Origin of the sequence: Bradyrhizobium elkanii USDA 76 (genome assembly GCF_023278185.1) — a bacterium.
Classification (GTDB): Bacteria; Pseudomonadota; Alphaproteobacteria; order Rhizobiales; family Xanthobacteraceae; genus Bradyrhizobium; species Bradyrhizobium elkanii.
In genome coordinates this window covers 1,170,001-1,398,904 of record NZ_CP066356.1, presented here as the reverse complement: position 1 = coordinate 1,398,904, position 228,904 = coordinate 1,170,001, and the positions used below count along the sequence as shown (strand labels likewise).

Annotated in this window: 195 protein-coding genes, 1 tRNA gene and 29 pseudogenes (1 of these 225 cut by a window edge); 100 read left to right on the top strand and 125 right to left on the bottom strand. The window is 61.3% G+C overall.

The window, feature by feature from the left end:
* Window positions 1-139: the 3' portion of a hypothetical protein gene (locus tag JEY66_RS06635; protein WP_018273625.1), read on the top strand. 107 nt of this gene lie to the left of the window's left edge; 139 of the gene's 246 nt are visible here — the last part of the coding sequence; its start codon lies beyond the left edge, outside the window; it ends in the stop codon at window positions 137-139.
* Window positions 140-283: 144 nt separating this feature from the next.
* Here the strand turns inward: JEY66_RS06635 and JEY66_RS06630 are convergent, their stop codons facing one another.
* The 6 genes from JEY66_RS06630 to phbB all read right to left on the bottom strand — a co-directional run bounded on the left by JEY66_RS06630 (window position 284) and on the right by phbB (window position 6,566).
* Window positions 284-2,839: a cation-translocating P-type ATPase gene (locus tag JEY66_RS06630; RefSeq protein WP_018268791.1), complete on the bottom strand. Its 2,556-nt coding sequence runs from the start codon at window positions 2,837-2,839 to the stop codon at window positions 284-286.
* Complete coding sequence (locus JEY66_RS06625) at window positions 2,824-2,991, bottom strand: hypothetical protein (RefSeq protein ID WP_162832437.1); 168 nt, start codon at window positions 2,989-2,991, stop codon at window positions 2,824-2,826. The genes JEY66_RS06630 and JEY66_RS06625 overlap by 16 nt, the downstream gene beginning before the upstream one ends.
* Window positions 2,992-3,148: 157 nt before the next feature.
* Complete coding sequence (locus tag JEY66_RS06620; protein ID WP_100213613.1) at window positions 3,149-4,963, bottom strand: PHA/PHB synthase family protein; 1,815 nt, start codon at window positions 4,961-4,963, stop codon at window positions 3,149-3,151.
* Entirely contained in the window at window positions 4,960-5,349 is a 390-nt protein-coding gene (locus tag JEY66_RS06615) for a hypothetical protein (RefSeq protein ID WP_018268794.1), read from the bottom strand. The genes JEY66_RS06620 and JEY66_RS06615 overlap by 4 nt, the downstream gene beginning before the upstream one ends.
* The gene (locus JEY66_RS06610; RefSeq protein WP_244435918.1) at window positions 5,346-5,825 is read right to left on the bottom strand and encodes a CBS domain-containing protein; all 480 of its coding nucleotides are present in this window, start codon (window positions 5,823-5,825) and stop codon (window positions 5,346-5,348) included. Before JEY66_RS06610 ends, JEY66_RS06615 begins: the two co-directional genes overlap by 4 nt.
* Before the next feature lie 15 nt (window positions 5,826-5,840).
* On the bottom strand, window positions 5,841-6,566 hold the full coding sequence (gene phbB, locus JEY66_RS06605) for an acetoacetyl-CoA reductase (protein ID WP_026191814.1): 726 nt from the start codon (window positions 6,564-6,566) through the stop codon (window positions 5,841-5,843).
* 162 nt (window positions 6,567-6,728) lie between these two features.
* Between phbB and JEY66_RS06600 the strand changes: the two genes are divergently transcribed.
* From JEY66_RS06600 to hemN, 6 genes are all read left to right on the top strand, one after another.
* A complete protein-coding gene (locus tag JEY66_RS06600) occupies window positions 6,729-7,565 on the top strand; it encodes a universal stress protein (protein ID WP_018268797.1) in 837 nt (278 codons plus the stop codon).
* Window positions 7,566-7,627: 62 nt separating this feature from the next.
* Window positions 7,628-7,936 carry a c-type cytochrome gene (locus JEY66_RS06595; protein WP_018268798.1) on the top strand — a complete coding sequence of 103 codons (309 nt, stop codon included), beginning with the start codon at window positions 7,628-7,630 and terminating at the stop codon, window positions 7,934-7,936.
* A gap of 62 nt (window positions 7,937-7,998) precedes the next feature.
* A complete protein-coding gene (locus JEY66_RS06590) occupies window positions 7,999-8,721 on the top strand; it encodes a CBS domain-containing protein (protein WP_026191816.1) in 723 nt (240 codons plus the stop codon).
* 20 nt (window positions 8,722-8,741) lie between these two features.
* Window positions 8,742-8,906, top strand: a complete 165-nt coding sequence (locus tag JEY66_RS06585; protein WP_018268800.1) for a hypothetical protein — start codon at window positions 8,742-8,744, stop codon at window positions 8,904-8,906.
* Between the two features lie 174 nt (window positions 8,907-9,080).
* The gene (locus JEY66_RS06580) at window positions 9,081-9,758 is read left to right on the top strand and encodes a helix-turn-helix domain-containing protein (protein ID WP_018268801.1); all 678 of its coding nucleotides are present in this window, start codon (window positions 9,081-9,083) and stop codon (window positions 9,756-9,758) included.
* A gap of 55 nt (window positions 9,759-9,813) precedes the next feature.
* Complete coding sequence (hemN, locus tag JEY66_RS06575) at window positions 9,814-11,166, top strand: oxygen-independent coproporphyrinogen III oxidase (RefSeq protein ID WP_018268802.1); 1,353 nt, start codon at window positions 9,814-9,816, stop codon at window positions 11,164-11,166.
* Window positions 11,167-11,194: 28 nt separating this feature from the next.
* On the opposite strand, the gene JEY66_RS06570 is transcribed toward hemN, so the two are convergent.
* Window positions 11,195-12,418 (bottom strand): OpgC domain-containing protein, encoded by a 1,224-nt coding sequence (locus JEY66_RS06570; RefSeq protein ID WP_244435919.1) that lies wholly within the window; start codon window positions 12,416-12,418, stop codon window positions 11,195-11,197.
* Window positions 12,419-12,555: 137 nt separating this feature from the next.
* Between JEY66_RS06570 and JEY66_RS06565 the strand changes: the two genes are divergently transcribed.
* Window positions 12,556-13,293, top strand: coding sequence for a CBS domain-containing protein (locus JEY66_RS06565; protein WP_018268804.1), 738 nt, complete (start codon window positions 12,556-12,558; stop codon window positions 13,291-13,293).
* A 383-nt stretch (window positions 13,294-13,676) separates the two neighbouring features.
* Here JEY66_RS06565 and JEY66_RS06560 read toward each other — a convergent pair whose 3' ends face one another.
* Window positions 13,677-13,841: a hypothetical protein gene (locus JEY66_RS06560; protein ID WP_016847819.1), complete on the bottom strand. Its 165-nt coding sequence runs from the start codon at window positions 13,839-13,841 to the stop codon at window positions 13,677-13,679.
* 256 nt (window positions 13,842-14,097) lie between these two features.
* Between JEY66_RS06560 and mgtA the strand changes: the two genes are divergently transcribed.
* A complete protein-coding gene (gene mgtA, locus JEY66_RS06555) occupies window positions 14,098-16,707 on the top strand; it encodes a magnesium-translocating P-type ATPase (protein ID WP_018268805.1) in 2,610 nt (869 codons plus the stop codon).
* 373 nt (window positions 16,708-17,080) lie between these two features.
* Here the strand turns inward: mgtA and JEY66_RS06550 are convergent, their stop codons facing one another.
* The 5 genes from JEY66_RS06550 to JEY66_RS06530 all read right to left on the bottom strand — a co-directional run bounded on the left by JEY66_RS06550 (window position 17,081) and on the right by JEY66_RS06530 (window position 19,506).
* The gene (locus JEY66_RS06550; protein WP_018268806.1) at window positions 17,081-17,341 is read right to left on the bottom strand and encodes a hypothetical protein; all 261 of its coding nucleotides are present in this window, start codon (window positions 17,339-17,341) and stop codon (window positions 17,081-17,083) included.
* Between the two features lie 16 nt (window positions 17,342-17,357).
* Window positions 17,358-17,570 carry a YgaP family membrane protein gene (locus JEY66_RS06545; protein WP_026191818.1) on the bottom strand — a complete coding sequence of 71 codons (213 nt, stop codon included), beginning with the start codon at window positions 17,568-17,570 and terminating at the stop codon, window positions 17,358-17,360.
* Between the two features lie 249 nt (window positions 17,571-17,819).
* On the bottom strand, window positions 17,820-18,641 hold the full coding sequence (locus tag JEY66_RS06540) for a universal stress protein (protein ID WP_018268808.1): 822 nt from the start codon (window positions 18,639-18,641) through the stop codon (window positions 17,820-17,822).
* A 279-nt stretch (window positions 18,642-18,920) separates the two neighbouring features.
* A complete protein-coding gene (locus JEY66_RS06535) occupies window positions 18,921-19,157 on the bottom strand; it encodes a hypothetical protein (protein ID WP_018268809.1) in 237 nt (78 codons plus the stop codon).
* Window positions 19,135-19,506, bottom strand: coding sequence for a carboxymuconolactone decarboxylase family protein (locus tag JEY66_RS06530; RefSeq protein ID WP_026191820.1), 372 nt, complete (start codon window positions 19,504-19,506; stop codon window positions 19,135-19,137). Before JEY66_RS06530 ends, JEY66_RS06535 begins: the two co-directional genes overlap by 23 nt.
* A gap of 278 nt (window positions 19,507-19,784) precedes the next feature.
* Here JEY66_RS06530 and JEY66_RS06525 point away from each other — a divergent pair, with 278 nt between their 5' ends.
* Both JEY66_RS06525 and JEY66_RS06520 read left to right on the top strand, forming a co-directional pair.
* Complete coding sequence (locus JEY66_RS06525; protein ID WP_018268811.1) at window positions 19,785-20,516, top strand: CBS domain-containing protein; 732 nt, start codon at window positions 19,785-19,787, stop codon at window positions 20,514-20,516.
* A 437-nt stretch (window positions 20,517-20,953) separates the two neighbouring features.
* Window positions 20,954-21,673, top strand: a complete 720-nt coding sequence (locus JEY66_RS06520) for a CBS domain-containing protein (RefSeq protein WP_018268812.1) — start codon at window positions 20,954-20,956, stop codon at window positions 21,671-21,673.
* 50 nt (window positions 21,674-21,723) lie between these two features.
* Here the strand turns inward: JEY66_RS06520 and JEY66_RS06515 are convergent, their stop codons facing one another.
* The 5 genes and pseudogenes from JEY66_RS06515 to JEY66_RS06495 form a co-directional block, all read right to left on the bottom strand.
* Window positions 21,724-23,112, bottom strand: a complete 1,389-nt coding sequence (locus JEY66_RS06515; RefSeq protein WP_026191821.1) for an MBL fold metallo-hydrolase RNA specificity domain-containing protein — start codon at window positions 23,110-23,112, stop codon at window positions 21,724-21,726.
* A 142-nt stretch (window positions 23,113-23,254) separates the two neighbouring features.
* Window positions 23,255-23,533 (bottom strand): annotated as a pseudogene (locus JEY66_RS06510) (LOG family protein); the annotation flags it as partial.
* Window positions 23,475-24,083, bottom strand: coding sequence for a hypothetical protein (locus JEY66_RS06505; RefSeq protein WP_244435920.1), 609 nt, complete (start codon window positions 24,081-24,083; stop codon window positions 23,475-23,477). The gene JEY66_RS06505 and the pseudogene JEY66_RS06510, both read right to left, overlap by 59 nt.
* The gene (locus JEY66_RS06500; RefSeq protein ID WP_125459450.1) at window positions 24,076-24,264 is read right to left on the bottom strand and encodes a hypothetical protein; all 189 of its coding nucleotides are present in this window, start codon (window positions 24,262-24,264) and stop codon (window positions 24,076-24,078) included. Before JEY66_RS06500 ends, JEY66_RS06505 begins: the two co-directional genes overlap by 8 nt.
* Before the next feature lie 199 nt (window positions 24,265-24,463).
* Window positions 24,464-24,925 (bottom strand): CBS domain-containing protein, encoded by a 462-nt coding sequence (locus JEY66_RS06495; protein ID WP_018268815.1) that lies wholly within the window; start codon window positions 24,923-24,925, stop codon window positions 24,464-24,466.
* Window positions 24,926-25,281: 356 nt separating this feature from the next.
* Between JEY66_RS06495 and JEY66_RS06490 the strand changes: the two genes are divergently transcribed.
* Window positions 25,282-25,908 (top strand): LysE family translocator, encoded by a 627-nt coding sequence (locus tag JEY66_RS06490; protein WP_018268693.1) that lies wholly within the window; start codon window positions 25,282-25,284, stop codon window positions 25,906-25,908.
* 34 nt (window positions 25,909-25,942) lie between these two features.
* Here JEY66_RS06490 and JEY66_RS06485 read toward each other — a convergent pair whose 3' ends face one another.
* A complete protein-coding gene (locus tag JEY66_RS06485) occupies window positions 25,943-26,407 on the bottom strand; it encodes a host attachment protein (protein ID WP_038386902.1) in 465 nt (154 codons plus the stop codon).
* 130 nt (window positions 26,408-26,537) lie between these two features.
* Here JEY66_RS06485 and JEY66_RS06480 point away from each other — a divergent pair, with 130 nt between their 5' ends.
* On the top strand, window positions 26,538-27,224 hold the full coding sequence (locus JEY66_RS06480) for a CBS domain-containing protein (protein WP_026191822.1): 687 nt from the start codon (window positions 26,538-26,540) through the stop codon (window positions 27,222-27,224).
* 83 nt (window positions 27,225-27,307) lie between these two features.
* Here JEY66_RS06480 and JEY66_RS06475 read toward each other — a convergent pair whose 3' ends face one another.
* The 5 genes and pseudogenes from JEY66_RS06475 to JEY66_RS06455 all read right to left on the bottom strand — a co-directional run.
* Window positions 27,308-28,024 carry a S1C family serine protease gene (locus JEY66_RS06475; RefSeq protein ID WP_244435921.1) on the bottom strand — a complete coding sequence of 239 codons (717 nt, stop codon included), beginning with the start codon at window positions 28,022-28,024 and terminating at the stop codon, window positions 27,308-27,310.
* A 70-nt stretch (window positions 28,025-28,094) separates the two neighbouring features.
* A complete protein-coding gene (locus JEY66_RS06470; RefSeq protein ID WP_018268820.1) occupies window positions 28,095-28,595 on the bottom strand; it encodes a hypothetical protein in 501 nt (166 codons plus the stop codon).
* A 156-nt stretch (window positions 28,596-28,751) separates the two neighbouring features.
* Window positions 28,752-29,174 (bottom strand): c-type cytochrome, encoded by a 423-nt coding sequence (locus tag JEY66_RS06465; protein WP_244435922.1) that lies wholly within the window; start codon window positions 29,172-29,174, stop codon window positions 28,752-28,754.
* A gap of 215 nt (window positions 29,175-29,389) precedes the next feature.
* Window positions 29,390-30,736 (bottom strand): IS5 family transposase, encoded by a 1,347-nt coding sequence (locus tag JEY66_RS06460; RefSeq protein ID WP_026191823.1) that lies wholly within the window; start codon window positions 30,734-30,736, stop codon window positions 29,390-29,392.
* A gap of 335 nt (window positions 30,737-31,071) precedes the next feature.
* Window positions 31,072-31,439, bottom strand: a pseudogene (locus tag JEY66_RS06455) (AMP-binding enzyme); the annotation flags it as partial.
* Here JEY66_RS06455 and JEY66_RS06450 point away from each other — a divergent pair.
* The 4 genes from JEY66_RS06450 (at window position 31,419) to JEY66_RS06435 (ending at window position 33,399) form a co-directional block, all read left to right on the top strand.
* Window positions 31,419-31,757 (top strand): helicase-related protein, encoded by a 339-nt coding sequence (locus tag JEY66_RS06450; protein ID WP_307724629.1) that lies wholly within the window; start codon window positions 31,419-31,421, stop codon window positions 31,755-31,757. The pseudogene JEY66_RS06455 and the gene JEY66_RS06450 sit on opposite strands and share 21 nt — an antisense overlap.
* A gap of 103 nt (window positions 31,758-31,860) precedes the next feature.
* On the top strand, window positions 31,861-32,121 hold the full coding sequence (locus JEY66_RS06445; RefSeq protein WP_016843623.1) for a hypothetical protein: 261 nt from the start codon (window positions 31,861-31,863) through the stop codon (window positions 32,119-32,121).
* On the top strand, window positions 32,121-32,699 hold the full coding sequence (locus JEY66_RS06440; protein ID WP_016843624.1) for a hypothetical protein: 579 nt from the start codon (window positions 32,121-32,123) through the stop codon (window positions 32,697-32,699). The genes JEY66_RS06445 and JEY66_RS06440 overlap by 1 nt, the downstream gene beginning before the upstream one ends.
* Before the next feature lie 346 nt (window positions 32,700-33,045).
* The gene (locus JEY66_RS06435; protein ID WP_016843625.1) at window positions 33,046-33,399 is read left to right on the top strand and encodes a hypothetical protein; all 354 of its coding nucleotides are present in this window, start codon (window positions 33,046-33,048) and stop codon (window positions 33,397-33,399) included.
* A gap of 188 nt (window positions 33,400-33,587) precedes the next feature.
* On the opposite strand, the pseudogene JEY66_RS06430 reads toward JEY66_RS06435, so the two are convergent.
* Together JEY66_RS06430 and JEY66_RS06425 are read right to left on the bottom strand one after the other, a co-directional pair.
* Window positions 33,588-34,163: pseudogene (locus JEY66_RS06430) on the bottom strand (ISNCY family transposase); the annotation flags it as partial.
* 87 nt (window positions 34,164-34,250) lie between these two features.
* Window positions 34,251-35,224, bottom strand: a pseudogene (locus tag JEY66_RS06425) (IS30 family transposase); the annotation flags it as partial.
* An 832-nt stretch (window positions 35,225-36,056) separates the two neighbouring features.
* On the opposite strand from JEY66_RS06425, the gene JEY66_RS06420 reads away from it, so the two are divergent.
* Window positions 36,057-36,323 carry a hypothetical protein gene (locus tag JEY66_RS06420; protein WP_244436046.1) on the top strand — a complete coding sequence of 89 codons (267 nt, stop codon included), beginning with the start codon at window positions 36,057-36,059 and terminating at the stop codon, window positions 36,321-36,323.
* Between the two features lie 795 nt (window positions 36,324-37,118).
* On the top strand, window positions 37,119-37,610 hold the full coding sequence (locus tag JEY66_RS06415) for a hypothetical protein (RefSeq protein WP_075969327.1): 492 nt from the start codon (window positions 37,119-37,121) through the stop codon (window positions 37,608-37,610).
* 14 nt (window positions 37,611-37,624) lie between these two features.
* Here the strand turns inward: JEY66_RS06415 and JEY66_RS06410 are convergent, their stop codons facing one another.
* The 3 genes and pseudogenes from JEY66_RS06410 to JEY66_RS45380 all read right to left on the bottom strand — a co-directional run bounded on the left by JEY66_RS06410 (window position 37,625) and on the right by JEY66_RS45380 (window position 39,370).
* Complete coding sequence (locus tag JEY66_RS06410) at window positions 37,625-38,512, bottom strand: tyrosine-type recombinase/integrase (RefSeq protein ID WP_244436047.1); 888 nt, start codon at window positions 38,510-38,512, stop codon at window positions 37,625-37,627.
* A gap of 318 nt (window positions 38,513-38,830) precedes the next feature.
* Window positions 38,831-39,142, bottom strand: a pseudogene (locus JEY66_RS06405) (transposase); the annotation flags it as partial.
* A gap of 18 nt (window positions 39,143-39,160) precedes the next feature.
* Entirely contained in the window at window positions 39,161-39,370 is a 210-nt protein-coding gene (locus JEY66_RS45380; protein WP_157183396.1) for a hypothetical protein, read from the bottom strand.
* A 142-nt stretch (window positions 39,371-39,512) separates the two neighbouring features.
* On the opposite strand from JEY66_RS45380, the gene JEY66_RS06400 reads away from it, so the two are divergent.
* From JEY66_RS06400 to JEY66_RS06385, 4 genes are all read left to right on the top strand, one after another.
* Window positions 39,513-40,013, top strand: coding sequence for a DUF1269 domain-containing protein (locus JEY66_RS06400; protein ID WP_016839870.1), 501 nt, complete (start codon window positions 39,513-39,515; stop codon window positions 40,011-40,013).
* A 664-nt stretch (window positions 40,014-40,677) separates the two neighbouring features.
* The gene (locus JEY66_RS06395) at window positions 40,678-41,730 is read left to right on the top strand and encodes a patatin-like phospholipase family protein (protein WP_050994015.1); all 1,053 of its coding nucleotides are present in this window, start codon (window positions 40,678-40,680) and stop codon (window positions 41,728-41,730) included.
* Window positions 41,731-41,734: 4 nt separating this feature from the next.
* A complete protein-coding gene (locus tag JEY66_RS06390; protein ID WP_016839867.1) occupies window positions 41,735-43,189 on the top strand; it encodes a GntP family permease in 1,455 nt (484 codons plus the stop codon).
* A gap of 369 nt (window positions 43,190-43,558) precedes the next feature.
* Window positions 43,559-43,960 (top strand): hypothetical protein, encoded by a 402-nt coding sequence (locus tag JEY66_RS06385; RefSeq protein ID WP_075969019.1) that lies wholly within the window; start codon window positions 43,559-43,561, stop codon window positions 43,958-43,960.
* A gap of 659 nt (window positions 43,961-44,619) precedes the next feature.
* On the opposite strand, the gene JEY66_RS06380 is transcribed toward JEY66_RS06385, so the two are convergent.
* From JEY66_RS06380 to JEY66_RS06355, 6 genes are all read right to left on the bottom strand, one after another.
* A complete protein-coding gene (locus JEY66_RS06380; RefSeq protein ID WP_016839863.1) occupies window positions 44,620-46,365 on the bottom strand; it encodes an oleate hydratase in 1,746 nt (581 codons plus the stop codon).
* Window positions 46,366-46,405: 40 nt separating this feature from the next.
* A complete protein-coding gene (locus JEY66_RS06375; protein ID WP_018268828.1) occupies window positions 46,406-47,164 on the bottom strand; it encodes a glucose 1-dehydrogenase in 759 nt (252 codons plus the stop codon).
* A 22-nt stretch (window positions 47,165-47,186) separates the two neighbouring features.
* On the bottom strand, window positions 47,187-48,851 hold the full coding sequence (locus JEY66_RS06370) for an oleate hydratase (RefSeq protein WP_198390619.1): 1,665 nt from the start codon (window positions 48,849-48,851) through the stop codon (window positions 47,187-47,189).
* Between the two features lie 497 nt (window positions 48,852-49,348).
* Window positions 49,349-50,104, bottom strand: a complete 756-nt coding sequence (locus tag JEY66_RS06365) for a hypothetical protein (RefSeq protein WP_018268830.1) — start codon at window positions 50,102-50,104, stop codon at window positions 49,349-49,351.
* Window positions 50,067-50,912 carry a hypothetical protein gene (locus JEY66_RS06360; protein ID WP_016839856.1) on the bottom strand — a complete coding sequence of 282 codons (846 nt, stop codon included), beginning with the start codon at window positions 50,910-50,912 and terminating at the stop codon, window positions 50,067-50,069. The genes JEY66_RS06365 and JEY66_RS06360 overlap by 38 nt, the downstream gene beginning before the upstream one ends.
* 493 nt (window positions 50,913-51,405) lie before the next feature.
* Window positions 51,406-51,678, bottom strand: a complete 273-nt coding sequence (locus tag JEY66_RS06355; RefSeq protein WP_157183397.1) for a hypothetical protein — start codon at window positions 51,676-51,678, stop codon at window positions 51,406-51,408.
* Window positions 51,679-52,567: 889 nt separating this feature from the next.
* Between JEY66_RS06355 and JEY66_RS06350 the strand changes: the two genes are divergently transcribed.
* Window positions 52,568-52,732, top strand: a complete 165-nt coding sequence (locus JEY66_RS06350; protein WP_018268832.1) for a hypothetical protein — start codon at window positions 52,568-52,570, stop codon at window positions 52,730-52,732.
* Window positions 52,733-52,855: 123 nt separating this feature from the next.
* On the opposite strand, the gene istB (JEY66_RS06345) is transcribed toward JEY66_RS06350, so the two are convergent.
* The 3 genes from istB (JEY66_RS06345) to JEY66_RS06335 all read right to left on the bottom strand — a co-directional run bounded on the left by istB (JEY66_RS06345) (window position 52,856) and on the right by JEY66_RS06335 (window position 56,251).
* Window positions 52,856-53,668 carry an IS21-like element ISBj11 family helper ATPase IstB gene (istB, locus tag JEY66_RS06345; RefSeq protein ID WP_018268833.1) on the bottom strand — a complete coding sequence of 271 codons (813 nt, stop codon included), beginning with the start codon at window positions 53,666-53,668 and terminating at the stop codon, window positions 52,856-52,858.
* On the bottom strand, window positions 53,665-55,179 hold the full coding sequence (gene istA, locus JEY66_RS06340) for an IS21 family transposase (RefSeq protein WP_026191828.1): 1,515 nt from the start codon (window positions 55,177-55,179) through the stop codon (window positions 53,665-53,667). The genes istB (JEY66_RS06345) and istA (JEY66_RS06340) overlap by 4 nt, the downstream gene beginning before the upstream one ends.
* Before the next feature lie 727 nt (window positions 55,180-55,906).
* Complete coding sequence (locus JEY66_RS06335) at window positions 55,907-56,251, bottom strand: hypothetical protein (RefSeq protein WP_210291314.1); 345 nt, start codon at window positions 56,249-56,251, stop codon at window positions 55,907-55,909.
* Window positions 56,252-56,494: 243 nt separating this feature from the next.
* Between JEY66_RS06335 and JEY66_RS06330 the strand changes: the two genes are divergently transcribed.
* Complete coding sequence (locus JEY66_RS06330) at window positions 56,495-57,763, top strand: IS256 family transposase (protein WP_018268837.1); 1,269 nt, start codon at window positions 56,495-56,497, stop codon at window positions 57,761-57,763.
* Window positions 57,764-58,005: 242 nt separating this feature from the next.
* Here JEY66_RS06330 and JEY66_RS06325 read toward each other — a convergent pair whose 3' ends face one another.
* Window positions 58,006-59,352, bottom strand: a complete 1,347-nt coding sequence (locus JEY66_RS06325) for an IS5 family transposase (RefSeq protein WP_026191829.1) — start codon at window positions 59,350-59,352, stop codon at window positions 58,006-58,008.
* 1,340 nt (window positions 59,353-60,692) lie between these two features.
* Here JEY66_RS06325 and JEY66_RS06320 point away from each other — a divergent pair.
* Together JEY66_RS06320 and JEY66_RS45375 are read left to right on the top strand one after the other, a co-directional pair.
* Window positions 60,693-60,836: a hypothetical protein gene (locus JEY66_RS06320; RefSeq protein WP_155258664.1), complete on the top strand. Its 144-nt coding sequence runs from the start codon at window positions 60,693-60,695 to the stop codon at window positions 60,834-60,836.
* Between the two features lie 382 nt (window positions 60,837-61,218).
* The gene (locus JEY66_RS45375; RefSeq protein ID WP_390894055.1) at window positions 61,219-61,464 is read left to right on the top strand and encodes a glycoside hydrolase family protein; all 246 of its coding nucleotides are present in this window, start codon (window positions 61,219-61,221) and stop codon (window positions 61,462-61,464) included.
* Here JEY66_RS45375 and JEY66_RS06315 read toward each other — a convergent pair whose 3' ends face one another.
* Window positions 61,465-62,163, bottom strand: coding sequence for a P-loop NTPase family protein (locus tag JEY66_RS06315; RefSeq protein WP_018268842.1), 699 nt, complete (start codon window positions 62,161-62,163; stop codon window positions 61,465-61,467).
* Between the two features lie 55 nt (window positions 62,164-62,218).
* On the opposite strand from JEY66_RS06315, the gene JEY66_RS06310 reads away from it, so the two are divergent.
* The 6 genes and pseudogenes from JEY66_RS06310 to JEY66_RS06285 all read left to right on the top strand — a co-directional run.
* A complete protein-coding gene (locus JEY66_RS06310; protein WP_244436048.1) occupies window positions 62,219-62,635 on the top strand; it encodes a hypothetical protein in 417 nt (138 codons plus the stop codon).
* 752 nt (window positions 62,636-63,387) lie between these two features.
* Entirely contained in the window at window positions 63,388-63,825 is a 438-nt protein-coding gene (gene tnpA / locus JEY66_RS45045) for an IS66-like element accessory protein TnpA (RefSeq protein WP_038388370.1), read from the top strand.
* Entirely contained in the window at window positions 63,822-64,175 is a 354-nt protein-coding gene (gene tnpB / locus JEY66_RS06300) for an IS66 family insertion sequence element accessory protein TnpB (protein WP_038388371.1), read from the top strand. Before tnpA (JEY66_RS45045) ends, tnpB (JEY66_RS06300) begins: the two co-directional genes overlap by 4 nt.
* 50 nt (window positions 64,176-64,225) lie before the next feature.
* A complete protein-coding gene (gene tnpC / locus JEY66_RS06295) occupies window positions 64,226-65,788 on the top strand; it encodes an IS66 family transposase (RefSeq protein ID WP_209910342.1) in 1,563 nt (520 codons plus the stop codon).
* Entirely contained in the window at window positions 65,785-66,408 is a 624-nt protein-coding gene (locus JEY66_RS06290; RefSeq protein WP_245287097.1) for a UPF0149 family protein, read from the top strand. Before tnpC (JEY66_RS06295) ends, JEY66_RS06290 begins: the two co-directional genes overlap by 4 nt.
* A 275-nt stretch (window positions 66,409-66,683) precedes the next feature.
* Window positions 66,684-66,833 (top strand): annotated as a pseudogene (locus tag JEY66_RS06285) (IS110 family transposase); the annotation flags it as partial.
* Between the two features lie 64 nt (window positions 66,834-66,897).
* On the opposite strand, the gene JEY66_RS06280 reads toward JEY66_RS06285, so the two are convergent.
* A complete protein-coding gene (locus JEY66_RS06280; RefSeq protein ID WP_018268848.1) occupies window positions 66,898-67,404 on the bottom strand; it encodes a GNAT family N-acetyltransferase in 507 nt (168 codons plus the stop codon).
* A 748-nt stretch (window positions 67,405-68,152) separates the two neighbouring features.
* Between JEY66_RS06280 and JEY66_RS06275 the strand changes: the two genes are divergently transcribed.
* Window positions 68,153-69,499: an IS5 family transposase gene (locus tag JEY66_RS06275; protein ID WP_026191834.1), complete on the top strand. Its 1,347-nt coding sequence runs from the start codon at window positions 68,153-68,155 to the stop codon at window positions 69,497-69,499.
* 217 nt (window positions 69,500-69,716) lie between these two features.
* On the opposite strand, the gene JEY66_RS06270 is transcribed toward JEY66_RS06275, so the two are convergent.
* Window positions 69,717-71,063 carry a hypothetical protein gene (locus tag JEY66_RS06270; RefSeq protein WP_244436049.1) on the bottom strand — a complete coding sequence of 449 codons (1,347 nt, stop codon included), beginning with the start codon at window positions 71,061-71,063 and terminating at the stop codon, window positions 69,717-69,719.
* 616 nt (window positions 71,064-71,679) lie between these two features.
* On the opposite strand from JEY66_RS06270, the pseudogene JEY66_RS45700 reads away from it, so the two are divergent.
* From JEY66_RS45700 to JEY66_RS06255, 4 genes and pseudogenes are all read left to right on the top strand, one after another.
* Window positions 71,680-71,801: pseudogene (locus JEY66_RS45700) on the top strand (transposase); the annotation flags it as partial.
* Window positions 71,791-71,931, top strand: a pseudogene (locus JEY66_RS45695) (IS5/IS1182 family transposase); the annotation flags it as partial. The pseudogenes JEY66_RS45700 and JEY66_RS45695, both read left to right, overlap by 11 nt.
* Window positions 71,932-72,123: 192 nt before the next feature.
* Window positions 72,124-72,695, top strand: a pseudogene (locus tag JEY66_RS06260) (transposase family protein); the annotation flags it as partial.
* Window positions 72,696-74,321: 1,626 nt separating this feature from the next.
* Window positions 74,322-74,975 (top strand): PAS domain S-box protein, encoded by a 654-nt coding sequence (locus tag JEY66_RS06255; protein WP_244620937.1) that lies wholly within the window; start codon window positions 74,322-74,324, stop codon window positions 74,973-74,975.
* Window positions 74,976-74,996: 21 nt separating this feature from the next.
* Here JEY66_RS06255 and JEY66_RS06250 read toward each other — a convergent pair whose 3' ends face one another.
* From JEY66_RS06250 to JEY66_RS06240, 3 genes are read right to left on the bottom strand one after another with little or no spacing between them, the layout of a single operon-like run.
* Window positions 74,997-76,049, bottom strand: a complete 1,053-nt coding sequence (locus tag JEY66_RS06250) for a DUF5700 domain-containing putative Zn-dependent protease (protein ID WP_125459342.1) — start codon at window positions 76,047-76,049, stop codon at window positions 74,997-74,999.
* 6 nt (window positions 76,050-76,055) lie between these two features.
* Entirely contained in the window at window positions 76,056-77,381 is a 1,326-nt protein-coding gene (locus JEY66_RS06245; protein ID WP_018268853.1) for a radical SAM/SPASM domain-containing protein, read from the bottom strand.
* An 11-nt stretch (window positions 77,382-77,392) separates the two neighbouring features.
* Window positions 77,393-78,886, bottom strand: coding sequence for a radical SAM/SPASM domain-containing protein (locus tag JEY66_RS06240; protein WP_016841999.1), 1,494 nt, complete (start codon window positions 78,884-78,886; stop codon window positions 77,393-77,395).
* Window positions 78,887-79,451: 565 nt separating this feature from the next.
* On the opposite strand from JEY66_RS06240, the gene JEY66_RS06235 reads away from it, so the two are divergent.
* Window positions 79,452-79,715: a hypothetical protein gene (locus JEY66_RS06235; RefSeq protein ID WP_016841998.1), complete on the top strand. Its 264-nt coding sequence runs from the start codon at window positions 79,452-79,454 to the stop codon at window positions 79,713-79,715.
* A 133-nt stretch (window positions 79,716-79,848) separates the two neighbouring features.
* Window positions 79,849-80,286 carry a hypothetical protein gene (locus JEY66_RS06230; protein WP_018268855.1) on the top strand — a complete coding sequence of 146 codons (438 nt, stop codon included), beginning with the start codon at window positions 79,849-79,851 and terminating at the stop codon, window positions 80,284-80,286.
* On the opposite strand, the gene tnpC (JEY66_RS06225) is transcribed toward JEY66_RS06230, so the two are convergent.
* The 3 genes from tnpC (JEY66_RS06225) to tnpA (JEY66_RS45370) form a co-directional block, all read right to left on the bottom strand.
* A complete protein-coding gene (tnpC, locus tag JEY66_RS06225; protein ID WP_018268856.1) occupies window positions 80,287-81,870 on the bottom strand; it encodes an IS66 family transposase in 1,584 nt (527 codons plus the stop codon). It abuts the gene before it with no gap.
* A 99-nt stretch (window positions 81,871-81,969) separates the two neighbouring features.
* On the bottom strand, window positions 81,970-82,320 hold the full coding sequence (tnpB, locus tag JEY66_RS06220; protein ID WP_026191835.1) for an IS66 family insertion sequence element accessory protein TnpB: 351 nt from the start codon (window positions 82,318-82,320) through the stop codon (window positions 81,970-81,972).
* Window positions 82,317-82,760 carry an IS66-like element accessory protein TnpA gene (gene tnpA, locus JEY66_RS45370; protein ID WP_018268858.1) on the bottom strand — a complete coding sequence of 148 codons (444 nt, stop codon included), beginning with the start codon at window positions 82,758-82,760 and terminating at the stop codon, window positions 82,317-82,319. The genes tnpB (JEY66_RS06220) and tnpA (JEY66_RS45370) overlap by 4 nt, the downstream gene beginning before the upstream one ends.
* A gap of 968 nt (window positions 82,761-83,728) precedes the next feature.
* Here tnpA (JEY66_RS45370) and JEY66_RS06205 point away from each other — a divergent pair.
* Window positions 83,729-84,161 (top strand): annotated as a pseudogene (locus JEY66_RS06205) (integrase core domain-containing protein); the annotation flags it as partial.
* A gap of 280 nt (window positions 84,162-84,441) precedes the next feature.
* Here JEY66_RS06205 and JEY66_RS06200 read toward each other — a convergent pair.
* Entirely contained in the window at window positions 84,442-84,636 is a 195-nt protein-coding gene (locus tag JEY66_RS06200) for a hypothetical protein (RefSeq protein WP_016841989.1), read from the bottom strand.
* Between the two features lie 1,115 nt (window positions 84,637-85,751).
* Here JEY66_RS06200 and JEY66_RS06195 point away from each other — a divergent pair.
* Complete coding sequence (locus JEY66_RS06195; protein ID WP_016841987.1) at window positions 85,752-85,937, top strand: hypothetical protein; 186 nt, start codon at window positions 85,752-85,754, stop codon at window positions 85,935-85,937.
* Between the two features lie 60 nt (window positions 85,938-85,997).
* On the opposite strand, the pseudogene JEY66_RS06190 reads toward JEY66_RS06195, so the two are convergent.
* Both JEY66_RS06190 and JEY66_RS06185 read right to left on the bottom strand, forming a co-directional pair.
* Window positions 85,998-86,240 (bottom strand): annotated as a pseudogene (locus JEY66_RS06190) (IS3 family transposase); the annotation flags it as partial.
* Window positions 86,241-87,159: 919 nt separating this feature from the next.
* A pseudogene (locus JEY66_RS06185) lies at window positions 87,160-87,306 on the bottom strand (IS5/IS1182 family transposase); the annotation flags it as partial.
* Between the two features lie 100 nt (window positions 87,307-87,406).
* Between JEY66_RS06185 and JEY66_RS06180 the strand changes: the two are divergent.
* Window positions 87,407-88,523 (top strand): annotated as a pseudogene (locus JEY66_RS06180) (IS110 family RNA-guided transposase).
* A 222-nt stretch (window positions 88,524-88,745) separates the two neighbouring features.
* On the opposite strand, the gene JEY66_RS06175 reads toward JEY66_RS06180, so the two are convergent.
* From JEY66_RS06175 to JEY66_RS06160, 4 genes are all read right to left on the bottom strand, one after another.
* Window positions 88,746-88,925 carry a hypothetical protein gene (locus JEY66_RS06175; RefSeq protein WP_244436051.1) on the bottom strand — a complete coding sequence of 60 codons (180 nt, stop codon included), beginning with the start codon at window positions 88,923-88,925 and terminating at the stop codon, window positions 88,746-88,748.
* A 252-nt stretch (window positions 88,926-89,177) separates the two neighbouring features.
* Window positions 89,178-89,384, bottom strand: a complete 207-nt coding sequence (locus tag JEY66_RS45365; RefSeq protein WP_080583601.1) for a 7-cyano-7-deazaguanine synthase — start codon at window positions 89,382-89,384, stop codon at window positions 89,178-89,180.
* Window positions 89,385-89,412: 28 nt separating this feature from the next.
* Window positions 89,413-89,775: a 6-carboxytetrahydropterin synthase QueD gene (gene queD / locus JEY66_RS06165; RefSeq protein WP_026191838.1), complete on the bottom strand. Its 363-nt coding sequence runs from the start codon at window positions 89,773-89,775 to the stop codon at window positions 89,413-89,415.
* Between the two features lie 796 nt (window positions 89,776-90,571).
* Window positions 90,572-90,838, bottom strand: coding sequence for a DUF3892 domain-containing protein (locus JEY66_RS06160; protein WP_075969178.1), 267 nt, complete (start codon window positions 90,836-90,838; stop codon window positions 90,572-90,574).
* A 1,027-nt stretch (window positions 90,839-91,865) separates the two neighbouring features.
* Here JEY66_RS06160 and JEY66_RS06155 point away from each other — a divergent pair.
* Entirely contained in the window at window positions 91,866-92,078 is a 213-nt protein-coding gene (locus JEY66_RS06155; protein WP_125459376.1) for a hypothetical protein, read from the top strand.
* Between the two features lie 488 nt (window positions 92,079-92,566).
* On the opposite strand, the pseudogene JEY66_RS06150 reads toward JEY66_RS06155, so the two are convergent.
* Window positions 92,567-93,308 (bottom strand): annotated as a pseudogene (locus tag JEY66_RS06150) (IS6 family transposase).
* Window positions 93,309-93,453: 145 nt separating this feature from the next.
* Between JEY66_RS06150 and JEY66_RS06145 the strand changes: the two are divergent.
* The 5 genes and pseudogenes from JEY66_RS06145 to JEY66_RS06125 all read left to right on the top strand — a co-directional run bounded on the left by JEY66_RS06145 (window position 93,454) and on the right by JEY66_RS06125 (window position 98,155).
* Window positions 93,454-93,858 carry a VOC family protein gene (locus JEY66_RS06145; RefSeq protein WP_075969173.1) on the top strand — a complete coding sequence of 135 codons (405 nt, stop codon included), beginning with the start codon at window positions 93,454-93,456 and terminating at the stop codon, window positions 93,856-93,858.
* Between the two features lie 439 nt (window positions 93,859-94,297).
* Window positions 94,298-96,207, top strand: a pseudogene (locus JEY66_RS45360) (di-heme-cytochrome C peroxidase).
* Between the two features lie 441 nt (window positions 96,208-96,648).
* Entirely contained in the window at window positions 96,649-97,068 is a 420-nt protein-coding gene (locus JEY66_RS06135; protein ID WP_016845800.1) for a globin domain-containing protein, read from the top strand.
* Between the two features lie 304 nt (window positions 97,069-97,372).
* Window positions 97,373-97,708 carry a thioesterase II family protein gene (locus JEY66_RS06130; RefSeq protein ID WP_210291284.1) on the top strand — a complete coding sequence of 112 codons (336 nt, stop codon included), beginning with the start codon at window positions 97,373-97,375 and terminating at the stop codon, window positions 97,706-97,708.
* A gap of 12 nt (window positions 97,709-97,720) precedes the next feature.
* Window positions 97,721-98,155, top strand: coding sequence for a 4'-phosphopantetheinyl transferase family protein (locus JEY66_RS06125; protein ID WP_026191840.1), 435 nt, complete (start codon window positions 97,721-97,723; stop codon window positions 98,153-98,155).
* A gap of 774 nt (window positions 98,156-98,929) precedes the next feature.
* Here JEY66_RS06125 and JEY66_RS06120 read toward each other — a convergent pair.
* Window positions 98,930-99,358, bottom strand: a pseudogene (locus JEY66_RS06120) (ISL3 family transposase); the annotation flags it as partial.
* An 882-nt stretch (window positions 99,359-100,240) separates the two neighbouring features.
* On the opposite strand from JEY66_RS06120, the gene JEY66_RS06115 reads away from it, so the two are divergent.
* Complete coding sequence (locus JEY66_RS06115) at window positions 100,241-101,506, top strand: IS256 family transposase (RefSeq protein WP_026191841.1); 1,266 nt, start codon at window positions 100,241-100,243, stop codon at window positions 101,504-101,506.
* Between the two features lie 108 nt (window positions 101,507-101,614).
* Here JEY66_RS06115 and JEY66_RS06110 read toward each other — a convergent pair whose 3' ends face one another.
* Window positions 101,615-101,890, bottom strand: a complete 276-nt coding sequence (locus JEY66_RS06110) for a hypothetical protein (RefSeq protein WP_125459452.1) — start codon at window positions 101,888-101,890, stop codon at window positions 101,615-101,617.
* Window positions 101,891-102,522: 632 nt separating this feature from the next.
* Window positions 102,523-102,774, bottom strand: a complete 252-nt coding sequence (locus JEY66_RS06105; RefSeq protein WP_210291285.1) for a hypothetical protein — start codon at window positions 102,772-102,774, stop codon at window positions 102,523-102,525.
* Between the two features lie 169 nt (window positions 102,775-102,943).
* On the opposite strand from JEY66_RS06105, the gene JEY66_RS06100 reads away from it, so the two are divergent.
* The 3 genes and pseudogenes from JEY66_RS06100 to JEY66_RS06080 all read left to right on the top strand — a co-directional run.
* The gene (locus tag JEY66_RS06100; RefSeq protein WP_244620935.1) at window positions 102,944-103,381 is read left to right on the top strand and encodes a tyrosine-type recombinase/integrase; all 438 of its coding nucleotides are present in this window, start codon (window positions 102,944-102,946) and stop codon (window positions 103,379-103,381) included.
* 46 nt (window positions 103,382-103,427) lie between these two features.
* Window positions 103,428-104,427, top strand: a pseudogene (locus JEY66_RS45355) (tyrosine-type recombinase/integrase).
* Window positions 104,428-104,539: 112 nt separating this feature from the next.
* Window positions 104,540-104,683, top strand: a pseudogene (locus JEY66_RS06080) (transposase domain-containing protein); the annotation flags it as partial.
* A 617-nt stretch (window positions 104,684-105,300) separates the two neighbouring features.
* On the opposite strand, the gene JEY66_RS06075 reads toward JEY66_RS06080, so the two are convergent.
* From JEY66_RS06075 to ltrA, 11 genes and pseudogenes are all read right to left on the bottom strand, one after another.
* Window positions 105,301-106,338 (bottom strand): cache domain-containing protein, encoded by a 1,038-nt coding sequence (locus JEY66_RS06075; RefSeq protein WP_038387930.1) that lies wholly within the window; start codon window positions 106,336-106,338, stop codon window positions 105,301-105,303.
* A gap of 58 nt (window positions 106,339-106,396) precedes the next feature.
* Window positions 106,397-108,367, bottom strand: coding sequence for a glycosyltransferase (locus JEY66_RS06070; RefSeq protein WP_018268869.1), 1,971 nt, complete (start codon window positions 108,365-108,367; stop codon window positions 106,397-106,399).
* A gap of 319 nt (window positions 108,368-108,686) precedes the next feature.
* Complete coding sequence (locus JEY66_RS06065) at window positions 108,687-109,580, bottom strand: HlyD family secretion protein (RefSeq protein ID WP_026191845.1); 894 nt, start codon at window positions 109,578-109,580, stop codon at window positions 108,687-108,689.
* 1,136 nt (window positions 109,581-110,716) lie between these two features.
* Entirely contained in the window at window positions 110,717-112,309 is a 1,593-nt protein-coding gene (locus JEY66_RS06060) for a putative bifunctional diguanylate cyclase/phosphodiesterase (protein ID WP_016841552.1), read from the bottom strand.
* 656 nt (window positions 112,310-112,965) lie between these two features.
* Complete coding sequence (locus JEY66_RS45040; RefSeq protein ID WP_018268870.1) at window positions 112,966-114,369, bottom strand: GGDEF domain-containing protein; 1,404 nt, start codon at window positions 114,367-114,369, stop codon at window positions 112,966-112,968.
* A gap of 294 nt (window positions 114,370-114,663) precedes the next feature.
* Window positions 114,664-114,987 (bottom strand): hypothetical protein, encoded by a 324-nt coding sequence (locus tag JEY66_RS06050; protein ID WP_018268871.1) that lies wholly within the window; start codon window positions 114,985-114,987, stop codon window positions 114,664-114,666.
* 696 nt (window positions 114,988-115,683) lie between these two features.
* Complete coding sequence (locus JEY66_RS06040; RefSeq protein WP_038374098.1) at window positions 115,684-115,995, bottom strand: helix-turn-helix domain-containing protein; 312 nt, start codon at window positions 115,993-115,995, stop codon at window positions 115,684-115,686.
* Between the two features lie 21 nt (window positions 115,996-116,016).
* A pseudogene (locus JEY66_RS06035) lies at window positions 116,017-117,376 on the bottom strand (IS701 family transposase); the annotation flags it as partial.
* A gap of 374 nt (window positions 117,377-117,750) precedes the next feature.
* Window positions 117,751-118,924 (bottom strand): annotated as a pseudogene (locus JEY66_RS06030) (IS91 family transposase).
* Window positions 118,925-118,933: 9 nt separating this feature from the next.
* The gene (locus tag JEY66_RS06025; RefSeq protein WP_026191847.1) at window positions 118,934-119,794 is read right to left on the bottom strand and encodes a tyrosine-type recombinase/integrase; all 861 of its coding nucleotides are present in this window, start codon (window positions 119,792-119,794) and stop codon (window positions 118,934-118,936) included.
* Between the two features lie 214 nt (window positions 119,795-120,008).
* Window positions 120,009-121,331, bottom strand: coding sequence for a group II intron reverse transcriptase/maturase (ltrA, locus tag JEY66_RS06020; protein WP_342714084.1), 1,323 nt, complete (start codon window positions 121,329-121,331; stop codon window positions 120,009-120,011).
* Window positions 121,332-122,786: 1,455 nt separating this feature from the next.
* On the opposite strand from ltrA, the gene JEY66_RS06015 reads away from it, so the two are divergent.
* Entirely contained in the window at window positions 122,787-123,698 is a 912-nt protein-coding gene (locus tag JEY66_RS06015) for a LysR family transcriptional regulator (protein WP_085970796.1), read from the top strand.
* On the opposite strand, the gene JEY66_RS06010 is transcribed toward JEY66_RS06015, so the two are convergent.
* From JEY66_RS06010 to trbB, 11 genes are read right to left on the bottom strand one after another with little or no spacing between them, the layout of a single operon-like run.
* Window positions 123,662-123,919, bottom strand: a complete 258-nt coding sequence (locus tag JEY66_RS06010; protein ID WP_016843881.1) for a DUF2274 domain-containing protein — start codon at window positions 123,917-123,919, stop codon at window positions 123,662-123,664. The two genes, JEY66_RS06015 and JEY66_RS06010, sit on opposite strands and share 37 nt — an antisense overlap.
* Complete coding sequence (locus JEY66_RS06005; RefSeq protein ID WP_018268875.1) at window positions 123,916-125,118, bottom strand: TraB/TrbI/VirB10 family type IV secretion system protein; 1,203 nt, start codon at window positions 125,116-125,118, stop codon at window positions 123,916-123,918. The genes JEY66_RS06010 and JEY66_RS06005 overlap by 4 nt, the downstream gene beginning before the upstream one ends.
* Complete coding sequence (trbG, locus tag JEY66_RS06000) at window positions 125,109-126,185, bottom strand: P-type conjugative transfer protein TrbG (RefSeq protein ID WP_026191849.1); 1,077 nt, start codon at window positions 126,183-126,185, stop codon at window positions 125,109-125,111. The genes JEY66_RS06005 and trbG overlap by 10 nt, the downstream gene beginning before the upstream one ends.
* Window positions 126,182-126,871: a conjugal transfer protein TrbF gene (gene trbF / locus JEY66_RS05995; protein WP_026191850.1), complete on the bottom strand. Its 690-nt coding sequence runs from the start codon at window positions 126,869-126,871 to the stop codon at window positions 126,182-126,184. Before trbF ends, trbG begins: the two co-directional genes overlap by 4 nt.
* Before the next feature lie 3 nt (window positions 126,872-126,874).
* On the bottom strand, window positions 126,875-128,236 hold the full coding sequence (gene trbL / locus JEY66_RS05990; protein ID WP_018268877.1) for a P-type conjugative transfer protein TrbL: 1,362 nt from the start codon (window positions 128,234-128,236) through the stop codon (window positions 126,875-126,877).
* Window positions 128,233-128,553, bottom strand: coding sequence for a putative entry exclusion protein TrbK-alt (gene trbK-alt, locus JEY66_RS05985; protein ID WP_018268878.1), 321 nt, complete (start codon window positions 128,551-128,553; stop codon window positions 128,233-128,235). The genes trbL and trbK-alt overlap by 4 nt, the downstream gene beginning before the upstream one ends.
* A gap of 10 nt (window positions 128,554-128,563) precedes the next feature.
* Window positions 128,564-129,322: a P-type conjugative transfer protein TrbJ gene (gene trbJ, locus JEY66_RS05980; protein WP_016841933.1), complete on the bottom strand. Its 759-nt coding sequence runs from the start codon at window positions 129,320-129,322 to the stop codon at window positions 128,564-128,566.
* A complete protein-coding gene (gene trbE, locus JEY66_RS05975; RefSeq protein ID WP_018268879.1) occupies window positions 129,319-131,757 on the bottom strand; it encodes a conjugal transfer protein TrbE in 2,439 nt (812 codons plus the stop codon). Before trbE ends, trbJ begins: the two co-directional genes overlap by 4 nt.
* A 7-nt stretch (window positions 131,758-131,764) precedes the next feature.
* Window positions 131,765-132,040, bottom strand: a complete 276-nt coding sequence (locus JEY66_RS05970; protein ID WP_018268880.1) for a VirB3 family type IV secretion system protein — start codon at window positions 132,038-132,040, stop codon at window positions 131,765-131,767.
* A complete protein-coding gene (locus JEY66_RS05965) occupies window positions 132,040-132,381 on the bottom strand; it encodes a TrbC/VirB2 family type IV secretion system protein (RefSeq protein WP_026191851.1) in 342 nt (113 codons plus the stop codon). Before JEY66_RS05965 ends, JEY66_RS05970 begins: the two co-directional genes overlap by 1 nt.
* Window positions 132,378-133,376 (bottom strand): P-type conjugative transfer ATPase TrbB, encoded by a 999-nt coding sequence (trbB, locus tag JEY66_RS05960; protein ID WP_018268882.1) that lies wholly within the window; start codon window positions 133,374-133,376, stop codon window positions 132,378-132,380. Before trbB ends, JEY66_RS05965 begins: the two co-directional genes overlap by 4 nt.
* A 336-nt stretch (window positions 133,377-133,712) precedes the next feature.
* On the opposite strand from trbB, the gene JEY66_RS05955 reads away from it, so the two are divergent.
* From JEY66_RS05955 to JEY66_RS05940, 4 genes are all read left to right on the top strand, one after another.
* Window positions 133,713-134,663, top strand: coding sequence for a hypothetical protein (locus JEY66_RS05955; RefSeq protein WP_018268883.1), 951 nt, complete (start codon window positions 133,713-133,715; stop codon window positions 134,661-134,663).
* A 629-nt stretch (window positions 134,664-135,292) separates the two neighbouring features.
* On the top strand, window positions 135,293-136,384 hold the full coding sequence (locus tag JEY66_RS05950; RefSeq protein ID WP_038387925.1) for an IS5 family transposase: 1,092 nt from the start codon (window positions 135,293-135,295) through the stop codon (window positions 136,382-136,384).
* A complete protein-coding gene (locus tag JEY66_RS05945) occupies window positions 136,384-136,728 on the top strand; it encodes a hypothetical protein (RefSeq protein ID WP_018268887.1) in 345 nt (114 codons plus the stop codon). Before JEY66_RS05950 ends, JEY66_RS05945 begins: the two co-directional genes overlap by 1 nt.
* On the top strand, window positions 136,691-139,843 hold the full coding sequence (locus JEY66_RS05940; protein WP_018268888.1) for a DEAD/DEAH box helicase: 3,153 nt from the start codon (window positions 136,691-136,693) through the stop codon (window positions 139,841-139,843). The genes JEY66_RS05945 and JEY66_RS05940 overlap by 38 nt, the downstream gene beginning before the upstream one ends.
* Before the next feature lie 50 nt (window positions 139,844-139,893).
* On the opposite strand, the gene JEY66_RS05935 is transcribed toward JEY66_RS05940, so the two are convergent.
* The 15 genes from JEY66_RS05935 to JEY66_RS05865 form a co-directional block, all read right to left on the bottom strand.
* Window positions 139,894-140,358, bottom strand: a complete 465-nt coding sequence (locus JEY66_RS05935) for a hypothetical protein (RefSeq protein ID WP_018268889.1) — start codon at window positions 140,356-140,358, stop codon at window positions 139,894-139,896.
* A 7-nt stretch (window positions 140,359-140,365) separates the two neighbouring features.
* Window positions 140,366-142,348: a conjugal transfer protein TraG gene (locus JEY66_RS05930; RefSeq protein ID WP_018268890.1), complete on the bottom strand. Its 1,983-nt coding sequence runs from the start codon at window positions 142,346-142,348 to the stop codon at window positions 140,366-140,368.
* Between the two features lie 41 nt (window positions 142,349-142,389).
* Window positions 142,390-144,129: a relaxase/mobilization nuclease domain-containing protein gene (locus JEY66_RS05925; RefSeq protein ID WP_018268891.1), complete on the bottom strand. Its 1,740-nt coding sequence runs from the start codon at window positions 144,127-144,129 to the stop codon at window positions 142,390-142,392.
* A gap of 551 nt (window positions 144,130-144,680) precedes the next feature.
* On the bottom strand, window positions 144,681-145,769 hold the full coding sequence (locus JEY66_RS05920; protein WP_018268892.1) for an IS110 family RNA-guided transposase: 1,089 nt from the start codon (window positions 145,767-145,769) through the stop codon (window positions 144,681-144,683).
* 304 nt (window positions 145,770-146,073) lie between these two features.
* Window positions 146,074-146,994: a lytic transglycosylase domain-containing protein gene (locus JEY66_RS05915; RefSeq protein ID WP_018268894.1), complete on the bottom strand. Its 921-nt coding sequence runs from the start codon at window positions 146,992-146,994 to the stop codon at window positions 146,074-146,076.
* Between the two features lie 4 nt (window positions 146,995-146,998).
* On the bottom strand, window positions 146,999-147,334 hold the full coding sequence (locus JEY66_RS05910) for a DUF736 domain-containing protein (protein ID WP_018268895.1): 336 nt from the start codon (window positions 147,332-147,334) through the stop codon (window positions 146,999-147,001).
* Window positions 147,335-147,368: 34 nt separating this feature from the next.
* On the bottom strand, window positions 147,369-147,914 hold the full coding sequence (locus JEY66_RS05905) for a S26 family signal peptidase (RefSeq protein ID WP_018268896.1): 546 nt from the start codon (window positions 147,912-147,914) through the stop codon (window positions 147,369-147,371).
* Entirely contained in the window at window positions 147,911-148,429 is a 519-nt protein-coding gene (locus JEY66_RS05900; protein WP_018268897.1) for a DUF2840 domain-containing protein, read from the bottom strand. The genes JEY66_RS05905 and JEY66_RS05900 overlap by 4 nt, the downstream gene beginning before the upstream one ends.
* Entirely contained in the window at window positions 148,426-148,683 is a 258-nt protein-coding gene (locus JEY66_RS05895) for a ribbon-helix-helix protein (RefSeq protein WP_018268898.1), read from the bottom strand. Before JEY66_RS05895 ends, JEY66_RS05900 begins: the two co-directional genes overlap by 4 nt.
* Entirely contained in the window at window positions 148,680-149,318 is a 639-nt protein-coding gene (gene parA, locus JEY66_RS05890) for a ParA family partition ATPase (protein WP_016841296.1), read from the bottom strand. The genes JEY66_RS05895 and parA overlap by 4 nt, the downstream gene beginning before the upstream one ends.
* A complete protein-coding gene (locus JEY66_RS05885; protein WP_026191855.1) occupies window positions 149,315-150,430 on the bottom strand; it encodes a replication initiator protein A in 1,116 nt (371 codons plus the stop codon). Before JEY66_RS05885 ends, parA begins: the two co-directional genes overlap by 4 nt.
* Window positions 150,431-150,442: 12 nt before the next feature.
* A complete protein-coding gene (locus tag JEY66_RS05880; RefSeq protein ID WP_016841292.1) occupies window positions 150,443-150,694 on the bottom strand; it encodes a helix-turn-helix transcriptional regulator in 252 nt (83 codons plus the stop codon).
* Window positions 150,695-150,898: 204 nt separating this feature from the next.
* Entirely contained in the window at window positions 150,899-151,414 is a 516-nt protein-coding gene (locus JEY66_RS05875; RefSeq protein WP_018268900.1) for a DUF2285 domain-containing protein, read from the bottom strand.
* A 61-nt stretch (window positions 151,415-151,475) separates the two neighbouring features.
* Entirely contained in the window at window positions 151,476-151,685 is a 210-nt protein-coding gene (locus JEY66_RS05870; protein WP_016841290.1) for a transcriptional regulator domain-containing protein, read from the bottom strand.
* A gap of 138 nt (window positions 151,686-151,823) precedes the next feature.
* Entirely contained in the window at window positions 151,824-152,087 is a 264-nt protein-coding gene (locus JEY66_RS05865; protein WP_026191856.1) for a DNA -binding domain-containing protein, read from the bottom strand.
* A gap of 240 nt (window positions 152,088-152,327) precedes the next feature.
* Between JEY66_RS05865 and JEY66_RS05860 the strand changes: the two genes are divergently transcribed.
* Entirely contained in the window at window positions 152,328-152,561 is a 234-nt protein-coding gene (locus JEY66_RS05860; RefSeq protein ID WP_016841288.1) for a helix-turn-helix domain-containing protein, read from the top strand.
* Window positions 152,562-152,725: 164 nt separating this feature from the next.
* Window positions 152,726-153,142, top strand: a complete 417-nt coding sequence (locus JEY66_RS05855; protein ID WP_016841287.1) for a hypothetical protein — start codon at window positions 152,726-152,728, stop codon at window positions 153,140-153,142.
* 120 nt (window positions 153,143-153,262) lie between these two features.
* On the opposite strand, the gene JEY66_RS05850 is transcribed toward JEY66_RS05855, so the two are convergent.
* A complete protein-coding gene (locus tag JEY66_RS05850; protein ID WP_018268901.1) occupies window positions 153,263-153,589 on the bottom strand; it encodes a DUF736 domain-containing protein in 327 nt (108 codons plus the stop codon).
* 1,326 nt (window positions 153,590-154,915) lie between these two features.
* On the opposite strand from JEY66_RS05850, the gene JEY66_RS05845 reads away from it, so the two are divergent.
* A complete protein-coding gene (locus tag JEY66_RS05845; protein WP_026191857.1) occupies window positions 154,916-155,194 on the top strand; it encodes an HU family DNA-binding protein in 279 nt (92 codons plus the stop codon).
* Window positions 155,195-155,469: 275 nt separating this feature from the next.
* Here the strand turns inward: JEY66_RS05845 and JEY66_RS05840 are convergent, their stop codons facing one another.
* Both JEY66_RS05840 and JEY66_RS05835 read right to left on the bottom strand, forming a co-directional pair.
* Entirely contained in the window at window positions 155,470-155,910 is a 441-nt protein-coding gene (locus JEY66_RS05840) for a hypothetical protein (RefSeq protein WP_018268904.1), read from the bottom strand.
* Between the two features lie 146 nt (window positions 155,911-156,056).
* A complete protein-coding gene (locus JEY66_RS05835; RefSeq protein WP_018268905.1) occupies window positions 156,057-156,224 on the bottom strand; it encodes a hypothetical protein in 168 nt (55 codons plus the stop codon).
* 312 nt (window positions 156,225-156,536) lie between these two features.
* Here JEY66_RS05835 and JEY66_RS05830 point away from each other — a divergent pair, with 312 nt between their 5' ends.
* Window positions 156,537-156,746, top strand: a complete 210-nt coding sequence (locus tag JEY66_RS05830; protein ID WP_016839907.1) for a hypothetical protein — start codon at window positions 156,537-156,539, stop codon at window positions 156,744-156,746.
* Window positions 156,747-156,819: 73 nt separating this feature from the next.
* Here the strand turns inward: JEY66_RS05830 and JEY66_RS05825 are convergent, their stop codons facing one another.
* The 11 genes and pseudogenes from JEY66_RS05825 to JEY66_RS05775 all read right to left on the bottom strand — a co-directional run bounded on the left by JEY66_RS05825 (window position 156,820) and on the right by JEY66_RS05775 (window position 171,990).
* Entirely contained in the window at window positions 156,820-157,749 is a 930-nt protein-coding gene (locus tag JEY66_RS05825; protein WP_018268906.1) for a DUF2493 domain-containing protein, read from the bottom strand.
* Between the two features lie 331 nt (window positions 157,750-158,080).
* Window positions 158,081-159,149: pseudogene (locus tag JEY66_RS05820) on the bottom strand (DUF7146 domain-containing protein).
* Window positions 159,149-163,469: pseudogene (locus tag JEY66_RS05815) on the bottom strand (strawberry notch-like NTP hydrolase domain-containing protein). Before JEY66_RS05815 ends, JEY66_RS05820 begins: the two co-directional pseudogenes overlap by 1 nt.
* 275 nt (window positions 163,470-163,744) lie before the next feature.
* A complete protein-coding gene (locus JEY66_RS05810; protein ID WP_026191858.1) occupies window positions 163,745-164,158 on the bottom strand; it encodes a hypothetical protein in 414 nt (137 codons plus the stop codon).
* Window positions 164,159-164,256: 98 nt separating this feature from the next.
* A pseudogene (locus tag JEY66_RS05805) lies at window positions 164,257-166,349 on the bottom strand (ParB/RepB/Spo0J family partition protein).
* Window positions 166,350-166,687: 338 nt separating this feature from the next.
* Entirely contained in the window at window positions 166,688-167,581 is an 894-nt protein-coding gene (locus tag JEY66_RS05800) for an ArdC family protein (protein WP_018268912.1), read from the bottom strand.
* 124 nt (window positions 167,582-167,705) lie between these two features.
* A pseudogene (locus JEY66_RS05795) lies at window positions 167,706-168,176 on the bottom strand (DUF932 domain-containing protein); the annotation flags it as partial.
* Window positions 168,177-168,388: 212 nt separating this feature from the next.
* Window positions 168,389-169,242 (bottom strand): annotated as a pseudogene (locus JEY66_RS05790) (IS3 family transposase); the annotation flags it as partial.
* A 9-nt stretch (window positions 169,243-169,251) separates the two neighbouring features.
* Window positions 169,252-170,622, bottom strand: a complete 1,371-nt coding sequence (locus JEY66_RS05785; RefSeq protein WP_026191859.1) for an IS110 family RNA-guided transposase — start codon at window positions 170,620-170,622, stop codon at window positions 169,252-169,254.
* A 212-nt stretch (window positions 170,623-170,834) separates the two neighbouring features.
* A pseudogene (locus JEY66_RS05780) lies at window positions 170,835-171,143 on the bottom strand (transposase); the annotation flags it as partial.
* Window positions 171,144-171,742: 599 nt separating this feature from the next.
* Window positions 171,743-171,990, bottom strand: a pseudogene (locus JEY66_RS05775) (DUF2285 domain-containing protein).
* A gap of 804 nt (window positions 171,991-172,794) precedes the next feature.
* On the opposite strand from JEY66_RS05775, the gene JEY66_RS05770 reads away from it, so the two are divergent.
* From JEY66_RS05770 to JEY66_RS05760, 3 genes are all read left to right on the top strand, one after another.
* The gene (locus JEY66_RS05770) at window positions 172,795-173,781 is read left to right on the top strand and encodes an acyltransferase family protein (RefSeq protein WP_077231194.1); all 987 of its coding nucleotides are present in this window, start codon (window positions 172,795-172,797) and stop codon (window positions 173,779-173,781) included.
* Window positions 173,782-175,249: 1,468 nt separating this feature from the next.
* Window positions 175,250-175,669 (top strand): hypothetical protein, encoded by a 420-nt coding sequence (locus JEY66_RS05765; protein WP_016843634.1) that lies wholly within the window; start codon window positions 175,250-175,252, stop codon window positions 175,667-175,669.
* A 48-nt stretch (window positions 175,670-175,717) separates the two neighbouring features.
* Window positions 175,718-175,969: a hypothetical protein gene (locus JEY66_RS05760; RefSeq protein ID WP_018268916.1), complete on the top strand. Its 252-nt coding sequence runs from the start codon at window positions 175,718-175,720 to the stop codon at window positions 175,967-175,969.
* A 719-nt stretch (window positions 175,970-176,688) separates the two neighbouring features.
* Here JEY66_RS05760 and JEY66_RS05755 read toward each other — a convergent pair.
* Window positions 176,689-176,967, bottom strand: coding sequence for a DNA -binding domain-containing protein (locus JEY66_RS05755; protein ID WP_075969191.1), 279 nt, complete (start codon window positions 176,965-176,967; stop codon window positions 176,689-176,691).
* 772 nt (window positions 176,968-177,739) lie between these two features.
* On the opposite strand from JEY66_RS05755, the pseudogene JEY66_RS05750 reads away from it, so the two are divergent.
* The 3 genes and pseudogenes from JEY66_RS05750 to JEY66_RS05740 form a co-directional block, all read left to right on the top strand.
* Window positions 177,740-178,048: pseudogene (locus tag JEY66_RS05750) on the top strand (transposase); the annotation flags it as partial.
* A gap of 212 nt (window positions 178,049-178,260) precedes the next feature.
* Complete coding sequence (locus JEY66_RS05745) at window positions 178,261-179,631, top strand: IS110 family RNA-guided transposase (protein ID WP_026191859.1); 1,371 nt, start codon at window positions 178,261-178,263, stop codon at window positions 179,629-179,631.
* 9 nt (window positions 179,632-179,640) lie between these two features.
* Window positions 179,641-180,525: pseudogene (locus JEY66_RS05740) on the top strand (IS3 family transposase); the annotation flags it as partial.
* A gap of 213 nt (window positions 180,526-180,738) precedes the next feature.
* On the opposite strand, the gene JEY66_RS05735 reads toward JEY66_RS05740, so the two are convergent.
* Window positions 180,739-180,963 (bottom strand): hypothetical protein, encoded by a 225-nt coding sequence (locus JEY66_RS05735; RefSeq protein ID WP_244436089.1) that lies wholly within the window; start codon window positions 180,961-180,963, stop codon window positions 180,739-180,741.
* Window positions 180,964-181,434: 471 nt separating this feature from the next.
* On the opposite strand from JEY66_RS05735, the gene JEY66_RS05730 reads away from it, so the two are divergent.
* A complete protein-coding gene (locus JEY66_RS05730; RefSeq protein WP_174771034.1) occupies window positions 181,435-181,737 on the top strand; it encodes a hypothetical protein in 303 nt (100 codons plus the stop codon).
* Window positions 181,738-181,858: 121 nt separating this feature from the next.
* Here the strand turns inward: JEY66_RS05730 and JEY66_RS05725 are convergent, their stop codons facing one another.
* Window positions 181,859-182,293, bottom strand: coding sequence for a hypothetical protein (locus tag JEY66_RS05725; protein WP_016841303.1), 435 nt, complete (start codon window positions 182,291-182,293; stop codon window positions 181,859-181,861).
* A gap of 1,024 nt (window positions 182,294-183,317) precedes the next feature.
* On the opposite strand from JEY66_RS05725, the gene JEY66_RS05720 reads away from it, so the two are divergent.
* Together JEY66_RS05720 and JEY66_RS05715 are read left to right on the top strand one after the other, a co-directional pair.
* A complete protein-coding gene (locus JEY66_RS05720; RefSeq protein WP_018268919.1) occupies window positions 183,318-183,902 on the top strand; it encodes a LabA-like NYN domain-containing protein in 585 nt (194 codons plus the stop codon).
* A gap of 3 nt (window positions 183,903-183,905) precedes the next feature.
* Window positions 183,906-184,544, top strand: coding sequence for a hypothetical protein (locus JEY66_RS05715; RefSeq protein ID WP_016841305.1), 639 nt, complete (start codon window positions 183,906-183,908; stop codon window positions 184,542-184,544).
* 531 nt (window positions 184,545-185,075) lie between these two features.
* Here JEY66_RS05715 and JEY66_RS05710 read toward each other — a convergent pair.
* Window positions 185,076-185,360, bottom strand: a complete 285-nt coding sequence (locus tag JEY66_RS05710; RefSeq protein ID WP_016841307.1) for a DNA -binding domain-containing protein — start codon at window positions 185,358-185,360, stop codon at window positions 185,076-185,078.
* Between the two features lie 319 nt (window positions 185,361-185,679).
* Between JEY66_RS05710 and JEY66_RS05705 the strand changes: the two genes are divergently transcribed.
* The 11 genes from JEY66_RS05705 (at window position 185,680) to JEY66_RS05655 (ending at window position 200,039) form a co-directional block, all read left to right on the top strand.
* Window positions 185,680-186,840 carry a glycosyltransferase gene (locus JEY66_RS05705; protein WP_244436090.1) on the top strand — a complete coding sequence of 387 codons (1,161 nt, stop codon included), beginning with the start codon at window positions 185,680-185,682 and terminating at the stop codon, window positions 186,838-186,840.
* Entirely contained in the window at window positions 186,815-187,816 is a 1,002-nt protein-coding gene (locus JEY66_RS05700; protein WP_075968806.1) for a GDP-mannose 4,6-dehydratase, read from the top strand. The genes JEY66_RS05705 and JEY66_RS05700 overlap by 26 nt, the downstream gene beginning before the upstream one ends.
* Before the next feature lie 14 nt (window positions 187,817-187,830).
* A complete protein-coding gene (locus JEY66_RS05695) occupies window positions 187,831-188,553 on the top strand; it encodes a nucleotidyltransferase family protein (RefSeq protein WP_018268921.1) in 723 nt (240 codons plus the stop codon).
* On the top strand, window positions 188,550-189,479 hold the full coding sequence (locus tag JEY66_RS05690) for an NAD-dependent epimerase/dehydratase family protein (RefSeq protein ID WP_016841311.1): 930 nt from the start codon (window positions 188,550-188,552) through the stop codon (window positions 189,477-189,479). The genes JEY66_RS05695 and JEY66_RS05690 overlap by 4 nt, the downstream gene beginning before the upstream one ends.
* Window positions 189,476-190,327 (top strand): glycosyltransferase family 2 protein, encoded by an 852-nt coding sequence (locus JEY66_RS05685; protein WP_018268922.1) that lies wholly within the window; start codon window positions 189,476-189,478, stop codon window positions 190,325-190,327. The genes JEY66_RS05690 and JEY66_RS05685 overlap by 4 nt, the downstream gene beginning before the upstream one ends.
* Before the next feature lies 1 nt (window position 190,328).
* Window positions 190,329-191,291: an ABC transporter permease gene (locus JEY66_RS05680; protein ID WP_244436091.1), complete on the top strand. Its 963-nt coding sequence runs from the start codon at window positions 190,329-190,331 to the stop codon at window positions 191,289-191,291.
* A 10-nt stretch (window positions 191,292-191,301) separates the two neighbouring features.
* Window positions 191,302-192,075 (top strand): ABC transporter ATP-binding protein, encoded by a 774-nt coding sequence (locus JEY66_RS05675; RefSeq protein WP_244620906.1) that lies wholly within the window; start codon window positions 191,302-191,304, stop codon window positions 192,073-192,075.
* A gap of 66 nt (window positions 192,076-192,141) precedes the next feature.
* On the top strand, window positions 192,142-196,143 hold the full coding sequence (locus JEY66_RS05670) for a glycosyltransferase (RefSeq protein ID WP_018268923.1): 4,002 nt from the start codon (window positions 192,142-192,144) through the stop codon (window positions 196,141-196,143).
* Between the two features lie 174 nt (window positions 196,144-196,317).
* On the top strand, window positions 196,318-197,538 hold the full coding sequence (locus JEY66_RS05665; RefSeq protein ID WP_244436086.1) for an O-antigen ligase family protein: 1,221 nt from the start codon (window positions 196,318-196,320) through the stop codon (window positions 197,536-197,538).
* A 1,103-nt stretch (window positions 197,539-198,641) separates the two neighbouring features.
* A complete protein-coding gene (locus JEY66_RS05660) occupies window positions 198,642-198,944 on the top strand; it encodes a helix-turn-helix domain-containing protein (RefSeq protein ID WP_026191863.1) in 303 nt (100 codons plus the stop codon).
* A gap of 918 nt (window positions 198,945-199,862) precedes the next feature.
* A complete protein-coding gene (locus JEY66_RS05655; protein WP_018268924.1) occupies window positions 199,863-200,039 on the top strand; it encodes a hypothetical protein in 177 nt (58 codons plus the stop codon).
* Between the two features lie 59 nt (window positions 200,040-200,098).
* On the opposite strand, the gene JEY66_RS05650 is transcribed toward JEY66_RS05655, so the two are convergent.
* Entirely contained in the window at window positions 200,099-200,548 is a 450-nt protein-coding gene (locus JEY66_RS05650) for a type II toxin-antitoxin system VapC family toxin (protein ID WP_016841320.1), read from the bottom strand.
* Window positions 200,545-200,847 carry a hypothetical protein gene (locus JEY66_RS05645; RefSeq protein ID WP_026191864.1) on the bottom strand — a complete coding sequence of 101 codons (303 nt, stop codon included), beginning with the start codon at window positions 200,845-200,847 and terminating at the stop codon, window positions 200,545-200,547. The genes JEY66_RS05650 and JEY66_RS05645 overlap by 4 nt, the downstream gene beginning before the upstream one ends.
* Window positions 200,848-201,403: 556 nt before the next feature.
* Here JEY66_RS05645 and JEY66_RS05640 point away from each other — a divergent pair.
* Entirely contained in the window at window positions 201,404-203,062 is a 1,659-nt protein-coding gene (locus JEY66_RS05640) for a recombinase family protein (protein ID WP_080650418.1), read from the top strand.
* On the opposite strand, the gene JEY66_RS05635 is transcribed toward JEY66_RS05640, so the two are convergent.
* Window positions 203,019-203,095 (bottom strand) — tRNA-Met (locus JEY66_RS05635). The genes JEY66_RS05640 and JEY66_RS05635 overlap by 44 nt on opposite strands.
* Before the next feature lie 317 nt (window positions 203,096-203,412).
* Between JEY66_RS05635 and JEY66_RS05630 the strand changes: the two genes are divergently transcribed.
* Both JEY66_RS05630 and JEY66_RS05625 read left to right on the top strand, forming a co-directional pair.
* Window positions 203,413-204,846 carry a coniferyl aldehyde dehydrogenase gene (locus JEY66_RS05630; RefSeq protein WP_018268926.1) on the top strand — a complete coding sequence of 478 codons (1,434 nt, stop codon included), beginning with the start codon at window positions 203,413-203,415 and terminating at the stop codon, window positions 204,844-204,846.
* Between the two features lie 50 nt (window positions 204,847-204,896).
* The gene (locus JEY66_RS05625; RefSeq protein ID WP_026191868.1) at window positions 204,897-206,504 is read left to right on the top strand and encodes a GMC family oxidoreductase; all 1,608 of its coding nucleotides are present in this window, start codon (window positions 204,897-204,899) and stop codon (window positions 206,502-206,504) included.
* 304 nt (window positions 206,505-206,808) lie between these two features.
* On the opposite strand, the gene JEY66_RS05620 is transcribed toward JEY66_RS05625, so the two are convergent.
* Complete coding sequence (locus JEY66_RS05620) at window positions 206,809-207,570, bottom strand: SDR family NAD(P)-dependent oxidoreductase (RefSeq protein ID WP_016846980.1); 762 nt, start codon at window positions 207,568-207,570, stop codon at window positions 206,809-206,811.
* A 111-nt stretch (window positions 207,571-207,681) separates the two neighbouring features.
* On the opposite strand from JEY66_RS05620, the gene JEY66_RS05615 reads away from it, so the two are divergent.
* The 3 genes from JEY66_RS05615 to JEY66_RS05605 all read left to right on the top strand — a co-directional run bounded on the left by JEY66_RS05615 (window position 207,682) and on the right by JEY66_RS05605 (window position 210,242).
* Window positions 207,682-208,197, top strand: a complete 516-nt coding sequence (locus JEY66_RS05615) for a CvpA family protein (RefSeq protein ID WP_016846981.1) — start codon at window positions 207,682-207,684, stop codon at window positions 208,195-208,197.
* 276 nt (window positions 208,198-208,473) lie between these two features.
* Window positions 208,474-209,256 (top strand): SDR family oxidoreductase, encoded by a 783-nt coding sequence (locus JEY66_RS05610; protein WP_018268927.1) that lies wholly within the window; start codon window positions 208,474-208,476, stop codon window positions 209,254-209,256.
* The gene (locus tag JEY66_RS05605; protein WP_016842738.1) at window positions 209,253-210,242 is read left to right on the top strand and encodes an NADPH:quinone reductase; all 990 of its coding nucleotides are present in this window, start codon (window positions 209,253-209,255) and stop codon (window positions 210,240-210,242) included. The genes JEY66_RS05610 and JEY66_RS05605 overlap by 4 nt, the downstream gene beginning before the upstream one ends.
* 180 nt (window positions 210,243-210,422) lie before the next feature.
* Here the strand turns inward: JEY66_RS05605 and JEY66_RS05600 are convergent, their stop codons facing one another.
* Window positions 210,423-210,836: a DUF3775 domain-containing protein gene (locus JEY66_RS05600; protein ID WP_016842739.1), complete on the bottom strand. Its 414-nt coding sequence runs from the start codon at window positions 210,834-210,836 to the stop codon at window positions 210,423-210,425.
* Window positions 210,837-210,954: 118 nt separating this feature from the next.
* On the opposite strand from JEY66_RS05600, the gene JEY66_RS05595 reads away from it, so the two are divergent.
* Window positions 210,955-211,806: an MBL fold metallo-hydrolase gene (locus JEY66_RS05595; RefSeq protein WP_018268928.1), complete on the top strand. Its 852-nt coding sequence runs from the start codon at window positions 210,955-210,957 to the stop codon at window positions 211,804-211,806.
* Window positions 211,807-212,019: 213 nt separating this feature from the next.
* On the opposite strand, the gene JEY66_RS05590 is transcribed toward JEY66_RS05595, so the two are convergent.
* The gene (locus JEY66_RS05590) at window positions 212,020-212,391 is read right to left on the bottom strand and encodes a hypothetical protein (protein WP_016842741.1); all 372 of its coding nucleotides are present in this window, start codon (window positions 212,389-212,391) and stop codon (window positions 212,020-212,022) included.
* 158 nt (window positions 212,392-212,549) lie between these two features.
* Here JEY66_RS05590 and JEY66_RS05585 point away from each other — a divergent pair, with 158 nt between their 5' ends.
* The 4 genes from JEY66_RS05585 (at window position 212,550) to JEY66_RS05570 (ending at window position 216,081) form a co-directional block, all read left to right on the top strand.
* Entirely contained in the window at window positions 212,550-213,203 is a 654-nt protein-coding gene (locus tag JEY66_RS05585; RefSeq protein WP_244620907.1) for a TetR/AcrR family transcriptional regulator, read from the top strand.
* Between the two features lie 156 nt (window positions 213,204-213,359).
* On the top strand, window positions 213,360-214,202 hold the full coding sequence (locus JEY66_RS05580) for a fumarylacetoacetate hydrolase family protein (RefSeq protein WP_026191869.1): 843 nt from the start codon (window positions 213,360-213,362) through the stop codon (window positions 214,200-214,202).
* An 85-nt stretch (window positions 214,203-214,287) separates the two neighbouring features.
* Window positions 214,288-214,902, top strand: coding sequence for a glutathione S-transferase family protein (locus tag JEY66_RS05575; RefSeq protein WP_016842744.1), 615 nt, complete (start codon window positions 214,288-214,290; stop codon window positions 214,900-214,902).
* A gap of 309 nt (window positions 214,903-215,211) precedes the next feature.
* Window positions 215,212-216,081 (top strand): MBL fold metallo-hydrolase, encoded by an 870-nt coding sequence (locus tag JEY66_RS05570; protein WP_016842746.1) that lies wholly within the window; start codon window positions 215,212-215,214, stop codon window positions 216,079-216,081.
* 251 nt (window positions 216,082-216,332) lie between these two features.
* On the opposite strand, the gene JEY66_RS05565 is transcribed toward JEY66_RS05570, so the two are convergent.
* Window positions 216,333-216,875 carry a methylated-DNA--[protein]-cysteine S-methyltransferase gene (locus JEY66_RS05565; protein WP_018268929.1) on the bottom strand — a complete coding sequence of 181 codons (543 nt, stop codon included), beginning with the start codon at window positions 216,873-216,875 and terminating at the stop codon, window positions 216,333-216,335.
* Between the two features lie 144 nt (window positions 216,876-217,019).
* Between JEY66_RS05565 and JEY66_RS05560 the strand changes: the two genes are divergently transcribed.
* The gene (locus JEY66_RS05560; protein ID WP_016842748.1) at window positions 217,020-217,829 is read left to right on the top strand and encodes an alpha/beta fold hydrolase; all 810 of its coding nucleotides are present in this window, start codon (window positions 217,020-217,022) and stop codon (window positions 217,827-217,829) included.
* A gap of 51 nt (window positions 217,830-217,880) precedes the next feature.
* On the opposite strand, the gene JEY66_RS05555 is transcribed toward JEY66_RS05560, so the two are convergent.
* Window positions 217,881-218,336, bottom strand: coding sequence for a carboxymuconolactone decarboxylase family protein (locus tag JEY66_RS05555; protein WP_026191870.1), 456 nt, complete (start codon window positions 218,334-218,336; stop codon window positions 217,881-217,883).
* Window positions 218,337-218,446: 110 nt separating this feature from the next.
* Between JEY66_RS05555 and JEY66_RS05550 the strand changes: the two genes are divergently transcribed.
* From JEY66_RS05550 to JEY66_RS05530, 5 genes are all read left to right on the top strand, one after another.
* On the top strand, window positions 218,447-219,313 hold the full coding sequence (locus tag JEY66_RS05550) for a sigma-70 family RNA polymerase sigma factor (protein WP_018268930.1): 867 nt from the start codon (window positions 218,447-218,449) through the stop codon (window positions 219,311-219,313).
* Window positions 219,314-219,377: 64 nt separating this feature from the next.
* On the top strand, window positions 219,378-220,628 hold the full coding sequence (locus JEY66_RS05545) for a M20/M25/M40 family metallo-hydrolase (protein ID WP_018268931.1): 1,251 nt from the start codon (window positions 219,378-219,380) through the stop codon (window positions 220,626-220,628).
* Window positions 220,629-220,889: 261 nt separating this feature from the next.
* The gene (locus JEY66_RS05540; RefSeq protein ID WP_016842753.1) at window positions 220,890-221,564 is read left to right on the top strand and encodes a GntR family transcriptional regulator; all 675 of its coding nucleotides are present in this window, start codon (window positions 220,890-220,892) and stop codon (window positions 221,562-221,564) included.
* A 139-nt stretch (window positions 221,565-221,703) separates the two neighbouring features.
* Window positions 221,704-222,504: a phytanoyl-CoA dioxygenase family protein gene (locus tag JEY66_RS05535; RefSeq protein WP_016842754.1), complete on the top strand. Its 801-nt coding sequence runs from the start codon at window positions 221,704-221,706 to the stop codon at window positions 222,502-222,504.
* A 130-nt stretch (window positions 222,505-222,634) separates the two neighbouring features.
* The gene (locus tag JEY66_RS05530) at window positions 222,635-223,942 is read left to right on the top strand and encodes an NAD(P)H-dependent oxidoreductase (RefSeq protein WP_026191871.1); all 1,308 of its coding nucleotides are present in this window, start codon (window positions 222,635-222,637) and stop codon (window positions 223,940-223,942) included.
* A gap of 200 nt (window positions 223,943-224,142) precedes the next feature.
* Here the strand turns inward: JEY66_RS05530 and JEY66_RS05525 are convergent, their stop codons facing one another.
* Window positions 224,143-225,228: an NAD-dependent epimerase/dehydratase family protein gene (locus JEY66_RS05525; RefSeq protein WP_018268933.1), complete on the bottom strand. Its 1,086-nt coding sequence runs from the start codon at window positions 225,226-225,228 to the stop codon at window positions 224,143-224,145.
* A gap of 309 nt (window positions 225,229-225,537) precedes the next feature.
* Between JEY66_RS05525 and JEY66_RS05520 the strand changes: the two genes are divergently transcribed.
* Entirely contained in the window at window positions 225,538-226,518 is a 981-nt protein-coding gene (locus tag JEY66_RS05520; RefSeq protein ID WP_018268934.1) for a TRAP transporter substrate-binding protein, read from the top strand.
* Window positions 226,519-226,535: 17 nt separating this feature from the next.
* Here the strand turns inward: JEY66_RS05520 and istB (JEY66_RS05515) are convergent, their stop codons facing one another.
* On the bottom strand, window positions 226,536-227,345 hold the full coding sequence (gene istB, locus JEY66_RS05515; protein WP_016842034.1) for an IS21-like element ISBj11 family helper ATPase IstB: 810 nt from the start codon (window positions 227,343-227,345) through the stop codon (window positions 226,536-226,538).
* Window positions 227,342-228,856, bottom strand: a complete 1,515-nt coding sequence (gene istA, locus JEY66_RS05510) for an IS21-like element ISBj11 family transposase (protein WP_026191872.1) — start codon at window positions 228,854-228,856, stop codon at window positions 227,342-227,344. The genes istB (JEY66_RS05515) and istA (JEY66_RS05510) overlap by 4 nt, the downstream gene beginning before the upstream one ends.
* Window positions 228,857-228,904 lie beyond the last annotated feature (48 nt).

Here is a 228,904-nt window from a genome sequence, read left to right as displayed (position 1 = left end):
CGAGCCGCTTCTAGCCTGGCGCTTGGAGGCGGCGTTCGTAGTCACTGCGCTGACATGGACCGCAGCGTTCGTGGCGGCGGCATCCGGACTGTCATTGCTGCTGATGACCCTCACCAACCGAGATGTCACAGTCCGCTAGAACGCGCGCTGCTCGTGCCTGCCATACCTCGAAGGCCGGCTCTTCGGAGCCGGCCTTCGACGTAGGAACACCGCTACCGACGTGTTCCTCGTAAGGTAGGCACCCAGTTATCACCTTTCAGGCGCACTTCAACGTTTCCGCCGACTAGGATCTCAGTCGCCGGCGCCAGAGTGGCTTGAGCAGCTCAAGCACCACCAGCATCGCCACTCCCGGTCCGAGCGCGATCATCAGATCGTCCGGATGAAGGGGACCGAAACGAAACAAGCTGGACGCCGGAGGCCAGAGCAGTGCGGTCCCGAGAGCGCCTGCGATTGAAAGCAAGATTACCGCCAGCGCCAGATTCGGCCGGAAGAACGCCGATAGGAACGAAGAACTGAAAGATCGATTGACCAGGACGAGACCGACAATTGACCCGATGAGGGCGAAGAAGGCCAAGGCTCTGACCTCATCTGCAGGCATGCCGGCGTGAAGTGCAATGACGAACAGAACGGCGACAAGCACAAAAATCAGGGCACCTTGAAGAACGCTCCAGCTAACTAGCGTCCAGGTGAACAGAGGGCTGTCAGCTCGCCTGGGTGGACGCGCCATGACGTCGCGCTCCTCGCGCTCGGCCTCGAACACGAGTGAGCATACGGGATCGATGATTAGCTCCAGAAATGCGATGTGAACGGGGCCGAGAATCAAAGGTAATCCGAACACCAGGGGAAGCAGGGTGAGCCCCGCGATAGGAACGTGGACAGCGAAGATGAAGGCCATCGCCTTTCGCAGATTGTCGTAGATGCGTCGACCCAGGCGGATGGCCGAGATGATCGCGCTAAAATCGTCGTCTAGCAGAACGATAGAGGACGCCTCGCGCGCGACGTCCGTTCCGCGCCCGCCCATCGCGATACCGATGTGAGCCGCTTTCAGGGATGGAGCGTCGTTGACGCCATCGCCGGTCATCGCAACGATCTCGCCGTTCTGCTTCATTGCCTGCACGATGCGGAGCTTCTGCTCCGGTAATACGCGAGCAAACACGTTCACGCGTCTGACGAGTTCCGCAAGCTGCAGGTCACTCATGAGCTTGATCTGATTCCCCGTGATCACCTCATGGACATCCAGCCCCGCCTGCTTCGCAATTGCGGCCGCGGTTATCGGATAATCGCCTGTGATCATGGCGACGCCAATTCCCGCTGAGCGGCATTCACGCACCGCAGCAGGCACACCGGGGCGAAGCGGGTCGGCGAATCCCACCAGTCCGAGGAAGCGGAATGCGAAGGCTTCCTGCGAACAAGGAAGCTGGTTGCCTTTATGCACGGCCGCCGCGATCCCGAGCACACGGAGCCCTTGCTCCGCCATCAAGCCGACGGCACTTCTCATCGATTCCTGATCCAAACGGCTCAGCTGGCAGAGACGCGCAACCGCTTCAGGGGCTCCTTTGGCTGCAACAACGTATTCCTCGGCGGGGGATGACCGCCAGACCTGGGTCATGGCGAGGAGCTCGGGCCGGAGTCCATAGGTATGTATCAGTTGCCCATGAACATCCTGCCCGCTGGTTTCTTTCCGGACGTGGCCCGCAAGGGCGTGCAGCGCCCGCTCCATCGGATCCAGCGGCTGAGGCGAACTGGCAAGGACGCCGTAGCGCAGCATCTCCGGGAATTCGGGTCGTACGCAACCCGGATTCGAAGACTTGGGACGCATGCATGAACCGTCGAGCAACCGCAATTCTACAACTGACATTTCGTTCAGCGTCAGAGTACCGGTCTTGTCGGTGCATAAGACGGTGGCGGAGCCTAACGTCTCGATTGCGGCCGCCCGGCGCGTCAGCACGCGGACTTTCGAAATGCGCCACGCGCCCATGGCCATGAACACGGTGAGCACCACACCAAATTCTTCCGGCAGCATGGACATGCCGATTGCGACGCCGCTGAGCAACGCTTGCAGCCAGTCTCCGCGCAACGTCCCGTAAAGCAGCACGGCAACGATGCTGACCGCAGCGCCGCCGAAAAAGCAAAACCGCACCAGCCTCGCCGTCTGCTGTTGGAGACGTGGCGGCTCCGCTTGCAGCGTGCGTAGAGACGCTCCGATCTTTCCGATCTCGCTTCGCGGTCCGGTGGACGTGACCCGGGCGGCGCCCTCGCCCCGCACGACGAGCGAGCCGGAATACACGAACGGCTGATCGTCGCCGCCCGGCCGATGCTCGGCCACGGCGTCCGTCTCGACCACCTGCTTGCGAACGGGTACCGACTCGCCTGTCAGCAGGGACTCGTCGACCTGCAGATCATGACTGTCGAGGAGCACAGCGTCGGCTGGCACGCGATCACCGTCGCCAAGGATGATGAGGTCGCCTCGGACGACGTCCCGGCCGGCGATACGCCGGCGTACTCCATCCCGCATCACGAGGGCCCGCGGACTGGTCAGGTCGCGCAAGGCTTCTAACACGCGTTCAGTTCGTGTCTCCTGCACGATCGTGATCACGATCGACATGGCGCCGAAGCCAAGGAGCAGGAGTGCCTCCTGGAGATCACCAAGCAAAAGATAGATCACTCCGCCGCTCAGAAGCAGCGCGAGCATGGGCTCGCGCAGCACGTCCAACGCGATACGTATGGGAGTGCGCCGCTCAGGGCTCGGAAGCTCGTTGTGCCCCTCGACCCGAAGCCGGGCCGTCGCTTCGGCTTCGCTTAGTCCTGTGAGGTCTGTGGCGCTCACGTCTTCCGCCATAGGTTCCAGACGCTTCCACCCAGCAAGAGCGCGGTAACGAGCAGAATGGCCACAAATGTCTGTATGATGTCAAAGTTCAGAGAATCCCGCGCAACGAAGAACGCGGTGATAGATCCCACGAGGACGAAGAGGATGCGAAGGATGACGCTCATGGCTCTCTCCTGCTGGCACAACGCCGTTTGAAGCTTCCTAGGCAAGGGGTGCCCAGCTGGATACTCGATCCTGCTGGCGCGGCGCAGTTTACCGTAGCGGTTCGCACCGTTGAGAAGTTGCGGCAGATCAAGCTGCCCGAGCACCCGTGCCGGCGGCTCAATGCTGCAGGACATACCGGCCCGGCGCATCCTCGAGCGGCGATTCACCCTCGGGCGCGTGAAGCACCGGCTGCGCCGGCACCCACGCACCGGAATGCGCCGTGAGGAAACGAACCCACTCCAGCCACCAGGATCCGTCGCGATTCATCGCCTTGCGCAGCCACTCGTCGGGGCCGACATAGGGTTGATCCGCCATTTTCTCCAACAACTGATAGCTGTGCCGCTCCTCCGACGGCGGAGCAACGATGCCGGCGTTGTGGCCGCCGCTCGCCAGCACGAAGGCGATATCGGCATCCGCGAGCAAGTGAATCTTGTGAACCGACCGCCAGGGCGCGACGTGATCACGGACCGTGCCCACCACAAACATGGGGGCGCGAAGGTCGGAAAGTGCCACCGGCTGTCCGTCCGCCAGATAGCGGCCCTCGGCAAGGTCATTGTTGAGAAAAAGCTTGCGCAGATAGTCCGAATGCATCTGGTAGGGCATGCGGGTCGCGTCCGCGTTCCATGACATCAGGTCACTCGGTGCGGCGCGCTCACCCATCAGATAGTCGCGGACCAGGCGCGACCAGATCATGTCGTTCGACCGCAGCAACTGGAACGCACCGGCCATCTGCGCCGTCTCGAGCACGCCGCGCTGCCGCATCATGTCCTCCAGGAACGCAACCTGGCTCTCATTGATGAAGAGCGTCAGCTCGCCTGCATCGGTAAAATCGACCTGGGCCGCCAGCAGCGTCACCGACCGGAGGCAACCAGGCCGCTCCCTTTGCAATCGGGCCGCGGCAATCGCCAGCAGGGTGCCACCGAGGCAGTAGCCTGCCGCATGGATCGCGCGTTCAGGGGCAAGCTGATTGATCGCGTCGATCGCAGCGTCGACCCCAAGCTTGCGATAGTCCTCGAGACCAAGATCGCGGTCGGCTGGCCCCGGATTTCGCCATGAGATCATGAACACGGTGAAGCCGCGCTCGACCAGGAAGCGCACGAGCGAATTCTGCGGCGAGAGATCGAGGATGTAGTACTTCATGATCCACGCCGGCACGATCAGCACTGGCTCCGGGCAGACGTCGGCCGTCTCGGGCGCGTACTGGATGAGCTCGATCAGCTCATTCCGGTACACAACCTTGCCCTTGGTCACGGCAACGTCCTTGCCGACCACAAAGGGCGCGGATCCGGACGGCTCGGCGCTCAACAGATTCCTGCAATCTTCCAGCCAGTTATGCCAGCCCGAAACGAAGTTGCCGCCACCCGAATCCATTGCCTTGCGCAGCACCTCGGGGTTGCTGAACGCAAAGTTGGACGGCGCAACGACGTCGAGGCATTGCCGGACGGTGAAATCCACGACCGCTGCATTTGCTTTCGAGACGCCGTGCAGGCCGCTGGTCGCCGAATGCCACCAATGCTCCGCCAGCAGGAACGCCTGCGCAATGACGTTGAAGGCCGGCAACGTCCAATCCTGGCCCGCAAAACGGTTGTCACCCGGCTGAGGCTTAACCATGAACCAGGGTTGCCAGGCCGCATGCGGCGTCGACACCATGCGCGCGAAGCGCGAGCCGTCAGCAACTGCGTTCAACGCCAGCTCAAGCCGTCTACCGGGTGAGGCCGCCAGATGCAGTTGCCAATCGGCGAAGGCGAGCGCGAGGCCAGCCGGTGAAAGCCCGCCGGTCCATCGCGCCATCGCCGCGTGAACGAGCTGGTCGAGCGATTCCGTACCCGTCAATGGCTCCTTCTCGGGCTGCGCCGATGCAGGCGTTCCGGCACCCGTCACATCGTCGTTGGCAGGAGATCTGGGCTGGTCGAGAACTGCCTGGACTGTCATCGCCCGTCTCCGAGGTGGAACCGCTTCCGACCGAGCGCCACGATCTCGGCGTCCGTCGGATGATCGCTCGGCTCAACATGCAGGTTGAGGTCGGGCCGTTCCGCCGTGAGATATTGCATCAGCTCAACCTTCTCGACACCCGGACCGATGACGAGCAAATCGCTGCAACCGCTCACGGCCTCCCCTACCCGGGCAAGGAATGTCGCGTCGGCCTGGACGCGGCCATCGCCGATCGTATTCGTCTTGTGATGCAGATGCTGCGACGCCAAATGCGCATGGACGGCCGTCGCGCTGACGCCTGTCAACCCGATGCCGAAAACCTTCGCAACAAGGTGATCGATCCAAACGACCGCGTGCGCATGTGACTGCAGGGTCATCTCGCTCATGAAGCAACTCCGGTGCTTTCTTTCTCTGGCTCTCTCAATCGGCGCGCCAATGCCGCAAGCAGCTCCCTGCGACTGACAATACCAACGACGGTTCCGGCGCCAAGCACCGGAATCTGAGCGACATTGTAGACATCCATCTGCGCGACGACGTCCTCGATCGATGCCTCGACATCGACGGTGATCGGCGAGCCACTCATGAGCGAGCCGACCTGCAGCGTGCGCATGCGTTCGCGTTCAGGTGTATTCTCCGCAATGCCAAGCAGAGACTCCAGCCAGTTTCCTGACGGCGGGCTGATGTCAAGCTCATCGCGGTGAAGGAAATCCCCCTCCGAAACCATGCCGACGAGGTCGCCGGCGTCGTCGATCACCGGCAGGCCGCGCTGATCGGTCTCAAGCAGCAGCTCGACGGCATCGAGCACGGTGGCAGTCGGCTTGATCGTCGCGAACGAACTGCGCATCACATCGGTGGCGAGCATTGTCATCTCTCCTATTCAACACATGTGTTGGCCGCCATTGATCGACAGCGTCGATCCGGTGATGAACCCTGCTTCGTCGGCTGCAAGAAACGCGACGGCACGGGCAATCTCCTCCGGCTGCCCCAACCGCCCGACCGGGATCTGCGGCAGAATCGAGTTCTGCATGACATCGGCCGGCACCGCCGCCAGCATCTCAGTATTGATGTAACCCGGGCAGATCGCATTGACCGTGATACCGAACCGCGCGCTTTCGAGCGCCAATGCACGGGTGAAGCCGAGCTCGGCGGCCTTCGCCGCGGCGTAGTTCGTCTGGCCGATCTGGCCCTTCTGCCCGTTGATGGACGAGACGTTGATGATCCGCCCGAACCTGCGGGCCCGCATGCCCTCGATGAGGGGGCGGCACATGTTGAACAGCGAATCGAGATCGGTCCGGATGACCGCGTCCCATTGCAGCTTGGTCATTCGATGCAGTGTGGCGTCGCGCACGATACCGGCGTTGTTGACCAGGATGTCGATCGGGCCCAGCGCCGCCTCCACCTCGCGGACGCCGGCTGCACAGGCCTGAAAGTTCGCGACATCCCACTGGAATACGGGAATTCCCGTCTGATCCTGAAACGACCACGCGGCTCCCGCATTTCCAGCATAGCAGGCCGCAACCCGGCATCCGGCGGCAGCGAGGGCACGCGAAATCGCGGCGCCAATTCCCCTGCTTCCACCCGTAACCAATGCGACGCGCGCCATGCCGGCTCCTCCAAGCTGGGCACAACATTTGCGCGAATTACACGCTCGATGAATTGATCTCGCTCAATCTGAATCCCCGACCGCGCATGAGGCAGATCAAATTGGCCCGCCTCGATCCGTGCTTTGGTGGCACTTGCTCTTCCACCTCTTTGGAGAACGGCCATGTTCAAGAACATCCTGGTCCACATCCCGACGGAGCTGTCGCCACGTCCCGCGGTCGACGGATCGGTTTCGCTCGCGCTCGGCACCGGCGCGCACCTCGACGCAATGGCGATCGGCTACGAGACCGCCAGCGTACCGTTCGTCGTTGAAGGCGGCGCGGCGGTCGCCTCACTGTTCGAGGCTGAACATGAGCAGGCCCTCGAACGCGCCGAGGTTGCGCTGCGCGTCTTCGATATCGAGGCACGTAATGCGGGGATATCCTACGCGACCCGCGCCGTGGGTGCGCTCCCCATCGATGCTCGGGAGATGATCTGCGCGAGCGCGCGACTGCATGACCTGACCGTGGTGGTGCAGCCGCTGGGCGAATACAACAGCTACGACAACGTGATCCCGCGCGAGCTCTTGTTCCAAGCCGGGGGTCCTGTTCTGTTCATGCCCTATACATTCCACGGCGCGTTCTCGGCGAAGCGTATCGGGATTTGCTGGGATGGCAGCCGGCTTGCCGCCCGCGCCCTGCACGACGCAATGCCGCTGCTGCGCGCAGCCGATGCTCTCACCGTCATCACCATCGATGGCGCCGATCCGATCCCCTCAGAAAGCTCCAGCGACCACTTGGTGCGCTACCTTGCAAAGGAAGGGCTTCCGGCCAAGATCACGTCGTTGCCGGCGTCCAAGTCCGAGGTTCAGTCGATCCTGCTGTCGATCGCGGCGGATGAGAGCCTTGACCTTCTGGTGATGGGCGGATACGGCCACTCCCGCCTGCAGGAAACCCTGCTCGGCGGCGTGACGCGCGACATGCTGCGCGCGATGACCGTCCCGGTCCTGATGTCTCACTAAGCGCGAGTCGAACTGTGAAGCATCCAGCCGGGACATTTCAGAGCCATATCGCTCGTGGTTTCGTGGTCATCAGCGCGATCTGCGCCGCGCTGACTCCGGCCGCTGCGAACCAGGAGCAAGGCCGTCGCCTTGCGCAGCTCTACTGCGCCCGCTGCCATGCAATCGATCGGGTGAGCCCGAGCCCGCTGAGGATAGCACCTCCGTTCCGGACATTGCACGAACGCTATCCGGTCGAGATGCTGCAGGAATCGCTGGCGGAAGGGATCGTCACCGGCCATCCGACCATGCCCCAGTTCAGCTTCGAGCGGGATCAGGTGGGCGACTTCATTCTGTTCTTGAAATCTCTCGAGCGGGGCCAAGCGGACCGTTGAGCCAGGTCAATGCGCGGAACGCACAAAGCCTCATTGTTCAAGCTTCAACACGGAGGTCCGACATGCGTGCACATCAGATAATGACCAAGCATATCATCGCCGTCAGTCCGCACACAAAGATCCTGGATGCGGCCAATATCATGCTGCGATGTCACCTCAGTGGTCTGCCGGTGATGGACGAAGACGGCACGCTCAGGGGCATGGTGTCCGAGGGAGATTTCCTGGAGCGCGCCGAGATCGGCACAGGACACAAGCGCTCGGCATGGCTGGAACTGTTCACCGGCGTGGGTCGCGCTGCGACCGATTTCGTGCACGAACGCGGCCGCAAGGTTGAGGACGTCATGACCACGACCCCGATCACCGTCGATGAGCAAGCGCCGCTCGACGAGATCGTGCATCTGATGCACAAGCACGGCGTGAAGCGGGTGCCGGTTGTGAAGGGCAAGACCATGGTCGGAATCGTCACCCGGGCGGACATCCTGCAGGCCGTCGCATCGCTGGCGCGCGAAGTTCCCGATCCGACCGCCGACGACAGCCATATCCGTGAACGGATTCTGCGCGAAATCAACGCCACCGGCTGGCGGCCGGCCGGCTTCCAGGTCTGGGTACGCAACGGCGCCGTGCATCTGCACGGCCTGATCTTCGATGAACGAGCTCGCCAGGCCGCGATCGTCCTCGCTGAAAACACCTCGGGCGTCAGGGAAGTCCGCGATCATCTCTGCTTCGTCGACGGCTATTCGGGCTACTACGTCGAATCGCCGGAAGACATCAAGGCGGCCGGCTAGATCAGATCGAGGGGTCCAACATGGCAATCAGTACACTGCTTGTCGTCACAGCCGTCTGTCTCATCTTCGCGATCTTTGCGCTCGTGCTCGCCGTGACCGATCGCGGCACGACGCGCTGGCTTCGGGAACAGGACGGGAATGGAGCCAGCACACGCGCTGCCTATCCCGACAAGAACGGGAGCTAGCCTCGCCTCTCGACCAACGCGCCGAGCGACCCCTGGCGCGGCGGGATGCTCGTTGTCCGACACCTACGTATAGATACGTAAGTGGCTTCTACTTAGGGGAAATATCCAAATTTCCCGATCCAGAAGATGCGATCAATCTGGCTCCATCGATCTTCCCATCCATGGAGCGTCGCCATGCAGACCCAGAACGCCATTTCCCTCGAGAACAGCCGTCACCCGACCAGCATCCTCAGCCGGCAGGCGCGCGTTGAAGGGCCCTTCGGCATGATTGGGACACCGATGCGGTTCGCCCGCAACAGCGAAATTTACGGCGAGGACGAGGCCGCGGAATACCTCTATCAGGTCGTTTCCGGCGCGGTCCGAACCTACAAGATTCTGGAAGACGGACGTCGCCAGATCGGCGCATTCTATCTGCCCGGGGATATTTTCGGCTTCGAGGCCGGCGAAACCCATATCTCCTCGGCCGAGGCCGTCTCCGAGACGCGGGTCATCGTGGTCAAGCGCGCCGCGCTCATGGTCCGTGCGACACACGAAAAGGATCTGGCACGCCAACTCTGGGATGCGACGGCCCAGGAACTGCGTCGCTTCCAGGAGCATCTGATGCTGCTGATCTGCAGCGCCGAAGATCGTGTCGTCGGCTTCCTCCACGACATGGCGCGCCGCGCCGTCAAGAATGCGGCGATCGAGCTTCCGATGTCGCGGCAGGATATCGCCGACTATCTCGGTCTGACGATCGAAACGGTGTCACGCACCTTTACCCAGCTCGAGCAGAACGGCGTGATCTCCCTTCCGACCTCGCGTCGGGTGGAACTGCGCAACCGCGCGGTGTCGAACCGCATCATGGCGGCGTAAGCGAAGGGCGAGCCAGGCTCCGATAATTGGCCGCAAGCGAGAGGCAAGGAATAGGATGCGGTCGAACCTGGCGATCACCTATGGGCAGGACAAACTGCCGCGCTACACCAGCTACCCCACGGCTCCGCATTTTTCCGCGGCGGTCGGCGAGGCTGATTACCGGACATGGCTCAGGTCGATTCCAACGCGGCGGCCGGCCTCGATCTACCTGCATGTTCCGTTTTGCCGGTCGATGTGCTGGTACTGCGGGTGCCACACCTCCATCACCAGGCGCGACGAACCGGTCGCCATTTACGCCGCCGGCCTTCGCACCGAAGCGCATCTCGTTGCCGAAGCGGTCGGTGGGCGATTGCCCGTCTCCCACATCCATTTCGGCGGCGGCACTCCGACGATCATGACGCCCGAAACCTTTGCCGACCTCTTCAGCGCGCTACGCTACTCGTTCTTCGTGCAGCCCGACGCCGAGATCGCCGTCGAGATCGATCCACGCACCCTGACCGAGCCGATGGCGGAAGCAATGGGCTACAGCGGCGTCAACCGCGCGAGCCTTGGCATCCAGAGCTTCGATCCTGTCGTCCAGCACGCCATCAATCGGTCGCAGAGCCTTGAGCAGACCGCGGAAGCGGTCGAGCGGCTGCGCCGTGCCGGCGTCGGCCGCATCAACTTCGACCTGCTCTACGGCCTGCCCGCTCAGACTGTCGCTTCCTGCCTGGATACTGTCGACAGATGCATCGCGCTGCGGCCCGACCGGTTTTCCGTGTTCGGATACGCCCATATTCCCTCCTTCAAGAAGCACCAGCGCATGATCGACGAGGCGTCGCTGCCGGATAGCCTCGAGCGGCATCGTCAGTCCGAGGCAGTCGCGCAAGCGCTGACCCATGCCGGATACCTGCGCATCGGCCTCGACCATTTCGCGCTCCCCGGCGACAATCTGGCCATGGCAAAGCGCGAGGGCCGGCTGCGGCGTAACTTCCAGGGCTACACGGACGATTCTGCCGAGACCCTGATTGGTCTCGGCGCCAGCGCAATTGGCCGCGTGCCGCAGGGCTTCGTGCAGAATGCCGTCGCGACACGCGACTACCTTGCGCGCATTGCCGAGGACCGGCTTGCCACCGTCAGGGGCTACATGCTGACGGCGGAGGACCGCTTCCGAGCCGACATCATCGAGCGCATCATGTGCGACATGGCCGTCGACCTGCCGGGAATGTGCCGCCGGCACCGCTGGGATCCTGGTTCGGCCGTCGTCGATCGTTCCCGGCTCGACAGGCTGATCGCGGACGGCGCGGTGACGATGAGAGGTGACCGGCTCCTGATCAACGATGATGCGGAGTTCCTGGTCCGAAGCGTCGCCTCGGCGTTCGACGCTCACCTTGGTCGCGCCACGACCCGGCATAGCCGAGCGGTCTAGATTCGACCGGCGGAACCCGGTCCGCCGTCTACAGCAGTTTCGGATGTTGGCGGCTTCGTTTGCCGATCCAGGCCAGGCATGTCGCAAACAGGACGAGCGCCGCGATCCCTGCGGCGCTCGTCAGAAACTGCGCCGCAATGCTGTCGGACACTTCGATGAGATACAAACTCGCCAACAGGGAGAGCACGACGGCTGCACAATAGGTTTCGAGCGAACGCTCGCCGCAACGAATTGCGCCCCTCAGGCCGCCCCTGGCAAGTCCTCGCCAATTCGGCGGCACGAACCTCGCCACGACGACGGCAATTGCCAGAAAATGCAGGAGCCGCAGCGGGTCCAGATCCGGCTTGTCGATCGGATAGATCAACCGCGCAATATAGCTGGGGACCGCGGCCGCCAATGGCTCGATCTGCCAGCTCAATGTGATCACAAGACCAAAGCCGAGGTACGCTATCGCAGGTGCGACGACGGGCCACGATGCGATTTTCCGCCCAAACATTCGATAGCCCCGGATCGCCCACCACGCCCCGAGAACGACCAGAAGCTGCCAGGCAAACGGATTGAAGTACCACAGATTGACCGGCCACTGCGGCAAGTTCCAGCCGTACAATTGGACCAGCGCATAGAGGAACGCGGAGATCAGCAGGGACGCACCAGGAAACTTCAATATTCCCCAGAGGGCAGGCGCAAACGATAGATGAAACAGCACGAAGGTCGGCAGGACATCCGTATTTACGGGGCGATACATCAGGATGGCGGCATGGGCCAGCGCAGCACCCGGCTCTTGCAGCAGGATCTTCACGTTGGCTTCGTCCGCCAGCCGGTTACTGCCTGAGCTGTACGCAACGATGGCAAGCGCGATGGTCAGGATGAGAAAGGCCGCATAGATCTCCCAGCTTCGCAGCAGCGTATGTGCGAAGGCTGTAGCCCACCCATCGCGACGGCGGACGCTGCTGTAGCTCAGCGCACATGTCACGCCGGACACGAACATGAAGACTTCGGTCGCATCGCTGAAGCCATAATGGCGCAAGGTCAACCAGCTGAAGACATTGTTGGGGATGTGATCGAGGAAGACGCACCAGAGCGCAAGACCTCGGCATAGATCCAGCCGGAGATCGCGGTCCAAAGGCACGCTGTCGTCCTTCCCGGGATGAACGGTCAGGAGCGCGGGGTTCCGGTGAAGATTCTTTCCGTTCAAGCGACCGGTCGAACAGTCAGAAAGCATGAGACCATTACCAGCTGTCGGCTTGCCCATTGCCTGCCGCACTGTTTAACATATCAGCGCAGTTGCACGACCGTCCGATTGATAAGGATCAACACACGTTGTTCCTTCCGAGAGTTAGCTGGATCAGTTCGAGTCGGAGGATCTACGCTGTGCGCGTACGGGAGATCATGTCACGGAACGTCATCACAATCGATGGCGATGCATCGGTGATCGATGCCATCAAGACCATGCTGTCCCATCACATCAGTGGCCTTCCTGTCATCGATCAAGACGGAGCGCTCATCGGAATCCTGTCGGACGGAGATTTCATCCGGCGCGTGGAAGTTGGAACGGAGAAGCGCCGCGGCCGCTGGCTTGCGATGCTCGCGGGCACGAACCAGGTTGCACTCGACTTCGCGCGCCAACATGGCCGCAAGGTCAGTCAGATCATGTCGCCCGACCCAATCACCGTCGAGGAGGACACATCGCTCGAGCAGGTCGTCCAGCTCATGGAATCGCACGGCGTCACGCGATTCCCGGTCATGCGCGATAAGAAGCTGGTCGGGATGGTCACGCGCACGGATTTCATGACGGCAATCGCAAGGCTTCGCCTCGAATGGTCTTCCATTTCCGGCAATGACGATCAGATCCGTGCGTCGGTCATTGCGGCATTTGCGCATGCGCCTTGGCGACCCGCTGCACTGAACGTCAGCGTAAATGACGGGATCGTCAGCCTACGCGGCAGCATCCGGAGCGATAATGCGCACAAAGCAGCGATCGTTGCTGCGGAAAACGTCTCGGGCGTGAAGCGGGTCGAAGACCAACTGGTGAAAATGGCCTACCCGCCGGCGGAAGAGGACTATGGCGGCGGCGACTTTGTCTCGTTAGAGCAAGAACCTTCGACCGAAGACGATCAACCCTTGTAAGCATGCAAAGGCGCCGATGATCGCGCCAATGGCGCCTGCCTTGCATCGATAGACTATGCGCGAGTCCCTAGGCGAGATAGATCGCCTCCCGGTGAATTTCCTTGCCCGACCCGTCGATGACCACAACGTGACGATCGACGTTGCCAGCCGGCTCCTCGGTTCGAATCCTGCTTCCTGTGCGTGATCGCAGCGGCGGCGTTCAGAAACTCAAGTCCGATCCGATCACGGACCGGAACACCATCCTGCGGGTCTCCGATCGCGGCCCGCCCAAAGAAGCCGCCAGCTTAGGCCAGCCGGCAGCTTCAGTGGGGCTGCTCTACGCAGTTAGGGGATCTGCGCAATCCAAGCAAAGCAGATTGCCCGGGCATCGGACTTGATCTGCATCAATCCGGCTTGCGATCGTCTGCCGTGCCTTGAGAGGCAATCTGTCTCGCTTCTTCATCGGCCAACAGCTTGAGCACGACCTTGCGTTCCTCGTCCGTCAGCTGTGGATCTGCAAGCTTTTTCCTGAACAAGGCCAGGTTCTCGTCGTGAATAAATCGCTCCATGGGACAGCGTTTTCTACCCATTCGCGTGCTTTGAAAGAGTAATCCTAGCCGCGCACACGCTGGCCAGCAAGCAGCGGCTGTGGCTCGACCCGGCCCCGCCTGCCTTGGAGCGAGAATTTCCTCGCGTTGCCCGAGACTTACCTCACCAGGGAGACGGGTCGCACACCGCCCCGAGTCGCTTGAGCCGCATCAACCTCGCACCTACGAGGCTGCAATATGATTTGCTGCCAATTCTTTCCAGCAGCGCGAGATTCTCATGCCGCTCAAGCCGCCCGCGTATGGGCCTGCCGTTGAAGCGTTCTGGCGGGAGCCGGCCGATGCGCTGTTGTGCAGGCTCGACACCCAGCGGTGCGGTCTGCGCCAACAGGAGGCCGAAAAGCGGCTCGCCCGGATCGGCCCAAACCTCGCAGAGCCATCGGGCACGCGATCGATCCTGCAGAAGATCGTACATCGTCTGGTCAACCCGTTGATTGCCATCCTGATCGTGGCGGCGGCCGTGTCGGGCTTCAGCGGCGACCTCGCGAGCTTTGTGATCATCACGCTCGTGGTGGGCCTGTCACTGACGCTGGATATCGTGCAGGAGCACCGCGCGGAGGTCGCCGCCGATGCGTTGCGACGCTCGGTTGCCATCCAGGCCGATGTCATTCGCGATGGCGCAATCGTCGCGTTGCCGGTGAGCGAACTCGTGCCCGGAGACGTCGTGGAGCTGCGGACCGGCGACCTCGTGCCGGCCGACGGGGTCGCGCTCATGGCCCGCAATTTCCAGCTGAACGAGGCCCTGATGACCGGCGAGCCGTTTCCTGCCGCGAAGACGACGGAGCCATGCGTGACCAGTCAGCCTGCGGAAGCGAGCAATGCGCTGTTCGCCGGCACTAGCGTCGTTGGCGGCAACGGGGTCATGCTCGTCGTCGAGACTGGCCGCCGTACGCGCTTCGGCATGATCAGCGCCGAGCTACTGGCGAACGATCCCCCAAGCGCCCTTGAGCAAGGTGTACAGAAGCTTGGCTTGCTCATCCTCAAGCTGACGCTTTTTTTGACGCTGTTCGTGTTGCTCGCCCACCTCGTGGCACATCGGCCGGCAATGGAATCATTCCTGTTTGCCGTCGCGCTCGCCGTCGGTCTCACGCCCGAGCTCTTGCCGATGGTGATGACGGTGACATTGGCGCGCGGAGCGCAGCGGATGGCGAAGCGGCAGGTGATCGTCAAGAGGCTGTCTGCTATCCACGATCTCGGTGCGATGGACACGTTATGCGTCGACAAGACCGGCACGCTGACAGAAGCCAGGATCACACTCGCAGCACATTTCGATCCTGCGGGACGCCCCAGCGATCGGGTGCTCGAGCTGGCTCGATTGAACAGCGCCTTCCAGACCGGCATTCATAGCCCGCTGGATGAGGCGCTGCTTGCCGCAGACAGCCCGCCGGGCAGCAGCGCCTGGACCCGGCTCGCCGAGATTCCGTTTGACTTCGAGCGGCGCTGCCTCTCGGTCCTTGCGACGCGGGACAACGACCGGTTCCTGATCGTCAAGGGCGCGCCGGAAGCGATCATGGACCGCGCGGTTGCAGTCGAGGTCGATGGCTTGGCCCGGCCGCTGGATGACAGCCACCGTGCCGCGCTCGTTCGCCTGCAGGATGACCATGCCCGGCAGGGCTTTCGGCTGCTCGGCGTCGCCATCCGAACCATGGCGCCGGATCGGGCCAATGTTACGACCGCGGACGAAGCTGTCCTGACGGTGGTCGGTTTCTGCGCGTTCGCGGACCCTCCCAAGCGCGATGCGGCCGACTCGGTCCGAGACCTGAGGGCACGTGGCGTCGGCATCAAGGTGCTCTCCGGAGACCACGCTGCAGTGGTCGCGCATGTCGCGGATGCCGTCGGTCTTCCCTCCGGTCGTATCCTGACCGGCGGCGAGATCGCCAATCTGAGCGATCAGGCGCTCGCCGCGCAGATCGAGGATGTCGACCTGTTCGCCAGGATCGATCCCGAGCAGAAGAGGCGGATCATCCGGGCCTTGCGTCAACGCGGTCACGTCGTCGGCTTCATGGGCGACGGCGTGAACGACGCTCCGGCGATTCACGCCGCCCATGTCGGAATTTCCGTCGCCGGCGCGACCGAGGTGGCACGCGCCGCCGCGGACATGATCCTGCTGGCCCCGGACCTCTCGGTGCTGGGCCCTGGCGTGATCGAGGGGCGGCGAACGTTCGCAAACATCCTGAAATATGTCCGCATGGGCACCAGCTCGAATTTCGGCAACATGCTATCGATGGCGCTGGCATCCATTGCCCTGCCGTTCCTGCCGCTGTTGCCGCTGCAGATCCTCCTGAACAATTTGCTCTACGATCTCTCCGAGATCGGCATTCCGTTCGATGAAATCGACGAGGAGGATGCCGAGAGACCCCAATCATGGAATATGGCGGATATCCTGCGGTTCACGTTCGTCATGGGCTCGATTTCATCGCTATTCGACGTCGCGACTTTCACCATTCTCCTGAAAGTTTTCCATACCGATGCGGCCGCGTTCCAAACCGGCTGGTTCCTGGAATCGATCGCTACCCAGATCCTCGTGATCTTTCTGATCCGCTCGCGGCGGTCGCTATGGCGCGCCAGCCGCCCGCATCGCATTCTGGCATTGGGTTCGCTCGGCGCGCTTGCTTCAGGCATTTTCCTCGCGCTGGGACCGGCCGGTTCCTTGTTCGGTTTCGCGAGCCTGCCGCCCGTGCTGCTGGGCGCGATCACGCTGATAACGCTTGGCTACCTCGTCATGGCGGAGATGGGAAAGCGCCTTGCGCTTCCAGCCGCCACACATGAATCAAATCGCGCTGCGCTGGGACGACAATATCCTGCCAGCGATACCGCACTGAATGGATGACCTACAGACACTACCCATTAGCGGGAGCGCGGATCAGAGTTGATCCGCATCAAGGCCATTCTCCCCCCGAATGCGATCCTTGCACTGGTACGATAAATGGCTTTGGCCACAAATGGATCGATCACGGCAACGGAACGCACAGAGACTTGACGACACGAGCGATAGCAATGCTCGGGCCGCTACAACCTCTACACCGGCGCCAACATTCAACCAGCTGGTCCGACGCCGCCAGCGTCGAAACGGCCCGACCGTCTCATGGTACGGCCGTCTGCTGATCGTTGGAGCACTGCTGGTCGCCGCCGGCTGGCAGATCTTCCAGCTGCTTCTGACTATCATCACTCTCGACTGAAGGTTCGTTGAACGGATTTCGGGCTCAGCGGGACATCGGGGGCACGTCTTGCACCAACTCGACTGAACCATACGCGCCGGAGTTCGATTTTCGGAAGTACACCGAACCCTCTCCCGGAACGCTCACACAATGATGCTTCCTGGCAAATTGTGCGGCCTTGGCGGCAGCGACTTCGTTGATCCCAAATAACCGCTCATAATCGCGATCGGAGATTCTCAAAACAGCGCCGTTGCCGAGACGATCGAGCCGCGTTCGCAGCTCGGCAAGAGTAAGGCTTTCATTCATTACCGTTACCAGATCTCTAGACCGAGCTGGACTTCTGCCGAGTGTTGACTCCCAGCAACGTGTAGAGCGGACAGTACGAGAAGAATGCAGTCGCAATCAGAACAAATCCGAGGGTCCCGGCGACCAGCCAACCCGATCCAAGCGAGCCGTCCTTCAGGGTATATGCGATCAGGGCCAAGCCGACGATGATCCGGGCGTACTGATCAATGAGTCCGACGTTGCGTGTCATGGCAATCTGCCTCCTTTGGTGCAGCTCCATTTTGAACGCACCCCGGCTCACAGCCCTTGATCGTGATCAATTGACGCGGTGCAGATCACCAATCAGCGCCATGGGCATCTCACCGCTATTTTCGACTTGTCGGACCTCAGACGGCCGGGTTGCGTTGGCGCGCCGGTCGGCAACCGCACCAAACGGCAATGGCGCCCGCAAGACCGACATTCTCGGAGGCCACAGTCACCGCGTCCTGGGACGGCTGGTCTAATGCGACATCAGCAGGCAGATTGGTGCGTGCTGCAGCAAGCCGCGCGTCATGCCACCGAACATCCATTCACCGAGCCGGCTATGTCCATATCCTCCGGTGACGATGAGGTCGGCGCCTTCGTTCCTTGCCAATCTGACAAGATACTCTGCATCCGGCTCGGCCGTGTGAACGCGAACGTCGAACTGGCAATTGACGCTGTGCCGTTCGAGATAGCTCGCCACATCGCGCAAACGGCGGGTCGCTGCGTCCTGCTCGTCGGACGTGCAGATTTCGGCGACAGTCACCTTGATAGCTCGGCTCAGGAAGGGCAATGCGTCCCGGATCGCCAGACGGGCCTCGCGGGTATCCTTCCAGCCGACCACAATGTGGTCGGCCGACAAGCCGGTCACACCTTCCGGCACCGATAGCGTGGGACGCCCCATCCGCAGGATGGCTTCGGCCGAATCGAGGTAGTGGAAGTTGTCGGACTGGACTTTCCGGCGCTTGAAGACAACCAGATCTGCCGCTCTGGCCTGCTCAGCAAGGAACGCGGTCGGGGATTCCAGCGCCCACCGCCATTCCACCTTGTGACGCTCCCGCCCGGTGATCTTCCTGAACCACTCGCCCTTGGCCGCGAGATCAGCCCGCATCCGCTTGATATCATCTTCGGTGGTCTGCTCGATGATCACCCCCTCGGCGACAAAGGGCGGATCAATGGCGGAGGCTGAAACGCCGATCAACGATGCATGAAACTTGTCCGCAATGCCTTCAGCGACGCGAACCTGTCCCTCGTCCTGCTGCTGAGGGTTAACGTAAACCATGACATTGGCCAAATACATGTGTCTGCTCCACCGGGCCGAAATGATCATCTATTGTTGCGCATGGCAGCGCTGCCAACGTTGAGCTAGGTCAAGCTTGCCTCGATCCGCCTGAGCTCTTCGTCCGTCGCCTGCCTAATCTGGATCCCGTCCGATGCTGCGAGCCGAGCGCGCAAGGGCCTCATATCCGGCCGCGATCTTCATGAAGTGGTCGCGGGTCGCTTGGTCCTGATGTCGCGCGGCCTGGCGCTTCGTCCGCTCGGCGCGGGACGCCCAATATGAAGCGTCGTCCTGATGCTTTCAGGCACGCGTCTTCTTCTGCGCCACCTCATCGGCATTCTTCGCCGCTTGACGTGGCTGCGCAACGGTGACGGCTCCATTCCCGTGTTGCTGCGGCAGCCGCCGCTTGCCATCTCCAGAGCACATCGCACCAATCTCCCGGCTATCGAAGTAGGACAGCTCCGGTCCCTTCCAGCAGTTCGCCAACGCCTCGCGGCGCGTGGCGTCAATCGGATCAATCCATTGCCGGTTCGGCAACCACCGCGCGCTCCTGAAACAGGTCGTAAGCCCCGAGCGCGTCAGCGGCGTACATCAGGGACGGTCCACCGCCCATGTAGATCGCCAATCCGAGCGTCTCCTCGAGCTCCTTGCGGCCGACCCCAAGCTTGACCAGGGCCTCGGCGTGGAAGCCGATGCAGCCGTCGCAGTGGGCGGCAACGCCCAGCGCGAGCGCGATCAATTCCTTTGTTCGTGCATCAAGCGCGCCATTTCCGGTTGCCGCCTGCGCCATGGCCGAGAACGCTCGCATGGTTTCAGGAATGCCCTTGCGCAGCTGGCCCAGATTGTTGGAGATATGCTTGCAGACGTCGGCATAGTCCTTTTGCATGCGACCCTCGGTCTTCGCTATTGGAACGGTCCAGAGGAGGGCGGCTCCGCCGACGGGGGTGTAACGGCGAATGCCGCCCTTCATCCAACGCAGCCCGGCAACACGATCTGGCCTCTCTGCGTGTTCGGCCTGCAAGGACACGCACTTTGTAACGCAGCGATCGCGTGTGATATTTGCGCCAGATCAAACCGCACCCAATTTACCGCTTGCGTCAGATCAACGCGTCCCACCGCATCTGGAGTCAGGCACCACGTTCCAGAACGATGGGAGACATTCGGATGTACGCGCACCAGATCATGGCCCGCAAGGTGCTCTCGACAACGCCGGACTGCACCATCCTCGACGCGGCAAACATCATGCTTCGGTACCATGTCAGCGGGCTTCCGGTGGTCGATGACGACGGCGCGCTCGTAGGCATCATCACCGAAGGCGATTTTCTTCATCGCAGCGAGATCGGCACCGAAAGGAAGCGCAACTGGCTGATGACCTTCATTCTCGGACCGGGAAAGTGGGCCGAGGACTACGTATTCGAGCATGGACGAAAGGTATCGGAGACCATGACACGCGCGCTGGTCACCGTGGCCGAGGATGCACCGTTGGCGACGGTCGTCGAACTGATGGAGAAAAACAACGTCAAGCGGCTGCCGGTGGTTCGCGGTGGCAAGCTTGTCGGCATCATCACCCGCAGCAACTTGCTGCGAACGGTGGCAATCCTTGCACGCGACGTACCTGCGCCGACCGAGAACGACGACCAGATCCGGCGGCGCATTCTGGACGAGATAGAACGGAACGCCTGGTGCCCGCTTGGACTCAGCGTCGTCGTCCGGGACGGCATCGTCCACTTGAGCGGCGTGATTACCGAAAGCAGATTTCGCAAAGCCGCCATCGTCGCGGCCGAGAACGTTCCCGGCGTCCGCGAAGTGCATGATCACCTCTGCTGGGGCGATAGCTTCTCGGGCTTCTACCTGAAATCTCCGGACGATCAGGAGCTGGAGAAGCAGGCTCACTGAAAGCGACTAAGCGAGGAACATTTCCGGCGCTTCGTGATCGTTGATGGCGTGAGCAACTCGCCAAATTGCTCGCCGCTTTGTTGATCGAGAACAACGCTATCTCACTGCGATGCGCTCAATTTCAAGTCACCGCGCATTCGGAGTTTCTGCAATGGCCAGTGAAACAGCAAAGGCTATTATGATGATCTTCTTGTTCGGGTCGCTTCTGATCGCCATCCACCGATCGGAAAGCATCGCGACGAAGCGATTGAGAGCATTGGCGCTACAGGCGCTACGACGGACTCACCCGCGATAGGCTGGAGCAGTCACAACAATCCAGATCTTCCTGACACGCAGATCCAGATCTAGTTCGCGCCATTGCAGGCGGTTGAGCCTCGTCAAAGGAATGTCGCGCGAAAGCTACTACTTTGTAATCGACAGGCTCATCGGAGGCATTGATGGGCGCCCACCAGATCATGACCAACAATGTCATCACCGTTACGCCTCGGACCTCAATTGAGGATGCCGCCAACATTATGCTTCGAAACCACATCAGCGGCCTGCCAGTCGTCGACGACGGCAAATTGACGGGAATCGTCTCGGAAAGCGACTTCTTGCGCCGCGGCGAGATCGGGACCGGGCGCAAGCGTTCGGCCATCCTCCAGTTCCTATTCGGACTTGGCCGCGCAGCCGATGACTTCGTCCACGAGCGCGGTCGCAAGATCGAAGACGTGATGACACTGGATCCAGTCACAGTCGAAGAACAAACGCCGCTCGATGAGCTGGTGCATTTGATGGAGAAAAGCGATGTCAAGCGCCTCCCCGTGATGCGCGGCAAGGACCTTGTCGGCATCGTGACCCGGTCGAACTTGCTCCAGGCCGTGGCCAGTCTGGAGCACGAGATCCCAGATCCGACCGCAGACGACGATCATATCCGCAATCGTATCCTCCGGCAGATCGACGCCGTGAGCTGGCGCCCCATCGGGTTCGAGGTCACTGTCCGCAGCGGCGTTGTCCATATGCATGGCATCGTCACCAGCGACCATGCGCGCGAAGCGACCATCGTGGCCGCGGAGAACACTGCCGGCGTCAAGAAGGTGCACGACCACCTCTGCTTCGTGGATACCTATACCGGCTTCTACGTCGAATCTCCCGAGGACATGAAGGCTGCGAGCTGAAGCGACAAGTAGCTCAGCACGCTCGTTTGGCCGTATGTCCGGTTCGCCGTCTACAGATCAAAGACGTCGCCCAGACGCGGCAGCTCGACCCGCTGTCCCTCCAAGTGCGCAGCGAGCGCCTGCATCGCAGGCTCTTCGCCATGAACCAGGAACGTTGCCTCGCACCCCTCGATCGCGCGCCGCCACGCAAGCAGCTCCTGCTGGTCCGCGTGAGCTGAAAATCCGTTGATCGTGTAAATCGCGCTGCGAACCGCAATGTCTTCGCCGAACAGCCGCACGGACGTGGCTCCATCAATGATCTGCCGCGCAATCGTTCCCGAGGCAGCGTATCCAACGAACACGATAGCCGATTCCTTGCGCCAGATATTGTGTCGGAGATGATGGCGAATTCTGCTACCCGTACACATCCCGGATCCGGCCACGATGACAGCGCCACCGATTATCCTGTTGATGGCGACCGAATCGGCGCTCTCGCGGACCAGATGCAGGTTTGCCGGCTGCAGTGGATCCCGCCCTTCGCGAAACATGCAGGCAGCCTCGGGGCTGAGACATTCGAAATGCCGCCTGAATATCTCGGTCGCCGAGATCGCCATCGGCGAGTCCAGGAAGATTTGCATGGCCGGCGGCAGCCTGCTCCGCTCTATCCCCTGATGCAGGACATAGAGGATTTCCTGGGCACGCTCGAGCGCGAAGGTCGGAATGATGACGTTGCCGCCGCGCGCCAGCGTGCCGCTGATCGCGCCGTAAAGCTCCTCGATCGAGTCTTTCAACGAGCGATGGCACCTGTCTCCATACGTCGATTCCATGACGACAATGTCGGCGCGAGCGGGAGGGCTCGGCAGCCGCAGCAGCGGACGACCGGCGTTGCCGAGATCGCCCGAGAACAGGACCGAACGCGTGCGGCCGTGCTCGGCAGCCTCGATCAGAATGCTCGCAGAGCCCAGGATATGGCCGGCATCGAAGAACGTCGCACGAAGTCCCTCTGCGAGCTGCAGCGGTTGTCCATATTCAGCTGTCCTTCCAAATCGATCGAAGCAATCGAGCGCATCCACAACGGTGTAGAGCGGCGACGGCGCTTCTTCTTTGCCCCGCCTGCGCCATTGGCGGGCTCTCCGCTGCGCGTCTTCTTCCTGCAGATGCGCGGCGTCGACCAGCACGAGACGGGCCAGCTCGCGACTGGCCGCGGTCGTGATCACTTCACCCCTGAATCCTCGCTTCGCGAGCAATGGAATCCTGCCGCAGTGATCCAGGTGGGCATGGGTCAGCAGGACATAGTCGATGGTTGCAGCATCGAACCCGAAGGCGGCGACGTTCTCTTCCACCAGGTCGCGGCTTCCCTGAAAAAGACCGCAATCGATCAGAATGCGTCGGTTCAGGCACTCGACCAGGTGACAGGACCCGGTCACAGCGCGATCGGCGCCATGAAAGGATAACTTCACGATTCGACCTCTTGACTGATTGACTTGCCCCGTGAGACGTCGTCTCCGATCGGCAGAAGCGGCCGGCCGGCCGTCTCGTACCCTCTGCAAACCAAAACAGGTCCCTATCTTCCGGATCGATGACGCCCTCGTCGACTAGGAAATCCGGATCAAACGCGCGACGCCAGTACGACTCGCCGACCAGCACAACCGGCACCGGCGCGATCTTTCGGGTTTGCTCCAACGACAGCACTTCGAACAGCTCGTCCATCGTGCCAAAGCCGCCCGGGAATGCCGCCAGCGCGCGGGCGCGCATCAAAAGATGTAACTTGCGCATCGCAAAATAGTGGAACCTGAAGCAGAGCTCGGGCGTGACATATGGGTTAGGGGCCTGCTCCTTCGACAGGGTGATGTTCAGTCCGATCGATTGGGCCCCCGACATCGTGCGCGCCCCTGTTGGCTGCTTCCATGATGCCCGGCCCGCCGCCGGTCATGATCATGAGGCGGCCACCGATAGCCTTTTCGCTCGCGGCACCGACGATCTGTCCGAACTCGCGTGCGATTCTGTAGTACTTGGTCTTCGCCGCAAGGCTCCGTGCCGTCTTGAGACGGCGCTGCAAGCCGCCATCGTCGGGATTCAACGCGAGCGCATCGGCTATCGATGCGACGGTCCGGCGCGCCGCCCGCGCCTCGCAAATGCGAGTGCTGCCAAAGACAACGATCGTATGAGCGATCTGATGCTCCCGGAGCAGGGTCTCCGTCTTAAGGAAATCAAGTTGGAGGCGAATGCCGCGTGTGGCTTCGCTCTGTAGGAACTCTTCGTCCTGATCCGCCTCCCGATAGCTTGGCGATTGCAGGATGCTGCGCAGAGCGCCAAGCGCACGGCCGTCCTCTTCGGCGCCGTTGGGCTGCCCACCCGGGAGTACCACAGCCCTGTCGACATGGTGAGCCGGCTTCGGGCTCGGACGAGTCGGTGGCAGATCATTAGTCATGCGCCGGCCTGCCGTCCGCCTCGGAGGATGTGAGCGCCGCATCGTGCTTCAGGGCCTCACGAACCTCGTCATCCTCCAACGCATCCAGTAGCCAGCGGTGATCGGTCGGCTTCGACCTACCAATATCTGCTTCAAAATTCACCGATTGCTTGACGGCCGGCAACTTCATTCGGTCAGTCATGGCGAACCTCGTCGGCATTCGATGGGCATTGCCTAGCATTCGCAATCGGCTGCACGGGCGCCTCGAGCAAGGTCAATTCAGGGATTTCTTTGATGGCAAGGCGCCAACCTGAGCCTAGTTTCTCGCCGCTGTTACGCTCAACCGGAAGCGCGTCCGGATCAATCGCACGCTCCGCAATCGCCTGCCGGGGTCTTCCGCGTCAGTTACCCTCGGATCGCGCGAGTATCCGCTCAAGCGCGGTGATCAGCTGCACACGTCCAACGATGCCGACGACACGCATACCCCGGAGCACCATGACTTGCGATATCTGATGCTTGTCCATTTCGACCACGATCTCGTCCACAGTCGCGCATTCGTCGACGCAAACGGGCTTGCGGCTCATCACAGCGTCGACGCTCAGGGCCCGGGTCCGCTCTCGGACCAGCCGTCCCTCCTCTCTGCTCAACAGCCATTCGAGCCAAAATCCCTCTGGCCAATGCACGCCGAGTTCGCGACGGTGAAGGAAGTCTCCTTCAGAGATAACACCGATCAGCGCCCCTGAGCCATCGAGCACAGGCAAGCCGCGCTGGCCAGTTTCCAGCAAGAGACGAACGGCATCGAGCAATGGCGCGCCGGGTTTGATCGTCGAGAAAGACGTCCGCATGACATCCAAAGCCAACATGGCAACCTCCCCAGAGCTTCGTGTACGCGATGGTCTGCCAGCATCATTCAAAAATGGAAGGCCAGGCTGATCTGGATCAAAAAGCCGTGCAGCTTTTGTAACCGCTGGTTTTCGCCTCAGGATCATTCGGCGAGCTGTCAGCTCATGTGGGAATCGCCGTCGAGGATGGGGCCGCTACCCTGGTTGCCCACGTCGAATGCTACCTGCGGAAGCTCGCGGCCGTTGCGCCCTCTGTCGACTGCATTCATGTCAGCTCGGAATCGAGAGAGGCGGCATGACGCGGACAATTTGACCCAGATCAAGCCATCAGACCAACATCTAGGGCAACCCCGCCTCGGAAGCGCAGGGATCGATCCATGGGTAAAAACTCTCTCTTTGCTTTCGCACTCACGGTCACGCTCATCGAACTGACCCCGGGACCTAACATGGGCTATCTCGCGGTGCTGGCCGCGTCGGCCGGACGCAGGGCCGGTCTTGCCGCAACAGCCGGTGTTGCTTTCGGCTTGTTTGGAGTTGGGATCGCATCGTCGCTCGGCCTTGCAGCTATCGTGGCTGCCTCCAACCCGCTTTACGAAGCCCTTCGCTGGGTGGCGCGCTCTACCTTGCTTTGGCTTGCCTGGCAAGGATGGCGCGATGCGCCGCAAGAGATCACCAAGCCAGTCGAGGCGACGGCACATACCAAATTCTTCTTCAGGGGCTTGATTACCAATCTACTCAATCCCAAGGCCGGAGTTTTCTATCTATCGATTTTTCCGACTTTCATCGATCAAGCACGTCCACTGCTTCCGCAGATAGCGATCTTGCTGACGGTATACGTCACGATAGCGACTGCAATACATACGGCTGTCGTGATTTCAGCGAACGCCATCCGGTCAAGCATCGAAAAGCAGGCAAACACAATGCTCATCAGGCGGATAATGTCAGTGTTGCTGGCCGTCATTGCAATCTGGCTGTTCTATACGACGAGACGAACTTACTCTTGAACTTGCTCGTGGGACGCTGTCGACGGCACGTCGCCTATCGTGTGGGCGACGCAAGCGCCTCAACAATGTGCCGTTCAATTTCCCCGACGGGAAGCCTTGTCAGATCCTTGGGAATCTCCGCAATGATGTGACGCTTGACATCGGTAGCGAGCGTCGCCCGAAGCTGTGCCAGCGTTCGCGGCGGAGCGGCGATGACAAACGCCGTCGTCCTTCCACTCCGAACAATCTCCTCCGCAGCCCGCGCAATCCGCCTCGTGAACCGATACTCCTCGAGTTCGTGCCAGTTCGTCGGTTCGACGGCTCCCCGCTGACCGGAGACGATCCCTTTTATGAAGTGTCCTGGACGGTCCGTGCCTTGTAGGTGCGTTGGCGGATTCTGATCTTCGAACACCGCTTCCGCCTTCAGGTTGGGGAACTGATTGTCGCCTTCGTTGCGGAGCAACAGCGCCTTGCGCCCGTTTCCGACAAGCACGAGCGCGTTCTTTGGAATTCCCGCCATCCAAACATCCTCCGCTTCAAAAAATCCTGTCTAATGCCCGGAAGCTTTAGATCAATTGATCGGAGTCAAATCACGCATGCGCGCGATCCCACAGAATGGGGTATCTTTCCGTCCTACAGAGAGCACGATCATGCAAGCACGCGATGTCATGGTGTCACCCGTTATCACGGAGAACTCCAACGCAACGGTGCGGCAGGTTGCTTCCCTGCTGCTCCAGCACCGCATCAGCGCCGTTCCTGTGGTGGGCAAGGATGGCGAACTCGTCGGAATCGTCACGGAAAGCGACTTGATGCATCGGACTGAAGCCGGCACCGAGCGCCCGTATTCGTGGTGGCTCCGGCTTTTGGTCGGAGACGCGCAAATGGCGTCCGACTACGTGAAGTCCCATGCTGTCAAGATCGCCGACATCATGACCCGCAAGGTCGTGACCGCGGCGCCCGACACGCCTCTGCATGAAATTGCGATGCTGCTCGAGAAACATGGCATCAAGCGTGTCCCCATCGTCGATGAGGCCGGCCACCTCCTCGGCATCGTCAGCCGGGCCAACCTGCTCCAGGCCGTCGCGAGCGCCCGGCCGAAGCTGGAGATGTCACCCGCCGATTCCGTCATCAGGAAGAGATTACTCGGCGAGCTTCACGGGCAACCGTGGGCACACACGTTCAATCTGACTGCGACCGTACAGAACGGCATCGTCGACCTGTGGGGATATGCGCCATCCGCCGCCGAGCGCACAGCGATCCGGATTGCCGCGGAGGCAATTCCCGGTGTCGTTGCTGTGAACGATCACCTGCTGGAAACGCCGATCATGGCCTACTGATCCGGGTGCACGATCATCAAGCAATCACCATTAGGTAGTCAAATCGGTCGCACTTCGAAACGATCCGCGATCCCGCGGAATACCTAATTCATTCTGATGTAGAGGCGATCGATGGCATCCGAGGGAATCGCAAAGGCGCGCTCGGATTCGGTCTCGCCGGTGCTGGCGGCAACAATGCCGATCACTTCGCCCCGCAGATTGAACAGCGGCCCACCTGCGCTGCCGCGATCCAGCAAGGCATCGGTCTGAATGAGATCCCGGCAAGGGCTTCCGGGCCGCGAACGATGCAGAGCGCTGACGATGCCAAAGCTGACGCTCGGAGTGGATTTCAAGGAGCCACCGGCCGCAAGGACGAAATCGCCAGGCTCGGCGTCGACCGATCGGCCGATGCGGGCCGCGGTCAGGCCGGAGGCCGAAATCCTCAGCATCGCCAGATCGTATCGCTCGTCGGCCGCAACGAACCTAGCGTCAAGCTGGCGCCCATCCGACAATCGGACCGAGAGTGTCTTGGCGCCGCTGACCACATGATTGCTCGTCACGATCAATCCGGACTCTGCCTTGATGATGACGCCTGCGCCGTAAACATCTTTCGTCGCGGGACGCGGGTCGCTGGGCAGTTCGGGACCGGAATTCCCTGACCGGGAGGCTGCCGCCGTCTCCGTGCTGGCCGTTATGCCGACGACACTTTGGATAACCTTCCCGACCAGGGGCGCAAGAGTTTGCACATCCCGGATTTCCCCTGCTTGCACCAGTCTAGGCCAGAGCAGGAGCATGCACGTCACGGCGACGATGAATGACAACGGACGTTCCGACCATTTCCGCGCCGACTTGCGGCATGATCTTTTCGGGCTCATCTCGCGCCCGCCCCGTCTACTCGGCAGCGGCGATCGGCAGCACGCCGGGCCGCTCCGCCGCAATGATCGCCTTCCACAATGCGGCGATGCTGCACTGAGTGGCTGGCAGAAGCGAGCAATGCCCTGCGGCGTCAAAGTCACAGAAACGCGTTGCCGGATCACCACATATTTCCGCAAATGACCGGTTGATGAGGTCGAGACATTCCAGGAGCTTGGCGATGTTCTGCATGCCGGCGCGACGCTGAAGATCGAGAAGCCGGAACGTCACGACCGGCGGGTCACCGAACGAGATCTCAGGATGGGCGAGTCCGAAGAACACTTCTACCGCAGATGGCGCTTGCCTGATTCGATTGAGGAGGTTCGCTGCCTGGGCTTCCGTGCAGGCAACCAGGCGGGGCGACGACGCTCCGGGTGCCGGCCTCGGACCGAGAGCGGCCGAAATCTGCTGCTCAAGCCAGAGGCGAACGGGCGCTTGGGCGTTCTGAATTTGCTGGGCGTCGAGCACTATGCCGGTCATCGTCGATCCTCCGTTTCCGTATGACCATTACCGGCTTTGCTCGCAGCCGCCTTGATGGGGATCAATGATGGGAGCGCCTGGACGCGCGTGCGGTTGCCGCCCATCTATTGCGGCAGATTGCGTAGCCGGGGGACCCCATGGAGCTTTCGCGGCGCGCTACTTCTGCTGAATGCGGTTCAGATAATCGATAATGGCAAGGATTCGTGTTCGCACGACGACCTCCCGCAAATCCCGGGAAGGATCGAGCGCGTCGTAGGCCGGATCGACAATGTGAGGCAAGTTCTTGACGGGGTTGAACCGTTCCCCCCAAATCGGCATTTCGTGGGTGCCGTGCGCGGATATTGTTCTCCGCCCGTCGATGGCTTCGTAGACGGCGGTAATAGGAAAGACCCCGTTGTTGTTCTTGGCCAAGGCCGTCAAATCGGCAGGCGGCACACTCAGCTGCCCAGCAACGGGTCCTTTGCCCTTTCCATCCACGCCATGACAGCTTGCGCACGAAGCTTGAAATTCCGCCTTGCCAACATCGGCGTCTTCAGCGTGAGCGGCCGCGGCGAAACCAGCGGTCAGACCAGCAATCATGAAAGACTTCAGGCCACAGATAATCATATCATGCCCCAGTTTTTCGGATACGCGCTTTTAGCAGTATTGGATCGCCCTTGGTTTGACGCGGGTCAATGCATCACGCCCGCCCAGTCCAACGGCGCACTATCACTCGGGCCAAACAGTAAACAGACATAGGCTTGCCGCTTCCATCCCCACGCTGAGCCGGAAGCGGCACGCTAGCTTGTCGTCCGTTAAGAAGCCGATTGCAGCGGTGAGCGGTCGCTGATGGCTGCGATGAGGGTGGCCAGGAAGAGGCGCCAAAGACCCCTCAGCCAGGCGAGGATGCGGCGGAAGTTGTGGCCGACGGCTGAGAGGATGACGTTGGCGGCGTCTCCGGCGCGGCCTTTGAGGTAGCAGCGGCCGAGGTGACCATCGGTCTTCAGGTGTCCGATGATGGGTTCGATGGCGGAGCGGCGGCGCAGCTCGCGCCTGATGATACCGAAGACCCCGCGCTTCTGGCCGGAGATGAAGACACGGCGCGGGTTCTGTGCGTCGTGGCCGCGATATCCCTTGTCGGCATAGGCCCGCTCGATCGCGCAGCCGGTGAGTGTCTCGGTGCGGTCGATGACGTCGCGCAAGGTATGACCGTCGTAGGGGTTATCGGGCAGCGCCCTGGCGTGCAGCACGAACAGGCCACCGGGAGCACGGCGGTTGTTGGTGACGATGGAGGCTTTGACACCGAACTCGTAAGGCGCGGCTGCTTTGCCCTTGCCGATGCACTCCACCTCCGGGGCGTGGAAGGAATAGAGCTTCCAGCCGCGCTGGCGCTGCTGCTGCGAGCGGATCTGCGAGGCCCGGCCGAGCGGGAGGGCGAACGCGTTCTCGAGCACGGCCTGACCTTCGATCTTGCGGCGGATATCGCGGATGATCCGGCCCAGCCGGCTGCGCAGGATACGCAACTGCCGCTGATGCCGCTTGAATTGCTTGGCATGGGCGTAGCGTCCCGCCATCATGGCCGCGGTCTTGGCAATGCGAAGATAGGACTGCCGCAGCCTGACCCCGTGCTTCCTCGCCAGGCGGTTGAGCCCCCTGATCGCCGCGTGCAGCAGCTTGGCATCGGTCGGGAAGGTGATGGCCTTCGGCTGCACGGTGGTATCGACCGTGACCCGCTTGAGGTCCTGGCTGCGTAACGCGCCGGCCTCGTGCGCCACCCGCAGGCTCTCGGCCAGCAACAGCTCCAGCTTGTCGCCGAGCCGCTTGCGCCAGTGGCTCAGGTCCGAGCGCTCGTGCGGAAACGCGTGCTGAAAGAACTCTTCGCCGGTGAAGTACTGGAAATACGGGTCGTGGACCCAGCGCTCGCACACCCCCTCATCGGACAGGCCGTAAATCTGCTTGAGCAGCAGCAGCCCGATCACGAAGCGGGTCGCGATCCCCGGCCGACCGTTCTCGCTGTAGAGCGGCGCGATCTCGCCGTCGATCCAGTCCCAATCGACCTTGCCGGCGAGCTGAACCAGCTCGTGCTTCATGTTGATGATCTGGTCCAGCCTGGCCCGGAACAGATCGCCAGATCCCGTCGTCCTTTGCTTCTTCGGTCGCATCGTCACCTCCGACGCGACCACGGAATCATGACTGGCGATTCGACTGAATCCTGAAAATGAAATTGCAAGGTTCCGAGGCTCGAAACATCAAAACCTTGCAATCCAAAAACAGTCCACACCAGCAAATGCGATTCTGCCTCAATCGCTTAGCCGATCTTCACGGACGACTAGCTTCGATATGGTGGAGGCGTCGGGTTTGAGCCCGGACCTCGGCTAACCGTTATCCCGATTGGCGTTCCTTGGGATACGTCCGCTCGCAACATATTGCCGGTCGATAGCTCACAGCGTTGTCTCCACAGGTTCGAGCATTGGGTTGGTACGATACGGTCACTTTCCTACGCCTGCGCACCCCTCTTGTTCTGCCGGTTCTGCACGAGGTCGTCGACCGCGGCCGGATCGGCCGGGGTCGAGGTGTCGCCGAGGCTGGACGGTTCGTCCTCGGCGATCTTGCGCAGGATGCGGGCGCATGATCTTGCCGGAGCTCGTCTTCGGCAAGCCGGGCGTGAACTGGATCAGGTCGGGCGAGGCGATCGGGCCGAATGTCCTTGCGGACCCAGGCGACGAGCTCCTTGCGCAAGGCTTCGGTCGGCTCGGTGCCCTTCATCAGCGTGACATAGGCATAGATGCCCTGGCCCTTGATGTCGTGCGGATAGCCGACGACGGCGGCTTCAGACACCGCCTCATGCGCGACCAGCGAACTCTGTGGCGACAGAATCCGAGTGACAAGATTGTGGTCTTCGCCACCTACCTCGGCACAGTCGATATGATCGCCCGCGAGATCGAGCAGACGTTCCCCGGTCAGGGCGTCGTGGTGCTGCGCGGTGGTGACCACAGAGCCAAGGTGGCGGCCGAGCGCCGCTTCTGCCAAAAGGATGGCCCGCGTGTGCTGGTTTGCACGGCAGCAGGACGCGAAGGCATCAATCTGCAGTTCGCGCGAATCCTGTTCAGCTTCGATCTGCCGTGGAATCCGATGGATATGGAGCATACGCATTGGGCGCATCCATCGCTACGGTCAACGTGACACCGCACAGGTTTACCATCTCGTTCTCTCGGATACCATCGAAGGACGTATCTTTCTGCTGCTGGACGAGAAGCTGACCGAGATCGCACGCACGGTCGGAAAGGTGGATGAACAAGGCAACGCGGCGGAGGACTTGCAAGCGCAGATTCTCGGGCAGTTGTCCGAGCGGCTGAATGATGACCGCCTTTATCAGGAGGCGCTTTCCGACCCCGCGCTGAAGCGCACCCAGGTGGAACTAGAAGCCGCGCTGTCGAACTCGCGCGAAGCGCGACAAGTGGTGTTTGACTTGTTTCAAGACCTCGATGGCTTCAGCCTTGATGACTACAAGCCTTCTCGGATGTCTCGTCCAGTCTGGATTGGCTAGTGCGTTTCTTCTCGACTGCGGCCGCAGACCTCCAGCAGAAGCTGATCAAGCTGGATGACGCAACCTACGACCTCATCACCGCGGAAGGCACTCGCCGTGCGCGCTTCACTTTGAACCGCGAAGCTGCGACGAATCAGGACGAACTGCAGTTGATGGGCTTAGACCATCCGTTGGTACAGGAAGAGCTGGAACGTTGGCGCAATTTGCCGCCAGAGAATCTCGGAATTGCAGTGTCGGGCGAGGTTGGCGGGCAGGTGCTGCTGTCGCTCTGGATGGTTGAGACATCTGGTGGTAACGGCGAACGCCGTGTCGTGGTGCAGCCGATCGCGGTCAAACAGGATGGAGCACGTGCCCCGGCGGTCGAACGCCTGCGCGAGAAATACTTTCAGGCGCAATCGGCTGTCCCGACCTTGCGTGCCGAGCAGCTGCTTGACGTGTTCACACGCGCCGTCGAGCCGACTTTGCAGCGAGAGCTGAAACATAAAGGTTCCGCAAGCGGCAACGGTAGCTATTCGGCTGAGCTGATCGGATACGCCGAGATCATCGATAAATTTACTCATCGCGATCGGCTCGATTAGAGACCGCCAGAGACTCGCTGTGCCTGGGTACAATCACTATACGAACTGCACTTGCGGATGGTGCGTAAACCACGGTCGCCTATCGTATTCCGAACGTGCGCGGTTGGTGTCCGACATGCGCCGGCGCGACGCCAAGAATCTCTTGAAACGGGGGTCAGCCAGATCGGTACCGGCTTGCTACGTCAATTTGAACGCGCGTTAACCCGAATGTACTTTTTTACACAAACGAACACGGCAGCCGCGTGTTCTTCGACCATCTGGGTCCGCCTTGGCCCAAACACCCCTGTACAGACCGAGGGATTACCGACCCAAGGACCGGTCGCCGCAACGGCGGGCCCGCGGGGCCGTGCAGGAGTTGATTTCTGCTGCCAACGTCGTCGGCCTGTTTGATAACAAAGTGTTCGGTCGTCGAGCCCCCGACGAATGGACGGTGCTCATCGTGCTCGCGGTGGACCGCAACAGCGACGAGAACGCCGTCACCGTGGAGTATCTCGACTCAAGTAACGGAGAAACTACGACGTTCGCTTGCCACTCCGAACTTCCGATCTTCGATGTGGGCGACTTCATCAACATGAGAGGGGATGAGATCTCCTTCATACACAAGGAGGCGCTCAGGCCGGTCTTCTTCCGGATCGGTGTAACGGTGACTATGCCTGCCGCGCCGGCGGAGGAAGTAGCGCCTCCGCCACAGGGAGCGTAGCCTCGTCTCATCCCTGCGGGAGGCAAGCGGCTAGTCGAGGATTCACGAGCCCCGATGACCGAAGCCGAGATGATCCACTTCAATTCGAACGAGGTCGACCTGGGAAAGCTGTTCGGAAAGTTGGAGCCGATCTTCCGGGCCTACACCCGCGAGCACACGCGTAAGCCATGGGACGTCGCCCGTCGCCTGTCCGTGAGCACGAGGGTCTGGATAAAGCTGCCGCGCGCAGATAGTCCGCTATGCGCTACAAGGTCAGCCTCGACGAATCCTGGCGCCGGATCGTTCCAATCCGCCGACGTCCGTATTGGAACACTGCGACGCAGAGAATGCGCTGTGTGCCGCCGGCGTTTGCGACCCAATTTTTCTCGGATCGGCACCAATACGCGGTCAATCGTCGCAGCGCTCATCGCCAAAAGCTTGGCGCGGATCTCGGGGGCAAGATCGAGGTGGCCATGCCGATCCATCGCCTCAATCAGCGCAGGCATTAACGCCTTCAGCCGCTTCCCGCAGATCCGGTCCGACGCTTCCCAAAGGAGCACGAGCGCGTTGTGTTCTGCCTCATTATAGATCCGACGTCGCGGCCGTCGGCCTGGGCGTGCGTCTTCCTGGCCTCGAAGTAGTCGCATCGCATGCTTGCGATGAAACCCAGTGATGTCGACGAACTCGTCTAATATTCGCGCCTTCTTCGCGCGATCCGAATGCCGATAACGCACACCTGCCGCCGCCGTCAGTTCCTTCCGCGTTGCCATGCTCAGCCCCCCCATCTGCGCCCCCGCTCGTCCCCGATCCAGGGGAGCAATTTACGTGAGGCAACGGCTCAGCATCCGGTAACAATTAAGGCGAGGCAATGCGACGGCTTCGGCCCCGTGTCCGGCGAGCGCCGGGCCGTTCTTCATGCGCGGCTTCTCGCCATGCCCTGCGAGCCGAGGAAGATGAAGCAGCATCGTGAAGCGCGTGGGACGCTCCACCAACGTACCGATGGCCGAACTGTCAAGCCCAAGGATGAGATCCCCCTCCCAGTGACCTGGCACCGCGCGATCGGCTGTTTCGGCGGGGCGTTCGCTGATCATAATCTCTGGTGAGACAAAGCCTTGGCCTCGCCGGCGTACGCGCGCTCTGGGCACTCTTAACACGCGCCCAGTTCGCAAGCAGGCCGTCAGTTCACGGCGCAACGCGCCCCGGCTCTGAACAAAGAGGGCCTGATAGATGACTTCGTGGCTGATGCGCATCGCCTTGTCGTCCGCGAAGTCGATCGGCAAGCGTCGAGCAATCTGCTCCGGACTCCAGGCCCTGGCCCATTGTCGATCCTTTCGCGGGCCGTGCCGACGGCCCTTCCACGGAACGGCGGGGCCAGGAACGGGAGCGCCGCTAGACGTCATGGCGACTCCGGCCAGTCTCTGCTCCACATAAGTGCGCAAGGTTGTGTTGAATGCAAGCTTGGTGGGTTTGGGCCGACGGGCCGATCGCTCGGCGTGCCATTAGGCTGTCGATGCACGATACTCCAAGCCGCCGCTGCGCGTCGCGGCGTTACGTCGTAACTCACGCGAGATGGTCGAGGCAGATCGACCAAGACGGCGCCCGATCTCACGCCTCGAGAGGCCTTGAACGCGAAGAGTGCGATCTCCTCGCGTTCTGCAAAAGAGAGATACCGCCCGGTCGGCGGCTTGGCTGAAGATCTGAACGTCGCTGGTGGCATTCCGCCTGCCTTTCGGAACAATCTGGTTCCCACAGGCTGCGACATACCAGCTGTTAGCGCAGCATCCTCGCTGGTCATTCCCTGTGCAATCCCCAACCAGAATCGTTGAAGTTCAGATCGCCCCGCAATTGACGGCCGTCCCGGGGACGGTAACGGCGCCCGTCCAGATCACAGTGATCGTCGCTTTCGAATGGCCGAGCGTGAACTCGGCGTCCGGAAAACGCGACCGGCACCTACGCATATAAGTAGGTGTAGGGCTCGGATTGCTGTGTCAGGTTGGCAGAGCTTGGTCGCTTTTGAATGACCCTCCTGAGCACCAAGCCTCGTCCTATGGGACCGTGCGGGCGGTCCGTCAGCGGCGGCAGTCGCCCGCACGTTTCGATGTCCTTTAGGAGGCCTGGAGCTGGGTAATGCGCAGCGACCTAGCGTACGTTGTATGCGTCATTTTGATGGGGCTAGGCTTCCTCGCGATCATAGCGATCGCCATGCTTATGCAATAAGGCCCGGGGCCGATGTAGCGTTCAGCCCGTTCAAAGGGCAAGGACGCCCTTCCGGGAGTCACATGCAGGCTTTCCGACCTAGCGCGGGATCAGGCCCTTCAAGATGGCTTCCGCGCGGATAGAGACGGCCGTGTAGTGCTGTGCGGCCTTGATGGACTATACCGCCCCGGATCGGTTTCCGCGATGTAGGGATCAGATAGAAGGCGCTGGAGCCCGCTTCCGGCGCCATGCCTGCACCCGGCGAAGCCGCGACAGCACAGAAGGCCGTCCTTCGACCCTGATCCGCTTCTCACTCGTCACACGTCCGCTCCTCATGAGGTTGCGAGCCTAGCTCAATGTGCGGCGCGGAGGGAAGGGCTCCCGGAATGCTACGGACGCCAGCTGACCTCACGAGCGTTCGATGGGTCCGGATTTGCAAGGCTCAGCAGCTCATAGCTGACAACTTACGGGAGCACAGCAAGATGGATGGTTGGATAGTGACGGTCGCTGTCTTCAAGGAAGACGGCGACGATGACGAAGAATTCAGGCACATAACTTACGTCGTTGCTGCCGCTGACCCGGCGGAAGCAGTGAAGCTGACCGTAAAAGACAGCGGCGCGAAGGCCGCAATGCTCAACTGCCCCATCGAGGAGGAGCAATTGCGAAGACTTGGCGTGAAGCCCGGCGAGCTTCTCGTTATACACGATGGCGAGTTCGATCCGATCATCTCGCGCCATCGTCGTCACTAAGCGCTCCACGTCCGATCTTGATCAGTTGCGTCGAGTTCATGACATTGTCGTTCGGAAGCCGCCGCTCGCACGAGCAGTCAATCTGCACAAGGTATGAAAGCGCGCCGTTTGCTTGTCTCCGCAATGTGGCCGCCTGGCACGCTGATTGCTGAACCATGATTGCTTGGTCGCTTATTGATTGAGTGAGGGCCAAGTCTACGCATCGTAACTCGTGCGGGCGGTCGTCAGCAGCCGCCCGCACGCTTTTTCATAGCGCTACGCGCTGCTTTGTGAATGGCACGCGAGTTGCTGAGAGACGCTTCGGCTTGGCTCCTCATACTTCACGCAACCCCCATGAGATAGCAAAGCCTCTTTGTTGGCGCAACTCGCGCGGGTGGTTCCTCCAGCCGCCCGCGCGTTTTTTGCGCGAAAAGCCGCGAGATGATCCGCGCCCCCTGAAAGGGTCGCCAAGAAGGCTGTTGCAATGGACAGGCTCAAATTCGTCCCCGCATTCGAGGCCGCTATTCGCTCTGCCGATCCAGACAAGCTCGCCGCACTTCGCGAGACGATCCGTGAGCGCGGAGGCCCTGACGACTTCGTACTGACGAGCACGGAACTCATCCGCAAACATCCGCTTACGCTCTTTAGACTGCTTAGGATCATCTCCGACGCGGCACATGAGGACAAGCTAATGAGCATCCACCCAGCCTCCGGAAGTCACACCATTCTCATTGCAGAGGCAGCCGTATCGCTCGTTAAGGTGGCTTGCGCAGCATGGCGGCTGTACGTGCGATCCGACAGAGAAGACCCAAGTGGTTGGACTGGGATGAAGGCAAAGAGATCGGCCAGAAACGCAAGGCCAGCGCGATGGCCGGCCCCATCAATCTCCGATCGCTTGATGGTTTCAACGGAATTACGAGGTCAGCCGACATGTCACCGCTCATCCTCATTGTCGCTTCGACGCACCTCAGCATTTTAGCCACCGTCAACATCGCTGCTCGGCCATCAAAGACTTTAGATGAGTGTCGAAGGATTGGTGAGCTAGCGATAGAAGCCGCGACCGCGAAGCCCAGCCGCTCCGCGTCCTATGTCTGCCACGATACTACGCGCGAACAGGGTTTAACGGGCGCACTAGGTGTGATTGCCTACGTTTCGCAAGAGGACGGTAAAATAACGATCCTTGAGGGCTACATGGCGACGATGTCTGACTGCAAAGTTGCCGGAATGGCGGCAGCCGCGAGCAAGGCTGTTCCCGGCGTTAGAACCCGGGCTTGGGCTTGCTACGATCTCGGCATCTTTCAACAATGATGCGATGAGCGTTTCTAATCTTCGCGCGTGTAGCGTACGCGCTGCATCACCTTCAGGAGTTGTCGGAACGTTGCGACCAACGCGCGCACGCTATCGGCAATCCGTATCCCGTGCGACTTTCCGGATGTGCGGAGCACGTCCGGCTTTCCGTAGGCCCGTAGGGCCTGCGGCTTGCCCGTGGTACGTGGTGTGCTGCGACTCATTATGCGGCCCTCGCCTTTCTCGGACGTTTCGCATCCCGAGTAAGTTTGAGCCCGAGCAATTCGAACACCCGGCGCGAGATGGATTCTTGCGCCTCGCGTAGCTCCACTGACCGCAGCACGGCCAATTCGCCGATGTAGCGCCCGCTGATGCCCGGCACGGCGTGGCCTAGCAAAATGCTGGACAGAATTTCGGGCACGCCCAGCGCGGTCGCCAGCGATTTGTAAGAATGCCGAGGGCTCCGCGCCAGCTCCCGTCGCTACCACCGCCCAACCGGGCAAATCCAACAGCCGGGGCGAACTCAGGACCGGATAAAACTTGGGGGCAAGGTCATCGGTAGCGAGACTATGTCGGAAGATATGGGCGCCGCGGTGGGCGCAACCTTCGATTCCAACGCGATCGAGAGCGGCCTTGGCGATCATGGTGATCGCGCATCCGGAAGCAAAGCCGACGTGTGGCGCGAGTGTGCGGACGAACAGCCGTCGGCACGACGACTTTGGGCGGCCATTGCGCAGATATGCAACGATAGCCGCGCCAATGTCTGGCGGTATCGGCATTCGTGCACACTGTCGGCCCTTGGCGCGAACGAGTATCTCGCTGGCGCGCCAGTCGATATCGTCGACGGTGAGCGTCGCAACCTCGTCGGCCCGCAGGCCGAGCTTGGCCAGCAACAACAGAATGGCGTAGTCGCGCCGTCCCATCACCGTCTCTCGGTCGCAACCGTCGAGAGCCTTCCGCACCTGAGCGGCACGCAGATAGGTCGGTAGAGTTGCGAGCTTCCATCGGCGCATCGATGGAACGCAATCCGCCAACGAGCGCGCGTTCAGCCCCCGATGGTGGAGGTAACGGAGAAAGGCACGCAACGACCGGCACATCGCCTTGCCTGTTTCCGGGCCCCAATCCTGGGCGTGGCGCTCAACGTAGCGGATCACGTCCTCTTGGCTGATCTTGCGCAGGGCGCCGGCGCCGCCGGAGCACACCAGTTCACGGGCGATAGCGGTGCAGACTACCGTCGTTCACTTGCCGCGCGCAGCCAGCTTCCGGTAGCGGGCCGTCAAGCAGCTCTGCGCCTTCCAACCAATCTCTCGCACTGCCGGCGACACCTGCTCAAGCCGGTATAGCTTTGTCTTGCCGATCTTCGGCGGGTGTCTATGGGTCCAGACGCTTTCGACCAACATGTGGCGAACACGGCCGTTGCCCGCCTTGGTGATGCTACCACGCCTGACAGACTCTCCCGTCGATCGTTCGCTTGGCACTAGGCCGAGGTAACCCATAAGTTGACGTGGGCTCTCAAAACGGTTCACGTCACCAACCTCGGTCAGTGTATTTGCGAGCGCCTGGCTTGAAGGTCATCGCGACTTCATTTCCGCCCAAAGCCGACAGCGATGGCGAGCGAGCCGACACTCGCGGTCGAGCTGATCGGCCTCAATTTTGTTTTCGCCTCCCGGCCAGCGGATCGTACTGGCGTCGGCGATCAGGCCCAGCTTTGACGGGTCGGTTTCGGCTGCGACTGTTTGTTTGAGTTCCGTTACGTTGACCGTTGAGAGTTGGACTTCCATTGGGCGCGGCCCCAGATCAAAGCATCTTGAGATTGTCAACCTGCTTGTCTGACCAGTCGACAAGAGATCTTCGGGCGGTAAGCTTCGGCCGTGCATCAAGCAGGCAAATGGGGAGCACTAGAAGTCATCAGGGGAGCTTTTAATGTCAGACCTTGTTGCGATCGTGTACCCATCCGAAGCTAAAGCAGAGGAAGTTCGGCAAAAAATATTCAAGCTCCAGAGCGAGTATCTGATCACGATCAGCGATGCCGTGATCGCCGTCAAAACTGGGGACTCTGTAAAACTCAGTCAACTTGTGAATACCACTATGACTGGCGCCGCAAGTGGCAGCTTCTGGGGATTGCTATTGGGGATGGTCTTCCTGAATCCGCTTCTAGGCGTGGCTCTCGGAGCCGGCGCAGGCGCACTGAGCGGTGCGCTGACCGATTTCGGGATCAGAGACCAGTTCATGAAGGATCTCGCGTCGAAGGTAAGATCGGGCGATGCCGTCCTCTTCCTGCTGATCCAGTCTATGACGTCAGACAAGGTTCTCAATGCGATTAAGGATGCGGGAGGGATTGTCCTGACAACCTCGCTCGATGAAAAGAGAGAGCAGCACCTGCGCGATGCTCTCGCAGCCGCAACTCAGGCCAAGCCTGCCTAGCCAGTGAGCCAAAACCTGGCGCCAGCGTCAAAGCGTCGCCGAGAACGGTAGTCGCTGCGCTGTCACGGCAGTCGCTGTGGCAGCGGAATACGCTACAGTTTTGCGTAGGGATCGGTGCGCAACGGCATCGGTCCCTGGGCGGGATCGCCCGCGAAGGAGGCCGGCTGCAGCCATGCGGCTCGCGGCCGCTCAGCCGGCTCTCTTCCGCGCTATCAAAAGCCGGGAGAAAATCATGCGAAGATTGCTTCTATGGGGGTTCGCACTTGGGATTGCTTCGGCAGGGATTACGGCGACCAGCGATCGCTCGCAAGCCGGCCTTATGGCGCCGCTGGGCGTGCGTCAGGCCGCCGACGAGCTTCGTCTCGCGGAAACTGTCCAGTTCACGTGGAGAGGCCATCGCTATTGTTGGTACAGTAGGGGATGGCGCGGTGGCGGCTGGTATCGGTGTGGTTTTGCTTCGAGGCGCGGCATGGGCTGGGGTGGTCCGGCGGGATGGCACGGATGGCGACGGCCAGGCCACCGCCCGGTCACTCGGCCTCCGAGGCCAAGTCGGCCAGGAATCGAGCGGCCGCGACCACTCCCGCAACCGTTCCCTGGCAGGAGCTGACGACATCTTTGTATGTCGTTCGCCGGCCGCGACGTGGCACTCCAGTCGGAGCCCGCCATGGCCTTGAAGGAGCCGCAAAAACGCGCGGGCCAAGCGCGCGATGCCGTGCTGGTCGATCTCGCGCTGCAGGGCGGTGGATCGCACGGCGCTTTTACCTGGGGGGTGCTCGATCGGCTCATGGATGAGACCTGGCTGCGCATCGAGGCGATATCGGGCACGTCGGCCGGCGCGATGAACGCCGTCGTGCTGGCGGGCGGTTTTATGACCAACGGCCGGGCCGGCGCCAAGTCTGCATTGGAGGCCTTCTGGCGGCGGGTCGCTGACTCAGCGCGGTTCAGTCTCATTCGGCGAAGTCCGCTGGACGTCATCCTCGGTCGCTGGACCCTTGATACGTCGCCCTTCTATCTCGCCTTCGATCTGGCGAGCCGCGTGTTCTCGCCGTACGACCTCAATCTTGCCGGCACAAACCCTTTGCACCAGGTCCTCGCCGAGTCGGTCGATTTTCGACAAATCGCGAACTCCCCGATCCGCTTGTTCGTGACGGCGACCAACGTTCATACCGGCCGCGGGCGTGTGTTTCGCAACGCCGAGCTTACACCCGACGTTCTGCTCGCTTCCGCCTGCTTGCCCACCCTGTTCCGCGCGATAGAGATCAATGGCGAGCCCTATTGGGATGGCGGCTACTCCGGGAACCCGACGATCACACCGCTCGTACGCGAGTGTGACTCGCATGACACGCTTCTCGTCGCCGTCAACCCGGTCGAGCGACCCGGGACACCGCGCTCCGCGCGCGAGATCCTCGATCGGTTGAACGAGATTGCGTTCAACGCCACGCTGCTCAAGGAGTTGCGCATGATCGCGCTGCTGCGGCAGGTCGCGGACGCCGGGAGTTCCGAGGGGCGCAAATGGGCCGAGATGCGCATCCATCTGATCGCGAGCAAGGTTCTGGCCGGGCTGGGCGTCTCGTCAAAGCTCAATGCCGAGTGGGACTTTCTCTGCATGCTGCGCGACGAAGGCCGCCGTGCCGCGGAGGCATTCCTCGTCGCGAACGACCAGAATATCGGCAGGCGTTCCTCGATGGATTTGGATTTGCTCTTGGAGCAGGTTTGACGCCATGGGCCTCGTCGGGATCCTGGTTGCCCTTGGCCTGCTCATCTGGCTCTCGTTCCGCGGATGGAGCGTGCTCCTGCTGGCGCCGGCTGCCGCGATCGTCGCTGCGGCTTTCGCCGAAGAGCCCTTGCTTGCCCATTGGACGCAGACTTTCATGGGCGGCGCTGCGCAGTTCATCGCGCAATTCTTCCCAATATTTCTGCTCGGTGCGCTGTTCGGCAAGCTGATGGACGACAGCGGATCGGTCCACGCGATCGCTCATTTCATGAGCACCAAGCTCGGGGCGCGTCGCGCGATCCTTGCCGTGGTGCTTGCCGGCGCGGTCGTCACCTACGGCGGGGTAAGCCTTTTCGTCGCCTTTTTCGTTTTGGCGCCTATGGCACGGGAAATGTTTCGCGTCGCGAACATCCCACATCGGCTCATGCCGGCCACCATCGCTCTGGGCACCTCTACATTCACGATGTCGGCAATGCCCGGAACGCCCGCGATTCAAAATACGATTCCGATGCCGTTCTTCGGAACCACGCCGTTTGCCGCGCCCGGATTGGGCATCGTCGCGGCGGCGATCATGCTTGCATTCGGGCTCTGGTGGCTCCGCCGCGCCGAGGGATCGGCACGCAAGACCGGTGAAGGCTATGGCGGAGACGCAGAGCTCGTCAGCGGCGCGGTCGCTGACGATCAGTTCATCCGCGAGCGCGCGACATCGTCCCACGAGTTCGATCCGGCCGAACTAACGCATGGCAAGCGCGGCGACGTGCCGCCACCGATCGGCACGGCGATCATCCCGCTTCTCGTGGTCGTGGGCGTGAATCTGCTGATGTCGCTCCTGATCCTGCCACGGCTCGATTTCTCGTTCCTCGCGCAGGAGCGCTGGGGCGGGACATCCCTTGCCGGCGTCGCCGGGGTGTGGTCGGTCGCAGTCGCTCTCGCCGCCGCCGCGGCGACGCTCATCGCGCTCAATCGAGCCCGTCTGACGGATCTAAGGGCGAGCATGGATGCCGGCGCAAACGCCTCGGTGCTCCCCATTTTCAGCGTGGCGAGCCTCGTCGGCTTTGGAGCCGTCGTCGCTGCGCTACCGGCCTTTGTGTCGGTGCGCGACTGGGTACTGTCGATCTCCGGCGGTCCTATCGTCTCTCTCGCCATCGCGATAAACGTTCTTGCTGCCTTGACCGGATCGGCCTCCGGCGGATTGACCATTGCGCTCGATGCCCTTGGTGACACTTATTTGCAGATTGCCCAGACGTCTCACATTGACCCGGCGCTCATGCATCGCATTGCCGTGATCGGTTCCGGCACCCTCGATAGCCTACCGCATAACGGTGCCGTCGTGACGCTGCTTGCGGTCTGCGGTTCGACCCATGGCAAGAGCTACTTCGATATGGTGATGGCCAACATCGTTGGGCCGATCATCGCCTTGGCCCTCGCCATTTTTTTGGGTTCGATGATCGGATCATTCTAGGAGGGACGACGAGGACGCTATCGACGCGATCTTGTCCGCCGTAAGGGCCGACTTCGAACTCGTGAGCCGTTATTGAAGGCCTGATTGGCCTGTATCGACGTGCGACCTTACCGCCTCGGGCAGCGCCAGCGAGCTACGCATAGCCGGCGCCCATCAGAGGTTACCGCGGTTCTCAGCCTCTGAGCCGGAGACGAGTGAACATTCCGGCAAGTGGCGCGCAGAGTGCGCAATTTGCAGTGTGATCACGCGCTACCAAATGAGGTAGGTATGACATGTTGGCGGTTGTGGTAGCTTCTCAAGGTTGATGATCGAAGCTGAGCAGCGAACAACTCAGCTCGTTACAATCCCCCTTAGGCTAGGAGACGTCGAATGACCGCGAATATAACCGAAGACGAGAAACGCGAACGGCGGGCACGTCCAGAGCCCGGACTGGCCCAGGCATCGGGCGGCGGCCCCGACGGCTTCAGAGAAGCAGCGGCATCACGCATTCCATTAATTTTTCCGGAATGGGAAAAATCGATCGAAGCGACAAGGCACCTGTTCGCGACGGCACTAAAGGACGGATTAAGTTTCGCCGCTTCCTCTCTGCACGACCAGGCCAACTTTCTGAGAAATCTTTCCGACTCCAAGACTCCCTCGGAGCTCCTGAAGTGCCACCTGGACTTTGCGGAGAAGTTCTGGTCGAAGTCGTTCAGCCAAGGCTCGAAGATATTGGATCATCTCAAACCACAGCCATCATCTGCGGCAAGCCAAGCAATCCACCGAGCTTGAAGCAACGGCCCGACCGTACTCTGCTTCATCCGGGACCACACGTCGGCGGTCGGGGACGTTGTGGATACTGCATTCGGCTCGACCTGAGAGCACCTCCGTCCGCCTCCCGCTCGATATGGAGCTCAGATGGCGCATCGAACGCGATTATCAAGCAACGGTCGGCCATCAGCATTATGTGAAGGCGCGATGGTTGCGGCTTCCAATACCACGCCATGTTATGCATCGCGCCCGAAGGAGGACGTTTCCGTCCTCCCGATCTCATCGGCTGGAGTCCGAAAAACCTCAAACTTCTCAGAAATCAAAGCCCCTGCACTCCCGCTCAGAACCGAGCGTCATGCCGAATTTGGTCACTACCATGGCAGCGGCTCCTCAAGAGCGTCGTTGGCTGGACGCCTAGATGTCCGAGTTTGCGCAATCCGAGCGAGGCCCATGCGTCCGATCTGTGACGCCTCAAGAACCGGTTTTCATGTCCGATTTGACAGGATGGTAGCCTCGCGTGCGCCGTCATGCGCAATATTATGAGTGCGCCGCTTTCGGCCCTCGACGAAGCATTCGCCCCTTGCAATTCACTCTCGTACGAGCAGTGGAGAACAGAGCTCTCCAGCTGCACAAGACAGGTGGGACCGCACAAGGCCCCCTCACCTGGAGATCGATGATATTCATTGAGCAGTTTTGCCGGGCTCCATAGCGTCGATATTCTTCAGCATTAGCTCGCGCAAGAGCGTCGATCCGGGGATTCTGACTTCCTTGCCGTCGCGCAGTCTGCCGATTGCAGCGAGCAGCTTGCGGATATCATAGGTCGAATTGAACACCTCCGGCACACCGCGTTCAACGTTGAGGAGCGTGTAGGCGGCTTCCATCGCAGTGCGAACTGAGTATTCGGTCGTGAAGATGCAATCGCGCTCCGCCGACTCAGCAAACTGGCCGATGAAGGCAAAATTGACAGCGCCTTTGGGCACAACATTTGGTCGATCACCCGCCTGCCGCGGCATGAAGAAAGATGTGACGTAGGGCATCATCACCGGCACTGTTTTTGCGGCTGTCGCGGCCAGTCCCGGTATTTCATCGATCGGCACGCCGAGGTGATACAACCATTCCTGCGTAATTTCCTCGCCCGTGCAATCTTGCATCGGTTTGTTCACGTAATCGCCGGGCTTGTCGACGAAAAGTGAATAGAGCCAGACGACGATCTGATCACTGGGCTGGTGCTTGAAATGCGGTTGACGGTTTACAGTCCAACTGAGCAGCCAGTTCGAATCCTTCGCCGTGACGACCCCTCCCGTGACGACCTTGCCGCTGAACGGATCGCGTTTGGCGATCTTGCGGATATAGGCCGGAATGCGCGCGTCAAGAGTCGTGATCGTCGCCGATTCCCATTTTGTTGCAGGGATATTGCCGCCGAAGACGTCCGGGCGGCCGAAAGCCGCGTCCTTGGCCGCAATACGCCGCCACAGATCCCAAGCTGGCGCCGGGCCTTCATCGAGCCTGGAGGGCGTGTGATGGTCTCCCTTGTCCGAGTTTTCAGTGAGCGACCCGATCGTTATGAATACGAGATCGTCGGCGCCAAGGCCGATACCGCCGGCGACGCCATCCTCCAGCCAGTGGATGGCCGTGGCCTGCTTGCATCCGGCCTTTAAGTCGAAATCGACATCGGTGACTTCGACGTCGTAGCGGAAGTTGACGCCCTGCTCCAACAGCCATTTGCACAACGGTAGAACCAGCGATTCATACTGATTGTACCTGGTAAACTTCAGCGCACTGAAATCCGGCAGGCCTCCGATATGGTGGATGAACCGATGCAGATAAAGCTTCATCTCCAGGGCGGAATGCCATTCCTCAAAGGCGAACATCGTCCGCCAATAAAGCCAAAAATTGCTGCAGAAAAACTCTTTCCCAAACACTCCGTCGATGCGCTTGTTCTCCATCTCCTCACGGGAGGCAAGAAAGACGGCAATCAATTCCTTCTGCGCTTCTTCGCTCAGAGTGAAAAGGCCGTCGGTACGCGCATCCTGTCCCCGGTTCACCGTCGCCCGCTGCAGCGAGTAGTTCGGATCATCCTTGTTCAACCAGTAGAATTCGTCGAGCACGCTGGCACCTTCGATTTCCAGCGACGGGATCGAACGGAACAAGTCCCATAGGCACTCGAAATGATCCTCCATCTCGCGGCCGCCCCGGATCACGAAGCCCCTTCCCAGGTCTTGGTTACCGTCGAGCGCTCCACCGGGGATCTTCAGCCGTTCGAGGATGGTGATCCGGTCGCCACGCATATGGCCATCGCGGATCAGGAAGGCCGCACCGGAAAGCGCCGCCAGGCCCGCACCGACCAGCCACGCCGTCTTGCTGTCCGCACCTTCGGGTTTGCGGGGGCGGGCAAAGGCTTCGTAATTTCCGCTACCGTAATACATGGAACATTCCGTCCGATTGGATCGACAATCCTTGGGCTCATTAAAAGGTGTTCTCGGGCGCCAGGCATTTGCGCGGGACGCCGATCGTTAAACCGCCATCGATCACGATCTCGGAACCGGTAAGGTAGCTGGACTCGTCGCTGAGTAGAAACAAGACTGCCTGCGACACTTCCTGCGGCTCGGCTGCCCGCCCGAGTGGAACGGGGAAAAGGGAGGACTCGAAACTCTCGGTCATCGGGGTGGCAATGAAGCCGGGATGGATCGAGTTGATGCGGACTCCCGAGGCTGCGGCTTCCAGCGCAGCGGATTTTGTTATGCCCCGAACGCCGAACTTGGAAGCGACATAGGCGTGGAGCCCGGCACTGCCCCGCAGCCCCTCGACCGAGGAGATGTTGACGACCGAACCTCCGCCGGCGCGCCTGATGGCCGGCAGGGCCGCCTGCATTCCGAGGAATACACCGGTCAGATTGACGGCGAGGGTCTTGTTCCACTGATCGAGCGGGAACTGCTCGATAGGGGCCATGTTGGCGATCCCGGCGTTGTTGACCAGCCCATGCAGCGCGCCGAAGCGCCGCTCGGCGCTTGCGACCGCCTCGGCCCACTCCTTCGGCTGGGTAACGTCCTGAGGGACATAAACCGTGGATTCGCCCAGTTTAGCGGCGAGAGCCTCTCCTTCTATATGAAGAATATCAGTGATTACGACCCTCGCCCCCTCAGCCACCAGCAGACGCGCGTGAGCCGCACCCATCCCGCGAGCCCCGCCGGTCACCAGAATAACCTTGTTCTTCAAACGTCCCATGATCCTTGCCTCGTGCCGTTGGTCAATGGCGGTGCAGCGTCTTCCAGGCGTCGAAGAGGACGCGGGGATCATGCTGGCCCTTATAAAAGGGCGAGACCGGACGCTGGATGTCGAGCAAGCCGAAAACGGCGGTCTGCGCCGCGCGCACGGAATATTCGACGGTAAAGACAACGTCGTCGGGAATCTCGCAGAACTGGCCGATGAAGGCGAGGTTGCGCGAGCCCTTCGGGATGACCTTCGGCCGGTCGGTCCTCACGCGCGGCATGAACTGGGCGGTAATGTAAGGCATCATCGCCGTTATGACGCGCGAAGTGTCGAGGATGTGCGGAATACTCTCTGTGAATCGCAGGTGCGAAAGCAATTCGATGAGAATTTCACGCCCCGTGCACTCCGACATGGGCTTATGCACGAAGTTACCCGGCTGATCCGGGAAGAGCCCATAGCCCCACCACACCAAGACATTCTTCGGCTGTTCGTAAAAGTGCGGTTGACGATTAAGGACGACGGTCAGGAGCCAATTGGAGTCTTTGATCGTTACCAGTCCGCCCTTGCCGGCTCTGCTGCCGGAAAAGGCTTCGAGCCGGTCGAAGAAGCTCGAATCGTCCGCCGTGACTGTGAAGGATTCCCATTTGGACTGGTCGATCCTGGAAACGAAGACGGCGGGGCACCCGAAGTCTGGACTCTTGACAGCCAGACGTTCCCAAAGTTCCCACGAACCTCCATTTCGCGTCGTATTCAGCGCCGGAACCGTGTCCATCGAACCGTAGCTGGTATCGGATGTCATTGATCCGTTGGTCACGAACACTAGATCCTGTTCAGCCAGATCGATGACGCGATCTTCACCGCCCTGCCGATAGTGCAAACGCGTCGCGGTCTTCTGCCCGCCTTCGATCACAACATCAATATCGGTCACTTCCGCCCCCATCTCGAGCCGCACGCCCCGGGCCTTCAACCATGCAACGATCGGGCGGACCATGGCGTCGAACTGGTTGAACTGCGTGCGGTAAATGCCCGCCATAGTGTCGATCGTCGAGAACAGATGCAGGAAGCGTAGACAGTAGCGCTTGAACTCGATCGCACTATGCCAAGGCGCAAAAGCAAAGGTCGTGGACCAGATGAACCAGAAGTTGCTGCGGAAAAAGTGGGGTTCGAACCAGTCCTGGATCGTCCTGATGTCGAGCACCGATTCTGGAGTCGCGCAAAGCGCGATCAGGTCGAGCCGATCCCTCTCCCTGAAACCCAGATCGGAGACGTCGACGATCTGACCGCCCGAAACCAGACGCGCCCTGTCGTTCCAGAAGAACTCCTGATGGAACTCCATCAGCTCGTCCTTCGCCGATTTCATGGGGTCGGCAATTGAGGGGATGAAGGACAACAAGTCGTAGGTGCAATTGAACCTTTCCTCGAACATGCGGCCGCCGCGCATGACGTATCCATCCTTCGGATTGCCATGCGCGTCGAGGCTTCCGCCGAACAGCTCCATCTGCTCGAACAGAACGATATTCGGGCCCGATAGCCCGCCCTCCTTGACGAGGTAGGCCGCTGCGGCCAAGGCAGCGATGCCTGTTCCGACCAAATAGGCGTTGCGAGGAGCCACCTGCTTCGGTGGATCAAGGCGGGAAACGAGAGAAGCAGAGCACATAAAGTTCTCCGGCATGTAGCGGTTGGAAATATAGATTCCATGCAATCGGCGCGCCGATGGCGGCGCGTGCTAAAAATATGATCGCGAACCACCGTTCCCGAGACTGCAATCAGCAAGCGCCGAAGCTCTTCGACGTACACAAGCCATATGCAGACGCCGTCGGGCGCCTGACTATAAGCAGCAATAGCGCCGCGTTGATCGGAATCGATCAAGTCATACCAGCAGCGGCTGTGCGCCGCGCAAGGAGCTGGTTGCGGGCCCTGCTTGAAGACGGAATGCAAGCGTCGTCATGTCGGGCTTCCAACCGACCCGTCGCCAACCAGACAAGACAGAAAGCAACTGGACAAGACAGAAATTGAGTTGGTTCCGGTTGTCGCTTTTGCCAAACCCGACCATATTGCAGCACGACGATGCCAAGGTGACGTTACAAGGTGCTTGGTCAGCGACCGGGTCGAGTTCGAGCGCAAGCACTAGCGGTCCTTGCCGCCTCGCTAAAGTCTTTCGGGATGGCGCGGCACTCTTCGCCTAGAGCCCGTGAGCCTTCATTTCGTCTGCAAGGTGCTCCAAACTCTGAGACTTCGGGCTGTGAGGCTGGCACTGGCCAGTTCTCTCCAGGACTTCCGCACCTCCATCCAACGGCCCTTTCGAGCGGGCAGGGTGTCGAGCATTTTCTCGGCAATCGGTGCAAGGCGCGCGGCTTCCGAGTTCGGGTCGCACTTAGCATCTTCGAGAATTTTAAGAGCGGTCGTTTCGGACCGCCTCCACCCCGACTCGGTGAACCTGCTCTCCGCGAAATACTCAAAACAGGTCCGGAACGTCAAAGCGCGGCCGATGATCGTATGGGCTGGCAAGCCCGCCTCACTCAGCCACCTCCGAAGACAGTCACACCACACTCGGCTGCTGAGGTCGAGAAAGTCCGCACCTTCGAAGACCAAAAGCGCCGCCATGCCAGCGATCTCGCATTGCACCCCGTCGTCCTGTTTTTCGAACCAAGCCCGGATTGCATGCAACGGCGTCACCGGCCGATTCACAACCGGTACCTGCGCCGTGCCGGCGCGATGGAACTGAACCACGTTTTCCAGCGGTGGCATGCGCGGCCACGGCCTCCCCTCTGCGTCCCACAAGACCCAGCGCTCGGCGATCTTCTTTGCCTCTTCGGGAGACCTGCTTCGCCAAAGCTCCTTGAGCGCCTCATTGACGTAATATGAGACGTCAGCTTTCAGACCGCATGTACGTGCTATTGCCGCGAGACGACCGGCGTCAATCAGCCGTGCCGCGAAATTGTTCTCTGCGTTCATTTGCCGAGGCCTTGCGTGCCCTTTCTAGTACGTCCCGTTCATCCGGCTCGATGTGATCAAACCAAGAGCCCGGGGGAAATGTCGCAATACGCTTGGCAAGGAAGGATTGCGGCTCCCACTCTTGTCCCTCGCGCTTCTCGAAGGTGATGACCCCCTTGCGGGTAAAATAACGGGGTCCCGGAATATTGCAGTTCACCAAAAGCAGCACGCGCCACAGATCACCTTTCGTGGCCTGATTCTCGTCCACCTTCGGCAAGCAATCCACGCTAACAGGTTCAACGATCGTGCAACGGCCGTGCCCGAGGAGATTACCCAGCTTGCCTTGCGCGGTCGTGACGAAGTTGAAATTGGTCGGATCATGCAGAAAGCGAAGGTTCACGTTCTTTTCGCCGTCAGCGACTTCACCGGCAATCAATGAGAGCGCGAAGGCCCGCCAGCTCAATTCCATCGGCTTCGCATATGTCGACGCAATCTTAATCGCTCCGTCCGGCCTGACCTTCCAGGTGATAACGTATTCTTCGAGTGATCTGTGGTGGCGGTGCCTAGTCCACGAAAGAAAGACATACTCAGATTGATCAATTGCTCCGGCAACTCCCCACGTTCGTGGGACGAAGTGCGCCACCTTCGCGACCCTGGAAATAATTTGCTCTACTGTCTCGCCGTCTTGTGCTCGCCACATCGACTTGACCTTGTCGACAAGTGGATTGTCGTCGGCGCGAACACTGTTGCTCGAGGCGGCCTCAGCCAGGCAGATCAGCAGCAGGCCGAGACAGAACCAAAGCACGCGTCTTCCAACCATTTTGTTCATAAGTCCGCCCATCCACTCTTGTCGACACGCCAATTCTAAAGCGGACCAACCGCCGAACGCGCTATTCGCGAAAGATAGAAGTTAGCGGCGACGTGACGCAGGTGCCTGCCAGTGTCGCGCACGAGCAGGCGCCGTCCCCCGTCTATGTCACGCGCCGCCAACCTCGGGGGCCAGCCACAGCCTCAACTTGCGATGGTGGCCATGCCCAAGGGAGGGCACCCCGGGCATATCGAGGGTCTGCATTCTTCGTGCCAGGCAATGGCCGGCAGTTCGCACCATGCTTGTGTTGGCCTTGTCTGCTTTCCGACTTGTGCACGTCTTAATGTTTGCACCTAGGGCCTATCCAGAACGACTTCATGTCGATCGTTGTCGGCCTCGCAATCATCGACAGCGCAAGCGAACGTCTTGCTGCCAGTTCCGACACGGATGAAAAGCCCCTAGCTTACCGTCATCGCCGTTGTTTGAGTCGGCGCTGTTGCACCATGGTCGACGCTCAAGCCCGGCCGCGCTTTTGCACACATGCGACCAAGGCTTCCAAGGCGGCGACTTGGCGCTCCTGGAGCCTGAGGGCGGCATCGGCCAGCTGTGCTTGGCACTCTACAGCCGCGACGATGCGGCGCCGCTCTTCAGGGCGAAGCGCTTCGACGTCGGCATCGAGCAGGTCCTCGGCTTCGAGCAAGCGGATAATGCGGCCGCGCGTTCGGATCTCTGCACGCGCAATGGCGCGTGTCAGCCTGTCGTCCATCTCCTCGCCTTCGCTATTCATGATTGGAGGCCCACGCTTCCACGCCATCGCGTCGGTATGGGCCTCGATTCGCTCAGCGCCGATCCGTGCTGCTCAACGATTTCGTGAGCATCTGCCTGATGGACCGACTCACAAACGGCCTTACCAGCCACCCGAAGACACCTACCGAAAAGACACGAACCGCAACACGCCGAGCACACCCCAAACAGCCATTTTGATTGTGGGCCTCTCTGCGTTGAGCTGGTTCAATATGCCTACGTTGGTCCAGTATCGGTAAAAACACGACCGCGAGGCTCCTACCAGAAATGGCGGGCATCCCAAATCAACGCGCTCGCTCAGCATGCTGCTGGCTCCACAAATGTCTTGCGCCTTAGTCAACTACTGAGCTTGGTTATTGATGGAGAGGACCGACACATGGCAGTCGTCCCCGATGAACCATCGGGGAGTCAATTCGTATGAAGAACGTCCTGCTGGGTGCAGTATGGGTCATCGGGCTGTTGACTTCTTCTTTTCAACCGGATTCGTGGGCGGTCCGCCTGGCGCACTTGCAGGGACCGCGCGTATTGGTCAGGACGTTGATATCGGTTTGGTCGGCGTGAACTACCGCTGGGGTGGCGCGCCGGCTGCGAGATATTGAGTCGCCAGGACGAACGAATTTTTGAAGTCGTGACCGGCTGAACCGCCGTGTTTTTCGAAGGTAATGACTCAGCGAACTCCCTCCACGCGCAAGTGGATGAGCGCGTCATGCGCATGCTGCCGCACGACCTACCTCCGGGCAGCCGTTGAGGCTAGTCAGGGGCATGTTTCCTGATCGCGTGCGGCCGCGCTGGGTTGACGGCATGCATGTCCGATGGCTTCGAATTTGCAGGATCATCGGTACGAGCCGACCTCATGGCGACGGCTACTCCCGATGCGCAGCAAGATGGGTGGTTGGATAGTGACGGTCGCCATCTTCAAGGATGACAGCGATGAGGACAAAGAGCTCAGGCACGCAACGTACGTGGTTGCCGTCAACGATCCAGCAGAAGCCGTGAAGCTGAGCCTGAAAGACTACGGCGCCAAGGCCCGAATATAGCGCGACAATCTGGCTGGGAAGCGCGCGACAATCAGGATGGCGAGTCAGTGTCGCGGCGTGGTGATGATTGCCGCGATGATTGTCGCGCGCAAGAGTTTTGTTGGTTCTGATTGTCGCGGAGCGTCAATCAGCGAGAGTTTTCGGTGTCGCGTGCGAGGGCGGCCGTCCTGGACCACGTTTTCGTTCGAGCGCGGTGCGGCGGCGATAGCTCTCGACGTTCATCTCGACGATGGTGGCGTGGTGAACGAGGCGATCGATGGCAGCGAGGGTCATGGCGGGGTCCGGGAAGACCCTGTTCCATTCGCCGAAGGGCTGATTGGCCGTGATCAGCATGGAGCGCCGTTCGTAGCGCGCGCTGATGAGCTCGAACAGCACGCTGGTCTCGGCCTGGTCCTTGGTGACGTAGGCGAGGTCATCGAGGATCAGCAAATCGAAGCGATCGAGGCGATTGATGGCAGCCTCGAGGTTGAGCTCGCGCCGCGCCACCTGGAGTTTCTGGACGAGATCGGTGGTCCGGGTGAAGAGGACACGCCATCCGTTCTCGATCAGGGCCAGGCCGATGGCTGCCGCCAAATGACTCTTGCCGCCGCCGGGCGGGCCGAACAGCAGCAAATTGGCGCCCTTGCCCAACCAGCCGTCGCCAGCGGCGAGCGCGGTCACCTGCGCCTTGGAGATCATCGGCACGGCCTCGAAGTCGAAGTTGTCGAAGGTCTTTCCGGCTGGCAGCCGTGCGTCGACGAGATGGCGCTCGATGCGACGGCGGCCGCGTTCGGCGATCTCGTGCTCGGCAATGGTGGCGAGGAAGCGGGCCGCCGGCCAGCCTTCCTTATCGGACTGCTCGGAGAACTGTGGCCACAGCACCTTGATGGCGGGCAGCCGCAGCTCGTTGAGCAACAGATTGAGGCGCGCGGTGTCGACTGTGTTGGCCGTGTTCATGCGGCGTCTCCGATCTGGCTGGCGCCGATGAGGCACTCGTAGCTGGCGAGCGGGGCAAGCTCAACCACGACCTGCGGCACGCAGGCGGGATCGGGCGCGAACTGGGCGCGCAGCCGTCCGAGGTCGGGCAGTTGGCCGACGTCCAGGTCGGCGGCGAGCTGACCGGCGAGTTCGGCCTCGCAGCCGCGCTCGTGCGCCAGCGCAAGCAGATCGACCATGAGCCGGCAGGCTTTCCTGTCCGGCAGCCGTTCGCGCAAGCGATCGAAGGTTCGGCGATAGGCATCGCGCGGGAACAGCCGATCACGGTAGACGAGATTGAGCAGCGCCATTGGCTTACGCCGCAAGGAATGGATCACGTGCCGATAATCGACGACCTGGTCGTGCTTGCCGTTGGGATACGGCCGCCCACGCGGCAGGGTGACGAGATGGGTGCCGCCGACGAACACGTCGAGACGATCGTCGTAGAGGCGCACCCGCAGCTGGTGGCCGATCAGGCGTGACGGCACGGTGTAGAACACCTTGCGCAAGGTGAAGCCGCCGCTTGACGTCACACGGACAATCACCTCCTCGTAGTCCGAGGTGCGGCGATCCGGCAACGCCTGCAGGGTGGCGCGCTCGTGGTCGATCCGCTTGGCGTTGCGGGCATTGCGGCGGCTGACGATCTCGTCGATGAAGCCGCGGTAGGCGGCGAGATCATCGAAGTCGGCAGTGCCGCGCAACAGCAGCGCATCCGCAATCGCCCGCTTGAGATGGCCATGCGAGCTCTCGATCGCCCCATTCTCATGGGCGATGCCGCGGTTGTTGCGGGAAGGCCGCATGCCGTAATGGGCGCAAAGGTCCTCGTACCGCCGGGTCAGATCGTCCCTCGCGTCGCGGTCGAGATTGCAGAAGGCGGCCGACAGGCTGTCGGTCCGATGCTCCCGCGGTGCGCCACCGAGCGACCACAGCGCATTCTGCAGCCCTTCGGCCAAGGCGACGAAGCTCTCGCCACCGAGCACGACATGGGCGTGCTCAAACCCGCAATAGGCCAGCCGGAAGTGGTAGAGGCGATGATCGAGCGGCGCTCCGGCAATGGTGACCCCCAGCTCGCCCATGTCGGTGAAGTCGGAGAGGCCGACCTGGCCGGGCTCGTGGGTCTGGCGGAAGATGACCTCCTGCTCCTCGCCGTGGATCACCCGCCAGGCGCGGATCCGGCGCTCCAGCGTGCGGCGGATTCCGGCCCCAAGTTCAGGGTGCCGTCGCAAGATCTCCTCGAAGATCGCAACCGGCCGCACGCCGGGGGCGGCCTTCAGCATCGGCACCACCTCGGCCTCAAACACGTCGGCCAAGGGATCCGGCCGGCGACTGCCGCGGGCTCCTTTCTTCTGCGATGGTAGGCGGGGATCCTTCTCAATCCGATAGGCTGTTGACGTGCTGAACGACGCCTTGGCGGCGGCCGCTGGCGGGGTATCGGTCTGACGGTACTTCATATAGAGCCTCATCTGGTGATCGGTAATGTGTCGGCCTGGCACGCAAGTGATTCCTCTTGGCGGAAGAACCACTTGCATAACCAGCCGGCCGCGATCACCAGACGGCGCGGTCCCTTGTGGACCGCGCCGTCGCCGAGCTCGTAACTCCGGTCGGGCTACGCCCTCCCTGCGTCACGAGCTCGGCGCCCCTCTCTCATCCTGATTGACGCTCCGCTTCCATCCAGATTGCCGCGCGGCACCCGAATGCTAAACAGATCGAGGAAGAACAACTGCAAAGGCCCAGGCTTGCAGCCCGGCAAGCTGATCGCCATACACGATGACGAGATCGACCCAATCACCGCGCGGCCGCGACGTCACTAAGCGCTGCAGGTCCGATCTCGTTCAGTAGCGTCCCGGTTGATGACGCGCATGTCCGGAAGTCGCCATCGAAGTGCGAGTAGCTGTTCGAGGTCGCGCTTAAGGCGCAGCGTTCTGCATCTGTTTAAGCGGAGAGGCGGTGCGATCGTTTGACACGCTGGTTGCTGAGACATGTATGGCTCGGCTGCTCATATGTTCACGCCCCCATGAGACAGCAAAGCCTCTTCATGCGCAAACTCGCGCGGGTGGCCCTCCAGCCGCCCGCGCACTTTTTCGTCGCCGGTCCGCGGAGATTATTCCATCATGCGTAAAAGGGCTTTGGACTATGCCATAGAGGCGCTTAAGAAATAGTCTCAAGAGAAGATCGCAACCAGCATCGCGCTTACAAAGCTTGAGGCAAGCAAGCCGACACCTAGGCTACCGCTAGAACGATAACGCAGGCGAGACCGGGCATCGGGTACAGCAGCTTCTTGCCTGTGTCGGCGCCCGGGGTCACCGGTATCAACCGCGCTGACGTCGCCTCGCTTTCGGTGAAAACAGAGACCGGTATCGCAAAACCATGATGCGCCAGGCGGAAGCCGTTGTTGATCGCCCTCACCTGCACGGCGATGAAGTTGCCATCGATCGTGCCCCGCCAGACGGGTTCGACCGGCCCCCATCTCGACACGAGGTTGTGCGGATTGCCGGGCAGCCCGTCGGTGCCGATGAAGAGCACCGCAATGGCGTCGTCTTCACGCGGGATAGGATGCGCCTGCAAGGCTGTGGATCGACGCCTTCGTGATGCTGAAAACGTCTTCGCGGCGAGCGACCCTGAAGGGAATATCGCCCTCGAGCGTCATGAGAAGTGACTCCAGATGTGCCTTGTCCGATTTGCAATTTTTCCGGTGTCCGGTCATGCGTGGGGAGCTATGCGGGAAAGTGGGTGATGACGGACTGAGATAGGCGGCGTATCGAGGCGGGTGTCGAGCCTGCCAGAACCTCTCAAGGAGAGCGATACGCCATGAACGAGATTAGCAACATTGTCCCGCTTCGTCAGCCCGACGAGATCGACGATCCACTGACCAATATTTTGCGCGCCGGCGCGCGGCAGCTTCTGGCGCAGGCCGTGGAGGCCGAAGTCGAGACGTTTCTTGCCTCGGTGAAGGATTTGAAGCTAGCCGACGGGCGCGCCCGTGTCGTGCGGCATGGTTACGGCCCGGCGCGAACGATTGCGACCGGCATCGGACCGGTCGAGGTCACGCGGGCGAAGATTCGGGACCGCGGGGCGGCCGGCGATGGCGAGCGGATCCGGTTCAACTCGGCGATCCTGCCGCTGTGGGCGCGGCGCACCCGGAGCCTGGATGCGCTGTTGCCGGTGCTGTATCTGCGCGGCATATCGACCGGCGATTTTCAGGGGGCGCTGACGGCCCTGCTGGGCAAGGACGCGCCGAACCTGTCGCCGGCGGCGATCTCCCGGCTGACAGCCGAGTGGCAGGGCGAGTATGAGCGTTGGCAAAAGCGCGATCTATCGGCGCGGCGATACGTGTACGTGTGGGCTGATGGCGTCTTCTTGCAGGCCCGCATGGAAGGTCACGGCGAATGCATGCTGGTGCTGATCGGCGCGACGCCGGAAGGCAAGAAGGAGCTGATCGGCTTCCAGGTCGGCGTGCGGGAGAGCGCGCAGAGCTGGCGTGAGCTCCTGATCGACGTGAAGCAGCGTGGGCTGCAAATCGCCCCGGAAATCGCCGTCGGTGACGGCGCGCTCGGTTTCTGGAAGGCACTCGACGAGGTCTTTCCCGGCACGCGGCACCAGCGCTGCTGGGTCCACAAGACCGTCAACGTCCTGGACAAGGTCCCGCTCTCGGTGCAGGCCAACATGAAGAAGGACCTGCGCGAGGTGTATTGGGCACCGAACCGGGCGACCGCCGAAGTGGCTATCGACGTCTTCGCCGAGAAATACCGCGCCAAGTACGGCCGGGCGGTCGAATGCCTCGCCAAAGACCGCGACGCGCTGCTGGCCTTTTACGACTTCCCTGCCGAGCATTGGGATCACTTGCGCACCAGCAATCCCATCGAGAGCGTGTTCGCCACCGTGCGGCACCGGACGGTGCGCACCAAGGGTGCGTTGTCGCCGACCACCGCCAAGTTGATGGTGTTCAAGCTGGTCATCGCCGCATCAAAGACCTGGCGGCGGCTCAAAGGCACAAATCAGTTGCCGAAGGTCATCGCTGGTGTCAGATTCAACGACGGCATCGAGGTCATCCAAGTGCCGGCAAACCACGCCGCCTGATCACCTCGTCACCCAAAATCCCGCATAGCTCATGCGTGGGTCGGCGGATCACGGCACTCTTCGGCGAATATCCTTCCTAAGGAGAACCCCGAGCAGATTCTTTTAGCCGTGAAAACGAATCACTTCATATTCGCTCTTTACTACGTATTGATGGATCTTTTGCGCGGTACCACGCACGGCTCCTGCAGACTTCGGTCAGGATGCGCGGCTAGACGCAGTCAGCAAAACTAGTTGGTTGAACGTTAAGAAGCCTGATCGAGCTGAGCTGGACAGTTGAGGGTGCGCGAGAGCGAGACGAGCAACAGGCACAAAAGCTCTCTGAACCAGGCGAGGATGCGTCGGAAGTTGTGGCCGGCAGCGGAGAGGACGACGTTGGCGGCATCGCCGGCGCGGCCTTTGAGGTAGCACCGGCCGAGGTGTCCTTCGGTTTTGAGATGTCCGATGATGGGCTCGATGGCGGAGCGGCGGCGCAGCTCGCGCTTGATGACGCCGAAGACGCCGCGCTTCTGGCCGGAGATGAAGACGCGACGGGGATTTTGTGCGTCGTGGCCGCGGTAACCCTTGTCGACATAAGCCCGCTCGATCGCACAGCCGGTGAGTGTCTCGGTGCGGTCAATGACGTCCCGCAACGTGTGACCGTCGTACGGATTGTCGGGCAGCGACCTGGCGTGCAACACGAACAGGCCACCGGGCGCCCGGCGATTGTTGGTGACGATGGATGCCTTCACCCCGAACTCATAGGGCGCGGCGGCCTTGCCCTTGCCGATGCACTCGACCTCCGGGGCGTGGAAAGAATAAAGCTTGAAGCCGCGCTGGCGCTGCTGCTGCGAGCGGATCTGCGTGGCCCGGCCAAGCGGGAGGGCGAATGCCTCCTCCAGTGCGGCCTGGCCTTCGGTCTTGCGGCGAATGTCGCGGATGATCCGGCCCAGCCGACTGCGCAGAATGCGCAACTGTCGCTGATGCCGGTTGAATTGTTTGGCATGAGCGTAGCGGCCCGCCATCATCGCCGCGCTTTTGGCCACGCGAGCATAGGATTGCCGCAGCCTGACCCCGTGCTTCCTCGCCAGGCGGTTCAACCCGCGGATCGCTGCATGCAGGAGTTTGGCGTCGGTCGGGAAGCTGATGGCCTTCGGCTGTACGGTCGTGTCGACCGTGATCCGCTTGAGGTCCTGGCTGCGCAACGCACCGGCTTCGTGCGCCACCCGAAGGCTCTCGGCCAACAGCCGCTCCAGCTTGTCGCCGAGCCGCTTGCGCCAATGGCTGAGGTCCGAGCGCTCGTGCGGGAAAACGTGCTGGAAAAACTCTTCGCCGGTGAAGAACTGGAAGTACGGATCGTGGACCCAGCGCTCGCACACCCCCTCATCGGACAGCCCGTAAATGTGCTTGAGCAACAACAGCCCGATCATGAAGCGGGTCTCGATCCCCGGCCTGCCGTTCTCGCTGTAGAGCGGGGCGATCTCGGCGTCGATCCAGTCCCAATCGATCTTGCCGGCGAGCAGAACCAGCTCGTGCTTCATGTTGATGATCTGGTCCAGCCGTGCTCGGAACAGATCGTTCGATCCCGTCGTCTTGTGCTTCTTCGGCCGCATCGTCCCCTCGATGCGCCACACAAGCACGGTTCACAGCGAAGGGGAATCCACAAAAGCGAATTTGCAAGGTTTGCGGCGCTCAAGCGTCAAATCCCTGCAATCTCAAACGGCCCTCAAATCCCAAAAACAGACTCCCGTTCAATCGCTTAGAGGCTTGTTCACGGGTGACTAGTTGAGATGAACAAGCCCGCAATCACAGCCGGCGCCAGGTGCTCGATGCTTCTTTGGGCGCTAGGGACAGTCGCCGCTGTTAGCACGTGGGTTCTGGCCTTCATTTCCACAAGATACGTTGACAAGAGCGAACGGGAGAACACTCTACAGTCACGCCATATTCGAACATCAGATCTGTATATGCGGGCCGGACTCATCGCGATTGTGAGCTCGTTGGTTTTGTTCGTAGTTGGGTGCGTCACCCTGGCCGCCAGCGCGCACGGCTAGGCAGCCAGCCGCCGATCCAGCCCGCGCGCCGACCCGCCTCCACAGCTCATTGGGGTTCTTTTCCGGAATCATACGGATAGCGAAGACGGAAGCTCCGCTCCATACGTCACGCAGGTCAGGATTTTGTCATCCCTCCTGCGGATAGAGACAGCGCCGTCCACATATATTTTAAGCGCGGGCGGCGTTACTATCCGGGTACCGACATCATCTGGCTGCGCGGCGCTGGCTATGAACGTTGCGCCTCCTCCACCTCCAAAAGGCAAACGTGGAGTGTCATCGGGCGCATGTTTCCGTCCAAGAGGACGCGCACCCTTGTCCTGGTCGTACCAAGACCGACGATGAGGCCGCGCCGCCATTTTAACTTTGAACCTGTCGAGTACGCCACTATCACGCGAGACCCAACGGTCATTGCATCATTGGGCCGCGAAAACTGGATCGGTTCAACGGGGCGGTCGGCTTTGGGAAATCTCTCCGCTATACGGGACTGGCGACCGTCCCCGCTCTCTGGCACCGGGGGGGCAGTCGTTCTCTTAGCGGATCTAAACCATTTCGTTGGCAGACCCAGCGCGTAACCGCGACGTCTGAGATCCTGACAGTTTTTGTTCAGTTCCGCCGCGATGACTTCCTCTGGAGTTTGCTTCCTTACCAAATGCCAGAAGATCTCATCCTGCTCGCGCGTCCAGCCGTCTGAGGTTTCGCTCATCACCAAATAATAAGCTCGTTGAAAAATCGGCTGCGACGATGCCCGCGAACCTGGCGATTCTACGTTCGCGGCCGATTTCGACAAAGACGAAAGAGAGCGGCGCCTATAGGGTTTAGCCGAGATCATCCGTTCCGCGGCAGTAGCCCCCCACAGCCCAAACGCAGCGCGAATCCTAAGATCACACCCAGTCATTGCGCTATTGGCGAATGAAGGCGCCACCGATGCCGATGGTTTCGACATTGAAATCAACGAGGCCACCGAAGCTCTTGAGCCGTTTGAATTCCTGGTTTTCGGCGGTCAAGGACAAGGCGACATAGCCAATATCATCATTCAAACCGGTTAGAACCGCTACCGTGGTTGGGCCAGCGCTGTTCTTGAAGTGTAGTGGCCGGTTGCAGGATAGTTATGGCCATTATAGCTGATCGAAGCAGCAGTAATCTGGCCGTTTGCATCATTGGCCTGTGAGATACCAGCTTCGCTCCGATGTTGTCGTTCACATAAGTCCCCTGAAGTTTCTGGGCATGATTCTGCTTCCTTACGAGTGACGATATCGCGCAATGAGTCTGCATAAGGCATTATCGTGAAAGGCGAATTGCGACGCACCTACCAGGATTGATAGTCTACGAAGATTTACCGGGCCCTTGCTGTGGCGATGAGAGCCGACTCAATCTGGCCTTTTGACAAACTGAAGAAAGAACCCGTCAAGTCGATCGCCCAACCTATTGATGGCTGCCGTGATTTTGTCATCGAGTCCTTGCTCAGATATTCAGCCGCACATGTTCTCTGTAGTCGGCCAGTTCCTTACCAGGTCCTACAACGCTGGTACTAGTGCCGTGTGCAAATCGCCAATGTTAGCCAGAATCAACGATGGTGATTTCCGAGGCGCGTGCGCGGCGTTGCTGACCAAACAAAAAGGGCAATTACAACGGTTGGTTACATCCGCGCGCAGGGCAAGATTCTTCGGGGCCTGATTAACCGGCGTCGCGATGACCAGAAGATGTGTTTCTCTGGCGTGGACCGAGAACGCAACCGCACGCCAATGCACAAAACTCAGCAACCAGATTGTGCCGGAATGCCTGTGCTTCATCGTCGAACCGTAGCCGCTTGTCAATCATGATGGCGCGATTACCACAGAGGCCGGCTTGTAGCTTGCGCAGCTTGTTCAACCCATGAACCACTTGATGTAATCCGCGACCGCGGGCGGTGTCTCGACGTCTCGGCCTAGGCCCCCTCCTCCCAGCATGATCGGAAAAAATCGCTGCATAAGGCTGTCGTAGTTCAATATCGATCTGACCGGCATTCAGGTGTTGCAACGCCTGTGCCTTGAGGCGATCAGCCTCCTGAGCCGATACCATGAGCCGCCCCTTCGGCGGCATGCCTTGTAACTTCTGATGATGCCAATCCGCGGTGCCATTCAGCTTGTTGAAGTATTTCTCCAGACTGGTGTCATGGCTTAAGAAAATGAACTGAAGCCCGTCCGGCACGGCGCTATAGCGCAGCAATGTCCGAACAGCATCCATCAGCGCGAACTGGTCACCAGCGTCGAAGCTGGACGTCACGTCATCAAGCACCGTGAAGCGCGGAACGCCACTATGCTTGGTCGCAGCCGCCAGGAAAATCGCGGCCGCAACAGCGTTGCGATAGCTTTCCGATAGGAGAGCCCCGGGCACTGAGATCCTGAAGGCCGAAAAAGTCCGCGAGCTTTAGATCAACGTTTTCGCTGTTTTGAGCCCGGCTCAGGGGCGGCTTCACATCAGGCCAGCCGCGCACGAAGCGAGCGAACAGATCCTGGCAGGCGGTCTGAATCTCGGCAATCCGCTCGTTAGCCAGCGCCGCCTCGGCGTCGGCGAAGCTCTGGCCGGCGCGCGTGATAAACGTCTACCACCGGTCCAGCAGATTGAGCTTGTCCTGCTTCGCCTTGAGCGCCGGCGCACCAGTCGATATTCCAGAACGGCATCACGGAACCGCTTTGCAAAGCTGAGGATACGGGTTACCTGCACCAATGACGGCGGCAACCGCGTCTGCCTCGCCCTGCACCCGGGAAAGGGTCTCGCCGCGCTGCGTTTCAAGGACCCCGAGACGTTTGCGTCGCAGTCGCCATGGCGTCCTCTTCTATCAATAGGCATTACCAATGCAAAATAGCAGCTCGGATCACGGCCCTATCGTGACGTTAACCACGTAGACCCTTGAGGGCGTCTCCGAACACGTTTCGTTACCCAACCCCTCGCGATCATTTGGGCGAGATCCTCCATCTCTTCGAGCGATGCGACGGGGGCCTTGTTGGAGCAAACGACGAGCCGCTTATCGCGCCCGAGGTGTTCGCGTGCACAACTCAAGACTCCACGAAGACGATCTGAGACGACCTCTCCCGCGGGATCGGTTTGTGCATGAGGTGATTTCGAAGAGCAGGATTTACGATGCCAGCACGGCCATCAGCGGAGTACCCTTGGTCTACAACGATGATCGCTCTTTGCCCCAGCCATTTTTAGCTGGGTCCGGCTGCTTAACCATTGGAATTGGTCTTACCCTGCATACATGCTGCGCTGCTGAGTTAGGCGCGCTGAGCGTATCCATAGTCGTTGCGGCGAAATATCTCCTGTACCAACTAAGAAATCAGCATATTCCGCATTTTCGAAATCGCTCGCATCCAAACTGAGCCATATCTTCTCCGGCGTGCCATCGGCATAGAGCTGACGAAAGACCTCAGGCGTTGCCCGCCGCACGCCGAGCGAGAGGTAAGCCGATCGAGGCCGCGAACTCGCCCGTTTTTTTGCGTCCGCGATAGTCTTCCGCGCGGAATCGGCTCAACGTAACCGGCATGAGGCCCCCACCTAGCCCACCCTGGGCTTACGCGCGATAGAGCCTGGCATGAGTTGATCGGAGGAGGTGGATCGATGGTAAATGCCATGCTTGATGCCAGGCAGGAAGGTAACTCCTATCGTCGTGTCGAGGTGATCACCGGGGAGCGCCGGCGGCGACGATGGACGGGCGAGGAGAAGGCCCGGATCGTGGCGGAGAGTTTTGAGGAAGGCACGAACATCTCCGAGGTAGCGCGGCGCAACGGCGTTTCCCGCGGGCTGCTCACGGTGTGGCGACGCCAGATTACGGCAATGGCCGGCAAGGCGCCGAGCTTCGTGCCGATCCAGATTGGCGCCGAGAGCGGCCAGCTCGCAGCGTCGGCGCAAGCGAGGCCCTTGAAGGTGACCGCGCCGCCGACCATGGCCTGTGGGGTGGTCGAGATCGAGGTGAGTGGGGCGCGCATTCGCGTCGAGGGAGAAGTGGATACTGCGACGCTTTGCACGGTGCTGTCGGTGCTCAGAGGCGATCGATGATAGCGCTGCGGCCCGACCTCAAGGTGATGCTGGCATCCCAGCCGGTCGACTTTCGCAAGTCGGTGCACACGCTGTCGGCGCCGGTGAGCGAAGCGTTACACACGAGTCCTTATGACGGCACCGTCTTCGTTTTCCGTTCCAAACGTTCCGACAGAGTGAAGCTGCTGGCGTGGGACGGCAGCGGCATGGTGCTTGTAACGAAGTGGTTGCACGAAGGGCATTTCACCTGGCCGCCGATCCGCGACGGCGCGGTGCGTTTGAGTGCGACGCAGCTCGCGATGCTGGTCGACGGGCTCGAGTGGACGCGCGTCTCACCCAAGCCTGTGAAGCAGCCGGCCGTTGTCGGCTGAGAGGCGAGGATTTCGCTGGAGCGTGTCGCGCGCGGATGTATCGTCTGGTCATGGCGATTCGCCCCGACGCTCTCCCGACCGATCCGTCAGCTCTGACCGAGATGGTGCTCGCGCTTGACGCCGAGAACGAGAAGCTGCGCGTGGCGATGCAGACGCTCAAGGAGATGATCTTCGGGAAGCGCTCGGAGCGACTTGCGGTGCTCGTGGACGAGCAACTCGCGCTTGAGCTGGGCGATCTCGAGACCGACGCCACGCCACCTGCCGCTGCCAACGACGATGCGGCAGCGGCGAAGCCGCTTGGCAAGCCGCCGCGGAAGAAGGCGCGCCGCAACATCGGCGCACTCCCAAAGCGCCTGCCGCGCTGCGAGCAGGTGCTGGAGCCGGAGGCGACGGCTTGCCCGTGCTGCCAGGGTCAGCTCCACAAGATCGGCGAGGACGTCAGCGAGGTGCTGGACATCATCCCGGCGATCCTGCGGGTGCTGCGCACGATCCGTCCCAAATATGGCTGCCGCAGCTGCACCGATGGTGTGGTCCAAGCGAAGGTGCTGCCGCGCCTGATCGAGAGCGGCATGGCCTCGACCGCACTCGTGAGCCACGTGGTGGTCTCGAAGTTCGCCTGGTATCTGCCGCTGTACCGGCAGGTGCAGATCTTGGCCGGCCAGGGCATCCAGCTCGACCGCGCGACGCTCGCCGGCTGGGTGAGGCGTGCCGCCTGGTGGCTCAAAAGCCTCTATGAGCTTCAGCTGAGGACGATCCAGAGCGCGGCGCGCGTGTTCTGCGACGAGACGCCGATGCCGGTGCTCGACCCCGGACGACATCGCACCCGCATCTGCCAGTTCTGGGCGCATGCCATGGATGACCGACCATGGGGCGGGCCCTCGCCGCCGGCGGTTGCCTACGTGTTCGCTGCCGGCCGCGGCACGGAGCAGATCGCCGGACAATTGACGGACTTTTCCGGCATTCTGCAGGTGGACGGCTATGCCGCCTACAAGGCGCTCGCCGGCGATCATGGCGGTGAGATCCGGCTCGCCTTTTGTCTTGCTCATGCCCGACGTAAGTTCGTCGAGGTGTTCAAGACGACGCAGTCGCCGTTCGCGCGCGAGGTGATCGAACGCCTGCAGGCGGTCTATGCGATCGAAGCCGAGATCCGCGGCTCGAGCGCCGAGCAGCGGCTCGCCGTCCGTCGCGCCAGGACCGCTCCGTTGATGGAGGCGCTCAAGGCACGATTGACCACAATGGTTGGCCAGCTCTTCTCGCAGTCGAAGCTGGCGGAGGCGATCAACTATGTACTCAATCACTGGGACGGGTTGACGCTGTTTCTTCGCGACGGCCGCGTCGAGGTCGATTCGAACACGGTAGAGCGTTCCATGCGCCCGATTGCCATGGGAAGACGCAACTCATTGTTCAGCGGCAGCGAAGGCGGCGCCGAGAGCTGGGCGATCCTGTCGTCGATCGTGAACACGGCAAAACTCCATGAACTCGATCCTCAGATCTATCTGACGGACGTGCTGGAGCGGATTGTCTCCGGGCGAACCAAGAGCCACCAGCTCCACGAGCTGCTCGTCTGGAACTGGAAGGCGGCCCGTGAGCGCATCGCACAGGCTGCAGCATGAGCCCACGTCGCCCTAAAGCTTCATCGTCGATGGCGGCCGCCGCCATGCCGCTTGCGGAGCTCGAGCAATGGCTCCAGGCTCGCGTCGATCAGCATCCTGCCGCCACCGGTCTCCCCATGCTCGACGGCTACGTCGCCGCGATCGTGGCCGGACCGGTGTCGATGAGCCCGCTCGATTGGATATGCCCACTGCTTGCCATCGATGCCGATGCCTTCAACCGCGGCGGCACCCCGGAGTTCGCTGCGATCTCCGCCGTCGCGCTGCGTCATAACGAGATCAGCCAGATCCTTTCCACCACGCCTAACCAGTTCGCCCCGATGCACCGGCGTCAACCCAACGGCGTCGTCGATCCGCGACCATGGTGCCAGGGATTCTACGCCGCGATGCGGCTCAGGCTGTCGGCGTGGGCGCCATTGCTGGACGCCGGCAACGTCAATCACCGCCTGCTGCTGCCTATTCTGCTTCACTGTCGCGACGATCAGGCCGGTCCGCTGCTCGGACCGCCACGGACCGGCCGCGAGACCCGAGACTCTCTGCGCAACGCCCACCTCGATATTCCCGCAGCCGTCGAGGCCATGCGCCAATACTGGATGCCGATCCGCTACGCACGCGCACGCTAATCACCGCCGACGTGGGAGCTCATACCGGTTACGGCTCAACTGTTCGCGAAAGCTCCGATACTCGTTGCGTGCACTCGGATAAAGGGGCGTCGGCGCTCGTGTACGACGGCTCCAAATCCACCGACAACACTGCGTCAACGCTAAATACATAGCTGCAGCGTCGATCAAGGGTAAGACCTTATGTCCGCCTCTGTCGAGGAGGTGGCTCGCCCTACACTGCGCGTCCGAGGGTTGCTCGGACGGACCAAGCCGATCCTCATCACAGGAGGACGAGCGTGGCAGATTATAGGGAAGTATTTGTCGGAATCGATGTGGCCAAGCTGAGGAACGCGGTCGCGATTGCGGACGCAGGCCGGGAGGGAGAGGTTCGTTTCTTCGGTGAGGTCGAAGGTGCGACCGGAACGGTACACGCGGTTGTTCGACGGAGGCTGTCCGAGACCGGTTCGAGCGCGTGGCTTAACGCCGCATGAGCCGCGAGCGTGAGGGACATTACGTCGCACCGAGATCGCGGAGCATGTAGGTCGCGCCCTTGTCGTAGGACGCGAGCTTTGCGCTCAATTCCGCATCCGTCGTGACGGGCCGAAAGCCGAAACGTTCCCATAGCGGTCGCGTGGCGTAAACCGAGACCAGCGCGAGAGCCGCAATGCCTGACAGGCGCGCGAGTTTCTCGATCGCCGCGACATAAGCGCGTGCCGTACCACCGCGGGCGTCGGGCAGCACGGCCACGTCATGCACGTAAAGGCAATCTGCATCGTCAGGCAATCGTTCGAGCAAGCCGTCGAGCGGCGGGATCCGATGCTGCTTCCAGGGATGGGCGAGCCCGTAGCCGACGATCGCTACGTCCGCGTCGAGCACGCGGGAGCCATCTGGACAAAGCCGCATCTTTTCTGCGAACACCTCGGAGCGCTCGAACAGAGCGGGATGGATGCGCGCGGCGATCGCGCTGATCGCAGCAAGGTCAGACGCGCGCGCGGGACGCCAATGCGGCTTGCTCATATCGGTCCGTTGCTCCGTCTTATTCACTCCAGTTTATTTCTGAGCCGTTCACAGCGCAGTCAAAGGCCGAAACGGCAAGCGCCTTATATGCGCAAGATGGGCGGTCCCGCGATCCCGCGCCGCCTCGGCTTTCCCAAAGTAACTTTGCAATCGATGGCCCTGGCAGGCCTCGCGCGGGTCAATCGATCCACGTCGCGCGCCATCTGTCGCGCTCGGCATAAGAGAGCACGCGCTGCCGATCCCGGCCGAGCATGTACGCGACGATGGGAGCCGTTCGGATCACGCGCCGTGTCAGTCTACAAGTACGGCAGCGTGGAATTGGCCGATCACCATCTCGTGTGAAGATGAAGTCCCGGCGCACTGCGACAAATTGATTTGGCTCAATCGATAGCCTCGTCGCCACCGCACTCCTCCTTGTACTTTCTGACCAGAATCCTCGATCTGGCCGGACCATCTGGATGCACAAACATCGGGATGGTGATCAGGGTCCGCATCTCCTGGATCAACTCGTCCGACTGGTACTGCAGAAGCAGATCGGCGTCTCCGCTGGAACGTGACCGTTCACATGATAGTTGATCTAGTCGTCCGTGAAGATCGGCTAAGCGATTGAGGCAGAATCGCATTTGCTGGTGTGGACTGTTTTTGGATTGCAAGGTTTTGATGTTTCGAGCCTCGGAACCTTGCAATTTCATTTTCAGGATTCAGTCGAATCGCCAGTCATGATTCCGTGGTCGCGTCGGAGGTGACGATGCGACCGAAGAAGCAAAGGACGACGGGATCTGGCGATCTGTTCCGGGCCAGGCTGGACCAGATCATCAACATGAAGCACGAGCTGGTTCAGCTCGCCGGCAAGGTCGATTGGGACTGGATCGACGGCGAGATCGCGCCGCTCTACAGCGAGAACGGTCGGCCGGGGATCGCGACCCGCTTCGTGATCGGGCTGCTGCTGCTCAAGCAGATTTACGGCCTGTCCGATGAGGGGGTGTGCGAGCGCTGGGTCCACGACCCGTATTTCCAGTACTTCACCGGCGAAGAGTTCTTTCAGCACGCGTTTCCGCACGAGCGCTCGGACCTGAGCCACTGGCGCAAGCGGCTCGGCGACAAGCTGGAGCTGTTGCTGGCCGAGAGCCTGCGGGTGGCGCACGAGGCCGGCGCGTTACGCAGCCAGGACCTCAAGCGGGTCACGGTCGATACCACCGTGCAGCCGAAGGCCATCGCCTTCCCGACCGATGCCAAGCTGCTGCACGCGGCGATCAGGGGGCTCAACCGCCTGGCGAGGAAGCACGGGGTCAGGCTGCGGCAGTCCTATCTTCGCATTGCCAAGACCGCGGCCATGATGGCGGGACGCTACGCCCATGCCAAGCAATTCAAGCGGCATCAGCGGCAGTTGCGTATCCTGCGCAGCCGGCTGGGCCGGATCATCCGCGATATCCGCCGCAAGATCGAAGGTCAGGCCGTGCTCGAGAACGCGTTCGCCCTCCCGCTCGGCCGGGCCTCGCAGATCCGCTCGCAGCAGCAGCGCCAGCGCGGCTGGAAGCTCTATTCCTTCCACGCCCCGGAGGTGGAGTGCATCGGCAAGGGCAAAGCAGCCGCGCCTTACGAGTTCGGTGTCAAAGCCTCCATCGTCACCAACAACCGCCGTGCTCCCGGTGGCCTGTTCGTGCTGCACGCCAGGGCGCTGCCCGATAACCCCTACGACGGTCATACCTTGCGCGACGTCATCGACCGCACCGAGACACTCACCGGCTGCGCGATCGAGCGGGCCTATGCCGACAAGGGATATCGCGGCCACGACGCACAGAACCCGCGCCGTGTCTTCATCTCCGGCCAGAAGCGCGGGGTCTTCGGTATCATCAGGCGCGAGCTGCGCCGCCGCTCCGCCATCGAACCCATCATCGGACACCTGAAGACCGATGGTCACCTCGGCCGCTGCTACCTCAAAGGCCGCGCCGGAGACGCCGCCAACGTCATCCTCTCAGCCGTCGGCCACAACTTCCGCCGCATCCTCGCCTGGCTGAGGGGTCTTTGGCGCCTCTTCCTGGCCACCCTCATCGCAGCCATCAGCGACCGTTCACCGCTGCAATCGGCTTCTTAACGGACGACGATCTAGGGTTGGGCTTCATTGATCTGCGTCAACCGCCTTAGCCATCTCTGCTGACAGGCAGCGCGAGTTATTGCTACGGCTGCGGCGCGGAACTCTGAGAAATTACAGCGGTGCGTTCAGTAGGGCAAAAAATCAGAAGTGTTAGTCGTCACTGCGCCACATGCCTGAAGACCTCCGTTCCGCTGGAATGGGCGCACATATCGATTCCCTATTGTGGTTCTCCGTCCCGCCTCGCGGGACCGGAGGGAGGAGTGTCCAGGAGCAATACTGTTTCGCCCGCGTGTAGGCCATGCAGGAAGAAGGCTCTCCGAACGGCACGCTGGTACTCGGGATCAAGTTCCAATTGGTGGCCACCTCGAACCAATAGGAGCCTGCTCCTAGAATAGGCTGACGCGATAGCGTTGCCTATTGCAGGAGAGAATACGACATCGTCCTTTCCTGCGATAACCAAAACCTCCCCCTGATAACGGCTCCGATCCAACTGCAGATTCGGTAAGGACACAGGCTCCTGCAGAAAGTTTTTCAGGACTTCCGCAGACCACACGTAGAGCGGAAGGTCATAACCATATGAGGACATACTCTGTAGGTCCCTTCCAAGTAGCTCGTACATTCGCACTTTCACGGCATCAGCGGCAGGCAGGCTTAGCAGGGTGCGGGTGAGTGCCCACCGCAGGCTCAAGTGCAGGTCGTGCAAAGTATACGGCAAGAAGTTGTGGGTTAGCTCTTCATGGACAATCTTACGAAGCGTTGCTAAGCCTGACTGTCCTTGTCGCGCGAGCTGAAAGACCATATAAGCTAAGTTTGCTCGCCTGCCATTCTCAAGCTTTGCAATCTCCGACAAGGAGGCTGCGGCTTGCGAGTCGATCTCAGCTAAGTTTCGGGCGTAGGTCCATCCGTGCTGACGGGCCAAGTCCGGCGCTCCCGTGGTGGCCAGCAATGTCCGGGTCACGTGTTCTCCATATCGCTGCAGGTACTGCTGCGCAAGTACGCCTGCGCCTGAGGCTCCGAAAATCATAATGCGTCCGTCTGACGGAAGCAGTTTCGCGGAAACCATGTCCTTCCTTACGCGTTCGATATCCTCGACGCGCTGCCAGGAGCCATAAAGGTTCATTGCGCGGCGCAGATCCAGCTTGCCATCTGGATAGACCTCAGGAAAAAGCGTGGGACAATGGCCGCGATGGCCGATCAGCACATATGACACGCCAGGAAGCTGCTCATCAAAGAAAGAAAAATCCATCTCCGGGCCTACCAATTCCATTTGCCCGTCCGTCAGAAAAAAAACCACAGGATCTTTGGGATTAAAGTTAGTGCTGAGCACGTAGAACGCGCGAAAGCGTCCGCTGCTTTCATCTGTATAATCCATCGGAAGATTGAGGTATCGATGGTTTGCATCGGGCGGCATCTCTGGGTAGTACGCATCCAACGCAAGCCGCGCCTCCGGCGGTTCGTGTGTCCCATGCCATCGCCTGCAGCCCCATATTCCACTTGCCGCGCCCGCAACCGAAAGTACAACAACCAATAACGACCGAATCTTTTTACGCGGACTTTTCATCATGGAAATCGCCTGGTACGGCTGCGTGACAATAGGATCGAAATACTAGTCGATTCACCCTATCACCGCTACGCTGGCGCGCGCCAAGGCCGGTCACTCATGTCGGGCGTCAAAGTAGCGAAGACATCCGAGAGGTGAGCACCCCGGTCCGCTTCGTTGACTGCGCCAAGGTGAACTGTCGGTTCGCCGGCCGTGCCAACCGTCGGACTCGCTCGCTTCGACATCTATGGATCTATGGCTACAGCCTGCGGCCAATACATCACACGACTTGCGGAATGCTGATGCATTCGAGCCTCGACCTGGGCGGTGTCGGAGTCTACCGCTGTTAGTCGGCCGCGGTGAAGCTCTGAGCACGGAAAAAATTCAAAGGCACGGCGCAGTCCAGAGGAAGATCAAACCCGCCCCGCATTCCGACCGAGAAGAAGGAAAGCGTTCGCTGGCTCGACAAACCGACAATCTCAGGCAATCGATCGAGTGGCTCGGGCAGCCGGAGCGTTGCATTCATATCTCGGTGGCCGCGAAAGCGACAACGAATCGTATAGCCTGACGCAAGAGCCTCGTGCTCAATTCCGTCCGCGCCTACGTCGATCGCGTGAGGCGATGGCGATCATACGATTGTATTCGCTCGGAACGACAACTGATGGAGCAGCTGGATTACAACTGCTGTATCGGTGGTTTGTAGGGCTGGCGCCGAAAGATCCGGTGTGGGACCCGACGACGTCTACGAAGAACCGCTCCCGACAGCCGGCTTTATCGGAAGGCTGCCGGGCGGGAGGCGAAGCTCTGCTACATGGGGCATGTCACCATGGAGAACCGGAATGGCCTGGCCGTGGCCGGTCGGGTCACGCACGCCACGGGAACGGCCGAGCGGCGCGCGTCGGAAGACATGCTCAAAGCCAGGTGTGCTTCGGCATAAAATAAGGGCTCTGTCCCACTTTTGATGCAGTTCGGGGGATGTCTGGCGCTCGCGCGCCAGGTTGGAGGAGAATCAGCGCCATGCAGCAGGCACTCCACCGCTCCAGTTTGGTCACGCGTGGGTTTATTGTAGAGAGTGCTTACTACTGTGGTTCGGGCTTCCGGGGGCGTCGTCCTGTGCCCGTCGTGGAACGGTTTCGCGACGTGTCCATAGCCGCTATCGACGCCGCGTGACCGATCTGCCGCTGTCTGGGCGCCTCGTAGAGCTCCTGGTGATCGTCCGCCACTTCCGCTGCGACGCTGTCCTGTGCGGACGTCAGATCTTCACTGAGCGTTTCGCCGACGGGATAGCTCCATCGGCGCGACGCGCGGCAAGGCTGGACTCTATCGTCCATCACCTTGGTCTGGGGCTTGGCGGTCGACCGGCAGCGGGTTTCGCAAAACGGCTGATGCTACCAGTGAGCAAGGATCCGCTTCTGCGCGTTGTCCGACGCCGCAGCCGTTTGTCGGCCGATTCTCTCAAGGTCATCGGGATCGATGACTGGGCTTGGCGGCGCAATCACCGATACGCCAGCATTATCTGCAACCTGGAAAGGCGCCGGGTAGTCACCTTGCTGCCGGACCGTGAGCCCGAGCGCACAAGCCTGGCTGGCTGCTCATCCAATGATATCGGTCATCACCCGCGATCGTGGCGGCGGATATGGCAAAGCGGCAGCAAGGTGGCCCATGGCGGCACGTCAGTGGCTGGCTCAGGCGCGCGGCCTGCAACGCGCCAGCGACCGCAGCCAATCTTGCCAAGACGCTCGGCAAGACGGCGAAGGGCGGCAAGCCTCGTGCCACACACCGGCGATCCGTCGGCCCTATAAAACTAGAGTTCGCATGCCGTCCAAGCTGAACCCGCATATTGCACCGATCGGGGGTGGCTCGCTGCGCAGTCGCAGCTGACGTCACTCGCCATTGTCAGCCGACTGAGCGAGAAATACCCTGAGGAGTTCGGGACGAGACATTCGATCGTCCAGCGTCTGCTGAGGGCGCTTAGACTCAGGGCTGCCGAACACTGGTCGCTCAGGAGGCGTTTGGCGCCGCCACGACCGCTGCCCCATTGCCCGGGGTTGTGGACGGCTCGGGCTATGTAGGGCCCGATCCGCCCCAGCCCCTCTCGTCGAGCAAGCTGGGAGAGCCACGTGGCGCTGACGGTCAATCGACATTGGATCATCATAGGCAATGACGCCATCAGGGTAACATCCGCAGATGAGGCAATACGGGGGGTCCCATTCCAGTGCCGATTGACACTTATACTCGCATCCAGAACACGGCGAGGCCCCCGGGCGCCGGCGCAAAACGGCCCCAAGGCTCGACCTGGCCTTTTGCGATGCGAAGAGAGACCCTAAGATCGGAACGCACGCGCATCTCGACGCGAGACGCCATCTGTTTTGCAGGCTGCGCGATGAGGAGGACCTCCGCTTGACTCGGCTATCGCCGCCGTAACCTGAAACAGGGCGATAATGATAGTTGCATGTAGGAGACTGATCAGCTCGTGATTCTGGTAGGGCGTTTTTCAGCAACGCGCGTTGAGACTTGGAAAGAGCAGTTCGACGAACATAACTTCGAGGCGGCTGGAGCGATATTAGATCGCGAAAGCCATGTACCTTTGATTCTGAGCGCCTCGTCTTCATCGATGAGGGCGAGCTTCGGTTAGCATAGGCCCGCCGCGTGCCGCGGGTGACCGACCGTCGCGTGTCCAATGCATTTTCTGGGTCGCCGGCATGTGGATCGCGCTTCGGACGCTTGCCGCCCGCTCGCTGAACCAAATGGAACGGGACGTCTGAAGGGGTCTCTGCGATCGAGAGGAGATGATCCTCCCGAGCTGACATTAGACCACATTCGCCTTCATTCGATCTCCGTACGCTGTGGGTGCGCCGCCCGCGGCTAGCCCAGGGGCGGCCTGCCCTGCGCGGCGGCCTGCGCAACATCTGACGCTAGATACCCGCCACTTAGTGCGATAATGCCGATACATTGCGTCTTGCTGACGGGATCAAGCGGAATGGCTAGAGCGCAGCAACCTATGCGCCGTACCCTGGCACGTAGCCCAGGCCGAAGATGGGCCATGAAGAGGCATCACGATAGTCAACGCCCAAACTCATCGGGAGGCCAAAAGGCAATGCCGCCCCGATGCCATCGGGCCGAAGTCAAGCCCATGTGGCGGTTCAGAAGCCACAATAGGTGCGCGCCGACCGGCATTTCCCAACTTCTTGTCATCTTTGCATCTACGTTCCTTGATTGCAGAGCGAGTTACTTCGCACTATTGTTGTCCTGGTGTCTTTTCCTGGCCTCGGGTAAAGAGCGATGAGTTCTAATCGTGTTGCATTGCTTCTGAGCCGCACTGCCGATGCAGGGTTCGCCGTCAACCGCGAGGGTATGATCCGCGCCTGGAATCGCAGCGCTGAACAGTTGTTCGGCTACAGCGCCGCCCAAGCGATGAACATGCCATGCGTCGACCTGATTTCATTTCACACCGGCACCCACGCGGACACCTGCTGCAAGCAATGTGGTGTGATTGGCCAATGCCTAGCGGGCACGACCGTACCCAACTATGACGTCAGGGCGAAGACAGCGGCCGGAACACCCATTTGGATCAATGTCTCAATTCTCGCGTATCAGGACGAGGTCAACAACGAGCTGCTCGTGGTGCATTTCGCGCGCGACATCACGCGGCAGAAGGACGCGGAGAACTTAAACCAGCAGCTCATCGATCTGGTACGGCAGATTGTGCAACTACCTCAGGCCGAGCAACGGCGGCCGCCGATCGTTCCGCTCACCGACCAGGAACACCGGATCCTGCGCGACATTAGCGACGGCAAGCACCCGCGGACGGTCGCGCGCGAGCGACAGATTACGCTAGGCACGCTGCGCAACCATCTTCACCGTGTCAACCAGAAGCTCGGCACCTGCAATCGTCTGGAAGCGGTGATCGAGGCCAAGCGGCGCGGCGTTATTTGATCGCGTTGGGCGAACCTACGGTCAAGGCCTCGTTTCGCGACGTGACGGCACCAGCGCGCGCATCAACTCCATCGACCAGATCGGCCATTCTTCGGCGCTTTCGTCACGCCCGGCGATTACCGCAGCTGAATTGTAGCAGAGCAGCAAGAGCCGCGGATCGGACATGCAGTCGATCAGCAGGTCGCGGCCAAATCTTCGTTCGACCATCGCCGCCATGCGCCAGCCGACCGTGTACCATGGGCCTTGCCGGCCGAGGAATTCCATGGCTATGCGTTCGGATTGCGCCGGAGCGAGCCGTTCGTTGACCACATCGAGCAGGAAGCTCTCGATTGCCTTCAGCTCATGACCGAAATCGTTCATGGCGCGGTCCCACAATGCGCGTTCGGCCGCGCCGTCGAGATGACGCGGATGCACGTCAGATCCGCCGGCCGCCGCCAACATAGCGTAACCCTCGCGGAAGTCGCGCATGAACCCGACGGCGCGACGGACCGGCGGCCGCAGATCCTGCCGCTGGTTGCTTTCGCATTCGAACGGGTAGAGTCCGATGTGATGCAGCTCGTGCACGATCAAGGCTTCAACCTGCGGCATGCGCAGGGTGGGATCGAGATACAGGAAAACCATCGCGTCGTCGCTCGCCCCATGCACGAAACTGTTCGGCGCTGGCTTGATGACGGGGAATAGTCTTGCGCGAATGCGCGCGTGAGCCGGCAAATAGTCTAATGTGCTTACGCCGATCGCGGACAGCGGCAGTCGACACCAGGCCGCCAGCGTATGCTTCAATGCCACCCGTTGCCGCTGTGTATCCGAAGACAAGAGAAAGCTCTTGAAATCGGTGTCGGTGAACGGCCGATTGATCGAGACCTCACGTTCTTTCAACCGGATATAGGGTTCGGCCGCATACAAGTCTTGCCAATCATCGTTATCGACGGGCGTTGCTTGCGCAATCTTATCCAAGATGTTCAGCACCGCTGCGACCTGCGCGCTATCAAATTGCAAAGACACCCGGTCGTCGCGGGGAATATTGCAGTCTCGTTCGGCGTCGTGAACATGTGTCCGCTGAGCCTCGTTGCACATAGCGCGTCAGCCATGCAGGCGATAGAAGGCAAGAGTCTTTGCCAATCCTTGTTTGAGTGGACAAATCACAGAATGTTCCGGGGCATGCGAGCGCGGGCATGAGCCAAGGCACACCGGCAACAATTCACAATTGCGGCAGACACTCCCATAGGGGTCGAAATCCGAATAGGGCGCATTCGATATGCTCGTCTCCCGCATGGTGCGCGCGATGTCGTCGGGATAAATGCAGCTGAACACGGATTCGTCGGTACCAATTACCGGCACGCATTTGCCGATGCGTCCAGTGGGATCTATGGTGAAGTTGTTTCGTAACGGTGCAGAGCATGGAAATTTGCGCGGCCCGGGCTCGCCATAGACGCGGTAGCCCTGCTCGACCAGGAAGCGACGGAACTCCGCCTCCGTATCGGAGAATTCGACATCCGATAAGCAATCGTGCGGAATACAGTCGACAATACCATCGCGGTTGTTGAGAAAGCCGAGCCGGAAATCGATACGCGGGTCGACACACCCCTTCCGTTTGAACATCCTGACCACGTCGTAGCCGGCGGCGGGGTTCTCCCGATCGACGTTAATCCTGATCGTCACGCTGCCCGTCGCATCCACCAGCGCGTGCATGTGGTCGACCAAGACGTCGTGGTACGCCTGGGCTCGTTCACGGCTGACACCCTTCCGCCGTGCGTAGGTATCGACGTCACCGTCCAGCGGGATCTGGATCGCCTTGACCGCCAGCTTGGGCAAGTTTGCGATGATCTCAGGCGTGAGCAGAACGCCGTTTGTCAATATTTCCGCGTAATAGTTGACGCCGCGCTCAGCACAGACGCGCTGGAACGCCTCAGTCATCGCGACAATACGTTTGTAACGCAGCAACGGCTCGCCCCCGAACCACTGCACCACCAGCGTCTTGCAGCCCTCCAACTTACGCCGCGCGAACTCGATAATGCCGCGCTCGATGTCCGGCCGCATGGTCTTGCAGGGTGCAAAGTCCTGTTGGAAGCAGTAGCTGCAGTGCAAATTGCAGGCCATGGTCGGCGCAATTGTGAACCGCAAGGTCTCGGTGCTTGCCTTCGTTGCCTGGAAAACCGCCCGTTGCACCGCCAGTTCGTCATGGTCGGCCGGTACCACGAAGCCGAGCGCATAAAGGCAACGCAGTAGCGCCTCGTCCTTGCACGACCCGGATTGAGCCACTTCATCGAGCGCATCGTTGAAAACACGCGCCTGCGCCTCGCTCATCTCCAGCGAGTAGGCAATGATACTATTGAAAGCAAGGTGCCTGCCCTCGTGCCGCAACTTGACGTTGAAGGCGGACGGCTTAAGCCGGACGGCGGCGGTCATTCTGGCCTCCTTCAGCTCAAACGCAGTCCGGAGCGATAGTTACTCGGGCAGAGCGGCGGTGGATGGAACACAGTTCCGTACGAGAAATAGGCGTCGCGGTAACAACGGCCCTTTTCCCACATGCAGGTTTCGAATTCGGGACAGGATTCACATGCCGTGCCAGCGAACTGCATTTGCTCAGGATAGATGAAGCGCTTCAGGTGCGCGCCGTGCCAGATCTCTTCGATCGACTGATAGCTGGCATCGCCGACGAAGAACGGGTCCGCCATTTTCATCTGTTCGCACAAGAAGGCCTTCCCACTCGGCGAGATACCGAGCGCCGACCACCCGCCGCCGCAACCGATGCGACCGTCCCAAATGGCGCGCGCCGCATTCGCGTCGAGTTCGCTCTGGTCCGGCGGCGCCTGCGTGAGATTCTCGACGATATCGGCGTCATCGTAACGGCTGCGGATGCGATCAAACTGATCGCGCAGTGAAGCAATCGCAACCTCATCGACAAAGAGCTGGTCCGTGTGCCGGTGAAACGACCGCCCATAGCGGACGAAGTGGAAGACCCGCGCCCCGCGCTCGTAGAACCGGTGGACAATCTTCTCCGGCTGGTCGTGGTTGAGGCCGGTGATCACCGCCTTAATCTTAGGCATGATGCCGAAGGAAAGGAAGTTCTCGATCGTCTCTTGATTGCGGGCGACGTTCGATCTCTTGATGCACAGCACGCGTCGCGACACGTCGTCGTCGACGGCATCGATGCTTAACTGCACCTGACGCTGGATTACGCCGCGCACCTTCTTCGTGAAGCCGGCGTCGATCAGGCGTTTGATGTAGTCTTTACTGACATAGGCCTTGGTCGACAGCAGAAAGTGCATCTCGTTCTCGAGCAGGCATTCGAGGAGATCGATGCCGTCGCGGCGGGCGAAAGTGTCGCCATTGTCCGGTGACGCCAGCCAGATGCCCAGACTGCGCATCTCGCGAATGATCTGACGCCAGCGCGAAATCGGCATTTCCGTCATCTTGCAGCGATCCGCGTAGCAGTAAACGCAGTCGGTCAGACAGCGATGTGTGAAGACGGTATAGACATTGATCGGCGTATCGAGCCGCAGCGACGTCTTCGGATCGTTCTTACGAGCCGCAAAATGAGCTGGATCGATGATGAACTCGCGCGGATCGAAAGACTGCGCATCGGCAATCGGCTCATCAGAAATATCGAACAATCCATCCTTGCCGAGCCCGGTCTGCGAGGGCGACGTACGGACAAGCGTGTCGGCGGAGCGCAACACGTCAAGCAACGGCTTATCGGTTCTCGGGAGCAGGCTCTTAAATAGGACGCTAAGCTCGGAGATCGATCGTTGTCCGTCAAGCAAGGACAGCGCAAAGCCTTCGATTGGCGCCAAGTAATAGATTTGAGTGTTGATGTAATCGAGCGAATAAACGATCGGCCGGGCACCGTCGACCTTGAGAATGAATTCGCATCTGACGGCGGGATATTGTGAACCTGATGTATTGAGCATATGCGATCACCGGCGGCTTGGAATCAGTGGTTAGCTGGAAGGCGGACGCTTTGACCTACAGCCAACGATTCGATTCATGCCCGAAGCGTGGAGACCGTCGGCTTGCTACATTCGCGATGTCGAAGTTGACGGTGCGCAAGCCGACAGCCCCAGCCACTCGCACTACCAGCAGATAATGCACGGGCAGACCGTGCACTGCGAGCAGCCCTTCAAGGTCGGAGCGACCGGCCGACCAACCACTAGTTCCACGTCGAGATTTTTTGCCCTGATCAGCTCTTGCATTTCTTCAATCAGTTTTTCGCGTTCCGCCTCGGACGCTCTGCCCCTGTCAATTCTCGTTGCCATTGTGAGATCTCCATTGCCAAAGTTTCCACTTGGCAACGTTATCATCGGGGCCCTAAACGGGTAAACTGAACAAGCGTCATTCGCGAGTGATGAATGTAACGGAGGGGATGGAGTGCCACATGTGAAGCAAAAGCAACGCCATTCAATGCTGTGTGTTTGATCCGCAACAATTGCCCGGGCACGGAGATATTCCAGCTTCTTTTCGCAGAAACGTTATGGCGTGGAGACCGTGGTTCCGTCATTGCGCGCCGAAGCAGCTTGGCTATCGCTCTGGCACCCAGACATTCAGAACGAAGTCATTCGCCGCGAACCGCTCACCCTTATTTCTCAAGGCGATCCTAGCTCGCTCTCTATATCGATCTGCGAACAGCTTCTCTTACGATACGCATCCAAGCAGGCGGCGGCCGAGATTTCCGACGACCACGTGGACGCTCGCGAGCTGCGGATGTTTGCCGGCCAGCAGCTCGCCCCCGGCAGTTCGTGAGCGTCACGAGAGGATCACCGGTTCCCGGGCTTGACCTGCGCGGAATGCTCTGGATAGCGCGGTCGGGATGATTGACGCCGCCGGCGCACGATGATGGGTTGATCCCGGTTCGGAGTGGGCGACGGGGATCAGAATGACCAGCGAGTCGCAGCTGCGCGAGAAGCTTCGGAAGATCGAGGCGTTGTTCGTGGGTGCCGGAACTGCTGGCGAGCGCCTTGCAGCGGAAGCCGCACTGCAGCGGGTGCGGGCCCGGGTCGAGGAACTTGCTCGCCACGATCCACCGATCGAACAGCAATTCTCACTTCCCGACCAGTGGTCTCGGCACCTGTTTCTGGCACTTTGCCGCCGATATGGGCTGCGGCCGTTTCGTTATCGCCGGCAGCGACGCAACACGGTGATGGTCCGTGCGTCACGGGGCTTCGTTGATCGAGTCCTGCTGCCGGAGTTCACAGAGCTTGAGGGTGCGCTACAAGTGTATCTGCACGAGGTGACGCTGCGCGTGATCCGCGAAGAGATTTACGACGACGCCAGCGATGCGCAGGAAGTTCCCGACGCCTTGCCGTCGAACTGATCAAGCGGCGAGCTTTGCCTCGGAACCGTCGCGCGCGGCTTTCCAATGCCACGGCAACAGCGTGTTCAGCTGATTGATCTTGGTGCGTCCGGAGACGATGCGCTCGAGAACGTCAGTAAGATAGTGCCGCGGGTCGATGTCGTGAAGTTTTGCCGTGTTGATGAGCGACGCGAGAATGGCCCACGTCTCGGCCCCGCCTTCACTACCGGCGAACAGATAGTTTTTCTTTCCCAACCCGATCGGCTTGATGCTGCGCTCGACCGTATTGCTGTCAATCTCGATGCGCCCATCATCGATGAATCGCGTCAGGCCTTCCCAATGGTTGAGGGTGTAGCGGATTGCCTTGCCAAGGCCGGATTTCTTCGAGACTTCCAGCAGTCGCGCTTCGAGCCAGGGCTTGAAGTCCTCGATCAGCGGTCTGGTGTCGGATTGTCGCACCGCAGCTCGCTGCGTCGCCGGCAAACCGCGAATGCGATCCTCAACGGCGTAGAACATCGCGATCCGCTGCAGCGCTTCCGCGGCAATCGGCGACTTCGTCGCGACGTGAACGTCCCAGAACTTCCGCCGCGCATGCGCGAAGCAGAACGCCAGCTGCATCAGACGGCTGCCGCTCTTGATCAAGCCCTTGTAGGCGGCATAGCCATCAACCTGCAGGATGCCGCGATAGTCCCCGAACAGCCGCTTGGCGCGGATCGCCTTGCGATCCTCGGCGAACACGTAGACCACCGCCGGCGGCGCCGGGCCGCCCCATGGGCGGTCATCGGTGGCGATCGCCCAGAACTGGCAGATTTTGGTTCTGCCACGGCCGGGATCGAGAACTGGCAGCGGCGTCTCGTCGGCAAACAGCCGCGGATAGGACATCACCGCGTGGTGCAACAGCGCGTGAAGCGGCTTCAGCCACCAGGCGACGCGGCCCATCCACGAGGCCAGTGTTTGCCGGTCGAGCGTGATGCCTTGGGCGGCAAACATCTGTTCCTGGCGATACAGCGGCAGCTGGTAGCCGTATTTCATCACCGCGACGTGGGCCAGCAAGGCTTCCGTCACCATTCCACCGTCGATCGCCTGGGCCGACGCGGGTGCCTGTACCACACCCTGGCGGCAGCGCCGGCAGCCGTACCGCGGACGCACGATGCGCTTGATCCGGTACTGCATCGGAATGACGTCGAAGGCTTCCTTGACGGTCTCCCCGATCTTGTGCAGCTGCTCGCCGCAGCAGGGGCAGCTGTGGCTCTCGATATCGATCACGACATCGATGCGCGGCAAATGCTCCGGAAGCTTCCCGCGGTTGCGTCGCGCCGGTCGCTTTCCACGGCCCTCCGCTCCGTCAGGCAGCCTGCCTCCGGCCACATCGTCGTTGGCAGCGGCACGAGCCGCCTGTGCGCTGATGGTGAAGAGAGACAGCTGTCCGATATCCAGTGTCTCGGAGCGCGGACCGAAGATCATGCGCTTGTACTGGGACAGGATCATCAGGAGCTTGTCGTTCTCCTGGATCGCAGCGTCGCGGTGAGCGATCGCTGCATCACGCTCGGTCGCCAGTGTGCTGCATTCCTCCGACAACGCCGCAAGCCGTGACGATAGCGCCATCACGGTTTGTCGGAGCAATGCTGGATCGGAAGGCAAATCACTCATGCAGAGTAATTCTACAACAACTCCGCATGAGTGACGAACGCCTCTTGATAATGATCAACCAGCTCGTACCGGCTGATCCACAGGTCGCATCGGCACACGCTTCCAGTCCGAGCCATCGAGCAGCACCGAGAGCTGAGCATGAGATAGCGACATGACGCCTTCCTTGATCGGCGGCCAGGTGAACTGCCCCTCGATTCTTTTGTAGTAAAGGACAAGGCCGCTTCCATCCCAGGTCAGGATCTTCACGCGATCTCGGCGCTTGGAGCGGAAGACATAAAGTCCGCCGTCGAACGGATCGGCTCCAAAGGCCTCGCTCACCAGCATCGCCAGCGAGTCCATGCCGCGGCGGAAATCGACCGGCTGCGTCGCAATCCAGATCGACAACCCAGCTCGAAGCCCGATCATCGACCAACCGTCCCGACCGCCGCCAGCACCTCGCACAGTGCCTGCCGGTCGACTGTCCCCCTAACACGGATGCGAACCGCGCCGACCTCGATCTCGATCGTCGCCTGCTCCTCACTCGGGCCGCTACGGCCGGTGATCGCGACCGGCACAAAGCCAACTGGCATGCCTCTGTCCCCGTGCTCCGCGACCTGCGACCGCGTGGCCTGGCGACGCCACAGGAACAACAAGCTTGGACTGATGTCGTGTCGCCGAGCCACCGCGGACACGCTTGCACCCGGCGCAAAACTCTCCGCGACAATCGTCGCCTTTGCATCGGTCGACCAGCGCCGACGCCGGCCCGTCCCGGTGATGATCTCGACACGCTGCAGCGTGTCAGCGCCGTGTTCGAGGATAGGTATATGCCTATCCTTATCGCTATCCTTACGACTATCCTTGGACATTGTGACCTCGCGACAAACCATTCCGCGAGATCTTCCTAGCCGACCAGATCAACCCTCAGTGCGTGGTCTCTGCATGACGCTCACGGCAGTTCGAAAGCCGAAGGCAATCCTGCGCCGCGTCAGAGGAGATGTGCGACCGCATCAATCGGGTCAAAAAGCCGCACTCTCACGAATAGGAGGGGTTAGACTTGCTGGATTACGGAGGCCTCATAGGCGAACTCGCTATCTAGCGAGCCGCCCACGCCCGCCTGCGCTTCGTTTGCCACTCGGCGAGAAGTCGGTCGACGCGTTGCCGGGTGGTTTCGTTGAGCGAAACGACCACAACCAATGCTGCACGCCGTTTGCGACTGATAGCGGTCATTGAACGCGCACCACCTTCGAAGATAGCTATTCCCTTTTTCCGGTAGGACGCAGAAAAACCTGATCCTCATAACCTCGCGGCTCAATGATGGCCGTGTAAGTCACGCCCTTAAGAGTGAGGTTTGTCTACGGTTGAGACGCGGTTGGCAGCACGCGGTGCAAGCACATTTCCTCCTTAAGGTCATCCGGCGCCCACTGCGCACCGTGCTGCCAGTCCAGAGGAAGATATACGGATATATTCGGCACTGACCCGTCTCGTTGGGATCATCAGCCAGGCCCGTCGACGCATCGGCTTGAACATCCAACAGCCGCCGGGAGGTCTTCGGGAACCGCGTCCAACCTCGGCGACGGGGCAGCCTGGCCCCGGGCTGCTAAAAAGAACAGCCGATGGTTCTCGACGCCAGCCTTCGCGCCGTCCTCCTCGGTCATCTGGTTCAGCGCGCACCACGCGCGCCGCGTCGGTGAGCGCCTTGGCTCCCCGGCTCGTCACCTCGGTGCCTGCTGGGGCCTTGCGTGTGTGATGCACTAGATGTGTGGCACAGCTGGCCTGCTCGGCGATCCGAGCGCCCAGCATGGCACGCGATCCATCGCGAGGCATACCAGCGCGCGCCACCCTCGACCAAGCACTCGCTGTATCCGGTCTTGACCACATGGCCGTCGCGCACCGGCCAAGGCTTCTCAGCGACAATGGTTCGAGTTACGGTGGCGGACGATCTGGCCACGTGGCTCGATCACAATGGCATGCTGCATGTGCGCGGCGCTCCGTACCCATCCCCAGACCCAGGGAAAGATCGACGCTGGCATCAGACGCTGAAGAACCGCATACCGCTCGACAATTACTGCCTGCCCAATGATCTCGAACGCCGGGTACGGGCCTTCGTCGAATACTACAATCACGTCCGTTATCATGAGAGCATCGACAACCTCACACCAGCCGATGTCTGCTTCGGCAGGGCCGAGGCGATCCTCGCAGAACGAAAATGCATCAAGCGCGACACCATCGCAAACCGCCGCTTGCAGCATCAACTGCAGGCTGCTTAAACTCTAACCCGGATGAGCTAGAGCCTCTCTTCTCAGAACGCCTGATCAGTCTTAAATCATCTGACGACGGACAGGTGAAGTCCTGAAGCGCGTCTGCGGCAACGCGCATATGATCGTGGAGTCCGGTTTCGCCTGTCATCACGATCTCCTTTTCATTTGGAATGTGCTCGAAGAGGTATATTCAAGCTGGCGCTGTCTTTGGGACCACCTCTAGGCCGGAAGCGGGTGGCGGGTGATATGAATTGCAGTTCGAGGCCACGGAGACGACCCGCCGAGCTATTCAACCGCCGGTGTGACTAGATCTCCGAGTGCCATCTCGTGGCGCCATCTCGTGGTCGTTAATGAACGCTTGATATTGCGCGAGGTCGGCGGCCTTCAGGCGTTGCAACGCACGCTCGGCGTCGTGACGCGAGTCAATGCTGTGACGTTGCTTGACCTCTTCCGCGCCTTTTATCATCTCTTCGAGACGATTCATTGCGTGTCCGGCGCTCGCGCGACTTTCCCTTCAATTCTTTAAAGGCAGCGAAAAGGGCCTTGAGCTGTTGGCCTGGGCTGTATTTCTCTAAGATCTTCTTTTCGATCTCCGAGACTTTGACGACGTTCGTTTCAACTTCCTGATTCACACCTCCGCTTAGTGGCACAAAGAATGAAACGAATACCACGAGAACCAATTCGGGTTTGACATCGACATCCTCTCGATCACCGTGACGATGGCGTTCGTTCTCATTGGCGGGCGCATTGCGCGGAGTCCGCTGATGGCCGCAGCGGTCTGATGCCTCGACTGAGCAAGCAGCGCGCGTGAGAGACCTTCGTGGAAGAACATGTGGTTTACAGTGGAAAAGGAAGGAAAACATGTGCTTTACGACCGAAGCTCGCTCTCCAAAACGTCGGACTCGAAACACGAAAGCATCAAACACGGCAGCGTGCGGCGGGAGTGAAGTGCGAATGGCTCGCGCGGTGCGAAAAACACTCATCGCTTTGGTTCTTTTGAAGTCTATGCCTGTCTGGCACACTGGTTTCTGAGGGATGTATGGCTTGGCCGTCTATTCTTCACGTCTCCTCAGACAGCCGAGCTTGCCGTAAAAACTTCGCGCGGGTGGTTCTCTGCAGTCGGCCTCCCGTGCGCTTTTGTGGTATCCGACCGTCGCACATCGTGGAGATCGTGCCATGGCCGCGAAGAGGCTTTGAAGAACACGATAGAGGCGCTCACACAATGGTCTCAAGAGAAGGTCGCAACGAGCGTCGTGCTCACCGCGACCGCGAAGCTCGAAGTGATGAGGCCACCACCTAGGCGGCGTCCGAAACAGAAGCTCACTCCATGATCCTAGTTAGTTGAAGGGATCTTCCGTCATACTCCTCTTACCGCTCGTCGTACTGCGGTCCCGGTTGAGCCGTCAAACCCGGCAAACGCATCGTACTAATCACGACAACATCAATCGGTCCAAATTGCGTACGACAAGCAGGGCGCAGTCCGCTCAGGAGAAGCCATGCGCGAGATCCCGCCTAATCCCCAGTCGCCGACACGACACCGGCGGATGATTTGCTCACGCCGTATGACCACGACACGAACATGCGATCACGTATTTGCGCATGCTGGACACGGGCGCCGAAGGCTCTGACTGGCGCGAAGTGGCCGATATCGTGCTGCGCATCGAGCCGGGGCGCGACCTTGATCGCGCCAGGAAAGTGTACGAGACGCACCTTACAAGGGCGAAATGGCTGAGCAATCACGGATATGAACTGCTGCTGAAGTACGGCTGGCCCGCGTCAAACTGAGCAACACAGTCGATATCCCATGTGGGCCGGCTGAAGAGATTTGGTGAACGGAAATTCGGGACGAAGCTTCTTGAGCTTCTTGAGCTGGTCCTTCACCTCGCCGGAGGTCGCAGCTCGCGCCGTGTCGCCGGCCAGGCGGCGCTTGCCGGCCTCCAGGAACTCCTTGGACCGGTCGTAATGCATCGAGGCGACAATGCCTTCTCGGCAGTAGAGCTTGGAGATGTTCTCCTCGCCGCGCAATCCTTCCAGCAGCGTACGGGTCTTCTCTTCCGCTGAATAATGCCGGCGGGCCTGTCGCCTGATGTCTTTTAGACCTTGTTCTGCCGGTGCTTTGCCCGGCCCGGATTCTGTTTCATCTTTGCTCCTGGTGGCTACGACGAACCAGAACTCCGCCTTCCGCAAATCCCCCCACTGTTTGTCTCACAGGCCCTGACGGCGAACACGCCAACATCAGACCGGGAAGCTACTGTCTAAAATGGCAAGGGACCTCGCAAGACAGCGTACAGCGCGACCGGCACGCTAACCAGATTCAAAAGCCAGATCAGGTAGGTTCGTTCCTGGATGCCGCGGGTTAGAGTTGCTTCTTGCGTTTGTAGGCTCAAACGGAGGACAGTGTGAATGAAGGACTATCCCGATCCCGCCATGGCAAAGAACTACGTAGAATTGCTCGCGCTGTTGAAGGAATAGCAGAAGATTGCCGAGCGTGGCACATCCTGCATGCAAATCGATTAGATCGCCTGATCAAGATTCTTGTCTACCGACAGGGCCTCAAAACGACAAACGGATTCAACGGCTGAGAGTCGTCAGCATAACGTCGTAAGCTGAGCCGGGACACCAAGTTGGCCAATGCGCGATAAGGCTCAAACCAGACATGAAAACTCCCCGCTTGCGTGCCGACTATGGGTGTCCGAAGGTATTTCCATTTCCAACGACAACCGGATGGGTTCTTCCAAGCGCTTCTTTTCGTCCAAGGCCAAGTTTCAAGTTCAGCAATTTGGATCGAGAATGATCGGGGAATTTGGCCTCCTGAGTATGCTTTCGGGATCCGCCCTAGCCTTGTACGCACGTCGGCATCAATCAAAGATCATGGAGGCATGCGCTGGCGCGCTGCTGATTCTTGGCCTCGCCTGCTTTGGCGCGTCACTGCCGAAGTAAGCACCAATCAAGGCGTCTGCTCGCGCGGCGAGCAAAACGCTTCCTACGTCGCATACAACTCGCGGCCGTGGCCGCAGTAACCCTTGTCGACATAAGGCCGCTCGATCGCACAGCCGGTCAGTGTCTCGGTGCGGTCAATAACGTCCCGCAAGGTGTGACCGTCGTACGGATTGTCGGGCAACGACCTGGCGTACAGCACGAACAGACCGTAAGGCCGTATGTCCGCCTCTTCCAGTGAGGTGGCTCGCCCCACACTGCGCGTCCGAGGGTTACTCGGGCGTACCGAGCCGACCTTCATCACGGGAGGACGAGCCGTGGCAGATTATGGGGAAGCATTTGTCGGAATCGACGTCGCGAAGCTGAAAAACGCCATCGCGATCGCGGAAACAGGCCGGGAAGGAGAGGTTCGCTTCATCGGTGAGGTCGACGCGTCGGCGACGGCCATGCGCCGGGTCGTTGAACGGATCGCCAGCCGGTTTGGTGGTGTGCATTTCTGTTACGAGGCCGGTCCGACTGGCTATAGCCTTTATCGTATAGCGCGACAATCGGGATGGGAAGTCTCACCCTGATCGCCGCCGCGCACTTTATCGCCTGATCCGGTCGCTCGGCCATGAATGCACCGTGGTTGCGCCGTCGCTGATCCCGAGGAAGCCAGGTGATCGCGTGAAGACGAACCGCCGGGACGCTGTTTCTCTTGCCCGGCTGCTGCACGCCGGCGAGCTGACGGCGGTGTGGGTTCCCGATGAAAGCCACGAAGCGATGCGCGATCTCGTCCGCGCCCGGGCGGCGGCGGTTGAGGCGCTGCGGGTCCACCGCCAACAGGTGAGCGCCTTCATGCTCAAGCACGGCCGCACCTATCCCCGCAAGAAGGGATGGACGATGCGCTATCTGCGTTGGCTTCAGGAACAGCAGTTCGATCATCCCGCGCATCAGATCGCGCTCCAAGAAATGGTCGAAGCGGTTTGCCTCGCCAGGGAGCGGGTCGAACGTCTGGAGCGCACGATCGAAGAGTACGTCTCTGCCTGGTCCTTGGAGCCGCTCGTGCGGGCGCTTCAAACACTGCGAGGTATCGATCTAATCGTCGCGGTGACATTTGCCACTGAGGTTGGTGACGTGAGCCGTTTTGAGACCTCACGTCAGCTCATGGGCTATCTCGGCCTGGTGTCGGGCGAGCGATCGACCGGGGAGACGGTCAGGCGTGGCGGCATCACCAAGGCCGGCAATGGCCGCGTTCGCCACATGTTGGTCGAGAGCGCCTGGACGTATCGGCCCCCGCCGAAGATCGGAAAAACAAAGCTATACCGGCTCGAGCAGCCATCGCCAGCGGTGCGAGAGATCGCATGGAAGGCGCAGACCCGCCTGACCGCTCGGGACATCTGCCGCCGAAGATCGTCGAGCCGCACGCGATCGCCGCGCGCGTTGACGACATGAAGGATCGCATCGCCCTCATGGACCACGCTGAGTTGCGTCGAACCCTGCGGCGGCTTCGCGCTCACGGGGCCGTGGATCGGCGAGCGCAAGGTCACGATCCTGGCATTGACCACGGCCTCGACGCCCGAGGTCTGCAGCACGGCCTTCAGCGGCAACCATCCGAAGACGGCCACGATCGCAAAGGCCAATGCCGACCTTGAGCAGGCGGCGAACCCACCGGCCCTAGCCTGCAGGTGCTTCGGGATGGGGAGCGCTATCGCTGACGGGCGCGCTCACCGGCTCGTCGTGCGCCGGCTGCAACCGGTCTTGCAGATCGCGCTGCAATCCGCGTGCACCCGATTCCTCGTCCTTGCTGACGGACGTATGATCTTCGGGAACGGGCTTCCGCTGTTTCTGATTCATGATCACCGGCCCCTGAACTGTCAGTGCGCGCGGGGTGCAGAAACCGTAACCCTTCGGCGGGCGTCGAACCGCAGGAGACCATCGACAGCTGTTTCTCGAACCAAGGCTTTCCGCAAGGGTATCGATGGTCTTGTTGCGCTTGTGCGCGATGCCGGTTCGGATCCGTTCTTGTGTGTCGGACGAGATTGTGTGGCAGAGGCACCCTAACACCAGCCAGGGCCGGCCACCCAGAGATTCTCCGCCACATAGTAATCAGATGCTGGCCGGCAGCTGCAGGATGGTGTCGTTCGGCAGAAGCGCGCGCTGCGGTCGCCTGAGACGCCCGCCTTCTCGAGTCCCCAGCCCATCATGGAGCACGCCGTGACGAACCGCGCGGCTGTCGTAGCGCGTCAACGCCCAGGCAAGGCAGGTCGTAGAATCATGGCCTCCAGAGAAAAGCACGAGTGCAGATCTTGTCATCCCCAGTGTCCCAAAATGGCTCCGAGCCTCACGGTTCGTCTCCATCATATTCGGCCCAGCATCCGGCGGTCTCGAAGACCTTGACCGCGGAGAGTTGCTGCAATCGGGGTCTTATCTTGTCCCAGATCCAGATCGCGATGTTCTCCACGGTCGGATTCTCGAGCCCGTGGATATCGTTGAGGCAATGGTGATCGAGTTGTCGCAACAAAGGCCCTAAAACCTGCTCGAGCTCGAAGAAGTCTATCACGAAGCCCGTCCGCGGATCGACCCGACCGCTCAAGACGAGTTCGATCCGGTAGGAGTGACCGTGCATCCTGTGGCAGCGATGCGTCTCGGGCACGTTCGGCAGCCGGTGCGCGGCTTCAAACTTGAATGCTTGAGATATTCTCATTTGATTCCGAGGTGTTTGTGAGTTTGGACGCTGAGACACCATTTGGGATGAGACCGACAATATTCGATGGCATCGCGTGTATTGGCGACGACATCGGGACCATCCATCGGCTGGAGCAGGAAGTTCGCGAAGTCAAGGTCTTCGAGACGCTCGGGTAGCGCCTCGGGCTCGTTCGGAAACTCGCTCACCTCGTTTAAGCCGTATCAGCAGGTCCTTCCGCCGTTCTTTTGCAACCTTCTGCCCGAAGGCCCTGCATGTCGAACCTCTCTGTTGGCAATGGCCTTGAAGAGCGCAATCGCGATCCGACCGCGTTCCGTGATTTCGAAGCGAAGGGGCTTGCGGCCGCACTACGCCACGGAGCCGGCGATCAGGGCACCGGATCAGTGACGAGCCGAGCTCGGCCCATGTCCGCGAATTGCCGTTGGGGTAAAGGCCGGAGTCGCGGCCGATCTCGAGCGCCGTCACCTCGCGGTCGGCGGCCAGGACCGCGGCCTGCCGCGGCTTCAGCGTCTGTCTCGGCCGCCTCACAGCCCCAACTCCTCCGGCGACCGGCCGCCCCCCGGACCCGGACCCAGTCCCGGCGTTCCGCCGCGACCGGCTGGACGAACGGGTGGCTGGCGCGCGCCTCAAGCGGAGGCGATCCTCGCCGAGCGAGAACGCATCAAGCGCGACACCATCGCAAACGGCCGCTTGCAGCATCAACTGCAGCCTGCTTAAACCCTAACACTGATGAGCCAGAGCCTCCCTTCTCGAAAAGCCTGATCAGTCTCAAATCATCTGACGACGGACAAGCCGGTCACGAGCAATCCGGAAGGCTCAGAAGATTGTCGGGAAGAAAATGATCATTCTCGGTCTTTAGGTACTCGCGGCCATCGTGTTTTTTGACGATCACCTTGACTGTCTTACCCTGCTCAGTGACATCATAAGCGCTTTTGTCGCGTTTGACGTTTGCAATGGCTGTTTCTTCCGAATCTCGCCATGCTGAACCACCGACTGCTTGAATACGCCGATGGCGGTCTTGATGGTTAGGCAGCTTGGTAATGCAGGTGATACGGCGAGTCATGGCTCACTCCTTATTTCGTGGCGCCAAGGCTTTGACCGTTAGCAGAACGGACTCACTATCCGATTGCTTGGAAGCCTTCAGAGCCCCGCCTCACGGGTTGAAAATTTGAATAACGTCGTCAGTACGGGCGGGTTGCATTCACCCGGGTTTCCTCTGCTCGCTGTCTGTATCTGCATCGTTGGTTATGCCAGCGCGGATACACCAACTGGCCAGCCTTACCGCACGACGTGCGTCATTATTATCCAGACCAGCAGGACGGCGCTTAAGACCGCAATGCCAATACCGATGCGAGCCGCGGTTGAATAAGAACGGAAGCGTGGTTGTTTGAACATGCGACTTCTTCTCTTGTCCCTTGACGCGAGCGCGTACCGCTGATGTGCCCCAACTCCGTGGCGCGAGTTCTTTCTTTAGGCATGCGAGCTTGGCGAACCGGTTCCACCGCGCTTTGGCTTTCTCGCGATTTCTCTCGCAGCTCGCCCGGCTTCCCGCAGTTCGGCGCGGCGCTTCGCCTGCAAGCTCGCGAACTCTTACGCGACAAGGTCTCGTCTGAGAATGCTGACCCGTTTGTTCAGCGCTCGGCGCAACGCATTGCCCTCACACGTCGTCATCCTGCCAGCAGACCGCTCGGCCACACAATCCATCATGACCCGTTGAATCTGGACTAGTGTCATACTTTCGATCTGGGCAATGCGTTTCTTAACTTTGGCGCGCAAGTTGGCAGTCTTTTTAGACATCGTCAGATCCTGATGCTCCACCGAGTCCAGCCCGAAAGGCTAACGACGTTTGACGGTACAGCATCAACATTGGATCGGCTCCTACCTACTCTGGGGGGCGGCCGGATCAAGTCAACGGGACAGCCAAGGGCTCTATCGCGCCGAGCAGGACGACGCGACGGCTCACGCCATTCAAGGCTACCGACCTCCAAGAGATGAATCGGCGCATCAGGTAACGGTGCCGGCAGTAGCGGATCATCTTCCGATCCGCGGTCACGATTGAACAGGCCCGCCGCAAGGATTTCGAGGAAGCATTGAAGATCCTCGAAGGCGGCTTTGTGTCAATTAGCAGTGGGCGCGTAAGCTTCATTAATCCGTCGATCCGCGACTATCTGACAAACTATCTCGATGATACGGCTCTGCGAGCCTTGTTCGCGGAAGCTGCCCAGAAGGCCGACTGGACAAAGGCGGTCTGGAATCAGGACAACGGATCGCAGCGAAATCAATCGAGCAGAAGAAGACTTTAGGAATCGCATTTTGGCCGATCGCGCAGCGATTCCTGCAACTTCCCGTCATGAAGCGCGATCCGACTGAACCCAATCGCTCCCGGTTCTACGATTCTTCCTTGTCCAATCGGCTTTCGCTCTTAATGGAATGGTATGTCGTGACCGACGATGCCGCATTTTCCGATGCTGCGGTATTGCTGGTGGAGCGACGGCGCGAACCTAGTGAGGTTGGTTCGGGACTTGCCCCCCTGCGGGAAGGTTAATAGGCATTCGCACCGATCAAGGTACTGCACAGCGACGATGGCTGGCTGTATGGATATAACATCTACTTTGATGAAGGGCCTGATCTCGAAATCCTTAAACGGATCGATGGACTGATAGATGGCCGCTGGATTCGGATTGGCGCCTAACGGCTCCGAAACTGAAGCGCCGCCAAATTCGAGATTGGCGCGCTGTCATCCGACTCAAGAGAGTCAAGCGAACTGAATACTCATAGCGGCATCGTCAACTTAATCGACCACCGAGCCGAAGGAGGCGATTCCCAAAGGTCGAGAGTCGGCGGTAGCGCTTGTCATGGAGGTCTCGCGACAAGTCGCAAAGGCTCGCTTACGCGAGGCACGACGGAAGTCGGCGGCGAGGCTCCGGGATAGGGGATGTGGAGAAGGTTCGCAACCTGATCATGAACTGACAGAAACCGTTCAGCCTGATGGGACGATTTGAAACGCGTCATGATCCGCTCGCGCCGCCTCGTCGGCTGATGAAAATGTTGAGAGCTTTGTACTGGCGATGTTCGAAGCCAATCTTCGCCTTCGCAGCACCGTACGAACGGCATTTGTCCGTGATCATCACGCGCGGCGGCATGCCGGCGGATTTCAAGAGCTTCTTCATGAACCGCTGTGCAGTGCGCGAATCTCTTCGGCGCTGGATCAAGACGTCGAGAACGAAGCCATTCTGGTCGACAGCGCGCCAGAGCCAATGTTATTCGCCCGCGATCGAGATAACGACTTCGTCCAGATACCATTTGTCACCGCGAGCGGGAGCGCGCTGGCCGATCCGATCGGAGAACGGCTTGCCGAATTCCGTCCCCACTGGCGCACGGCTTCATAAGGTCACGCCAACGCCGTGCGCCGCCAGCATTTCCTCGACCATGCGCAAGCTTAAGGGAAACCGGAAATACTACCAAACGGCATAGCTGATCACTTCCGACGGGAAGCGATGGCGGTGATAAGGAGGATCCTTGGCAGTCCGCACGTCGCTCGTATACCCCCTGCGCCGCTCCAATTCGTTGAACTTGACGGCACCCTCGGCCCCTACCAGGACGAGGAGGCGACAGCATGCTTTGCGTGTAGCACAAATTCTTGCAATCTGCGAGCTGCCACAGCACAGGGAGCAAATAATGGCACTGAAAGATGTTATTGGCGAATATGCTTTTGTATCCAAAGTAGATGTATCAGACTTGGATGCCAGCGTGGCGTTCTATGGAAAGAAGCTCGGCTTAATTCCAGACGAAAAGTACCACACGTCGACATGGCGGCAATTCCGTGTGCTTCCACGTGTTGCCATCGGACTGAATGTGCACCCTACCGGAGTCGGAACAGGCGGTGCCGTGGCAACGCTTGTCGTCGATGACATCGAGCAGGCAAGTAACCGATTGCAGAAGCAGGGCGTGGAGGTCAGTAAAATAGATGATGTGGGAGACGGCGTTCGGCTTGCCTTCTTCAAGGATCCCGACGGCAACTCCCTCGGTCTTCGTCAAAACTCTCCGCAGCATCCCAAGGCAGCTGCCGTAGGCGGCGCGTAGTCCACCAGCCACCGGCTTGCGCCTCATGCGAGCCGGTGGCTGCTGACCCGCTGGCGGGTTGCCCCTTCGGAAAGTTGGGTGAACCCGGCCCGCCGCCGGCTCACTTACCCTTTGCGCTTCGGCACTTCACAGAGGGCCGCCGAGATAACTTGCTGTTGAATGGTTGCGCTGCCAGCCACTGCCGGCACGACACAGTGTCCGCCTCCACAAGCGACGAATGTGACTCCACCATTCGGTGGGAGACGCACGTCGCCCGGCAAAGTGATCGCCAATACCTACCCAGACCTCCAAAGGGACCGCCAGTCTCTACAGACAAATTGGCATCCGTCTGATTCGCCACGGCATGCGGTTCTTCGACTAGTGGGCTCACCGCTACACCGCTAGCCGGTGCCTTCTTCTAAGATTTGGTAGGTTGCACTTAGTTGGACAGCGGCCTCTAATGATCGATGATCAAGCGACCTGCAAGCCGAAAGGCGAGCCGAAGTTTGCCGGAAATGGCGCGGAATTTCGGCGCACGCCTCTTCTTGCAATTTTGACGATGGAAGCGGTAGGCCACACGATGCTCCGGACTCTCTTTATAATTGCCTTGACGTTTGTCGTCACGACAAGATCAAGTGCTCAAGGGACCGACGCCAATCCCATATATGTTGACCAAGGTATGGATTGGACCGCGGCAGCAAGAGCGGACTTCTACTCGCGCGATCAGGGCTCGCGTTTGATTGCGTTGTCTTGGATGCAGGCCCTGAAGCAAAAGAATGGACAGCCATTCCTCGCGGATGGTTTGTCACGGTACGGTTATCTACCGAATCCTGCAAACACGGCCAACCTTCCCGTCGGTTTTCACGCTTCTGGCCCTCAAGACTTCCAGGTCGTTGGAATGACCTGCTCGGCATGTCACACGCGCCAGATCGAAGTTGACGGCAAGGTGTATCGGGTGGATGGCGGTCCGGGGCTTGTAGACTTCTACGCACTGCTTGGCGATCTGGACAAGGCAGTCGGCGATGTGATTGCCAGCGACAGCTCGTTCGCTCCCTTTGCTGCAGCTGTCCTGCGGTCCACAACGCCGGATGCGGCCGATGTTGCGGACCTTCGTCGACAGGTAGATGGGTGGTACTTGCGGTTTCACACGCTCATGGTACGCGCGCTGCCCAAGAGCGGCTGGGGAGTTGGCCGTCTCGATGCTGTAGGAATGATCTTCAACCGCATATCCGGCCTGGACATCGGTCCGCCACCCGACTTCATGATCCCGGAAAATATGAAAAACGCGGACGCTCCCGTGAGATACCCATTCCTTTGGAATTCGCCGCGGCAAGACAAGACGCAATGGCCTGGATTCGCAAAAAATGGAAATGACATCTTGGGGCTGGCTCGGAACGTTGGCGAGGTTCTGGGGGTATTCGCTACGTTCGAGCCGAAGCGTCAGGGCGCGATTATCAATTTCCTCGACAATAATTCAACCAATTTCGACGGCTTGAGCGAGCTTGAAAACTTGGTGAGCGGATCGGCCCTCCGAAATGGCCCTGGAAGATTGACGCTGCTTTGGCCACCCGGGGCAAAGTAATTTTCGAAAGGGATTCCGCTGAAGGGGGATGTAGCGGGTGTCACGGGATTGAAGACGGAGAGCAACGCGTTCCATTCATCAAAACGTGGAGAACTCCGGTCCAGAACGTTGGTACCGATACACGAGAATACGATGTCCTCACCTGGAAGGCGAAAACGGGCGTGCTGAAAGGAGCGTTCATTCCGTTCGCGACCGCCCCGCTCAAGGAGAACGATGAGATTTTTAACATTCTTGCGACCTCGGTCATCGGTTCGATAGCGGAACACCTGTTGGCCGGCGGCGCCCCTTCAACCAATGCCCGGGTGGCAGCGGCGCCAGAGCCGGGATCGTCGGACACACCGGAGTCTCTGGGTCTGGTGCGACTACCACCAACGCTGCAGGATTTGCTAACGGCTTTTGATACTGCCAGCACCTCGGAAGCAATCAAAACTAAGCGGCAGGGAGCAGAACGAGCGTTTCGCAGCCGGCTCCCTCCATGGGGCTCCTACGAGGCTCGAGTTCTGCAGGGCATTTGGGCCGCCGCACCATATCTTCATAACGGCTCGGTTCCTACGCTGGCGGAATTGCTCAAGCCATCAGGGCAGCGCTTATCGCAATTTAGCGTTGGACGGAAATACGACATTGAAAACGTTGGTCTTGCTGCCACCCAGGAGCCCCTGAGCGAAACTCTATCCCTCACGGATTGCAGTAATATCAACTCCGGGAATAGCCGATGCGGCCACGAGTATGGGACCAGTTTAAGCGACCCAGAAAAAAGGGCGTTGCTTGAATACCTCAAGACACTGTGACCCGCTCCGGCGCTCCCTCTTTGAGCGGCTTCCTACATGCTGTCGGTCACAGCATGCTTGTTTGAGCAACATGCTTGTTTGAGCAAACGGCATCGGTTTACCGAGCTCTCGCACAGACATCTGATCCAGCGCAACCGCTCCAGGAAGCACAAGTGACGGCTTACAAATTCTCGCCCATCTTACATATGCGTCGCTTCTGCATAAGAATAGAGATTACGCATGCTCCCAATTTCGATACGACATCGCATAGAATGCGTTCGCTGTGGTTCTGGATTAGTCACCCTCGAGTGGCATGAACGCGTGAATGCGAATGAAGTTCAGAATCATTGGCATTGCTGGAACTGCAAACACCAGTTTGTCTCCATCATCACTTCTGACGAGAGGGTGCCTTTAGTCGATGAGATCACAAAACCATTCTTTACGAGCCTGCTCGTCTGATCAATGACGCCCGAGCAGGTCGACCTTATAAGGACATCATTTGACGCGATGTGGCCGATTCGTCGCGACCTCGCTGACCTGTGCTACAACAGGTTCGTCGAACTAGCTCCTGATGCAAGGAGCTTGTTCGGCGGCGATGCTGAGAAGCAGCGAATGAAGATGCTGGATATGATCATCGCTCTGGTCGCTTCGCTCGACGAAAGACCGATGTTCCAATCGCTGATCACGCTTTCCGGTCACAAGCACGCCAGACTTGGCGTTCAGCCATCGCACTTTGTCGCAATGGGCGAGGCGCTGATGTGGAGCTTTGAGCGCAAATTCGGCGCTTTTTTCACCCCCGAGTTGAGGGATTCCTGGCGAGCACTTTACGCCACCGCCCAGAACGAGATGCTGCGCGCGGCTGGCCGACCGAGTTCATTCTGACAGCGGCGGACAGGGGCCAGTTTGTGAAAGATTACGTCGGACACAAATAAGACGTGCGCGACGGTACCATACTCAACGCCACATTTAGTCTTACTGCGTCACAAGGGTGGTCTGTGGATTGGACGAACTCAACAGCGGTCGGGCGAGCCGCCGTCGCATCGTCGCGATCGACTTTGGAATGTGACGTTGGATCCAGTGGCAAATCCGCGGGGTCTGCAATCTGTGGGAACGCGAGTGAACGGAATCGGCCGGGCGCGCCGAGGGAGTGCGACGCGGCTGACCGACCCCGACTTCATCGCCCGGATTGGTCATTACGACACTACGACGGATACCCGAGGCGGTGATCAATGACCCGGAGATGATGAGCGCGTTGATCAAGCCGATGCGGGCGGACGTCGAGATCTTGGAGACCTATCGTCCCGAAGCTCCCGTGCGCCTTGCCTGCCCGACGACGCTGCTGGGCGGCGAGGACGATCCCGTCGTGCGCCCGGACCTTCTCGAGCGATGGGCAAGCCACGTGCACGCATTCGTGCCCGTGCTGCTTCCCGGCGGCCACTTCTACTTTCGCAAGTCTTTGCCGGTGTTAATCGACCTCGTGGTGTCGACGCTCAGGCCGGTGCTGCGCGCGATGCCTCGCTAACGATAGCACGCGATGTGGCCCACCGCCCGACCTACCGATGTCGCGCCTGCGCTCGGGCGCGGCGACGTGCACCTGTGGCTGGTCGAGCTGGATGGTGCCTGCGACACCGGCCGGCTGCTGCCGGTGCTTTCCGATGCGGAGCGCATGGTCGCGGCCGGCCACCGGGCGGATGAACGCCGCCGGCGCTACATCGTCGCGCATGCCGCCTTGCGGCAGGTGCTGCAGGCCTGCGTCCACATCAGCGCCGCCGATCTGGTCTTCGCCACCAGCCGCTTCGGCAAGCCGCGCGCCGTCCTACCGCGCGTTGCCGCCGATCCACTTCAGCCTGTCGCATGGCGGACGCCGATGCCTGATAGGCATCGCGCGCGGTGGGGACGTAGGAGTCGACATCGAGCCGATCGATCGCCGAGGCGACATCAGTTCCATGGCGATCGCGGTGCTCAGTGAATCGGAACACGCGCGTTGGGGGGCGCTGTCGCCTGCGCGCAACGCTCATCGCTGTTGCGAACGTGCTGAAGGCCTCCGGCATCGGCCTGTCCATCAGCCCTCGCCGTTGCGAGATCGAGTGGCCGCACACCCAAGTCCCTCGAACGGCCAGGCGATGCCGGAATGGACCCTCGAAGAGTTGGAACCCGATTCCACCTTTGTGGGTGCATGGGCCGCGCAGGCGCCATTGCCTGCGCGGCACTCCATGCGGTTTTCAACCAGGCATTGGAAGAAAGCGCATAACAGTCGCTGGGACCACCAAGGCGATTGGTCCGGCAAGGCGACGACAAGGACTTGAGCAGCAGCATCGAAGCCTCTGACGTTCGATGCGATAACCTGCCGGCAGGCAACGTCCAGGTGGGCTCGGCGTGGTCAGCCGTTCGCAAAGGTACGCATCCTTTGTCCACGCAGCGGCCAAGAAGGAGACGTTTCCGTCGGCCTGAAACTACCGCCAACGACATTTGGGTTTCGCTGCCATGCGCTGACCACAAACTGTAAATTGAGCAGGCCTCTCGTTCCGGGCGAGTATGGCATCGATTTTCATTTGGCTCATGGAAGAGGAACACTTTCCACAGAAAGACGGTTCTCTTGGTCAGATTTAAGGTTTGCCAGACCACCCTTGCCGTTCTTACGACGACAACGGGTCCTCGTGTAGCCCTCTTTAGAGGCAGGGCTCCATAAAGTGTCATCCGGCTTGCAATATTGGCTCTTACGCAGGTTTGGTGCAGCGTCGACTAGGCGGCGCCAAAGTTCAGTCCCGTTTCGACAGCCGGTCGCACACTGATCATCGAGCCATGGCAAATTCAAGTCCAACGAACTTTGCCGGGTCCGAAAGACATCGTTGCGGTCGCCGCGGACTACCTGCCGTACGAGCTTCCTGCTATGGCCGGTCTGGCGTACCAGCTACTCGATAGGTATGCCATTCTTCGACAGAGTCAGGATGGCTGCATTAGTCTCCTCGCGGCGCAGATAGCCCTCATACTGGAGGCGCTCGGCGGCTGTGAGCAGCTTGGGATCGATCGTCGTCGCGCCGATGACGGCGCGCATCTGACGCATCGATTTTCGGACGGCATCAAGGAAGGCTCGGCCGGCGTTCTCCATTAGATGCCAACGATCCGCGACCCGTACCGCATACGGCAAGGCCTTTGCTGCGGCTTCGCCATAGGCGACGAACGCGCGAAAGGATCGCCGGCCGCGCCTCTACGCTGATCCGCTTCTTGTTCATCACTCTCGATCGCCTCCTCTTGAGGTTGTGAGCCGAGCGCAATTCTCGGCTCGTGTGGAAGAGGTTCATCGAGAAACTGCTCAATCACCTCTTGGGCAGTTTCGCCCCAACGTCGCGAGAATCTACCAGCGCCACACGTTATCTGGAAGAGATGTACTCCCGTTGCAGCGTGGGAGCTGTAGGTTGGCAGGTTTCAGCGACAGTGCTGGGACATGGCAGTGAAAAAGCGTGGTGGCGAAGTGGGTCACAGAAACTCACCTAGCGCCTTGTGCCCTGCCGCACACCTGATCCGACGCCTCCCACAGCGCCGTCATCGTGTCCTTGACCGTTCGCGCCATATCTACGCTTGCGCTCTTGCGGTGTCTCGACCTTGCCCGGCCCAACTGTCCCGCGTGGCCGAAGCGCACGTACCGTATGCTTGGGATGCCACCCCGTAACGGCGCACAGCTCGTCCAGGCTCCGTCCCTTCTCGAGCCGCCCGCTCGACCGATAGCGCTCGGCCAGCGCTGATGTGATCTCGCGCTTTGCGCGCACGCTGATCTTCCCTGCCATAAGGACCAGTGGGCTGAGTATCAAGTGATGGCAGTGCTATTCCCAGAGGAAGCCCGAGATCAATTCTTTGCCCTGAATGCAGCCGGGAAAATCACGCTTGACGAGATTTCATCCCGTCTTGTTCTTCCCAAGGATAAGATCGCATTCGTTATGACTACGGCGTGGCCTAAGCGAGCTATGCGGGAAAGTGGGTGATGACGGGTTGAGAGAGGCGGCGTATCGAGGCGGGTGTCGAGCCTGCCAGAACCTCTCGAGGAGAGCGATACGCCATGAACGAGACTACCAACATCCTGCCCTTTCGTCAGCCGTCTGCGGTTGACGATCCACTGACAGAAATTCTGCGGAACGGAGCCCGTGAGTTGCTCGCCCGGGCCGTCGAGATCGAACTGCAGGCATTTCTGGAGACGACGGCGGAGCTGAAGCTGCCGGATGGCCGTGCCAGGGTGGTGCGGCACGGCTTTGGCCCTGCGCGTAAGATTGCCACGGGGATCGGCGCGATCGAGGTCGCCCGGCCCAAGGTCAGAGACCGCGGTGCGGCCGGAGCTGATCGGATCCGCTTCACCTCGGCGATCCTGCCGCTGTGGGCGCGGCGGACGAAGAGCCTGGATGCCCTGCTGCCGATCCTCTATTTGCGCGGCATCTCGACCGGCGATTTCCAGGAAGCGCTTTCGGCGCTGCTCGGCAAGGATGCACCGAACCTGTCGCCATCGGTGATCTCGGGCCTGAAGGCGCAATGGCAGGGCGAGTACGAGCGCTGGCAGAACCGCGATCTGTCGGCCCGGCGCTATGTCTACGTCTGGGCCGACGGCGTCTTCCTGCAGGCCCGGATGGAGGACCACAGCGAATGCATGCTGGTTTTGATCGGCGCGACGCCCGAGGGCAAGAAGGAGTTGATCGGCTTCCAGGTCGGCGTGCGCGAGAGCGCCCAGAGCTGGCGCGAGCTTCTGATCGACATTCGTCGGCGCGGACTGCAGGTCGCGCCAGAACTGGCGGTCGGCGACGGCGCACTCGGCTTCTGGAAGGCGCTGGACGAAGTCTTCCCCGGCACGCGGCGGCAGCGCTGCTGGCAGCACAAGACCGTCAACGTGCTCAACAAGGTTCCGAGCTCCGTGCAGAGCGGCATGAAGAAGGCTTTGCAGGACATCTGCATGGCGCCGAGCCGAGCTGCCGCGGAGCTTGCACTCGAAGCCTTCGCCGAGAAATACGGTGCAAAATATGCGCGCGCAGTTGATTGCCTGGCCAAGGATCGCGACGATCTGCTGGCGTTCTATGACTTCCCTGCGGAGCATTGGATCCACTTGCGAACCACCAATCCAATCGAAAGCGTGTTCGCCACGGTGCGGCACCGGACGGTTCGGACCAAAGGATCGCTGTCGCCGCAGACCGCGAAGCTGATGGTGTTCAAGCTCATCGATGCTGCGTCCAAAACCTGGCGCCGATTGAAAGGAACAAATCAGTTGCCCAAGATCATCGCTGGTGTCAGATTCGCCGACGGCATCGAGGTCATTCCGACCCAGCAAAGCCACGCCGCCTGATCGGCTCCGTCACCCAGATTCAGGCATAGCTCGGCCTAAGCTGCTGGACCTACTCAAGAGCATTGACTAAATGCCGCCAGCAAAGAGGCTGATCCTGGCGGTTGCCCGCTAATTTGTGTCGCGCGGTCGGACAGGGCGCCAAGTGCGCGACATCAGCGGATCATTTCGATCATCGTGTATGGCCACAAGCTCGCCAGTCTTTAGGCCAAGGCCCTTCAAATGCGCTTCGCGGAGTTCGGAATTCACGATCGTTGCTTCACCGCCGCTGGCCGCCAATGAAGCTTTCACAGCTTCCGCCTGATTAGCCATTGCGACGGCATAGGTCACATATCGAACCTTGCCGTCTTTGACTACGCCGACCGAAATCATCCATCCTGCTGCCATCTCAGTTTCTGGCCTATGAAAAGAGCTTCTGTTTTCGAGGCGGCGGCCCAGTCGCCATAAGCTCCGCAATCGCGGCCAGTACAGCGCCGGTTTCGATCTTTCCCTCCGACCATCCCCTGAGCGCTGCTATAGCGTTCTTCAAAGCCTCTTCACGTGTCATGCCATGATCTCCACGGCTACGAAAAAGACGTGCGGGCGGGAACCACCCGCACGAAGTTTGCTACGCCAAGCTTGACTGTCTGGGGTTGCGTGAGGATAGAACAGCCAAACCGTAAGCCTCTCAGCAACTCGCGTGCCAGATGGTCACTATGCAATGCAGAGATAAGCGGTGAGTAATCGACACAGCACAGCGGGGCTAGGGGCCGAAACGACGAAAAAGCGTGCGGGCGGCTGCTGACGGCCACCGCCCGCACGCCGTCGCGCCGCGAACAGGCTTGGCCCTCACGAGGATCATTCATAAGCGAACCAAGCCGTACCTGGCTCAGCAACCCACGTGCCAGACGGTCACATTGCGCAGAGAAGCAGACGGGGCACTTTCATACCTTGTGCAGACTGACTGCTCGCGCGAGCGGCGGCTTCCGGATCCCAACGTCATGAACCGGACACGGCTGAATGAGATCAGACGTGCCGCATTAGTGACGACGAGGGCGCGAGATGATCGGGCCGATCGCGTCCTCGTGTACAATGACAAGCTCGCCGGGCTTCACGCCAAGTCTTAGTAACTGCTCCTCTTCGATCGGGCAGTTGAGCATTGCGGCCTTTGCGCCGCAGTCTGCTAAGGTCATCCTCATCGCTTCCGCCGGATCGGCGACGGCAACCACGTAAGTTATATGCCTGAAAGCTTCGTCGTCGTCGACTTCTTCCTTGAAGACAGCGACTGTCACTATCCAACCATCCATTTTGTTGCGCTCCCTGGCGTCAACTATGGCTGCCGAGCCCTGCAAATCCGGAGCCGCCAAACACCCGTGAGACGGGGCTGAACGCGAAGGTCGGCGGCGCCCGTAGCATTCCGGGAACTCTTTCTCCGCGCCGCTCGCTGGGCTATCCGAGGCGATGGGCCTGGAGCGTGATGACGTCGACCTCGACGCCGGCGTGCTGACGGACCGGCTGACCAAGTTCGGCAAGTCGCGGCTCGTGCCATTGCATCCGACGACGCGAACCGCGTTGCGCGACTACGCTCACCGGCCCGACGCGATGCTCGGATCACGCTGCGGCTCGACCTTCTTCGTTGCCGAACAGGGAGGCCGCTTGCTGCACCAGTACGTTCATCGCGTCTTCTGGCGATTGTCCCGAGAGGTCGGGCTGCGGCGCCCAGGTGATCGTACCGGGCCACGCGTGCACGACTTCCGTCATCGCCTCGCCATCCAGACGCTGTTCGACTGGTATCGCGAAGGCAAGGACGTCGAGCAGCAACTCCCAGTGCTCTCCACTTACCTCGGCCACGCCTGCGTGCGTGACCTACTGGTATCTCTCGGCCTGCCACCGAGTTGATGGAAGAAGCGGCGCGGCGTCTCGATCGGCGGTGGGAGGTGACGCCATGAAGCCTGCCTGCAATGTCGCCACGTTGATCGAGCGCTTCTTCACCGAGCGCCTCATGCGCCAGCGCAATGTTAGCGCCAACACGATCGCCTCCTACAGGGACACGTTCCGGCTGCTGTTCTTGTTCGCACAGGTGCAGCTGCGGAAGCCCCCATCGGCCTTGGCGCTCACCGATTTGGACGCAACGTTCATCGGCGCGTTCCTAACCGATCTCGAGGTAAAGCGCGGCGCCAGCGCGAAGACGCGTAACCTGCGTCTGACCGCCATCGTGGCGCTTGCTCGGTATGGCGAGCACGCGCTGGATCAGCGCACTGTGTGCCGGCTCGTCGAAGGACACGAACCTGAAGAAGGATCGGAACCTCGGGTCTGGCGCACACGTACGATGCGTCGGTAAAGGGCGGAAGGAGTCGACCGGATAAGCGACAGCTGCACTTCCTAACGCGCCCCGAGATCGAGGCGGTTCTCGCAGCGCCCGATCGAACGACGTGGCTTGGCCGCCGTGATCACACCTTGCTGCTGGTCGCGGCCCAGACGGGCTTACGCCTCTCCGAGCTGACTAGCCTTGACCGGGATGCTGTCCCACGTTGGGGAACAACGCTGTTGCTCCTTTCCACGGTTCCTTGAGCCATGCCTGGAGCGCACGCCGAGCGAGTGTGGTCAGCGGAGTGCGCATGGGGGGCCGGCTCAGTGCCGACAGCGTCCAGTCCCTGCTGGGAAAGGATGTTCGTGTCGCTCACAAGAGTTGCCCGTCTTTGAAGCCAAGAGCGTGTCACCGCACGTGCTGAGGCACAGCGCTGCGATGCTGCAAGCCGGCGTCGACTGCTCCGTGATCGCGCTGTGGCTCGGTCATGAATCGGTCGAGACGACGCAGACATACCTGCACGCCAACCTCGCCCTCAAGGAAGCTGCCCTGGCGAAGCTCAAGGCCGTACGAGCGCGGCAAGCGAACTCGCTTCCAGCCGAACGACCGCCTACTCGCCTTCCTCGAGACGCTCTGAACGATCAGACTACGCCGAATGGAATGGGGCTGCCTGCACTCGATCGACGGTGCCAGCGCGACAACGGCGTGCCATACTAAATCCGTTTGGCATAGTTCGGCGGGCGGGATAAACAGCCAAGATGAACGACGTTGATCCGCAAGCCTGGCTCGCTGACGTGCTGGCCAAGCTTCCAGATCACCCCGTCAGCAGAGTCGCAGACCTGCTCCCGTGGAATTGGAAGGAGACCCAACAGTCCAAAGCTGCTGCTGCCTGAGCGCCGCGGCAGACCGGTGCGCCTACCCAGGGTGCTGGCCGGATGCATACGACGGCCTCGCTGTTTGCTAACGGTTGATCCGCGATGCGCACTACAGTGATCTCGAGCACGAACCTGCGTGGTCTTCGTCCCTTTCTCGGGTTAAGCAGATTTGGTTTTGAGTAAACGGCCCCGGAAGAACCTGTCGTCCTTGCCATTGCTCGACAAGAGAATCAGATAGGAATACGTCATCGATTCGGAATGTGATCGAATACCGCGGCCATGCTGTTCTACCAGACGCGCCGTGCCTCACCATCCAGGACGTAGAGGGGGCGGTGTTGCTTATCGAGCGTGAAGCGCTACCGGGACGTACCGGCCCTCCGCCGGAACCGGCAGACCCGTTCTTCCCGCCGAATTGCCAGCGGATCTGATGCGGAATATCCCTCAGCATTTGTTCTGCGGCCCTGGAGACTTCTCTTGCATCTTCGCTCCCGGTGGCTGCGACGAACCAGATATCCTCCCTCGTCAACCTCAATTTGCCTCAGATGTTTCGGCGCTGACCAGACACGACACTTCCGCGCAACTTCATGCCCGGTGTGATCATCGTTCAGCTAGTCATCTCCAGTCGGTGCTTGGATTCAATTGCGACCAGAGTGGCCCATCAGCTTCGACTGGATACGAGCTAGCGCGTCACTGAGCCTCGCCGCTTCGTTAAAGCGTGTCTCCGAATATGGCGGGCGGGCGGATGGATCGTGCAAGAGGGCCTCCGCCGTATTCGAGAGCCGGCGGAGCGGCGTCCTCAGCCACTGCGCCGCACAAAAGAGTAGTGCTAGTGTGGCAATGGCACAAACACCGAAACTACTCCAAAATGATCGGATTAAATTACGGGTGGTCGCAAGCGCCTCGTCGGTACTCTGCCGAACCAGAAGAGACCAACCGAAGCTTGGAAGGTTTGCGAAGCCGACCGTCGGAACGATTACTGCGAAGTAGTCCCTGCCGTCAGGCCAGCGCTCGCGTAGAGACGCGGTCGTCACGCGACTAGCCGCAAGCGCGGAGCCGATGTTGAGCGGCTTGTTGATGAGATCGGGCGGGCCAAACAGGACGGTTCGATCACCCGAAAGCAGCAGCACGTCAATGCCGGGCACTTGTAACGAGTCCATGCCTTCTGCGACCCATTTCCAGTCAAGGTGCGCGCCGATGACCCCGGCAACGGAGCCGGCGTGGCGCAACGGTGCTGCCAGGTCGATAAAGCGATAGGGCTCACGAGATGCAGGCAACTGGGTGGCCAGCAGTTGAGCGGCATGCACGTCGATAGCCGCCGGCGAGACAAGGCCCCGCTTAAACCAGGGTCGCTGTGCAACGCTTACTCCTTCGAGCATGCCGTCTTTAGCCGCGAGAATGGTCCCTTCGAGATCCGCGACGCCGAGCCAAGTGTAGCGTCGATCAAGGCGGCTCAAGAAGTCGATGTGTTCTCGCGCACTCTTAAGATCTGCCGGGTCAATGAGCTCAGCGGACCGAGCTACATCCATCCAAACTCCATAGAGCCGGCGGGCCAACAGCGCGGAACTCATTTCGCCGCGAATCCTTAGCGCGTCGAATTGCAGCTGCTCTCCCCGTTGCTGTAGCAAGGCCGTGTAGATCGTTGCGGTCACCACGGCAGGCACCAATATGAGCAAGGCGCCTCCACAGAACACCAAGGAGAGTAAGCTCGGTCTTTTCGGCATCTCACGCTCCTCAACTCGTTAGAGCTCGCGCCAACTCGCGGATCATTTGCAAGATGTTCCCTCGATCGGCCCCTGGCATGGCCGATTCGGTATGAAGCTTCTTGATAATTTTCGCCCTTTGCTCAGGAGTTGGAGAGAACTTGATTCGATAGCCATCACGAGTAGTCGCAGCAACATGCGCGTCTACTCCGCCAATCCCGGGCAGGTCGAGCTTCCCTTCTGCTCCGGCGGAAAGCCCGGATGGACCGCTGATTCGAGCGCCCCCTCGGCCCAGATTGAGAAGCCATCCGCGGTGTTTCTCACCTTGGATCACCAACGTGATGGGCTCTGGGATCTGCCGCTGAGGTCGATCGTATCGCGGTCGTTCGATGCACACCACGACTGCCACGAACAGCACCAGTATGTTGTAAAGTGTCCAGAACATCACGATAGCCGTGCCGTCGCCCGCTGTTGGGGACGTATTGAAGACGAAATCGGAGTTCAACGGCACGATCAGGCCGCCGATCGTCAGTGCGAGCAGGAGTAGAAACGGTCGCATCAACGCCCATTGGACAACGACCTTGGCACGGTCGCCGCCTTTGGCCGTCACCGAGAATTTATGCGATCCGCTGGTCAGAAGCCCGAGAGCAGCTGCCCGGCTGATGGGCCAGGCCGCGATCAGTTGAGCCGTATCGTTGAGAAGCGGGACAAACAACCCTTTTGAAAGCCAGTTCAGGGACACCAGAACCATTAGGTAATAGGGTACATAATAACTGATAATTTCCACCAGCGACGCGTTCACGATGGTGATACCGAACCACCAGTACAACAGGGGGCAAATCAAGCTGGCAAGCCTGAAGGGAAAGGTGCTGAGCCAGTAGAGCAATGAATCGAGGATACCGATTCGATGCATCAGCCCAAGGCCTCGCATGCCAAAGGGGCTGTATGAGCCGCGAACGATCTGCATCAGGCCAAGGCACCACCGTCCACGCTGTGTAATATACTCTTTCAATCCTTCGGGAGCCAAACCTTCAGTCAATGGCTCGTTAAGGTACGCAGTTTGCCAGCCGTTCTCCGCAAGCTTAAGGGTGAGCAGGAAATCTTCGGTTACGCTTTGTGTTGGAATCCAGCCAATCTGCTCGACGGCCCGGACCCGCATTACGGATGATGTCCCACAGCAGATGGCAATCCCCCAAGCGTCCCGCGCTGGCTCGACGTTGTCAAAGAAATGACGTTGTTCATCCGGATATGCGGTGCTTATTCCCAGGTTATGTTGGATCGGATCAGGATTGAAGAAGTGCTGCGGGGTTTGCACGAGCGCGACGTCTGGCTCGTGAAACAACGCTAGTGTCCGCTCGATGAAGTCCGCATGGGGAACGAAATCTGCGTCAAGTACAGCGACAAAGACCGGGGGGGCTGGATCGCGGGCGCGCACGCGAAGTGCGTGGTTGATGTTCCCCGCTTTAGCGTGCTCCTTATCCGAGCGTGCGAGATATCCGATTTCGTACAGCTCGCAAAGTTGCCTCACCCAATTCCTGGCGCCGTCGTCGAGAATAAAAATCCGAAGCCGTGGATAGCGGATTTCGGTCGCGCCAATGATCGTGCGCTCGAGCACTTCCGACGGCTCGTTGTAAGTCGTGATGAAAACATCGACGCGCGGCGCTTCTCCAGGCAGCCACCATTCGGAGTACTGGTTTGCTTCTGCCGACCGCTCTTTCACCCGCGACAGTATGAAAAACGCGATGGTAGAGGAAAGCATCGTCAGAGCTTCGAGTATGGCGAATCCCCAACTGAACAGCGCGTCCGCAGTCCAGTCGAGCGGTGCCAGTGTTTCGGTGAAGCGCCAAGCCATATAACGCCAAGACAGTACGGTAGCCGTCCCCAGGAGAAGAGCGCGCCAATACCACTTCATCGGATTAAGCAACGGAAAGACGGTAAGGCGAAGCCCAACTATGAAGGCGGCGCCTGCGAAGGCAGCAACGAGTGGCGACAGCAGAAGCATCAGAGTCCGTACCGCGTCATAAAGCGACGGAATTGTGCGATTGGGCCGGCTGTGAAGATAACGCGTCCAGTACGTCCAATCGCGCAGCTGAGATCTGCCTCTCCTGCAAGGTCTGGAACAGTCACGGTGACATCAAAGCGCTGGAGATGTTGTGCACTTGGACCCACAGCAAGATTGGTGTAAAGCGAGGCCGCACCGGATCCGCCAAGGCGAGTTATGGTTCCATTGAAAACACGGTCATCGCGAAACAACCGAAATTGCACGGCCGTTCCCACCGAGAGACCGTCGTAGAGAGATTCGCTGACGCCCGCAGTGACGATCAGTGTACTGCAGTCGACGATCTTGATGAGATCCTGGCCGCGCCGCGCGTATGCGCGTATTGGCCATCGTCTATTAGTATGTCCCAGACTAGGCCAACGACGCTGGCATTAAGAGTAGCGAAGCTCAAGCTATTGACACGAAGACGCTCGGCATCGATTTGCCCGTCGAGCAGTACAATACGTGCCTTCACCTGCTCCTTGTCGACATTCAGCTCGGCCAGCCGCTGCTCGAGCTCGCGGATACGTTGGGCCGAGGAGGGAGCGTCGTTATAGGACTCCCCGATGAAGACGCCGTCGCGAGCGGACGTAAGTTCCGTCTCTAAATAATTCACTCGCTGCTGCGCACTCTCCAGTTCTTGCTGCGCGACGTCGTAAGTTGCGCGAGCGCGATCCAAATTCGCCACCGTCTGTACACCACGCGTGCTTAGCTCATTTGCCCGCTTGAATTCTGCGTCCGCTTGACGAAGGCGCGCGGCCGCAGCGTCTTGAGCTGCTTTCGTTTCGGCAATTCGAGCCTCAATCTGCCGAACCCTGCCGCGCTGGTAATCAGTTGATTGAACATCGAAGCGAGACCGGGATGCGGACAAGGCCTCTCGCTGGCCAACGAGACGGTTGAGCTCGATCTGCTGGTTCGTGCGATCGCGATCAAGCTCAAGAAGCCTCGCGGTATCGAAGCGTTGGTCGTTCAATTCTGCTATAAGCTCGCCGGGACTAATGCGCGCGCCGATGCTCTTTACGGCAAGCGTCACTTTTCCTTCGATCGGGGCCCGAACGATGTAGAGTCGAGCATTGAGTGTAGCATCCGCCGATGTTCCGGCGAAGTGCTCGCCGATAATAACGTACAATCCAACTGCCAACAGGGCCAAGCCGACGATTGCACGTACGAGCCTCATAAGAACACTCCAACTTCATTTATGATGGGAAGGTCGCGCAGCGTATTCCCCATCCGGGATAAGCAGATACTGAGCCTACGGTCGAATTGTTCTCCCCTAAGCGACCCTCCGCCCTGCTTTGGATTGCCAAGTCTGATGCCGCTCGGATGCGAGTGTTAGCGGCTCAGGCGTTCATTGATCAGACTAACAGGCTGGTAAAGAATAGCTTTGTGATCTCAGCGATAGGAGGATCCGTATCGTCAGAAGTGACAATGGTCATAAATTCGTGCCTGCAATTCCAGCAGCGCCAGAGATCTTGGACCTCCCGCGCACCAATGCGTTCATGCCACTCGCGGTGGACCAACGCAGAGCCACATTGAGGACAGTTTTTGTGACGTGCTATTGAGACCGACTCCATGTGGCAGCCCGTGTCGTTGTGCCAAACGGCATTGCCGAAGAAGCATTATTGTGGCCGCCGCTTCGTGGGCGGCTGCGGTGGACGGACTTCTCTGTTCAAACCCTGTGCCAACTGCGACAGCTTGATCAGTAAAGGATATTTTTCAAGGAAGTGTACCAGACCGACTGCATGTCAGAAATCGGACAATCTATGTTACGTTCTAACGCAAGGTCGCAAATCAGGCTAAGTCTCGTTTTGGAAGCCTTGGGTGAATCGTTCGGCGTTGAGTAATGCGGGCTGGGAGGTGTCGCTGATCATAAACGGCCTGATCAGAACGTCTCCACCAGACCGGACAACCGGATGCTCGTGGAAGTGCGCTTTGGATCGTGTGCGCTCGGCACTCCCTGGCGCAATCAGGAGTCGTTAGGAGACCAGAACGGTCAGCTCCGGCGTTTCAGTCGGAGAGGCATTAGGGGCGTTGGTGACGGATCTTTGAGACGATATCCGGACTTCTGATATCTGATCGCCGTTCGCGGATGCCCCTATGCGTTGACGTTGGAGCAGGTGCAAAACGGTGTGCACGACAGGCCGCTACCAGTGATCGAGTCAATGTGATTTCTTAAGAGCCCACGCCCTGTCTAAGTGAATGCGCCTTCCGTGAGCAACAATGCAATTGCCGGCAACGCGTCAAATGCAGTGCGGCAGATCTACACGGCTCATTCTAACGCCTCCCGAGCACGCTTGAACTCAGCGCGTCGACTCACGCATGTAGGTTTCTTGCTCCATCTTCAGTAACCGGTCCGCGGCGGGCTTGGCGATCAAGCAGCGCGGGGATACCGGCGGCTTGAACGGGACCACTGAACAAGTAGCCTTGTCCTTCTGTGCAACCATTGGCCACCAGATAGACGAGTTGGCCTTCGTCTTCGACTCCCTCGGCCGTGGTCGTCAAACCAAACCCTTTAGCAAGGCCGAGTATAGCACGAACGATCACCCGGCTGTCGGTGCTCTCGTCGAGATGCGACACGAAGCTGCGATCGATCTTGATCTTGTCAAGACGAAACGAAAGCAGCTGGCTAAGCGTAGCATAACCCGTTCCAAAATCATCGAGCGCGATGCGGACGCCGGCTCGACGAAGTTCGTCAATCACGGTCTTCGCAGCCCCGTTTCGTTCCACGAACGCGCTCTCGGTAATTTCAATCTCCAGGCGGCATGGACTAAAGCCGGTTTGCTCAAGGATTGATATAATGCGCCCTCCAAGCGCGGAATCCCGCAATTGAACAGGCGAAATGTTGAAGGCAAGCGAGAACGTCTTCGGCCACGCAGTGGCATCAAGACACGCGCGGCGAAAAACCTGATCTCCAAGAGCGTCGATGAGGCCAGTTTCTTCTGCAATTGGAATAAACACGTCGGGCGGGACATGCCCTAATGTCCTGTTTTCCCAACGCGCCAACGCCTCGAACCCGACGATGCGATTACTTTCGAGTGAAACCACCGGCTGGTAGTGGGGCTCGATAATATCCGCCGCGATAGCGCTCCGAAGCTCACGCTCAATATTGATGCGCCGCTCGACATGTATGTCCATGTCCGGTTCGAAAAAGCGAACACGCGACCTGCCGTCGCTCTGCGCGCGATAAAGCGCGCGTTCTGCGCGCCTGACCAATTCGTGGGGGTTGACGCCATCAAGCGGAGCGATGGCGATGCCAATGCCAAGACTAAGCTCGGCTGCGCCAGTCTCAATCGCGAAAGTATCGGCGGCGGACGCCACCATACGGCGCGCCAGGTTGGCGGGATCTTCGAGGGAGCTAATGCTGGGCAGGACGATCCCGAATTCGTCGCCTCCGATCCTCGCCAGGAGGCCATCCTTGCGCAAGATGTCGATAAGCCTTGTGGCAAGTTCGCAGAGTGCCTTGTCCACCGCTTCATGGCCGTGCGTATCCTTGATCCGCTTTAAGCCGTCGAGGCCGAGCATCAGAACAGCGACTTGATGCGTGTCGGTGGCGAGGCCAGCGCACAGATCAAGTTTCTCATCAAACAGGCGGCGGTTCGGCAAGCCAGTCAATGGATCGTGTCGCGCCAAATCGCGGACGTCCCCTTCTGCAATCGTTCGTGCGTCAATTCCGCGGGCGAGTTCTCGGTAGCGCCGAACACTAAAGATTGATAGTGCAATGCTCAGCAAGAACGCGACGAACACAATGAATATAATGTCGTCGAGTACCGAATCCACATAGCGCCGTCCCAGCTGCGCCAAACGGGGGCCAAGCCCATAGAGATGCGCTAAGAGTGAAGCGAGAACGACGCCGCCGAAAAGAGCAATGAAGTCTCTCGTGGCAGAACGGCTCCAATCGAAGTGCAATATTGGCAATCGTGGAGTTGAAATTCTCATCTCAGTCGAAATTTCGCAACGTAGAGTGATCCAGTGAGGTTGGTGCCCGCAGCGCGGTTGTTAACTGAGAACCAGATGTTGCGCCGATTGCCGAACTTCAGTTGCGGCTTCGGAAGCTGCAATGAGCCATCGGGTAGCGATAGTTGCCGGGCAGAAGTTGTGTTCGAGCGACCTGCAAGTTCGCACATCGTTAGCGCGGCCGAAGCAACGAGTTACATCTGCCACTTGAACACCCTGGAGCGCGAGCCGCTAGTTCACGTGGGATAGCAATCGGCGCTAGGTTCCTGTCAGTTGTGCTCCCTGATCCCGACATTCTGCCGAGTGCCTGGCCAGCGGATCGGTAATCGCGGCGCGCGCCAAGGGCCGGCCGCCTTGGCGAGGTGCGGCGGCTGCTGCCAGTTGAGCGCTCGACGGAACAATGGTTGTCAAGCGCTGTTGTAGCAAGCAACGACATGACAGCTCCCGGCAGCAACCTATTGTGGTGCGAATCTACCTGCAAATGTTGCAATGGATGGACCATGACCGAATAATTGTTAGTGGAGTTGCGGCTTTGACTCGGAGAATGATAGCGAGAACGGGCGTCGGGGCCCAGAGCACCAGAGACGAAGTGAGCGATGAAGGATAACCTAGGCGACAACCACGCGGTTGCGACCTTCAAATTTTGCACGATAGAGTCGCTGGTCGGCGACGTTCAAGAACCCGTCGAGCGTGTCTCCATCGCGCCCGAACTCCGACACTCCAACACTGATGGTGACGCCGACCGACGGTTCGGCTCCGACGTCGAATGCGGTGCGTTCGATGGCCGACCGAAGGCGCTCGGCGACCGCGCAAGCCGCGTCGAGCGTCGCCCCCGGCAGCAGTACCATGAATTCTTCACCGCCGACGCGCGCGACAGAGTCGTAAGGCCGGATTGCCTCCAGGCACTTTCGCACGAATACGCGCAGGACCTCATCGCCGACGCTGTGACCACGCGAGTCGTTGATATCCTTGAAATGGTCGAGATCGAGCGATAGCAGAGCCAATGGAGCACCGGTCCGTTTGGCACGCGCGATCTCTGCGCCGATATGCTCGATGAAGTGGCGCCGATTCCCGGCACCGGTTAGTGGGTCGGTGGCGGCGAGCCGCTCCAACCTTTGATTGCTCATTTGCACTTGCTGGAGTGCTTTTTGAGTGTCAGCCATCGATTTGGCCAGGCGGGCGGTCATTTCTTCCTGGCTATAGATGGTCGCGAACGATTGCGTTGTTCGGAAAGCTCGGACGACGCCATAACTGAGCAGAAAAAAGCCGCCAGCAAAGATCGCGTGAGCCAGCCACCACATATGATTCCACGGCGCGGCCAAAATGAATGCGAGCGACGATAACGCAAACCATGTGACAGAAACGCCGAAAACAAGCATCAGCGGTGAGTGAATCCGTCGCATGAGCAAGGCCGCGACGTTCAGCGCGCTGAATAGCAATGCGCCGCCCTCCATGGACAGGCGGACCACCGGATGCCCAGCATAGCGTGAATAGGCGACAAGTGCGACAGCTAGGTCCACCGTAAGGAACAGGCCAATCCACATGAGCCACGCGCGCGTGTCCGAGCGCTTCTCAAGCTCGTCTGACGGCTGGTTGTAGCTGAGTAGCCCTACGAAGAGCAAAATCGACATCGCCAGACGCGACGCCGGCCCATAGAGCAGAAACAGCCAAATATTGCGATGTGCCATCCCGGTGAAGGCGCCGTGCAGCGAATAGATCAGCACGAAGGCCAGAAAGCCAAGGGTCAACCACCGCAACAACGGCTCGCCTGAAGACCGATAGCAACGCCACGTCACATATGTGACGAACAGCCCCTCGAGGGTGGCGACGGCGATGGCGAATTCGTGGAACAGGTGGTCTTCAAACTTCAGCGCGGGATCCTGCTGGAAATAAAGGTAAGCGATGAACTGAGTGGGCAGCAGGGCGAAGCCGATAATGAGAAGGCTCGTATACGCCTGTGTGATCAGCCGCAGCGCGTTGGGCGGCTCGTGCAACATAAGATTGGTACTCATATGCTATACCGTCATTCCATGATGATCCCGCGCGGTCCTTTCATGAACTCGCGGGCCTTTCTTCAGAGCACCTGGGGTCCTGTTGGACAACCAAAGTGAAGGCATCATGGTTCGTCTCCGGCGAAGTCATCCAACACCCCGGCACGGGTGATCACCGCTGCACGGGCGCCGAAGTCACAAGAGTCGCCTTTCCGTCCATCGGCTGCACTCATCCGAGCAGGGCGGCGACGCCGCCAGGATCGGCTCCAGGAGCGGCCAAGTCCGCCACCGCGGGACCGTCGGTGCCGTGGCGGGTTATATGTTCGAGCCCACCACGTTCAGCCCACCCGCTCCGCTAAAGGTAAGGGTATCGTGCGTGTTCAGGACAGTATCCCAGCTGCTGCCCCGAGTCGTCACGATCTGCGACCCGTTCGAAAACGCGCCATCGGAAGATGAGGAAATCACGAGCCCGTTGAGGAAGGGATTCTGCGCACTGCCGTACTCAATCGTCTGCTTGCCACCCACCGGTAGCGCCGTTGCGACGATCTGTCCGGACTGGTTCGGCTCTGAGCCAACGCGCGTGATGAGCAACACCGTAAGTGTCAGGCCGCTTTGATTGATGAGTTTCTTGTATGCCATCTGTGACCTCCGTTACCTGCCGCGTGTCCCCGCGCAAAATGCGGGACAGAGGTTCCGCTATATACATAAGCTGGCTAAGCTAGGCCCCTGCCAGATCTTGTAGGCGGCCAATATTTGGAACCTGTCAGATAGTTTTCATCATGTAGAAAATGCGGTGCCGCTTCGGTGTAAGCACCTAACTGCCCACTGTTGCGGGATAGGCAACATCCCCGCTTGCTCGACACTGGCCAAACTGGTCGCTCTGGAATGCGGTATAGTAGTCGACACAGACACCATCGGCACGCCTTTGTCGTGGCGTCAAAGATGGCGCCATAGGACGAGAAGTAACCGCCGAAGATCGTGTCCCAGTAGGCGAGACATGCTGGATCCATTCGCCGGTATCAGGGATTCCGTATTGCCGCCCGCATCTCCATCTTCATAGCTTAGTAGCCCCCACTGGGCCGACAATCTCTTCAGCTTCACCACCACGCGGGATTCGTCGTTCCGCTTCCGCAGCGGCGAATTCGCCATGATCGGGTTCAAGGTCGACGAGGAGCCGCTGCTGCGTGCCTGTAGCCTCGCCAGCGTAGCTGGCTCACCAGTGATATCGAGGGTTGCCGGTTCAAGGCCGCGAGTTGATAGCCTACGCGGGCGTGCATCGGCTGGTGCGAAAGCCGGCGCCCGATCTGTTCGGGCTCCAAGCTTCTCGCCGAGGCCTCATTCGAAATTCTGTGGCGTCGGACCGTTGCGTTTGTTCTTTTGGACACGCGGCTTGCCGAGACGCGCTGACTTACGGCGTTTAGGCGAGGTCTTGCAAGACACCGCATGTTTGGACGGCCGAGCAAAGAATTCGGACAAATGAACGCCCAGCGTTTCGGCGATGCGATCGAGGAGATCAATTGTCGGATTTTTCGATTGCCGCTCAAGACTGGCCATGTAAGAGCGGTCAATCCCGGCTTGGTAAGCCAATCTCTCTTGGGAAATACCGCGTTTCGCCCGAATCCGACGCACATTCCAAGCCACTAGCACTACTTTGGCAGAATGTGTTTGCGCCACTGTTTTTCGGGGATTTGCTTTCGGCAATATGGGCACTGCTGAGGCGGCGGCCGAAGGATGAGATCAACGATGGCGTGACGTACGGCGGGCATGGTTGGCTGAGGCGGAGGCCCGTTGATTCTTTTTTTTCCGCCCCGCGTATGCGAGGCGGCGATGTTGCAGAAAGGCGTAGGCAATCATTGTCATCAGGGCGTGGCGATGAAGACCTTGCCATGATCGCCCTTCGAAGTGATCAAGTCCAAGCTCCTCCTTCAACTGCTGATGCGCCTGCTCACAAATCCACCGTGCCTTGATGGTGGCGGCCAGCGTGCGCAGATCCGTCGCCGCTGGAAGATTGGCGAGATAGTATTTCTTCTCCCCGGAGGCACGTTGCTCGCCAATGAGCCAAGCTTCGTCACCTGGTAGATGCTGCTGGCCTTTATCCCATATCCGCTGCGCAGGGCCGTCGGCGGTCCGGACACGGAGAGCAGCAAATCGGGCTTTGAGCCGACCTTTCGTCCCGCTACGCCAACTCACGGTTTTCCATTTGGCGCTGGCCAGCATTTGTTCTGCCGCAATCGATAAGATATCGGGCACGTAGTGCTTTCGTGGTTTGCCACGGACTTTGGTGATCGGCCAAATGAGCTTCACATCGACCGGATACACTTTCTGGTGACGAGGGATACCGACCGCCCAGGCCAACCCGCGCTCTGTTAGCCCTTGTCGAAACGGTGCGCTGAGGCCGTATCCTGCATCCGCCGGCACACATCCAAAGCGCAGGTTGGCTGCCATCGCGCGGTCAATCTCGGCCAAAGCAATCTCCGGCTTGGACCGTGGCGTTCGGTGTTCGACTGGCACGCGAGCGCGCTTCAAACGAGACAAGTCGCTCGTCCAACTGTCAGGCAGAAAGAGACGTAACGCGACCATCACTGGCACTTCGCCGCGCGCAAGCGTTAAAGACACCAGCGTCTGGCAATTTGCCGTTTTACCGAGAGCCGACGCGTATTGAGCCGCAACACCGACCGAGCGCTCACCCTTCTTCGGCAGTGAGGTGTCATCGATAACCAACACCGCATCCCTGCCGCCGACAAGTCGGTCTGCCTGGTTGAGCAGCTCTGTCTCCAGCGGCGTCGCGTCCCAGACACCGTCCGCAATGAAATGGTGCAACTGGTCGTAGTTGCTCGTGGCAAGGCGTTCCGCCATCGGCTGAACGCTCTTGCGATCGCCAGGACCGATCAATCCCGCAACATACAGGACACATCCGCTGTCGGGTCTTATGACCCAGCCGGTCCAAGAACGGCATTAGCCAGCGTTCGAGTTCGTCTTCCCATCCCGCCATGGTCAGCCCTCCAAGAGCCGACCACCCATGAATCATTGAAAAATCGATTCGGGAATCTTGAGGGTTCTGTGAGGTCGCGTAGCAGGCGCGAGCCGCGTACGCGGTGGCGCGTGCGACCTCATAGAAGCCGGATTGAACGAAGCCGCGGAGTTGTGGGCGCTATGGGGATAGTGCAGCCGGAGCAACTGCGGAGAAGGCGCGCCTGTGGCGGCCGTGCGTCGGCGAGTGATTGATCGGACGTGAGCGGCGCCATTGCTCGGTCCGAGAGCACGATGCCGCGAGCGATTTGCTGTGCTGGGATGCGCGGCCGCATGACTGACGGGGTGAGTGGTGACGAGCGCGGCCACGGCGACATCGGACGTTGCCACCGCGAAGGTGATCACGGAAGGGGTGGATGATGCAGGCGCTGGTCATGACGTGTCACAACGAAACGGATGGTCGCGCGCGCAGGCTTGCGGGACGACGTCGATGCGCCGCATGGTGCCGCCGCAATGCGGGCGGACCGGGATCTCGCATTTGACGAGGGGATCGCCGCCGGCTTCTTGATCAGCCGGAGCGTTGCGGACGTCAAGGAGTTGACGGCAGAGGACGATTTTATCGTTGCGTCCGCCATTGGCGAGAAAGCCATAGTGGCGGATGCGGTGAAAGCCGTCCGGCAGGGTGTGCAGGAGAAAGCGACGCATGAACTCATCGGCATCAAGCGTCATCACTTTGGCCTTGCGATTCTGCCGATAGTCCTTCCAGGAAAAGCTCACCTTCCCATCGGCGAGTGAGATCAGCCGGCTGTTGGCGATGGCGACGCGATGCGTATAGCGGCCGAGATAAGCCAGCACCTGTTCGGGCCCACCGAATGGCGGCTTGGCGTAGACGACCCAGTCGGTCCGACGGAGCTGATCGAGCCGCTGGGTAAACGCGGCGGGATCGGCGAGACGGGCGAGATCACCAAAAAAGCCCAACTGGCCAGCCACGAAGGCAGCTTGCAGCTCTTGCAGAAACAGGCGGCGGAACAGTTGAGAGAGGACGCGCACCGGCAGGAAGAAGCCGGGCCGGCAAGCGACCCAGCGGATGCCGTCGGGCGAAGGTCCACCACCAGGCACGACACAGTGGAGATGCGGATGGTGTTGCAGGGTCTGGCCCCAGGTATGGAGGACGGCGGTCACGCCGAGCTGGGCGCCGAGGTGCTTGGGGTCGGCCGCGATGGTGGTGAGCGTCTCGGTAGCGCAGCGGAACAGGATGGCATAGATGACGGCCTTGTTCTGGAAGGCGATCTCCGCGGCGGAGGCCGGCATGGTGAAGACGACGTGGAAATACGGCACGGGAAGGAGCTCGGCTTGCCGCTCGGCAAGCCATTGCGCGCGCGCCGCGCCCTGGCACTTCGGACAGTGCCGATTGCGACAGGAGTTGTAGGCGATCCGTGTGGCGCCGCAGTCGTCGCACTGCTCGACGTGGCCGCCGAGCACTGCCGCATGCCGTGATCGCGCCCATGACGCGCCGCTCGACGCGGCCCAAATGCTCGGCACGGGCTTGCCGAAACGCTTCGCCGTAGCGGCGGAAGATATCCGCCACCTCCAGAATCGGAGCCATCAGGTCCGCTCAGCCGGGCGGCACGACCTCCAGGCGGAGCCAGTCAAGTGGACTTGGCGTATTGCTGATGGTCTTTGTGGCGACTTGGGTATAGCGCGCCGTGCTGGCCAGACTGGCATGGCCGAGCAGCACCTGGATGATGCGCACGTCGGCCCCGTTCTCCAGGAGATGGGTCGCGAATGTGTGCCGCAGCGTATGCACGGTCACCGACTTGCTCAAGCCGGCCGCAGCACAGGCTGAACGGCAGGCGGCGTGCAGCACGTTCGGGACGAGCGGACGCTCGTCGTCGCGGCCGGGAAATAGCCATCGTTTTGGCCGAGTGAGCCGCCAATACGTCCGCAGAATCCTCAAAAGCTGCGGCGAGAGCATAACGTAACGGTCCTTGCCGCCCTTGCCGTGCTCGACCCGGATCAACATCCGTTGGCTATCAATGTCGACAACCTTCAAGAGGACCACTTCCGATACGCGCAAGCCTGCGGCATAGACGGTGGTCAACGCGGTACGGCTCTTGAGGCTTGGGATTGCTTCCAGGAAGCGTACGACCTCGTCGGCGCTCAGCACGACCGGTAGTTTGCGCGGTTTACGCGCATAGGCGATGCGCTCCGGAACGGTGTCATGACCAAGCGTCACACCGTAGAAGAACCGCAGTGCGCAGACGATCTGGTTCAGTGCCGGCCAGGACATCCCCGTCGCAACCAGATGTACCTGGAAGGCACGGATATCCTCGAGGTCGAGCCGGTCGGGAGAACGACCGAAATATCGGCTCAACTTCGCTACGGCGTTGAGGTAGGATTGCTGCGTCGCCGGTGACAGATTGCGGACCGTCATGTCCTCGATCATGCGGCGGCGAAGTGGGCTGATCTCAGCCATCGGAAAACCTCCTGTCTAAAGGGTTGGGCTTCGAAAACCCGCAATCCTCTCAGACAGGAGGCAATCCTTGCCATGCCTCCCTACATGCCGCGCCAGCGGCTTCGTTCAATCCTATAAAACGCGGCAAAATCAAATAATCTGTTCGCGGTAGGGACACCCATCACTGGGCGCCCCCCGCGCAGATCCCGGCGAGCCCAATTAAGGCACCGGGCTCCTACCTCGGGTGTTTGACGGCGAAGCGCAGCTTCGGCCATGGATGAAGGATGCGAGCCTTGGGAAGCCAGTCGTCGGTGATCTGCGTTATGCGATCCCAGGTCAGACAGGTCCGCTGACTGCGCCGCCGAAGCGTACGCCTCCAGAGATCGGTCAGGTAGAACCGAAACGCATTGAGCGCTCGGCCATTCGTCGGAACAGCAAAGTACGCAAAGTGGCCGGTCAAGACCTGCCTCAGCCATCTCCCCTGTGCAGGGATCGGCCAGTGCATTCGGCGCCTCAGCTCCTCCTTGATTTCGCGGAGTTTGGTTCGCATGCGGTCGCCACGGGTCTTCCGTTGAAGCTGGAAGCGCCCTCGGCGTGATTTGCCGCAGATAAACGTGAACCCCATGAACGCAAAGGTTTCCGGCTTTCCGAGTCCGCGCTGCTTGCGTTGAGCCGCCGCATGGCGACCAAACTCAATCAGGCGGGTCTTGGCCGGATGGAGCGTCAGCTCGAACTCCTCCAGTCTCGCGCGCATCGCGTCAAGGAAACGACGTGCGTCATCCTCGCGCTCAAAGCCGACTACTACATCGTCCGCGTAACGCACGATGATCATGCCGCCGGAGACCTCGCGCTGTCGCCAGCGTTTGGCCCACAGGTCGAGAGCGTAGTGCAGGTAGATGTTGCCAAGGAGCGGTGAAATCACCGAACCTTGACCCGTTCCCCTGTCATCAGCGGTTACGACGCCGTCTTCGAGAATACCCGCCTTCAGCCATTTCTGAATGAGGCGGATGATGCGCTTGTCGCCGATCCTATGTTCCAAGAAGCGAACCAGCCAAGGTTGACTGACTGCGCCAAAGAAATTTTGGATGTCGGCGTCAATGATCCAGTTCACCTGCCGCGTCTCGATCGCTGTGCAGAGCGCGTCCAACGCATCATGTGGTCCTCTGCCGGGCCGAAACCCGTAGGAAAAGCCACAGAAGTCTCCTTCGTAGATGGCGTTGAGCACGATGACGGTGGCCCCCTGGACGATTTTGTCTTCGAGAGCCGCGATCGCTAACGGACGCTGCTTGCCGTCTGCTTTTGGTATGTACGTCCGGCGAGACGGTTGCGGGCGGTACGTTCCTCGTTGGACCCGTTTGTGCAGATCGGCGAGCCGGGGCTCGAGATCTTCCTCGTAGTCCTGCCACGTCATGCCATCCACTCCGGGAGCAGCCCTACGCCTGAGCGCAAAGAACGCCGCCCGCAGTGTATCGACATTGATGTGGTGAAAGAGCGCGGTGAACCGGTCCTTCTTCCTCAGCCTTGCGGCTGTCCGTACGCGGTCCAGCGACTGGGTCATGCGAGCCCGGCCCTGTGTCCGGTGCATGCGCTGCTGTTCCGCGTTTCCCTTGGTCCCCGGCCTTGGCTCCGCCCACTCCGCCGCCAGTAATCCAGCTTTGTTCGTCGGCTTCTCAGCTACTATGCCAGAGTCAGACTTCTCCGTGTCATGCATCAGCGGCTACGGCTCCTCGCCTTCCCGCTGCGGACCACCTCCTCCGAGGAGGAAGATGGCCGACCCGGAGATATCCCGGTTCCCGTACAAGGAGCTTCCATGCATGCCAGGGTCTACGACCACGCCGGGTTGGACGGGTGCTCGCAATTGCGCACTCATCCATGTTGCCTTCCGCTCTTTGGACAGCGTCGGCTCCCGAGATAACACTGTTTCGCGGCTCAATGGCTGGCCTGCATGCTCCCCTACCGACGCTTCGCCGACACCCTCGCGGACGCCTGCGCACGGCTCGGGGCCGATGTGGTTCGCTACACCTTCATCGCAATGGACTTTCACCATCTCCTCCTTGCCGGTCTCCCGGCGCACCCAAAGTAGTGCTAGCGCACGAGTTTTCATGTGCCAAGCATGCCATTCGCTCTGACCGTCAAACCACTGACTATAACGCTACTATTAGCAGGGTGCAGACTCATTAATAAATGCTGAGGCGGTAGGGCTACTTTGCCGATCCAGTCAGGAGCAATCACGTTCGAAGGTCCCATGCGATGGCTCCCCCGCATCTCAGAAGGAGCGCTCGATGAGGCTGAGGCGATAACCGTGGCCTCCCGTGACCGGCGGTTCCGCTGCAACCTTGTTCGCAACCTCGGCGGCGCATCCAAGCGCAACCACCAACTAATGTGATGGACCGATCTGATTTGGCGATGGATTGTCGTGAGGCCGAGTCGTCATCTAATCAAATAGATTGTATTTTGGTGGCATAATTCCAGCAAACGGCCCAGCCGTCTTGCTCAAGCAGAACTTCGTCTGAACCCGCCCGTAACGCTCGCCGAGGCGATTGCACTCCGATGGCAAGAGCCAGCGTCGGCGCGCCACTCAGTGAACGAGTTGTCGAATGCGCCAAGCTCGGTTCGATCATTGGTCGGAGAAACGAGATCACCGAATCCTTTGAAAAGGAGGCAACCGAGGGCAGATAGCTAAACCTTCTCGCAATTACTTACCGAAGCTCCTGACCTTTTCGCGGTTGAGTTCGTCGAATGGACGCGCTTTAGCCCCTTAGCTGGCGGGCAGCTACATGCGGTTCAATCTGAAGTCGACAGCGATTTTTTTGGTCGGGGCGGAAGCCTACGTTGGCTCTTTTACACGCCATTGCGGTCGGTCGCCAGAACCTCCAATGCCTTCACGAAGGCGCTCAATGGCTGCGTCAGGGCTAGCGCGAAGAAGGCGCTGAAGCAGCGCAAACAAATGGAGTGAACCATTCAAAAAAAAGTTTGGTCACCGGCAATTCGCCATAGGGCTCCGACCACGCCAGTGGAATTAAGAGATCTACGCTGGGCAATCGCCGCATCTCACCACAGAAGCCTCCGCCAAGCGGCAGAAACGCTCAGAATCAAGCAGTCGACTCTTAGTCGTCGCCTGCGCAATCTCGAATACAAGTTGGGCGGCGCTCTCTTCGAGCGCACTTACGCCGGCACGCGACCGACCCTTGAAGGGCAAGAATTCCTCGATGCCGCCCAGCGCATCGTGGATGAAACGGAAGCGATCGCCGCTCGCCTCAAGACTCATTGGCGAGGCGAGAGCGGCCGATTGACCATCGGCGTCCACGCCTCACTCTCAGCCGGCAATCTCCGGGCCACCCTCCTCGACCACCGGCACCGCTTCCCCGATGCTGATACGCATCTGGTAGACGGATCGAGAGACCATCTGATCTCCGATCTAGCCAGTTCCGCCATTGACGTCGCCTTTGTGGCCGAACCCAATTCAAGCTGGAGCGACGGGTGCTTGTCGCTCTGGAGCGAACGTGTCGTCGTCGCCCTCCCCAAGGGCCATCCGCTGGCAAGGCGTGATGTGGTTCACTGGGGCGAACTGAGGGAGGAAGCGCTTCTGTTGTCACAGCATGGCCCGGCACCGGAATTGCTCAAGCTTCTCGTCAGCAAATTGGGTGGGTCCGATCCGTGTTGGCTGCTTCACCATGATGTGGCGCTCGACCGGCTTCTCACTTTGGTGGGCGCGGGCTGGGGTGTCCTGCTGACTTTGGAAGGCGCGACCGGCGCGGCCTATCAGGGAGTGACCTTCCGCGAGGTCCATGATGCGGAGGGTCCGACGCGGCTGAGCTTCCGCGCTTATTGGCGGCAAGACAACTGCAATCCGTCACTGCGTCCGTTCCTCGCCCTACTTCGGGAACGCTATCCAGACCTCTCGGCTGATCCAGAGACGACCTGAGCCGCATTTCGGCGAGCTTTTGCAAAGGCGCGGTCGGTTGCCATGAAACGCTCGATCATGGGCGCGATCAATTTGGCGGGCTCGGTCGGTGTGGTCGTGCCTCCGCTACGCGTCAGAATCTCGGCGTAGCTTTTGAGATCCCTGAAGACCGCCGCCGGCAGCTCGATCGTGAGCTTCACCGGCTTGTCGTCTTCAAGCGGCCCAAGCTTGAGCTTCGTCATGGCGTCCCTCCCTTTCCGTACGGAGCCAGCACCAGGTCTCGCGTAACGATGACCCGCACCGGGAAACCTGGCCGGATGGTCAGCGTCGGCTGGATGTTGAGCTGGCGCTGCACGATCTGCTGACCCGTCTGGCTGATGCTGTTGGACGCGCCACTACGGATTGCTTGAACGAGGTTGTTCTCGTTCTGGCTCGTGCCCGCCTCCGCTCCAACGCTGAGCATGGTCGAGAGGACGGCGGCTTTGAACAGCATGCCCCAATGGTTGTCGACCTCATCCTCAAGCCCGGCATAACCACCGGTGTCGGCGCCGGGCTGGCGCTCGAGCACGATCGAGTTGCCGTCCGGCATGATGATGCGGGTCCAGATTAAGAGGATACGGGACTGGCCGAAGGCGACGGAACTGTCGTATTGGCCGATCAGCTTCGCACCCTGGGGAACCAGAAGATATTTGCCGGAAGGGCTGTCATAGACAGCCTCGGTCACCTGGGCGGTGACTTGGCCAGGCAGATCGGAACGAATGCCCGTGATGAGCGCAGCCGGGATCACTGTGCCGGCCTGCACGATGTAGGGAGAGGCCTTGGCTTCGAGCCGATCTGGACTGACCGTGCGCTTGTCCGTCGCAGCGTTGAGGAAGGCCGTCTTGCGGTCCTGCATGTTCTGGGCGGATCCTGCATCGACAGGTGGTGTCGCGGCCGGAGTCGGCGTGGCGCCAGTGGAGGCATTCGGGATTGGTTGGCCCACGCTCTGCGGTTGCTGAGCAGTTTGGGCAAAGAGGCGGCTAACTCGCGCCGCCTCGATTTCCTGGACCCCGTGCTGCGTCTCGGGATCAGACGTCGCCGCTATGGTGTTCGGTGCGGCGCCTGCGTTGAGGATCGGCTTGCCGAGATCGCCAGGCAGCGGCGGCCCGAGCGGCGGCGCTTGACGCGGCAGGCCAGTATAGTCCTTCGGCAACTCGGCCAGCCCCTCGGCCGAAGGTCGGTTCTGGGTGCTGAGCAGTTCTTGGCCGCTCTGCAGCTTATTGCCGGTCTGGAGGGCATAGCCGAGCGCGCCCGCGACTGCCAGGGCAGACACAGCGCCGAGGCCGATAAGGACCTTGCGCGAGAGCCGTGTGACACGGGGCCGCTCGCCTCGGAGCCGAAGGTCCGGCGGCGCGACAGACGGAGTATCGCCTTGATGTTCGTCTTCCCTGCCTATCGCCATGAGCGCGGCCTTCCGTCGGTGCGGACGATACGCACGCGCCGCTCGCTGTCCTTGTCACCAAGACGCAATTCGGCGGCGGCGAACAGGCGGTCGACGATGTAGTAGTTGCGGTTGACCCGGTAGTTCACCAGTTCGGAGCCGCCGGCCGGGCCAATGACGAACAGTGGCGGCATCTCACCCTGGACAATCCCGCTGGGAAATTCGATATAGACCTTGTTGCCGTCGTCAAAAGCGCGCAGCGGACGCCAGGCCGGATCATCGCCCTCGATCGAATAGCGGAAATTGATCGAAGCGAGATCGACGCCGGCCGCAATGGGGGCCGCGGTTTCGGCCGCCGCATTCTGCCGCCGAAGAGCAATGAGTTGGTCCTCAGGATATTGCCAGGAGACCGAGGCCATATAGGTCTTCTCCGTCGAGCGGAGCTCGAGGAGATAGGTCCGTCGGTCGGTGTTGATCACGAGATTGGTGACCAATTCCGGCCGCGTCGGCTTGACAAGGATGTGGATCTTCTTGGTCGCGCCCGCCCCACTCTCGGTATCGCCTATGATCCACCGCACAGTGTCACCCGCGGCAACCGGTCCGGAGCCGACGAGTTGCTCGCCGTCCTGCAACGCGACGTCCGTGATCTGACCGGGCGCGGTATAGACCTGGTAGAGAGCTCCCCCCGAGAAGGGATAGACCTGTACGGCATTGATGAAGCCATTGCGGACCGGCTGCACCCGTGCCGCAGCGTTAGCCTGTTTGACGCGAACCTTCGGATCGGCGGCTTCGGGGACGCGCTTGCCGGCGGCGAGCGGTTTCAACTGCCCGGGCAGCGGCAGCGGTTTCGGCAATTCCACGATCTTGACGGGCGGCGGCGGATCGACGGTGAGCGTCGCCGGCTCTGCGCTATCGTAGTTGATGTCTGGCGGGATGAAATTGTGTGCGCAGCCGCCAAGCGCCGATGCAACCATCAGCAAAGCCGCAAAGGCGGGTTTACGGGGAGACGTATCGCCGACTTTCCGGTTTTGGTGAACGATAAGCTGCGAAGCCGGACCGCCGGCTCTTGAGAAAATCGGCGGGGTCATTGTCCCAGCTCCTTTGACCAGTTGATGGCGTTGACGTAGATGCCGAGTGGATTCTTGCGCAGCCGATCGGCGTCGGTGGGCGGCTGAATTGCGATCGTGAGGATCGCGGTCCAACGTGTGGTGCCGGCGAGCGCCCCATCCTGAAAGCGGTGTTCGACCCAGGCGACGCGAAAACTGTCGGGCGAGGCGCGGATGACGCTGGAGACGTCGATAGCGACCTGCTGCTTGCCGAGATTGGCGAAGGGGTCATTGGCGCGGGCGTAGTCGTTCAGCGCCACCGAGCCCGCCGTGGTCGTGAAATCATAAGCCTGCAGCCAGTTGTGCCTCACGATGATCGGGTCGGCCGGAAGCGAGCGGACGATCTGGATGAAGTGGGCGAGATACCAGGCAATCTGCGGGTCGTTCGGCCTGTAATCAGCGACGGCGGGCGCCACGGCTTGCGCCTCGCCGAGCTTGTCGACCTGCACCACCCAGGGAACGACGGTGCCGTGCGTGGATTGCCAGACGAGCCCGCCAGCGAGGCCGCACGACAGGATCAGCGAACCGAAGGCCATCAGCCGCCAGTTCCTGGCCTGCACGCGGGCGGAGCCGATGCGTTCGTCCCAAACTTGCGCCGCGCGCTGGTAGGGGGTTTCGGGTTCGGGTGTACGGCCGAAGCGGACCGACGATCGCCGGAAGACTGACACTTTTTATTCTCCTCCCGAGAGGTCGACGGCGTGACCGCCGCCATGGCTGTCGCCGGATTTGAGGGCTTGCGCGGCCGTCTGCGCGCCGTGAATGACGACCTGATTACGCTTGACGCGCTGGGCCCAGGCGGGCGGACCGCTCTCGTTCGCTGCTTGAGATGCGGTTCCATCGTTTGCGGCGGCGCCGCTCCCGATGGTCCCCATCGTCGAGGAGCCACCGGTGTTGGCGACGCCGGCACGGGCGCCAGAGCTAAAACTTTCCGTCATTGCCCCCGTTGCTCGCGCAGCGGCGCGTCTGACGGGAGCTGCCGCGTGACTTGCCGCCGCACGGCCCACGCCGCCGAGACCGGACGCGACGCCGCCAGCGCCGGACCCACCGGCCGATGCAAGGCTGTAGGCGGAGGACGCACCGCCCGCCATCGCCGCACCACCACGCGCGGCGGCCGCAGCACCGGAGCCAGCTGCCATCGTTCCCCTTCCGGCCAAACCGAGCGCCGCGCCGCCGACCATTGCGGTACCGGCGACGGCAAGGCCGGTGCCGACGGCAGCGCCCGCGCCAAGCTGCGGCGCGCCGGAAACAAGACCGGTGGCGATGCCGGGACCGAAGATGCCGAGGCCGAGCATGGCGAGTGCCGCCAGCACGACAGAGAGCGCCTGCTCGATGGTCGGCTGGCCGCCGGCATAGGCTGTGGCGAATTGGGAGAAGAGCCCGGTGCCGATGCCGACGATGACGGCGAGCACCATGACCTTCACACCGGAGGCAACGACGTTGCCCAGCACCTTCTCCGCAAGGAAGGCGGTCTTGTTGAAGAGCGCGAACGGAATGAGGATGAAACCAGCGAGCGTCGTCAGCTTGAACTCGATCAGCGTGACGAAGAGCTGCACCGCCAGAATGAAGAAGGCGATCAGCACCAAGAGCCAGGACACCATCAGAACGGCAATCTGGACGAAGTTCGCAAAGAAGCTGGTGAAGCCCATCATCTGGCTTGCTGCGTCAAGCAACGGCTGTCCGGCATCGAGACCGACCTGCGCCAGCTTGCCGGGCCGCAAAAAGTCCGCCGTCGAGATCGAGGAGCCGCCGGCCTTCAGGCCGAGACCCGCGAAGCTATTGAAGATGATGCCTGAGAGTTTGGTGAAGTTGGTGATGATGAAGGCGAAGAAGCCGATGTAGAGGGTCTTCTTCACCAGCCGCTGAAGGATGTCTTCGTCTGCGCCCCAGGCCCAGAACAGGCCGGCCAGCGTGATGTCGATGACGATCAACGTCGACGACAGATAGGTGACCTCGCCCTTGATCAGGCCGAAACCCGAATCGATGTAGGTCGTGAAGGTGTTGAGGAAGGTGTCGATGACGCCGACATTGTTCACGGCTTCTCTCCCTGTGGATCACTCGTCATCGGCGGCGTGGCCGGCGCGGCCTGCGGCAGAAGTGGCCGCGCCGGCCCGCCGAAGAAGCGCGCGCGGTTCTCCTTCCAAACCGCCTGGCAGTGCGGATCTTCGGCATCCTGCGGTCCGAGCGCGCCGCAACGGCGCAACTCGGCCGAGAGATCATCGGGAGCGGAGACAGAGGGGGCGTCGGATATGGGCTGCTCCGCCGGACGCCGATGAATGACGTGCAGCGCGGCAAGGAAAATGGCGAACACGATGATCATCGCGCCTGCGCGAAGAATATCCGAGCGCTCCATGATCGGTACCTCAGTTGCCGCTGAACATGGTGACGTTGCCGGGCTGATAGCCGCTGCGTGTCGAGAAGATCTTGTATTGCTGCTGGCCCTGCGACTCGGTCGCCGTCACGCGCGCCTGCTCCAACGCATCCGCCCGTCCCTTCGCGGCGAGCACCGCGACGAGATCGGATAGCTGCTGGGAATGCAGGGCCAGAAGCTGATTGCCGACCTGAGCGGCTTGCAGGGCGCCACTTGCCGACTGGCTCGCGGTGACCAGCGAGCTCATTGCGCTGGAGTTGGTCGAGATATTGCCGACGACGCCGGCCTGCACCTTCAGCGAGTCCTCGAAAGCGCCCACCGAGTTCTGCCAGCGACTTTGGGCCGTGGCAAACATTGTCGCATTGGAGCCCATTCCCGCCGCCGTGCCGTACGTGCTGGAGTACGCCGTCTGGATGCGCTCGACGTTGAAGGCGATGTTCTGGGCCTGACTCAGCAGTGACTGAGTCCGTGCGACCTGTGCCTGAAGCTGGGTCAGCGTCGACAACGGCAGGTTGGCGAGGTTCTTTCCCTGGTTCACCAGGCTCTGGGCCTGATTGGTCAGCATCTGGATCTGATTGTTGATCTGCTGCAGCTCGCGCGCCGCGGTCAGCACATTCTGGCTAAAGTTGGTGGGGTCGTAGACGATCCACTGCGCAGAGGCCGGCGCCGTCAAAGGCGGCGAGATCGACAAGGCAAGCGAGAGAGCGGTCGCAGCGGTCAAGCTTGCGCGCCGCGTCTGATGAGCGATCATGATTGCACCTCCAGATTTATCAGGTCAGGGATGAGATCGGCGGCCCAGAGCAACTCGTGATCAGCGAGCCAAGCGGGCGTGAAGTCGTCGTGGCCGTGCTCGGCGAGCAGCCGTTCGATGGCGGCATGGTCGGCCTTGGAGGACGCGGCGCAGAAGGCCAGCGCGACCGGCCCGAGGCCGAGCTCAAAGAGCCGATTGCCGCGGCGAGACTGGCAGTAGTAGTCGCGCTTCGGCGTCGCCCGCGCGATGATCTCGATCTGGCGGTCGTTCAAACCGAACCGCTGGTAGATGGCGGTGATCTGCGGTTCGATCGCGCGCTCATTCGGCAGGAAGATGCGCGTCGGGCAGCTCTCGACGATTGCGGGTGCGATGTTGCTGCCGTCGATGTCGGAGAGCGATTGGGTCGCGAACACGACGGAGGCATTCTTCTTCCGCAGCGTCTTCAGCCATTCCCTGAGCTGTTGCGCGAAGGCCGGATCGTCGAGGACGAGCCACCCCTCGTCGATGATGAGGAGGGTTGGCCGGCCGTCGAGCCGTCCCTCGATGCGATGGAAGAGGTAGGTGAGGACGGCAGGCGCAGCTCCAGCGCCAATCAAGCCCTCGGTCTCGAACGCCTGCACCGACGCAAAACCAAATTGCTCGGCTTCCGCGTCGAGCAGGCGGCCGGAGGAGCCGCCGACGCAATAAGGTTGCAGTGCCTGCTTGAGCGCGGTCGATTGCAATAGAACCGTCAGGCCGGTAATCGTGCGCTCCTCGACCGGCGAGGATGCCAGTGACGTCAACGCCGACCAGACGTGCTCCTTCACGGTCGGATCAATGGTGACGCCCTCCTTGGCGAGGATCGCGGTCACCCATTCGGCCGCCCAGGCGCGCTCCGCCGCATCGCCGATGCGTGCGAGCGGTTGAAGAGAGACGGAATCGTCAGCGCTGTTCGACAGGCTTCCGCCGAGGTCGTGCCAGTCGCCGCCCATGGCAAGCGCCGCCGTGCGGATCGAGCCGCCGAAATCGAAGGCGAAGATCTGGCTCTTCCGGTAGCGCCGGAACTGGATCGCCATCAGCGCCAGCAGCACGGACTTGCCGGCCCCGGTCGGCCCGACGATCAGGGTGTGGCCGACGTCGCCGACGTGCAACGAGAAGCGGAAAGGCGTCGAGCCCTCGGTCTTGCCAAAGAACAGCGGAGAGCTGCGGAAATGCTCGTCGCGGTCCGGCCCGGCCCAGACCGCCGAAAGCGGTATCATGTGAGCCAGGTTCAATGTCGAGAGCGGCGGCTGGCGGACGTTGGCGTAGGCGTGCCCGGGCAGTGAGCCGAGCCAGGCTTCGAGCGCGTTCACCCCTTCCGGCATGCAGGTGAAGTCGCGCCCCTGAATCACCTTCTCGACGAGGCGCAGCTTCTCGGCGGCGAGACCTCCGTCCTCATCCCAGACGGTGACGGTCGCGGTGATGTAGGCCTGACCGACATCGTCGGTACCCAGTTCCTGCAAGGCGAGATCGGCATCGGCGGCCTTGTTCGCCGCATCGCTATCGACCAGGGTCGAGGCCTCGTTGGTCATCACCTCCTTGACGATGGCGGCGATCGACTTGCGCTTGGCAAACCACTGTCGGCGGATTTTGGTCAACAGCTTCACCGCCTCGGTCTTGTCGAGGAGGATGGCACGGGTCGACCAGCGGTAGGGAAAGGCAAGCCGGTTCAGCTCGTCGAGGATCCCGGGATGCGTCGCGGTCGGAAAGCCGACCACGGTGAGCGTGCGAAGGTGGTGGCTCCCCAGACGCGGCTCGAGGCCGCCTGCGAGCGGCTCGTCCGCGAGCAGCGCGTCGAGATGCATCGGCGTTTCGGGGACGCGCACGGGCTGTTGCCGGGTGGAGATGGTCGAATGCAGGTAGGTCAGCGTCTCGCCGTCACCGAGCCACGCCACCTCGGGCATGAACCCTTCGACCAGTTGCAGGACGCGGTTGGTCCGATCGACGAAGCCGCGCAGCAACTCGCGTGGATCGACGCCGCTCTGCGCACGGCCCTCATAGAGCCAGTTCTCGATGCGCGAGGCGTCCTCGGCCGGCGGCAGCCAGACGAAGGTCAGGAAATAGCGGCTCTCGAAATGCGCACCGGCCTCCTCGAAAGCGTCCCGCCGCTCCAGGTCGACCAGCGCTGATGCGGCGTCTGGAAAAGTGTTGTGCGGATAAGTCTGGGCGGCGATGCGCTGGGCTTCGACGAAGATCGCCCAGCCTGAGCCGAGACGCCGCAACGCGTTGTTGAGGCGGGCGGTCACGCCGACGAGCTCGGCCGGCGTCGCGCTGTCGAGATCCGGACCGCGGAAGCGCGCCGTGCGCTGGAACGCGCCGTCCTTGTTGAGGACGACGCCCTTCTCGACCAAAGCGGCCCAGGGCAGGAAGTCGGCAAGACTGTGGGGTCGGTTGCGGTATTCGGCGAGGTTCAGCATGCAAGCCTCACACGCGGAGATAGGATGGATAGCGGAGGTGACGTCGAACGACGTCCACGAATTGCGGGTCGCGCGTGGCCGCCCAGACCGCAGCGGCATGCCCCACGGCCCAAATCAGCGCTCCGGGAATCCAGAGGTGGAGGCCGAGTGCAATTGCCGCCGCCAACGTGCCGTTGGCGATCGCAACCGTGCGGGGCGCGCCGCCCATCAGGATCGGATCGGTGAGCGCGCGATGGACCGGCGCGAAGAAGCCCGGCACTTCCGGATCGACGATCGCAGCCATCACACCAACGCTCCGCCGGAGAAGCTGAAGAAGGTCAGGAAAAAGCTCGACGCGGCGAAGGCGATCGACAGGCCGAAGACGATCTGGATCAGCCGGCGGAAGCCGCCGGACGTATCGCCGAAGGCGAGCGTCAGGCCGGTCACGGTGATGATGATGACCGACATGATCTTGGCGACCGGGCCCTGCACCGACTCCAGGATCTGGTTGAGCGGCGTCTCCCACGGCATCGAGGAACCGGAGGCGTAGGCCGCAGGGGCTAAAGCGATGGAGATGAAGACAATTGCCGCTAGGTCGGCGAAGCGGCGACGAACACGACGGATCGCGGGAGGGCACTGAATCATGACGGGTCTCCGGGAAGTGAGGATTGGCCGCCCGCCCCGGCCGACTGGACGCGGTAATCGCCGGTGGCGGGATCGAGGCCGGCGACGAGAGCGAGTTCGGCGAGGCGGCGTTCGCTGCCGCGGCCGCGCAGTACCGCGACGAGATCGATGGTCTCGGCGATCAGCGCCTTGGGAACGGTGAGGACGGCCTCCTGGATGAGCTGCTCGAGGCGACGAAGCGCGCCCAGCGCCGTGCCGGCGTGAATCGTTCCGATCCCACCGGGGTGGCCGGTGCCCCAGGCTTTGAGGAGCTCCAAGGCTTCGCTGCCCCGTACCTCGCCGACCGGAATCCGGTCTGGGCGTAGGCGGAGGGAGGACCGAACCAGATCGGACAGCGACGCGACGCCATCCTTGGTGCGCAGCGCGACCAGATTCGGAGCGCGGCATTGCAGTTCACGCGTATCCTCGATGAGAACCACGCGATCGGTGGTGCCGGCGATCTCGGCCAGCAGCGCGTTTGTCAGGGTGGTCTTGCCGGTCGAGGTGCCGCCGGCGACCAGGATGTTCTTGCGGGCGGCGACCGCTTCGCGCAACAGGCCCGCTTGGCCGGCCGTCATGATGCCGGCCGCCGCGTAGTCGTCCAGGGTGAAAACAGCGACGGCGGGCTTGCGGATCGCAAAGGCCGGCGCCGCAACGACGGGCGGAAGAAGCCCCTCGAACCTCTCCCCCGTCTCGGGAAGCTCGGCCGAGACGCGCGGCTTCTCGGCATGCACCTCAGCGCCGACATGATGCGCGACCAGGCGCACGATCCGCTCGCCGTCGGCGGCAGACATCGTTCGTCCGCTATCCTCCAGCCCGCCGGACAGCCGGTCGATCCAGAGCCGGCCGTCGGGGTTGAGCATGACCTCGACGATCGAGGGGTCTTCGAGGAAGGTGGCGATCGCGGGACCCAGCGCGGTGCGCAGCATGCGCGCGCCACGCGAGAACGCTTCCGAATGGAGTGAAGTGCCCGCCACGATCGTCCCCCGTCGAGCGCCAATCGCGGCAAGCGATTAGCAACGGGGATGGATAGAAAAGGCAGGAACTGTCGCAGTTCAACAAGTATTCAGCCGTCGTAGCGATCGGGCGTAGAGCAGAGAAAAAATACTTGCTGCATAGAAGGCGATATCCTAACCGGGATGCGGGGCCAGGTTGCTACTGACTACTTTTTCGGAATTGCAATGGACGACGGTCATACTGCACGTGTAGGCCCGGTTTTGGTCGTTGCGACCGCCAAAGGCCTAGTTTCATCGAACGATAACAGGGTATATTCCCGGCGAGCGACAATTTTTGGTTGAGGCGTTTTATCAACGATGCACACCTGTCCGCCCCCGAGCGAGGCGCTCGACGAATGGCTCGAATCTTTCGACAGCGTGCGGGGGCGTTTCGGCCACCTTCTCCTCGAGCAAAAATCCGACACCGACAACGACCTGATCGCCGGGCTAAGGCCGTACTTCGAGTCGGCTCACACAGACGCGCGGGAATACTTCCACGCTCAGATCGGGATCAACCTTCACCCGGACGCTGGCGCTCCCGGCGAGGAGGCTTGCTATCCGAACTGCCTCCCCCTGAAGGCGCTTCGCGGTCTTTTCGGGGAGGTGATGGCGGGAATGCTCACGGAAGCTTTTCGCGATTCGTTTGTCGGCGGTCACGCTTGGCGCGTGCCGATCTACCTGTTTCGGTATCACGCTGATGTTGAGGCCTATTTATTCTCACTGGCTCGAGACGGGCGGCGGTGGCGCGAGGTGTTTGGCCGATTCGGGAGCGACTTCATCGGAGTCGTTCTGGATGATGATGGTCGGGTATCGAGGTTTATCGCTGGAGAGGCCAAATGGCGCCGCCTGCTCACCGATGGTGTCTTCAATGAGCTGATGCTCGGTGAGCTTATCACCGACCCGGACACTGGAGAGCGCACACGTTCGGGGAAAGGTGTGTGGTTTGAAATAAATCGGGACACACCGGTGCCGCATGGCTTGCGCCAACTGCAGAGGCTTTTAGAACAGCGAGATTCGGAGGGCTATGCGGCGGCGATCTTGTCGCTCGATGAGGCGCTGATCCTCGATCACCCACGGCCGCTGCCTCGCACGAACCTCATTCTGATCGCGGGTAACGGCGCGCAACGGAGAGAGGAAGGAGACGTGCTGATCGGCTGGGAGGAACTGCCGAACGAGTACACCGCTCCTCATGACCTACAGGTCGTTGAGCTCATCCTGAGCGACGGAGAATTGCTCATCGATGGCCTGTATTCTTCGCTCTGGACGTAGGCTGAGCTATGCCAGAATTTGATGCTGAACGGCTCGACCTGGCCAACAATCTCCGCCGCCAACTGGCCGTGGAAAATGAACTCTCGCGCCTACAGGCTCGAGCGTATGTTCGCTGTCTGCAGGCGACATGGCAAGTGCCTACAATTCAATGGACGGACCAGGAATCCGCCAGTCAGCTGCAGGACGCAAGGCGTCTCCTTCATGCAGCACATATATTTCAGCAAGTCGATGGGCCGGCGTCGCCAGGCGCTATCGCCTGCTTTCGCCGCACAGGCGAAATCCTTGAGTGGCTGACGCGAGCAGCGGATAGCATCCGCGCCGTTGTTCCGATCGAGATACTTGCTGCTGCCGCCTACCAACTTGGCGGCCTCCCAGCAATGGCGTCCGGTCTTTTGGGGCAGGTTGATAGCGAGCACGATGGGGTCGCTCTGTACGCTGCCTTCTTGCGTGCGGATTTTGAACAACGTGCTGGAGCGGGCGGCCGAGTTTTGGGCATCCCACCGCGATCTGACGAGTCCAGACGCCTCCGAAAAATTGGCTAGACCCGACCTAGCAGGCTGTTGAAAAAGGTGCTCGCCGCCGACCAGCGACCGTGATTCATTGGCTCCGACGAGATTCGGAGATGGGGCGTGCGCGGCGGCGACAATCGAATGGGCGAGCTGTTCAGCTACGTCGATCTGGAGGCGCGGGTGCGGCGTGACCATCCGCTGCGAGCGATCCGGACGATCGTGAACGAGGCGCTGTCGACGCTGGAGCGCGAGTTTGCCGCGCTCTATTCGCCGATTGGGCGGCCGTCGATCCCGCCGGAGAAGCTGCTGCGGGCGATGCTGTTGCAAGCGTTTTATTCGATCCGCTCGGAGCGGCTCTTGATGGAGCGGCTGGAATACGACCTGCTGTTCCGCTGGTTCGTCGGAATTGGCGTCGACGACGCAGCCTGGGACCATTCGGTGTTCTCGAAGAATCGCGACCGGTTGCTGGAAGGCGACATCGCGGCCAAGTTCCTGGCGGCGGTGCTGGCGCAGCCCAAGGTGAAGAAGCTGCTGTCGAGCGATCACTTCTCGGTCGATGGCACGCTGATCGAGGCCTGGGCCTCGATGAAGAGCGTGAAGCCGAAGGATGGCTCTGGCGAGCCGCCGGCGCCAGGCGGCGGGCGCAATGCCGAAGCGGACTTCCATGGCCAGAAACGCTCAAACGACACCCATGCTTCGACCACCGATCCGGATGCCAGGCTCTACCGCAAGGGCAAAGGCAAGGAGACGAAGCTGTGCTTCATCGGGCATGGGCTGATGGAGAACCGCCACGGCCTGCTGGTCGACGCCTGCCTGACGCGGGCCGACGGGCATGCCGAACGGGTGGCCGCGCTGCACATGATCGAACCGCGTGCCGACCGGCCGACAGCGATCACGCTTGGCGCCGACAAAGCCTACGACGCCGAAGACTTCGTCAACGAGCTGCGCTCGATGAACGTGACGCCGCATGTTGCGCAGAACACCAGCGGCCGCAGCTCTGCGATCGACGGGCGAACGACCCGGCACGGCGGCTATGCCGTCAGCCAGCGCATCCGCAAGCGCATCGAGGAGGCATTCGGCTGGATCAAGACGGTCGCCGGGCAAGAGAAGACCCGCTTCCGTGGCCGTGAACGCGTCGGATGGGCCTTTACCTTCGCTGCCGCCGCCTACAATCTGGTGCGGCTGCCCAAGCTGATCGCGGAGGCCGGCTGATGGCCAAGGTGCCCGGCTTCGCCAAGGCCTTTGCTGGCCGCTGGCGCATCGTCGAAATGGACAACTGGGACGGCGACTTCCTCGACCTCGTCGACGAGGCGCATCTCACCTTCAAGGGCAAGTCCGACGGTGAAATTGCCTTCGGTGCGCTAAACGGCTTCCTCGATGTCCGCTACGGCGCGCGAGACGGTTCGGCCTGCGCGGAGTTCTCATGGGAAGGGCACGATGAGAATGACCCCGCCTGCGGTCGCGGATGGGCTATGATCGGCACGGCGGGCAGGCTCGTCGGTCACTTCTACATACACAATGGCGACGATTCAGCCTTCGTTTGCGAACGCGGCTGAGTTCTTCAACAGCCTGCTAGACGCGTTCGACGATGATGACCGAGTAACTTGGCTCTTCACCGTCGAGCTCGTGCGCTGCCTCGGGCTCCTGGCTGACAGTCTACGACGTGGGGATGATGAGCGCGGCGGCCGCGCGATGGAGAAGCTCAACGCCCTTGATGGAATGGCCGCGCGTGTTTTCAGCGACGACGCCTCGCTCCTCGTAGGACTGCTGAAGCAGGTAGCGGATGGCTTCAGACGCGCAAGCATCTATCGTCCCCTCAATGCGCTATCGGACCTCAATCCCGACCGACGTTCGAAGCTCCTGGCCTACGCTCGGGGACAATTCAGCCGGGGGCGCGGTATTCTCTGGACCTCGCAATTGCAGGGGCTGGAGCGCCTGTTGAGGGACAGTTCCTTTGCTCTTTGTACACCAACTGGATCTGGCAAAACGCTGGTCGCCAACATGGCGTTGGTCAAAGAGTTGCTGCTACGGGGGCACAAGGACGTCGCCCCCTTGGCAATCTATCTCGTGCCCTCGCGCGCCCTAGCTGGTGAAGTGGAGGCTAAGCTTCGAGGTGAGCTCGGCGATGAGATGATCGTCACCGGACTCTATGGCGGCGCGGACTGGGGCATCACGGATTATTGGCTGAGCGGTGAACAACCGACCGTGCTCATCGTGACGGTAGAAAAGGCGGATGCGCTGATGCGCTACCTTGGTCCCCTTTTGCTTGGGCGCTTGCGGCTTGTGGTCATTGACGAAGCACACCAGGTGGTTCCGGAGGGTGGGGAGAACACCAGGATCAGTTTTTCGGAGCACCGCAATCGCTCGCTCCGGCTCGAAAGCTTCATATCGCGCGTTCTCGCAAGGCGGCCGGACGTCGTGCGAATCGCGCTCACTGCGGTGGCGGGAGGCGCATCCCTGCCTGTAGCACGTTGGGTCGAGGGGCGGCCCGACGCTGAAGCCGTAGGAGTGCGTTATCGAAGCACTCGACAGGTTATCGGCGTTTTGGAAACAACACCGAACCGCCCGTGCCGGATCCTTCTCGATATCATGAACGGGCGACCGCTGTATCTGCGTGGCGAGGAGCAGCCCGTGTATCTCCGGCTTCGAATCGAACAAATGCCGCAATTGCCAGCGGGCATGCGGAATAGTCTCAATCGCTTCAATAGTCTAACCGTACTTTGGACGGCTCTTCACTTGGTCGAGGAAGATCAACGCATTCTTATCTCCGTAGCGCAGGAACCAGAACAGACGATGCGCTGGTTCAAGGAAGCTCTCGAACTGCCGACATGGGCGACAGCGCCTGGCTTCTCGGCGCCTGACGGGGAACTGCGCGGGCGCTACGACGAAGCACGGGCTGCTTGTATCGACTATTGCGGCGTCGACTCCTTCGAGCTCGCGCTCCTTGATCGGGGCATTGCGACGAGCCACGGCCAAATGCCGCAACGGCTTCGGCGCCTGATGACCGAAATGATCGAGGGGAGAATTTGCCCGATAACGGTCGCAACCGCGACATTGACAGAGGGAGTTAACCTTCCGTTCGACTTAATTCTTCTTTCGTCGCTGAAGCGGCGCTCTTGGGACGCAGAGAACGAGCAACAGATAATAACGCCACTTTCCACTGCGGAATTCCGCAATCTCGCAGGCCGGGCTGGACGGCCCGGAGCCGCCCGAGGGATCGAGGGTATGACGCTTATAGCGCTCCCAACCACGATCTCCACGACGGCAGACAGTTTCGTCGGGGTTCAGCGCAGGCAACGTCGTGATCTCGTGACAGACTATGAACAGCTCCGAACGGCGTTGCTGATCGAGGAACGCGATGCTGATGCGGTCGAGAGTCCGTTGGCCATGCTCCTGACCGCAATCCGCGATCGTGCAATCAGCGTTCTTGGGCTGCCGCCTAACCGATTTCTGGACTGGCTCGATCAGGTCCTTCCGCCGAATATCAGTCCCGAGGCTGGTGAGGGAGCGAGCGGACTTCGCGCTCGCCTAGCAGATAGTCTTGATGAACTTGACGGCGTGCTGCTCGCGGCGCTGGAGGAGGTCGCACGTGCAGACGAAGTGAGCATGACGGGCGCCGAAGCCGAAGCTCAGCTCATCGAACTATGGCGGCGAACGTTCACCGCGGTTGCTGCCGCCCAAGAAGAATGGATGGAGCAAGCGTTTATACGGCGTGGCCGCGCGGTGGTGGAAACCGTCTACCCGGACGCGGACGAACGTCGGCGTCTCTATCAATATGGCTTCTCTCCGATCGTTGGCCGTCGCTTCGAGGGGGTTGCTCCTCAAATCCGAGTTTTGATGGCAGCAGCACACAGCTACGGGGTTGATGATGCTAGCACCCGGCTGCGCGTATTCGAACAAATCGGGATGCTTCTCTCTAATGATCGCGGGTTCGGATTTCGGGTGCGCGCCACGGTCGGCGATCAGGCGCTGCTCGCAAACTGGCGGGACGTGCTGGCATGGTGGATGCAAGTAGCGGACGCCGCTGGACCTGATGCGGATCAGCTTCGGAGCTGGCAGCGCTTCGTTGCCGACAACCTCGAATTCAAGTTGGGTGTCGCCATAGGAGCGGTCGTCGCGCAGGCCTGGTCGGCAGGCGCGGGCGACCCCTACGCGGTACCGTCGCTTTCAGAGTGGCGCGTTACCACGGGTTTACCGTGGTTTGGCTTTTGGGCTCGCGAACTGCTGCGATGGGGCACACACGATCCGTTCGTCGCCTATGTGCTTGCACAAGGGCTAGCTCACACACGAGAGCGCGCTGCCGAACGTCGTGAAGAGTTCGAAACTTGGTTGCACGCAAACCACGTGGATATCGAGCCCGACGACTACATCGATCCGCAGCTTTTTCTCGAGTGGCAGAACAGCTTGCCCAGGCGAGAGCACGCCGCCGTACCATTTGCTCCGGAGACGGTCGAATTGACTGGAACCAATGGCGCGCGGCCACGATACAACGTGATACCTGTTCCCCACGGTGCCCGCGTTAGTTGGCTTGACCCCGCTGGCTTTGAGCTCGCAACGTCGAAGGATATTGCCGGCGCTTATGACAATAGTTCCATTCGGAACGACTACGAGCTTCGCGCCACGCAGCGCGGCGCCTCCGTGAACAGAACTTTTCGCGCAGGCGCTCAATAATCCGCTGAGACGAATGGGGCCGGAGCGGGGCTGGCGACTATTGCGGCTCCCTAATTACCTTCGGACCCCGCTGGTTCTGGGCGGGAATAAGACTGAACGCTATCCACGTCATCCGGGATCTCCTGCCTCAGCTGTGGCCCGTGGCTTAGTCGCCGGCCCAGCGCCGCGACGAAGTTATCATAACGCGCTCCGGCCTGTGCCCTCGCGGCCTTGGCGGCTGGTTCGGGGAGCGGCGGTGTCGTCGTGAGCCAGAAGCGGATGAAGAGAGCGATGGTCTCGACTGAAATCCCGACATCCCGCTCAAGCCGCGCGATCCGACGATCGATTTGGTCGAGGCGCTTGGCGGTGGCGGCCTCCCGCCGCTCGTCGGCGTCAGGCGACAGAAAAGACGCAATGGCGGCTTCGGCGATGAGCGACATCGGCTGCTCGCGCCGAGCGGCATAAGCCGACAGCGTCTTCATGACGTCCGGATCCAGATAGACCGACATCTGGGCTTTCTTCTTCGGCGCGGTCATGCCTGCCTCACAATCCAAGATCGTCGCCAGGATCGAGCGATGCCTGGCGCGCGACGCCCTGCATCATGTCGTTCATGCGCCTGATCCGCGGGGCATCTTCCTCGAGCTCGTCGGCAAAGTCTGGCGCGAACTCGTTGTCCAGCGGTTCCTTTTTCTCCACAGTGTCGCGGTCCAGCTCCGGCTGCTGCCGGCGGTCGGCGGTCTTCGGATCCTCTGCATCGTTCGCGTCGTCGGTCGACGTCGCAGGAGCCGTGGGGCGCGGCGGGAGTGGCCGTGAACTCCAATCGTCCGGCCGGTTGTCACGGGGGTTGGTCGGCGTCGGCGGCGCCATGATGCGCTCCTGGAAGCGTCCGTCCTCGTAATAGCGCGCCTTCTTCGCCCGAATCGGATGGAGACCCGACATCATGACGATCTCATCGGAGGGTGGCAGCTGCATCATCTCGCCGGGCGTCAGCAGCGGGCGGGCGGTCTCCGACCGCGACACCATCAGATGACCCAGCCAAGGCGCGAGCCGGCTGCCGGCATAGTTCTTCATCGCCTTCATCTCGGTCGCCGTGCCGAGTGCGTCGCTCACCCGCTTCGCGGTCCGCTCGTCGTTGGTCGCAAAGCTGACCCGGACGTGGCAGTTGTCGAGGATCGAGTTGTTGGGTCCGTAGGCTTTCTCGATCTGGTTCAGCGACTGGGCGATCAGGAAGCTCTTGATCCCGTAACCCGCCATGAAGGCTAGCGCGGACTCGAAGAAGTCGAGCCGGCCGAGCGCCGGGAATTCGTCAAGCATCAGGAGGAGCCGGCGCCGTCCAGCCTTGGCGAGGAGTTCCTCGGTCAAGCGGCGGCCGATCTGGTTGAGGATCAGGCGGATCAGCGGCTTGGTGCGGTTGATGTCCGACGGCGGCACCACGAGGTACAGCGTGGTCGGCCCGTCACCACCGACGATGTCGGTGATCCGCCAATCGCAGCGCCGTGTGACCTCCGCCACCACAGGATCTCGGTAGAGCCCCAGAAACGACATGGCGGTACTCAAGACGCCGGAGCGCTCGTTGCCGGATTTGTTCAGCAACTCGCGCGCAGCGGACGCGACCACTGGATGGACGCCGGCCTCGCCGAGATGCGCCGTCCGCATCATCGCGGTAAGCGTCGACTCGATCGGCCGCTTCGGATCGGACAGGAGGGCTGCGACGCCGGCGAGCGTCTTGTCCGGCTCGGCATAGAGGACGTGGAGAATCGCGCCAACCAGGAGCGCGTGACTGGTTTTCTCCCAGTGGTTCCGCTTCTCGAGGCTACCCTCCGGGTCGACCAAGATGTCGGCGATGTTCTGGACGTCGCGCACCTCCCACTCGCCACGGCGGACCTCCAACAGCGGATTGTACGCCGACGACTTCACGTTGGTCGGATCGAACAGAAGGACGCGGCCGTGCCGTGCGCGGAAGCCGGCGGTGAGCTGCCAGTTCTCCCCTTTGATGTCGTGGACGATCGCCGAGCCCGGCCAAGTCAGCAGCGAAGGGATGACGAGGCCGACGCCCTTGCCGCTCCGGGTTGGCGCAAAGCACAGGACATGCTCTGGTCCATCATGGCGAAGATAGGTCTGCTCCAACCGGCCGAGCACGACGCCGTCGGGCCCGAGTAATCCGGCCTGCTCGATCTCCTTTGCCTCGGCCCACCGCGCCGAACCATAGGTCTCGGCATTCTTCGCTTCGCGGGCGCGCCAGACCGACATGCCAATCGCGACCGCCGCGGCGATGATGCCGCCGGACGCGGCGATGTAGCCGCCCTCGATAAAGATTGAGGGTGCGTAGGCGTCGTAGGCATACCACCACCAGAAAAAGGCGGGTGGGAGATAGAACGGAAAATGGAGCAGCTCGAACCAGGGCTGCCCGAGCTGCGGCTGGAAGCCGAGCCGCCAGGCCGTCCACTCCGTCGCGGTCCAGATCGTCAGCAGGACGATCGCGAACACCGTGATGACCTGCCCCCAGAGAATCTTGGTCGCGGACATGACGGCCGTCCTTTCCTGACGTCGATGATTGGAGGGATCGTTCACAGGCCGAGCCCCCGGTTGCGCCCAAAACCCCAATCGATGCCGCCGTCGGCGCGGGCGACACCGGAGACATGCCGGCCGAGCTGCTTTTCGAGTGAGGGCGTCCAGGGCACGAGCTGGAAGCCGAGACCGTCGTCGATCATGGCAAAGCGGCCAGAGGCGAGCGCGAAGCGCTGCCGATAAGCACCGGCGACATGTTCGCCAGCAGCCGACGGGTTGAACGGCTGGCCGGTCTCGGCGGCGAGCTGCTTGCCGAGATCCTCTAACTCCCGACGGCGCAGCGTGCCGATCAGGTTCTTCGCAAATACCAGTCCGTGCGCTTGGCGCCCGGCGAGCCCCTGCTCGACGAGCTGCTCGGCGCGCCGTTGCAGGGCGCCGCGGACCTCGGCCCCGAAGCCGACCTGGCCGAGCGCCACAGGGTCGCGTGCGACGGCCTGGTGGTCGAGCCATGTCGCGCCGTTCGCCGTCACCTGCGCTTCGATCGAGAGGTCGGAACGGACGGCGAGCGCCACGCGACGCTGCCCTCTCGCGTCATCGAATTTGCGCAGCTCGACGATCGAGCCCGGTGCGCAGTCGCCGGCGGCGTCGAGATCGGGCAGCCTGATGTGGTGGCTGCGGCCGTCTACGCCATCGACCACGGCATAAGCGGTCCCCTTGAGTTCGTCGTCGAGACCGCGATCGACGAGGCGCCCGATGATGGGGACGTCGAGGCTTTCGCCCGCCAGCACGTAGCTCGCGGTCCCGCGCTCGATGCCGCGTTCGGTCAGGCTGCGGTGGATGCGTTTGATGATGTCGCCGCGTTCGCCGAGCTCGCGCAACGTCGTCTCGGCGGCCTCGTCCATGACCCATTGGCCTGGCCCGAGTTGATGCGCGAGGCCTAGGCTTTCCAAGCGTCGCATCCGGCCGACCTTCAACACATGGAACTGATCAGGTTGCTGCATCGGATTGGGCGCAAGGTCGACGACGCCATGCCGGCCTGCGTCGCGAACAAGCTGGCGGTCGAGCTGTGTCCAGCGTTCGGCTTCGACCTGGCGCTCAAGGGAGCGTTGGATGTCGAGGTCGGAGCGCAGCCCGAGTTCCTGTGTGACCAGATCTTGGGCGCGAGCGCGCATTCCTTCCTTGATGTAGTCGCGGGAGATGACGAGCTCCTGGCCGTCTTCGCCGACGCCGCGCACGATGATGTGGACGTGCGGGTGCTGGGTGTTCCAGTGATCGACGCCCAGCCAGTCGAGCTTGGTGCCAAGATCCTTCTCCATCTGGCCGACCAGCTCGCGAGCGAAGCCCTTGAGGTCGGCCATGTCAGGCGCGTCCTCGGGCGAGACGATGAACCGGAAATGGTGACGGTCATGCTGACAGCGCTCAGCAAAGGCCTTGGGATCGGCATCCTCGGTGTCCGGACCGAACAGATTGGCCTTCTCCCCGTCCCGGGTAACGCCCTCGCGCCGGAGATATCCGAGGTGCGCGGCGAGCGGCGCCGATCTCGCCCGATGCCGAACAACGCGGGCCTTGATCGTCACCAGACGCGAGCGTCCGGTGAGCAGACGGTTTGCCTGCACGCTGGCGACCCGACCTCGGCCGAAGCGCGAATGACGATGGTTGGCGAGCTGGCCCGTCCGCGAAATGCCGCCGCCGGCGCGCTGAGCGGCGGCAAGCGCCTGGGCGATAAATGGCTTGGCCCGCTGGCTCCGCGAGGAGCGGATGCGGCCAGGCCGAGGCTGAAAGTCGTTCTCTTCAGCCATCGGCAGCCTCGGCAATGTGCGAAAAGCAGAATCCCGGCAATGAGTTGATGGTAAGGCACACATTGCGCGTCGACGCCACACATTGCCGGGTCGGCAAAAAAGGAAAGCAACAACAACCGACCGACCGAGCCGCACATTGCGGCCTTTTATCTCGCCCTCTTAATCGGTCGTCTAAGTTGCTCGCTGTCACCCATTCTCGCTTCCTTTCTTTCTTGCGACAAGGCCCTCTGCGCCACGCCTGAACGCGATGCGCCACCACAACCGCGAGTCCCGGTGCGCCGTGCACTCTTCCGCGCTCGTCGACGGCGCAAAATCGCTGCAACAAGGCAGCGCGGATGCCGTCGCGGCGCACTTTTCCATCGGCATGACGGAGCCACATCACAGGCACTCCGGCGTGGTCCAGCTTGCACGTCAGGTGCGTGGCCACAGGCAAGATAGCGTGCGTTCCGTCGTCGTTGATCTGCACCAGGTCTCTTCCGCTTGTGGCGGAGCTCCGTGTTCAAATTGGCTACACTGCTCGGGTCATTGATCTGCCATCGGCTCGCCTCTGGTCATGCATGGGCTCCGAGCAGCTTGCGCTCCTTGGTGGCGGTACGTGCGTCGACGTCCGCCTGCGATGCGTCGGGATCGCCGCAATAAAATGTGCCGTCGACCCACATCGCATGCATGATCACGGCGAGCTTGCGCGCCACCGCCACCACGGCCTTGCGGTGCGAGGCGCGCCTGGCGATCGCCATGCCCCAGGTCTTGACCTTGTCCTTTTTCTTGTAGCGGGTCAGCAGCGCACTCGCCGCTTCATAGAGCGCGCGGCGCACATCGCCGTCGCCCGCCTTGCTGATCCGGCCCTGCACGTCGATCGAGGAGCCGGACTGCCAGCGCCGCGAGGTCAGGCCAAAATACGCCGCCACGTCGCGCGAGCGCTTGAAGCGCGAGGGATCGTCGACCGCGGTCATGAAGCTCAGCGCCGCGATCGGGCCGACGCCGGGAATCTGCATGAAGCGCCGGCACAGCGCATGGCCGGCGACCAGCTTGACCACCAGGTCGTGCAGCCGGCAGTACTGCTTCCACAGCGCCGCGCGCGCGGTCAGCATGGCGTCGATCAGCTCGGTGACCAGCGCATCTCCTGCCACCGCCTCGCGCACCGCTTGCGCAAAGCCGCCGCGCCCGACCCGGTTCAGCCGAATGCCGAACACCTTCAGCGAGTGCCGGATCGCGTTCTCCAGATCCAGAAACTTGCGCTTCAGATTGCGCCGGTGCGTCAGCAGCAGCCGCAGCCGGTAGCAGGCCGCGCTCTTGATATGGGCGCGCCGGAACCAGCCGGTGCGCATGATGTGGGCGATCCCGAGCGCGTCCGCCCGGTCGGTCTTGTTGCGCTGCGCCTTCAGCGCCGCGCGTACGTGCAGGGTCTCCAGGCAGACCGCCGGCAGGCCGAGCTGCAGCAGCTCCGGATGCAGCCAGGGCGACAGCGAGCCCGCCTCGTGGCCGAGCCGCCGCAAACCGCCGAGATACGGCGCAAGCGCCGCCTTGATCGCGTCCGGATCGGTCACCACCGCCGCCTCCAGCATCACCTTGCCCTTGTCGTCCACCACGCACACGGCCGTCTCGTCCATGCCGACATCCAGGCCACAGAAGTATTTCATCACACGCCTCCCGCGTTGCTGAGGCGGTGCACTGTGCGCGTCATTCATCGCGCAGACCACTTGCGCTGCGGCCGCAACTCCCGGCGCAGACCGATTACGGGCGGCCCTCGTTCGGTCGTTACCTGGTCGTCCCCCTCGCCTGCTCTTTGCTTTTCGCCGGTCAGCGCTGAAACACGCCTGAGCCCGAATTCGTATCGAAGCGCGGCGGAAAACCGCCGGGATACAGCAACGGTCCAGATGTTCGCAGCACGGATGCTTGCAAGCGTACGCCGATCTGGATTTTCATGTTGGCAATGCGGTGAAGTCATTGCGATCGTCCCGGTGTCGAGAGCGCGACGAACAGGCCTTCCGACAGCGGAGCGATGGCCGAGAGATCGTGCACTGGAACTGCAGCCGGCCTGTCGTGCGCTGGTCGATCGAATGTTGCTGGCGCGGAAGAGGACGGCCCGTCAGCGCGGCCGAAAAACAGCGGCGCCCGCGTCCAGGATGAACGAGAAGAGGCCGGGAGGAGGAGAGGCTCTGGCGTCCTCTCCGCATCGACAAAAGGGACGATGGCTGCGACATAGGCTTTGGTCTCCGCCGGCAGCGGACGATGTCTATCGCGAAACTCCTCGTAGCGGCCGGGACCTGCATTGTAGGCCGCGAGAAAACCCGGTGAGCCGTAGCGGTCGTGCAGTTCGCGAAGGAAGGCTGCACCAGCAAAGATGTTGTCACGGGGATCGAAGGGATCTCGTCCCAGACCGTACCGTGCGCGCATGTCCGCCCAGGTCTTGGGCATAAGTTGCATCAGACCAAGTGCGCCTTTCGGTGAGACGGCACGCCGATCGCCGTTGCTCTCGATGCGCATAACGGCGCGAATCCATGCAGTCGGAATGCCAAAGCGCAGCGCGGCTTCTGCCACATAAGTGACATAGCGGTCGCTCGCAGGTTGACCGCGCGCCGGCGCTCTCTCTGCGGACACTGCCGGCATCGTGCCGCCAATCATCAGCAGAACGGCTAGCAGGAACATGGCAAAGCCCGCCGCGTCTCCGCCATGACGCGAGCAAACCGTCATGCTCTCGTCCGTCAAGGGTATGCGCGGCGGGCCGCCCCGCCCTCGACCGCTGGTCTGCGCGGAGGCCAACTGACGTTCGAGCGGGACGACGGGGAGCGACGGCTTTCCTCCGAACAAAGAGGTGGACCGTTGATGCGCCTGGTTGCCGGTACGCGCGACAGGATCCTGCATGCGATCAGTCCCGTTCGGCGCGCTGGGGCAGACGATTCCAGTTCAGCGTCCAGGCCGATTTGTCGTCGCCCGACTGGAAGAGATTGGCGCGGATGGGCCGCGGAAGCGTCGGGTCGTCGATGATGAGCGAAACGTAATCGCCCGCCTTCTCTCCGGTGCGCTTCCAGCCCGCGCCGATCTCCGGGCCGTCGGCATCGCCGAGGCGGATGCGGTAGTCCGGCGCATTCTCGGTATCCAAGGATTCGGCTGGAGTGAGGATGAGAATCCGCTCGAAGAAAAGCGTTTGAATGCGCCCGGTGAAGCCGGACTTGTCGCGGGTGAACTGACCTATTTGCGACATGGGAATCCTCCTTGGTTGCTGGTTTGGAAGCGGGTCAATCGGTGGCGGCGCGCCAGACGAAGCGGCCGTCGCCGGCCTCGTCGGTCCAAAGCGGGATCGCGCGCGCCACGATTGAGGTGTCGGGGAGCGAGCCGAAATAGCGTCCGTCCAGGCTGTCCGGGACAGTCGGGTTCATGAGGAAGACCTCGCCCGGCTTGAGGGTGTGGCAACCGCTCCAACGCGGCAGCGGACGGCCCAGATGGTCCCTATCGTGGGCCGCGCCGACATCGACATGATCGACCGTGACGGCGTGGTCGGACCGGCACACGGTCTGCCCGGGCAGCGCCATCACGTGCTTCAGTATTGGCACACCGTTCGGAAGAAAGCCGCGATCAGCGAGGAAGCTCGCGATCGGCTCGGGTAGCCGCACCACGACCAGCTCCATGGCGTGCAACTCCCCAACCGGATGCAGCGCGTAAAACCCTGTCGGCGTGCTCGCGGTGGCGTTCCAGATCAGCTGCGGCGCGGGGTGAACGAACGTCAGGCTGCCGACGACCAGCGCCGCCATGTACGTCAACGTGAGATAGCCGAAGCGAGTCATGGCGTGACGCTCCGGCGCTTGAGCCATCCGACATGCTGCTCGCGCGTGTAGGCGCGCGGCTCATGACCGGCCGTGAGGCGGTTGTGGAGATGTCGCCAGTATTCCGGCGCGACGTCGGCCGGATCGATGTTGAGCGCCTCGATGGCGTCGACCGCTAGTAGCACACGTTCGACTTTCGGCCAGCTGTCGACACGCAGCAGGATCTCGCCGCCGGGCCGCACGAAGGGCAGCGTCTGATAGGGCTTACCGACCTCAATGGCACGCACGATATCCATGCGCGAGATGACAGTGCCGTAGTCGTTCGACGCCCAGCGCACGAAACCGAAGATGCTGCCGGGTGCAAAACTTGATATGCTGCGGCGGCGGTCGAGGATCTTCTCTTCAGTGCGCCGGCCGAAGCGCAGCCAATGCTCGATTCTCTTCTCGATCCAGGTTAGTTCGACTTGAGTGAGCGCAACGCCGCGCCGATGCGAGGGCGACACAGCACGCGGCGGCAAGGCCTCATTGTCGTTCATGACAGCTCTCCGGTATGTGAATGGGGAAATTCTCGCGCCAGCAATTCGCGCAGCATGTCGGCGACAGTGACGCCGCGCTGGAACGCAGCGACCTTGACGCGGCCGCGCAGCGTCGGCGTGACATCGATTGTCAGCCGCGCGGTGAAGGCCGCGGCATCATCCATGCGACGCGGCGGCGTGTCGCTGGCCTTGATCCAGCGCTCCACATCGCCAGGTCGCGACGCAAAACCGCGCTTGGTGGAGCGCTCTCTCATGGTGCGATCCTCGCGACCTCAGCGGCGAACGCGGCGATCTCGCGGGCGGCAGCGCTCTCTTCGGCAAGCTCGAAGACCAGTCGGCCAGACTGCGCGGCATCCGCGAAGACGACGCGTTGGCCAATGGTGCTGACGAGCACCGGCGGATCGTGATCGGCAAGCGCCTCGGTTGCTTCGCGGGCAATGACCGTGCGTGCGTCGCAACGGTTGAGCACAAAGCGCGCGGCAAGCTGTGGACGATAGATGCGGGCCTCGCGCAGCAGAGACAACATCTCCGCCGAGGCCCAGCCGTCGAGCGGCGACGGCTGCACCGGAATCAGCACGAGATCTGCTGCCAGGAGCGCCGAGCGCATCAAACCGGCAACGCGCGGTGGTCCGTCAATGACGACATGATCGGCGGTGCGCGCGATCTTCGGCACCTCGCGATGGAGCGTGTCACGCGCGAGGCTAACGACGCCGAACAGCCGTGAGACGTTCTCCCGCGCCCGCTGCTTCGACCAGTCCAATGCCGAGCTCTGCGGATCGGCATCGATCAGGGTCACACGCTTGCCGCGCAGCCCCCATTCACCGGCGAGGTGAAGAGCGAGCGTTGTCCTGCCGACACCGCCCTTCTGGTTGAGCACGGCGACAATCATCGCCTGCCTCCCGTCTTGCGGTCGAGAAGCGGCAGAGATGGTTGGCTTAGGTGCTTAGTGGGCCGCTCAGCGTCGGCCTCGGCGTTGTCCGCAAGACGCGCGGGCCCACTACAACGGTTAGATTCTACGTTAGATTCTATGTTAAGGTCCGGAATCACGGTTTCCGGCCAAAGCGTTAGTTGCGGTTCACGCGGGCGAAGTCCCGATAGGGCTGCGTGCGGAATCCCGATACTGTTTGCGTGCGAAGTCCCGAGTGCTTCCACAGCACTGTCCACAGGGGATGTGGATAATTTTGATGGCACAATGCGGAGCAGTTCGCTGCGCGCCTCGCGTTCGATGTGCAACTGGTAGCCGGGAAGCGGCTGGCGTACCGCGATGCGCCGGATCTGCAGCGCGAAATCCGAGACTCGCACCAGGCTGCCGGATTTCCTGTGGAGGTGTGCGATCTCGAACAACCATCCTTTTGGCTGGCGGCCGGCGTGCTTGCGCGCGACGCGGTAAAGCCAACGCTCGATCCCGCCGGTCAGGCTGAAGTAGGCCGGATCAATCGTGAGAACGAGTGAACGATCGATGACGCCGCGATAGAACCAGTCGGGGAGAACAAGTTCCATGCCTTCCACGCGACCGTCGCGCTGTGCACATTCCTCCCATTCGTTGATCCAGGAGAATTGGTGGCGCCGCCAATGCTCGCCCTGGCGGATGGTGGTGCGGATAACCGTCGCCTGCAGGCGGGCCAGCGCGCCCTTCAGGAGCTTGTAGTCGCGGGCCCCGGTCCGCCGACCGACTGCGGTCAGAAGTTGGTAAGGGGTGAAGCGCAGGAAACGCGAGGTCTTCAGACCGAGGTTCTCAGCCTCGACAATCTGGCTGGCTGCCCAAATCAGCACGTCGGCGTCCCAGATCGTCGCCATGCCGTGCTCGGAAACCGCATAAACCTCGACGCGGATGTCGCCGGCCTCATAAAGGATCGGCCTCGTCCGCTTGGCCTTGGCGAGTGAAAAGAACGGTCGCTCCATCAGATTGCGCTGATCGCGCGGGCTGGCGTCGCCGGTGGCGACAACGAACGGATCGAGCTTGCTTCGCTCGCTGGGAGTGATGAGGCGGCGCGACGACATGGCGAGCATTCCTTAACGATGCGCGTGGCCGGCGGCGCGGGCCTCGACGTAGCGAGGATCCGACGTAGAGCTGCAGGCGGCCTGATCGGCCCAGGCTTCGAGATCGCCGATGGCGTAGACAACGCGACCGCCGAGCTTGCGGAAGGTCGGGCCATTGCCATGGCAGCGATACTTCTCAAGCGTGCGCGGCGAGATGCCGAGGAGGCGCGCGGCCTCGGGGGTGCGCACGTAGCGGGTGGAGAGTTGCGCGGGCCTGTCGAGCATAGGAGATCTCCGTCTTGCCTCGAAGCGCCGCGGCCAAGTCGCGGCATGTCGGGGCCAAGGTGGCGGAGAGTTCAGGCGTTGGGGGTGGACGAAAATTTACCTGAGTGAATGTCCCCCCATAGCCGCAGTAAAGCGAACCGCGGCGCTGCATGCGGCGCGGGTTGCGTCATCACGGCGGATGGCCTGAAGGGATCGACGGGCAGGTCAGAGGCCTTGTAGGAATTTCAGATAGCCCCCTTCGACCAAGGCCCTCGAGTCGTAAATGAGCCGGTTCGCCTTACGGCGGGCATGCGAATCCTTCCACTCGACCGAACGACGCTGGGCGTGGTCGGAGGCGAGCACCTTCGCTGCCACGTCGCGCGGACCGCCGCCTAGGTCGAGGACGTCGAAGGTGTGAAGGAGCTGGATCAATCGCCGTTTCTGAAAGGACGTCAGCCGCAGGGCCGCTGGTAGAAGGCCGATACTCTGACCGCCAAGCAGGCGGACGAAGTGTAACGCGACGTCGAGCCGGAGCTCCGCCATGCTGTCGATCGGCAGAAGCACGGCGGGACGTCGTGTGCCCTGCTCGTCACGCAACCGAACATGAAGCTCACCCGATCCGTCCGCAATTATCAACTCGCGACCGTCAGGGTCCGTGCGCTCGAGGAGCGACTGCCCAAAAGCTTTGCGGTCGATGGAACGAAGAGCATCGAAGCCCGGCGGCGCGGGCTCCAGGATCAAAGTTCCAGGTGACGCCTCAGGCAGCCAAATGGTTGGTTCTTTCCCAACGGGAGCGGCGGGATCATGGGCGAAACCGCAACCTCCATCGACGTGCGAAAGTCGCACGGGCGGTCTCGGCATCAACGCCGTCACGCGCGATCTGGCGCTGCGTGTGGGCGAAGTCGCGGCGATAGTCAGCATTGCGGCGTAGGAATTCGAGGGCGAAGCCGGGGCGCTCAAGACGATTCAGGCGTTCGATGGTCTCCGGCGAGCGCCAGTACTCGGTGGGCATGGTGTTTCCTCTCGTTTCTTGTTCTGTCGTCCCGAACGAGGGACACGCCACGATCCGGAAAGACCGTCCAGTAAACTAGACCCAAAGGTTGCATCGCGCGTGATCGCAATTTGCGTAATACAGAGCACGAGAGCCTGCTCATTGCATCCGCGGTTCCAACAGATACCGATAACCTGCCTCCGTCATCCATCTGGCGCGAGCGAGGTGGCTGTCATGGACTCTTTTGGAGCGATCGGGTTCTCGAGCAGGGTCCAGACCGAAGATCATCTGGACGACTTCACGCCAGTCGGCCCCCTCTTCTTCAGCCATTAGCAACCGAAGATAAATTGCAAGATGTTGCTCGTCATAGGCGTTGACGCGGTCGGTCAACGGCGGCTGATCCTGGAATGCGATCTCGTCCATTGCAATGATCCCCCTTCCGGTCGAAGCGATGCGTTCCATAGTTCCATGTACTGCGAAACTGTCTCAGAATGCGAAATAATCAGAAGACTTTTTGTCGCGCCGCGATGCATGGGGCGCATCACGGCGCTCCCCGAAAGCGGCAAACCAGGCCCAACCCAGAAGAAATGAATAACACGGCGCTGCACGAATCGGAACGATCATTCCTGGAACGATCGTTCCGATGCACGTTCCCTGATCGCCATGGATCTCAAGGAGGTCATGGCGATCAATTTGCGTCGGATACGCCATGTGAAGAAGATGACGCAGGAAGAGTTGGCCGATAGCGCCGGACTGAGTGTCCGTTACATCGGTGCAATTGAACGCGCCGATGTATCGGCCAGCGTGACGGTACTCGGCCGAATCGCTGAAGCGCTAGGCGTCGAAGCAACCGATCTGATCAAACGAACGGCAGTTCATCCTCATCGGGCTCGCTGACAGAGTGTATTTGTGCTGCACCGTCGCACTGACACGTTGAGAACCAACTCCGCGTTGCGTCACGCACAAGTGGATGGGCAGCTCCGGGCAAATCTGCTCTGCTTGCAAAGGCACCTGCTAGCCAAAGGAACTAGAGGGCATGATTAGACGGATGGAGAGCCACTATGACCTTATACGAGCACTTGCCAGCCGACATCCGCGAAGTCGTGGACGCTTACGTCGCGGACCTCAGGTCCCAACCTTGGCGAATTCGCTTCCTCTTGCTGATTGATCTCCTTCAAGAGAAATTGGAGACCGGGGCCGCCGCTACGCAGTGGCGTCCGCTTCAAGAATGGACCGGCATAGTGACGGCAATGTTGGAACACTTGCCGCCTGACAGTTCGGTCGTCGAATGCCTAGGGCTGATGAGCATCAGCTTCAACGACCAATGGCGCGCTCAAGCGCTCGGCCAGATCGAGCGGGATCCCACGGTGCTGGATCGTTTGGTTGCAGTTTGTCCTGACTGGGAAGACATCGTCGAAACCGTTTTGGAAGCTCATCAAAAACGGCCGATTAAGGCGGGACAGGTCCGCGGTCGCTGATCGGTCTTTGCTCCGCCGTCCACGCCTGCTCCGTCGCCACGGACGGAGGCTCTGCGCGGCCAGCTCTTGAGCAAGGCGATGCCCCGCCCGGGCCAGCCGGGCGAGGCATCTTGGGTCGGATCAGTCGCCGTTGCGACGGCTGGGGCGGGACCAGATCAGGCTGAAGCCCTCACCTTCCTCGTCGGCGAAGAGGTTGGCGAAGATCGGAGCGGTGAAGCTCGGATCGTCGAGCTTGAGACCCAGATAATCGCGGCCCTCGTTGGAGCGCTTCGACCAGGCGGCCCCGATCTCCACACGGCCGACATAGATCCGGTGGCTGGGGGCGTTGTCGCCCGAGCGGCTGGTCTCGGGGACGATCCGGACGTTCCTGGCCTGGAGCGAGAGGGTGACGATTTCGCCGTTGAACTCGTTGTTGCCGGACTTCTTGAAGGTGCCGATGGTCGCCATGGTAGTTCTCCTTGATCTCTGTTTTCCGAGCCCGCACCTTGCGGCCTCGATGGTGATCGACAGGCCGGAGGCGATCGACGGCGCACCCCGCAGGGGCTCGACAGCAAAGGAGGAACTTTCTTGTCTTGCGCGAGGAATGACGGCGCAGCCGGCAGGGGAAGAAAGTTGTGACGCCGCTGTTGCGCCATAGGCGATCGAGGCTTCTTAGCCGGCCTTCGGCCAGATCCATCCATCGAAGAGGCCGTTTGGTGCGCTCGATCCGAACAGAGCTGACATCAAGGAGAATTTGGCGATAGCGAGTCCCACCGAGAAGCCGGCCCAATGAATTCAGTCGTGATTGGCTCTTTGTGCTGACAGGCGCAGATTTCCGCTTCCACGATCACTGCCTCGGCCACACGCTCCGCTCACGAGAGTCGCCGGCCGTACCTGTGATCCGCCGCTATTTGGTCGATCACTCACAACGATCGCCATCGTATCTGCCTCTCTGCGATGATCGGTCAAGCCTCGACGCTTAGGCCGCTCTCAATCCGGCTTCAAAGACAAGGACCGCGAGCACTCTGGGTGCCTGATCCAGTCCAGCCTTCCGGTGTGACGCTAGCAGGTTCCCGGCAAGATCAGCCCTGTTGGTTCGGGCGCGGTCATGCCGGTGAAGCGGATGAACGCCGTGGTGCTGACGGCAATCGCACAGACGGCAGCAGATATTGTGTACCAGGTCGGTGAAGGCATCGCCATCTGGACAATTCCATACGTGACGCCGTACCGGCGTCGGTGGCGGGCCCGACGCAACCTCACGAATGCCCTTTGTGACGTGGATATCTTATACCGGAGCAGGGTGGCGCGCGGATGGAACAGTGTGTGATCGTCGATTGATTGGCGCGATATTCAAGAGCGACGGCGGCGAAGGTCACATTTTCTTCAAGAACCACATACAATCTGTCGCCTGATCGTCGCGGCCGGATGTACGCCGTGGCATCACGGGGCCCCGGCTTTCATGCCGGGGTTTTTCGTTTTCAGCGAGTTCGAAAGTCTGCCACTGCAAGGCATTTTGGATTGGTTGAACTCGCCGATATTAAGCGCGCGCTACAAAAGAACCGCGCTAATTGTGACGAGCTCGCTCCGGCCATCACCCAGAAGAATGCAGCCAATCGCCGGCTTGCGCGCCAGACCCCGTCGCGAAAGCTGCCGACCTAAGCTGAATCTATGGGATAATTCGCGCAAGCGGCCAGGCCGCGTCTTGACGTGGCTGCGATGCGCGCTCCTCTATGCGGAGAGCGCCGAGGCTGCATGCAGCCGATTGCAACCGACATCCCCGAGGAACGCCACACCATGACCACTTCCGCTGAAATCGCCGACGAGATCGCCAAGGCGTACAATCTGCCAAAGGCGCAAGCCAAGGCCATCGTGGACGGTGTCTTCAAGTCTATCGCCGATGCAGCGGCGAGCGACGCTGAAACCAATGTGCCGGGCTTCGGCAAGTTCAAGGTGAAGCACACCCCGGAGCGCGAAGGCCGCAATCCATCGACTGGCGCGGCGATCAAGATCGCGGCGGCGAGGAAACTGACGTTCGCGCCGGCCAAGGCCCTCAAGGATGCGCTGAACGGCTAAAGGCAGGGGCGCAAGGCCGGGCCCCTTGTTGGCCCCCTTGTCCGAGGGTTCTCGATGCGGACCAGCCGTGCCTTGAGGAAGGCGAGCGTGCGGATCGGACCGGTCAACTCGTTGTTGCCGGCCTTCCGGAAGGTGTTGATGGTCGCCACAGTGTCTTCCTTGATCTCTGTTTCCGCGCTCGCACCATCAGCGCTAAGCCGCGCTTAGCGCAGGCTCGATGATGAAGGCTTGGTGCCAGCCTGGATGCCTGGACGGGCCCCATCGTCGTGCCGATATCAGCCACGCGCCAAGCGCTGCTTGGCTGGTCCGCCTGCGGCCATTCCGGTGAGGCGGACGAAGGCCGTGATGCTGACGGCAATGGCCCCGACGACCCCGAAAATCGTCTGCCAGGCGGGTGAAGGCATCGCAATCTGGGCGATTCCGTGCGCCGCGCTGTAACCGGCGAAGGTAGCGGGCGCAACATAGAGGAGGATGATCAGGAGCCGGAGCCAGGTGCATGTCACGAAGGCGAGCGCGAGTTGGCCGATGCCGAAGGTTGCGCCGCCCGCTACGAGAGCCACCGCGATGCCGCCGAGCACGCCAGCCCCCGTATGGAAGGCCCACATGCCGATCGTCACGCCAGCGAAGAAGGGCAATGCGCAGACGGCAAGCGTGAAGAGCAGCCAGCCGAAGAAGCCGATAGCGAGGATAACGAGCAGTGGTCCGAAGATGGTCATGGTGGTGGGCTCCGTGCGATAAAGGCCTGACGGTCGCGCCTTCCACCACCACCTCGGCGCGAGAATGAGTATAGCTGCAGACAGGCGCCAGCGGGAGCGATAATCCCGCTGGCCTTGCGCAGTCCAACTCGCGTAGCGATGCACCTTCATGGTTGGAAGGGATCGAATTCGTGAACGATGGCGGCGGGATCGCCATCGTACTCACCGGACGGCATGACGCCGTAGGCGCCTGTGCCAGACTGGAAGACGACGACACAGACCATGAGAGTGGTGGCGAGATTCCAGCCGTTGGCGAATGCGAGGGCTTGAGACATTGATCCGGCTCCTGTGCTGAGGCGGGGACCATCCCCGCGCGACAGGCGCCCGATGTGTCGGGCCGAGGGCCGCAATCACCGCGCAGACGAAGACGGAGCGGCGGCACGCTCACGCGTAAGCCGACCCCTTGTGGGTTGATGGCGTCAGGCCTCTCGGTCCGACCAAGGATCAGCGCCGATAGACGCGGGGTGGCGCCCGCCGGCAGGAGACGTGTCTCGCAACCTGCTGCATCGGCGCATATCGTTGCCTTCATCAGCCGTTGGCTGATCGGTTAAAGTGCATTGCGACTTGGCATGATGGAGAGAGGCGCCATGGCGGAATTCACGGAGCGCGACCTGCATCTGGTGAAGAAGGCGCTCGCCATTGCAGTGCTGGCGATCGAGCGGCAGCCGGGGCCGCTTCAATCGGTGTCTGACCAGAGCGACATGAAGGCCCTGCTCGACGATCTGATCGAGAACGATGCGGAGTTGGCGCACTATGCCCGTGTGGCGCGGATCGCCGTAACGGGTGAGCCGGACTGAAAAGCGGCGTTGCGGAAAGCCGGCCATCCGGCTTTCCGGTTTCATGTATCACGCATAGAAGCGAGAGCGGCGCCTATGCGCCGCCGAACCTCCAGACCGGGATGCCGAGCTTCTTTGCCTTGTCGGCAAGGTTGTCCTGAATTCCCGTGCCCGGGAAATGCATCACCCCGATCGGCAGCTCGTTGAGGATCGCATCGTTGCGTTTGAACGGAGCGGCCTTGGCATGCTTGGTCCAGTCGGGCCTGAAGGCGATCTGCGGAACCTTGCGGTTGTCGGCCCACTTGGCGGCGATCAACTCGGCGCCCTTGGGCGATCCGCCGTGCAGCAGCACCATGTCCGCATGCTTGGCGTGCACCTGGTCCAGTTTGGCCCAGATCAACCGGTGATCGTTGAAGTCGAGACCGCCGGTCAGCGCGACTTTCGGTCCGGGCGGCATGAGCACCTGATTGTCGGCACGCTTCCTCGCGGCCAGGAAGTCGCGGCTGTCGATCATCGCGGAGGTTAGATTGCGGTGGTTGACCTTCGAGCCGTTTCGCGGCCGCCAGCTTGAGCGGGTGTGGCGTTCGAACCCATCGGCGGCCTGGTCGCGCATCAGCTCGAAGGCGTTGCGTCTCTCGATCAGCGTCTGCCCCTCCGCTGTCAGTCGTTCCAGCTCGACGGATTTGATCTCGCTGCCATCCTGCTCCCGCTGCGACCGCTGCTGCGCCAGCTCGTTGTCGTCGAGCTCGCGCTCGATCCTGTCGATGGCACGATGGAAGACGTTCACTGTCGACCAGAGCAGGTCTCCGAGGTCGGGCTCAAGACGGGTATCGGACAGCGCCACCACGAGGGCATCGAAGATGTCGGCGATGCTGCCGGCGAGGACTCGCGCCTCTGGGAGCTGCCGGGGATCGGGCTCATCGTGGAAGGGACGGTAGCCATAGAGCTGGAGTTCCTGGAGGACCTGGTCGGTCGGGGATGAGCCGTGGTGCGGCTCGAAATCGTCGTTGTGGTCGGTGGTCATTGCGGCTTTCCCTCGTCGGATCGACCGCGCCCATCGCGGCCTTCATGGCGACGAAAGCGGCGGGCGGAACGGACTTGCACCCGCAGCGCGAGCTGTGGGCGGGAGCGGTAGCGGAGGACCGAAGGGGGCCGACTATTTTGCCTCGCGATGTAAAGGCGGCTCTGCCGCCGACGGAAAATAGTCGGCCCACGAGGTTGCCGGTCCGAGCCGCTTGCCGCCCGATCGCCCTCTCAGAAGGCCGTGGGTGCGGTCCTCTCCGGCGCCGAGGGGAAGCAGGACCACCGGCCTCGCGATAACGGAGCGGCTGCGTCGCACCTCATCCCCGTTCCGGCTATGCCGCCAGCTCAATAAAGCGGCGCGATGTCCTGCGCCGCGATCTGCACGCGGCTCGCGGCCCGAAGGGCGTCAATTCCGAGCAGGCGAAGATCCTCGTTGAAGTCGCCTAGCGGTGGCGAGAGCACGATTACCTCGATCCCGGCCTCCTGCCCCCGATTGATCAAGGTCGCCATGGCGCCGTCACCGGCAGGATCGTCGTCCCGGGCGATGTAGAGCCGGCGCAGCGTTTCCGGGAAAAGGATGGCTGAGAGATGCGCCGCCGAGAGGGCTGCGACCATCGGCATGGTCGGCAAGACGCATCGGAGCGACAGCATCGTCTCGATGCCCTCGCCGGCCGCCATGACTTCACCAGCTACGCCAAATCGAACGGCGTGACCAAGCAGGTCGCCCATCGCCCGTTTCGGCGCGTCGATCGGCGCCTTGCCGAGCGTCGTCTCGTTGAAGCCTCCGGGGTCAAGCCAGGTGCGATGCGCGCCGGTCAGGTGGCCGCAGAGATCGGTGACGGCGGCGATCATCGCCGGCCAGGTCTCGGTCGCGCTGTGGTCGTCGGGCCTGTAGTAGCAACGCGGGTGAAAGCGCAGACCTCCGGTTTCGTGCAAAGCCGTAATGCCGCGATTGCGGAGATACGCTTCTACGAGTGTGCCTGCGATCGACCGCGACACGCCGAAGAGCCGCCGCGACGCCTCTGGCGATCCGAGGGGCGCGGGCGATTTTCTCGACCGGAGGCGATTTGGCTCTGGCTCCGGTTCTGGACGCGGCAGACTTAGAAAGCGTCGTGCCTCATTGGCGACGTCGCGAAAGTGAGTGAAACCGCAGCTCTCGCGGATCACGTCGAGGAGATCGCCAAATTCGGCCGAGGCGGCATCTCGCCAATGGCCGGCGGCGCCGGGTCCGGATTCCGGCCCGCTGAGCCGGACGAACATCGACCTGCCGGGCGTATTGCGGACGTCGCCCACTGTCCAGTAGCGGCCCTTCCGCCTTCCGTTGGACAGGTAATGGCGGCACACCGCCTCGGCGTCACGCGCGAGACGGCGGGCCAGTTCGGAGGCGGCGTCGCCGGTCATCAGGCGGCCTCCCGCTCGCCAATGCGCTTGAGCGGATAGTGGTCGAGCACCTTCGCCAACACCGCGACGCCGGTCGCATCTGATGGCACGAACATACGCAGCTTCCACGAGATGATCTCGCTGAAGAGGCCGTAGGCGCGGAGCCGATCGCGCATCGCATCGGTGAAGCCCGACAGCTCGATGCGATGGACGCTCATCACGCGGACACGACGGAGCTGCAGGTCCTCGGCGAGGTCGAGCACGGTGCGCCCCTCCATCAGCGCCGAGAACGCTTCGTGTGGCGTCAAGTTGCTGGCGCCGGTCGCGCAAGCGTTCGCCGCCCAGGCTGGCGGGACCCTGCGACCGATGATGCGCTCGCCCTCGTCGGTCTGGAGACGATGGACCCGCGTCGACTCGTTCGGCAACCGCTTCCAGATCGGCAGCAGCAGACCTGCGACGATGTGGAGCGTGCTCTCAGCGAGCTCGGGAACGTCGACGACTTCGCCGTTCCATGCTGCGGCGAACGTCTCGCGATCCGCAGGCTGCCAGTGGCTCTCGTCCATCATCTTTATCGAAGCGTGATGGTGCTCCATGGGGCGGATCAGCCGCACGCGGCGTTCGATCTCGCCGTCATCGAGCATGAAGCTTGGCGCCGGAATCTGCACGGCGGCACGCCCCGAGCGCTCGTTGACCAGCAGCACCGCCCGAGGATCGGCGAGATAATCGAGCGCTTGATCAAGCGTCATGGGATGATTGCGCCGGCGTTCGGTGATCGTGAGCAGCCGGGTTTCGGCGCCGGTGACGGGGTGCGTGTAGATCGGATGCCGGTCGGTGACGACGAAGCTTTCTGCCTGCAATGTCTCCAGCCCAACATCATAGACGCCGCGGGCGATAGCGCCCTCGACCTTGGCGTTCAGCAACTGTTCGAAGGCCGTGAACAGCAAGCCTTGCAGGTCGATGGTGAGCGCGAGCAGCCGGTTCAGGAACGTCGTGATCGGTGGCAGCTCGTCCTTGATGCCGTTCGCATCCATGAGCTTCAAGCCTGTGGCGTCCTCGAAGGTCTGGAGCGAACAGCCTTCGACCTTGCCGCGCACGAGCAGCAGATAGAGCTGGCGCAGCGCGTCTCGGGCGTAGTGGCTCTCAAGATTGTCCTCGGGCCGGAATAGACCCTGGCCGCCGGTCTGGCGCTGGCCGCGCGTGATGGCACCCAGCGTGTCGAGCCGGCGCGCAATGGTCGAAAGGAAGCGCTTCTCCGCCTTGACGTCGGTCGCAATGGGGCGGAACAGCGGCGGCTGCGCCTGGTTGGTGCGGTTCGTTCGACCAAGCCCCTGGATCGCGGCATCGGCCTTCCAGCCCGGCTCGAGCAAATAATGGACACGAAGCCGGCGATTGCGCGCCGAGAGCTCGGCGTGGTAGCTGCGACCCGTGCCGCCGGCTTCCGAGAAGACGAGGATGCGCTTGAAGTCATCCATGAAGGCGGCGGTCTCTGCGAGATTGGCGGAGGCGGCACGGTTCTCGACGGCAAGGCGGTCACCCCTACGCACCACGCGCCGCGAACGGCCGGTCACTTCCGCCACGAGGTCCGTCCCGAACCGCTGCACGATCTGGTCGAGCGCGCCGGGAACGGGCGGAAGCGAAGCGAGCCGCTCGATCAGCTCATTGCGGCGGGCGACGGCCTCGCGGCTCTCGACCGGTTGGCCGTCGCGGAAGACGGGCCGGGACGAAAGATTGCCTTCGGCGTCGGTGAAGGGCTCATAGAGCTGCACTGGGAAGGAGTGAGCGAGGTAATCCAGCACGTACTCGCGCGGCGTGATGTCCACGCGCACGTCGTTCCATTCCTCAGGTGGGATCTCGGCGAGCCGCCGCTCCATCAGCGCCTCGCCGGTCGAGACGATCTGAATCACCGCGGCATGGCCCTCGGCCAAGTCCCGCTCGATGGAGCGGACCAGGGTCGGCGTCTTCATGCTGGTGAGCAGATGACCGAAGAAGCGCTGCTTGGCCGATTCGAAGGCCGAGCGCGCGGCCGACTTCGCCTGGCGGTTGAGCGTGCCGTTCTCACCGGTAATGTTGGCGGCCTGCATTGCCGCGTCGAGGTGATTGTGGATGACGCTGAAGGCAGCGGCGTAGGCATCATAGATCCGGCGCTGCTCGTCGGAGAGCTGGTGCTCGACCAGTTCATACTCGACGCCGTCGTAGGAAAGCGAGCGGGCGGTGTAGAGACCGAGCGAGCGAAGATCGCGAGAGAGCACCTCCATCGCCGCGACGCCGCCCTCCTCGATCGCCTCGACGAACTCGGCGCGGGTGGCGAACGGAAAATCCTCGCCGCCCCACAGCCCGAGGCGCTGGGCGTAGGCGAGATTGTGGACGGTGGTGGCGCCGGTCGCCGAGACATAGACGACGCGGGCATTGGGCAGCGCATGCTGAAGACGCAAGCCTGCACGCCCCTGCTGCGAGGGCGCGACATCGCCCCGCTCGCCCTTGCCGCCACCGGCATTCTGCATGGCATGGCTCTCGTCGAAAATGATGACGCCGTCGAAGTCGGAGCCCAACCATTGAACAATCTGCCGGACGCGCGAAAGCTTCTCGCCGCGGTCGTCGGACCGCAGCGTAGGTTAAAAATAGGACGCCCTCGGCCAACCGGATGTCGTACCCTTGAGGGAAGCGCGAGAGCGGCGTGACCAACAGACGCTCCATGCCGAGCGCCGACCAGTCGCGCTGCGCGTCCTCGAGCAGCTTGTCGGACTTCGAGATCCAGACCGCCTTGCGCCGGCCGTGCAGCCAGTTGTCGAGAATGATGCCGGCGGACTGGCGACCCTTGCCGGCGCCGGTCCCGTCACCGAGCATGAAGCCGCGACGGAAGCGGACGGCGTTCGGTGCGTCGTCGCGGGCGGCCGCGACGAGGTCGAAGGTCTCGTCTACCGTCCAGGCGCCAGCGAGATAGTTACCATGCGCCTCGCCAGCATAGATGACCGTCTCAAGCTGGGCGTCGGACAGAATGCCATCGCTGACGAGGTTTGCCGGCAGCCGTGGCCGATAGCTCGGCTTCGGCGGCGCGACCGAGGCCATCGCGGCCGACTGCACCAGCTTGGTCGGGTGCGGCTGCGCACCGTGGATCCGGATCGATTGGAGCCGGTATTCTTCGTAGATGGCGTCGCTGAGGCGCGCGCCCTCGGGCGGCGCCCAATCTGTCGCCTCATAAGCGAGGTCGACGGCTTCGGGATCGGCAACCGGGGCCTTGACCGACTGTGCAGCGGCCCGCCCCAGATAACTGCGCACAGTGCGAGGCGCTGTCGACGCTGACATGGGACGCGCGCTGGTTGACGCCACGCTCAGGCGAGGTGGAACGTATTCGCCGATGCAGCGGAGCAGCGTCGCGACGTCGGGCGCCATTCCCGGCGACGCCGGGAACGCGTTCGGGTCATCGGCAGGCACCTTGTCAATGACGGTGAGGCGCGTCTCGATCGTGGTGCCGTGCCTAGCGTAGACCGCACCGGCGATCGCAGCTGTGAACACCACGCGGCCGCGCTCCTGCAATCGGGCGAAGGCGTCGCACCAGGCTGAGGCTTCGGGTGAGAAGTTGGCGCCGGTGATTGTGACCAGCCGGCCGCCATCGGCGAGACGCGCCAGCGCCGAGGCGATATGACGGTACGCCGTGTCGGCCATGCGGCCGGAAACGTTCGCCATCGCCGAGAACGGCGGGTTCATCAACACGACGCTTGGGACCACCGCGGGATCGAGGTGATCGTCGATCTGGGCCGCGTCGAAGCGCGTGACGGAACTGGCCGGAAAGAGGGAAGAGAGCAACGTAGCCCGGCTCTCGGCCAGTTCGTTCAGCACGAGCCCGCTGCCGGCAATGTCGGCGAGGATGGCAAGCAGCCCGGTGCCTGCGGACGGCTCCAGCACGCGATCCGCCGCCGTGATGGCAGCCGCGGTGAGCGCTGCCAGGCCGAGCGGGATCGGCGTCGAGTATTGCTGAAAAGTCTCGCTCTCGGCAGAGCGGCGCGTGTGGGTCGGCAGAAGCCCCGCGATCTTGTCCAAAGCGGAAAGTCGTGAAGCCGTAGAGTTCGCTTTGCGGAAAAGCGCCTTTCCATATTTGCGCAGGAACAGAACGGTGGTGACCTCGCAAGCGTCATAGGCCATCTTCCAGTCCCAGGCGCCCGTCGCATCGGATGCGCCGAAAGCCACTTCCATCGCGGCGCGCAGGATTGCGGCGTCGATGCGTTGGCCGCGATCGAGATGCGGGATGAGCCGTTCAGCCGCAGCGATGATTGCGCTCTCGGAAGCGCGAACAGGCGGGATCGGCGCGAGCTGGTCGGCCGCGATCGGGGAAAGGTCAGTCATGGAGGAAGCCTTCAGGAGAGCGGGAACGGGCGAGCCGATCGGCGCTCTCTCTGACCGCACCGGCTCAAACCCGTCCCGGGCCGTCCTCTCCCTCTCAGCATCACGGCCGTGCCCGACATGAGAAACGGCGCCCCACCGGATGGCGGCGCGCCGCGCACAGAGCGTTCCTCAGTATCCGAATTGCCGAGACGGCGACCCCCGACGGTCGGCGGCGGCGGTGACCGCTTCCGCGAGGTAGCTCGCCTCGCCTTCGACGATAGTGACGATGTATTTCGTCACGACGCAGCTCCCTCGATCGGATCATTTTCGCCCGCGAGAATGGCCTCGGCCTTCACGATGGCGGCGTCCGCCCGCCGGCGCCAAAGCTCGACATCCACTGTGCCTGGTTCCGGCGGGTGGGTGAGTATCTTGAGCAGACCGAGCAGCACCTCGAAATGGCCGGCCTTGCGCTGGACCTGCTCGCCGAAACGTGAGGGAAACGGCAGGCGCGGGCCGCTATAGGCGGCGTCGCGGCCTTCCCAGGCACCGGTAACATAGGTCTCGCCGGACGATTCAACGTCCGACTTGTCGTCGTCCCAGCTCTCGTCGGCGATCGCAAGATCGCAGGCCTGGTCGAGCGTTTCGGCTTCGTAGGTTCGCTGCCGATAGATCGGCAAATGATAGGTCGTCTCGATGGTGAAGAAGGGCACGATAGCCTCCAGAATGCAAAAGCACGGCTCGCGCCAGGCTTTGGGGTGAATGGCAGTGAAAAAACGCGGGATGACCGAAGCCATCCCGCGTGGTCGAGCTATTCGGCCGCGATCATGGGCGGCTCGTCCGCTTCATCGGCCGGAGTTTCCTCGTCGTCGCCGGCGAGGAATTCCGGCAGCATCGCGCCATCGCCCCCGTCCTCCGCGGCATCGACGGTCGCCACCTGGTCGGTGCCGGTCATTCGCAGTGGCTCGGGCAACCAGCCGGTGTCGGCCAGGAGGCGTTCGGCCTCCTTGGCCATGTCACCCTTCTTCAGATGCTCGATGAGCTGGGCGGCCTGCTCGCCGGCGCCTTCGCGCACCGCCTCCAGGATGCGGCGCTTCGGAACCCGGCCGAGATAATTCTCGACGGTCGGGCGCCACCCGGATTCCACCATGTCGAGATCGACGGCCCTCGCGATGCGATCGGCCTCGGTGATCCGCTGCTCGACGATGTGCGGCGTGGCGCCGCCACCGTAGCGGTCGCCCTTCTCGTAGAGCGCGTTGACGCCGAAGGAGGCGCAGTGCGCAAGGAGCGCCGCCTGCTCGTCGCCCGTCAGGCCGTTGAGCCAGTCCCAGAGATCGGCTTTGTCTTTGGGCAGACGCTCCTCCCACGTCCTGTGGCGCGCGTCGATCGCCTTGGCCGCCGGCGTGTCGTTCAGCCCTTGCGCCTGAACCGGCGGGAGAAGACGTCGAGGCAGAATTTGTGCAGCACGGCCCGGAAGGCGACTGAAGGCGTGCTCGCCAACTTGTCGCGCAGCACTAAAGTCCGCTCCGCTGTGAGCTCGGTGAGCAGGCGGTCCGGTAGCGGCTTCACCGCATCATCATCGTCATCCTCGGCCTCCGCATGCTGCCCGCCGACGATGATGACGGCGCGCTGGATAGCCGGTGCCAATGGTTCGGCGCCGTCCAGGGCTGCGGCGGCGGGTTCGCCATCGCTGTTCTGCTCTGGCTCGGCCACGGGCAGCTCGTCCTCAGGCCGGACGTAACCGCGATCAACCAAGAGCGTGCCTTCGGCGTCGATGCCGACGAACACACCCGCGCGGGCGATGTCGGCCGGCTGATAGACGATGGGTCGGTCGTCGAAGGCGGCGAGAGCCGTCTCAATTTCGCCAAGACGCTGGTCGACCTCGTCGGGCAGCTCGTCCGCGCCGTCATGCTCGGCCTCGAGCCTGGCAAATTCGGCCTTGAGCGCCTCGATGGTCGTCTGCTCTTCGGGGGTGAGACCGGTGGATACGCCATCCAGCTCGCGCAAACCACGCGTATGGCCGTAGGGGAAGTCGATCGCGACCTCGATCCACTTCCAACCTTCAGCGGCGATCGTTTCCGCTTCCGCCTTCAACTTCTCGGTGACCAGACGGTCGAGCAGAGCGACGTCCTCGAGCCAGCCGCCGTCGTCGGACTGGAACAGGTCGCGCAGCACCATGCCCCCGGCCGCCTCGTAGGTGTCGAGGCCGACAAACACGGCTCGCCGGTCGGACGCGCGCACGGTCTTCTCCGTCAACATGCGGCGAATCTGATAGGGCTCCTTGTGCCAAGAGCCGGAGATAGCCTGCCAAACCTGCTCCTGACGGCCGTGATCGGCGGTGACGGTGAAGGCCATCAACTGCTCGAGCGACATGCCGTCCTCGGCATAGACGTTGAGCAGCGCGGGCGAAACCGAGGCGAGGCGCAGGCGCTGCTTCACGACGTTGACTGACGTGAAGAAGGCAGCCGCGATGTCCTCCTCGGACTGCCCCTTCTCGCGCAAAGCGTGGAAGGCACGAAACTGGTCGAGCGGATGCAGCGGCGCACGCTGGATGTTCTCGGCGAGCGAATCGTCCTCGGCGAGAACGTCGGTCGCCGGATCGCGCACGACGCAAGGTACCGACGCGGTCTTGGCCAGGCGCTTCTGCTTCACCAGCAGCTGCAGTGCCCGATAGCGACGTCCTCCGGCCGGGATCTCGAACATGCCGGTCTCGGCGCCTTCGGCGTCGAGGACCGGCCGGACGTTGAGGCTCTGGAGCAAGGTACGGCGGGCGATGTCCTCGGCCAGCTCCTCGATGGAGACGCCGGCCTTCTCACGCCGTACGTTTGACTGGCTAAGCACCAGCTTGTTGAAGGGAATGTCGCGCGAGGACGACAGGGTGATCTTCCGAACGGCAGTAGCCATGGGTGATACTCCGCGACGGCCCGACCCAAAGGCTCTCTCTGGGCCTCCAAGCCGTCACGAAGCGCAGCGCCGCCCTCTTCCTCTCAAGGCAGCGCCGCAACCCGACGATCAGAAAAAGCGGAATGGCACGAAGCCGGAGACACGCCGTTGCGCATCTCCGGCTTTCCGGGTTTCAGGCTGCGCGGTCGAACAGCTTCTTCGCGCGGACTTCCAGCTGGAGAACGTGATCGCCCAGCATCTTCAGGTCCGCGCCCTGCTACAACGTGCCAGCGACAAGAGGAAAATGAGAGTGGTATGCATCCGTCTCGTCGGGGACTGCGGATGAAGTCTGACGCTCCTCAGCAGATACGGGGCTGCTGCGCGTGCATCCAGTCGGCGGCCTGCTGCGCCTTGCCGGCGGCAGTAAAGATAGCCCGAGGATCGTCCTTCAACACTTCGATCCACGACGCAATATACGCTGCGTGATCGGGACGCGGATAATGGGCTATGCCCAAATCAGCAAGGACAAGCCCGCTGAGAATCTCCACGCAACATTCCTCGGCGGCATAGGCAGCCGAGCCGAACCGATCCGACAGATCGCGGTCAAGCCGGTGCTTTGCCCCTGAGGCATGGCCGTCCTCATGCAGCCAGACAGCATAGAATGAAGCGGCATCGCGGAAGGACGCGAAGTCCGGCATGAATACCGTGTCCGATGACGGGAGATAGTAAGCCTCGGATCCGCCGAATACAGTCTTGATCCCGAGGTTGGCGATGAAAGCTTCCGCATGCGCCAGGCGCTCGCTCTCTGGAAGGACGTTCGTCGGAGGGCGCTCGTATCCGTCCACCTGAGCGACGTTGAACACCGAGAATGCTCGAGCAAACATCCGCCGGTGGCCGCCATTATCACCGTCATCGTCGTCAGCCGGCTCGGATGGAGCGACCTGCTTCCATAGCACAACAGTGGTAGCGCGTTCGCCCTTGCGCACCTGCGCGCCAGCGTGCCGCCATTGCCGATAGGTGCCCCACAGGCCATCGCTGTAATGGCTGGCCGTGGCTGCGACCCAGAGCGCCACCGTGTTTACGCCCCGGTAGCGCTTGCCCGAAGCGACGTTGGTTGGGCGGGCAACACTCGTCCCGTTGTGGAACCACGGCGCACGCCACTCGCCTGCACCTAGCTCGATTGCCGCGATGATCTCGGCGGTGATGCGCGTGTAAACATCGGCACGGGCTCCGGACTGCATCCTGGAAGACATCGTGATAGCTCCTTGGGAGCGACGCGAGCGCACGGGATCGCCACCGCTTGCGGGCGGCGTCAGGCTCAACGTCGACGGGAAGGGATCAGTGAAAAGCTGGAGAGTCAGCTTGACAGTTTAGATAACGGCCATATTTGGGGCCCGTAGCGGCGCGAAGCTCGACGCGACCATCCTCTATCTCGAGCGTCTTGAGCTGCTCGGCTCGATGAGAGTTGAGGCCGAACTGCAGGTTGATGCCAGCGAGCGGGCGCCGGAAGCTGACGGAGGTAAGCCGCCGGGGCTTCGGCCAAGCTGACAAGTTGGCCGAAACTCCAGTGAGTCGGCGCGCCGGAGCCGGATAGCAGCAGAGCGAGGCGCTCGGCATCGTCGCGGCGGCCTCAACCCGGATCGCAGCGCTCTCGAGCGTTCGGGTCCGGCTTCGCTCGGTCCGTCTACGCACCGTGGCATAGAGGTCCCACAAGGATAGATAGCGCTCGTCCGCTGGCCGCGAGAACCATTCCGACGATACTCGGCGGACGCGCTCGCCGCGGGTCGCGTCCATCTTGTAGCCGCCGACATGGTCGCGGGCAGCGCTCAGAACTTCGACTTGGGTCATGGGTCATCTCCACGACAGGCGCCGGAGGCCTCTCCTCCGTTCTTCAACCCGTCACGGCGAAGCCCGTCCGCCCTCTCACTCTAAAGGGGGGGCGAGGAGCGAGCCGGCCAGTTTGTAGCATAAGCTTGCATGGTGCGAATGAGAGTGCAGTCTAACGGAATCCAGCAGCGGCCCAATGGTCATCTGATCTTCCCCCAAAAAAATGGACAGGGTTAAGCTGCTTTTAGCTCCATCTCGATCGGGCTGATATAGCCGATGGCGGAGTGACGACGCGTTCGATTGTAGAAGCCTTCGATGAAGGCGAAGATGTCGCGCTGGGCTTCGGCGCGGGTCTGGTACTGGCGATGATGAACGAGCTCGGTCTTGAGCGTGTGAAAGAAGCTCTCCATCGGAGCATTGTCATAGCAGTCGCCCTTGCGGCTCATCGACGCCCTGAGGCCGGCGGATTGCATCAGCTTGCGGTAATCCGCCGAGGCATATTGGGCCGCGATCGGAATGGTGGATCAGGCCGGCACTTGGCCGCTGCGCCGAGATCGCCATCCGCAAGGCCGCCAAGGGCAGGTCGGCGCGCAAATGATCCGCCATCGCCCATGACGGCGGCCAGATAGAGCCAGCCCTGATCGGTCTCGATGTAGGTGATATCGGCGAGCCAGATCTGGTTCGGAGCAGTGGCGATGAAGTTGCGGTCGAGCAAATTCGGGGCGATCGGCAGGTCGTGGCGGCTGTCGGTGGTCCGCACCCGGCGTGGCCGCGCCATGATGGCCCTGATGCCGTGACGCCGCATCAACCGCTCGATGCGACCACGGCTCGCCCCGCGGCCCTGCGCCTTCAACTCGACATGGATACGCGGGCTGCCATAACGCCCGCGGGTGTCGCGGTGGACCCGCCTGATGTCGTCGACGAGGTCACGATTGGCGGCAGATCGTCGGCTCTCCGGGCGCGAGCGCCAGGCATAATAGCCGGCCGGCGAGACGCCGAGCACGTCGCACAGGAGTGTCACCGGATAATCGGCGCGGCGATCTTCGATGAAGCGGAATCTCATGTCCGTGTTCCAGCAAAGATCGCGATCGACTTCCTAAGAAACAGCCGGATCGGGGTCGCCCGAAATTGCCTGTAACACGAAGCCCAGAGATTTGGCTCGGCGCTGAAGGTTAGCGAGGACACGGCCGCGATACTTCTGCTCATAGTGATCCGCGCCGGGGTCTCTGTAGTGCATACCGTGCCGGAGGGTGTTGTAGAATAAAACTGCGATCTTGCGGGCGGTCGCTGTCACCGCCTTTGACTTACCCGCACGTGAGGATAGTCGGCGATAGAATGCACCGAGCGCCGTATCGCTCCGCCCGACGGTTGTTGCTGCCAACCGCAACAGTGCGGCTGCGCGACTGGACGATCTCCGTGTGCGCGAGGACAACACCTTGCCGCCAGAGATTTTGTTGCCTGGTGCAAGGCACAGCCAGGAGGTGAAGTGCTTGGCGCTCGGCCATGCTCGCAGATCGGTGCCACACTCACCGACGAGCTTCAATGCCAGTGATGGACCCAACCCATGGATCTCAGTCAGATCGACGCCGAGCACGCCGTACAGCGCGGTCCTGACATCGAAGGTAGGCGCGTTGACCTGTTTGGTCTTGATGCGTGGCTTGGATAGCTTTCCGGTCGGCTTCGCGCCTTTATTGTTCAGTGCCGCGATCAGGACCTCGAGCTTGCGGTCGCAGTCCAGCATCTTCGCTTGGTAGACGTCGTAGAGTTCCAGCGACTGGGTCAGCGCGAAGACATGTTCGTGCCGGTCGTTGCCCACCAGTGCCGCGCGGATCGTCGCGATGGATGAATGGCATCGCACGTCCCGATAGGTTGCCAAGACGTCAGGATTCCGCTCGCCTGCAACAATCGCTCGGATAATCCGCATGCCGGTTGCGCCCGTGATATCCGTGACCACATGATGGAGCTGCAGATTCATCTCCATCAGGGCCTTCTGCATATGCTGGATATGGGCGGCGGCATATTCCACCAGCCGCTCCCGTTGGCGCAGATACGCGCGCAGGGTTGCGATCTCGGCATCAGGTCGGAAGCTGCCGCGTAACAGGCCATAGGAGTGAAGCTGGCGCAACCACGCGGCATCGCTGACATCGGTCTTGCGCCCGGGCACGTTCTTGGCGTACCGCGCATTGACCAGAATCACTTCAAACCCGCGCTGCTCCAGGATCTCGTAGACCGGGATCCAATAGACTCCGGTGGATTCCATCGCGACACTCGTCACGCCGCACGTTTTGAACCAGTCCGCCAGCTCATGCAGGTCTCGCGTGAATGTGCCGAAAGAGCGCACAGGCACGTCAGTGCAAGCGGGGTTCACCGCAGCCATGTGCATCTTTGATCCGACGTCGATAGCGGCGGCCCCGACGTTGACCGGCCTAAGTTCTGGGCGGTCGCCGACCGTCCTCTTCTTGGGCATTGCAATACTCCATTCAATGATGAGCAGGAGGGTTTGGGCTATGCCAATCGTCATCTTCCTAATCGGGATCGTCGCCAGGGCGACGTCACCACTCTCAAGTTCGCATGCACCCATGGACCATGTTTTTTAACGGGGATTGTGCCTCCAATAATCGAACGGCCGCTACCCTCCCAGCCGCCGAGGATAGCACAAGGCTGTTTCTACGCCGCGCAGGCGCGCCACTGTGCTGGACAGTTTTTTAAAATATCGCGCTCCATGCGCAGCCGCTCGTTCTCTCGCTGCAAACGCGCGATCTCTGCCGCGTGGTCCGCCGACGGCAGCGTCGCCTGCGTTGGGGGGCGCCGCGTCGCCGCCGTCGGCTCCAGCCGGGCCCCTCGCTGCTCAACCCACCGCCGCAGCACGGAATCGCGCAGGCCAAGCTCCTTGGCCACAGATCCGATCGAGCGCCCGCTCGACGCTACGAGGTCAACCGCTTGCCGCTTGTAGTCGTCCGTAAACGACCGACGTTGACGTCCTTCCATCCGACACCTCCTGGCTCTTCGAGCCTACTACAGGTGTCCATCAATTCGGAGGAGGTTCAATCGCTATGAGCGATATCGGGATCGGAGCGAAGCGGAGATAACGACCTCAGGCGAGAAAGGAGATTGCTCGTACATTGCGTACTGAGCTGGTAAGCACGGCCGTGCCTGAAGCATCGGAAACGACAAATGCTGCGCATTGTTTGGTTGCTATGCGACGACGCTTGCCTGGCCCGAGAAGCGACGGCTCAGCGCACAACGCGTGTTTAAGCTCAGGTGAGAGGTACTGTGGCTTGCAGCCGACGGTGTCGGCGTGCGTTCAATGTATTGAACGAGCCGGCGGCCGAAGGTCGGTGCCAGCAGAACCTGCCAAGGTGGTCCCGCCGCGGATAGCTCGCTTCTTCGTATCCGACAAGCTATGCGCGCAAGCATCTCCATGCGAGATGGGGCCTGAGCGCGTGTCCTCGCGACACGCGACCTAGCAAGCGTCGTAGGCGAGAAAGGACAATGTCGCCGCCAAGCAAGTAAGATTAGCGTGAACGGAGGCGTGAGAGGCGACGAAATCGATGCGGTGGTCGCGCATGCTCGTGTGGCAATTTTGCTCAGTTAGAGGCAGGCCAGCCACGTTCGAGCGGCAGTCTGTGTTCGCTATTGCTCATCCATTTCGCCCGCGCGAAATGAGTTTTGTAGGCTCGACGGGCGCTCCGGCTCGCGTTCGGGATCAATGCGCAACACGACCTTTGCGACTTCTCTCTAGCCGGCGTCTTCTGCATCTGCGTCCAGGAGGCGCATATAGGTGACGGCATGTTCATGGTCGTAGAGCGTCAGGATCGAAATCCGTCGGCGCCATATCGGCGATATCCGGATCGAGCGGCGGCTTTTGTGGCGCCCCCCAACACGTTGATTCGTTCAATAAGAATGCTTTGCTGGTCCGAGCGTTCGGGAAAGCAGGTGCCGGGGTCAAGGTCTTATTTACGCTACCGTGTGATGCTCCCAGCGCACCGTCTGATATCAGTCGAGGCGGTGTGCTCTCGCACACGCCCGGGTCTCTATGCAAAGTCGCTCCGAGGCTCGAGTTTTCACGCGCAATCGGTTAGGTGGGGCGGCCTTGCTTTCGCAGGCGACGAATTGACGAAGGGCAAAGGCCCGCCGACTGTTATCTATCTAGCTGGACGCGCAGAGGCTCCAGCTCAGGGACACGGCGCGCGAAGATCTCTTGTACTAAACGTTCCAATCTGAAGCGGAGACGACACACTCAGATGAGAAGCGCGTTCGGTTCGCTCCTAACGTACCATGTTCCTCGGAGCTTTCGTGTCGGGATCATTAAGGGTGGGTGGCAGCACTCGCATGGACGTGAGGCGCCCCTTGCCACTGATCCTCCCGTGCACCGCCTTCCTTTCCGGCCACGTGACCTCGCTCATGGCGCGATCGTCGTGGCGTGGGTCACGCGGGGCTCCATATCCGCTTTAGACGGCAACAGTTGCGCGACGGGCGAATGGTTCGCTTGACAAAACGGCAGTGCTCTAGCAGGGATCGTATTTTCAAGGACTTCTACCGTGAACATTCCGTCTTTGACCGGCGCGCGGTTTTTTGCCGCCGCGGCAATTGTTCTGACCCATTCGCAAGTCGCGCCACTTTTCCCGGAAGGTAGTTTCTGGCCATTCGATCTGGCAGGGCGGTCACGTTCTTTTTCGCGCTTTCGGGCTTTGTCCTATCGATCAACGCAAGAGGGGCTTCACTCGGTCAATTCCTAACCGCACGTTTCGCCCGCATCTGGCCAGCTCACGTTGCCGCTATTTGTTTTCTGTTTTTGATCTTCTGGCCATACAGCTATCAAGTGGCCACTACCCCTGCAGAGTTTCGCAACTTGTGGCTGAATCTTGCCCTTGTGCATGCCTGGATCCCCGAAAGGGCCGTTTACTGGTCATACAATGCCCCATCCTGGTCAGTTTCGGCAGAGATTTTCTTCTACGCGACCTTTCCTGGCGTGCTGTGGTTGATGCGTCGAAGTGTACTTCACACATTGCTTGCTGCCTTGGCGATCCCGGTCGGCTTTCAATTATTGCTGGGCAAGCTCGAACCCGGCATCGATAGTCACTGGCTTGGTCATTATAACCCGCTGGTCAATCTTCCGATCTTCGCACTCGGTGTCGCTGCGGGCGAATGGTTCAAGCGCGACGCGACAAGCAAGGTCAAGGGAACATCATTCCAAGTCGGCGCCTTGGCTCTAACGCTTGCCGCGAATGCGTTTTTCACCATTACTGATTTTTCTTTCCTGCCCCCTGCCCTTGCCTATTCTATCAAGACTGGCGGCGCGGCCCCTTTCTATCTCGCTATGATCCTGTCGCTCGCGCGCTATGACGGAGCCATCAGCCGCGCGCTTTCCCACCGGACACTTATTTTCCTCGGAGAGATCAGCTATTCGCTCTATCTGTTTCACCAGCTTGTCATTCGCTGGTACACAGTGAATTTCGAAGCGTTCTCTCCCATCCCGCTGTGGCTGCAATACGTTGGCATCTGGGTAGCTTCACTTACCATTGCGGCGACCAGTTACGTGCTCATCGAACAATTCTTTCGTCGCGCAATAATTGCGCTCGGATCAGATATCCGCGGGTTTTGTAAACGCTTGCAAAGTGCATAAATCTATAGACTAGGCAGCGCAACATTGCCGAGGCCTCCGGCAGTGATTGCGCTGATGATCGCGGTCCAAGGAAGGCAACACTTCAGCGAAGATCGGTCGCAGCGAGTTCTTTGGGGATGCTCGCTTGGCTGAAGAAGTGCAGACGAATCTCATAAAATCGACAGAAGCTTCCGCAACCTCAAAGGTTGGAGCGCCATCCAAGGCCTCGCCGAGTCTCCAGATTCGGTTTGGCACAAGAACGCATCGGCCTCGCGCCAAACGAAGGCAAGCTCACCAGCAAATTACCTTCACTGCGCGTGGTACGAAGCGTACGGTTATGATGCGGTTTAAGCACTCCTACAAAGCGCGCGCACGATTTTGTCCGCCTCGTACAAAGTTTGCCTCCCCCGGAGGATGGGGCATTCTGGCACTAAGCCACAAGTTAAATAACATGTGATTGTTCTCTGCGCAGTGCGCTACTTGACTACGGATGATCTCCCATTCCGTGTCGCTACGCATCATCTCCCATTTGAGATATGAAAAGCGTGTCACGGGACCGAGGACTAGAATTCGGATTGTTTGACAGTTCGTCTTCATGACCGGCGCGGACACTCTGCACGAAATGGACAGACATCTGACAGTGCGAGCAAAATAGCGGTTGCGCAAATGAGACCTTGACCGAGCACCCGCTCCGCCCCACGCTCGAAACCAGTCATTGACCCGATCTACGTCATGGGGGTAAGCCATGACCGAGCATAGTCAACCAACCCTAGGACGGCGTGATCGTCTCTGCGAAGCCGCTCGCAAAGAACTTACTGAATGGGAGCGGCGAGAGAACGAATTCCAAAAAGCGGATCGCAAAGAACGGGCGACAGAACTTCAGCTTCCTCTCGATAAGATCATAGTCCTCTAGCGGCTCGCCACAGTGATTATGGGTGGCATCTCGGCGCGTGCCGCAGCGACGATCATCAACACCAAAGGACGTACAGGCCGCGCCGATGGGATTCAAGCGCAAAGAAAGTTGGGAACGCACGTTTAGACTGCGAAGCAGCTACGGCAGCTTCAGAGGGGGCGCTTACGGTGCTTTTTTGGTTCTGGGGTGGCGTCGGAATGCTATTTAACGCGGGCACGCTGTTCGGGCTGACCGGCAATATTGGCGTCGGAACGTCCGCATACTTGATCGCAACGTGTCTCGCCTGGATCGGCGGCATGATGTTGTTCGGCGTTGGCCGCCCTACTCGCTCACACGGACTTCGATGATGAGCGACCGATCGAAGATGACTATGGCGACGTTCGAATTACACGGTAGATATTTCTCCGCAGTAGTCGATGGCGTTCGGTTTGGGTGAATTCCTGGGAGTTATCGGCAGCGACGGCGTCCGGATTCTAGAGGCCCTTTCGGAGAAACTTCCGAAGAGATAAACTGTCGGATCGCACATACGAGTGCTGCCATCGGCTTCATACAAGGCGCATCCCACGAGAGGAGCAAATGACTGAAAACGCCAACAGGTCAGTGATTGATGAGCACATGGCACTCGTTGCCCGCGCAATTGCAAAATTTGTGTCTACCGGCCTATCCGTACACAACATCGATAGTCGCGGAGCAGAGCAGTTTCTTGGCGCACCGGTCAGTCAGGAAGACTTCATAGCCGTGCTTCGTTGGATGCTGAAGGAAAACCTGATCCATAGCGACAGTGTTAACGAAGCCGGACGCGGGGCGGTCTTGATCATTGCGCGAGCTCAACTCAGCGCAAAGGGATTCGCTGTTGTGCGGCAGAAGTTGTCCACCGGAGACACCATCGAGAGCCGAATTCAGAACGCCGACGTTGGTGGCAGGGATTGGAGCACCATCGGCGATCTGATCGGTGGAATTGCTGGCGGCTTCTACAAGTCGCTCGGGTCAATCTAGAACCTCAGGACGACGGTGTCCCGGTGAACGTTAGGGCAGGAAAACGCAATGCACAAAAAAGCCGATGCGGAACGAATGATCCGGCATCTCGCCTTGGAGTGGATGGGCGAGACAGGCTATGAGCAGAAACAAGGTCACTATCCGAGCTTCAGCGCCTTTACGACGTGGCTCGAACGCAAGCACTACAGCCACTATTTGAAGTTTCGGTCGCGTGTCAGCCCTCGATTTGAGGCCGAGGGTTGGTTCGAAAGTGAAATCAGAGATTATTGGCGGTCCCGTAGGTTTCCGTTGACGGGTTAAAGTCCCTAAGCGGATTCAAGCAGGGCGTCCACGACCAGCGCCTCCTGAGCCCCGGATTGGGGGCTACCACCCCTCTAACAACAGCCGCCACCACGCGCACTGGCACATTTACGAACGCGGTAGACACGAAGGCCCGGGAACGACAATTCGCATCTATTATCCATCCTTCCGACTCGCTCAGTTGGCCAATCGAATCACAACTCCGAGTCTGAATTCGCGACACAAGTAACGTTCCTATGGGTGTTCCATCCATCGGCCATCAAGTCTCGGCGCGCCTCGTCGTAAGGCCCAATCATCGTGTCGGCATTCACCCTCTAGTGCCCAGGTTTTTAACGTCGAGAAGGCGATTTCGGCTACGGATTGAACGGCCCTTCGAAGACAAGCCTGCCTACACCTTCATACTTCGTGATGTGCGATAGCACGATGGCGCGCTCATCACGGCAGGGGATCGCGTTGCATCAAATGCAATGCTTTCACAGTTTGATGTATTCAACGGCAGTCAGCTTTCGTTCGCCGCGCTAGGCGCTGGGGCGCGGCGAGGCCTTAAGGGTGGACGTGCATACGTCGCGCGTTGGATTCGCGCAGATCTGCGCAGGAGCGTTTCTCATTCTCGGCCTCGGTTTGCTAGGACACGTGCTGCCACACTTTCCCTGATCGTTGAAGGAAATCAGCCGGACCGCGCTCACGGAGCCCGGCTTATGACGAGCGCAAACGAAGCACTAACCCAACGCACCGCCGCGGAGCAGCTGTCGATATCCATAATCTGCCATCCACTTTGCCCGGGCAAGATGACTATCAAAAGCGCGACGCGCCCGGTCCCATTCGCGGGCAGGGTCAACGTGAAGAACAACGCGCGCAACTTCCCGCCAATCCGCCCCCTCAGCATCGGCGTCAAGCAGCCGCCAGTATGTAGCCAAATGCTCCTCGTCATAGACGGTCAGGTTCGCACCCGATGGCGCAATGTCATCGACGGTCAGATCGAGTAGCGGTTCCAGCACTGAAAATTCTCCCATGCAGCTTTAGCGCCAACGATGTCGATCGTCGTGATGGCGAGAGTATCCGTCAAGCGTTTCGATCAACCGGAACAGCATGGCCATTCGTACGAAACGCGCCAATTTGAAGCCGGAAGGGCACACTCGGGCGAGAAGCGAGATAATTCGTTCGTCGCGTACCGTGCTGGTGAGAGCGAAGCCCTCTATGTTGCCATTGTATCAGCGCGCGTAGGGCACACCTCAATTCGGGCAGGACTAATCGGGCGAGATCGCATAGGCCATGATGGAAGAGCGGAGAACGCACTAATTTTCAAAATGTCCCCGTTGCGGGAACAGCGGCTCTGACGATGCTATTCATAAATGCCCGAACTGCGGAACAGTTTTTTTTGCGAAGAATGCGGAAAGTCGCGGCTCAGAGACGTGTGCCCGCACTGTGACGATGTCTTCGCGCCAGAAGTCGGGCAAATAAGATAGAGCGCGATTCTGCAACTGCCCCCTTTTTTCTTCCGCTGATCGAGCCGAAACGCGAATGCGCCATCGCGGCCACGAGGATGGCGACCAGCCTAGGCTTGTTTCTCAACAGTGAAGGCCGCAGAACTTGGGCGTTGGGACGCGATTCCGCTAAGTGCGCCCCGCGCCATTGATCAAGCAGCTTGACCTCAACATCAAGGGCGCAGCTAGCACCTAGACAAGCGGCCCTGCTGTGCAGAGAGCACGACTGAACCTCCTCCGAATTGATGGACACCTGTAGTAGGCTCGAAGAGCCAGGAGGTGTCGGATGGAAGGACGTCAACGTCGGTCGTTTACGGACGACTACAAGCGGCAAGCGGTTGACCTCGTAGCGTCGAGCGGGCGCTCGATCGGATCTGTGGCCAAGGAGCTTGGCCTGCGCGATTCCGTGCTGCGGCGGTGGGTTGAGCAGCGAGGGGCCCGGCTGGAGCCGACGGCGGCGACGCGGCGCCCCCCAACGCAGGCGACGCTGCCGTCGGCGGACCACGCGGCAGAGATCGCGCGTTTGCAGCGAGAGAACGAGCGGCTGCGCATGGAGCGCGATATTTTAAAAAACTGTCCAGCACAGTGGCGCGCCTGCGCGGCGTAGAAACAGCCTTGTGCTATCCTCGGCGGCTGGGAGGGTAGCGGCCGTTCGATTATTGGAGGCACAATCCCCGTTAAAAAACATGGTCCATGGGTGCATGCGAACTTGAGAGTGGTGACGTCGCCCTGGCGACGATCCCGATTAGGAAGATGACGATTGGCATAGCCCAAACCCTCCTGCTCATCATTGAATGGAGTATTGCAATGCCCAAGAAGAGGACGGTCGGCGACCGCCCAGAACTTAGGCCGGTCAACGTCGGGGCCGCCGCTATCGACGTCGGATCAAAGATGCACATGGCTGCGGTGAACCCCGCTTGCACTGACGTGCCTGTGCGCTCTTTCGGCACATTCACGCGAGACCTGCATGAGCTGGCGGACTGGTTCAAAACGTGCGGCGTGACGAGTGTCGCGATGGAATCCACCGGAGTCTATTGGATCCCGGTCTACGAGATCCTGGAGCAGCGCGGGTTTGAAGTGATTCTGGTCAATGCGCGGTACGCCAAGAACGTGCCCGGGCGCAAGACCGATGTCAGCGATGCCGCGTGGTTGCGCCAGCTTCACTCCTATGGCCTGTTACGCGGCAGCTTCCGACCTGATGCCGAGATCGCAACCCTGCGCGCGTATCTGCGCCAACGGGAGCGGCTGGTGGAATATGCCGCCGCCCATATCCAGCATATGCAGAAGGCCCTGATGGAGATGAATCTGCAGCTCCATCATGTGGTCACGGATATCACGGGCGCAACCGGCATGCGGATTATCCGAGCGATTGTTGCAGGCGAGCGGAATCCTGACGTCTTGGCAACCTATCGGGACGTGCGATGCCATTCATCCATCGCGACGATCCGCGCGGCACTGGTGGGCAACGACCGGCACGAACATGTCTTCGCGCTGACCCAGTCGCTGGAACTCTACGACGTCTACCAAGCGAAGATGCTGGACTGCGACCGCAAGCTCGAGGTCCTGATCGCGGCACTGAACAATAAAGGCGCGAAGCCGACCGGAAAGCTATCCAAGCCACGCATCAAGACCAAACAGGTCAACGCGCCTACCTTCGATGTCAGGACCGCGCTGTACGGCGTGCTCGGCGTCGATCTGACTGAGATCCATGGGTTGGGTCCATCACTGGCATTGAAGCTCGTCGGTGAGTGTGGCACCGATCTGCGAGCATGGCCGAGCGCCAAGCACTTCACCTCCTGGCTGTGCCTTGCACCAGGCAACAAAATCTCTGGCGGCAAGGTGTTGTCCTCGCGCACACGGAGATCGTCCAGTCGCGCAGCCGCACTGTTGCGGTTGGCAGCAACAACCGTCGGGCGGAGCGATACGGCGCTCGGTGCATTCTATCGCCGACTATCCTCACGTGCGGGTAAGTCAAAGGCGGTGACAGCGACCGCCCGCAAGATCGCAGTTTTATTCTACAACACCCTCCGGCACGGTATGCACTACAGAGACCCCGGCGCGGATCACTATGAGCAGAAGTATCGCGGCCGTGTCCTCGCTAACCTTCAGCGCCGAGCCAAATCTCTGGGCTTCGTGTTACAGGCAATTTCGGGCGACCCCGATCCGGCTGTTTCTTAGGAAGTCGATCGCGATCTTTGCTGGAACACGGACATGAGATTCCGCTTCATCGAAGATCGCCGCGCCGATTATCCGGTGACGCTCCTGTGCGACGTGCTCGGCGTCTCGCCGGCCGGCTATTATGCCTGGCGCTCGCGCCCGGAGAGCCGACGATCTGCCGCCAATCGTAACCTCGTCGACGACATCAGGCGGGTCCACCGCGACACCCGCGGGCGTTATGGCAGCCCGCGTATCCATGTCGAGTTGAAGGCGCAGGGCCGCGGGGCGAGCCGTGGTCGCATCGAGCGGTTGATGCGGCGTCACGGCATCAGGGCCATCATGGCGCGGCCACGCCGGGTGCGGACCACCGACAGCCGCCACGACCTGCCGATCGCCCCGAATTTGCTCGACCGCAACTTCATCGCCACTGCTCCGAACCAGATCTGGCTCGCCGATATCACCTACATCGAGACCGATCAGGGCTGGCTCTATCTGGCCGCCGTCATGGATCTGTATAGCCGTAGGATTGTCGGCTGGGCGATGGCGGAACATTTGCGCGCCGACCTGCCCTTGGCGGCCTTGCGGATGGCGATCTCGGCGCAGCGGCCAAGTGCCGGCCTGATCCACCATTCCGATCGCGGCGTTCAATATGCCTCGGCGGATTACCGCAAGCTGATGCAATCCGCCGGCCTCAGGGCGTCGATGAGCCGCAAGGGCGACTGCTATGACAATGCTCCGATGGAGAGCTTCTTTCACACGCTCAAGACCGAGCTCGTTCATCATCGCCAGTACCAGACCCGCGCCGAAGCCCAGCGCGACATCTTCGCCTTCATCGAAGGCTTCTACAATCGAACGCGTCGTCACTCCGCCATCGGCTATATCAGCCCGATCGAGATGGAGCTAAAAGTAGCTTAACCCTGTCCATTTTTTTGGGGGAAGATCACGACAGGGCCGCCGCCAAAGCAGCAGCACCGAGGGCAACGGCACTGCGAAGTCCAATTAGCCTGCAAGAAGTAAATATACGCGGAATCGACGGTTCTAAGGATTATCTGATAGCGCAAGCGTATTGGAGATGCATGGCAAGCCATGCTATCATCATCATCGAGCGCGCCGGGCGGCAGGCTTTGTTCAACTTGAATGCTTGCCGTCGCCTTCCATCAACATTCGCTCGATGCGAGTTGCTCGCTCTTTCGTCAGATTGACCGCCAAGCTGGTCCCAATCATTGCTGGCCCCTTACGTTGCCGATCGTAAACCATCCAGCCCGTTGCCCCCTGGCGTACCAAGAATCTTGATGGGGGAGACGCCTTGTCGCGCTCTCCCATATCCGATGCCGCCTTGTGTGGACGTTCCATTGTCGCCTCCCAAACCGCGCAACCCAGCTCTTTGTGCGCACCGGACTGATATTTTTCAGAGAAGACCCTGTCCCGTTGAGCCAGATGGATCTACGTACGATCTGTACCGTATTTGCTTGAACAGATGCTGCAGGATCTCATGGCGATCATACAAGTCGCGTTCGCGCTCTATTGGGAAGCGTCCGTCCTCAGAGTGTGCAACGGAGAGAGCAATAATCAAGCATACCAGTACGAACAGCGCTCTCACTTCGATTTCCTTGGCTAAAGCGCAAGGTGCGCTATAAAGGCGCTCAACACCTTAGGGCGCAGCTATGTTCGATGCAATTACGGAAGGCATTAGAAGGTGGCTGATTGGTACGGTTCGCTTCGGCGATAAAGCACGCGACGAGGGCGGAAGATCGGGCACTCGCGATACAGTGGCTTAGCGAATCACGCGCTTTCGTCGCAAGTGATCTGCGTCCCGTTGAGAAGTTGAAAAAGCTGACCTCGCTGGTCAACTCCCGGACAGCAATCGTGGCTATCGCGAAGAGTGTTTCAGAGGCTGTTTCAAACTATCGAAGCTCGGATCTGCCGTTGCCGATGAAGATCGCTCTCCCCGCAACGTTAGCTGCTATTCCCTTGGTCGGGGAACACGCTGCCGGCATCGCTGCGTTTGGCGGCGCTCTCGGCGTTCCCGTGCTGCTGCTGATCTTTCTCCGAGCGGCGGGCATCACCCCCAGCCGGTCAAGGAGATCGTCCTCGTTTTCAATCCACGGACCAATATCGGCTCGCTGACTCCAGTTTTTCGTTAGTCAATACCGACTTCACGGCATCACCCAGTATCGGCTCCCGCATGCCGGGCAGTTGCTTTGAGCAGCACTTCGTTCCCGCACGCAATCGGGGGGCGGTTTAAATGTTACTGCATCAGAAATCTATAAGCGACAATCAGGGCCACCATGCTGGCGAGAATCAGCATTGCCGAAAGGGATCTTCGGAGTATCGGCCACGTCGATTGGCGCGCAGCCGATAGACGGGGCCGGGACTTAGGCCCGCTTTGGAGCCGCACGGCTTTGCCCTCTGTGGTTGGTTTACGAGCCTTTGGTTCTGGGGCCGCGCCCACGCCTCCCATCTCGCTGTAATAAGCGCTGTAGACCTCACGAACGGCCAGGGCCGTGGACTCGACCTCGCTCATCGTCTCGAGGCGGGTTCGATAGTTAACCAGAAAACTCTGTGCGTTTGTCGGAAGGTCATCGAAACCACCGAGCTTGGCGATCATGAGCCAAGTGGCAAAATCCGCCTCGGCTTTCGTGCGAGCTTTCTTGGCGACACTGCTGTTGGAGCCGGAGGACATGGTGGTCCTATTCGTTCGCCCGCTCAAATTCGCTGACGTTCATGTCGATCGTTGGACAGCATGCTCTAGTTTGCCGGTTGACGTCAGGTACCCCGCTCAGCGGTCTGGCGTGGCGCGCTAGGATTTGCCTTTGCAGCCGAAGCCACCTAGCGAGCCCTGGACCACAATAAGGGGGCACCGGCATCGGCGCTGCGCTCTACGTGGGGGCGATAGGCTCCCGCGTGTTCTTCGTTGGCAGTGGCTTGGGGCCGCGCTCGTTCGTTCGCGCTGGTGGGGCGCATTCCTTGACGTGATCCGAGAGCGCAGCAGCCGCCAAGTGCTCCCAGTACTCGGCCTCTGCGAGCAGCTTCCAACTTCTGTCAGGATGATGTGCGGCACTCTGTCGACATAGCGACGCCATCGCTCGCAAGCGACTTACGGCTTCCATTGTCCATCCTCCCGTCGTTTTCTCCACTTTATTTTTTGTTTTTGCGTCGGAGTCATCATGATTATGGCTCTGAACTAATTCTTCTGCGGCAGCGAATGACGGGCTCCAAATTGCTTTCAGTTCGGGTTCGCATAGGCCCTAAAATGAACGCATAGCTCGCCGCCCGAAAATCAAATAGAACATTCACTCTTGGCCTTCGGCTCGCGCGTCTTTGTCCTGAAACAGGAAGGGCATCGATATTCGCGATGTAGGTCCGGCCGACCGCCAAGAGCGCTCGCCCGGATAGCTGGGGCCGCGACATCCTGAGAGTGCCTGAGGCAATCAAACTTCAAGCTAATTACGTTGGCGCGCGCATCGTCATGGAAGCTGCCAACCGCGCGGATGATCCCGACCACACCGACATTAGGAACGTTAATGGGGCGACGCGGAGACAAGACACTCAGGCGAGAAACGAGATCGGCTCATTCGTCCGATGCGTACTGTGTTCGTTAGAGCGCAGCCCACAGAACCAAGGTATGCATGCCCGAATCACGGCAGACAGCATTGGCTGCCGCTCTGAAGCATCGGAGACCACAGATGAAGAGCGCGAATTGAGCCATGTCACCGTGCGGCAAGATCGCGCTCTTTATCGATGGTCCCAACCTCCAGGCAACCGCGAAGGCGCTCGGCTTCGACATCGACTACAACCGCCTGCCCGAGCTATTTCAGAGCCGCGGCGCGCTGTTGCGGGCGTTCTATTACACGCCGATTGTCGAGGATCAGGAATATTCAGCGGTTCGGCCGCTCCTCGATTGGCTTGACTACAACGGCTACGCGGTTGTGACTAAGCTGACCAAAGAATTTGCAGAGGCCTGCGGTCGCCGCAAGGCGAAGGGCAGTATGGACATCAAGCTCGCAGTCGATGTCATGGAGCTCGCTGAGCACGTCGACCAGATCATCCTGTTCTCCGGCGACGGCAACTTCCGTTGCTTGGTCGAAGCCGTGCAGCGTCGTGGCGTCCGCGTGACTGTCGTTTCCAGCTTTGCAATCCAGCCGGCCATGATCGCCGACGAACTTCGGCGCCAGGCGGACGAATTTATTGACCTAGCGCAGTTGAAGCTGAAGGTGGGGCGCGATCCGTCTGAACGGCTCGGCCCCTCGTCAGGTGCTATCAGGTACCGCGATTCAGCCATCGCGGAATAACGCATGGCGGTAATTTCGTGCAACCTGACGGCGGCGCAGACAGTGCGCCGCTTAGTGCTCAATTCGTATCTCGTCCGTCTTTTGCTGATATGGGTGGTCAGTGCGCCTCAGGCGGAGAGCAGGGCCGATGACGGTAAATTGCCGTCAGTCGTGCCAGATGTCAGGGTCGAATGCTCGTTGAAGCGGAAGGCTGGCGAACTGTTCGAGACTGAAGCATTCGTCGCGCGGGAGCACTTCAAGGAAGACATTACGCCAACTGCCCGAGTCAGGATCTCATGGCTTGGCGCGACCTTCACGCGCCGGTACGCAATCAAAGTCGAAACCGAGGGCGATCCATCTCTGCACACTTACATTTTGAGGAGTCCCTCAAATGCGGTCGACATCAGCGAAGAACTAGGTGCTCGCGATGAGACCAAGCTCGCGAATGTGTGGTGCCTCTTGAGGCTGCAGGCCAATGGAGAAAGCGGGGCACTGCAGACCAATTCCACTCCCAACATATTTTTTGTTCGTGACGGTATGGGCGACCTCGGTGTGGTTGACCTGCTATGGGGTGGAGCCGGCTGGGAAATTGGAGCAAGTCCGATCGGAAGCCAACGGACATTGCCACTCGGCACTCGTGTCTTCTCTCACGGCGCGGATTAACGAATGTATCGAATTGACTGGGCTTGGTGCCGGTGTGGCGGGCTGAGCCTATGTCGAGCGTTCGGCTTGTTCCCTAGACGTATTGTCGTGGTTTAACGGGACATGCTGGATAAATTCGCGATCCTCAGATGAAGCTAAATCAGCGTATGGAGAGGTTTAGCCACATCGCTACCGTGCCGGTTCTAGCCTGCTGCTGGATGCCGCGCTGGACCAGCGCTCAGATTGCCGTAGTTCGCTCCCGAGCCGCATCAGGCTGGACTGCAGCCAGATCATTTCCTGCTTCTCGCACCTGCTGCGCCGAAACATTGTCTCCGCATACGTGCGCATGCGGAATCGATAGAGGAGTCGGGAATGACTGGTCATATCTCGCTCCATGCTGGTTTCACTATGAGATCCGCTTAATTGCATCATTATCTCCCACAGAAACGAATATTTTAATGCAATCTGGTCCAGCTGGCGTCTAAATCCAGCGCTAGAGCGCCTTTCTTTCGTGAATTTCATCACACGCGGGCGCTCGTGTGACAGTTCTGCTCAGTTTGATGCCGGCCAGCCATGCTTGAGCAGCAGTTTGTATCCGCAATTGCTCATCCACCTCGCCCGTGCGAGATGCGATTCGTACGCTTGCCTGGCGCGGATCGGCTCGCGCTCATGATCGATGTCGAGGACGATTTCGGCGACTTCGCGCCAGTCGGCACCTTCAGCATCGGCATCCAGCATGCGCAGATATGTAATCGCATATTCTTTGTCGTATGGCGTCACGATATCATCCACCGGCGTAGAATCGGCGACATGGGGCTTAAGCGGCATCTCGCGCATAGGCTCTCCGTGGATTTACTCGCTGCTTTTCACACGCCATTTGGGCCGATTGATGATTTCCTCTGCGGTGGCCAACGGTACGAACCGCGCGGTTGTGATGTAATTTGAGCACTCCTGCGGGGTGCACGCACGCATTGGATCGTTTCGTACAAAGTTTTACCCCCAGGTAGCGAACGCATTCTGTCACTAGTCTACTGGTTGAGCACACTTTAGATTGTTTCCTTTCGTCATTGTTACTTTTTGTTGCAGTGACAAATCGGTTTGGTTGGTGGGGTTTGGTATGGTGGATGTTGGGCGAGCCGGGGCTCGGCCTCGGATCTTGTACATCGTACCGGAAGACGAGACGTTCACGACCCACTTCCTTGAGCCGGCCCGCGCGGCGCGAGCGGCGGGATTTGATGTCATGGTCGCTACTTTTGTGCGGCACCAGCGGGATGCGATCGAACGAGAAGACTTCCGTCTACTGGAGATGCCGACGGAGCGCGCCTCTTTGTCGCTTGTTTCTCTACTTCGTTCGATCCTGCGTCTTCGCACAATTCTGGCTGAGGAACGGCCGGACCTCGTCCATGCGCTTTCCATAAGATCTATCGTGCTGTTGGGCTTATCGGGCCCGGTTGGACGGAAGTATCCTCTCCTCGCCTCGTTCACAGGCCTTGGGCAGCTGTGGGGACGCGCTGGATGGGCTGCCGAAATGGCCCGAGGTTTCGTTCGCCTGCAAGCCTGCTGGCTCTCGCGAGGGCGAACCGCACTCGTCTCATTTGAGAATGAAGATGATCGCCGCGAGTTTCCGCATCCGGCGGATTCCGTGATTTTCGGTGGATGGGGTATCGAGATTGGCTCCCGTCGCTCGACCAAAAGATCGGGTGACGGACCCGTCCGAGTCGCATTTCTGGGACGGATGCTCAGGTCGAAGGGTCTCGCGACCGTAGTAGAGGCCGTATCGCTCGCTCGGGCGCAGGAGCCGCAAATCGAGTTGGAGCTCTGGGGGACGCCAGACCCGGGAAATCCGACCAGCTATACAGTCGACGAGCTCAACCAACTCACCACGATCGACGGCGTCGCCTGGATGGGGAAGGCTCCCGACATCGCGACAGTCTGGGAGCGCACCGACATTGCGATCCTTTTGTCGGAGAGTGAAGGAATGCCGAGAGCGCTCATGGAGGCCGCTGGCTACGGCATACCGATGATCGCAACGAATGTCCCTGGCTGCCGCTCAGTCGTTCGGGACGGGGTTGATGGTTTTCTCGTGCCGCTCAACGATCCCGTGGCTGCCGCCGAGGCTATTGTGCGTCTCGCGCGCGACCCGGCCTCTCGGAACCATATGGGCCGAATGGCTCGCCAGCAGTTTGATGAACGATTCTCAAGAGACGCCGTCGTTCCGAAGATCCTCGAAATCTATTCACGCCTCATCACAAATCGTGAGAACGCAACTCTAGTTCAACTGCCGTGCGATCATGGATCTCAACCAATTCTATCATAAACGAAAAGTCCTCGTTACGGGCGCCGCCGGCTTCATAGGAAGCCATCTCACAGAAGCCCTCGCGCGAGCCGGCGCTGATGTGACGGCTATGATCCGGTACAGTTCTTCTCCAGCTTGGGGAAGTCTTGAGCATCTGTCGCCGGATCTGAAGAATTCAATCAACGTGGTCGCTGGAAACATCGAAGACCCTGAGTTCGTCACTCAGACGGTACGCGACCAGGAGATTGTCTTTCATCTGGCCGCTTTGATCGCGATTCCGTATTCATACGTCGCGCCACGAAGCTACGTGCGAACAAATATCGAAGGCACTCTGAACGTCGTGGAAGCTGCGCGGCAGCTCGGCGTTTCGCGCGTCGTGCACACCTCGACTTCCGAGGTTTACGGGACCGCAATCACCGAGACGATTGACGAAGCTCATCCGCTCCAGGGGCAATCACCGTATTCCGCGTCCAAGATTGGCGCCGACAAGATCGCGGAGAGCTACTCCCGCTCCTTCTCGACGCCCGCCGTGACCGTCCGCCCCTTCAACACGTTCGGCCCACGGCAATCGGCCCGCGCTTTCATTCCGACGATCATCTCCCAAGCCCTGACGCGCGACGTCATTGAGCTCGGCGCTCTTGATACATTGCGCGACATGACCTTCGTGGGGGATACGGTTTCCGGATTTCTCGCGGCAGGCGCGACGCCCGGGATCGAGGGCGAAACAATCAACCTCGGTACCGGCCAGACGTTCCCCGTTAGCCACTTTGCCGAGCGAATACTATCCCTGATGAACGTGAGAAAGCAAATTGTGCAAGATCCAAAGCGCATTCGCCCCGCAATGAGCGAAGTCCTTCGGCTTGTCTCAAACAATGGCAAAGCCCAGCAGCTTTTGCAGTGGACGCCAGGCACCTCGATTGACGAGGGGCTGAAGCTCACGATCAATTTTGTCGAAGCCAATATCGGCTCATATCGCGCCAACCTTTACAACATTTAGCGAACACTCGTCATATGACCAAAGCCCTGATTATGGCGGGCGGCAAAGGTACCCGCCTGAAGCCGTTCACCGCATCTTTTCCGAAGCCGCTTGTGCCGCTCGGAGATTTGCCCGTACTCGAGCTATTGCTCCGTCAATTGAAAGCCGCCGGCGTTCAAGAGGTGGTGCTTTCTGTCAATCACTTGCATCACCTGATCCGCGCATTCTGCGAGGATGGCTCCAAGTTTGGGTTGAAGATCGACTATGTACTGGAAGACGAGCCGTTGGGGACCGCCGGATCGTTAGCCTATGCGCTCGACAAGCTCAGCGACGATTTTATCGTCGCCAACGGGGACCTGCTCACGAACTTCAACATAGCTAAAATGGTGCAGGAGCATCGCACGCAGCCAACAGCCGCTTCGATTGCCGTGTTCAAACGAAGCACGAAGATCGAATTCGGCCTGGTTGAGGTTGACGGCAACATGCGGCTTACGGGCTATCGTGAAAAGCCCACCTACTCTCATTTGGTCAGCATGGGGCTGTATGTCCTCAACCGCGGTTCGGTTGCCCCCCATCTGGTGCCCGGCAAGTACCTCGACATGCCACACCTGATGCAAATTTTGATCGAAGCCGGTAAATCCGTCCTCTGCCGATCGCAGGATTGCCTATGGCTCGATATTGGCAGGCCGGAGGACTACGCAACGGCGCAGCAGCTGTTTGAAGAGAAGCGGGAACTGTTTTTGCAGAGTGAGCGATGACAGTCGCACTGGTCACCGGAGCGAGCGGCTTCCTTGGCCGCTATGTCATGCGCGAGCTGACACGGCGGGGCGTGAAGGCCGTTGGATTGTGCAGATCGTCAGGCTCCGCCGACGACCTATCGATTCTACTTCCGAGGCCGCCCACGCGGCATGACTTGCGTGGCGTCTTGGATAGCGTGCGCCCTTCAATGATTCTTCATCTGGCTGGCCAGACCCACTCAGACCTGCCAGAGGATATCTATCAATCTAACGTCATCCTGGCGGTTCACCTTCTTGAGGCGGCACTGAGCGTCGACCAGCCGCCCACGGTCGTTCTGGCGGGAAGCGCTGCGGAATACGGCCGGCCCATACATAGGGATTGCATCGTTCGGGAAGCCGATCGCTGCGCACCTCTGAGCCTCTACGGCATTTCAAAGTTGACCCAAACCCATCACGGTCTCGCCGCGCATGCTCGTGGGTTGCCGGTTATCATGGCGAGGCTTTTCAATCCGATCGGCGCCGGAGCGCCCCGTTCAACGGCATTGGGAAGCTTCGCGAGCCAACTCGCGGCGACATCCCGCTCTGAGCAGACGTTGAGAACCGGCCCGCTAAATGCCGTGCGTGATTTTGTTGACGCCGCTGATGCAGCCCGCGCACTTGTCGACCTGGCTGAAACTCCCCGCGCTGTGGGGCAGATCATCAACGTTTGCACGGGGGTCGGCACCACCGTTCAGCATCTCGTCGACCGCCTCATGGAGATCGTAGACGCCCCGATCACTCACGAAGTTGAGGGAGAGCGACGCGGCACAAGCGACCTCGATATCATTATCGGCGATGCCAATCGTCTGAGCCAACTTGGCATCGCGGTTCCGCTTCCGGACGTCGATGCGATCTTGCGCCAGATGCTCGCTGCTGCACAGGCTGAAAATAGGCAGGTGTCGCCTTGAATACGGCCCCCCTCACCGTCATCATTCCCACTTACTGCGACGGCGATGCGCTGCGGCGCGCCTTGCGCTCCGTGGCGTGTCAGACGCTCCAACCACGCGAAGTAATCGTAGTGGACGACGCGAGCGGCGACGAGTCCACTGACAGGATTTGCAGTGAGTATGTCGCTCAACCGATCAAGTTGATCAAGCTTCCCCGAAACCGTGGTCCTGGTGCCGCTCGCAATACCGGCATCCTGGCAAGCTCGGAGCCTTTTCTGGCATTTCTCGACGCAGACGACGAGTGGCATCCAGAAAAGCTGCGAATTCAAATGGAGCTGATGCTGGCTCCGGGATCACCGCTCCTCAGCTCCCATCGCAAGGGTTTCGCCGGAACCGCGTGGTCATCCCTCAACGAGCCGATCAATGCACGATGCATTACGCGAGGCGCCATCCTGGTCGCCAACGTCGCGCCTATTTCAACAGTCGTTATTCGACGAGATGCTGTCAGGCACCATTTTCCTCAGACCTATGCGTGTGAAGACTATTGGTTCGTGGCCGCACACATTCTCTCCGGCATCCGATCCGTGAGAATGGACGAAACGCTCGCGCGAGCGGACAAGCCGGCGTTCGGCACCACGGGACTGAGCGGCCGATTACATGCCATGCAGCTGGGCGAAATGCGCACGCATTTCTCATTGTGGGGAACGGGCCTGATCAGCGCGTGGGAGTACGCTCCGCTCGTCGCTTGGACGCTCGCGAAGTACCTACGGCGACTCTCGATCGTCCAACTCCGCAGCGTTGCAGTCTATTTCACCGACCGGGAGAGTAACCGAATGGACGCCGCCTCGAATCGCGGTCTGGAGAGATAAGTTGCCCGTCAAACGCAATCGACTCGGTCGCATGCCCGTCTTCGGCACGAGTTCAATGCCGCTCGATCAGCCATCAACAAGAGGGGCAGGCAAGGACGCGCTCGGTATGACGAATAAGAGAATTGGCACGAGCGGCTCGCAGACACCGTCAAGCGGCTTAACCTCAAATGAACGGAAGTCTCGCGCATCGCTTGCCATCGCCGATATGGCGTCGGCTGCTCGCCAGCGGCGGCTCTGGCTCCGGCTTGGCTGGAATGACATCATGCAGAGATACCGCCGTTCGGTTCTCGGCCCCCTTTGGCTGACGGTCAGTATGGCCATTATGATCGTCTCTCTTGGGCTTCTCTACGCGCAGATCTTTCAAAGCCGAATCGACGATTTTCTCCCGTATTTGTGCGTCGGCTTCCTGGTTTGGGGCTATTTCTCCAGCTTCCTGACCGAAGCCGGCTTGTTGTTCGTTGGCTCCGAGACCTACATCAAGCAGATTAAATTGCCCTACGCGTTGTACGTATGCCGGGGGACCTGGAGCAAGGTCATCATCTTTGCCCATAACTTCGTCATTTACCTGGGCGTGATGGCTTATTTCCACAACTCGCCAGGCGCCAATGCGTTGCTGGCCGTACCAGGGTTCGTACTCCTCACGATCAACGGCGCTTTGGTAACATTGTTCATCGGGATGGCTTCAGCACGCTTTCGCGACATCCCACAGGTGATCGGCTCCCTCGTCCAAATCCTCTTCTTCATCACACCGATCATGTGGAAGTCCGATCAGCTTAAGGATCGCACGCTCATTGTGGACTGGAACCCGTTCTATCATCTGATCCAGATCGTGAGAGACCCTCTGTTAGGCGACATTCCGACAGCCGCCACTTACGTGGTGGTCATCACGATGACCCTGATCAATCTTGTCGTCGTCGGGCTGTTTTTTGGCCGATTCCGCGAACGCATCTCCTATTGGGTCTAGAATGTCCTCTTTGACGAACGCAACTATCGAACGATTGGCACTGGACAACGTCAGCGTCTCTTTTCCGATTTACAGTGGGGGATCGCGATCTCTGAAGAAGGGCCTTCTGTATCGAGGATCGCGAGGACGGATCGCGAGCGATGCGAATGACCGCCTGGTGGTAGAGGCCTTGCGGAACGTATCGCTAAGGTTCTCTGTCGGCGACCGCGTGGCACTCGTGGGCGCCAACGGAGCCGGCAAGACGACGTTGCTACGCGTTATGGCAGGAATCCATGAGCCAGCCTCGGGCGCGGTCCGCGTTTCGGGGCGAATATCGCCGATGTTCGACATTGGGCTTGGAATAGACCCGGAGCTGAGCGGGCTCGACAATATCAAGCTTCGCGGACTTCTGTTGGGCCTCGATCCTGACGAGATCGACCAACTGATTCCGGGGATCGGACAGTTCACTGAACTCGGCGACTACCTCGAATTGCCGGCACGCACTTACTCGTCCGGCATGCTGACGCGGCTCACATTTGCCGTAGCCACGTGCTTCGCCCCCGAGATCCTCCTAATGGACGAATGGATTCTCGCCGGTGACGCCGGCTTCCTCGCCAAAGCCGAACAACGCCTGAAATCCTTCGTAGAGAATGCCAGCGTTCTCGTCCTGGCCTCCCACAACGAGCAGATCTGCAGGACGTGGTGCGAGAAGGCCGTATGGCTGGACGGCGGGCGCGTTAGAGCGGCCGGCCAAATCGACGAGATCTTGTCGGCCTATCGCAGCGCCACACTCGATCCTCGCTAGCAACGGTCGGCACGAGATCAAGATCGTAAAACAGGGCACTGTTTGGTCAAAGGCTGCGGTGATTGCATGAACCTCCACGTCCCTTCAGCGGATTTCAGATGCAATGCTTGTCAGGGGCGAACGTTCACCCTGATGGCAACACGCACCGACGATGTCGCGGTTCTTCGATGCGACGAATGCGGGCTCGGCGTCATTGAAGCGATACCGGAGGACCTTGGATCGTTCTACGACGATGCATACTACGGTTCGCAGAAGGTCGATGGCGCTGTTGGCTACAATGACTACCAGTTAATGGCCGAGCATGGACTGTCGTGGGCGGCCGAACTGGTTTGCTGCCTTAAGGACGGCGGAAAAATTCTCGATATCGGCTGCGCCGACGGCAATCTTCTGAAGAGGCTCCCAAGCACCTTTGACCTTTATGGCATAGAGGTCAATGAGCGCATGATCGCACATGCGACGGAATCCAATATTAAGATATTGGGCCGAGACCTGCTAGATCCCGCCATTCCGGAAACGCATACGCATCAATTTGATTGCGTAACCGCCATCGCTGTATTCGAGCACCTACGCGACTTCCGTCGCGGAGTTCAAGCTGCGCTAAGCTTGCTCAAGCCGGACGGATTCTTGTTATTCGAAGTGCCCTACATCTCGGACACTCATCAAAACCGAGTTTGGTTCGAGAGCTCCTTGGAACATGTCTTCTATCCATCGGGGAGCTCGCTACGTCTCCTAATAGAAGGACTCGGATTTCACCTGGTAGGGGGCGAGATCTACATCCGCGACTTCGCCTCGAACTTTGTCGGGATCGTTTTCAGCGACGGTTCGCTCACGAACGACATCAAGGAGTTATTTGCCCGCATAACGGGGACTGAGGGTCGCATAACGGAGAGCAAGCTGCGCGCTGCACGGCAAAAGCTGATGCTGATCCACGCAGCGCAGAGTACGCCCGATCTGCTTGTGGGTCTGCCTGATCTATCGCAGTCGGCTCTTGACGTACCTCTGTTGACTCGAATTGAGCAGCTCTGGACCAGTGATCTGCGGCGATTGACCGCCGCGCGTACCGAATGCGCTGCGATCACGGCCAAGTACTCGGCGTTAGCGAACGAGAGCAAAGCCACGGCTGAGGCAATGGAAGCGCAGATAAGCGATCTTTCCGATCACCTCAGGGAGGAGGCCGCAAACTATGCGGTGCTGCTGCGCACGAGCGCTGCCAACTCGGATCTACTGAAAGAACGGATAGAACGGCTCTCCAACCAACTCAACCAGGAGGCTGCCAACCATGCTGCGCTAGCGCGTGAGAGCAACGCCCACTCTGAAGCGTTGCAGGCGCAAATAGAGGAGCTGTCCGAGCAGCTCAGGCGGGAGACCGAAAACTATGCGGCGCTAGCCCGCGAGAGCAAGGCTCACTCTGAGGTGCTGGACGCGCAAATTGAACAGGTCTCCGGTCGCCTCAAGCAAGAGACCGAGAGTTATGCAAAACTCGCGCTCCAGAGCGAGAAGAAGTCCAAGGGACTAGAAGCGCGCATAACATTTCTAACCGGCGAGCTCGATCAGGCAGCGGTCGCGTATTCCCAGTTGGAGCAGGATACAAAGTTGAAATTGCAGGAACTGGCCATCCATATCAATGCGCTCTCCAATCGGCTTGCGCACGCTACGGATAGCAATATCGCCATTACAGCCGATCGAGCACGCCTCTCCACTCACGTCTCACTCTTGGAGGCCCACTATGCCGACCGCGAACGAGCCGCTCAAGCTGAAACGATTTCAAGAGAGCTAGAAGTGGCAAATCTGAAGGAGAGCGTTAGAGCCCTGACCGATCAGGTATCGGCCCTGGGGTCCGAGATTGACCTCATTCTCCGCAGCACGATCTGGAGATCAACGTCTATATTGCGGCGGGCGGGGCATAGAGTTCCTCAGTTGGCTCGGATGACACGCCAAGCGCTCAAGCTGGTAAAATGGACCTTAAACTTTGAACTTCGACAAAGATTGCGCGAAACGATCGCCAATCGGCGAAGGCTGCGCGAAGAGGAGTTGGCCGCAGCTCAAATCCAGCTGCCAAGGCTGGCCTTCGACCAGCGAACGGGCTTTTGTGAGCCTGTCGAGCCGACAGCGGACGAAGCCGCAGCATGGCCGAGCGACCGACCGCTCGTCTCGGTCGTTATCGTATCATTCAACTACGGTCATTTCGTTGCCGAAGCAGTCGATTCGGTACTGGCGCAAACCTTTGACAATCTGGAAGTGATTGTTGTCGAGGGCGGCTCAACCGAACCGCTTTCCCGAGAGCAGACATTGGCCTTGACGCGGCCCAAGACAACAGTCGTTGTCCAGACGGAGCCTCATCAAGTAGGCGCGAATCGAAACTTCGGCATCAGCAAGGCCCGCGGAAAATACATCTGCTGCCTCGATGCCGATGATCTGCTCAAGCCGACATATATCGAAAAAGCGGTATTCCTGCTGGAGACCTATGGATACGACATTGTCTCGAGCGCCATGCAGCAATTCGGAAGCTCTGATGAGAAGGTCGGCATCCTTGGCGAGCCTGTGCTGGCTGACATGCTCGAAGGGAACCATGTTCTGACCTGCGCGGTTTTTCGCCGAAGCCTCTGGGAGAAGGCCGGCGGCTATCGCGACACCGACCGCGCCGTCACTGGACATGTCTATGAGGACTGGCTGTTTTGGACACAGCTCGCAGCGCTGGGCGCTCGCATCCATAACATGACAAACGATCACCTCTTCTTGTATCGGCGCCACGGCCCTAGCCTGAGCACCCAGACCGACCTTCACGGCATGCCAGTTCATCGCAAGTTGATCCGCCAGGCGCTGGGAGACCTCGTCACGCCCGCCGCGCTTCGCGCTTCGCGTCTTGCTGCAGCGGCAGATAGACGTCCGGAGAATGCCGCCACCAACTTTCTGGGACGCGCTTCGAAGGGTAGAGCAGCCCCAGTGATCCTGCTCGCGCTCCCGTTTACGCTCATAGGAGGAGCGGAGCGTTTGCTTAGCGGCATTGTCGCCCATCTCACCAAACAAGGATGGCGCGTAACGGTCATAACCTCAATCGAGGCTGGACGCGAACATGGGGATTCCACGAGTTGGTTCGAACAAGCGACCGCCGAAATCTTCCATTTGCCCCGGTTCCTTGCCGCGGATCGATGGCCAGATTTCGTAAACTACCTGATCGCCTCCCGCGAGATTGACGTTGTCTGGATCGCGGGGAGCGCCTTCATGTACAACCTGCTGCCCTCGATCCGAGCCGCATTCCCGAAGATCAAAGTGGCAGACTTGTTGTTCAATACGGTTGGTCACACCAAGAACAACAGGAAATACGCTCATCTTATCGATGTCAATTTCGTGGAGAACAAGGAGGTCCTGCAGTTCCTCTTCGATGCGGGAGAGTCGCAAGACCGCGTCCGACAGATCTCCAGCGGGATTGATCTGCACGATTATCTGCCGCGTCCTCGCGACGGTTCCGTCATCGAGTATTTGAATGCAACGCCGGACGAACTCATTGTCGGTTTTTCGGGCCGTTGGTCTGAGGAGAAAGACCCTCTGGCCTTCATCGAAATTGCCCGTAAGTCATCACATTTACCGATTTTGTTTGTGATGACCGGAGCCGGAGCGCTTCGGACAGAAATCGAGAGCGCAGTCGCGTCGGCAGGCCTTGGCAATCGTTTTCATCTTATCGGCGACGTTGAAGATGTCCGCCCCTGGGTCTCATCGTATGACGTGCTTGTCCTGCCTTCACGGCTCGACGGCAGACCGGTTGTCGTCCTGGAGGCGCTCGCACTGGGCGTTCCGGTCATTGTGTCTTCCGTAGGGGGCTTACCTGAACTCGTCCGTGACGGCGTGAACGGATTTCTTTGTCAGCCGCGCATGATAGATGAGTTTGTAGACAGGCTCACGAAGCTTGCTCTCGATCGGGAAGTTCTTCAACGAATGAAGGAGGCCGCTCGGCGCAGCGCCGAGCGGAATCTCGACGCGCGCAAGATGCTTTCAAGTTATGAGCAAGGACTAAAGGCTCTAATCCAATCAGCAAATCTACGCGAACAGAGCGCCTCACGCGCCGACTAGGTCGATTTTGAGGCGCGCTCACCTCAAGAGCCTCGGGCCGACATCAGGCCCATTGATTTCGCTTTCAGTCCCGCCCCGCCGCGGTATTCGGACATGATCGAGCTCACAACCACCAGATCAACGGTCTCCAAATCTTTCATAGTTGGCTCCTGGTTCGAACCACGAGCGCGATTTTTGTACGCCGATGTCCTCGCGGTTTTGTCCGCGGTGATGTTGCCGTGGTCGACGACCGGCTTCACGATCTTCCTGTTGCTGTGGTTGATCTCTTTGATCCCGCTAACCTCGTCGGCCGATTTCCGTCCATTCCTCCATCTCGTCACCCGGCCGTTTTGCTTGCTGCCGCTCACGATGGTCCTGATCGCGGTAGTCGGGACTCTTTGGGCCGATGTTTCCTGGCATGCAACGTTTATAGGCATCAAGCCTCTCGCCAAGTTGCTCGTACTCCCATTTTTGATCTACCATTTTCAGCGGTCGCCGCGCGGTAGCCGGATCTTCATCTCGTTCGTTCTATCTTGTGCGCTGCTGATGGGGCTGTCGTGGATTGTTCTGTTTAAGCCCGAACTGAAGCTGACGACCACTCTGAGCGCGGGAGTTCCTGTCAAGAACTATATCGATCAAAGTCAGGAGTTCGTACTATGCATGGTCGCGCTCGCGCCGTGGACTATTTCGTTCTGTCGGCAGGGCAACTACTGGGCTGCTGCGGCATGCACCGCACTGATGCTCGCCTTCTTCGCGAACATGGCGTTCGTCGTATCAGCGCGCGCAGCCATCGTCTATCTTCCGGTGCTGCTCATTGTCTTCGCATCAAGGTATCTCAACCGCCGCCAATCGATGCTGCTTTTTAGTGCCTGTGTTGTGGTTGCCGTCGCGGTCTGGTTCACGTCCGGCTATTTGCGCGCTCGCGTCGCGGATCTCTGGATCGAATATCAGTCCTCGAAGCAGAATATTGTCCGCTCGACTGGGCAGCGGCTCGAATATTGGGAAAAGTCGCTGAAATTCTTCGCTGAAGCCCCCATCTTCGGCAATGGGACCGGCTCCGCACAGGCATTGTTTGAGCGCGATGCCGTCGGTAAGACCGGGTTGGCCGCCCAAGTGACCAAGAACCCGCACAACCAGACCCTCAACGTTGCGGTTCAATGGGGCATCATCGGGATTGTTGCGCTCTATGCGATGTGGATCTCCCATCTCCTGCTATTTCGTGGAGGCGGGTTCGGGAGCTGGCTCGGACTACTTGTCGTAATCCAGAATATGACCAGCTCCCTTTTCAATTCGCATCTATTCGATTTTCATGAAGGATGGATGTATGTCCTGGGAGTAGGCGTCGCGGCCGGTGTGAGCATGCAAGAGAAACAACGGGCCACAACGTCTCGCCCTCCCTTCGTCAAGGTCGACTGAAGCCTCCTCCTGCTGCTCCCCGTGTTGCTCTACATGCTGACGCGTTCGACCACTCCGCGTCACCGCCGCGATCGCAACCTGTCCAACCGTTTGGGGAACGTACCCCCACGCCATAGAAGAACCCTCGGCTGAGTTTGGCCGCGGCCCTCGCAAGCGCGTGACGCACCTATTGTGAAGCCGCGTCTGGCTTTTGCAGATCCCGCCGGGCACCGCACACGGCCGTCCCGTCCAAAGACAATCGGCATCACAATTCTCGCCTTGGTTGCGCGCCAGCAGATTGTAATGATACGTAGAGTCTCTCAGCAGGCGAAGTCGTATTCGACCGCCGACACTGTCACGTGTCGAAACATTTGTAACTAGAAGGTCCCTCACGGGAGCCTTTTCCTTTTGTGATCCAATTGTCAATCCGAGAGACCCGCACAGATTGTGCCGAACAGCGCCAGCCCGCCAACCCGTGGTTATTACTGCTTGATACGTAGCGGATAAACGGTTGCGTGGCCCTCGGGGAAATCAGCACAGCTACGGGCTGCTGCTGATGTACGATTGGCCAGCACCGGAATGGCCAGGATCATTCTTGCGAGGACGGCGTGTGCGCAGCGCATCGCCCTCTGAAATGGCACCCGGAGAGCGTGAGCATAGTGACCCGAAGGGACACGCGGGTCCGAGTGCAACGACGAGACCGGCTTAGCAGCGGCACCCGGGAACGGGGCAGTGATAGCGGTCGCCGAAGGCGAGCCCCTTTTCCGAGTGCCCCCGGCGAGGAGCACATTATGCCTTGCGCGATGGGATCGTTACCCGCATGTGCCGAGACTCCGCTTCCGTAAGGGCCTCGGTAAGCGCAGCTCATAGAGCCCGGTTCGCGACAGCGGACGCGCCCAAGTCTGCAGTACGAAAATCGCATCTCGGCACGTGGCTTTCGCCAGAGATGAACAAACTGCACCCCGATCTTGTCCAGTTTGTCTCGCTCATCGAACGGAACGCCGTCAATCCTTGGGCTGCCGGGTCGGGCAAGCGATCTGCGGCGGCGGCCTACTTTGGCGAAGAACTAATAGTTGGATTATATCCAGTGGTTTGACGGCGCGGCCGAGGCCATGGTGTGGCACATGAAAACTCGCGCGCTAGTGGCCTGGAATGTGCGTCGGATTCGCATAGAGCAAGGTATCTCGCAAGAAAAATTGGCTTGCGAGGCTGGGATAGATCGCTCCTATATGAGCAGTCTTGAACGGCAGTCGAAAAACCCGACGATTGATCTTCTTGAGCGGATAGCCGACACGCTCGGCGTTCATTTGTCCGAGCTCTTTGTTCAGCCGCCCAAGGGGGCTCGGATTCCAACCTCGTCCAACGGTCGCAAACCGGCGCGCCCGCAGCGCAGCAAGAAACAGTTGCGGTCAGTGCAAGTCGGCTGATGCGGTAGCAGTCTTGTCAATGATAAGCTGTGTGGGTTGCTGCTGACCGAAGTGTTCGTCGTATCAGCGCCTCCACCCGTTCGTCGACGCCCATAATAGTCATCACGCTCTGGCTCACAGCCTGGCAGCCCAGAGCCAATCGCCTGGCCCGGTAGAGAAACCTTCCCGCCGTTGCTACATGGGATCGGGGTCAAGATCGGCGCGAAAATTGGACAGCGAAGCTGTTCGCGCTGCTTCTCACGCAGAAAGCCACCTTGGTCGGTTTGATCAAATTCCTCGATCAGAAGGGGATATGTAGTCAGAACCTGAAAGCCTCATCATCGAATTTCTTGAAGGAGGCGTCGTGGCGGCCACAAACGAGGCCGAAGGCGATGCGTTGCCCCCTTGTGGTCGTAGGTCTTGGAAACCATGAATCTCCTCGAGAGAAGCGTCCGCGCCTTGGAAACCGATTATGATTCCTTGCGGCAAGCCGTGAGGCTAGGCGGCACTGCGCTCAGGCAGGCGCACGCTCCTCGAACGTTGAGACAAGCGTTGCCAGGTTATCGAGCAGCGGATCACTGAGGCCGATCACATCGCGGGCCGTTGACCTCGACGTGGCGGTGTCCGGTTCGCGCCCGAGCGGTGTGCGGGGTGGCGCCGCCGCCGTAGCGATCGCCTTCTCGTGGAGCGCGTTGACGCCGAGTGAGGCGCAGTGCGCTAAGAGCGCCGGCTCCTCGCCCGTCAGAGCGGTGAGCCAGTCCCAGAGATCGGCCTTGTCTTTCGGCAGGCGCCCCTCCCATGTCTTGTGGCGCGCGTTGATCGCCTTGGCCGCCGGCGTGTCCTTCAGCCCTGCGGCTGCACCGGAAAGGTGGCATTGCGCACCGAGACCTCCATCGCCGTCCGTAGGAGGAATAGCGGGAGGAGACGTCGAGGCAGAATTTGTGCAGCACCGATCGGAAGGCGATCGAAGGCGTGATCGCGAGCTTGTCGCGCAGCGCCAGCGTCCGCTGCGCCGTGAGTTCGGTCAGCAGGCGGTCGGTGATCGTGTCCGCCGCCGTGATCCGGGCCTTGTCGAGCGAGTGGATGTATTTGCTGGTGACGGAGCCCTCGGCATAACTGACCAGCGCCGCGATCTCACCTCCGTGAAGCCGAGGCGACGTCATTTCGAGCTATCGTCATCTGCCTACTTCCTGGCCCCCAGAGCTACGGAGCGGGTTGATGATCTGAACGCCCTCGAAGTCCTTTTCGTTGTCGGTCACGACGACGCACTCGTTGGCTTCGGCTACTGCGGCAATGATTGTGTCTAGCGCGCTTCGCGAACGGCCTTTGGCTTTGCCGTTGGCCATCAGCCGCGCCCACACGAGGCCAGCTTTGTCGTCGAACGATAAGACGCGGCCAGCGAACAGCGCCTGCGGACCTTCGGGGTCCGCGAACCAAGTTTCAAGGCTGTTGCGCTTCTTGCCCTTCGGTTTCTCTAAGATGCCTCGGCGGATTTCCGCGACGGTAAGCGAAGCAATGAAGAGGTCGTCGTCTTTCTGAGCACCCATCCAAGCCAGCAGCGAGTCCGACGGCTCCGGCTTTATGATGTTGCTGATGATATTGGTATCAAGGAGGTAGCGCGTCACAGATCGACCTCACGCCCCTCTTCTCGCGGACGGCTGAGGTCGAGATCCGCGCCGACCATAGGTGAGCGACGCAGCGCGGCGAGAATACCGCCCGCTTTCGGAGGCTCACCCGCCACTGCCTGCCGTATGGTCCGGCGAAGCTGCCCGGCTTCCGGACCGTCCTCCGTCAATTTCCGGGCAAGGGATCGAAGCAGATCGCGGTCGGCGTCGAGCGCCTGGATCTCGAACCGCGCGATGCCACGCTTAGTCAGGCGGGACCGATAATTCTCGAGGGCTCTCTTCTGCGCACTGTTGCTCATCGCGTCCCTCCGTGCTATATCCAGATATATAACCGCATTTTCTTTGGAGTGCAAGGCTGGTGGAACTGTTATCGGTCTCGCCAAATGAAGAGGGCCCCTCCAAGGCATGGGTGCCGCGCGGGGGTGCCACCATGACAAGACGCCCCTCTTCCAAGGGGGGCAATCACAAAAATATTATGGCTACGACGACGGTCGACCCGCGTCCCGCCGCTGCGCTGCTACCCGCCAGCATCCGCTCCGATGCACCACAAGCCATTGACTTACAATATATTTTTACCTTGGCGACGCGCTGTTGCTGGGCATCATTGTCGCGAAGCGGGTTATTCCGCGCTAGGACAAGGACGCGATCGTGGCGCGACCCAGACGTACAACAGCCGAACAGCTTCTTGTGGTCGCCGACGCGACCCGCGAACCGGTTGCACTTGCGTCATCAAAACCCGATCCACGCCTCGTCAATTTGGTCCGACTGCTGGCGCGACAGGCCGCGCGGGACTTCGTTCGAGCCGAAACTGATAGCCGGACGCAAGACCACCTTCCGGAGTAAGGAGGTCGCCTCGTGAAGGTCGCGCTCTACGCCCGCTACTCATCAGACAATCAGCGAGACGCTTCAATCGAGGATCAGTTGCGGCTGTGCCGCCTGCACGCCGAGAAGCAAGGCTGGACGGTAGTCGATAGCTATACCGATCGCGCAATCTCTGGCGCGTCGCTGTTGCGTCCCGGCATTCAGGAACTGATCAGCGATGCGATGCGCGGCAAATTCGTCGTCGTGCTCGCAGAGGCGATGGATCGTCTGAGCCGCGATCAGGAGGATATCGCTGGACTGTTCAAGCGTATGGCTTTCGGCGGTGTGCGTATCGTTACGCTGTCGGAGGGTGACGTGACGCATCTGCACGTCGGCCTCAAGGGCACGATGAACGCCCTCTTCCTGAAGGATCTCGCCGACAAGACGCGCCGCGGGCTGCGCGGCCGCGTCGCGGATGGCAAGTCCGGTGGCGGGCTCTGCTTTGGGTATGACGTGGTGAAGCAGTTCGCGGCGAATGGCGAGCCGATCCGCGGCGATCGAACGATCAACGAGGCCGAAGCTGCCGTCGTACGCCGTATCTTTGCAGACTACATTGCCGGCAAGTCGTCCCGCGCGATTGCCTTTGAGCTGAACAAGGAAGGCGTGCCTGGACCACAGGACGCCGAATGGGGGCCGTCAACGATCCATGGCAACCCGAAGCGCGGCGTCGGCATCCTTAACAACGAACTTTATGTCGGGCGCCTCGTCTGGAACCGGCTCCGCTATCTGAAAGACCCGGATACGGGAAAGCGGGTGTCGCGCCTCAATCCTGAATCCGAGTGGGTGATTCAGGAGGTTCCGGAGATGCGCATCATCGACCAGGAAGTTTGGAATGCGGTGAAGGCACGCCAAAAATCACTCGCCTATGAGGCGTCTGAGCCCGGCGACAACCCGTTGAATCAGCGGCGGCGCCCGAAGCACCTGTTTGCCGGCCTCGTGAAGTGTGGCTGTTGTGGTGGCGGCTATACGATGATCTCGAAAGATCTGCTTGGCTGCGCGACCTCGCGGAATAAGGGCACCTGCGAAAACCGCCTGAACATAAGGCGAGACGCGCTTGAAGCCTCCGTGCTTAGCGGCCTCCGGACACACTTGATGGAGCCCGAGCTGTTCAAGGAGTTCTGCGACGAATTTACTCGCGAGGTGAACCGGCTGCGGATTGAGCGCAGCGCAGACATCATCAGTCAGCGCAAAGAGTTGGAACGCGTTCAACGGGACTTGGATCGAGCGATCCAAGCCATCCTGGATGGTGTGCCCGGCGCTCAGCTCAAGGAAAAGATTGGTGGTCTTGAAGCCCGCAAGGCCGAACTGACCGAGTTGCTGGCGAACGCTGAGGAACCACCGCCCCTTCTGCATCCGAACATGGCGGAGATATACCGCCAGCGGGTGGCCGCGCTTTATGAGAGCCTACTGAGCGCGGACGGCACGGCCGAGGCAGCTGAGCTGTTCCGGACGCTGGTCGATCAGGTGACGCTCGTGCCTAACGAGGCCGAACTTGCGATCCTGCTGCGCGGCGACCTGGCTGCGATCCTTCGGTTCGCCGCGAACAAGAAAAACCCCGACATCCTTGCGGAAGCCGGGGTTTTAAGTGCCTTGCTTTCGCAAGAATCGTTGGTTGCGGGGATAGGATTTGAACCTATGACCTTCAGGTTATGAGCCTGACGAGCTACCGGGCTGCTCCACCCCGCGTTAAACCGTTGCATGCCTTGCAGAAAGGGTGCCCGAGCCGGCCGGCCAACGCTTTTCAACGGCGCCGATCGATCCGTCCGGGGGCTTCCTGAGAAGGCGACCCGGGCCGAAGCCGTCGGGTGCGGGGCGTATGTATCAACGTGAGGCCGGTTTGGAAAGCCCCGGATGCGGGTTTTTGAGGATTTTGTGACGTCGAGATCGCCGGCTTTGCCGGCAGGATTTACCGCCGGGAACCGGGCCTTGCCAGACCGCGCGCAAAAGCGGAGCTTGGCGCGCAACAAATCCGTCAAGAACACGTCATCCGAGGGGGAAATGCCATGGACCGGCCGTTGAAGAGTCCGGGGCTGCATGCGCTTGAGGAGGCCTTTCATCGCCAGTTCGAGCTGTCGCGCAGCGAGCCGGCGCCGACATTGCAGGCACGGCTCGACCGGCTGCGCCGCCTGCGCGCCGCGGTGACCGAGAATGAGGCGCGATTCGAGGCGGCGATCTCGGCCGATTTCGGCCACCGCTCCACCGTCGAGACCGCGATTGCCGAGACCCTGCTGGTGCTCGGCGAAATCAAGCACGCGGCCAGGCATCTCAAGGGCTGGATGACGCCGCGAAAGGTCCCGACCGCGGTGCCGTTCGCGCCGGCCAGGAACCGGCTGGTGCCGCAGCCGCTCGGCGTGGTCGGCATCATCGCGCCGTGGAATTATCCGCTGCAGCTGACCCTGGCGCCCGCAGTCGCCGCGATCGCGGCCGGCAACCGCGCCATCATCAAGCCGAGCGAGCTGGTGCCGCGCTTCGCCGAGCTGCTGACCGAGGCGATCGCCAAGAAATTCGACGTCACCGAGCTCGCGGTCACCGATATCGACGACGAAATCGCAAGGACGTTTGCCGCGTTGCCGTTCGATCATCTGATCTTCACCGGCTCGACCCGCGTCGGCCGGCTGGTGGCCGAAGCCGCCGCCCGCAATTTGACGCCGGTGACGCTCGAGCTCGGCGGCAAATCGCCCGTGATCGTCGACGGCTCCGCCGATATCGACGAAGCCGCGCAGCGCATCGCCTATGGCAAGCTGCTCAATGCCGGCCAGACCTGCATCGCGCCCGATTACGCGCTGGTGCCGCAGGCCGCGGTGCAGCCCTTCGCGATGCGGCTGCAGGGTCACATGCAGCATATGTTCGGTACCGATCCCAATAACGCCGATTACACGTCGATCGTCTCGGACCGGCACTATGCACGGCTCGAGCGGCTGGTCGCCGACGCCGCCGCGAAAGGCGCGATCATCATGCAGCCGGCAGCATCGAACGACCGCGAGTGGAAGGCGAGGCGCAAATTTCCGCCGACCGTGATCGCCGACGCGACGCCGGACATGACGGTGATGCAGGAGGAGATCTTCGGGCCGCTGTTGCCGGTCATCGGCATGCGCGATGCGGCGGAGGCGATCGCCTTCGTCAACGGCCGCGATCGCCCGCTGGCGCTGTACTGGTTCGGCACCGACAGCGCCGCCCGCGATGCGGTGCTGGCGCGCACGGTGTCCGGCGGCGTCACCGTCAACGACTGCCTGTTCCACTTCGCGCAGGCCTATCAGCCGATGGGCGGCGTCGGCGCCTCCGGCACCGGCGCCTATCACGGCGAGTGGGGATTCAAGACGCTGACCAAGTTCAAGCCGGTGTTCTACCGCTCGCGCTTCAACCGGCTTGCCGATCTCTATCCGCCCTATGGCGCGAAGGTCGCGCGGCTGGAGAAGCTGATGCGGTTGTTGTCGTAAGAATCACGCCGTGCTCGCAATGACCGACGATAATGAAGGCAGGGGGAAACGTGACTGACACATTCGATTTCGTGGTGGTGGGCGCAGGCTCCGGCGGCTGCGCGGTGGCGGGGCGGCTGTCGGAGGATGCGGCGACGTCGGTGGCGCTGCTCGATGCCGGCGGCACCAACGACAATTGGGTCGTCACCACGCCCGGCGCGCTGGTGCTGATGGTCGCGGGCACCGTCAACAACTGGGCCTTCAACACCGTGCCGCAGAAGGGGCTTAACGGCCGCATCGGCTACCAGCCACGCGGCAAGGGGCTCGGCGGCTCCTCGGCGATCAACGCCATGGTCTACATCCGCGGCCATCGCGCCGACTACGACCACTGGGCCGCGCTCGGCAATACCGGCTGGGCGTTCGCCGACGTGCTGCCCTATTTCAAGCGCTCGGAAGACAATTCCGATTTCGACGGCGAGTATCACGGCAAGGGCGGCCCGCTCGCCGTCAACAAGCTGCGCTCCGGCAATCCGATCCAGCAGACCTTCCTGCAGGCGGCGCAGGAGGCGCAATTCCGCATCCGCGAGGATTTCAATGCCGAGGACCATGAGGGCCTCGGCATCTACCAGGTGACCCAACGCAACGGCGAGCGCTGGAGCGCGGCGCGCGCCTATGTGCATCCGCATATCGGCAGACGCACCAATCTGCGCGTCGAGACCAATGCGCACGCAACGCGCATCCTGTTCGAGGGCAAGCGCGCGGTCGGCGTCGAATACCGGCAGGGCAAGGAAGTAAAGCAACTCCGCGCGCGGCGCGAAGTCCTGCTTGCCTCCGGCGCGTTCCAGTCGCCGCAGCTGTTGATGCTGTCGGGCGTCGGCGACGCCGCAGCGCTCGGCAGGCACGGCCTCGCCAGCGTGCATCATCTGCCCGGCGTCGGTCAAAACCTGCAGGACCATCCGGACTTCATCTTCGGCTACATGTCGGACAATCCGAACTTCGCCGGCATCTCGCTGAAGGGCATGCCGCGGCTCGTCCGCGCCATCATGCAGTATCGACGCGAACGCCGCGGTCCCCTCACCTCGAACTTCGCCGAATGCGGCGGCTTCCTGAAGACGCGGCCCGATCTCGACATCCCCGACATCCAGCTGCATTTCGGCATGGCGATGGTCGACGACCACGGCCGCAAGCGCCACGGCGGCACCGGCTTTTCCTGCCATGTCTGCCTGCTGCGGCCGAAGAGCCGCGGCAGCGTCGCGCTGGCCGGCAGTGACCCGATGCAGGCGCCGCTGATCGACCCGAACTTCCTCGGCGAGGAGGACGATCTCGAATCGATGGTGGCGGGCTACAAGACCACACGGCGGCTGATGGAGGCGCCGGCACTGCGCGCCCTGCAGCAGAAGGATGTGTTCACATCCAACGTCCGCACCGACGACGACATCCGCAGCATCCTGCGCGAGCGCGTCGACACCGTCTATCACCCGGTCGGCACCTGCAAGATGGGCACCGCCGATCCGCTCGCGGTGGTCGATCCGAAGCTGCGCGTGCACGGGCTCGAAGGCCTGCGCGTGGTCGACGCCTCGATCATGCCGACCTTGATCGGCGGCAACACCAATGCACCGACCATCATGATCGGCGAGAAGGCGGCGGATATGATCAGGGCGGAGATGCGGGCGGGGTAACCAAATGCCGTCGTAAGGCCGCACTGGCAAAATATCGAAAACAACCCCATGCACAGTAGCCGGGGCTGCCGGCGGACACGGCAACTTGACTCGTCGGGCAACTCAGTGGTATTTTTCCATTATTCCGAAATCGTACAAACGTCCCTCAGCTTGCTCAGTGTCATCACCCGCGCATGCGGGTGATCCAGTATTCCAGAGACGGCAGTGCTTGAGCCGAGAGGCCGCGGCGTACTGGATCGCCCGGTCCATGTGCGCAATTGCGCACAAGCCGGGCGATGACAGTGGCTTCATCCGGACAGCAAAGCTAGTTCAGCAAAAACCCGCCATCGACCGTGACCACCGTCCCGGTCATGTAGCGCGAGGCGTTCGACGCCAGCAGCATGATCGCGCCGTCGAGGTCGGACTCGGCGCCGACCCGGCGCTGTGGAATCCGTTTTGCCAATCGCTCGCCCGCCGGCGTCGACCAGAAATCATGGTTCATCTCGGTGTCGATATAGCCCGGCGCCAGTGCGTTGACGCGGATGTTGTTGCCGGCGAGCTCCAGCGCCATTGCCTTGGTGCCCTGGATCATGCCGGCCTTGGAGATCGCATAGGGCGACACCGCCTTGAGCACGCCCTGTCCGAGCACGGATGCGACGTTGATGATATTGCCCGGCTGCTTGCGCGCCATCATGCGCCGCGCAAGTTCGGTGGCGAGGAAGTAGGCGCCCTTCAGATTCGCGCCGATCACGGCGTCCCAATCCGCCTCGGTCTGCTCGGTCGACAGTTTCTCGATCGCTATGCCGGCATTGTTGATCAGGACCGTGATCGGACCGAGCGCGGCTTCGGCGGCGTCGAGCGTTTTCGCAATGCCGGAGATATCCGCGACGTCCATCTGCACCGCAGCGGCGCGGCCGCCCTTGGCCTTGATCTCCTCCTCGAGGCCTTTCAGCTTCGCGGTCTGGCGCGCGGCCAGCACCACCGCGGCGCCATGCGCCGCCAGCACGCGGGCGAATTGCCGCCCGAGTCCCTGCGAGGCGCCGGTGATGAGGATGATTTCTTTACTGACATCGAATAGGTCGGACATCGACAGGTTCCCGGATTGAAGCGGACGATTGATAGCGACAATTGTCCCTGATGTAAGCAGGTTTGATCAACCAGGGGATCGCGGGAGATTCGGGCAGGGAATTCCTCATCCATGAACCTCTTCGACCTTGCCGTCATCCTCGGATTGGTGTTCGCGGTGGTGACCGGCTTCACGACCGGCCTGTTGCGCAGCGCGGTCACCATCCTGGCCTATCTCGTCGCCATGCCGCTCGCGGTCGCCGCGCTGGCGATGATCGGGCCCCACATCGCGACGCTGACGTCGTCGCCGTTTCCGCCCAATGGCGTGCTGCTGTTCGGCCTCTTCCTCCTGATCGGCGTCATCCTCGGAAAGATGGCGCGGACGATGCTCGACGACACCATCGGCTCGGAGATCGGGATCGGCGACCGCCTCGGCGGCGCGCTGCTCGGCGCCATCAGGGTCGGTCTCGTCGTGACCACGCTGGTGCTGGTGTTCGATCAGCTGGTGCCGCTCGCCAGGCAGCCGCAATTCCTCAACGGATCGCAATTGCGGCCGCTGTTCTCCGCGGCCGGACAGGCCGGATTCCGCTCGCTGCCGCCCGAAGCCGCCATGGCGATCGAGCGGCTGCGGCGCGAGCAACGCATCTAAAGCGCGATGTGATTAGGTTGAATCGTCATCGCGCTTTAGCTCTTTGTTTAAGCATGATCTCCGCGCAAACGCGTCCCGCGTTTGTCGCGAGGGAAAACCGCTTCGCACTTTTCCGGATCATGCTTTAGCCTCCCGCCCGGCTCCAACGTGCTCACCCGCCTGTTCCTGCCCGGCATGCACTTATGCATTGCACGTCCCTTATCGGCGCCGCCGAGCTTCGCTAGACTGGTGCCATCAAACCTTTACAAACCTACCCGACATCACAGGGAGTGAACCGTGGATCTTGGAATCAAAGGCCGCCGTGCCATCGTCTGCGCATCGAGCAAGGGACTGGGCCGCGCCTGCGCGATCGCGCTCGCCAATGAGGGGGTGCACGTCACCCTGACGGCGCGCGGCGCCGAGGCGCTGAAGCAGACCGCCGACGAAATCCGCAAAACCCACCCCGGCGTCACCGTCACCGAGATCGTCGGCGACATCACGACGGCGGCCGGACGCGAAGCCGTGCTCAAGGCCTGCCCCGAGCCGGACATCCTGATCAACAACGCCGGCGGCCCGCCGCCGGGCGATTTTCGCAACTGGACCCGCGACGACTGGATCAAGGCGATCGACGCCAACATGCTGACGCCGATCGAGCTGATCAAGGCCACCGTCGACGGCATGATGGCGCGCAAGTTCGGCCGCATCGTCAACATCACTTCGGCCGCGGTGAAGGCACCGATCGAGATCCTCGGCCTGTCGAACGGCGCCCGCGCCGGCCTCACCGGCTTTGTCGCCGGCCTGTCGCGCAAGACCGTGATCAACAACGTCACCATCAACGGCCTGCTGCCGGGCCCGTTCGAGACCGACCGCCTGCGCGGCACCGCAAAGCCCGAGGCCGAGAAGCGCGGCATCTCGGCCGAGCAGGTCCTGGCCGAGCGCGCCAAGCTGAACCCCGCCGGCCGCTTCGGCCACCCCGACGAATTCGGCTATGCCTGCGCATTCCTGTGCGGCGCCAAGGCCGGTTTCATCACCGGACAGAACCTGCTGCTCGATGGCGGCGCCTTCCCGGGAACGCTGTGAGGGCTGTTTGGTACGAACGAACCGGCGCGGCGCCGACGGTACTCACCGTCGGCGAGATGCCGACGCCCGACGCCGCTCCCGGTGAAGTCCGGGTTCGCCTCGAGGCGTCCGGCGTCAACCCGGCCGATGTCGGCCGCCGCAGCGGCAACTATCGCGCGATGGAATTCCCACGCGTGATCCCGAACAGCGACGGCGCCGGGATCATCGACCAGATCGGCGAAGGCGTCACCCGCTTTGCGGTCGGTGATCGCGTCTGGCTGTTTAACGGCCAGCGCAATGGCCGTGCCTTCGGCACCGCCGCCGAATACATCACGCTGGCGGACTATCTGGTGACGCCGTTGCCGCAGGACGTGTCGTTCGCGGCAGGTGCGACGCTCGGCATCCCCTGCATGACCGCGTGGTGCGCGCTGTTCGCGGACGGCCCGATCTCGGGGCAGACGGTGCTGGTCACCGGCGGCGCCGGCGCAGTCGGCCACTATGCCGTGCAATTGGCAAAGTGGGGCGGCGCGCGCGTAATCGCGACGGTGAGCTCGCAAGTCAAGGACGTCGAGGCGCGGCTTGCCGGCGCCGACACGGTCGTCAACTACCGGACCGAGGACGTCGTCTCGAAGGCGATGGCCTTCACCGAGAACCGCGGTGTCGACCGCGTGATCGACGTCGATTTCGGCGGCAATCTCGCGACCACGCTGAAGATCATGGCAATGAACTCGACGATCGCGGTCTACGCCACCAACGGCAACCGCACGCCGACACTGCCGGTGCGCGAATTGATGGAAAAATGCATCACCGTGCGCGCGCTGGTGCTGTTCGCGCTGCCGCCGCCGCTGCTCGCGGCCGCGCAGGCCGACATCACCCAATGGCTGGCGTCGGGCACCCGCGTGCACAATATCGCCGGGCAATTCGCGCTCGCTGAGACCGCCGACGCCCATCTCGCCGTCGAGAAGGGCGACAAGATCGGCACCGTGATCGTCGACTGCGCGCGTTAATCTTCTCCCTCTCCCCGCACGCGGCAGGGCAATCGCATATGGCCGTTTGAGGCGATCGGAGTTCCCACAAACTCGTCATGCCCGGGCTCGTCCCGGCCATGACGGCGCGGAAGAATCGGTTCATTCCATATGCGATTGCCCTGTGCTTGCGGGGCGAGGTCAGGTGAACAATGCGGCTGCTTAGTGGATCGGCGTGATGCGTTCGTCGCCGGGCGAGAGGCCGAACTCGTCAAGCCCTTCGGCAAGAAAATCGCCGAGCATCGGCTCGCCCAACAGATAGTTGGCGACATGGCCGGTGCGTCCGCGGGCGGCCTCGCGACGGAGATCGGCCCATTCCTCGATGGTGCCGTCGCCGCGGCCGAGCCGCATCAAGGCGACGAGGTCGACCTGCTCGTCCTCGCTGAGCGCGTTGATGAAGCCGGTGATCTCGCGCGCCACCGGGTCATTGCCGTCGTCCTCCAGCACGTCGATCATGTCGTCGTCGGCGCCGTTCGAGCCGGAGTCGGGATCGACGAGCCCCTCCTTGACGTCGAATTCCCGCGCCTTCTCGATCAAGAAGCCGACCTTTTCAGGGGAGATTGCGAGTTCCGGCATTGCACACTCCTTCGTCCAACGAGGCGGTAACGCAGGAGGCGCCGACTTGATCCATTGCGCCGGCGCGCGGAAACCCGCATGGTCGGGCAAGAGCAACAAAAAACAGAGGGCACGCCGCATGCACTGGACCGTTGGCAAGGTCAGGATCACCAAAGTCGTCGAGCTCGAGACCGTCGGCAGCACGCGCTTCATCCTGCCGCTGGCCGGCCGGGAGGAGATCCAGAGCCTGCCCTGGCTGATCCCGCATTTCGCCAATGAGGAGGGCCGGCTGAAAATGTCGATCCATTCGTTGCTGGTGGAGACGCCGGAGCACCGCATCATCGTCGACACCGGGCTCGGCAACGACAAGCAGGGCCGCAACGTGCCGACCTGGAACAACCGCAGCGATCCGTTCCTGGAAGAACTGACCGCGGCCGGATTTGCGCCCGACACCATCGACACCGTGCTGTGCACGCATCTGCATGTCGACCATGTCGGCTGGAACACCAAACTCGTCGGCGGCAAATGGGTGCCGACCTTCGCCAATGCGCGCTACGTGTTCGGCAAGACCGAGTATGAGCACTGGCGCGACCACAGCGACGATGCCGCGCATGCCGCCGTGTTCGCCGACTCGGTGCAGCCGGTCGCGGATGCCGGCAAGGCCGAGCTGGTGCCGAGCGATCATCGCCTGACCGAGGAGATCACGCTGATCCCGACGCCGGGACACAGCCCCGGCCATATGAGCATCCACATCAGGTCCGGCGGTGAGGAAGGACTGCTGACCGGCGATGTCGCGCATCATCCCTGCCAGATGTATCACCTCGACTGGTCGTCGACCGCGGACTCCGACCAGAAGCAATCGGCCGCGACGCGGCGCGAATTGTTCTCGCGCTTTGCCGACACGCCGACGCTGGTGATCGGCGGACATTTCAACGCCGGCCACATCAGGCGTGATGGCGACGCCTTCAGGTTCGTCGCGCTCGAGGCGTGAGCTAGCCCATGACGAGATCAAGTTGAATTGGTGCGGCGTCGGAGGCTTACCTCTCCCTTGGGAGAGGTCGGCGCGCAGCGCCGGGTGAGGGGTTACGGTCCCTCGTTGGGACTATAGCCCCCTCACCCGATTTGCTGCGCAAATCGACCTCTCCCCACTGGGGAGAGGTGAAGCCAGCCCGAGGCCAAATCGATTCAACCCAACTCCAGCCTGCTAGATCAGACTGGCGCGCGCGAGGAAGAGCGCGTCCGCCTCGCTGGCGGCGATCGCGGCCGGATAGGGCAAGGCCTTGGCCCGTCCGGGAAGGTTGCGCTCGAGCTCGGCGCGCTCCTCCGCGTCATCGGCGATATAGACGGTGACCCGGATCAGCCGGCCGAGCTCGGCCTTGCGCGCCTTCATCCACAGCACCATCGGCTTGCCGGCGGCGACCTCCGGCTGATCGTCGACGTTGACGATCACGGCGAGCGGTCGGTTTGCAGCAAGCAGCTCGCCGTATTCCGCGGTCCAGTCGCAGCCGTCCTGCTCGGTCTGCAGACGGCCGGTTGCGATGAAGATGCCGGGCTCGGCCTCGCGAAAGAATTTCATGGAAGCTTCCTCATGATGACGGCGCCAGACCGTGCGGGTCGCGCGGACCCGGACGGCGGCGGGGCAGAAATATCTATCGACTGACGGTCGGTCAATTTATCTAAGCCATTTCAAAATCATTCTAAACATGCGATCCAAGAATCGGATATCAGGTGCGGATGGAAGCTGACGGTATGATCGGGAAGCGGCAGGCGGCAGCCACGCGCGGCGCGGCGCAACGCTGGAGACGGACCCAGCCCGCCGAGGTCAGGGTCGACGACCTGATGTCGGCTGCGGCGGCCCTCTTCATCACAAAGGGCATCGAGGCCACCACGATCGACGACATCGCCGCCCGGGCCGGCGTCGCGAAGGGCACCTTCTACCATTACTTCTCGACCAAGGCCGACGTGATCATCGCGCTGCGTGCGCGCTTCGCGCAGGACTTCCTCGCCCGGGTGGCGGCGGCGATCGCCGAGCGCGCCGCGCACGATCATCCCGGACGGCTGTCGGCCTGGCTGCGCGGCGCCGTCGGAACCTATCTCGCCAATGTCGAGCTGCATGATGTCGTGTTTCACGACTTCCCGCATCATCAGCGCCAGTCGCAGGAAAAGGACGACGTGATCGCCCAGATCGTCGCCGTGCTGGAGGATGGCAGGACAGCCGGCGTCTGGGCTTTCCCGGACGCCCGCAGCGCGGCGCTGATCGTGTTCGACGGGATGCATGCCGTGGCCGACGATGCGATCGTCGCGGGCACGCGCGATCCCGGGCCACCGTGCCGGCTGCTGGAAGAGATGTTCACGCGGATGCTGGCGGCGCCCCGTCCGCGATCATGACCGGCGATCGAAGGAACGGCTCAAGGCGGCCACGCCGGAAGGTGATGGCTGCAATGCCATGGCCGTGAAGCGGTTGAATTTCCGCCCGCGCTGTTCCATGAAGCGTGTCGAGGTATACCAGTAACAATCCTCAGGACATCGTAGGGAGTGATCAACATGAAGCTTGTTCGTTATGGCGAAAAGGGTGCGGAAAAGCCCGGTCTGATCGACAAATCCGGCCAGCTCCGCGACCTCTCGGCCCATCTGAAGGACCTGACCGGCGATGCCTACACGCCGGAATCGCTGAAGAAGCTTGCTGCCCTCGATCCCGCCTCCCTTCCCGCCGTCGCCGGCAAGCCGCGCTTCGGTGCCCCCGTCACCGGCATCTCCAAATTCGTCGCGATCGGCCTGAACTATTCCGACCACGCCAAGGAAACCGGCAACCCGATCCCGTCCGAGCCGATCTTCTTCCTGAAGGCCAATACCGCGCTGTCCGGTCCTAACGATCCGGTCGAGAAGCCGCGCGGTTCGACCAAGCTCGACTGGGAAGTCGAGATCGCCGCCATCATCGGTACCCGCGCCAAGTACGTCTCGGAGGCCGACGCGCTGAACCACGTCGCCGGCTACTGCATCTGCAACGACGTCTCCGAGCGCAACTTCCAGATCGAGCGCCTCGGCCAGTGGACCAAGGGCAAGTCGCACGACACGTTCGGCCCGGTCGGCCCGTGGCTCGCCACCAAGGACGAAATCGCCGACGTGCAGAAGCTGTCGATGTGGCTCGACGTCAACGGCCAGCGCCGCCAGACCGGCACGACCTCGACCATGATCTTCACGATGGCGAAGTGCATCTCCTATGTCTCGCAGTTCATGACGCTGCTGCCCGGCGACATCGTCACGACAGGCACCCCGCCCGGCGTCGGCACCGGCATGAAGCCGCCGCAATATCTCAATGTCGGCGACGTCGTGACGCTCGGCATCGAAGGCCTCGGCGAGCAGCGCCAGGAAATCGTTGGGGCGTAAGCGCCCAGGCGCTGTTGCTGAATTCGTCATGCCCGGGCTTGACCCGGCCATGACAGAGGAAAGAGCTTTCGCAAGGAATTCCCCAATGAAACTCACCTTCTCTCCCGCCTCCCCGTTCGCCCGCAAGGTGCGCATCGCGGCGATCGAGCTTGGCCTGATCGACAAGATCGAGCTGGTGCCGGCGACCGTCGCGCCCGGCACGGCAAACGACGAATACTCCAGGATCTCGCCGCTGAAGAAACTGCCGGTGCTGATCCTCGACCATGGCGACGTCATCCTCGACTCCTATGTCATCGTCGAATATCTCAACGAGCTCGGCGGCGGCCGGCTGATCCCGGGCTACGGACCGCGGCGCTGGCAGCTGAAGACCGATCATTCGCTGCTCAACGGCATGCTCGATTCCATGCTGCTGTGCCGCTACGAGAAGATGGTGCGGCCGCAGGGCTCGCTGTGGCAGGCCTGGTATGACGATCACTGGAACAGGGCCTGGGCCGGCATGGCGCGGTTCGAGAACCGGCCGGATGTTCTCGATGGCTCGTCGTTCGATATCGCGCAGATCGGCCTCGTCTGCGTGCTCGGCTATGCCGATTTCCGCTTCGCCGATTGCGGCTGGCGCAAGGCCTATCCCAAGCTCGACGCCTTCTACCAGAAAATGCTGGAGCGGCCGTCGGTGAAGATCTCGGCGCCGCCGGCGGCGTAGCCAAGGCAACCGCGGGGAGCATGTGACGCGCGAATGCCTCCCCGCCTCTCACCTCCCGGCGCAGGTCTTGTGCATCGCCGGCCGGGCTCAACCACGACCGGACAATATCTCGCCGTCATTGTCGCGATCTCGACCTTGTGATGATGACGACGGCAGCCCGGTACGGCGAGCCGAAGGAAGGCCTTGCGGCGATGGATATCCTCGCCAACATCATCCTTCCCGCCGTGCGCGACGCGCACTAGATTTTTCGCGTTTTCGTCACGCGAACCGGACTCCACTTCGCTCGAAAACCAACGCCAAGGAATCACCATGAGGCTGAAGTTTGCCGCCGGCGATCTCACCATTCATCGCATCGTCGAGCAGGAGACGACGTTCCTGCCCGCGCACGACATGCTGCCCGGACTGACGCCGGACGTGCTCGCCGAGAACCGCGGCTGGATGCAGGCCACCGGCGCGCTCGACGACAGCGACACCTTGATCCTGGCGTTCCAGTCCTATGTCGTGAAGACGCCGCACCACACCATCCTGATCGACAGCTGCATCGGCAACGACAAGCCGCGGCCGGCGCGGCCGAAATGGAACATGAAGACCGACGACAATTATCTGCGCAGTCTGGCGTCAGCCGGCTTCTCGGTCGCTGACATCGACTATGTGATGTGCACGCATCTGCATGTCGATCACGTCGGCTGGAACACGCGGCTGGAGAACGGCCGCTGGGTGCCGACCTTTCCAAACGCGCGCTACGTGTTCGACAAGGCCGAGTTCGACTACTGGACCGAGAGCAACGCGAAGGCCGAGGTCCCGCCTTTCGTGGACAGCGTGCTGCCGGTGGTCGAGGCCAAGCGGTCCGAGATCGTTGGCCATGACTTTGCGATCGGCGACCACGCCCGCATCCTGCCGACGCCCGGCCACACGCCGGGCCACGTCGCCTTCGCCTTCGGCCGCGGCAAGGACGCTGCGGTGTTTTCGGGCGATCTGATGCACTCGCCGATCCAGACGCATTATCCGGAGCTGTCGGCGAAGTTCGATGTCGACCAGACGCAAGCCGCGAAGACGCGGCGCGGCTTCCTGGAGCGCTATTGCGACACCGACACGCTGTGCTGCCCCGCGCATTTCCCTTCGCCGTCGATTGGCAAGATCAGGCGGAAGGGCAACGGGTTCGTGTGCGAGACGGTGTGACGTGAGCCAAACTCGCGACAGTCGCTCCCTGCCACCCTCCCCTGGAGGGTAGGGCAATCGCATATGGCCGTTTGAGGCAATCGGAGTTCCCACAAACTCGTCATGCCCGGGCTTGTCCCGGGCATCCACGTCTTCGTTTCCACGCGAAGAAAAGACGTGGATGGCCGGGACAAGCCCGGCCATGACGGCACGGAAGAATCGGTTCATTCCATCTGCGATTGCCCTGCCCTATAGAGGGAGGGTCGGCCCACTCAATCAAACAAACTCGGCGTGTGGTTCACGATCGCGCCTTCGATCTGCAGCATCTTCAGCTTGGTGACCACGCCGCCATTGGCCGAGAAGCCGCCCGGCTTGTTGCCCGCCGCCAGCACGCGGTGGCAGGGCACCACGATCGGGCACGGGTTGCGGCCGAGCGCCTGGCCGACGTCGCGCGACAGCTCGACGCCGCCGAGCTGCTTGGCGATATCGCCATAGGTCATGGTCTTGCCCGGCGGAATCTTCCGCGCAATGTCGTAGACGCCGCGGTTGAATTCCGGCACGCCGTCGAGATCGAGCACGATGTCGGCGAGGTCGTTCGGCTTGCCGGCGAGCAGCTCGATCATGCCGTCGATCGCGTGCTGCACCTCGGCAGGCGGGGCCGCCTCGGTGACCTCGCCGTCGCGCTGGAAGATCCGCTTGCGGGTCTTCTCCTCGGTGCCCATCGGCAGCTGCACGCCGGTAACGCCGTGCTCGCCCCAGACGACGCCACAGGCGCCGATCATGGTTTCGAAGATTGCAAAATGCTGGCCGGTCATGGCTCGCTCCAGATGTTCCCTTCAGCTCTCGCGTGAGCTTGCTGTCGATCCGGAATCTAGGCTTGGAGAATGTTGCTATCCACCCGAATTCCGTGGGAACTTGGGCCAAATCAACAACATCTCCTGCCTCTCCGCGAGCCCAAAATGCACAGCCTCCACGTCAACGGTTTCGACATGCCCTATCTCGATGTCGGAGCGGGCCCGCCGCTGGTCTGCGTGCACGGCTCGCTGTGCGACTTCCGGATCTGGTCGGCGGTGCTCGGCCCGCTGACGCGCCGGCACCGGGTGATCGCGGTCAGCCTGCGGCATTTCTTCCCGGCGCATTGGGACGGCGTCGGCGACACCTATTCGATCGCGCAGCATGTCGACGATGTGATCGCCTTCATCGAGGCCTTCGACACCAGACCGGTCGACCTGATGGGGCATTCCCGCGGCGGCCATATCTGCTTCCGTGCCGCGCAGCGGCGGCCCGACCTGTTGCGCAAGCTGATCCTCGCCGAGCCAGGGGGCGAGCTCGATGCGACCCTTGATCCCGATTTCAAGCCGGGCCCCTCGCCGCTGGCAGCACGCTTCGCGGCGTGTGCCGAGGAGATCGCCAAGGGTGACATCGACGGCGGCTTGCAGATCTTCATGGACGCGCTCGAGGGCCCCGGCGCGTGGAAACGGATTCCGGCGACCGCCAAGCAGCTGTTGCGCGACAATGCGACCACGCTGATCGGTCAGACTCGCGACCAGCGCCCGCCATTCTCGAAGGCCGATGCGGAGGCGATCAAGACACCGACGCTGTTCATCGGCGGCGCCAACACCAAGGGCATGCTGCCGAAGGTGCTGCACGCGCTCGCCGCCAATGTGAAGGGCGCGCGCACCGAGATGATTCCAGGCACCACGCATCCGATGTTCGAGCAGGCGCCCCAGCGCTACTGCGAGATCGTGCTGGAGTTTCTCTCCGCTTAGGCGGTGCACCGTCTCCCCTTGTGGGAAAGGCGAAGCAAGAAGGCTACTCTCTCACACCTTCCAGGCGCCGACCGGCTGGCGCACCGCGACGTTCAGCCGGTTCCAGACGTTGATCGCCGCGATGCCCAGCACCAGCGACGCGAGCTGCTGCTCGTCAAAGTGCTTCGCCGCTTCATCCCACACCGCGTCCGTCACCGGATCCTCGCGGTCGCTGAGCCGGGTCATCGCTTCGGTCAGCGCCAGCGCGGCGCGCTCGGCCTCGGTGAAATACGGTGCGTCGCGCCAGGCGCCGACCGCGAACAGCCGCTCGTCGGTCTCGCCGGCGCGCCGGGCGAGTTTCGGGTGCATGTCGACGCAGACGCTGCAGCCATTGATCTGGCTGGCGCGCAGATGCACCAGTTCCAGCAGCTTTTCCGGCAATGCCGGCTTGGTGCTCTCGCTCAGCGCCTGCAACGCCTTCATGGCCTCGGGAACAACCATCACCGGGTGGTTCATGCGGGCTTTCATCATGTCATTCTCCTGATTTGCCTTTTGACGGCGCCGCGCCGATCTGTTGTCACATCGGCGCAGTTTCGTTCGTCATGGCCATGACGGAGCGGACAAAGGGAATGTGACCGATGGACGAGAAAAATTCTCTCACCGAACAGTTCGAGGCCAACCGGCCGCGCTTGCGGGCCGTGGCCTACCGCATGCTGGGCTCGACCGCCGAAGTCGACGATGCCGTGCAGGAAACCTGGCTGCGGCTCGGCCGCACCGACGCTGCTGCGGTCGACAATCTCGGGGGATGGCTGACCACGGTGATCGCGCGGATCTGCCTCGACATGCTGCGCTCGCGCAAATCGCGCCGCGAGGAGCCGATCGGCCCACATGTGCCGGAGCCGATCGCGGACAATCCGTCCGAGCGCGAGACCGAGATGGCCGATTCCGTCGGCGCGGCGCTGCTCGTGGTGCTGGAAACGCTGGCACCGGCCGAACGGCTGGCTTTCGTGCTGCACGATATGTTCGCGGTGCCGTTCGAGGAGATCGCGCCGATCGTCGGCCGCACGCCGGCCGCCGCGCGGCAACTCGCCAGCCGTGCCAGGCGTCGCGTGCAGGGGACGCCGCCCGCACCGGATGCCGATCTCAGCCGGCAGCGCGGCATCGTCGAGGCCTTCCTTGCCGCGTCCCGCAACGGCGATTTCGAAGGGCTGCTGGCCGTGCTGGCGCCCGACGTCGTGGTGCGCGCCGATCAGGCCGCGCAGCGGCTCGGCTCGCTGCCGGTCATCCGCGGCGCCGCAGCGGTGGCCGAAAGCTTCAAGGGACGCGCGCAGGCGGCGAAGCCCGCGCTGGTCGACGGCGAGATCGGCGTTGCCGTCATCTTCGGCGGCGCGCTGCGCATCGTGCTGCGGGTCACGATCTCAGGCGACCGGATCGCGGCGATCGATGCGACCGCCGACGCCTCGGAGATCGAGACCTTCGATGTCGAGGTGCTCGAGCGCAGCTGACGCAGCTGGAGGCAGACAAGTCGCAATGCTAGTGTCTCCCTGCATCTGTGCAGGGAGGACGATCATGAAACTATCCATCAAATTGCTCGCGTCGGCCGGCCTGCTCGCCCTCGCCTCTTCCTCCGCCTTTGCCGCCGCAGACGAGAAGCTGCGCGCGGCCGCCGAGCTGGCCCAGCCGGCGGTGATCGAGAGCCTGCACGACATGGTGCTGATCGAGTCGGGCTCCAGCGATGTCGAGGGCCTGCAGAAGATGGCCGACTACACCGAAGCGCGGCTGAAGGCGCTCGGCGCCAAGACCGAACGCCGCAAGACCACGAAGGGCGCCGGTGCCGACATGGTGATCGGCAGCTTTGAGGGCACCGGCACGAAGAAGCTGATGCTGATCGCACATATGGATACGGTGTACGAGCACGGCATCCTCGACACCCAGCCCTACAAAATCGACGGCACCAGGATCTATGGGCCCGGCATTGCCGACGACAAGGGCGGCATCGCCGTCATCCTGCATTCACTGAAGATCCTGAACGATGCGGGCTGGCGCGACTACGCCAAGCTCACGGTGTCGTTCAATCCGGACGAGGAGGTGGGCTCGATCGGCTCCGGCGAGATCATCGCCGAGCTCGCCGACCAGCACGATGTGGTGCTGTCCTTTGAGCCGACGGTGGCGCCGCCGGTCGCGAAAAATGAGAGCCTGCTGCTCGGCGCCAGCGGCACCGCCACCGGCACGATCGATGTCAAGGGCAAAGCCTCGCATGCCGGCGCGGCGCCGCAGCTCGGCCGCAACGCGCTGATCGAGCTTGCGCATCAATTGCTGCAGACCCAGGACGTCGCGAAATCGATTCCGGGCACGCAGCTGAACTGGACCACCGCGAAGGCCGGCACCGTGCGCAACCAGATCCCCGATCACGCCACCGCCGGCGCCGACATCCGCCTCACCATTCCCGACGGCGTGCAAAAGCTGCAGGCGGCGCTCGACGAGAAGGTGAAGAACAGACTGATCGCGGACACCGAAGTGACCGTGAAGGTCGTCGCGGGCCGTCCGCCTTTCGTGGCTGACGATCGCGGCCGCGCGCTCGCGAGGCAGGGACAGGCGATCTATGCCGAGCTCGGGCGCACGCTCGACATCGCGGAAATGACCGGCGGCGCGACCGACGCCGGCTACGCCGCCCGCAGCGGCAAGGCCGTCGTGGTCGAAAGCTTCGGCCTCGCCGGCTGGGGCTATCACGCCCGCGACGAATACATCGACACCAACTCGATCGTGCCGCGACTTTATCTGATGACGCGGACGCTGATGGAGCTGGGCAAGTCGAAGTAGCGGGCTGCGAGTCGTTTCCGCGAAACTCGTCATGCCCGGGCTTGTCCCGGGCATCGACGTCTCTGGTCCCATTCAAGAAAGAAGCGGACGGGCGGCCCAGCCATCACGGCGCTGGACGGCTGCCTTGAGCGCGGCCCGGTCAAAACCGCCCCATTCTCAATCGCTTAGCGTGGCCGCAAACCGGAGCCTTGACCGCTCCTGCAACCCGCAGTAGCCTCGCTTTCGAACACGGAATTCCGTATTCCAAATTGGACGGTCGGTATGATCCCGTTGGATCCGCTCCCAAACCTCATCGACCAAGTCTACGGGCGATTGCTCGAAGCGATCATCGACCGCACGCTGCTGCCTGGCCAGCGCATCACCCAGAACGAACTCGCCGATCGGCTCGGCGTCTCGCGCCAGCCGATTTCGCACGCGCTGCATCTGTTGCATCGCCAGGGCCTTGTCGCGGAGAGCGGCAGACGCGGCTTCGAGGTGACGCAGCTCGATCCGCAGCGCATCCGCGAGCTTTATGAAGTCCGCGGCGCCATCGATGCGCTGGCGGCACGGCTTGCCGCCGCGCGTGTCAAAGAGGATGCCGTGGCCCGCACGCAACTCGAAGCCGCGCTCGAGGCCGGACGCGCGATCGACGACGGCACGCCGCTGGCGCGCCTGATCGCACTCGACGTCGATTTTCACAGCGCGATCTATCGCCTCGCCGGCAATTCCGCGATCGAGGAGATGATCGCGCCGCAATGGCCGCATATGCGCCGCTCGATGGCGACCGTGCTCGCCGAGCTCGATTACCGCGGCAGCGCCTGGACCGAGCACGAGACCATCGCCGCGCATGTTTTTTCCGGCAACGCCGCAGCGGCAGAAGCCGCGGCGCTGGCGCATGCGCAGACGGCAGGGCGGATGACCGAGGAGAAGCTGAGGGCAATCGACGTGGCGGCGTGAACCGCCGGCCGACCTCATCCTGAGGAGCGGCGCAAGCCGCGTCTCGAAGGATGAGCCAGCGAGGCCTCATGGTTCGAGACGCGTGAAGGCGCGCTCCTCACCATGAGGGGAGACACAATAACAACAGGAGGAAAGCACCATGAAACTGACCCCAGAGCAGGTCGAATTTTTCCATCGCGAAGGCTGGCTGTTCCTGCCCGAGCTGTTCACCCAGGAAGAGGTCGACTTCCTCGCGCGCGAGGCAGTTTCGATCTACGACGCCAACCGCCCCGAGGTGTGGCGCGAGAAGAGCGGCGCGCCGCGCACGGCCTTCGCCGCGCATCTCTACAATGAGGCGTTCGGAATCCTCGGCGCGCATCCGCGCATGATCGACCCCATCGAGCAGCTGTTCGGTGAGAAGGTCTACATGCATCAGTTCAAGATCAACGCGAAGGCGGCTTTCACCGGCGACGTCTGGCAGTGGCACCAGGACTACGGCACCTGGAAGCGCGATGACGGCATGCCGGAGCCGCGCGCGATGAACATCGCGATCTTCCTCGACGAGGTGATGCCGATCAACGGCCCCTTGATGCTGGTGCCGCAGAGCCAGACCGCGGGCGATCTGAAGGCCTCGCACGATCTCGAAACCACCTCGTATCCGCTGTGGACGCTGGACGAGGAAACCGTGACCCGCCTTGTGAAGCAGGGCGGCATCGTCGCGCCGACTGGCAAGCCCGGCGGCATGCTGATGTTCCACGGCAATCTGGTGCACGGATCGAGCGGCAACATCACGCCCTACCCGCGCAAGATCGTCTATTTGACGCTGAACGCGGTCTCGAACTACATCCGCACCCCGACGCGACCCGACTACATCGCGCACCGCGACTTCACGCCGATCCAGACCGTCGCAGACGACGCGCTGCTGCGGCTCGCTCGTGCACCGCGACAGGCGGCGGAGTAAAGTCTTCGACCGTCATTCCGGGACACGCGAAGCGTCGAACCGCAGATGCGCAATTGCGCATCGGGGAATCTCGAGATTCCGGGTTCGACGCTACGCATCGCCCGGAATGACTCTCTAATTGGAAGGCATCATGAACCTGCATCACCTCCTCAAAACCCGCGCCGCCGCCGGCAAGCCGGTGCGCGTCGTCCTGATCGGCGCCGGAAAATTCGGCTCGATGTTCCTGTCGCAGGTGCCGCACACGCCGGGGCTTGAGGTGCCCGTGATCGTCGATCTCGACCGCGACCGCGCCCGCGAGGCGTGCCGCACCGTCGGCTGGGACGACGCGCGGATCAGCGCCACCACCTTCACCGACGACGGCGCGCGTGCGATCGCCGGCGGCGCATTCGATGTCGTGGTGGAAGCGACCGGCAATCCCGCCGTCGGCATCCGCCATGCCCGCGCGGCGATATCAGCCGGCAAGCATGTCGTGATGGTCAATGTCGAGGCCGATGTGCTGGCGGGGCCGCTGCTCGCCGAGGAGGCACGCAAGGCCGGCGTGGTCTATTCGCTTGCCTATGGCGACCAGCCGGCGCTGACGGCCGAGATGGTCGATTGGGCGCGCGCGACAGGCTTCCGCGTCGTCGCCGCCGGCAAGGGCACGAAATACCTGCCGGCCTATCACGACGTCACGCCGGAGGGCGTGTGGCAGCATTACGGGCTCACCGCCGGCGAGGCGCAATCCGCCGGCATGAACCCGCAGATGTTCAACTCCTTCCTCGACGGCACCAAATCCGCGATCGAGATGGCGGCGATCGCCAATGCCTGCACCCTCGACGTGCCGTCGGAGGGATTGCTGTTTCCGCCCTGCGGCGTCGACGACCTGCCGCATGTGATGCGGCCGCGCGAGGCGGGCGGCGTGCTGGAGAAATCCGGCATCGTCGAAGTGGTGTCGTCGCTGGAGCGCGACGGCCGTCCGGTGTTTCGCGATCTGCGCTGGGGCGTCTATGTCGTGCTGGAGGCGCCCAACGATTATGCCGCCGATTGCTTCAGGCAGTACGGCCTCAAGACCGACGCCTCCGGCCGCTATGCGGCGATGTACAAGCCGTATCACCTGATCGGGCTCGAGCTGAACATCTCCGTGCTGTCGGCAGCGCTGCGCAACGAGCCGACCGGGCAGCCGCGCGGCTTCCGCGGCGACGTCGCAGCGGTGGCCAAGCGCAATCTGCGCGCCGGCGAGATGCTCGACGGCGAAGGCGGCTACACGGTGTGGGGCAAGCTGATGCCCGCCGCCGCCAGCCTCGCCGCCGGCGCATTGCCGATCGGGCTTGCCCATCGGGTGAAGCTGAAGAGCGACGTCGCCCATGGCGCGGTGGTGCGCTGGAGCGATGTCGAGGTCGACGAAACGAGCGACACGATCAAGACGCGCAAGGCGATGGAAGCCGCGTTCTCGCGCTGACGCGTCCTTCACCTCCCCCCGCGCTTTGCGGGAAGAGGTCGGATCGCCCCGGCGATGCGAAGCATCGTCCGGTGCGATCCGGGTAAGGGGCGAGGCACACCGCTCAACAAGCAGCATGATGCTCGCCGGATAGAGGTCCCCTCACCCCAACCCTCTCCCCGTAAGAACGGGGAGAGGGAGAAGAGCGCCCGCTCCAATAACTACGGCAGCAGCCGGCTCGCCTTCGCCAGCCTGAACCATTTGTGGAACATCGCCTCGGTATCCATCATCTCGGTGAAGCCGGCCTGGTTGATCTTCACCGTCGAGACGATCGACGGCGGACCCGACTCAGTCTGTCCGTAGCGCATGCTGTAATCGGCATATTGGAACGACAGGCCGACGAACTCCTCCAGTCCGGGCGCGATCAGGTCGTGCTTCCTGCGCAATTCGTCCCACGGCGCGATCCATTGCGGCCAGGTCTGCGCCAGCGACAGCGGCACGTGCCGGCCCGGCGTCATTTCGAGCGCATCCGATACCGCCGGCCAGATATTTTCCCAGGTGAAGACGTCGCCATTGGTGACGTTGAACGCTTCATTGCGCGCAGCCTCGGCGTCGCCCGACCAGACGATCGCGCGTGCCAGCAGATCGACATCGACCGCCTGCGCGACGCGCGGCGCGCCGCCGGGATAATCCAGCGGCCTTCCCTGCGCGCGCAACACCGCCGCATAGACGCCGAGCGGCGGGATCAGGTCCATCGCGCCGCCCATGGCTTCGCCGATGATCAGGACCGGGCGCAGGATGCTCCAGTGCCAGCTCTTGCCCCGCTGCAGCTCGCGCAGGAAATTCTCCTGCGCCCAATAGAAATTCGGCTGCTCGTACATTTCGGAACGGCCCTCGCGCGCCGGCACCGTGAGCGGCCGGACATGCACGCCATAGGCCTTGGTGCCCTGCAGCAGCGCGACATGCTTGAGATCGGGCGCGACGGGTTCGAGCACGCCCATCAAATTGCGCAGCATCCGGTCGTTGGTTTCGATCTGCCCGGCATCGCGCCAGCCATCGACCAGGCTGGGCGCCTCATAAAGCGCGGCGTAGATCAGGTGCGTTGCGCCGCCGAGCTCGGCCGCGGCGCGACGGCAATCCTCTGCGCTGGTGAGATCGATTCGCACATGCCGTGCGCCGTAGAGATCGCGCGGCTTGCGGCGCGACAGCGCAATCCGCTCGCAATCGTCGGATGCGCCGAAGTGTCGCAAGGCGGCGTTGCCCACGAGGCCGGTCGCGCCGGCAACCACGACTTTCTTGTTGGCCATGTCCTTGAACTCCCATCAACCCACCCGCCCTGCGTAGCAGATCGCGGCAAGGCCGGCAGCCATCGCGGCGGGTATCAGATGAGACCGGCAGCGCCGATCGTTCTTCGCACCTGCAACGAAGGCAGGCGCTTGATTTCCTCCGGCAAACGATCATCCTGACCGGCGGAACCGGAAACTCGGATTTCCTCAACAAGAGCCCGTCGAGGGCCACCGGACACATTCATCACAGAACGTCGATCGATCGGCGAAGAAAGACGGCACCAAGATCGTTCCCCTTGTCGAGGCATCGGCACACAGGAGGGAATACGCATGAAGCGTCGTGAATTCTTGAAGGCAGGCGGCGTCGGGCTGGCTGCGACGGCGGTCGCCGCACCTGCGGTCGCGCAATCGATGCCCGAGGTCAGGTGGCGGCTCGCGGCGAGCTGGCCGAAGGCACTCGACACGCTCTATGGCGGGTGTGAATTCTTCTGCAAGCGCGTCGCCGAGATCACCGACAACCGCTTCCAGATCCAGTCGTTCGCCGCCGGCGAGATCGTGCCCGGCCTGCAGGTGCTGGACGCCGTCTCCAACGGCACGGTCGAGATGGGCAACACCGCGCTGTATTACTACTGGGGCAAGAATCCCGCCTTCACCTTCGGCACGTCGCTGCCGTTCGGCCTCAACACGCGCCAGCACATTTCCTGGCTGCAATGGGGTGGCGGCACCGACCTGCTCAACAATCTGCTCGCAGAATACAACTGCGTCGGCATTCCGACCGGCTCGACCGGCGCCCAGATGGGCGGCTGGTTCCGGAAGGAGATCAAGTCGATGGCGGATTTCCAGGGCCTGAAGTTCCGGGTCGGCGGCTTCGCCGGCACCATCATCGCCAAGGTCGGCGGGGTGCCGCAGCAGATCGCCGGCGGCGACATCTATCCGGCGCTGGAAAAAGGCACCATCGACGCCGCCGAATGGGTCGGGCCGTATGACGACGAGAAGCTCGGCTTCGTCAAGGTCGCGAAGTTCTACTACTACCCCGGCTGGTGGGAAGGCACCGGCCAGGGCCACAATGTGATGAACAAGGACAAGTGGAACGCGCTGCCGAAGCACTATCAGGCCGCGATCCAGGCCGCCTCCGAAGACACCTTCACCTGGGTGACCGGCAAATATGATGCGGTCAACCCGCCGGCGCTGAAGCGTATAGCGCGACGATCTGGGTCGGAAGAGCGCGGCGATCAGGATGGCGAGTCAGTGTCGCGGCGCGATGATGATCGCCGCGATGATTGTCGCGCGCAAGAGTTTTGTTTGCTTTGATTGTCGCGGAGCGTCAATCAAGCGAGCGTTTTTTGTGTCGCGTGCTCCGGTGGCCGCCCTGGACCACGCTTTCGCTCGAGGGCAGTCCGCCTGCGATAGCTCTCGACGTTCATCTCGACGATGGTGGCGTGGTGAACAAGGCGATCGATCGCCGCGAGGGTCATAGCTGGGTCCGGAAAGACCTTGTTCCATTCTCCAAAGGGCTGATTGGCGGTGATCAGCAAAGAGCGTCGCTCGTAGCGTGCGCTGATGAGCTCGAACAGCACACTGGTCTCGGCCTGGTCCTTGGTGACATAGGCAAGATCGTCAAGGATAACGAGATCGAAGCGATCGAGGCGGTTGATGGCACCCTCGAGGTTGAGTTCGCGGCGCGCCACCTGGAGCTTCTGCACGAGATCGGTGGTGCGGGTGAAGAGGACGCGCCATCCGTTCTCGATGAGAGCCAAGCCGATTGCTGCTGCCAAGTGACTCTTGCCGCCACCGGGCGGACCAAACAGCAGCAGATTGGCGCCCTTGTTCAACCAGCCGTCGCCGGCGGCGAGCGCGGTCATTTGCGCCTTGGAGATCATCGGTACGGCTTCGAAGTCGAAGCTGTCAAAGGTCTTTCCGGTGGGCAGCCGCGCCTCGACGAGATGGCGCTCGATGCGGCGACGGCTGCGTTCAGCGATCTCGTGCTCTGCAATGGTGGCGAGGAAGCGCGCCGCCGGCCAGCCTTCCTTATCGGACTGCTCGGCAAATTGCGGCCACAGCACCTTGATGGCGGGCAGCCGCAGCTCGTTGAGCAACAGATTGAGGCGCGCGGTGTCGACTACGTTGGTTGTGCTCATGCGGCACCTCCGATCTCGGCAGTACCGATGAGGCATTCATAGGTGGCGAGCGGTGCGAGGCGCACCACGACGTTCGGCATCTGGGCGGGATCCGGGGCGAAGTGAGTACGTAGCCGGTTGAGGTCGGGCAGCCGGCCGTCGTTCAGGTCGGCCGTGAGCTGATCGGCGAGTTCGGCCTCGCAACCGCGCTCATGGGCGAGTGCGAGGAGATCGACCATGATCCGGCAGGCCTTCTTGTCCGGTAAGCGTTTGCGCAAGACGTCGAAGGCTCGGCGGTAAGCTTCCCGGGGGAACAGCTGGTCGCGGTAGACCAGGTTGAGGAGCGCCATCGGCTTGCGCCGCAAGGAATGGATCACGTGCCGATAATCGACGACCTGATCGTGCTTGCCATTGGGATGCGGCCGCCCGCGCGGCAAGGTGAGGAGATGCGTGCCGCCGACAAACACGTCGAGGTGATCGTCATACAGGCGCACCCGCAGCCGATGGCCGATCAAGCGCGACGGCACCGTGTAGAACACCTTGCGCAAGGTGAAGCCGCCGGACGATGTCACGTGGACGATCACCTCTTCATAGTCCGACGTGCGGCGGTCCGGCAGATCCTGAAGTGCGGTACGTTCGCTGTCGATCCGCTTGGCGTTGCGGGCATTGCGGCGGCTGACGATCTCATCGATGAAGCCACGATAGGCAGCGAGATCGTCGAAGTCGGCGGTGCCACGCAGCAACAGCGCGTCGCCGACCGCCCGCTTGAGATGGCCATGCGAACTCTCGATCGCCCCGTTCTCGTGGGCGATGCCACGATTGTTGCGGGAGGGGCGCATGCCGTAATGGGCACAGAGGTCTTCGTATCGCCGCGTCAGATCGTCTTTGGCGTCGCGGTCGAGATTGCAAAAGGCGGCCGACAGGCTGTCGGTGCGATGCTCCCGTGGCGCTCCACCGAGTGACCACAAGGCATTCTGCAGGCCTTCGGCCAGAGCGATGAAGCTCTCACCGCCGAGCACGACATGGGCGTGCTCAAACCCGGAATAGGCCAGCCGGAAGTGATAGAGACGATGGTCGAGCGGCACGCCCGCGATCGTGACACCCAATTCGCCCATGTCGGTGAAGTCGGACAGGCCGCGCTGACCGGGTTCGTGGGTCTGCCGGAAGATGACCTCCTGCTCCTCGCCGTGGATCGCCCGCCAGGCCCGGATCCGGCGCTCCAGCGTGCGACGGATGCCGGCGCCGAGCTCAGGATGGCGTCGGAGCAACTCCTCGAAGATCGTGACCGGCCGCACACCGGGGGCGGCCTTCAGCATCGGCACGATCTCTGTCTCAAATACGCGGGCCAAGGGATCTGGCCGGCGACGGCCGCGAGGAGCCTTCTTCTGCGACGGAAGGCGTCGATCCTGCTCGATCCGGTAAGCGGTCGAGGTGCTGAACGACGCCTTGGCGGCGGCCACGGGCGGGCTATCGGTCTGACGGTACTTCATGTAGAGCCTCATTTGGTGATCGGTAATGTGTCGGCCTGGCACGCGAGTGATTCCTCTTGGCGGAAGAACCACTTGCATAACCAGCCGGCC

Excerpts from the sequence above, each read along its gene's own strand:
- JEY66_RS06630 (WP_018268791.1), bottom strand. The coding sequence starts at position 2,839 with ATGGCGGAAGACGTGAGCGCCACAGACCTCACAGGACTAAGCGAAGCC.
- JEY66_RS06625 (WP_162832437.1), bottom strand. The coding sequence starts at position 2,991 with ATGAGCGTCATCCTTCGCATCCTCTTCGTCCTCGTGGGATCTATCACC.
- JEY66_RS06620 (WP_100213613.1), bottom strand. The coding sequence starts at position 4,963 with ATGACAGTCCAGGCAGTTCTCGACCAGCCCAGATCTCCTGCCAACGAC.
- JEY66_RS06615 (WP_018268794.1), bottom strand. The coding sequence starts at position 5,349 with ATGAGCGAGATGACCCTGCAGTCACATGCGCACGCGGTCGTTTGGATC.
- JEY66_RS06610 (WP_244435918.1), bottom strand. The coding sequence starts at position 5,825 with ATGCTCGCCACCGATGTGATGCGCAGTTCGTTCGCGACGATCAAGCCG.
- phbB (WP_026191814.1), bottom strand. The coding sequence starts at position 6,566 with ATGGCGCGCGTCGCATTGGTTACGGGTGGAAGCAGGGGAATTGGCGCC.
- JEY66_RS06600 (WP_018268797.1), top strand. The coding sequence starts at position 6,729 with ATGTTCAAGAACATCCTGGTCCACATCCCGACGGAGCTGTCGCCACGT.
- JEY66_RS06590 (WP_026191816.1), top strand. The coding sequence starts at position 7,999 with ATGCGTGCACATCAGATAATGACCAAGCATATCATCGCCGTCAGTCCG.
- JEY66_RS06585 (WP_018268800.1), top strand. The coding sequence starts at position 8,742 with ATGGCAATCAGTACACTGCTTGTCGTCACAGCCGTCTGTCTCATCTTC.
- JEY66_RS06580 (WP_018268801.1), top strand. The coding sequence starts at position 9,081 with ATGCAGACCCAGAACGCCATTTCCCTCGAGAACAGCCGTCACCCGACC.
- hemN (WP_018268802.1), top strand. The coding sequence starts at position 9,814 with ATGCGGTCGAACCTGGCGATCACCTATGGGCAGGACAAACTGCCGCGC.
- JEY66_RS06570 (WP_244435919.1), bottom strand. The coding sequence starts at position 12,418 with ATGGGCAAGCCGACAGCTGGTAATGGTCTCATGCTTTCTGACTGTTCG.
- JEY66_RS06565 (WP_018268804.1), top strand. The coding sequence starts at position 12,556 with ATGTCACGGAACGTCATCACAATCGATGGCGATGCATCGGTGATCGAT.
- JEY66_RS06560 (WP_016847819.1), bottom strand. The coding sequence starts at position 13,841 with ATGGAGCGATTTATTCACGACGAGAACCTGGCCTTGTTCAGGAAAAAG.
- mgtA (WP_018268805.1), top strand. The coding sequence starts at position 14,098 with ATGCCGCTCAAGCCGCCCGCGTATGGGCCTGCCGTTGAAGCGTTCTGG.
- JEY66_RS06550 (WP_018268806.1), bottom strand. The coding sequence starts at position 17,341 with ATGAATGAAAGCCTTACTCTTGCCGAGCTGCGAACGCGGCTCGATCGT.
- JEY66_RS06545 (WP_026191818.1), bottom strand. The coding sequence starts at position 17,570 with ATGACACGCAACGTCGGACTCATTGATCAGTACGCCCGGATCATCGTC.
- JEY66_RS06540 (WP_018268808.1), bottom strand. The coding sequence starts at position 18,641 with ATGTATTTGGCCAATGTCATGGTTTACGTTAACCCTCAGCAGCAGGAC.
- JEY66_RS06530 (WP_026191820.1), bottom strand. The coding sequence starts at position 19,506 with ATGCAAAAGGACTATGCCGACGTCTGCAAGCATATCTCCAACAATCTG.
- JEY66_RS06525 (WP_018268811.1), top strand. The coding sequence starts at position 19,785 with ATGTACGCGCACCAGATCATGGCCCGCAAGGTGCTCTCGACAACGCCG.
- JEY66_RS06520 (WP_018268812.1), top strand. The coding sequence starts at position 20,954 with ATGGGCGCCCACCAGATCATGACCAACAATGTCATCACCGTTACGCCT.
- JEY66_RS06505 (WP_244435920.1), bottom strand. The coding sequence starts at position 24,083 with ATGACTAATGATCTGCCACCGACTCGTCCGAGCCCGAAGCCGGCTCAC.
- JEY66_RS06500 (WP_125459450.1), bottom strand. The coding sequence starts at position 24,264 with ATGACTGACCGAATGAAGTTGCCGGCCGTCAAGCAATCGGTGAATTTT.
- JEY66_RS06495 (WP_018268815.1), bottom strand. The coding sequence starts at position 24,925 with ATGTTGGCTTTGGATGTCATGCGGACGTCTTTCTCGACGATCAAACCC.
- JEY66_RS06490 (WP_018268693.1), top strand. The coding sequence starts at position 25,282 with ATGGGTAAAAACTCTCTCTTTGCTTTCGCACTCACGGTCACGCTCATC.
- JEY66_RS06485 (WP_038386902.1), bottom strand. The coding sequence starts at position 26,407 with ATGGCGGGAATTCCAAAGAACGCGCTCGTGCTTGTCGGAAACGGGCGC.
- JEY66_RS06480 (WP_026191822.1), top strand. The coding sequence starts at position 26,538 with ATGCAAGCACGCGATGTCATGGTGTCACCCGTTATCACGGAGAACTCC.
- JEY66_RS06470 (WP_018268820.1), bottom strand. The coding sequence starts at position 28,595 with ATGACCGGCATAGTGCTCGACGCCCAGCAAATTCAGAACGCCCAAGCG.
- JEY66_RS06465 (WP_244435922.1), bottom strand. The coding sequence starts at position 29,174 with ATGATTGCTGGTCTGACCGCTGGTTTCGCCGCGGCCGCTCACGCTGAA.
- JEY66_RS06460 (WP_026191823.1), bottom strand. The coding sequence starts at position 30,736 with ATGCGACCGAAGAAGCAAAGGACGACGGGATCTGGCGATCTGTTCCGG.
- JEY66_RS06450 (WP_307724629.1), top strand. The coding sequence starts at position 31,419 with ATGCGCGACCAGCGAACTCTGTGGCGACAGAATCCGAGTGACAAGATT.
- JEY66_RS06420 (WP_244436046.1), top strand. The coding sequence starts at position 36,057 with ATGGATGGTTGGATAGTGACGGTCGCTGTCTTCAAGGAAGACGGCGAC.
- JEY66_RS06410 (WP_244436047.1), bottom strand. The coding sequence starts at position 38,512 with ATGGGACGGCGCGACTACGCCATTCTGTTGTTGCTGGCCAAGCTCGGC.
- JEY66_RS45380 (WP_157183396.1), bottom strand. The coding sequence starts at position 39,370 with ATGGAAGTCCAACTCTCAACGGTCAACGTAACGGAACTCAAACAAACA.
- JEY66_RS06400 (WP_016839870.1), top strand. The coding sequence starts at position 39,513 with ATGTCAGACCTTGTTGCGATCGTGTACCCATCCGAAGCTAAAGCAGAG.
- JEY66_RS06395 (WP_050994015.1), top strand. The coding sequence starts at position 40,678 with ATGGCCTTGAAGGAGCCGCAAAAACGCGCGGGCCAAGCGCGCGATGCC.
- JEY66_RS06390 (WP_016839867.1), top strand. The coding sequence starts at position 41,735 with ATGGGCCTCGTCGGGATCCTGGTTGCCCTTGGCCTGCTCATCTGGCTC.
- JEY66_RS06385 (WP_075969019.1), top strand. The coding sequence starts at position 43,559 with ATGACCGCGAATATAACCGAAGACGAGAAACGCGAACGGCGGGCACGT.
- JEY66_RS06380 (WP_016839863.1), bottom strand. The coding sequence starts at position 46,365 with ATGTATTACGGTAGCGGAAATTACGAAGCCTTTGCCCGCCCCCGCAAA.
- JEY66_RS06375 (WP_018268828.1), bottom strand. The coding sequence starts at position 47,164 with ATGGGACGTTTGAAGAACAAGGTTATTCTGGTGACCGGCGGGGCTCGC.
- JEY66_RS06365 (WP_018268830.1), bottom strand. The coding sequence starts at position 50,104 with ATGAACGCAGAGAACAATTTCGCGGCACGGCTGATTGACGCCGGTCGT.
- JEY66_RS06360 (WP_016839856.1), bottom strand. The coding sequence starts at position 50,912 with ATGAACAAAATGGTTGGAAGACGCGTGCTTTGGTTCTGTCTCGGCCTG.
- JEY66_RS06355 (WP_157183397.1), bottom strand. The coding sequence starts at position 51,678 with ATGAATAGCGAAGGCGAGGAGATGGACGACAGGCTGACACGCGCCATT.
- JEY66_RS06350 (WP_018268832.1), top strand. The coding sequence starts at position 52,568 with ATGCGCAGCAAGATGGGTGGTTGGATAGTGACGGTCGCCATCTTCAAG.
- istB (WP_018268833.1), bottom strand. The coding sequence starts at position 53,668 with ATGAACACGGCCAACACAGTCGACACCGCGCGCCTCAATCTGTTGCTC.
- JEY66_RS06330 (WP_018268837.1), top strand. The coding sequence starts at position 56,495 with ATGAACGAGATTAGCAACATTGTCCCGCTTCGTCAGCCCGACGAGATC.
- JEY66_RS06325 (WP_026191829.1), bottom strand. The coding sequence starts at position 59,352 with ATGCGGCCGAAGAAGCACAAGACGACGGGATCGAACGATCTGTTCCGA.
- JEY66_RS45375 (WP_390894055.1), top strand. The coding sequence starts at position 61,219 with ATGGCTGCCGTGATTTTGTCATCGAGTCCTTGCTCAGATATTCAGCCG.
- tnpA (WP_038388370.1), top strand. The coding sequence starts at position 63,388 with ATGGTAAATGCCATGCTTGATGCCAGGCAGGAAGGTAACTCCTATCGT.
- tnpB (WP_038388371.1), top strand. The coding sequence starts at position 63,822 with ATGATAGCGCTGCGGCCCGACCTCAAGGTGATGCTGGCATCCCAGCCG.
- tnpC (WP_209910342.1), top strand. The coding sequence starts at position 64,226 with ATGGCGATTCGCCCCGACGCTCTCCCGACCGATCCGTCAGCTCTGACC.
- JEY66_RS06290 (WP_245287097.1), top strand. The coding sequence starts at position 65,785 with ATGAGCCCACGTCGCCCTAAAGCTTCATCGTCGATGGCGGCCGCCGCC.
- JEY66_RS06280 (WP_018268848.1), bottom strand. The coding sequence starts at position 67,404 with ATGAGCAAGCCGCATTGGCGTCCCGCGCGCGCGTCTGACCTTGCTGCG.
- JEY66_RS06275 (WP_026191834.1), top strand. The coding sequence starts at position 68,153 with ATGCGACCGAAGAAGCAAAGGACGACGGGATCTGGCGATCTGTTCCGG.
- JEY66_RS06270 (WP_244436049.1), bottom strand. The coding sequence starts at position 71,063 with ATGATGAAAAGTCCGCGTAAAAAGATTCGGTCGTTATTGGTTGTTGTA.
- JEY66_RS06255 (WP_244620937.1), top strand. The coding sequence starts at position 74,322 with ATGAGTTCTAATCGTGTTGCATTGCTTCTGAGCCGCACTGCCGATGCA.
- JEY66_RS06250 (WP_125459342.1), bottom strand. The coding sequence starts at position 76,049 with ATGTGCAACGAGGCTCAGCGGACACATGTTCACGACGCCGAACGAGAC.
- JEY66_RS06245 (WP_018268853.1), bottom strand. The coding sequence starts at position 77,381 with ATGACCGCCGCCGTCCGGCTTAAGCCGTCCGCCTTCAACGTCAAGTTG.
- JEY66_RS06240 (WP_016841999.1), bottom strand. The coding sequence starts at position 78,886 with ATGCTCAATACATCAGGTTCACAATATCCCGCCGTCAGATGCGAATTC.
- JEY66_RS06230 (WP_018268855.1), top strand. The coding sequence starts at position 79,849 with ATGACCAGCGAGTCGCAGCTGCGCGAGAAGCTTCGGAAGATCGAGGCG.
- tnpC (WP_018268856.1), bottom strand. The coding sequence starts at position 81,870 with ATGGCGCTATCGTCACGGCTTGCGGCGTTGTCGGAGGAATGCAGCACA.
- tnpB (WP_026191835.1), bottom strand. The coding sequence starts at position 82,320 with ATGATCGGGCTTCGAGCTGGGTTGTCGATCTGGATTGCGACGCAGCCG.
- tnpA (WP_018268858.1), bottom strand. The coding sequence starts at position 82,760 with ATGTCCAAGGATAGTCGTAAGGATAGCGATAAGGATAGGCATATACCT.
- JEY66_RS06200 (WP_016841989.1), bottom strand. The coding sequence starts at position 84,636 with ATGAATCGTCTCGAAGAGATGATAAAAGGCGCGGAAGAGGTCAAGCAA.
- JEY66_RS06195 (WP_016841987.1), top strand. The coding sequence starts at position 85,752 with ATGCTGGACACGGGCGCCGAAGGCTCTGACTGGCGCGAAGTGGCCGAT.
- JEY66_RS06175 (WP_244436051.1), bottom strand. The coding sequence starts at position 88,925 with ATGAATCAGAAACAGCGGAAGCCCGTTCCCGAAGATCATACGTCCGTC.
- JEY66_RS45365 (WP_080583601.1), bottom strand. The coding sequence starts at position 89,384 with ATGACAAGATCTGCACTCGTGCTTTTCTCTGGAGGCCATGATTCTACG.
- queD (WP_026191838.1), bottom strand. The coding sequence starts at position 89,775 with ATGAGAATATCTCAAGCATTCAAGTTTGAAGCCGCGCACCGGCTGCCG.
- JEY66_RS06160 (WP_075969178.1), bottom strand. The coding sequence starts at position 90,838 with ATGACTCGCCGTATCACCTGCATTACCAAGCTGCCTAACCATCAAGAC.
- JEY66_RS06145 (WP_075969173.1), top strand. The coding sequence starts at position 93,454 with ATGGCACTGAAAGATGTTATTGGCGAATATGCTTTTGTATCCAAAGTA.
- JEY66_RS06135 (WP_016845800.1), top strand. The coding sequence starts at position 96,649 with ATGACGCCCGAGCAGGTCGACCTTATAAGGACATCATTTGACGCGATG.
- JEY66_RS06125 (WP_026191840.1), top strand. The coding sequence starts at position 97,721 with ATGTGGCCCACCGCCCGACCTACCGATGTCGCGCCTGCGCTCGGGCGC.
- JEY66_RS06115 (WP_026191841.1), top strand. The coding sequence starts at position 100,241 with ATGAACGAGACTACCAACATCCTGCCCTTTCGTCAGCCGTCTGCGGTT.
- JEY66_RS06110 (WP_125459452.1), bottom strand. The coding sequence starts at position 101,890 with ATGGCAGCAGGATGGATGATTTCGGTCGGCGTAGTCAAAGACGGCAAG.
- JEY66_RS06100 (WP_244620935.1), top strand. The coding sequence starts at position 102,944 with ATGGGCCTGGAGCGTGATGACGTCGACCTCGACGCCGGCGTGCTGACG.
- JEY66_RS06070 (WP_018268869.1), bottom strand. The coding sequence starts at position 108,367 with ATGCTTCTGCTGTCGCCACTCGTTGCTGCCTTCGCAGGCGCCGCCTTC.
- JEY66_RS06065 (WP_026191845.1), bottom strand. The coding sequence starts at position 109,580 with ATGAGGCTCGTACGTGCAATCGTCGGCTTGGCCCTGTTGGCAGTTGGA.
- JEY66_RS45040 (WP_018268870.1), bottom strand. The coding sequence starts at position 114,369 with ATGAGTACCAATCTTATGTTGCACGAGCCGCCCAACGCGCTGCGGCTG.
- JEY66_RS06050 (WP_018268871.1), bottom strand. The coding sequence starts at position 114,987 with ATGGCATACAAGAAACTCATCAATCAAAGCGGCCTGACACTTACGGTG.
- JEY66_RS06025 (WP_026191847.1), bottom strand. The coding sequence starts at position 119,794 with ATGGCTGAGATCAGCCCACTTCGCCGCCGCATGATCGAGGACATGACG.
- ltrA (WP_342714084.1), bottom strand. The coding sequence starts at position 121,331 with ATGACCCAGTCGCTGGACCGCGTACGGACAGCCGCAAGGCTGAGGAAG.
- JEY66_RS06010 (WP_016843881.1), bottom strand. The coding sequence starts at position 123,919 with ATGACGAAGCTCAAGCTTGGGCCGCTTGAAGACGACAAGCCGGTGAAG.
- JEY66_RS06005 (WP_018268875.1), bottom strand. The coding sequence starts at position 125,118 with ATGGCGATAGGCAGGGAAGACGAACATCAAGGCGATACTCCGTCTGTC.
- trbG (WP_026191849.1), bottom strand. The coding sequence starts at position 126,185 with ATGACCCCGCCGATTTTCTCAAGAGCCGGCGGTCCGGCTTCGCAGCTT.
- trbK-alt (WP_018268878.1), bottom strand. The coding sequence starts at position 128,553 with ATGGAGCGCTCGGATATTCTTCGCGCAGGCGCGATGATCATCGTGTTC.
- trbJ (WP_016841933.1), bottom strand. The coding sequence starts at position 129,322 with ATGATCGCTCATCAGACGCGGCGCGCAAGCTTGACCGCTGCGACCGCT.
- trbE (WP_018268879.1), bottom strand. The coding sequence starts at position 131,757 with ATGCTGAACCTCGCCGAATACCGCAACCGACCCCACAGTCTTGCCGAC.
- JEY66_RS05970 (WP_018268880.1), bottom strand. The coding sequence starts at position 132,040 with ATGGCTGCGATCGTCGATCCGGAAGTGCCGGGCTTCTTCGCGCCGGTC.
- JEY66_RS05965 (WP_026191851.1), bottom strand. The coding sequence starts at position 132,381 with ATGATTCAGTGCCCTCCCGCGATCCGTCGTGTTCGTCGCCGCTTCGCC.
- JEY66_RS05955 (WP_018268883.1), top strand. The coding sequence starts at position 133,713 with ATGCACACCTGTCCGCCCCCGAGCGAGGCGCTCGACGAATGGCTCGAA.
- JEY66_RS05945 (WP_018268887.1), top strand. The coding sequence starts at position 136,384 with ATGGCCAAGGTGCCCGGCTTCGCCAAGGCCTTTGCTGGCCGCTGGCGC.
- JEY66_RS05940 (WP_018268888.1), top strand. The coding sequence starts at position 136,691 with ATGGCGACGATTCAGCCTTCGTTTGCGAACGCGGCTGAGTTCTTCAAC.
- JEY66_RS05935 (WP_018268889.1), bottom strand. The coding sequence starts at position 140,358 with ATGACCGCGCCGAAGAAGAAAGCCCAGATGTCGGTCTATCTGGATCCG.
- JEY66_RS05930 (WP_018268890.1), bottom strand. The coding sequence starts at position 142,348 with ATGTCCGCGACCAAGATTCTCTGGGGGCAGGTCATCACGGTGTTCGCG.
- JEY66_RS05925 (WP_018268891.1), bottom strand. The coding sequence starts at position 144,129 with ATGGCTGAAGAGAACGACTTTCAGCCTCGGCCTGGCCGCATCCGCTCC.
- JEY66_RS05920 (WP_018268892.1), bottom strand. The coding sequence starts at position 145,769 with ATGAAATACTTCTGTGGCCTGGATGTCGGCATGGACGAGACGGCCGTG.
- JEY66_RS05915 (WP_018268894.1), bottom strand. The coding sequence starts at position 146,994 with ATGCAGGATCCTGTCGCGCGTACCGGCAACCAGGCGCATCAACGGTCC.
- JEY66_RS05910 (WP_018268895.1), bottom strand. The coding sequence starts at position 147,334 with ATGTCGCAAATAGGTCAGTTCACCCGCGACAAGTCCGGCTTCACCGGG.
- JEY66_RS05905 (WP_018268896.1), bottom strand. The coding sequence starts at position 147,914 with ATGACTCGCTTCGGCTATCTCACGTTGACGTACATGGCGGCGCTGGTC.
- JEY66_RS05900 (WP_018268897.1), bottom strand. The coding sequence starts at position 148,429 with ATGAACGACAATGAGGCCTTGCCGCCGCGTGCTGTGTCGCCCTCGCAT.
- JEY66_RS05895 (WP_018268898.1), bottom strand. The coding sequence starts at position 148,683 with ATGAGAGAGCGCTCCACCAAGCGCGGTTTTGCGTCGCGACCTGGCGAT.
- parA (WP_016841296.1), bottom strand. The coding sequence starts at position 149,318 with ATGATTGTCGCCGTGCTCAACCAGAAGGGCGGTGTCGGCAGGACAACG.
- JEY66_RS05885 (WP_026191855.1), bottom strand. The coding sequence starts at position 150,430 with ATGTCGTCGCGCCGCCTCATCACTCCCAGCGAGCGAAGCAAGCTCGAT.
- JEY66_RS05880 (WP_016841292.1), bottom strand. The coding sequence starts at position 150,694 with ATGCTCGACAGGCCCGCGCAACTCTCCACCCGCTACGTGCGCACCCCC.
- JEY66_RS05870 (WP_016841290.1), bottom strand. The coding sequence starts at position 151,685 with ATGCCCACCGAGTACTGGCGCTCGCCGGAGACCATCGAACGCCTGAAT.
- JEY66_RS05865 (WP_026191856.1), bottom strand. The coding sequence starts at position 152,087 with ATGGACGAGATCGCATTCCAGGATCAGCCGCCGTTGACCGACCGCGTC.
- JEY66_RS05860 (WP_016841288.1), top strand. The coding sequence starts at position 152,328 with ATGGATCTCAAGGAGGTCATGGCGATCAATTTGCGTCGGATACGCCAT.
- JEY66_RS05855 (WP_016841287.1), top strand. The coding sequence starts at position 152,726 with ATGACCTTATACGAGCACTTGCCAGCCGACATCCGCGAAGTCGTGGAC.
- JEY66_RS05850 (WP_018268901.1), bottom strand. The coding sequence starts at position 153,589 with ATGGCGACCATCGGCACCTTCAAGAAGTCCGGCAACAACGAGTTCAAC.
- JEY66_RS05845 (WP_026191857.1), top strand. The coding sequence starts at position 154,916 with ATGACCACTTCCGCTGAAATCGCCGACGAGATCGCCAAGGCGTACAAT.
- JEY66_RS05840 (WP_018268904.1), bottom strand. The coding sequence starts at position 155,910 with ATGACCATCTTCGGACCACTGCTCGTTATCCTCGCTATCGGCTTCTTC.
- JEY66_RS05835 (WP_018268905.1), bottom strand. The coding sequence starts at position 156,224 with ATGTCTCAAGCCCTCGCATTCGCCAACGGCTGGAATCTCGCCACCACT.
- JEY66_RS05830 (WP_016839907.1), top strand. The coding sequence starts at position 156,537 with ATGGCGGAATTCACGGAGCGCGACCTGCATCTGGTGAAGAAGGCGCTC.
- JEY66_RS05825 (WP_018268906.1), bottom strand. The coding sequence starts at position 157,749 with ATGACCACCGACCACAACGACGATTTCGAGCCGCACCACGGCTCATCC.
- JEY66_RS05800 (WP_018268912.1), bottom strand. The coding sequence starts at position 167,581 with ATGTCTTCCAGGATGCAGTCCGGAGCCCGTGCCGATGTTTACACGCGC.
- JEY66_RS05785 (WP_026191859.1), bottom strand. The coding sequence starts at position 170,622 with ATGCCCAAGAAGAGGACGGTCGGCGACCGCCCAGAACTTAGGCCGGTC.
- JEY66_RS05765 (WP_016843634.1), top strand. The coding sequence starts at position 175,250 with ATGACTGAAAACGCCAACAGGTCAGTGATTGATGAGCACATGGCACTC.
- JEY66_RS05760 (WP_018268916.1), top strand. The coding sequence starts at position 175,718 with ATGCACAAAAAAGCCGATGCGGAACGAATGATCCGGCATCTCGCCTTG.
- JEY66_RS05745 (WP_026191859.1), top strand. The coding sequence starts at position 178,261 with ATGCCCAAGAAGAGGACGGTCGGCGACCGCCCAGAACTTAGGCCGGTC.
- JEY66_RS05735 (WP_244436089.1), bottom strand. The coding sequence starts at position 180,963 with ATGGAACGTCCACACAAGGCGGCATCGGATATGGGAGAGCGCGACAAG.
- JEY66_RS05725 (WP_016841303.1), bottom strand. The coding sequence starts at position 182,293 with ATGTCCTCCGGCTCCAACAGCAGTGTCGCCAAGAAAGCTCGCACGAAA.
- JEY66_RS05720 (WP_018268919.1), top strand. The coding sequence starts at position 183,318 with ATGTCACCGTGCGGCAAGATCGCGCTCTTTATCGATGGTCCCAACCTC.
- JEY66_RS05715 (WP_016841305.1), top strand. The coding sequence starts at position 183,906 with ATGGCGGTAATTTCGTGCAACCTGACGGCGGCGCAGACAGTGCGCCGC.
- JEY66_RS05710 (WP_016841307.1), bottom strand. The coding sequence starts at position 185,360 with ATGCGCGAGATGCCGCTTAAGCCCCATGTCGCCGATTCTACGCCGGTG.
- JEY66_RS05700 (WP_075968806.1), top strand. The coding sequence starts at position 186,815 with ATGGATCTCAACCAATTCTATCATAAACGAAAAGTCCTCGTTACGGGC.
- JEY66_RS05695 (WP_018268921.1), top strand. The coding sequence starts at position 187,831 with ATGACCAAAGCCCTGATTATGGCGGGCGGCAAAGGTACCCGCCTGAAG.
- JEY66_RS05690 (WP_016841311.1), top strand. The coding sequence starts at position 188,550 with ATGACAGTCGCACTGGTCACCGGAGCGAGCGGCTTCCTTGGCCGCTAT.
- JEY66_RS05670 (WP_018268923.1), top strand. The coding sequence starts at position 192,142 with ATGAACCTCCACGTCCCTTCAGCGGATTTCAGATGCAATGCTTGTCAG.
- JEY66_RS05660 (WP_026191863.1), top strand. The coding sequence starts at position 198,642 with ATGAAAACTCGCGCGCTAGTGGCCTGGAATGTGCGTCGGATTCGCATA.
- JEY66_RS05645 (WP_026191864.1), bottom strand. The coding sequence starts at position 200,847 with ATGAGCAACAGTGCGCAGAAGAGAGCCCTCGAGAATTATCGGTCCCGC.
- JEY66_RS05630 (WP_018268926.1), top strand. The coding sequence starts at position 203,413 with ATGGACCGGCCGTTGAAGAGTCCGGGGCTGCATGCGCTTGAGGAGGCC.
- JEY66_RS05620 (WP_016846980.1), bottom strand. The coding sequence starts at position 207,570 with ATGTCCGACCTATTCGATGTCAGTAAAGAAATCATCCTCATCACCGGC.
- JEY66_RS05615 (WP_016846981.1), top strand. The coding sequence starts at position 207,682 with ATGAACCTCTTCGACCTTGCCGTCATCCTCGGATTGGTGTTCGCGGTG.
- JEY66_RS05600 (WP_016842739.1), bottom strand. The coding sequence starts at position 210,836 with ATGCCGGAACTCGCAATCTCCCCTGAAAAGGTCGGCTTCTTGATCGAG.
- JEY66_RS05595 (WP_018268928.1), top strand. The coding sequence starts at position 210,955 with ATGCACTGGACCGTTGGCAAGGTCAGGATCACCAAAGTCGTCGAGCTC.
- JEY66_RS05590 (WP_016842741.1), bottom strand. The coding sequence starts at position 212,391 with ATGAAATTCTTTCGCGAGGCCGAGCCCGGCATCTTCATCGCAACCGGC.
- JEY66_RS05585 (WP_244620907.1), top strand. The coding sequence starts at position 212,550 with ATGGAAGCTGACGGTATGATCGGGAAGCGGCAGGCGGCAGCCACGCGC.
- JEY66_RS05580 (WP_026191869.1), top strand. The coding sequence starts at position 213,360 with ATGAAGCTTGTTCGTTATGGCGAAAAGGGTGCGGAAAAGCCCGGTCTG.
- JEY66_RS05575 (WP_016842744.1), top strand. The coding sequence starts at position 214,288 with ATGAAACTCACCTTCTCTCCCGCCTCCCCGTTCGCCCGCAAGGTGCGC.
- JEY66_RS05570 (WP_016842746.1), top strand. The coding sequence starts at position 215,212 with ATGAGGCTGAAGTTTGCCGCCGGCGATCTCACCATTCATCGCATCGTC.
- JEY66_RS05565 (WP_018268929.1), bottom strand. The coding sequence starts at position 216,875 with ATGACCGGCCAGCATTTTGCAATCTTCGAAACCATGATCGGCGCCTGT.
- JEY66_RS05560 (WP_016842748.1), top strand. The coding sequence starts at position 217,020 with ATGCACAGCCTCCACGTCAACGGTTTCGACATGCCCTATCTCGATGTC.
- JEY66_RS05555 (WP_026191870.1), bottom strand. The coding sequence starts at position 218,336 with ATGAAAGCCCGCATGAACCACCCGGTGATGGTTGTTCCCGAGGCCATG.
- JEY66_RS05550 (WP_018268930.1), top strand. The coding sequence starts at position 218,447 with ATGGACGAGAAAAATTCTCTCACCGAACAGTTCGAGGCCAACCGGCCG.
- JEY66_RS05545 (WP_018268931.1), top strand. The coding sequence starts at position 219,378 with ATGAAACTATCCATCAAATTGCTCGCGTCGGCCGGCCTGCTCGCCCTC.
- JEY66_RS05540 (WP_016842753.1), top strand. The coding sequence starts at position 220,890 with ATGATCCCGTTGGATCCGCTCCCAAACCTCATCGACCAAGTCTACGGG.
- JEY66_RS05535 (WP_016842754.1), top strand. The coding sequence starts at position 221,704 with ATGAAACTGACCCCAGAGCAGGTCGAATTTTTCCATCGCGAAGGCTGG.
- JEY66_RS05530 (WP_026191871.1), top strand. The coding sequence starts at position 222,635 with ATGAACCTGCATCACCTCCTCAAAACCCGCGCCGCCGCCGGCAAGCCG.
- JEY66_RS05525 (WP_018268933.1), bottom strand. The coding sequence starts at position 225,228 with ATGGCCAACAAGAAAGTCGTGGTTGCCGGCGCGACCGGCCTCGTGGGC.
- JEY66_RS05520 (WP_018268934.1), top strand. The coding sequence starts at position 225,538 with ATGAAGCGTCGTGAATTCTTGAAGGCAGGCGGCGTCGGGCTGGCTGCG.
- istB (WP_016842034.1), bottom strand. The coding sequence starts at position 227,345 with ATGAGCACAACCAACGTAGTCGACACCGCGCGCCTCAATCTGTTGCTC.